The sequence below is a fragment of the Helicobacter mastomyrinus genome (genome assembly GCF_039555295.1).
Lineage (GTDB): Bacteria > Campylobacterota > Campylobacteria > Campylobacterales > Helicobacteraceae > Helicobacter_C > Helicobacter_C mastomyrinus.
The window spans coordinates 688,173-918,858 of record NZ_CP145316.1 but is presented as its reverse complement, the minus strand read 5'-3'; the positions used below and the strand labels follow the sequence as shown (position 1 = coordinate 918,858).

Here is a 230,686-nt window from a genome sequence, read left to right as displayed (position 1 = left end):
TCGCCCAAAAAGTCGGGGCGGACGCTATCGCTCACGGAGCCACAGGCAAAGGCAACGACCAAGTGCGATTTGAAATCGGCGCGTATGCGCTTAACCCAGATATTAAAGTTATAGCCCCGTGGAGAGAGTGGGACTTGAATAGTCGCGAGAAGCTCCTCTCGTATGCAGAATCTGCAGGGATTCCCATTGAGAAAAAGGCAAACAAATCGCCCTATTCAATGGACGCAAACTTACTCCATATTAGCTATGAGGGGCAGATTCTAGAAGACCCAAATGTGGAGCCTGAAGAGGATATGTGGCGATGGAGTGTCTCACCTATGAATGCCCCAAATGAGCCAGAGAGTATAAGCATTACCTTTGAAAAGGGCGATGGTGTGGCGATAAATGGAGAGCGTTTAAGCCCGGCGGCATTTTGGGGCAAACTCAATGAGCTAGGCGGGAAGCACGGCATTGGACGACTTGATTTAGTAGAAAATCGCTATGTGGGTATGAAGTCTCGGGGCTGCTATGAGACGACCGGCGGGAGCATTTACCTTAAGGCTCATCGTGCCATAGAATCTTTATGTCTTGATAGAGAGGAGGCGCATTTAAAGGATTCTATTATGCCTAAATATGCTGAGCTTATTTACAATGGCTATTGGTTTAGCCCTGAACGTGAGGCGCTTCAAGCTCTCATCGATAAGACACAGCAAAGCGTAAGCGGGGTAGTGCGGCTAAAACTCTATAAGGGCAATGTGATAGTCATTGGCAGGGAATCTAAAAATTCACTTTTCAGTGCGGCATACAGCACCTTTGAGGAAGATTCTGTATATAATCAAAAGGACGCGGCAGGGTTTATTAAGCTTAATGCCCTGCGTTTTATCATTGCTGGTAAAGCGCGAAAGTAAAGTGAATAAGTGCTTTAAATAGATATTTCTTGCCTTTATTTTATGCGTTAATGCTCTCCTTGCTTCACTATTTGAGCTAATACACAGGGCAAACTGCATATTGTGAGCTATCACTTTATTTTTAGCCTTAGTGAATGTGGAGAGTGGTTTGGTGGAGTGGGGTTATATCGAACATATCAAAAAAGAGCAGCAAAGAGCCATTCCCTATGCTAAATGTAGAATCTGCAAATGGCAGGGCTTGTCTTACAAATGCGACAAGTAAAAAGCGACAAAGGCAATCGTATGAAATCGCTATGAGCGAGGTGTGGCTAGGCATTTTTGAATCTATTCCTGAAAAAGCGAGAGCTGTTGCATAAATATGAGCTCAAGGCTTGTGCGTTAGATTCCGCTTTTGGTTGCCGTGTGCTAGGGATAAGCTATTGAGCTAAAAGATAGCAGGGTTGCTATAATCTCTCTATGCTTTATGAACACGCACAAGGACTAACACAAGATATTATATAAGCAAAGCGATATAGCGCACTTGCTTGTGAGTATGGTTTTAAGGCAGGATGTGAAAACCTAAAGTTTTTAGAGCAATCCAGCGACACAGAGAATCTTAATGAATATGGCAAAGTCTATCAAAAGCATTGTGAGATGGGGCTAGGTATAGCGTGTGGGAACTTAGTGTTTTATTATTATCAGGATATATCAGGCGTGAATAAGAATCGCACAAAGGCGCGAATGCTGTTGCAAAAGGGTTGTGAATTGCAAGATATACATCGTTGCTATCAGCTGGAATTGTGGGAAATGCAGGGGCTTGGCAGGGTAAGAAAGGATAGCAAAAGCCCTAGAGCATATTTACAGGCTTGTGGGAGTGATATAAAGGCAAATTGTAAAACTTTGGCAAAGCTTGGTGAGAATTCTCAACATACCTATAAATGTGATGTAAATGTGGACAATATTGCTCGTAGTGCGTGTTTGATTGCTGGGGAATCTATGAGCACGGCTTAGAATCTGTAAGAGTGATGTTTCTTAAGTATTAAAATACTATAAAAAAGCTTGTGATAGCGGATTTGATGTAGGCTGCACCCATTATAATAAGGCGAAGTGGAATAGATAATGCTTATAAGATTACAACAATATGCTACAAAAACTAAAACATACCCTCATATTTTAACAATCTTTAGTGTGTAAGGCTTTAGCCTCACTTTAAGGGTTATGGCGGGCGCAGTGTCGTGGTATTTACAGGTGGCATATTAAATCCTATGGGAGTGAGATATGGCACAAGTGATTACTATTACTTCAGGCAAAGGTGGTGTAGGTAAATCCACTGCTACGGCAAATCTAAGCGTAGGCTTGGCTATGCAGTTAGAAAAAATAGGCAAAAAGGTCGTGGCGGTGGATTTTGACATCGGCTTGCGGAATCTTGATATGCTACTTGGGCTAGAAAACCGCATCGTATATGATGTAATCGATGTGATGGAGGGCAAATGCAATCTCTCTCAAGCCCTCATTAATCACAAAAAGACAAAGAATCTCTATTTCCTTCCAGCTTCACAAACTAAAGATAAAACTATACTTGATAAAGATAAAGTAGGCAAACTTATTGAAGTGCTAAAGGCAGAGTTTGATTATATTTTGATTGATTCTCCTGCGGGGATTGAGGGGGGATTTGAACACGCCATATTATATGCAGATAGGGCATTGATAGTCGTTACACCAGAAGTTAGCTCTGTGCGTGATAGTGATAGGGTAATAGGTATTATTGATGCAAAATCCTTTAAAGCACAGCATAACGAGCAGGTGGAAAAGTATATTATCATTAATCGTATTAAGCCAGAGCTTGTCAAAAAGGGTGAAATGCTAGATGTTGATGATGTGCTTAATATACTTGCTCTGCCTCTTATTGGGCTTATACCAGAGGATAGCAAGATTGTAAGTGCGACAAACACAGGTGAGCCTGTCATTTATACGCAATCCCTAAGCGCCAAAGCCTATATGCGCGTTGCAAGGAGGATTCTAGGAGAGGAAGTAGCCTTTGAATCCTTAGAAAGCGAAGGCGTAATAGGAGCATTAAAAAGGATTTTCAAATGAATTTGTGGGGAATGTTTAATAACTCGCCAAAAAGTGCTTCAATGGCAAAAGAGCGGCTTACGCTTGTTTTATCACACGAGCGAAGCGCGAATCTCCCCTATTTAGAGGATATGAAAAAAGAGATTTTACAAGTGGTGCAAAAATATACCCAAACAAAAGAAAGCGATATACAATTTAGCACTAATAGCAATCAGCATATCAGCACATTGGAAGTGCAAATCACATTAGGGAAAAAACAATGAGAATATTATATTGCTTCATTTTTGCTTTATGCTATTTAAGGGCAGATTCTGTTGTGAATGTCGAAACTCTACGAAATATCGCTACAAAAGTGAGTAGCCACCCTCTTGTTTCAAGTGTGCAGAGGGCATTATCTCGCTTTCATAATGATAATTTTATCGATATAGGAGAGAATCTTAAGACACAGATGTGGGAGAGTGTGCAAGTGCCTCAATCTTACACCTCGCAACCCTATGTAGCTAAGGTTTATGATAAACCAAAGGTTTTGCTCATTATGGATGATCTTACAAGCTTAGAGCAAATTTACAAACTAGAGCATTTAGGGCTAAATATCACACCCTCAATTTTCCCTAGAACAAGGCATAATCCTACCACACCAAAACTTGCAGAATATCTTAACAAAAAAGGCAAAAGCTTTATGGTGCATCTCCCGCTTGAGGCACAGCAATTTTCTCAAAGTGAGTTAGCCCCCATTCGTGTAGGTGCAAATAAAGAAGCGATAAAACACGCTCTTATAGGAATCAAGGCAGATTTTCCTCATCTTGTGTATCTTAATAACCACACTGGCAGCAAATTCACTCAAAGCTATGATGATATGCGCAATCTCCTAGAAGCCTTTGATGAGCTTAATTTGAAGTTTATCGATAGTGTTACCACAAGCACCCCTGTAAGCGAGAGAATCTCAATGGAGCAGGATAGGCTTATTATGGCACGTGATGTGTTTTTAGACAATGAAACACATATAGCCTATATCAAGGCACAGATTCGCTCTCTCATCACTAAAGCCCAAAATAAAGGCTACGCGATTGCTATTTGCCACCCTAATAGCGGCACATTTCAGGCATTAGCCCAAATGAGTGATGAAATCAAAGAGGAAATAGAGCTTATCTCACCTAGTGATTTAGAAACTTATTTAGTTGCTAATAAAACTCTGCGCTATGTCCGCGCTCCATTTACTCGACCCAATTAATGCAAACATACATAGATTCTATATCCTTTAAAGAGTTATCCTTAAAAGATATGCCTAAAGGTTTGCAGCAGCTGCCTAATCCTCCGCAAAAGCTATATTACTGCGGGTCTTGCGAAGCACTCAATAATCTTTTAGAATCTAACCTAGCTGTAAGTACCACCCATAAAGCCACCCAGACAATCACCTCCAAACCCATTTCACAAATCGCTCCAAAAATCGCTATTGTCGGCTCACGCAAACCCAATCCCTACACAAAATCCTTTGTCGCTACTTTGGCTACTCGTATTGCTAAACATAGTGGTATAGTGGTAAGCGGTGGGGCGCTGGGCGTGGATATTATCGCTCATACTTATGCCTTTCCACGCACGATTATGTTTTCTCCCGCAGGACTAGATATCATCTATCCTAAGAGCAATGCAAAAATGATAAAGCAAATGATGGAGCAAGCCCTCGTAATGAGCGAATACGATAAGGGCTATATGCCTCATCAATACAGCTTTTTAGATAGAAATCGCCTTGTGATAGGCTTAAGCGATTATGTGGTGATACCACAGGCAGATATGATGAGCGGCTCTATGCAGAGTGCACGAATCGCGATGAAGCTTAACAAACCGCTTTTTGTGCTACCTCATCGCATAGGTGAGAGCGAGGGGACAAACTACCTTTTAGCGCAAGGCAAGGCACAGGGTATATATAATATAGATGATTTTATAGAATCTATATTTGGGGCGAGTGTGTCGCCGTGTGATGATGAGGTTTTGCTCTTTTGTGCAAACAACCCTAGCTTTGAGGAGGCTTTTGCGCGATTTGGAGAGAAGATTTATGAATATGAATTAGAGGGCAAAATTATGCGAGAATCTGGCACTATCCGTGTGCCTTAGGGAGAAATGATGAAGTTACTAGCGTGTGATGTGGGGCTTAAACGTATAGGATTAGCGATATATAAAGCGGGTATCGCCTTTCCATTAGAGCCTATTATACGCTTCAATCGACATCAAGCAGCAAGCGACCTCGATAAGATTCTGTGTGAATATGAGATAGAGCAGCTTATCGTAGGGCTACCAAGTGGCGGTGAATCAGGACACACAGAGATGATGCAGCGCATAAAGCATTTTGTGGGATTGCTGACCTTTAAGGGCGAGATATGCTTTATCAATGAGGATTATAGTAGTATTGAGGCTTTGGAATCTCTAGCATATATGAAGCGGGAGAATCGAGCAAAAGCACAAAAAGATGGCAGGATAGATTCCCTAAGTGCATGTATTATCCTAGAGCGGTATATACAATCTATCAAGTGCTAATATATCGCGCAAAGCAAGACTACATAGATAGGTTTAGCTAATAAGTGCAGGAATCAGGGTAATGCTCCTTGAGTTCGCAAAAGCCGTTTTTCATAATCACTTGGTGGATAGAGCTTATCCCATTTACGCATAAGGCTTTCCTCTTCTTTGGAGAGCCTTATATCATAACGTTTGCTCATATAAAGATAGATTCGAGCGATAATTCCCCTACTCTCTACTCTGGGATAAAATTTCTTCGTTTTAAAGTCCGTATATACTTCACAAGCCCCATATTGCGTATAAGATATATCAATAGGAGGCTCATCAAAGCTAAAATTGTTCCTATCGGCATTAATCTCGCCAATAGCAGGGACAAGATTCCGCATATCTGCCTCCATTTGCCTAAACTCCTTATCTTTAGCACAAGCCTTTCTTCCGCCATTTTGCCAACAAGGCAATGTGTTACCAAAGCGATGGGCTGGCATAATATGTTCAAACTCTATCCTTTGAACACGGACATTTGGCTTATTTGCTTTGGTTAGAGCATTGCGTGGGGTATAGTCCTTTGAAGGAAGGATACGCAAGGTATCTGGTTCAAACTCCACACCACAATAAAATTCCTCTCTAAAGTCTTGCTCCTTATAGGCTTTTTGCAGGGTTACTTTACTTTGTGAGAAGCTAAGCGGGGAGGCTTGGAAACTCTCTTGCGGATTATAAGAGGCACAGGCACAGAGTAAAAAGGCAGCATATAATGCAAAGAAAAGAAAACGCAAATTTACCCTTATATTGAGATTGTCTAGCATACCTATAGCTAGGCTTCGTGTGAAGCTTAGATTCCAAACCTTAAGAATTCTCTCAATAAAAAAGATAACATCTTAGCCATAAGCGTATCCTTTTGTGCCATAAGATTTGCTTCCTGTGAAAGAAAACTCCCTAGCTAGTTGTAGCAGTATAGAGACATAGGCTACGAGGCAAGGAGGCGTAGCGGCGCTAAATTAATGACTCTTGCGATATTCTAAAATCATCGCATACGCTTCATCTTTGAGGCGCAATTTCTGCTTTTTCAACACTTCAAGCTCCATATCATTCATTAGCTCCTCGCCATCTTCAATCTTTTTGATTCTATCATCAAGCTCATTATGCTCATCAAAAATCTTTGCAAAATGCGCATTGTTCGTCTTTAACGCGGTAACCTCATCTCTATATTCGTGAAACATACCTACTCCTTGTGAAAATAAATTAAGATTCTATTGTAAGATATTTTTGGTAATAGCTTATCACTTCGGGCGATATTACCCTGGTCTTTATGGCAAATTCCTCTAAAATGAAGCATTAGCTTCTATAATCGGCATTGATTTTGACATATTCATATCCTAAATCACAGCCATACGCGACAAATCGCCCTTTCCCTTTGCCTAAATCGCAAGTAATCCTAAAACTTTCTTTCTGCATTACCGCTGCTGCCTTAGATTCCATCTTCTCATCAAAGCGAATCTCCCCTCTATCAAATACCACAACATCATCAAAGGCAATACTCAATGAATCTTGTGCGCATTCCACACCACTAGCACCTATCGTAGAGGCGATTCTCCCCCAGTTTGGGTCTCCACCAAAAATGGCGGTTTTCACTAAAAGTGAGCTTGTGAGGGCTTTTGCTGCCTTTATCGCTTCTGCCTCATCTTTTGCACCTTTGACTTCAAAGGCTACAAGCTTACTCGCGCCCTCTCCATCGCGCACCATATCTGTGGCAAGTTTGTGCAGGAGCATTTTGAGAGCTTCTTTAAACGCTGCTTCATTATATGTCCCGCTGCGTCCATTGGCAAATAAAAATACAGAATCATTGGTGCTTGTATCGCCATCTACGCTAATGGCATTAAAGCTATGCTTGACACATTCACGCAAGATTCTATCTCCAGAATCTGCTGGAAGTGTGGCATCTGTGGTGATAAAGCATAGCATTGTGGCAAGGGCGGGCTGTATCATACCCGCGCCCTTTGCCATCGCCCCGATACAAAAGCTCTGCCCATTTGGGAGATTAACTCTTAAGGCGATTTCTTTGCTAAAGGCGTCAGTGGTGCGTATGGCATCAGCGGCTCTTGTGTGTGCTTTATTATCCCTATCGTGGGGCTTAAATAATGCAAAAGATTCTATAATTTTTGCCTTGGGGAGATACTGCCCTATCACGCCTGTGCTAGACATAATGGGATTTTGTACAAAAGGAAATTGCGCTTTGAGAGATTCTAAAATTTCACACACATCTTGTATGCCTCTCTCACCTGTCATTGCATTTGCATTTTTAGTCGTAATCAGCACAAAATTACTTGCTTTGCCTTGCACAAATCGCTTAAAATGTGTGATAGGAGCGGCTTCAAAGGTATTGCTTGTAAAAAGTGTAAAAGGTATCAAGGCATCTTCACTATACAAAAAGGCTACATCAAGTGCCTTGCTCCCATCGGGCAATGCAGCCTTTAGCCCCGCGCTCACACCATCAGCATAGAATCCTTGCGGTGCGTTGATTCCGCCCTTGATAGGAATAATATCAAACATAATCCACCTCTTGGGGTTTTTGCTTTTTCATAATCAAACGTTTAGTGGAGCGGATATTCTCACTCGCGCCTATCACAAGGAGTTTGCACTCGCTTGAGACAATTGTATTGCCATTAGGCATAGTGATATAGGTGCCATCTTTTTGCGTAAGTCCCACCACAGAAACATTTGTAACATCGCGGAAATGTGCTTCTTTAAGCTTTTTTAGCACAAGCCACGAATAGCGAGGAACGATAATCTCCTCTAAATCTAAGGGCGTATCGCGGTGGTAAAGAAAACGTTCTAGTAGATTCTCCATATCTGGACGCACCGCCATAGCGGAGATTCTCTGTGCCATAAGCTTAGAGGCAGAAATCACAGAATCACAGCCCAACTTCCTTAATTTCTTATCCTCCTCTTGGGAATTTGCACTAGCGATAATGTAATAGGGTTTGCGCCCTAGCTCCTCCTCAAATAGTCGCGCACTCACTACCATTGTGATATTGTCCGCCGCATTTTTAGAAAAGCTCACAATGCCCTTTGCACTTGAGAGATGAGACTTTAGCATAGCGATATGCGTATGTGGGTCATCGACAATATAATAGGGATATTTGCATTTTTGCGCTTGGGATTCAAAATCGGGAGAATTATCCACGACAACAAAGGGGATATGGGATTCTAAAAACTGCTGGGCGAGTTGTATCGTAAATTCATTATGATAGCAAATCACATAATGATTTTGCAGCCGCGCGATTTTATAAATCATTTTCTGCTCCTTAATCAATTTAATGAGTGTGCCATTATTGATTACACTCATAATAAACGCCACGCTAAAGGTTACCACTCCCGCACCGCATACCATAAGCACTGCTGTGAAAATAATCGTAATCGTGCCAAACTTATCCTCTCCTAATGAGCCAAAACCAGTATTTGTAAAGGTATAAGAGGTTTGAAAAAATGCCCTCATCAAGTCATAATCTTCTAATATCAAATAGCCTAAAGTGCCAAAGAGGAGGAAAAGCTGGACAAGAATAAGCGGGAGGCGAAAGGGCTTGAGCTGCTGATATAGTTCACTAGAGAGGGAAATATCGGGCTTGGGGTTATTACCCCAATGAATAAGGTTCTTAAACTTTCTTAGCAAGATGAGAATTAAGAGTATTTTTTCATCGTGCGTAAAGTAGAAGCAGCTACCTTAACGCGCACCTTTGTACCATCTTCAAGCTTGAGGGCGATACTACGGAGATTGGGGAGGGAACGTCTCTTTGTTTTGTTATTAGCGTGGCTTACATTATTGCCTACCATAGGACCTTTACCTGTGAAAAAACATTTTTTTGCCATAAGCTTACCTTTATGTGGGATCAATGAAATAAGCTTAGGATTCTAATAAAACTTAGCACAAATCTACCTTAAAGCTAATCAATCAGCACACTCATACCCACACGTAAGCCCTCAATATGTGATAGAGGGTGGGCTTCTACTGCAAAGGTTTTGACATCATAGCCTTTATGTGCGCTTGTAGCTCTCCAAGTCGCAAAGTCTCCCATCACAGAGACAAATGTTACTTTAAATTCCGCCTCTCTCTCAAGTGCAGGGATATATGCCCTAAAAGTGCTATCTTTAGCAAAATCCTTTAAGCGATATTCTGGCACAGCAAAGCTAATCCACGCCTCATTCATATCAATCATTAGCACAACAGGGAATCCACTCGGGGCAAGCTCTCCCTCGTGTAGTAAGATATTGCTTACCTCACCATTTGCTGGGGCGATAGCCTGTGTATCTTTGGCATAGCTTTCTACTTCATTGACTTGCCCTGCGGCAGCGTCTGCTTTAGCTTGGGCGGCGATTTTCATCTCGTTACTTGCACCATCAAGGGCGATTTTATACTGCTGATAGGCAGCATTTTCATTATGCTTGGCGGTTGTGTAGTTTGCATATGCTTCATCACGTCTTTGCTGACTTACTACACCATCTTTATAGAGAGATTCTATGCGCTCATAAGTGCTTTTAGCAAGATTTGCCATCGTCTTTGAACCTTGCCACACATCTTTTGCACTTTGAATACTCTCTACTCTCGCACCCTGCTTGGCCTCCGTGCTTAAAGCTTGAGCTGCTTCATATCCTGCCTTTGCCTGTTCTATCTTAGCTTGAAGCTCGGGGGAATTAATGTTATATACTAAATCGCCTTTTTTGAGCATATCACCCTTTTTGACAAAGATATTTTCCACACGACCAGCTACTTTAGAGCTAATGGCATATTCTCGTGCTTGCACTTGTGCATAGATTCTGTCTTCTTTAGGTTCATAGGCGCGTTTGAAGCTAATAATAAGCCACACCACAAAACACAAAGCGATTAAAACAAGTGCTACCACCTTAAGCGATCTTTTCATTATGCTTCTCCATTAATTAAAAAAAATATAGAATCTCTCCACCTCTCCACTCAAGGCTAAAAGCCTTGAAAGCGCGATAGCATAGTTATATGCCACACTTTGCCTTTCAATAAGGGCGAGCGAAAGGGCATTTTGCGCATCGCTTACCTCTGTGCTTGTGCTCATACCTTGCAAAAACGCACTTTCTCGCAATTTGAGATGTTCCTTAGCGAGTTCGACAGAGGATTGCAGACTAAAATATTGGGTTTTATAAGAAAGCACCTCATTATAGGTTTTTTCACATAATGTTTTTAAGTCTTTTTTTGCTTGAGATGTGGTGTATTGCGCCTCTAGGGAGGCGATTTTACTTGCTTGATATTTTTGAATTCTCCCATTTGGGCTAAGGAGCGACCATCTCGCCCCGATACCCACATACCAGTGCGGCATAGCCTTATCTAATAAAGAGCTATTATCATTGACTATATAGCTACCAAAAAGCCCTACATCAGGCAAAAAAGAGGCAAATTCAATATGGCTTAGCTCATCAGCAGATTTGATTTTATTATTCATCATTTGCAAGGCAGGATAGATTTCAAGCGACTTTTGGATGAAATAATCTACATTTTGCAGCAGCGCATCGGGCTTAATATCAATGCTTGCTATCAGTTCAAGTGAAGCATTAGAATCTCTGCCTAACATCGCATTAAGCGCCATATTGGCGATTTTGAGATTATCATTTGCTTTTTGCATATCAATGCTTGATTTATCATAATTCACTTGTGCTTGAAGCGTCTCTAAACGGGCAATTTGCCCCTTTTCTTGGAGTTTGAGCGCATTTTGATAATGCAGTAAATGCCCCGCATTAGCCTCTTCTAGCGTATGCAGAATCTGATTGGCTAATACCGCACCATAATAGAGCTTTGCACAATCCTCAAAAAGACTTAATTCTTTAAGCTTAAGTGCAAGAGTGGCATCTTCAAGCGCGATTTGAGAGAGCTTATTGGCATAATATTTTTTTCCGCCGCTAAAAATGGGATAGATAATATTAAGTGCACCAAAGACAATATTTTCATCCTCTAAGGTAATGCCATTAAAATGCGACAATAAGGGAGCAAATATCGGGTTATTGAGGGATTGGGCGTTTTGCACTAGATTGAAATTCATCGGCTCTTGCAGACGGATATATGCGGCATTAAGCGAAATTTGAGGGAGATAGAGCATTTTTGTCGCGCTTCTTAGTTTTTCTTGTTTATCTAGTGCACTTTGTGAGCTTTTTAGCCCATCATTATGCGCTAAAGCCTCTGTATAGGCAGATTCAAACCCTAAATATTCCGCTTGTAGAAGATTTACAAATACCACAAGCATAAGGAGGTATTTCCTCATTTTTTGCCTTTTATGTTAAAATTATCCCGATTCTAACTCACAAATATCAATAATCAAGGAATAGTATGCAAAAGCTAAAGACGATACTTGAGGAGCATTATTCATATAAAAATACGCCCGATGAATTAAGTGAGGAGAAGCCAGACCCGCTATTTGTAGCAAAAACATATCAACACAAGCCCTATACTGCAGAAATTGCCCTTATATGTGCTCTACTTGCTTATGGCAATGCAAGGGCGATTGTCAAAATGCTACAAAGCCTTGATTTCACACTTTTAGAATCTGTGCGCAAGATTACTCAAAGCGATGAGAGCATATTTCCCTATTATAGATTCCAAACTCAAGTAGATATAAAAGCACTCTTTCATATTATAGCTCTTATGTGCGAGAATGGAGGATTGTATCCACATTTTCTACAAGCCTATAAAAACGCGCCTATTAATAGCGCTTTATGGGATAAAAGCAAGAATGCCCATCACGCACGAATGCTCTATGGGATTTATGAGTGTATAGAGATACTTTATCATTATGCAAAAACGGCTCATTTGCCCTTAAGCAAGGGGCTATGCTTTGCGCTTGGGACATCACATAGCGCGTATTTAGTGGCTAAAAATAGCATTCCTTCTCACACCTCCGCGCTGAAGCGGTGGAATATGCTGCTTAGATGGCTTGTGCGTAAGGATCATATAGATATGGGGATTTGGCAGGAGATTTCACCCTCACATTTGATTTTGCCCCTTGATACACATACTTTCACGCTTTGCATTCACCTTGGAATCTTGCGATCCCGCGTATATAATTTGCAGAGTGCCCTACAAGCGAGTGATAGCCTTGCTCTTATGTGTGAAGATGACCCTATTAAGTATGATTTTGCTCTCTATCGTTTGGGGCAGAGCGGCAAGTATAAACATTTATTTATCTAAGATTCTATCGCTAAAGTCCTTACACAAGGGAGTGGAGAGATTGCAGGATATTTTTGGATTAACTTCTAATGTGGGAGGCTCTAGGCTGAAAGCAAGGCTTTGTGTGCCAATGGTAGCGATGATTTGATGTGATTGTATGTTAAAGCCACATTGTGGGGTGTTTGTCTGCGATAAATATGATAGAATCCTTTGTGGATAGGTTATGTCAATAGATTCCGCACGAATGAATGTATCCGTATAGTAAGCACTTAGGGCATTTTGGGTATGTGTAAGCCTAGCCTTAAGGTGTAAAAGACATTGTTTAGATGTGATATACCCTAGATAACGTATCCCTACACTTGCCATAATGGCGATAATAACAATAATACATAATAGTTCAAACGCGCTAAAAGCCGCCCTCTTAGAATATCGCATTTGAGGTGCTAAGCGGCACTTCTCTACGCGCTTGATGTCGCTCAAGGAGTTTAGTGCATAATGTAGAATCTGCCTTTGGCTGCACGAAAAATACTAACTTGCCATTTTCCTGCATTAATGTAATGCAGTCATTTTGCACATCAAGCACACCATTTTTGGCTAAACGTACACCATTGCCCTGTGCTACCCAACGCGAAGGGCTTAGACCAGCAAGCTCTAGCATTCTTATCCCATCAATATTGCTAGGCTCAATATTTTGGCTAAACACTTCTCTTTGAATAGCATTAATAGCACTCACAATATCATTTTCTACAGCGATAAGCTGTGCGTCTGAACGCGTGAGTGAAAGGCGCGGAATGGCGATAGCAGCAAGGATTCCAAGTATGATGATGACAAAGACAAGTTCCATCATACTAAACGCATCACGTCTTTGCCCTATATGCAGTAGTTTGCCTTTCATTTATAATCTTCAAGCATAAAAGGCGGGATAATAAAATCAATCACACCGCTTCCCTCTAAGGAATCTTTATTAGCGCTAATAACAAATCGCATTAGTACACCCTTTGGCACAAGGGAGTGAAATGAGGGGCAAAGATAAGTCGCAAAGCTCTTTAAATCCGGCTGATGTCCTACAATAAGCACATTTGAAGCCTTTTGAAAAGCCTTTGTTTGCGTGAGTTTCATATATCCATCAAGCCCATAATCAGGTGAAATATCCTCACAAATCACAATAGAATCCGCATCAAGATACTTTTTTAAAGGCTTAAGTGTCTGCTGTGTGCGTTTAGCAGGGGAGCAAAATACCATATCAAATTGCAAATGTTGCTTTGCAAAATGTGCAATATCTTTGCTTTGGCTTTTTCCAAGCTTACTTAATGGGCGGAAAATATCGCTTTTGTCTTTTTTATTTTTCAATCGATATTCCTCCCTACTTATTGTATCAGCGTGTCGCAAAAGTGTGATGGTCTGCATTCTCTCTCCTTTAAACTAAAATGTGTTCGCACATTGATAGCACAAAATCCGCACTACGTTTTGCAGAACTCTCTAAGAACTCATCAAAGTTTATATCCGCGCTACCATCGGCACTATCGCTAATAGAGCGCAAAATACAAAATGGAATCTTACACGCATCGCATACCACCGCCACCGCTGCACCCTCCATTTCTACAGCTATGGCGTTAAATTGTTCCATAATCCAGCGCTTTTTTTCAGTATTAGCAATAAAGCTATCGCCTGAAGCGATAATACCCTCTTTTAACGCAATGCCCTGTGCTTTAGCAATCTTTTTGGCGATGTCATTAAGGGTGGGAGAGGATTCTATATAGAGCTTACTCTCGGGGATAAAGCCAAGCGGATGTCCAAACGCGCTAATATCCACATCATATTGACATAGCTTACTTCCAAGCACTAAATCGCCTACTTTCAAATCCGCGCTTAAGCCCCCCGCCACGCCACTAAAGATAATCTGCTCACAGCCAAATTTTAGAATCATCACACTTGCGCTTAGTGCTGCATGCACCTTGCCAATCTTGCTATAAGCGACAAAGATTCTGTGATTGTTTCGGGTAATTTCATAATAAATATTGCTGCCTATTTTATGCTCTTTATAAGTGCCAAATCGTGCTAATAATGGAGTGATTTCCTCAACCATTGCTCCAATAATGCCAATTGTCATATTTACTCCTTTTATAGAATCTTTATACGTTACTTTTGATACCCTCGATACATTCTTTTAAACTCGTTAAATTGCTTACATTCCACGTAGGCACTTGACTGAGACGTTTGTTCAGACCGCGCAAGACATTGCCATTGCCAAATTCAATAAAGGTATCGATTTCATCATTAAGCTTTAAGATAGATTGCTTATATAGCACAGGTTGAGTGAGCTGGCTACTCAAAAGTGCCTTTGCCTGTGTCTTTTGGGTGTAAGTTTCAAGTGTGGCATTAGAGAGGATAGGGGTACTTAAGCTTTCGTTAAGGATTTCCTTTAAGAGTGCTTCAAATGGCGCGGTGGCAGATTCTAACAAAGGACAATGGCTTGCCACAGACATAGGCAAAAGTAGGGCGCGTTTAGCCCCTAAGGCTTTGAGATGGGATTCTGCTGCGCTTAAATCATCTTTGCTCCCGGCTAGGACAACTTGCCCATCGCCATTATAGTTCGCACACCAAATACTTTTACCTGCTTGCTGAGATTGTTTGCAAAACTGCTCTAGCTTCTCATCATCAAGCCCCACGACAACCATCATTCCTGCATTTTTACCCTCACACGCCTTAGCCATTAGCTCCCCTCGTTTGTGGATAAGCTTTATTCCATTTTCAAAACTCGCTCCATCGCTTAGCACCACCGCACTTACTTCACCAAGTGAATGCCCCATCGCCACACTTGGCATAAGCGGATATTCACTTTGGAATACGCTATGGGCGATAGCACTTACAAGAAATATCGCGGGTTGCGTGTATTGCGTGAGATTAAGCTTATCATTTTCCTCAAATAGTAGCTGCTTCATATCCATATTTAAGGCAGCAGAGGCTCTCTCAAATAGCTCCTTTGCTACGGCAAAATTTTCATAAAATTCCTTACCCATACCTACGCTTTGCGAGCCTTGCCCGGGGAAAATAAACGCATATTTTTTCATCACAATCCTTTTGTTGTTAATATAAAAATGCTTTAAAGATTCTAAGGATTGTAGCAAAAAGCATATAAATTTTTGCAATTTTAGAGATGATTCTTATAGATTTAGATATAAAGGTGTTAAGTGTATTTTTATGATTTTTGCATATAATAGCGTTCTTTTTTGCCCCTATGACAGATTCAATACGGACAGGTGGGTGAGTTGGCTGAAACCACATCCCTGCTAAGGATGCGTAGTCGCAAGATTACCGAGGGTTCGAATCCCTCCCTGTCCGCCACCCCCTTGAAAAATACTTACATAGAGAGACTCTAAAGGCAAAAAAGATTTGCAAGGGTAAGGAATAGCTTACCTATACTTAAAGAACTTATCTCGATATTTGTGAAAAAAATCAAAGTTTTTATGTGCTAAATATAGCTATAAAGCACCAAAAATTTTAGCTTTTTGAAGTAAAGATACAAGATAAATATAATTTTCTAGCTTGCTGAGGGTCTAGGTTAGAATCTAAGCAAGGGCATTTAGATTCTTATGAATTTAATAATCAAATTGCACCAAAGATAAATAACAATAAAACTACAATAAATTCTATTGATAATTTGTGTATAATCCCAGCTATGAATAAACAAGTCAGTATGAATTTTGCCAAAGTGAATTTATGGCATTTAGGCGTCGTAATAAGCACTTTTGTCTTATTGTTGGGTATGTTAAAAATCTTTGGTTGGAGTGAGCCGGAGGTATATCCACAGATTCAAAAGGATATTTTTTTAGCCATCAATTCGCTTTGGTCCAATGTCCCATCTCTCGCATACAATCTTACCCAACTCGGTGATGCGAGTGTAGCATTCGCACTCTTACTAGGGTTTTCACTTGTCACACCTAAGCTTTGGGAAGCACTCATAGCAAGCTCCTTGCTTTCTCTTGTGCTTTCTATATTGTTCAAGACAATCTATGCAATGCCGCGTCCAGCACGTATTTTTGACAATACTTTTAATATCATTGGTGAGCGACTCACAGGCGTAAATAGCTTACCATCAGGGCATTCGATTACTATATTCACAATACTTTCTGTGCTACTTTTTGCTTTTATGCCAAATACTCGCAAATGGCGTTTGCCTTTTATCATAAGTATCACTCTCTTAGGTGTATTTGTGGGGCTTTCACGCGTGGGCGTGGGAGCACACTATCCGCTAGATGTCCTTGTGGGTGCGTCTCTTGGGTGTGTGTGCGGAGTCTTTGGCGTGCTTGTGGCAAGCAAGACGCGTATTTTTGCTTGGCTAGATTCACGTTTTGGTTTGCTTATTTTCGCTACTTTGGGTGGAGTTGCTGTCGTGATGGCGATTTCAAATATCAGCAAACATAATCTTTTGGTATTTTATCTTGCACTTATTTGTGCGTTAGGCTGCTTATTTATGATACTCCATAAATATTTTACTAACACTCAAAGATTGGATTTACAATCCACACCCACTAGAGCTAATCCTATCGCCTTTATTTTCGTCATTTCCGCACTTCAAGTAGCATTTTTTCATTTTCCTTTTTTAGGATTTGTGCGGACAAATCTCGCTTTAGATTCACTAAGTGCAATTGTGCTATTTGTCTCACTCGTGCTATTTTTGTTCGCACTTACTACACTTATGTCACTCTTATTAGCACTCATCTCTTTCAGGCTCACCAAAATATGGTTTGCGCTTATCTCAATTACAAACGCCATAGCGGTGTATTTTGTCTCTGTATATGGAGTGTTTTTGGATAAAACGATGATGGGCAATCTCTTTAACACAAATCCAGCAGAAGCAGGAGAGTTTCTATCTTTAAAAATGGCACTTTATATAGTTATACTAGGTCTTCTCCCAGCGTGCTTTCTACTCTTTGAAAAGGTGGCAAGACCTACGCGCAAATCACTTACTAAGAGCTTAGGCTTGATATTTTTTGTGCTTATTGTGCTTACTGGAGTTAATTTTCAGAATCTATTGTGGCTTGATAAATACTCTAAACAACTTGGCGCACTTATTATGCCTTGGTCATATATAGGTAACTCAGTGCGGTATTTTCAAGGGGAACTAGCAAAAAACAAAAAAGAAATTCCACTCCCTGATGCACACATTGCAAATGACAAAAAATCTGTAGTCGTGCTCGTAATTGGTGAATCTGCACGTGCAAAAAACTTCTCACTTTATGGTTATTCACGTAATACCAATCCCCTCCTTTTAGAAGTGTCAGGACTCCGACATTTTTATGCAAAATCAAGCACGACATATACGAGCGCATCTGTGAAAAATATGCTTTCATACAAGGATAGTACGAATCTATATGAGATATTGCCAAACTATCTTGCACGCACTGGAGTGGATGTGATGTGGCGTTCGACAAATTGGGGTGAGCCTCCACTTCACCTACCCAGTGAAAATATTATGCGATATCCGCAACTTGCAGAGAAATATATTCATCTTAATGATAACTATGAGTCTGCACTTGTGGTGGGACTAACTGAGGATATTGAGTTAGCAAAATCGCCCAAAGTGCTTATTATCATTCATACAAGCACGAGCCATGGACCAACATATTATAAGAAATACCCTCCTCAATTTGAAATCTTTAAGCCTGTGTGCAAAAGTGTCGAACCAAGGGGATGCTTACAGAGTGAAATTATTAATGCGTATGATAATACAATCCTCTATACTGATTTTTTATTGCATTCAGTCATTAGTCAGTTAAGCAAACTTGATAAATACGACAGCACAATGATTTATGTAAGTGATCACGGCGAGAGCTTGGGTGAAAATGGTGTATATATGCACGGGATACCATTAGCATTTGCACCAAAGGAGCAATATGAAATACCATTTTTTGTGTGGAGTTCTAATGCCAGTAGGATTAAAGATTTGAATGAAGCAACACACTTTCATATCTTTCATAGTGTTTTGACATTTTTAGATGTAGAGAGTGAAGTGCTTGATGAAAAGATGAGCATATTTACTAAGGAAGAATAGCAAATACTAGCGTTTGTATAATGTTTGCATTTTTGGTAAAAACTTCACACAAATAATAAATATAAAATCAACAATGCGCAATATCTCCTCCTCAATACTTTGTTGATATTCTTCATTATTATGTGCATTCCTCTTGATAGGTACTAGGTATCAGGCTTTATTAATTGCGTTCATAGAATCTTTTAGATTCAAAAATGTATTTAAAAGGAGTAATTGTGCTATTAAAAGAGAATTTGACACAAGCAAACACAGGGTAAAGAATCACCGCAAAAGGTTACGCCGTAGCGTATAAAAGCGATACCTTTAAGCCCTTTAGCTTTTCCCGCCACGCGCTCGGCGAAAATGATACTCTCATTTTAAAGCATCGTAAGGGTAGTGAGCGGGTAATCTAGCAAACGATATATAAGGGGGAGTGAGAAGCATATGTTTGAGCACTGATAACTAAAGTGTAGCCTTAGTTATCAGTGTGTTCTTTTGCTCTTGCGGGATTTCATCTAAAAAAACTGCGTTTTTGCAGGAAGTTTTACTTTGTCCCCGTAGCTTCGCTATTGCGAGAGTATATCGGCAAAGCCTTTTATAAGTGTGGATAAGCACTTCATGCGTATGGCGTTGAATGGTGTAAATGGGGGGGGGGGCTTAGCTCCCATTTACAAGAGCTTTGTGGTGCAAAGGATAGCAGCAGGGGCACAATAGTATCTAAAAATCCATTTGCACGGAGAGATAATACCTTCTGCCCTCTCTTATGTAGTTATAGGCAGAAGTGTAGGTAGTGGTATTGTTGTTAGTATAGGGAATATAATTAATAAAGTTAAAATTAAGCAAGTTATAGATGGCAAGGTTAAGACGCAAATTGTCTTTAAACTTATAATATCCGCCTGTATGCGTGAGATAATAAGGATCATAAAATTCTCCTGCAGCACGTGCTTGAATTGCTATATTGCCTCTCCCATTGGGATTACCACGATAGATTCCATCTTTATACTCTTCTCTTATATACAATCCCCATTTTGGTGTATCATAGTTAAGAGAGGCATTCAAGCTATGTAAAGGCACATTTGTAAAGGCTATGCCTATATCTGCAGCAGTATTGCTTTTTGTAATCTCTGTGTGATTGTAAGTATAAGCTGCGCTCAAGCTTATACCACCATAACCTACATTGATTGGCTTTATCCCCACAAACACTTCTGTTCCATAGCTTAGTGCTTCATCGGCATTGCTATAATAGGAGCAATTTCCGCTTGTAGCTTGGCAGGCAATACCTAAGGTAGGGATAATCTGCCCGTTGGTAATATTACCGCCCAAACCACCTGTTTGATTGATTTTATCTTTAAATTGAATATAGAATCCTGTAAGAGAAGCGGAGAAATAATCATTATCGCTTAATATTGAGAGCTCATAATTCACGCTAGATTCTGGCTTTAAGTTTGGATTCCCATAAGTGGGGTTTGTGCCTGAACCTGAATAACTTACAATATCCGCTACAAGCTGATTGAGGCTAGGACTTTTGTAGCCTGTGGAGATACCGCCCTTAATGGTTAGCCAATCATCAAGCACATTATAGGCAAGATAGGCGCGTGGGCTTATGTTTGAACCAAAGATAGAATTAAAATTGCCCCTTACACCTGTGGTTATGAAAAGCTTATCAAAAAGGATAAACTCCGCCTCGCCAAAGAGTGCGCTAATATGCTGATGAACATTTGCATCGCCTGTGGAAACTTTGAGGAGATTATCATTAAAGTTATTATACCAATACCTCCCTCCCAAAGTGGTGTTGATACCAAAAGATGAGCCAAGATTCAAAAAGAGATTGCTCTTATGGTCTAGTATTATATCTTGATTAATCAGCTCCCTGCTATCTCCTGCATTTACACCATTAACAGAGCTAGTAGATAAGCCGCTGGCTGCATTTTGAGGGACAAATCGCCCGGCATTATTAGTAATATTATAGGTTAGCGAAGTATCGGTTGAAAAATTGGAGAGAAGCCCACTAGGATTAGCAATATAGCTTCCATTATGAGCGAGGACAACATTGCCACGATAGATATTGTATTTTTTGCCATAACCGCTATTTTTCTGGAAGGTTAAATCGTCCCAAGACACATTAAAAGAGTTTGCATTACGATTACTCATTACTAAGCCTTGTGAGTTATCATAGCTTTGCTGTGAGTAGTCAATGTCTAAATAGACATTATTTTTGGGCTTTTTACCAACAGATTCTGTGCTGCTCCAATTAATCCTCGTGCCTACATTGTAGATTCTACCCGGTGCAGAGCCTACAATTTGCGAGGCGGTGGCTGAAGTGGCATTATTTTGTCCACTATTGCTTGTAACGCCTGTGTGATTTGGGGCTACGGCTAAATCGCTATTAGATATGCCATCGCGGGTATAGATTCTACTGCGTAATATTAAGCCCAGAGTTTTAGCAGTATTAAGTGGACCTGCGGTATAGAAATTAATACTTTGGGTATTGCCAAAGGGGCGAGATTCTTGAAAAGTGTAATCATAGGTGATATTTGAGCCCCATTGTTCATAATTTTTCTTTGTGATGATATTTACTACACCGCCAATAGCATCACTTCCATAGAGTGTGGAGGCAGGTCCTCTAATCACTTCGATTCTTTCAATCGCACTGAGTGGTGGCATAAATGAGGTTACAGAATCTCCAAAGCCATTAGGGAAAGTGCTAGAATCTGCATTTACTCTTTTGCCATCAATGAGAATGAGTGTATAAGCTGTCCCCATACCGCGAATAGAGATACCATAGCCCCCCGTTTTGGTTACACCAGAATCTATGCTTACGCCGGGCACATTAGCTAAGGCTTCGGCTAAGTCTCTCACAGGGCGGGATTGTATATCTTGTGGGGTTACTACAGAAATAGAGGCAGGGGCGATATTTAAATCCTGTTCAAAACCAGAGGCAGTAATCACAGAGCGACCAAGATTTATGCTTTTGAAGGGTTCTTTTGCTGGTGAGTTGTTATATGCCCCCCCCCCCACTCACTTCACTGCTTTGAGAATCTGCCAAGAGACTCGTGCATACAAGCAATGCAGCGGTGAGGTTGAAATACGATTTATTCATATATACTCCTTGAAATTTTGGGTAACATTCATACAAATAATAAGAATGATTTGTAATAGTATGGAAAAATGGCTAAAAATAAACTGAAAGCAAAGCAGAAACAAAAGCAATAGACGTATAATTCAAAAATAAGAAGCAGATTTATAGTATTAGAGAGTGATGAGGGATAATTTAGCTTGCACGCGTGGTTTTTTACGATTATGACGCTTGTTGGTGTGTGGCTAGGTACAAAGGTTGTTTTACTCCCACTTTTTCGCTCTCATACAAAGCTAGAGAAAGTCAGTGCGCAAAAAGACATTGGAAATAGCAAAGAAAATCAGAGTAGGGCAAAACTCCTTTTTGCACTTGGTGTTTTGGTATTAGTTGGAATTGGCGTTTGGGTAGCGTATCTAATGGCGTATGGCAATATTCCAGAGGGTAAAAAGATTCCGATTTTAGCGCTTGCAGTTGTATTTGGTGTGGGATTTGGCTTTATCATCTCGCGTGCGCAGATTTGCTTTACTTCTGCCTTTAGGGATTTATTTATCACAGGGCGTGGATATATGGCAAGAGCGGTGATTGTGGGAATGATGGTTTCAACTATTGGCGTTTTTAGTTACATTATGCTTGGACTTCCACCTAAAATTATGTGGGCTGCACCAAATGCAGTGATTGGCGGATTGCTCTTTGGCTTTGGTATTGTGATTGCAGGAGGGTGTGAATGTGGCTGGATGTATCGCGCGGTTGAGGGGCAGGTGCATTATTGGATTGTAGGTGTTGGTAATGTCATTGGTTCTACGCTTTTGGCAGCGACTTGGGATTATTATTCTGTGCCACTTGCGACAAGCTTCCCTAAAATCAATCTTTTAGAATCCTTTGGTAATTATGGTGGCTTGGTGGTAAGCTATGTGCTGCTTTTTGCATTCCTTGCCTTTGTGCTGTTTCTTGAGCGGCGATATTTTGCCAAAAATAAACGATTTGAACGCGCATAAAGGAGGAGAATATGCAACAAGAAATTATCCCAAATTTTAGATTAGACTTGCAAGGTGAGCCTTGCCCTTATCCTGCGGTAAGAACTCTGGAGGTTTTGCCCGAGCTTAAAAGTGGCGAGATTTTGGAAGTGCTAAGTGATTGCCCACAAAGCATTAATAATATCCCCATTGATGCGAAAAATCACGGCTATGAAGTGTTAGGAGTAGAGCAGCTAGGAGCTACGATAAGGTATCTTATTAAGAAGCCTTAAAATATGCAGATTAAGATGTTTAAGCAAAATTATTTTATAATGCGACATTTTAAAACTTCGGGGGAGCAGCAATGGCAAGAAAGGCTTGTAATATAATTAAAGATTCTTACACATATAAGATTTCACAGAGTGAATCTACTAATCCCCCCCCCCCTACTTTTATTGCTTATGTATTAAAGCCTAATTCCTCTTAATATTTTCGTTAAGTTATAAAGTAAATTTAAGAAAATAATCAAGGAGAGAAAATGAAAAGACAAATTATCTTTGGATTTGTGTTTTTAGCTTGTGTGGGGGCAGTTGCATTTGGAATAAAGGCATTAAGAGATTCTAAATCTCTTGTTTTTGAAAATGTAGAAAGTGTAAAGAAAATACTTTAGATAAATCTTTTGGTGTAACACTCATAGGAAAGAATGAAAAAGCTATTTTAATGTTTAGGGAGATAGACCCGAAGAAACTTGTTGCCAATTTTATTCTATACCCATTCTCACCTCTGAAAATATTGATTTTAAAAATATTGACACAAGCAACATTACAAATATGAGCTTTTTGTATGTCTTAGAATGCGAGCGCATTCAATGCACCTTTGGATAAATGGAATGTGAGTAATGTTAAAACAATGAGGGCGATGTTTAAAAATACACCTTTAGACTTAAGATTCTCTCCATATTGCTACATTTTTCTACATAAATATATTTTTTTTCTTATCAAACCTTTTGCTTTTAAGCAAAATATGGGGGGGGGGGGGGGGGGGTAGAATTGAATTTCGCATTATCAATGCAAAATCAATTTTAGAAAAGGTGGTTTTTAATGAAAACAATCAAAAATGTGTGCTTAAGCTCTGCAGTAGCTTTAGCTTTAGCTGGTTCTGCTCTTGTAGCTGAAGAAAGTGGTGGATTTGTAGGTGTTGGTGTAGGCTATGGTGGCTTTCAATTTAATGAGGGTGAAAAGTTGGATTTGAATGGCATAAGCTATGAAGTTATTGCTGGTTATAAGCAATTCTTTACTCCTAACTTTGGATTGCGTTATTACGTAAACTTCACTACTTATGCAGATACAAGCGTAAAAGTAAAAGGCACAAGTGAGAAACTCAAAGCGAGTGTAGCGGATTATGGAGTAAATGTTGATGCACTTTATAATTTGATTGCAAGTGCAAATGCGAATTTTGGTGTATTTGTGGGCGTAGGAGTTGGTGCCAATACTTGGTATGGCAGGGATTTAGATGTCAAAGATTATGAACAAACAGGGCTAAATGTTGCACTTAATGCTGGTTTAAGAAGTCAATTTGGCAGACATCATAGTATAGAAATTGCAGCTCGTGTGCCTTTTATAGATACGAAATTGCAAAATATATATCAACCGGCATTAAAAATAACAGCCTCACATATTTACAATGCTGGTGTGAGATATATCTTTAGTTTCTAGGATAACTCCTCCAAAAATTAATGTCCTCACACACTCTGCCTAAAGAGTGCCAAAGGAATGATAGAATCTACTTAACTGCGAGTTGTGGATATAGCCATATATAGCTCCACTGCCATCAGTTACATTAGGTGGAAAATACACGACAGGCAGCCATATTGGTTTCTCTCTATCAAGCATAGCATTTATCCACTGCAAATGTTTTATGCCTCCACAAAGTTGCCTGCAATAGTCGTCTATATTGTTGTTATGAGAATCTTGCCATTTGGGCTTTGGCGGAGATTGATATATTCATCTTTTGAATTATATTTAAGAATAAAGCCATAATCCTCTGCCTTTGGGCGAGGAAAATACTTCACTACCACATCGCCCAAAAGTTCAATGGAGATGAGTTTAGCATCTGCAAAATAATGAGCAGAGTAATTAAAATGTGGGTTTGTTTTGATTTTTTCTTGTTTGGCATTTTTGATAGATTCTGTATAATCACTACTGCTTGTTCTATGATTTTTTAGTCGCACTTTTCCCTTACTGCACTTGCGCCATAAATTGGCTTTGTGAGAGATGGAGGTAGAGTATTATTGCTTGAATGCTCATTGCGCCTTATAATTTCAATGATAATGCGGGGGGTCATCATCAAAATGCTCTTTCCACCACTGCAAATTTCTTAAATGTATGCCAAGCAATTTGAATGCGTCTGCATTATAAGGCATATACGAACGAGAACCAAAATTGGTATAGGGAAAAACAAAAGGTATTTGCTTTAAAGTGGCAGTATCAGGGTAAAAGTTCAATACACTTAATGCACCAATGTGACCATAAAGTTTGTGCATATTCATACCGCCATAGTCGGCTAATTCTAAAACGCCGCTTAGCTCTATCTCGCCATTATAAATCGCCCAATAACCCCATATTTCTGCAATATCAAGTGAGGAGCGAGTAACCTCCCCTTTTTGCTTTAGCTCTGGAAAGTGTCTTGTAGCCTTGTATTGTTCCGCATTAAGATGTATAAAATGAAAAATTAAGAATAAAAGTAGTAAAACAAAACGCATATCTCTCCCCTCCATTTGTATTTGCTAAGAAGCTTTTGTGTAGTTTTTAATCCTCTCATACGCTTCTTGAATCTTCCTAAATCTGTCATTATAACTTTCTATGATATGCGCTTCTTGCCCAAAGACATTGTCAGGGTGATATTCTTTAGCAAGTTTGAGGTAACTTTTTTTTACTTGCTCAAAATCATCTTGATAATGGCATTCTAGTGTCATATAACAGCCACGCAAGATTCTCTCCTCATCGGTAAGGAAAGAGGATTCAAAACTCCCCAATCCTCCACGATTGGCAAAACTATCATAATCAAAGTCCAAAATTACATTATGGATCACCTTAAAACTAATAAGATTCATAATGCTATCCCAAAAATAAGGCTTTGTGCTATCTAAATAAATTTCATTTCTATCGCAACCTACATAATAATCTTCGAAAATATTTGCAATATAGCGCCTTGCTACATTGTTGGCTTTATCCATTCTAAGCATCACGCGCTTGGTATTAAGAATCCGCAAAGCGATTTTTACACGCTCTATCAGAGCATTTTTATTCACAATTTTAATGCGTATAGGCAGATAGGTAAAATCAAGCAGATATTTTAAATCCTGCAGAGGCTCCTCTAGGGGTGTTTGTATGGATTGCACCTCATCTTGGGCAGGGGATTGGTTTTCGGGGCTGTCTAAGTTATCAAGGAGATGATGGATTCTTTGATGTTTTTCATCTTGCCCAAAGGCGTGATAAGCCCAATTCACAAGATAATCTTTTTTAAAGCGCTCTCCATCATCTAAGATTAAAATTGTGCGTGATAAGCGGTAGCTTTTGGAAAAATATTTTTCAGCATACCCGAGGGCTTTATGTAAGAAGTCGCTTTCTTCTTCAACGGTGATTTGAATATAGTTTTGTGTAAGCGCCACATTCATTGTAGGGTCGAATCCTCCGTATCACTTCTTTAAATACTATTATATTATAACTTTCAAAAAGCAAAGTTAATTCCTTTGTCGGGGCTCATAAATTTGTGAGTTGATAAAACAAAGATTATGTTGCATTGTTTGCCTCGGTAATGATGGACTACCGAGGGTAGAGAGATAAGATGATAATAAAAGAGAGCTATTTTACAAGTGTGGATATGGCTTTAAATGATGGGTGCTTGCAATCACCCAAGATTCTAAAAAGAATAGATTCACTAGGCAGCACTTCTACACCTTGAGCGTGGAAAAATGCTAGAGCAAGTTGGTAGTTTTGCACCTCTCTTGAGCTACACGCATCAGCAGCAAGGAGGCATTTATAGCCTAGATTCTGTGCTTCTATAATGCTTTGCAAGACGCAAATATGGCTTTCAATCCCAAAGAGAATAAGCATTTTTGCCTTGCTTTGTGCGATATATTGAGCGATTTTTTCATCGCCAAAAATACTAAAATGTGTTTTTTCTAGTATTTGTGCGTGAGGAGGAATCTTTACTGCATTATGCGTTTTGCCTAATCCTTTGGGATATTGTTCGGTAATAAGTGTGGGGATATGCAGTTCTTGGGCAGATTCTAAAAGTATATTAGTGCTTTTAATAAGCTTTTCTTTATCCGCCATTACCCCTACTAATTTTTCTTGCACGTCAATGCAGATAAAAAGCATTTGCTCTATTTTGAGTATATTTTGCATAGACTTCCTTTGAAAGTTTATTTAGAGTTGAGAAACGATAGTTTTTGTATCTCTAGCGATGACAAGTTCTTCATTAGTGGGTATCACGCACACTTTTACTTTAGAATCTGCCGTAGAGATGATGGCTTCTTTGCCACAAATATTATTTGCTTCTTCATCGAGTTTGACACCCAAAAATGCGAGATTATTCACAATCATACCGCGTATGAATTTTGCATTTTCTCCCACACCAGCGCAGAAGCTCACCGCATCAACACCATTCATCGCCGCACAATACGCCCCTACATATTTCATCACACGATAGGCAAAGGCAACCCGTGCGAGTTTAGCGCGTTCATTCCCCCCTAAATCTGCATCAAGCAAATCTCTAAAATCACTTGAAAGCCCAGAGATTCCAAGCACACCGGATTTTTTGTTAAGGATATTAAGCAGACTTTGAATATCTAAATCCTCGCGCTTAGAGATATACTCTAAAATCGCAGGGTCTAAATCCCCACTTCGTGTCCCCATAATTAAGCCCTCTAGCGGTGTAAGCCCCATACTTGTATCCACGCACTCGCCATTTTTAATAGCTGAAATTGATGAACCATTCCCCAAATGGCAGACGATAATCTTAGAATTATAATAATCAAGCCCTAAAAATTCGGCAGTTTTTTGTGATACATATTTATGACTCGTCCCGTGGAATCCATATCTACGCACTTTATGCTTCTCATACCATTCATAAGGCACACCATAAATATAAGCTTTTGGTGGCATAGTTTGATGAAATGCTGTGTCAAAAACTACAACCATAGGCGTGTTTGGCATTTTCGCTTTACACGCCTCAATGCCCATCAAATGTGCAGGATTGTGTAATGGCGCGAGATCAGAGCATTCTTTAATGCGATCAATCACATAATCATTGATGAGTACAGATTCTTTGAAAAATTCCCCCCCATGAACTACACGATGCCCAATGGCGTGAATATCTTCAAGTGAGCTAATCGTGCCATATTCTTTATTGATAAGCGATTCTAGCACCATTTCAATGGCTTTAGTATGGTTGGGTATAGGCTCTTTTTGCTCATATTTTTTTCCTGCAGCATTTTTGTAGTTAAGCACACTGCCATCAATACCGATTCTATCGCATATACCGCTTGCTAAAACCTTCTCTGTATCAGCATCAATAAGCTGAAACTTTAAAGATGAACTTCCACAATTAACGACTAAAACATTCATTTTTTCTCCTTTTTTTGATTTGGATTTATTTGGCTTGAAGTGCGCTAATAGCTACTACACCTACTATATCATCAGCACTACACCCTCGTGATAAATCATTGATGGGTGCACTCATACCTTGTGCGATAGGTCCATAAGCTTCAGCCTTAGCAAATCTCTGCACGAGCTTGTAGCCGATGTTCCCCGCGTCTAAATCGGGGAACACAAGCACATTTGCCTTTCCTGCAACCTGTGAGCCTTTAGCTTTAGATTCACCGACACTTGGCACGATTGCTGCATCAAGTTGCAATTCCCCATCGACTTTAAGGTGTGGAGCGAGGCTTTTTGCGATTTTGGTAGCTTCTATGACTTTATCCACATCAGGGTGGCTTGCGCTACCATAGGTAGAATGACTTAGCATTGCTACAAGCGGCTCATTATGAGTGATAGATTCAAAACTCTTAGCAGATGAAAGCGCAATGTGTGCAAGTTCTTCGGCATTAGGATTTTGGCAAAGCCCACAATCAGCAAACACAAATGTCCCCTGTAACCCATAAGTACAATCAGGCACTACCATAATGAAAAAGCTTGAAACAAGCTTAGAATCTGCTGCTGTGCCTACAATCTGCAACGCCGCACGTAGCACACTAGAAGTAGCGTGAATCGCTCCCGCTACCATACCATCAGCTTTGCCTGATTTGACAAGAGCTGCGCCAAAATAGAGACAATCATTTAGTAGCAACTCTTTTGCTTTTGCGCTATCCATACCTTTATGCCCTCGTAATTTCACTAAAAGTGCAATAAGTTCATCAAGGAGTGCTTCATCTTTGAGCGTGATAAAAGATGCCTTTTGTAACACATCTGTTGGGAGATGAGAGAGCTGATCTTTAGCCCTTTTGCAAATCTCATCTTGCTCTCCTAATAAAATTAAGTCAGCAAAGCCCTCATTGAGAATCTTTACAGCCGCTTCAATCGTGCGCAAGTCCGTTACTTCAGGCAAAACAATCGTTTTTTTACGCGCCTTTGCCTGTGCCTTAATAGAATCAATAAAACCCATCTTTTCCTCCGTATCTAAAAAGTTAAAATTTAGGATTCAATCATAGACTAAGTGTGTTTAATTTATACGTAATAAAAATAGGCTTTATGTTTAATGTGTAAAATTGATACATTTTAGACAAGCTTTTTTTAATCTTTTGGAAACAAATGATTGTTTTTATTACTTTGGATATCTCAAAAAAGAAAGGATTTTGTCAATAATTTAGCTTATTGCAAATAGGATTTATTGATATATAGCTAAAGTGTAAGTTGTAGTGCGCAATATCAAGCCTTAATATAATTTATACGCTTCATTTGTCATTTAAAAATAAATTCATCATCTCCTTGCATAAAGCTAAGATATAATTTAATTCGAAACTTGGCTAGAATCTATAATTATTCTACTGATTTTGTAGCTGAAACTACCATTTAGGCTTATTTACAGGGGAGTTTAGTTTTATTTTTAGGGCACAACCCCACATAAAGAATTAAGATTATGGGCGCTCAAGCATTCATAAGATTAGATTCACTATGGCTACATTATTGTGATAAAATGCCACGTAGCTTTAAGTTAAGGATTATAAACCCGCAATTAATGGAGATAAATATGAATAAGCTAAATCCACCATTGCAAAAGGTAGGTATTGTTCTGCGTCCATCAAGCCCAGAGCTAAAGGGTGTATTCTTACAAGTGTGTGAGGAACTAAATAATGCGGGTATAGAGGTGAGCTTAGAGAGCATAAGCGGGGGTATGATTGAGCTGCTTGGGCGGGATTTTTCATATATCGCCACGCAATGTGATGCACTCTTTAGCCTAGGTGGCGATGGGACGCTTATTTCTATGCTTCGTCGTGCTTTTGAGTATAGGCTGCCATGTATGGGGATTAATACCGGGCGGCTAGGCTTCCTCACGGCTATTATGCCCGATAGCCTTAAAAGCTTTATTCCAAATCTTAAAAGCGGGGATTATACATTGCAAAATCATCTTGTGCTTCAAGCAAAGGTATATGATACCCAAACGCAGCAGGAAGCCATGCACACATTTATAGCCATTAATGAATTTTTGATTTCTAAGCACGATTTAAGCGGTATGGTGAGCATTGATGCGCATATTGATGGGAAGCATTTTAATACCTATGGTTGCGATGGCTTGATTATTGGCACTCCTACAGGTTCTACGGCGTATAATATTAGTGCAGGTGGCTCGGTGATTTATCCTTATTGTCGCAATATCTTGCTTACCCCCATCGCACCGCATTCCCTCACGCAATGCCCTTTAGTGCTTAATGATGAATTTGTGCTAGAATTTCGTCCAAAGCAGAGGGCAAAGCTCATTATCGATGGGCAGGAGATGATTGATATTATGCCCTTTCACAAGGTGCAGATTCAAGCCCTCAAGCAAAGCGCGATGTTGATTTACCCCCGCACAAGAGATTATTTTAATGTGTTGAAAGAAAAGTTTAAATGGGGCGATGAATATTAGCCAAGCATAAGGAGCAAGTCAATGATTAAGCGTATCTTAATCCATAATTCCCCTGCCTTTAAAGATGTAGAGCTGTATATGCAGGAGGGATTTAATGTCTTTAGCGGCGCGAGTGGGAGCGGGAAATCCGTATTTATGGAATCCTTATTGGCGATTTTTGGGATTAAGGAGAGCAATGCGGATTTGATTGAAGCAAATATTAATGTTGAAACTATGAATTTTGATTGGGAGGGTTATGGTATCCCGCACGAGGAGGACGAAGATGAAATCGTCTTAAGCATTTTAAAAAAGGATAAAACGCGCTATTTTCTAAACCACGCTTCAAGCTCCAAAAAAAAGCTCCACGATATTGTCCATGGCTTTGCCAAACATATTAGCACCAAAGGGGCAGATGAGCTAAAAAATAGCAATATTTTAAGAATCTTAGATAACTTTATCGCAAAAAAGCATAGCGTTCATAAAAGCACACTGACCACTTATGAGAGCGATTTTAAACAATTATGCACCTTAAAAGAGCAGCTTAAAGAGATAGAATCCAATGAAGCAAATATCACGTCTTTAAAAGAATTTGCGGCATTTGAAATCGCTAAAATTGAAAAGATTAATCCTAAAGAGGGTGAGTATGAGGAGCTTTTAAACCTTAAAAAAATGCTAAGCAAGCAAGAAAAGATTAAAGAGCAACTCTTAAAAGTACGGGAGGTGCTAGAATTAAGCCAAAGTTTTGAGGGTTTTTTGAATCTTGTGGATAAGAGCTGTCCTAATCTCATTGATGGTTTGAGCGAGTTTGAGGCGATTGTGGAGCAAGAAGCAGAGCGAATGGAGAATCTTGAGCTGATGAATGTAGAGGAGCTGCTTGATAAAATCGCAGGACTTGCCGAGCTTATCCGCAAATTTGGGAGTATTACAAACGCGCTTAACTATTTGCAAGGGCAGAAGCAAAAGTTAGCCCAATATGAGCATTTAAGCTTTGATAAACAAGCCCTACAAAAGCAGATTCAAGCCCTTGAGGCTACTTGTGAAGCAAATGCTCAAACCCTCCATCACAATCGCCAAAAATGCGCAAAGGATTTAAACGCACGGATTGAACATCTTTGCACACAGCTGCGATTAAAGCAAAGCCATTTGTTGCTTAAAGAAGTGCCTTTATATCAAAAGGGCATAAGCGAATGTGAATTAAGGCTAGGGGATAGCGATGTGAATGTGATTTCATCAGGTGAGTATAATCGTTTGCGTTTGGTGATGATGTGTATTGATATGGAATTACAGCCACGTAAAGGGATTTTAGTGCTTGATGAGATTGATGCGAATTTGAGTGGGGAGGAGAGCGAGGGGGTAGCGCAGATTCTAAAAACACTCTCACGTGATTATCAAATCTTTGCCATCTCTCATCAAACGCATATGCCCTCCCTAGCTGATAATCACTATCTGGTGGAAAAACGTGGGCAAAGTAGCGTTATTACAAAGCTTGATTTTGAAGGCAGGGTGCAGGAGGTAGCACGGATTATTAGCGGCTCAAATATCACGCCACAAGCCCTTGAATTTGCTAGGACACATCTTAGTAAATAGGATAAAGTAGTGAATCTTGCTTTGCTGAAAGGGTTTTGCGCCTATATGCAAAATATGGAGCGAGTTATGTGCTTTAGACGCATAGATAATAATCTCTTGGTGTTGATATGTGCGGATAGACAGGGGGAGACGCATAGATTCTATATGGATATGACGCGCTCACAAAGCAATATATTTATTGCTCAAAGAGAGATTATAGGGACAAAAGTCTTTTGTGCGCCTTTTGATAATAAACTCGCTACTTGCACGAAAGGGGCACATATAGAGCAGATACGTATCGATGGGAATAATAGAATCTTGCAATGCTATCTCACCCAGAGGGAGCACTATAAGGTGCGGTATTTTTGGCTTGTGTGCGAATTTACCGGCAAATATACCAATGTGGTGCTTTGTGATAAGGATTTTATTGTGCTTGAAGCATTGCGCCATATACCACAGCATAAATCCTCGCGAGAGGTGCGGGTAGGGAAGATTCTATCCCCTTTGCCACAGCCTGAATGTATCCCCACACAGCCTGAAAGCTCGCCAGAAAATGTATGTGCGATATTAGAGCAAATTTATGCGGATAAATATGAAAAGCTCAAAGCAGACAAGAGGCAAAATGTACTTAGAAAACTTGAAAGCAAGAAGCAATCCCTCATAGATACATTAGCTACATTACCCAAACGCGAGGAGCTTTTAGAATCTGCTAAGGAGTATGCTATGTATGGAGAGCTGATTTTTAGTTCATTGCATTTGCTGCCCACACATAAGATCATCACAACGCATATTGTGCTAAAAGATAGTAACGCAAATGATGTGAATCTCCCCTTGCCTTCACACGCAAGGGATTTGCAAGAAGCGGGGAATTGGTATTTTACGCAGAGCAAAAAATATCATAAAAAGGCAAAATTTTTAGAGAAGCAAATAGCCAATTTGCAGGAGAGAATTGCCTTTATCACGCAGCAAATAGGCTTTACCTTGCAGTTTGATGAGAGCGGAGAGGTCTTTGCTCCAGCACACAAGAGGGCAAAAAATATAGGTACAAAGGATATAGAGAGCTTTTTTATACAGGGGTATAAGGTGAGCATTGGGCGCAATGCAAAGGACAATCAAAGGCTTTTAGAAGTGGCAAAAGCCGATGATTTGTGGTTTCATATCCGTGATGTGCCAAGTGCGCATTTGATTATTCATTGTGGTAAAAAAATGCCCCCAAATACCCTACTACAAAGGGTAGCTGAAATCTTAGTGGGGCTTTATGTCGTGCGTAAGGGGGGTGGGGATTTTGTAGTGGATTGGACAAGGAGGCGATTTGTCAAGCCATCATTGAACGCACAGGCGGTATATGCCAAGCATAAAAGCATACATTACCGCGCAGATAGCAAGAGCATAATACAAATATAATGAGAATGTCTCAACCCCCTTATACATAAATTAGAATCCCCCCCCCTTTTTTTTAAGCACTTTTTGCATAGATTGCAATAACTCTCTTAGCCCTGCTTTTGTAGGCTTTAAATCTTCTACTCATTTTGTATTTTTAGCTACACTCTCATTTATGGAAGATTCTAAAAATATAAGCTTTAGCCCATTACAAGAAAAAGCACGGCATATAGCCCCGTTATGGCGCAAAAATATACTTGCTTGGTATAAGGACAATGGAAGATTCACTTTGCCTTGGCGTAATCTACAAGGAGAAAATGCGCCCTATGGCGTGTATGTGAGTGAAATGATGTTGCAGCAAACACAAGTAAAACGTGTGCTAGAGTGTTACTATCAGCCTTTTATGGAATCTTTTCCCACGCTCCTTGCCCTCTCTTATGCTACAGAGGAGCAAGTGCTTAAAGCTTGGGAGGGATTAGGCTATTACACACGTGCAAGAAATATGTTAAAAACCGCACATATATGCGCTCAAAAATTCTCCCATACTTTACCACACACATATAATGAGTTGATTGCACTGCCGGGCATTGGTGCATATAGTGCGGGGGCGATTTTATGCTTTGGTTTTAAACAAAATGTATCTTTTGTAGATGGGAATATTAGACGCCTACTCTGCCGTATTTTTGCTCTAAGTAATCCAAAAATGGTGCTTTTAGAAAAGCTTGCTCAAATCCTTTTAGATATAGATTCTAGTTTTGATTACAATCAAGCCTTGCTTGATATTGGTGCTACCCTATGTACTCCTAAATCCCCCTCTTGTCTCATATGTCCCTTGCAATCTTTATGTGATGGATATAATGCCCCTCATCTCTATCCCCTGCCTAAGCAATCCACCCTTATACCTTTAGAACTACATCTTGGTATTTGTGTGCATAATCATCATATTGCTTTAGTGCGATCCTCCAAAGGGCTATATCACGGGCTTTATAATCTTCCCTTGCTTACTAGTGATAGCCTCACGCAAACACATAAGTGTGGAGAATGCAGACATCACTATACTAAATATCATATCAGGGCATATATTTATCATATAGATTTTAAATGCTTTCAAACCTTAAATATCTTTGATGAAATCACGTTGATTCCTATCAATGAGCTTAACTCTAAACCACTTTCATCATTATGCAAAAAAGCCCTTAAAATCGCAGGGCTAGAATACTAAACACCAACTCGCCCTATGAGACTAAAATTAGCTTAGGACTGCAAAAGAAAAATATCAAAAGGATAGTGCTTGCCAAGTGATTTTAAATCTAAATACGCATCAATGAGCTTATATTCGTCCTTAGCGTGACTGCGATGGCGCTCTTTTGCCTTATCTATCATTTCTAGTTCAAATAGCACATAAAAAAATGCCATTTCTGCACTTTCATCATTATCTGCACAAGATTCAAAAAATTTAATCCACTCATCAGGTGTAAGTATCCCTCTACTCATAATGGCATATTGGATATATTCCATTGTGCTTGTTTGGACTTTTCTTAAGGCTTCGCGCATATCTTTAGCATCTATGCTTTGGGGGTTTTTAAGATAGGTTTTGAACATCTCCTGCGCGAGCGTTTTATTAAGCGTGATATGGGAGATTCGAGAGAGGAGCTTTTCTTGCTCTTTGGGCTGAGCGTTTTTAAGAATCTCAAGCACTGCGTAGTTTTTCAACTCATCGGGATAATCTTGTTCTAAGATTTCAAAGCCATATTTGTAGTGTTGATGGATTTTATTTTTAAGATTTTGGACATTAAATTTATTATCGCGACTTAGATGATAGGTTTTCAAATCCACTACCTTACCGCTCATCACATCTTTATAATTTTCAAAAAGCGTATCAATCTTACGATTGAAACTCTCTGTGGAATCTAATCTGGGCTTCAAATAAAATCGCTGCAAAATTTTAGATAGATTAGAAAAAGCTTTGCGTTTATACACACGAGGCTTGATATCTTGGTTGAGGGATTGCTCATTGATTTGTGAGAGTAATTTATCATAGTCATTTTTGCGATGATAATTCTCTAGCAAATCCTGCGCCCACGCAGAAGCAAAAAATATTAAAGTCGCTACAAAAAATAAAGCCACAATCCCCACAATCCACACAGCCAAAGGCAGTGTAATCTGCATTTGCGTGAATGGAATCTCATACGTATAGTTATAAGATTCTAAACTATACACATATAGCCCAACAACGAGCATAAACACAAAAGAAAATATCACATAATATTTCAGTTTCACTATCGCTCCTTTTTTTGCGTTTTTTCAAATAGCTCACGACAATTAATGCAGTATTTTGCGTGAGGCTTGACTTTGAGGCGCTCTACATCGATTTCATCATCGCACATTTCACATATCCCAAATATACCATCTTTGATTTTTTGCAGAGATTTGCGAATATCGCGGATTTCATTTTGATATAAATTAATCATACCCATTTCTAGATTCCCTTGTAATCCAGCCCCGACAATATCGCCCTCATCTTTATGATGAGTGTTTTGAATATGTGTAATATGCGTGTTTTTATGCTCGATGCTCTCACAAAGCTTATGTAAGCGTTGCTTAAGAAGTGTCTCAAAAAAAGTATAATCAATCATAAATCCTCCTATTTATGATAAGGGTGAGATGATAAAATGCTTAATGCCCGATAGATTTGCTCACATAGCACAAGCTTGGCGATTTTATGGCTTAATGTCATCGCGCTTAGGCTCACCGCGTGAGTGAGATTCACAAAAGATTTTTCAAGCCCATAAGCCCCACCGATAAAAAATTGTATGAGTTGGTGAGATTCTATCAAATGCGCAAAACTATGAGAATCATAGCTTTTTCCCCCTGGGTCAAGGGCGATATTAAGCCCATTCGTATTAAGATAAGGGGTAAAAATATGCGTATAGCTCTGCTGTGCTTTATTTAAAGAGATTTTTTGGGCATTTTTCACAGATTGGGGGAATAGCTCAAAATGCTTGATATTTGCACCAAATGGCTTACATCGCATACATAGCTCCTCTTGCAATGCTCGATAAGCGGCGTCTTTTTTAGTTATAGAATAAATGTTGATTTGCATAGTTTGGATTAAGCATTTTGCTAATATCGCTCAATGTCTTTTTTAAATCTTTACGATGCACTACCATATCAATAAGCCCGTGTTCTAGGAGAAATTCAGCCGTTTGGAATCCCTCTGGTAAGTCCGCACCAATAGTTTGCTTTATCACACGTGGTCCTGCAAAACCAATAATCGCGCCCGGCTCAGCGATGATAATATCTCCTAAAAATGCAAAAGACGCGCTCACGCCTCCAAAAGTAGGGTCAAGCAACACAGAAATAAAGGGCAATCCCGCATCAGAGAGTTTATTTAACGCACAAGAGGTCTTAGCCATTTGCATAAGTGAAAAGGTGGATTCTTGCATACGTGCGCCTCCACTTGTGGAGAGAATGACTAATGTTTGCTTTTTTGCCACTGCTCGATTGGTAGCACGGACGATTTTCTCTCCCTCTACCGAGCCTAGAGAGCCACCCATGAAGGCAAAGTCAAAAAGCACGATTTGCATTTCTATGCCATTTATAAGCCCCTCCCCTGCGATTACCGAACTTGCCCTGCCGGTTTTCTCCTCACTCTCGCGGATACGTTGTTTGTAGCTTTTTTTATCGACAAATTTAAGCGGGTCAATAGGACGCAAATCCTTATCGATTTCAATAAATGTATCTGTATCGCAAAGCATTTCTATACGCTCAGTAGCAGAGATTCTAAAATGATAATTGCATTTAGGGCAGATATGGCTTTGTGAAAATACCTCTTTATAGTACATCATAGCATTACAACTAGGGCATTTAAGCCAATGATTAGGAGGTGCGTCAATCTTCTGTGCGTCTTGGTTTTGCTCTTTATCTTTGTTTTCTTCTTTCTTTGGTTTAAACAAACTACCCAATCCCATTTCTATCCTTTAGATTCTAAAACGATATGTGAAATCATATCAAAAATATGCTTATCTTTGCTTATAAGTGTAAAATTATTTGTGCGAATATGATGCAGCTTTTCGCATAAAAACAATCCTGCCTTGCTATCAAAATCGCGGATATTACCCATAAAAAGCATAAAATTCACTTCATAAGATTGCGCGATAGATAGCGCACTCGCCCCTAAAGAGCGGAACTTTAAGCGATTTTGATATAAAAGTGCAGTGATATGCGGATTAGAATACGCTTTTTCAAAAATTCCGCATTTTGTGAGTGGCAAAGATTCTAATGCGATAAAAGCCGCCTCGCCCTCTTGCAGATAGGATTCAATAGCAAATCGTATGACTTTATCCTCCACTCGCGCTCTGCCCTCTTTAGTGCAGAAGTTAAAAATTACAGCCTCCTTTACTCTGCCATTTGTATCACAAAGTGCCAAAGAAGCGCCATAATAAGGGATATGAGAGAGGAAGTTATCGCTCCCATCGAGCGGGTCTAGCATAATATAATCACTTCTCGCCCCCTGTATAAAGCCGCTCTCTTCGGAATTGATACTTGCCAAAGGCAGCAAATACTCCTTATAAATGCTCTCGCTCACTAAGTCCGCCCCTATGCTTCTATCGCCTCCTGCACCGATTTGATGCAGGGTATAGAGTGATTTGTCTTTATGCTGCAAGGTATCAATAATCTTTTGTGTGGCAAGAGTAGCTTGATATAAAAATGTCCGCAAGAGTGAACCCCTTAAAGCATATAAAATTCAGCTAGAATTATGCGTTAGAAATGCTTAAAGTAAGGATAGTCGTGCAAGGGTATATTTTGTATATGCAAAAAACGCGCACAGAAGATATGATTGTGAAGATTCTCACACCTATGTATATTAAGACATTATATCGATTCTATGGGGCGCGGCATAGCATCATTAATATCGGGCGCAAGATTGATTTTGAAGAAGAGCTCAACCTTGTTTTCCTCCCTAAGCTTAAGCATATTTTGCATTTAGGGCATAAATGGGAATTTGATAGCACACGTTATTATATATGGCAGCATTTTATCAAATTGCTTCATAGGCATCTGTTTGATATATATGAGATTGATACATTTTATTATACGCTTTTAGATGAGGGCGCACATAAGCTACATTCACAGAATCCCAAGCGCGTGGTGCTTGAAATGTATGCTAAGATACTGCACTTTGAGGGGAGGGCACATCAAAGCAAGGATTCTTTATGCTTTATGTGTGAGGGGGCACTTGCCACATCTGTGAGTTTAGCACAGGGCTTTATTTTTGCACATCAGGGCTGCATTGGCGGGAGTAGCTTTGATATAGAGCGGATTTTATCCTTTCTCCATACGCAAAGCACGATTTTGCTTGAAGATGAAGAAGTGAATGGATTATGGGAAATTTTGGGACTTGGTTTGTAAAAATTACCTTTAATTAAACTTAATTAAGAATATTTAAGGTTAGTTACTTTATAATGCGTTTGCGTTTAACGCATATCTCAATTTGAAGGAGACACTATGTCGTATGCAGTCAATGTCCTCAACAAACTTAAAGAACAATATCCTTCACAGACGCTTTTTCATCAAGCTGTGGAGGAAGTGTTTGAATCGCTGAAACCAGCACTTCAAAAAGATAAGAAATATGAATCTTATGCGATTTTAGAGCGTCTCACGATTCCAGATAGAGAAATCCACTTCCGCGTAAGCTGGGTTGATGATAAAGGTAAGATTCAAACCAATCGAGCCTATCGTATAGAATTTAATGCTGCTATTGGACCCTATAAAGGTGGATTGCGATTTCACCCAAGTGTAAATGAAGGTGTGATTAAATTTCTAGGATTTGAACAAATTTTGAAAAACTCTCTTACCACACTTGCTATGGGCGGTGGTAAAGGTGGAAGCGACTTTGACCCTAAGGGGAAAAGTGAAGGTGAAATTATGCGTTTTTGTCAAGCGTTTATGAATGAGCTTTTCCGCCATATTGGTGCCACTACCGATGTGCCAGCGGGTGATATTGGTGTAGGTGGGCGAGAAATCGGCTATCTCTATGGACAATACCGCAAACTTACTAATCGTTTTGATGGTGTGCTTACAGGCAAGGCTCTCTCCTGGGGCGGAAGCTTGGTAAGAACGGAAGCTACGGGCTATGGCTGTGTGTATTTCGCTCAAGAAATGCTCAAAGCACGAGGTGAAAGCTTAGAGGGTAAAATCTGTACCGTTTCGGGTGCTGGTAATGTGGCAATTTATACCGTTGAAAAACTTCAACAACTCGGTGCAATTCCTGTTACTGTGAGTGATTCTCAAGGTATGATTTATGATAAAGATGGTATTGATTTAGCATTGCTTAAAGAGATCAAAGAAGTGCGCCGTGCCTCATTGACAGAATATGCTAAAGAGCGCCCAAGTGCGAAATATACTAAGGTGAGTGATTATCCTGCAGGGACAAATGCAGTATGGGCGATACCTTGTTTTGCTGCGTTCCCATCAGCGACACAAAATGAGCTTAACGCTAATGACGCAAAAACACTTCTAGCCAATGGCTGCAAATGCGTGAGCGAGGGAGCGAATATGCCCTCAACCATAGAAGCTGTCCATCAGTTCCTTAATGCAAAAATCTGCTACGGACCGGGCAAGGCTGCAAATGCTGGTGGTGTAGCTGTAAGCGGACTAGAAATGGCACAAAATGCAAGTATGAATCCTTGGACTTTTGAAGTGGTGGATAAACGTTTGCACGGTATTATGGAAAGCATTTATGCTAATGCAAGTGAGACTGCTAAAGAATTTGGTGAGCCTACAAACCTCGTGCTAGGAGCAAATATCGCCGGATTTAGAAAAGTGGCAGGAGCGATGATAGACCAAGGCGTTATCTAATCTCTCAGCTTCTCTTTTAATGTAAGGAATCTTATTTGATTCCTTACACACTTCTCATACTATCAGTTCCTTTTAGGTTGGGCATATTTTCTTTTGAATCGAGGCATTTTTGATTTTTATTTGTGATATGTAATATCGTAAATTAAATTTTGAGCATTGAGGTTTTAGCACTGCAGACAAACAATTATCATAAAATCATATGTCTTTTTGCGCTCCCATTTTTATGGATGTATATGATGTATGCCTTTGATATTTTGCACAATCCTTGCAAAAATATAAGATACTATATTTTGATTTTTATGTTTGTAGTCTTGCAGATTTAAGGCGTATCAATATGAATATACTTAAAGTATTAAATCTTGAGCTTGCTTATTGAGTGAGTTTTAAAGATTGAGGCTAGAATCTTTATTTATCTTGCATTCAAATCTTTTATGACAACTTGAAACTTTTGTTTTGCAAGCTCTATATACTTTTTTTGGGCTTGCTCACTCATTTTGGAAGTTCGCTGCTTGAGTATGACAAATAGCTTCGGATTCATCGTTTCCCCAACCCACACAAAGCTATCCCTCCTGCTGCAGAGCCAAATCATTGGTGCGCCTAGATTATCTGCAATATGGCTAAGCCCTGTGCTTGGGCTAATGAACAGGGAGGTAGATTCAAGCAATGCTACGATGTTAAGCAAATCAGAATCGTTATTGAATATAGCGACATTTTCCATATCATCAAAGCAAATCTTAGCATTATCTTTATATGTAGGGATAACAAATCCTATATAAGGATAGGTGCGTGCAAGATGTGTGATAAGCTCACGCCAACACTCAAGCGTTAAATTATGGCTCGTGGTATAGACAAAAGGATTGATGGCGACTATGGGGCGATTTTGCAGGTTGTGCTTATGCAGGAAGTCTGCGATTCTCGCCTTATGGCTTGGGCTGCTTTGTAATCTAATGGGTGAGAAATCAATCTTTGGTGGTTTATGCAATAAGTTACAACGGGGGGGGGGGGGTTAATAGAACGATATACAAGCTTTAAAATGCGTTTGTATTGGGGGAGTCTCAAAACATATGGCACATAGGCGATGGAAAATCGTGGAATATATACGGTATCAAATCGCTGCTTTGCAAAACTCCAGCGCGTCATAAATGTGATGATTCGTTTGATATTTGTTTGCTTAAAGATATGGCAAGCTGCACGATTTGACTGTGTGAGGATAAAGAGCGCAAAATTGCGGCTATTAATGTCCTCTATAAGCGTTTTTTCGCTCATCTCTCCCACATCGATAAGGACATCAATAAAGTGAAATTGGCTATATAGATTAATACCATAGGCATTTGTATAGACGATGAGCGTAGCATCAGGGTGGAGGCATTTCATAGCGTAGATTCCATACAGAGCGACCATATTATCCCCAATAAGAGATGCTCGATAGAAACCGATATTCATATAATTCTCCTTGTTTGTATCACTTTGAGGGAGGCATTATAGCCTATGTATCATAATGAGGCAATGAGGGGGGGGGGGGGGTGATGTGGTGAGTTTTTTGTTTTGTTAATGAGTAAAAATATTTTGAAATATTTAGAATACGTAAATTTTTATGTTGTGAAAATATTGATATCACTAGAGTAAATTCCTTATAATTGTTAAAAAAGCAGTAATATATGGATTTTATGGTAAAATTAGTGCAGGCAAAGCCTTGAGATCTAAAAATCAAGTGGTGCGTGGATAAGTAGCAGCGAGATAAAAATTTCTAAAAACTCCTTTGTGATTAAAAATGGAATGAAAACAAAGGAATTTTGGAATGGCAAAATCACTTGTGATAAATTTACCCTTAAGATTAAAAGTGCGTAATATATGTGGCGCTGAGAGTGTGATAGAATTAAAATAAGGAGTAAATATGGCAAAAGATATGCATACACAAGAATGGGATAGTGCCACTCTTACAAAACTTGATGTTTTTGAGCAATATGTGCATGATTGGTTTAATATAACTTCAAGCTATGGGCAAAATGAAAAATTTAATGCTTTAGAAATTTATGATGCACAGGCAAATATAAAGGCTCACCATTAAGAATACTTGATGCGATTCTTAAAAGAAATCCCAAAGGAAAGACAATTAAACTTTATTTTAATGACAATAATGAAGAAAAAATTAAAACTTTAAAAGAAATTATCAACAATGAATATAAAATTTTAAGCGATAGAAAAGATATAAAAATAAAATATACATCAGTAGATACTGATGTATATACACTTTATTCTCAAAAATATTTTAAACTAGTATTTTTAGACCAATATGGTATCAAACATATTCATAAAGCTCAAGAATTTTTAACAAAAGGTACTGATATTCTTATTTTCATTGCTTCTTCATATATAAAAAGATTTTTAGAAGAAAAAACATTTAAAAAATATCTTGATGTTAATTCTATTTCAAAGCGAGATTTCGAAAATAAATCAAATTATGAAACTCATAGGATTATCACTCAATATTTTAAAACAATTTTTAAAAATCATTTTATTGCTCCTTTTTCATTAACAAAAGATAATGGAAATACTAATGGATTAATTTTTATCTCTACCCATCGAAAAGGGCAAGAGCAATTTTTAAAAACAGCATGGAAAATAGATGAAAATTTTGGAGAGGGAAACAAAAATATTGATAGAGATTTTACAAAAGATGAGACCAGTTTATTTTATGAACCCAATGAACCAAGTGAAAAAGAACGAAGATATGCAGAATTATTAAAAGAGTTTTTAAAAGAACAAAGAAGCAATATTGAAATTAAGTATTTTAGCTTAGATAATGGTTTTTTATCAAGGCATACCAATAAGATTCTTAATAGTCTAAAAAATCATTTAGAATGCGCATATTGCAATAATGCTAAGAGAGGTTTTCATCTAGATAGAGACGAAGTTAAAGTAAAGGTAAGGCTTAAGTAATAATGAAACCCACCAAAATCGAATGGGCGCAAGCTGTGTGGAATCCAACTATTGGATGCGATAGAGTAAGCAGTGGGTGTAAAAACTGCTATGCTGAAATTATGGCTAAAAGATTGCAGGCTATGGGAAATAAAGACTACAAAGATGGCTTTCAATTTAAAATGCTAGAACACCGCTTAAACGAGCCTTTAAAAAATAAAAAGCCTACTCTTTATTTTGTTAATTCTATGAGTGATTTATTTCATCAAAAAATGAAAATTTATTTTTTAGATTCTATTATGAAAATAATCTCACAAACTCCCTATCATCAGTATCAAATTCTCACTAAACGACCTCAAAAAATGAGGGAGTATTTTTTACATCATAATATACCAACTAATGTATGGCTAGGCACCACGATAGAAAGCAGTAGAGTAAAAGCAAGGATTGACTTAATAAGAGATTTAAAAGCTTCTGTAAAATGGCTTTCAATTGAACCTTTGCTTGATGATTTGGGAGAGCTTGATTTAAATGGTATTGATTGGGTTATAGTAGGCGGTGAGAGTGGCTATAATGCGCGTATAATGCAAAAATCTTGGCTTATAAATATCAAAATACAATGTGATAGGGCTAAAATTCCTTTTTTCTTCAAACAATGGGGAGCTTATGGAGAAGATGGAATAAAGAGAAATAAAAAGAACAATGGGGCTTTGTTGGACGGAAAAATCTATCAAGCCTTTCCAAACATTAAGCAAGATTATTTAAATTGAGCAATAAAAATAATATTCATTGCTACAGGGAATAGTGTTATGAGGTCTATTTATATGTTAAAATAATACATAAAGGTTTCTCAAACCAACTTTGGTTTGCATACAAGCTAGTGTTTTTTACTCTCATTTGATTTAAAACATCTTCTGCATTTGCTCTCTTAAGTTCTTGCTTTTTTCTAAGAAGTCTTCCGTGGTGTAAAAGGGTAAATGAAAAATTCTCACTCCCGCATAAGATTTAATAAATTCATCAATGCTTTCATCTCTTTCTCCCATCATTACAAGGGCTATCAGGGGAATCTCGCGCTTTTTTAGCGCTTCTAAGGAAAGTAAAATATGATTAATCACACCTAGATAATACTTTGCAACTAAAATGCAAGGCTTTTTACATTTATTTATATAATCAAGCATTGTAAAACGCTCATCAATAGGCGTGAAAAGCCCTCCAGCTGTTTCTATCAGCGCATTTTCACTTTGAGGAAGCTTTATATCAAAGGCTTTATAATCAAGCTTTTCAAGCCTTTTACCAATGTGAGGTGAAGCGGGGGTTTGTAAAAACACGCCTTCTTTAAAAATCTTTGTTTGAGGGCTAAACTTAGCTATAAAAGTGCTATCTGTGGGTATGCCTGCTTGAATAAGTTTAAAATAATCATATTTAAAAGCCGCGCAAAAAGCCGCGCAAAAATGCGTCTTTCCCGCATCTGTGTGCACCCCGCAAACATAAATTTGCATAGATTCTAATAATCTCTAAGAATTAAATTATATTTTGAAATAGGACATATACTCTTTTAAAGAATCCGAAATATTTTTCAGCTCATCAATGGTTTTGTTTGCGTGCTCCAAAGATAAGTGCGTCTCTTGAGAGAGCGTAGCAATACCCTGCATATCGTGTGAAATGCTTTGCATAGCGCTTTCTTGCTGACTAGAAGAAGATGCGACAGTTTGGGCTTTTTCTAGTGAATCTTGAGCTTGAGCTTGAATTTCTTCTAATGTTTGCACCGAATCCATAATAAGCTGCTGTCCTTTTTCAATCTGTGGTACAATCGCTTCAATAGCCTCAACAGAAGTGCCTATGCTATCTTGGATAAGTTTTATCATATTAGCAATTTCAGCCGTTGTAGAAGCGGTACGTTCAGCAAGTTTTCTTACCTCATCGGCAACCACAGCAAAGCCTCGCCCGTGTTCCCCTGCTCTTGCTGCTTCAATAGCAGCGTTAAGCGCTAGAAGATTGGTCTGGTCAGCAATTTCTGCAATGAGATTCGCACTGCCACCAATTTCCATAGATTGCTGTTGTAGCCCACGTATATTATCTGCTGAAGTGCTTATCATCTCGGTAATTTTGCCAATTTCTTGTGCGGTAACATTGATGATTTCCACACCTTTTGTAGAGATCTCCACACTTTTGAGGGAATTTTCCTCTGTTTGTTTAGCGATATTTGACACTTCAATCACAGATTGATTCATTTGCCCTATTTTATTGGTTACGTGTGTGGAGCTTTGCATTTGTGTAATGGCAGCATCTTGAGCCTTATGAGAAGTCTTAGACACCCGCAAGGCAACATCGTGGATTTGATTTGATGAGTGTATGATATATTCTACAATTTCTCTAAGCTTTTGTTGCATTGCTGCAATAGAGTGGAGCATAGAGTTCTCTCTTTTATAATATACAGGGTCAGAGAGGTTACCATTTGCAATTCTCGATACAATATCCGAAGCAGCGTGAGGCTCGCCCCCAAGGAGATTGAGAAGCATACGTATGATAATAATGGCATCAATCACACCAAAAACAATGCTGCACGCTAAAAGCACCAAAAGAATAAGTCTAAACTCATTAACATTTTCTCTTAATTCTATTGTAAGTCGCTGATTTTCATCTTCTTGATAGTCAATAAATTGATTAATTTCTTTGAGCCATTGCGTGAAATAAGGGGCGAGAGTATTAAGTAATGTATAGGCTTTTTGTGAATCTCCTGCAAGCTTGGCTTGTGTGATTTGCACAATTAAAGGAATGCTCTTAGCCTGTGTAGCTTCAATAGCGTTCAAAATGCTAAGTTCTGTCTCATCAAGCAAATGGGTATCAATAAAGTTTTTCTTCATATTGTCTTCAGCTTCTTTGTAGAATTGCTCTAAAGTGTGGATTTGCTCTAAAAGATCGTGCAATCCTTTTTTGTCTTCATTATCAATAAGCACCACATCACGCACGGCTATGGCTCTATCATGGACGCTTCCACGGAAATTAATCGCGTAACGTTGGGCGAGGGCATTTTTATCATTAATGTCTGTAAGCGAGGCGTTAATGCTACTTACACGATTAAGACTGATAAATGCCATAATACACGAAAATACAATTAAGACACCAAAGCCAAGACTTAGCATAAAGCCTACATTTATTTTTCTTCTAGCTTTAGATGGTTGTTCTATGTCTATCATATTTTCTCCTTTTGTAAATATTTTCATGTAAAGCTTCATATGATTATAGCTTTATAAAATATATTTTTAACAAATATCATCCCCATCTGCAAACTTAATATTAAAATATGCTACAATCTCGTATCTTATTGCCAAAGGGGCATTGTTGATGAATACAGGAATAATTGCGGTTATGTTGGGCGTTTCTCTCATACTTGGTTTATTTGGGCTTCTTGCTTTTATATGGGGGCTTAAGAATGGACAATTTGATGACGCAAATAAGATGATGCAGGGTGTGCTTTTTGATTCTGTAGAAGATTTGAATCTTGCCGCAAGAGCTGATAAAAAACAAAATACATTACATTCAAATACAAAAGGAGAAAATAATGAGCAAAATATATGATGTAGGCGTAATAGGCTGTGGTCCAGCGGGCATAAGCGCAGCCATAGAGTGTATAAATAAAAATTTAAGTGTTATCGTATGCGAAAAGGGCGAAAGCCATAATATGAGTATTCGTAAATTTTACAAAGAAGGCAAACGCGTGGATAAAGACTACAAGGGGCAGGTAGTGGAGCTTAAAGGCAGTATTGACTTTAAAGATGGCAATAGGGAATCAACACTTAGTTTTTTTGATGAGATTCTCTCTCCTGTTGAGGTTGCCTATCAAAGCGATGTAGAATCTATCACACCACTTAGCGATAATGAGGGATTTTCTATAAATACAACGGATAATCGTAGCTATAAAGCACGATTTGTTATCATAAGCATTGGCAAAATGGGGCAGCCCAATAAGCCAAGCTATCCTTTTCCTTCCTCTATGAGAAAACGTATCAACTTTAATGCCAATGACGCACAAGGCACAGAGAAGATTCTTGTCGTGGGTGGTGGTAATTCAGCAGTAGAATATGCCTATGATTTAGCTCAAAATATCCAAAATAGCGGAAGTGTAACGCTTAATTATCGTCGCACAGAATTTGCACGCATTAATGATACCAATGCTATGCAGCTTAAAGAAGCCATTACAAAAGGTGTGCTTCAAACAAAACTAGGCATTGATATTCTAAGCCTTGAGGATGATAGTGGTATCGTGGGCGTAAATTTTAGCGATGGGAGCAAAGAGAGCTATGAGCGTGTGATTTATGCTATTGGCGGGGCAAGTCCTGTGGATTTTCTCAAAAAATGTGGCATACAAACAGATGAAAAGGGTGTGCCTACAAGTTCAAATCTTTGGGAAAGCAATGTGAAAAATATTTTTGTCGCAGGGGATATTGCCCTAAAAACAGGCGGTTCTATCGCTGCAGGTCTGCAGCACGGATATGAAATTGCCCAAGAGATTGCAAAAAGACATAGAGTATAATAAAACTTAGGGAGCTATCCCTATCGATATATCTATAACTTGATTCCTTATATAACCCATAGATGTGTTTGGTTTAATGCTTTCATACTACAAAACAAAGCAAGATTAAGTAATGAATCTTGCTTATAAAGTTTATATCCTCGCTACACCACTTTTGATAGCCGCCTCTGCCACAGCATTAGGCACAATATCGATAAGACGTTCGTCAAACGCAGAGGGGATAATATAATCCACTCCAAATTGCATTTTTTTCTTTAAAAGCACTTCTAATTTTTCCGTGATAGGTTCTCGTGCAAGTTCGGCTATCGCCCTTGCAGCGGCAAATTTCATTTCTTCATTAATCTTACTCGCCCTCACTTTAAGCGCACCCTTAAAGATAAAAGGGAAACCAATGACATTATTGATTTGATTAGGGAAATCACTTCGACCTGTTGCTATTATCGCATCAGGTCGGGCTTTTTTAACCACATCAGGCATAATTTCAGGGATAGGATTGCTTAGGGCAAAAATGAGCGGAGAGGCATTCATACCCATAATATCATCAGCCACCAATAAATTGCCCTTTGAAAGCCCAAGTAGCACATCTGCTTCACTAAGTGCGTCTTTAAAAGACTTATAGTTCTCCTTGCAAACAAATTCTTGTTTCATAGCATTTAAGTCTGTCCTATCCGCACTAATAGCCCCCTTAGAATCAAACATCACGAGATTTTTCACGCCAAGTGCTTTATACATTTTCGCACAGGCTATCGCTGCTGCTCCTGCCCCAAATACAACGACTTTAATATCTTCCGCCTTTTTATTAACTAAATGCAGAGCATTAATGGTAGCTGCAGTGGAGATAATAGCTGTGCCGTGCTGGTCATCGTGCATAACGGGTATATCAAGTTCTTTAATCAAACGGGATTCTATCTCAAAGCATTCAGGAGCTTTAATATCTTCTAAATTAATGCCGCCAAATGTAGGGGCAATTGCCTTTACCACAGCGACAAACTTATCCACATCTTTTTCATTCACTTCAATATCAAAGGCATCAACATCGGCAAATGTTTTGAATAAAATCGCCTTTCCTTCCATAACGGGCTTGCTCGCTACCGCGCCAATATCGCCAAGCCCAAGCACAGCTGTGCCATTACTAATAACAGCTACAAGATTGCTTTTAGAAGTATAATCATAAGCACTTAAAGGATTTGCTTCAATCTGCTTGCAAGGCACTGCCACACCGGGCGTATAAGCTAATCCTAATTCATCAATAGAGCGCAATCGCTTGCGTGGGGCAGTGCTGACTTTCCCACCTTTATGATACTTTAAAGCCTCAGGGTAAGCGGCTTTGAGTGTTTCTAAATCCATAGCATATCTCCTTTGGCTTTTTAAATAATGGAGGATTTTTAGCACTTTTTGACAAACAAAGTATAATAAAAGGCAAAACTCGCATAAATACCTCTCTTATTTTCTTTTACATATTTTTAAAGTTAATCTTTTGCTTACTTTTGTGATTTTTAAGCATTTTTAGAATTTATGCCTTCTAGCACTAAATGCACGATTTCGCTTGGAGCAAGAAAGCGGATAGCCGGTCCCCAAAAGCCCACGCCGCTACTCACATAAAGTTGGGTACGTTTGGGATTAGGCAATGTATAAAGCCCGTGTATATAATGCTGGTCTAACCACACAAGCAAAGAAAGTGGGAACACTTGCCCGCCGTGCGTATGTCCGCACAGCACAATATCAAATTCACTCACATCATTTTGTCGCACGAATTTTGGCTGATGCGCGAGTAATATACTTGGCTTATCTGCATTTATTCCCTGCTTTGCTGCATTCAAATCAGGAGGGAATAGCTTAAATTGCTCTCCTGCTATATCGCTTACCCCTACAAGATTCACATTTTCAAGCTCTGTATTGGTATTATTCAAAATGCGAAGATTAAGTGTTTTAAGATGAGCTAAAATTGGCTCGATGCTGTGATAATACTCGTGATTACCCGATACATAATACACGCCTTCCACACTTTGCAAATCTTTTAGCGGCTCTAAATCATCTTTGATAAGATGTATTTTATCATCGACTAAATCCCCTACAATAACGACAATATCGACATTAAGTGCATTGATACGAGCTACAACTTTTTCTAAGAATTCTCTGCCTAATGTCTTGCCTATATGCACATCGCTTATCATCGCAATACTCATTTTGCGCCTTAAGTGAGGGACTTTTAAATAAACTTCCTTGATATGTGGCACACTTAGGGCGTTTGTGAGGCTTTTGAAGCTAAAGTATGCAAAGAGTGTTGCTACGCTCCAATCGATGATTTTGCGTAAAAATACGCGGCGAGAGGCAATAGCTTTAGCATCTGTAGATTCTACACTCTCATTCAGGGAGGCTGTGCGCGATATGTGCTTAGAATGTCGCCTTTGATATTTTGTTGCTAAAAAAGCACAGATTCTAAACATATCCACACATAAACACGCTAAAAAAAGCGAATACCCTAGCACTACACAAGATCCTACGAGCAAATACTGCCAATGAGCAAAGTGTGAATCCCTCACCACAAAGAGTAAAATCTCTCCTGTTGCCAAAAGCACTAAAAAGCCTAGCCCTAGGCATTTATTAATCATAGCACTATGCTGCATAAAGCGCATATACACATAGGCTTTCATCAATGTCAGCACAGCAAAAATAACACCCACAAAAATAAGAATCTTCATCATCACTCCATTTTGTAATCTATCCCAAAGATTCCCAAGCAATGGGACTTATGCCATTTTGTGCCAAATAGGCATTTGCCTCTATAAATACATTGCTCCCTATGAATCCTCGAGCTAAAGGGCTAGGGTGCGGTGCGGTGATAATCTTATGCTTTGTGCTATCAATTAGAGTCGCCTTTTTCTTCGCATAATTCCCCCATAACATAAATACCAAATGTGTTTTATGTGAGGAAAGCGCCTTAATCACGCCATCGCTAAATCGCTCCCAACCAAAATGCTGATGGGAGGCTGCCACATTGGCACGAACACTTAAAATCGCATTGAGCAGTAGCACCCCCTGTCTTGCCCAACCGCTTAAATCTCCGTGTGTAGGCGGAGCGATATGCAAACTCCGTTCTAGTTCTTTATAGATATTTTGCAATGATGGTGGAATCTTCATACCACGTGGCACACTAAAGCTTAAGCCCATCGCTTGAGGTGTAAGCTCTCCATTTATTACCGCGCTTCCGTGATAGGGGTCTTGCCCGAGTATGATGACTTTGAGTGAATCTAAGGGCGTGAGGGCAAAGGCGGTAAATATATCTTTAGGCTTGGGATAGATGACTTCTCCCTTTTGCAAGGCTGCCATATAATGTGCTTTAATATCTGCAAAATAGGGGCTTAATAGTTCATCTTTAAGGAGCGATTTCCAATCGGGTGGAATCTTTACCCTATCAAGTGCGATACTCATTCAATGATTTTGGGCACGATGAAAAAGTTATCTTCCACACAGGGCGCATTTTTAAGCACATCTTGGGCGATAGCAGCATCTTGTGGGACATCTTCTCTTAATGGCGTTTTTAAATCCTCTTTGAAACAATCCTGCGGCACTTCTATACTTGCGATATTTTCTACAAATCCTAGAATCTCTGTTAGCTCTGTTTGCATACTTTGACGCTTATTTTCATTAATATGTATCATAGAAAGTCGCTCTAAGCGCGATAGTAACGCTTCATCAATACGCATTTGCCCTCCTTAATAATAAATAAATGCAGATTATAACACAGAATCTTGCCCTTAGGGTAAAGCCTCGCCCATTAGTGTAGCAATGGCATTTGATTCACACTCAACTCCCATACTCGCACTAAAAAGCTCAAAGGCAAGGGCGGCTTGATGGATAAGCATAGCTCTCCCATCACTGCAAATAAGCTTAAATTCACTTGCTAGATGTAAAAAAGGCGTTTGCTTCCCATAAATCAAATCAAAGGCATAAGAAGCGTGGGTAAAGAGCGCTTCAAGCTGTGATTTAGCACAAGGCAAATGTGTATCATTTAGCCCCGCACTCGTGGTATTGATGATTAAATCATACGTGTTATTTGGCTTAAATGCACTACTTACACTACATTCAAAGCCTTTATCTGCAAAAAATGTAAGTTTAGAATCCGAGCGATTGATGATGGTCGTGGGGATTTGATATGCCTTTAGAATCATCGCTACCGCCTTAGCCGATCCACCCGCACCGATAATAAGGGCATTTTTTATCTTATAGTCTTTAATGCACTCATAAAAACCCTGTGCGTCTGTGTTGTAGCCTATGATTGCGCCATTATCGTGCACCCACGTATTACACGCACCTATGTCCTTAGCCACGCCACGCACCTCATCGCATAAGCTGAAGGCATATTCTTTAAAAGGAATGGTGATATTTGCGCCATTTAAATGATGAGATTCAAAGCTCTTGTAAAGTTCCTCGCCATTTTCTAGCAAAATACGTCCGTAATAGGCATTTATATCACATTTTGCAAAGGCATAATTATGCAAAAGCGGGGATTTAGAATGTGCGATAGGATTCCCATATACTGCGAAAAATCCAAGCATTGAGGGCTATTCTTTAGCAATAAAGTTTGTTGAGATATAGCCATATTGTTTATTAGGGAGTTGAATCTTCGCCCACTCGCCTTGTGTCTCAAGCACAGCAATACGTGTATGATACTTTAAACGCCCAATAATAGCTGCTTGCGTATCTGGCTTAAGGCGGACATTAAGCGTTGTTGATGAGACAATATATACTTTTCCCTCAAGATTCTCTTGTTTTGTTAAAAGACGTGAGGCGACATAACCCTCTACGCCTGATTGTTTTCTTACTTTGCTCCATTGCTCTTGCCAATCAAGCACTTCTAAAGCCTCTCCTACACTTGCACGAGAGATAACCATTCCTTCACTGGAGGGCATATTGCGGATATTGATACGATATTGCGCATAATAGATAGAATCTTGATGTGATTGCTTGGGTGGGGATATTGGATTCTCGATAGGGGTGGGCTGTGAGGCTATACCCTTATCCTCTACATTTTCTGTATTATGGTTATTGTCAATAGTTGTAGCGGGTAAGGATACATTATTAGGATTTGTGTTTTTTTTATCATCACTTTTGTCTAAATGTGCTATATGCTCTAAAGTCGTGAGTTCGTGGGAATGGTTGGGACGAGAGAGAATGAGATTTCCTTGATCCATAAAAATAATAATACTAGCATATATAGCAAGTCCAATGAGGACGATAAGGAATGGAAATGAATAGATTTTAAAAAAAGTTCGTGTGTTCAAATTAAAGCCTCTTTTAGTTTATAAATAATTTATATGAAATGCACACCGCTTTGCGCACACACTTCGCCAATAATATACCCATCAAAAGGATGGACAAACTGCAGCATTTCATCGCTTTTAGCCTTATCGACAGCAAGAATCATACCAGTTCCCATATTGAAAGTGCGATACATTTCATCTTTTTCTACATATCGGCTAAGAAGCATAAAAATAGATGGGATTTTCATCGCTTTTGAATCTATTTTGGCACCAAGCCCATTAGGCAATATACGAGGTAGATTCTCCACAATGCCTCCACCGGTGATATGCGCTAATCCGTGCAAATATAGACGCAAAGTAGATTGATAGATTGCCTTAAAAAGCGGCACATAAATGCGTGTAGGAGTAAGCAATATATCAAGTAAAGGCTGTCCCTCAAAATCTGCCTCAAGAGACATTTGCAATTTCTCAAAAAGCACCTTTCTCACTAAAGAATAGCCATTACTATGCAGTCCACTACTTGGTAAGGCGATAAGCACATCTCCTGCTTTGATACATTGGGTTTGCACATCTTCTTTTTCTGCAATCCCTACGGCAAATCCAGCTAAATCAAAATCATCTTTGGCATACATACCGGGCATTTCTGCACTCTCTCCGCCAATGAGGGCACATTGGGCTATTTTACAGCCCTCAACAATCCCGCTAATAACTGCAAGCGCATCTTTTGAGCATAATTTACTCGTAGCATAATAATCCAAGAAAAACATTGGTGTGGCAAAATTGCAAATCAAGTCATTTACGCACATTGCCACCAAATCAATGCCAACGCTAGAAAGTCTACGGCTATCAATAGCAAGGCGAAGCTTTGTGCCAACACCATCAGTCGCACCCAAAATCACAGGATTTTTATATCCACTAGGCAAAGCGTATGCCCCGGCAAAAGAGCCTATCCCGCCGATTACATTAGTATCAAAGGTTGATTTCACAAGTGGCTTTAAACCCTCCACAAGTGCATTTCCTGCATCAATATCCACACCAGAATCTTTATAGCTTATCATTAAATATCCTTTGAATACTGCATATATTTTTGAGTCAAAATGCGTAAATATACCATAAAAATGATTTAGATTCTGTTGTATAGTTTTAGCTTTAATTACTCGTGCGATAGCGGAATTGTCCGTTTTTGTAGACAAGTTTTGCACCACCAATGCTAAAAAGCCATTTATTTTCAATAAAGTTTTTCAAAAACGCTGCCAGTTCACCGTTGATATGCTTTTTATACACCACACCCACGCCATCAGTATGCCCGATAGAACACACAGTGCCACGATGTTTAAAGCGAAAGGTCTTTTTTTGTTCTTGCTTGCGGAGTATTTTTAATAAACTTTTGCCGACATAATCGCCCATTTGTGCGGAAAGTTGTGCAGTAGGAGCGTGGATTACATCACGTGAGGCAAATAAAGCACAATCCCCCACCACATAGATATTTTCATATTGTGGACATCGTAGATAGCTATCCACTTTTATACGTCCCTTTTTGGTTTCAAAGCAGGATTTCTCAAGGCTATCATTGCCTTTTACTCCAGCGCTCCATAAAATCGTATTGCCCTCAATATGTTTGCTTTTTCCATTATGTTTGATTATCACGCCATCCTCGAGGCATTCTTGTACTTCTCCATTGCATATTACCTCCACACCAAAGGCTTCAAGCTTCTTTTGTGCCAAGGCACTTGCCTTTTTGCTAAACATTGGCAGGATTCGCTCACTCCTGCCAATACAGGTAACCTTAGGCACATCACGTGGAATCCCGCTAATTAAACATAGTTCATCAAGCCTAGAGGCAAGCTCTGCGGCAAATTCAATGCCTGTGAATCCTGTTCCACACACAATCACACTTAAATCATTTGCATTCTTTGTGTGGCAATATTCTTTGAAACGATATTCAATGAGTTTATCAAGCTTTAATGCAGCATTGAGAGATGAAAGCTTATGAGCGTATTTTTTCACCCCTTTAATGCCAAAATCATCGGGTCTAAAACCAAGCCCTATTACCAAATAATCGTATTCATACGCTCCGCCATTACCAATAACACGCTTTTTTTCTGGTTCAAAGGAGAGAATCTTATCTTTTATAAAATGCACTTTGTCTAAATCGAGCACCTTGCGAATGTAGATTCTCGCTTTACGTGCGCTCAATGTGCCAATGGCTACTTTATGCAAAAGTGTCGTTTGGTAGTGATAGTCGTGTTTACTAATGAGTGTAACCTCTGCCTCATCTTTAAGATTCTGCTGTAGCGTAATGGCTGTGCGTAAGCCCCCATATCCCCCACCAAGAATTAGAATTTTGGGTTTCATACTTTGCCTCTTTGAAAAGAAGTTGTAAGTTGTAAATATGTAGTGAAATAGTATCGATTTTTTATCAAAATAAGCATAAATAATATTAAAAAGTAAAAAAATAATTTATTTTTTGTGAATTTTACTCATTTTTGCAGCTTTTAGTATTCTTAAAAAAGCGAAATATTTAGAATAGTCTAAAATGTTTCAGGGACAGAGTTATTTAATCTTAATAAGAAAGAAAGTATAGTTTTGTTTTGAAGGCCTAGTTTCTAACTATTATGGCTGCGCTGTTGTAGCTAAAGCTACCGTGTAGTCTTGCTCGTTCTGTATTATACACTCATTTCATAGAGTCTTTTGCGTTCATTAGAGCTTGCTATATCAAGCTGCTGGCGGTATTTAGTAATCGTGCGCCGCACCATTTTAAGCTCAAACTTTTCCTCTACCATTTTAAGAATCTTCAAATCACTTAAAGGCTTTTTTCTATCTTCATTTTTGACAAGATTTAAAATGAAATCCTTAATAGATGCATTAGAAGTATCCCCATCAATAGCTGCAGTAAAGAAGCTTTTGATAGGGAAAATCCCCCTATCGCATTCAAGATATTTGTTTGCAATCGCACGTGAGATCGTGCTAGGGGCATAGCCTAAGTCTTGGGCTATATCTTTTAGCTTCATAGGGCGAATCTCCCCACCCATAAAAAAATCATATTGATTTTCCCTCAAAGCAATAGCGATTTTAAGAATCGTAGCCTTGCGCATATCGAGCGCATCGACTAAATCTTTTGCTTCCTTAAGCTTTGTTTTCAAAAACTCCGCACCCGCTTTATCTTTTGTGCTTTTAATATTTTCTTCAATAAGAATCTTAGGATAGTAGCTATCATTGATGGAAACTTCAAGCTCATAGGCAGTATTTTTAAGACTATCACTTTTGGTGCGCTCAAAAATGAAAATATCAGGTATTACTTCGCTTTCTCTTGCGCCAAATTCAATAGCAGGGGGATTTTTAAAAGTCTTAATTGTTTTCATCACTTCATTATAGGAGCTGTGATTCTTATATTTATTATGGCAGTGTAAATCACGTATGATAGATCGAGCCAACTCATAGCTCTCCCCTTCTAAATCGGTGTTATCAAGTTGAAAGAGAAAGGATTCTATAATATCCTTCGCTCCCACACCATAAGGTTCTAGATAGGCAAACCTCTGTCTTATGCGCTCAACCTCATATTCATCTATGCCCAAATCTATGGCAATCTCACCCACAGCTACGTCTAAATAGCCCTCATCATTGAGATTTTCAAGAATTTTAAAGGCAATTTTACGTGAAATTTCTGTGGGAAAAAGCACAGAATCAATTTGTTCCTCAAGCACCTCATAAAGGCTTTTTTCACTAATATGGGTAGATTCAAAATTATCATTTGAAGTAGGCGTATGGTTTTGAGATACTCGGCGATTTTTGCCTTGCAAGCTATGTGTTATTTGGCTTTGCACATTGGCATAAGGATTTTCTTCCACTACATTGTTTAAAGTCTCTTCAAGTTCTGTTAGCCCACTTTGTAAGATAGGTAGCCAACTTTTCAGCGTTGTAGAAAGCCGTGTTTTAACATTGGGTTTATTTTTTAGCCTACCACCTACACTCATACTTTGAAATGCTCTCCTAGATAATATTTTTTCACTAATTCATTCGCATAAATTTCCTCTGCATTGCCACTTGCTAATAACGCACCACCTTTAATAACATAAGTGCGAGAACAGACAGAGAGTGTTTCACGCACATTATGGTCGGTGATAAGCACCCCTATGCCAAGTTCAGTGAGCTTTAGAATAATATTTTGTATATCACTTACTGCGCGGGGATCTACTCCTGCAAAAGGCTCATCAAGCAAAATAAATTTTGGGTCTTTGACTAAAGCACGAGCAATTTCTACACGTCTTCTCTCTCCACCACTTAGACTTATGCCTTTTCTGGCGCGGATAGGCTCGATATTAAATTCTGCGAGCATATTTTCAATTTTTATTTGCCTATTTTTCACACCTTTAATGCTAATTTCAGCAGCTAAAATAAGGTTTTCTTCCACACTTAAATCTTTAAAAATACTTGATTCTTGTGGGAGATAGCCTATACCTAGATTAGAGCGTTGGTGTAAGGGGAGATTGGTAATGTCTGTGTGATTAAGCAAAACTTTACCCGCACTTGGGTGCAAAAGCCCACATATCATATAAAATGTAGTTGTTTTCCCTGCACCATTAGGACCTAAAAGCCCCACAACCTCGCCACTATTAACTTCCAAAGAAATATCTTGCACAATTTTAGTTTTTTTAATATGTTTGCTTAGATTTTGTGCTGATAATTTATTCATGGCTCACCTCATAGATTCTGTGATGTGAAGGTGTGGGTGTAATGTGAATGAAGATTACTTGAAAACCATTTTGTTTTAGTATTTGCCCTAAGTTTTCATCGCCCCATTCGATAAAATGTAATCCTTCCTGCATAAGCATATCAAGCAAGCCTAGTTCAAGCATTTCTCGCAGGGATTTGCGATACATATCATAATGGTAAATTACACCATAGTGCGGATTGTCATAAGCAAGAGAGAGGCTAAAGGTAGGGGAATTTACTCGTGTAGTAGTATCAAAAGATTCTACGAAATGGCGCACAAGAGTAGTTTTTCCACTGCCTATATCACCTTGTAAAAGCACAACATACCTATCTTGTAATATATTTTTTAATTCTTGGCACAATATATGGAGTTCATCTTCTGCTAAAGTAACCTCATTCACAACAAATCCTTTGTGATTACTTTTTTAATCCCCACGCTTTCATTGATAGCCATTATCAAATCTTTATTTTGATTTAAGAAGGCTTGTTTAGAATCGCTTGAAGACACATTTTGTGTTTCTGTGGATTGTGCATCATTTGGAATATTTGGTGTGGGTGCTGCTAATGACTGTGTGTGAGGGATTGAAGTAGGCTGTGCTATATCTGTATTCATAGTATTTGTAGTGGATTCTAAAGATGGAGTGGGAGATTGGGAGGTGTGGGTGGTATCTTGCGAAAGAGGCTCTTGTGTGGCAACTTGCTCGATTTGTGTGCCATCACCAAAAACAGCCCGAACAAGAGAAAAAACAATTTTGCTATGCTCTTTTAAAAGTGCCTTATCTGCACCTTGTGCTACACTCTGCCAACGCAAAAGATGGCTAGATTCTATAAATTCGACAAAGCGGACATTGTGCTCAAATGCTACGCCTAATTGCTCATTGCGGTCTTTGAGTTTGGTAATCAATGTATCAAAACGCATTTTTGCACTAAGTGGGGCTGTTGTGGCAGGGGGTGTTTGAGCGGGAGTAGGTGTTATAGTATTGGTTGTATTTGCCATAGGGGTGGGGCTAGTAGGAGATGTATGCGGGATTGAAGGACTTAAGGGGTTTTGTCTATTTTGTATATGAGTGGCATCTTGCTGTCCAAAAAGCTCATTTTCAAGCTCCTCTATCATAGATTCTATATCTTTTACTTTCATTGCTTCTTGCATTTTGAGTGTGCATAAAAGCAGCACGAACACACCATCGGTATTAAGGCTTAAGAGGCTTTTAGATTCGCTCAAAATCCTTGCAAATCTATCAAGGAGCAATGGCGGGAAATCGTTATCTTTTTGCAATAATTTATCTTTTAAAAACAGCATCATCTCATCAAGTATCATTTCGCATTCATATTCAAAGAGCATCTCAAGTATGCCATGCGTTTTTGCCTCATCTTTATGTACGATACTTAAGAAGTAATCCCCCAATACCTGCGGATCTACCACGCCTAGCATCTCACTTATGGCTGCTACTTCAATGTGATTTTTGCAAAATATAATGGCTTGGTCTAGTAAGGTAAGCGTATCGCGCAAACTTCCCGCCCCACTACGTGCGATAATATCAAGGGCTTGTGCCTCATAACTTACGCCCTCTTTGTTAAGAATGTTGCTAATATGTTCTATGACAAGTCTGTGAGGGATTTGTTTAAATCTAAAATGCTGTGTGCGACTTAGAATAGTTGCTGGAAGCTTCAATGGGTCGGTAGTAGCAAGGATAAACTTTACAAATTCTGGTGGTTCTTCAAGTGTCTTAAGTAAGGCGTTAAAAGCCTCTTTGCTTAGCATATGCACCTCATCGATGATAAAAATCTTATATCGTGCAAAGCTCGGGCTGTATTTTGTCTGCTCGATTACACGCTTAATATCATCAATCCCCCTCGAACTTGCTGCGTCCATTTCTATAATATCTATATGTCTGTTTTGCAATGCCGCTACACAGCTCGCGCAAGTGCCACAAGGCGTGCTTGTAGGTCCGCTTTCGCACTGCAAGGCACGGGCGAAGATTCTCGCTGAACTCGTCTTGCCACTTCCGCGAAGCCCACTAAAAAGATATGCGTGAGAGATATGCTTAGAATCTAATGCTAAGGAGAGCGTTTGAGAAATGGCATTTTGCCCTATTAAATCACTAAAGCAAGTAGGGCGGTATTTCAAGGCTAGGGCGGTAGAATTCATTATTTACCTCTAATGAAACAAACTAAAAATAGCATTGTATAAAAAGAATCTAAAAGTATCATAAGGGCTTATTTGTGTCCTTGTCTTCTTCCTCGCTATAAGTAAATACAGGCAAAGAGAGCTTATAAAAAATTGCGAGTAGTCTTGCACTCACACCAATAGCTAAGGTAATGAGTGTTGCAAGCATTATATCAAGTTTAATATATTCAAGCAGTGCGTAATAAATCGCTCCCGCGATAATGGCAATTCCTGCGTAAATTTCTTTTTGAAACACAAGGGGAATCCGCATACATAAAATATCACGTAAAATCCCGCCAAACACTCCTGTGATCACCGCCGCGCTGACCGCGATAATAAAGCCATAACCCTTATCAATAGCCACCTGTGCGCCCAAAATGCTAAAGACAACCAACCCCACTGCATCGAGTGTTAAAAATACATTTTCTGAACGTGCCACTACGCGGGGGACTTTTGTCGTAAGTAGTGCAGCAACACAAATAAGCACAACATATTGAGGGTGAGCCACCCAAGTGAGCGGATAATGCTCCAATAGAATATCACGAATAGAGCCTCCGCCAATAGCCGTAACAAGCGCGATAAACATCACGCCAAAAAGGTCCATTTTATGCTTTCCTGCGGCAAGTGCGCCTGTTATACCTTCAGCTGTGATGGCAATCACATAAAGTGTAGTAATGAGCATATTTCTCCTTGCCCTATTGTTCATCTAAAAAATTAAAGGTATTCTAACTTGATAGAGCTTAGAAAATTAGAAAATATATTTTATGGAATCACATTTGCTTTAAAGATATGCATAAAAACGCACAAGATTCTAAATGCAAAGGATAGCACAATGATGAGGTCTCTCTATACTGCCACCACAGGTATGCTAGGGCAGCAGTTACAAATCGATACGACATCAAATAATATCGCCAATGTCAATACCACTGGCTACAAAAAGCAGAGGGCGGAATTTGCCGATTTGTTTTATCAAGTGTTGCAATATGCAGGCACAAGCACGAGCGAGACGACTATCTCTCCCACAGGTATTGAGGTAGGCATTGGTGTACGTCCTGTGGCAATTCAAAAGATGTTTTCTCAAGGGCACCCAAAAGAGACAGAAAACAATCTTGATATTGCCATTCAAGGCAATGGATTCTTCCAAATCGAGCTTCCTGATGGGAATATTGCCTATACACGTGCAGGGAGTTTTAAGCTTGATAATGAAGGCAATGTAGTCAATGCCGATGGTTATCGTTTAATACCTGAAATTACTATACCTGAGGGAGCGACACAAATCAATATTGGCACTGATGGGACGGTGAGTGTGGTTGAGGGGAATGAAACGGAAGTGAATATTTTAGGACAAATTGAAATTGTAAATTTCATTAACCCTGCGGGTTTACACTCTTTGGGTGATAATTTATTTATTAATACCAATGCTTCAGGCGATCCCATAGCTGGAGTAGCAGGACTCGATGGCTTTGGGCAATTAAGACAGGGATTTTTAGAAATCAGCAATGTAAAGTTGGTTGAAGAAATGACAGATTTAATTACCGGGCAAAGAGCCTACGAAGCAAATTCAAAAACGATTCAAACTGCAGATTCTATGCTGCAAACGGTCAATAGCTTGAAGCGATAATAATTATTCTTTATAAATTAGAATATGGGGATAAGAGACTTTAGCTATAATCAGTAAGAAGAAGCTGCATTGCATTTTTGCATTTAAGAGAATTTTATTTTTTAGATTTCTTAAAAATAGGTGAAATCTATAAAAGTTGAGTTTTAAACCCCCTAAATATTGCTTCCAAGCTCTCCCTCACATAGCGCACCTGCTCTTTAGTGATGATATAAGGAGGCATAAAATAAATCGTATTTCCAAGCGGACGCAATAAAAGCTCCTTTTTTAAAGCCCTTTTAAACACCTCAAGCCCCGCTCTTTTGTAAGGGCTTTGCAAAATATCAAAGGCATATATCATTCCCTTTTGGCGAAAATTTCCTAAAAAATGAAAATCTTTTAAAGATTGAAATTCATCGGCGATATATTTTGACATTTCCTTATTTTTTGCCACCACATTTTGCATTTCAAAAATATCGAGCACCGCATTTGCCGCACTACACGCTAAGGCATTGCCCGTATAAGAGTGTGAATGCAAAAAGGCTTTATTGCTTTCATATTCTGCATAAAAGGCATTATATATTTCATCTTTTACTAGTACCACAGACAAAGGTAAAAATCCGCCCGTAATGCCTTTAGAGAGACATAAAAAATCTGGTTTTTCCCTGCATTGCTCCATTGCAAACATACTGCCACTGCGTCCAAAGCCCACAGCGATTTCATCAAAAATCACTTGCACCCCAAATTGATGGCATAATTTAATCGCCTCATCGATAAAAGCCGCACTATACATATTCATATTTCCTGCACATTGAATCAAAGGCTCTAAGATAAAGGCACAAAGCTCCTCCGTGCGTGTTTGAAGTATAGATTCTAAGGCTTTAAGCTCTTTTTCAAAGTCCTCTCCGCTTGGCACGGGCGTTGTCAGGCACTCTAAAAGCAAGGGTGCATAAGTATCCTTATACAAACTCACATCACCCACGCTTAAAGCCCCCAAAGTCTCACCGTGATAGGCATTGCTAAGCGCTAGGAATTTATTTTTCTTTTTGCTTGTGTTAAGATGATAGTGAAAACTCATTTTCAGCGCTACTTCAATCGCACTTGAGCCATTATCCGCATAAAAGCATTTATCAAAGTTTGTAAGCTTGCAAAGCCTTTGAGAAAGGCGAATAATAGGCTCGTGTGAGAATCCTGCTAAGATAATATGAGCTAATTCATCAACTTGACTTTTGATCGCTGCTGCGATTTGTGCGTTGCAATGCCCGAAAAGATTGACCCACCACGAGCTTACGCAATCCATATACCTTGCCCCATCAAAATCATACAAATACATTCCGTCTGCTTTTTTGATAGGGATTAGCGGGATATTTTCGTGGTCTTTCATCTGGGTGCAAGGATGCCAAATATGTGCTAAATCGAGGTTTTTTAAATCTTGATTGTTTGGATTTAAAGCTAGATTTTGCATTAAATTTTCCTTAAAATAATTAGTATTTTATAAAAACAAAGTTGATATAATCTTGAAAAAATTATAAGGAATTTGATAAGCAATGAATCTTGATAAACGCCCTTTTAAGCATCTTTAAAGCTCATCAAAACCCACAAATTGCAGCCCTAATGGTTAAAATGAAAAGTCAATTTGTATTTTTAGATATACAAAGTAAGCTAAGAAAAGCATTTCAAGGGGTTATTTTAAGGATTTGCAAGATGAAAGTGTGAATGCAACATTGCTAGAATACTCAAAGGATAGTAATATCTGGTTAAGGCGCATAGCTATTTTGCACCAACTTTTACGCAAAGAGCGCACAAATACGCAACTTTTAGAATCTATCATAATAAATAATCTCAATCACAAGGAACCTTTCATCAATAAGGTTATTGGCTGGGCTTTGTGTGATTTTAGTAAGTATAACCCACAATGGATAAGCGCATTTTTGCAAAAACACAAAGATTCCCTTTCGGTTTTTAAGTATCAAAGAAGCGGGCAAGTATATTGAGATAAATTTGTAAAAGAATTTTATAAAAGCAAAAGGATATAATAAGCAAAAAGAAAAGGTTAAATTGATAAGAATGTAAACGCATTTAAATACTAAACAAACTATTGATCGGGGAAGCTTTATATACCTGAAAGAAGCAATTTTTAAGCTGAAATAGAGCGGAATTAGGATTTGGAGAGATATGCAAATGAGAAAAATCCGTTTATTTATTGCGATGAGCCTTGATGGATATATTGCAGATAGCAAAGGCGGTGTTGATTGGCTAGTTGGACAGGGCAATGATGATGAGAATATCGATTCATATTCTAGCTTTGTGAAAGATATTGATACTATTTTGATGGGGTGGAATACATATTATCACATCATTACTGAACTTTCCGCCGAAAAATGGGTTTATGATGAGTTTATAAGCTATGTCATAACGCACAAGAAATGTGTATCTTGTGATAATATCCGTTTTACTGATGAAAGTCCTGTTGAGTTGGTAAAGAAACTGCGAGAAGAAGATGGAAAAGATGTTTGGATATGTGGTGGCGCAAATCTCATTCAGCAGTTGGTGAGGGAGGATTTGATTGATTATTATTATATTACAATCATTCCCACAATTTTGGGTTCAGGTATTAGGCTTTTTGAAAATACAAAATATGAGATTAGGCTAAGATTGCTTAGTACACGCTCATATAATGGTATGACAGATTTAATCTATACACGAAGATAACTTCTAGTTTTTTGCTTTTTGTGTCTTTTGTTGCTATCTTTAATTAAATATATTATTTATATTATTAAGTTAAAACTATATTTATTATAATATTAAATGGTTGCACAAATTTTGTGATTTTAAGGTGATGTAGCGAATGTTGCTTAATACGATTTTAACAAAACTCAAAGCAACTACCGCACTTTGAAAGTGCTTGAAAATAGCAGTTTTTAATAAAAAGAATTTTGTAAAAGCAAAATGGTATATTTAATGAAAATTATAAGGAGAGGTGATGACAAAAATATTTGAGAATTTAGAATTGATAGATGAAAATTGTCAAATTTATTGCAAAGATTGTCGCATAGCCTTAAAAGAACTTGCAGAAAATTCTATTGATTGTATCATCACTGACCCACCTTATTTTATTGACGGAATGGGAAGTGAATGGAATGATAAAAATCTTAAAAACAAGGCTTTAAAATCTGGAGTGATTGGCGGGCTACCTGTGGGAATGAAGTTTGATAAGAATCAAAGCACAAGATTACAGGCATTTATGAATCCTATCGCTAAGGAATTTTATAGAATCTTAAAGCCCGGAGGATTCTGCATTGTCTTTTCACAAGCAAGGCTCTATCACGCAATGGCGATGAGTATCGATGTAGCGGGATTTGAAATCCGCGATATGCTCGTGTGGAAATATGAGGGACAGGCAAAGGCATTCTCACAGAGCCATTTTATCAAAAAAGATAAGCATTTAAGTGCGGCACAAAAGGCGGCATTAATAGCAGAGCTAGAGGGATACAAAACTCCGCAGTTAAAGCCACAAATTGAACCTATGGTAATGGCACAAAAGCCCAAAAACGGCACTTTTTTGCAAAATTGGCAGGAATATAAGCTAGGATTAATTGACACAAAAGCAAGTTTAGATGGTAAATTTCCGGGTAATGTGATGGAAGTCTCAAAGCACAGTCGCAAAAGTGAAAGCAAAGCAAAAACCCCTCATCTAACCCCTAAGCCTATAAAGCTCCTCTCTCATCTTATCCGCCTTTTTACGCAAGAAAACCATCTCGTGCTTGACCCCTTTTGCGGCTCTGGTGCGACAGCACTTGCGGCATTGCAAAACAAGCGCAGATTTATAGGATTTGAGATTGAGGAGGCATATTTTAAGTTTGCCAAAAAGCGAGTGATGGAGGTAAAGGGGGAGAATATAGGCATATCCTTTAAAGCCTACTTATAATGTAGAGATGAGTATAGGCGCGAATGGAGCGCTCTTTAACATAATGAGTAAATCAAAAAGATTTTTTGCATTGTTTTGTAAGATTTATCTTAGTAGGGGTAAGCGGGCAATTGAGTAAGATTATTTTCTTAAAGTTTAAGTTTAGGTAAGAAAGATTTTAAAATAAAAGGTTGTCTTTGTTTTAAAGGAGCTGGGTATAAACTCTCGTTTATCGGCTAGTTTGTCAGTGATTTGCTAGCCTCTTAGCTGCTCTAGTCTATCGCGCTTAGTGCCAATGTCAGTAATCTGTATTCCAAAGTTCCCATCGACAATCACCACCTCTCCTTTAGCAATCACCTTATCATCAACAAGAATTTCTAATGGATCATTAGCGAGTTGATTAAGCTCTATCACACTCCCAATGTCCATTGCTATCACATCTTTAAGGAGCATTCGTTTTTGCCCAATACGCACTTTGACATTGAGGCGCACGTCTAAAATCATATTAATATTTTTAAATTCTGTGGGTGAAAGTATATGATTAGTTTGTGCGGAGGTAGATTCTGTATTTGTATCTTGCGCACTCTGCCGGGTATTGGTTTCAAATAAGTTTGCAAAATCTGCATTTGCCAAAACGATAAAACTTGATTGAATAGGTTCTAATAAAAAGTTAAAAACATAGGCTTTATTAAAGCGAGATAGTTCTATATCTTGAGTGATAAATTCAATATTGGTGCAGTTAAAATTAAGCTTTGGCAGTTCTTTTTGTGCATTAAGTGATGTGGAGATAGCACCAAAAATATTAGAGCTAATTTCTTTTATCGCATCTAAATCATCATCGCTCATTTCATTTTTTGCTTCTCCATCACCGCCAAGCATCATATCAGCGAGTGCTGTTGCCATTTCTACAGGCACAATCATACCAAGTTCGCCGTTCCCATCACCGCTTACTGTGATGTAGCTTATTGCATAGGACACAGGGAGATTCTCAAGGCTTACATCGCTATCACTTGTGTGTGTTACATTGGGTGTTTTGCCCATCAAGCCCTCAATAGTGGCAGTCGTTTCAGCGATAATTAAATCTATAAATGCTTTCATTCTCCCTCCTCGGCGATATCGGCTATTCTATTCTTACGTTGTGCTTCAAGCATTTCAAGCACTTCTTTGACTTGGTCTTTTTCTGTTTTGATAACCTCTTGAATCTGCAGTGTTTTGCGGTAACGTTGCAATCCAATAGTCGCTATATATCTTTCGCGTCCATCAACAGAAACAAGTATCGTATCATCAGCCGCCCTATCAAGCCGCACAATATCACCTACTTGTAAATCCAAAACTTCTTTTAATGTGAGCGTAGCATTCCCCAAATATCCACTAACAATGACATTCGCTCCAGCAATCAAGGCTTGAAGCTCTTTGTTGCGGCTTTTCTTTGAGCTTGTATCGCTGAGCATTAAATCACGACTTGCTAAACGCGAAAGCACTGTTTCTAGGGAAATCACAGGATAGCAAAGGCTCATCATACCGCTACTATGCCCGATGATAATTTCCATCACCACCATAATCACAATTTCGTTTTGTGCTACGATTTGCACGACATTAGGGCTAGATTCTTTAGCATCTACGGAGGGATAAATTTCTGTTATTGATGCCCACGCCTCTTTAAGATTCTGCATAATTTGCCGCAAGAGGGTATCAAGGAGATTGAGCTCAATATCACTAAATTCACGGGAATTTTCATAAGGGTCGCCCTTCCCGCCTAAAAGCCTATCAATCATAGGGAAGGCAATGCTAGGATTTATTTCTAAAATTGCCGCCCCTTCCAGTGGCTTCATTGAAAAAATATTAAAGCTCGTGGGTGAGGGCAAACTCATCAAAAATTCCCCATACGTCATTTGATCCACACTATGAAGCTGAATCTCCACAATACTCCGCATTACCGCAGAAACTTGCGATGAAAGGCTACGTGCCATTTTATCGTGGATTGATTTAAATGCGCGAAGCTGCTCTTTGCTCACACGATTGGGACGTTTGAAGTCATAAAGTGTAACTTGCTTTTGATGTGTGATATCCTGCTTTTCTATCTCGGCGGTATCGCCCTCATCATCGACAACCTCTAAGAGGGCGTCAATTTCTTCTTGACTTAGTATATCAGCCATTTATATCTCCTAGTGCTTGTCGAATCTTCTTAATCACTTCTTTTGCAATTTGCGAAATGCGGGATTCTGTAATTTCTAAAATCTCGCTAATCTCTTTTAGACTAAGCTCTTCAAAGTAGTAGAGCTGGATTACCATTTGCTCCCTGCTACTAAGTTTTTTTAATATCTTATGGATAATCTCCATAAGCTCTTCGTGCTGCACATCTTCGAGGATGTTTTCTGCACAAATGGCATTATATTGTTCATCAATTGGCACAAGTGCATATACATCAGAAGCTATACGCGCCTCTTTTATTTTGGCTACATCTTCATTGAGAATCTTTGCTAAATACTCATCGCTTGGTTCTTCTTGATGATCATTAAAGTATTTTGAAATTTCATAATCTATATGTTTTACCAATCTACGATTAGCACGGGAGAGAATATCAAGATTACGTAAATAATCCAGCATTGCGCCATTAACCCGCGTTTTTGCAAAACCCCAAAACGAATCGTTGATATTGCTATCATATCTGCGTGCAAGCTTAATGAGCTCTTCTGTGCCAATGGATACCAAATCCGCCATTTCAATCGAGCTAGGCAATCTCTCTTTAAGGCGAAATGCCATACTTTTTACCGCAGGCAAATATTGTAAGGCAAGCTCATCTTGAGCATATTTAAGCGTTTGATTGTATCCATTATTTTTATTAATGCTTTTCACATATTTCTCCTAGCTTGCGTTACCATTTTGAGGCTCTATATCTTCATCACCAGATTCCATACTTCTAATAAAATTACGAATCTTAGTTGATTCTTTTTCGCGTTTATCAAATTCAAGTCGATAGTATTCTAAAGCATTCTCAAGTTTTTGTTTTTTTAATCTTGAGCGTTCGAAATCCAAAAATCGAAAATATAATGACACACTTACTGCAACGATAAGATAAATTCCCATTGTTGTAATGATTGTCCATAGCACCATAAATTCAGGCTCATCAAATTTACTAATAGCAAATGCAAGTCCTATGAAAAATCCCGCCACAATGCTAAAACTCATATAATTATCTGGCTTCATATATTACCCTTACTTGTCTTTAGAGATAGCCAAGCACCCGCCTTAAAAAATCAGCAAAATGCTTTTTTTGAGGAGAATTAAGCATATTGTGTTCCATTTTGGAGACAAGATTATGTGCGATAACTTCAATTTGCCCACTTACTGCATTTAATGGCTCTGCTTTGACAAAAAGTTCCCTAGCACGCACGGCTTTTGCTATTGTTGGGCTTTGCTCAATGAAACCTAACAAATACAGATGGAGAGAGGGAATGTTTTTGCGTGCAAGATTTTCAATGCGTTCAAAGACAAGTTGTGATTCTTTATTACTCTTTACCATATTAAGAATCATAAAAATTTCATTGCGAACCTTGGCATTAAGCTTGATAGTCGCATATGCATCAGTAAGCGCAGAAGGATCAGGCATAGTAACCACTACGACCATATCGCTTGCATTTAAGAAATTTTGTGTAATACCTCCAATTCCCGCACCTGTATCAATAATCATATAGTCAATATTGTCTAGAATATCGCTTTCTTGCAAGAATCGCTCAAATACCCCGCTATTGGCATATTTGAGTATTTCATCACCATTATCACCAGGGATAAGATACAATCCATCTTGTATAGGGTGAATAATCTCTTGAAAGCTTGCTTCCCCACGTAAGGCGTGAAGGATATTTTTTTGCGATTTTACGCCAAAAATTAAATCAAGGTTTGCTAAGCCAATATCCGCGTCAAAGACAGCTACGCGTTTTTTTAATTTCCATAAACAATAGGCTAGATTCGCACTTATGCTTGATTTTCCCACACCACCTTTGCCTGAAGTGATAGCGATGAATTTTGTATCACTAAAATTACGTTTGTCTTGACTTTGTATAAGAGATTGAAGTTCATAGGCTTGATTTTGTATCATTTTTGCCTCCATATAACTCTATGCTACTTAGATTCTGGGCGTCTAAATCCATCAAGCAAACAATCCACCAAATAGTCATTTCCGGCCAATATCAAATCATTAGGCACACCCTGCCCAATTGATAGATAGGAAATTGGTTTTTTAGTTTCATATACAAGTGAAAACATATTCCCAAAATGGCGGCTTTCATCGAGTTTGCTAAAAATAAGAGTATCAATATCAAATTCGCTAAAAGCATTATAGGTATCGCGCAAATCTTCATATTTTGTATTGACGGCTAAAACAAGGCTTATATCAATCTTATAATCATTGTTGAGATAACTTTTAAGAAGTTGTAGTTTGTGGCGGTCGTGCTGGGAATGCCCTGCTGTATCAATGAGGATAAAATCACAATGCCTAAGAGAATCCAGCGCCTTACCAAACTCTTGAGGTTCTATCACGGTATCAATGCTAAGTTTCATCATACGTGCATACGCCATTAGCTGATCCACGGCTGCTAAGCGATAGGTATCAAGGGTAATTACACCTACGCGATAGCGAGCATTTAGCATTAAAGAATAACGTGCTGCAAGTTTGGCAAGAGTGGTTGTTTTACCCACACCTGTAGGTCCTACAAGCATCATAACTTTTTTAGTATTATTTTGGAGGTTCTCACTTCGGCAGTAAATCATTTTGCGTAGCACTTCGCGGAAATATCGCTTAATGGTTGTAGAGTTTGAGCGCATTTTTAGTGGCATAAGCTCCAAAGAAAGCTGCATAATCGTATCTAAATGCTCTTTATTCATACCACTGCTCTTAGCAATTCTATAAATCTCTGCAAACTCTTGTGGTATATTTATCCCTTCGCTTTTTGGGCTTTTTTCTTCCCAGAGCATACTTTGAATAATCTTCATTTTGTCATTGAGTTCGCCTAGCTCGTTTTTGATGGCTTTAAGCTCGAGTTTTTCATTGATATTTTGAGCTAAGCGCGTTTGTTGTAAGTCCTGAATCTTATCGTTTGCGCGCTCATCAATATTGATATTTGCTTTTTTGACTGTGTTGTTAAGATTTGTTATAGAAGTGCGAGGAGAAGGTTGAATCCTTGGATTTTCGGGCATATTGCTTGGGACATTAGCAATTTGTGAGATTTGCTTTACTGCATCAGAAAGCTGTAAGGTAACTTCATCATAAATCTTGGGTTTTTGCGCTTTTTTGCGCTTTTTTGCCATTTCTTTTTCTGCAATTTCATCAAGTCTTTTTTGCACACTATTGCTATGTGCTTTAGCTTCATCTTGTTCTTGTTTTTGTTGTGCTTTGTTGGATTCTATGCTTTCATCATCAACTTTTACTACTATCTCGTATAAACTCGATTGAGTAAGTGATTTTTTTCGAATTTCTTTATTTTCTACAAGCATAATATCATCACCCAGAGTTTCTTGTGCTTTTTTGAGAGCTTGTGCTGGTGTATCTCCCATAAAAGTATAATGTTTTTCTGCCATGGTATCCGCCTGTATATAATGTTAAAGTTTTTTGAAATATATATTGTAACTTTGTTGGGCTTAAGCAAACGTTTAAATTCCATCATCTTAACTATGAATTTTTTAAATCTTTAAATATATAGCCGCAATAAAGAAATAGAGTCTTAAGATATAAGCTAAACTTTAGAGAAAAGAGGCTAAAATCGCCCCCTTTGTTTTGCAAAAGATTGCTTTATGGCAGATTGCTTTATGGCGATTTTGGCGGACAAATTCACACATACCAATCCTTGTAAGGTTGCAATAGCTTTTGCTTAAGCTTTGTTAAGGGGTATGGAGGATAAACCACATTACTTTTGAGGAGACTACTATGGTAACAATGAAAGATTTACTTGAATGCGGTGTACATTTTGGGCATCAAACACGCCGTTGGAATCCAAAGATGCAACGTTTTATCTTTGGCGTGAGAAAGAATATCCACATTATCGATTTGCAAAAGACTTTGCGATACTTCCGCTATACTTATAATATTGTCAAAGAAGCCGCGAGTGAGGGCAAAGTGATTATGTTTGTAGGGACAAAAAAACAAGCGAGTGAAACACTCAAAACCTATGCAGAAATGACCAATGCTCCCTATGTGAATTATCGTTGGCTTGGCGGTATGCTTACAAACTTTAGCACGATTAAAAAATCTGTGCGCAAACTTGAAATCATCGAAGAAATGGAAAGCAGTGGGCAAATTGATTTGCTCACTAAAAAAGAAAAATTAATGTTACAACGCAAAAAAGAAAAGTTAGATAAGTATCTGGGCGGTGTGCGCCATATGAAAAAAGCTCCAGATATGATTTTTGTTATTGATGCAGCAAAGGAAAAAATCGCCGTAGCAGAGGCGAGAAGACTTGGAATCCCCGTAGTTGCTCCATTAGATACAAATTGCGACCCTGATATGGTGGATTATCCTATTCCGGGGAACGATGATGCGATTCGCTCTATTCAACTTTTTTGTAAGGAAATCAGCGCGGCGATTTTAGAAGGAAGGGCTGAAAATAAAGACGAACAAGATGAGCAAGAAGTACAAAGTGTGCCCGTGACAGACGAAGAAAAAGAAGCATTACTTGATGAGGTAACGCAAGAAATCGCCAAAGATATGCAAGAGGAGGAATAATATGGCAGATATTTCAGCACAGCTTGTAAAACAACTCCGCGAGATGACAGATGCGGGTATGATGGACTGTAAAAAGGCACTTGTGGAAACCAATGGCGATATTGACAAAGCCGTAGAGTATCTAAGAGAAAAGGGTTTAAGCAAAGCCGCTAAAAAAGCCGATAGAGTAGCGAGTGAAGGTATTGTAAGCGTAGAAGTGGCAAGTGATTATAGTAAGGCAAGTATTATTGAGATAAATTCTGAAACTGACTTTGTGGCAAAAAATGAGACATTTAAAGAGCTTGTAGCTCATACAGCAAAAATTGTGTATGAGCATTCACTTTCAAGCACACAAGAGCTACATACAATGAGTGTTAATGGCGTGAAATTTGAGGAATATCTCCAGCAAAATATCGCAAAAATTGGTGAAAATATTGTCGTGCGCCGCATAGCGAGCGTAGAAGCTCAAGGCAATGGTATCATCAATGGCTATGTACATTCAAATGGGCGAGTGGGAGTGTTGATTGCTATGAAATATACCAAAGATAGCTCAAGAGCTGCTTGTGTAGAGCTTGCTAAGGGTATTTGTATGCACGCAGCGGCGATGAAGCCACAAGTATTGAGCTACACAGAGTTTGATAATGACTTTATACAGAAGGAAAAGGTTGCTATTATCGCTGAACTCACTAAAGAAAACGAGGAGCTTAAAAGGCTTGGTAAGCCATTGCATAAGATTCCAGAATACATTAGCCGTAATGAACTGACAGAATCTGTGCTAAAAGCCCAGGAGCAAAAATTGCGCGAGGATTTAAAAACACAAGGCAAACCCGAAGCAATTTGGGATAAAATTTTGCCCGGACAAATGGAGCGCTTTGTGGCTGATAGCACTTTGCTTGACCAACGTATGACATTGCTAGGGCAATTTTATGTAATGGATGATAAGAAAACTATCGCACAGGTGCTAGAATCTAGGGGTAAAGAGCTAAATGATAGCATTGAGATTGTGCAATATATCCGTTTTGAATTGGGCGAGGGTATTGAGAAAAAAGTCGAGGATTTTGCTGCAGAAGTCGCCGCGCAAATGCAATAATATATGCTAATTTTGCGGGATTTTCTTCCCGTATTCAACAATACTGCTTTTATCTTATTGTGAGTATGTATATTCACCCTAAAAAATTTGCTTTTTACTCCATTTGTCAATTAATCTTTATCTCATTTTTCGCTTAGTTGTTATGATATAAGGCATACATTTGATGTTACCCATAGCTGTTGTATCAGCACAAAAATAGCAAATTTATTCAGGTATAAAAGGGGGTAGATGTTTTGGTGTGTTCAAATAGATTGTTTTTATAGTATTTGCGAAGATTTTTCTGCTCATAAGTGAAGAGTGCCACTTTATCACCTTGCTCCATAGAGGGAGTAGGATTCTTTATTGCATTATGCTACAAGGATATTCAATACATTTATCGATGGATGCCAAGATACTTAAAAGAGTTAAGAGAGCGATATTTTGATAAACGTATCGCTCAAAATTTTTGATATAAAGATAGGGACAATATAATGGGAGACTCCTTTTGTGCAAGATTAGAATCTGCATTAATCGTGCTAAGAGTCGCGATAATGTGCTTTTTATCTTATCTAAATTCATCTTGAGCAAAAGATTCTTAGAGAAAAGATATAAATCTGCTTAAAATCGCTTCTTAGTCCTAGGTGGGAAATGCTAACTTCGCTAAAGCCATTACGCAAAGGTGCTTTCTTGCTTCTGTTTTAAGCGCAGGGGGTGGGGTTGCTAAAGTTTTCCAAATTTACTTCTTTGATTCTTTTAGATTGTTTATTTGCTAGGTGGAAAATTTGATATTACCTCCTGTAGCAAACCAAAGGCTCATCACGTTGTCCCTAGCCAAATAATTTACACAAACATAGAGAGCTAGGATTAAACAAGAGATTATACCTTTTGGCTATACTTTTAGCTCCTTTAGGAGGGCTTTAAGCTGTGTATAGTGATGCATATATTGCTCTTTGTGGGTAGCGATTGCTTCGCATTGTTTTTTACATAATGCCTTTTGGTCGTATTCAAATTGCCATAATGCCTTTTTATGCAAAGGCTGGGTCAATAAATGCTCTTGTAAAAAGCCAAAGTGTAGCCCATTATTTAGCTCATCGCGGATATTTTCTAGGGTAGGGTTAAAAAGTGGGAGCGTGTCAGGACTTTTGCTATGCTTTTCTAGGGCTTCTTGGATTTTTAGGCTAATTGTATTAAGGCAGAGATTAATTGCAAGAGGATAATTCAAGCTTAGAATCTTGCTAAATAGCATAAATTGTGCATTTAGCCGCTCACAATGCTCTCTTACTAAATGCTCATAATCGCTTATTATGTTATCAATGCTCTTTTGCAAAAGTGGGCCTTGTAAGACGGGGATAAAGGATTGCCCCCATTGTATGATAAGGCTTTTCAAATTCCCTATGTGGGATTGTAGCAAGGATTCAAACTCGGCTCCTTTGGCATTCATATCAAAACCAAGTTTGATAAAATCTCTCGCAAAATGAGAATCCATATCACACAAACTTAGGCTTAACCGCTCTCTAGGAAGCGTAGTAATCTCCTTTGGCTGCTGATATGCCTTTGTAATACCAAATTTTTTATCTATTCGTATGAAGTCTTTTTGTGTCTTTTCAAGGGCAGCATAAATATGTTGCGTGAGTGTCTCAAGTTGAGATTCAAGAGTATGAAAAAGTGTAGGAAATGACTTATAGAATGCACTTTGAGGGTAAGATTCACTAAAAGTTATAGGTGAATATGAAAGGAGCGATTGAAGCCCTTTAAAACGCAAGGTGGTGTGGAGGCTTAAACGCGCAAAGGTAAGTGTAAGCTGTCGTAACTTAGTGCGTATGGTGTGCTCCTTTGCCTGTGTGGCTTGGGGCGCGATATGCGTTTGTAAAAATGCAATCACATCATCAATATGAGAATCTGCCCTTAAAGCTGCTGCTTGAGCAGATTCTGTGGTATTGTTTGCCTGTGTTTGCGTATTTTGCAATGCTTCATAAGAGAGGAGTGCATTTCTTGCCGATATGGCGATGATGTCCTCAAAAAGCCCTGCAAATGCCTTTTTTGCATATTCAAGGCTCACATCAATCTCGGCTTGATTTTTTAATCTATCTTTTTGATTTAGCACACAGAGGCTCTTACTCGCGTAACGTTTGATGTGTGAAAGGATAATCTCCTTTTCGCTTTGTTTGCCGACATTATCAATAAGGGTAAGCCAAATAATGCCATTTACATTTTCTAACATAGCGTTTGTCGTGTCTGTATCGCTTTGATTAAGGGAATTAAATCCGGGCGTATCAAGGAAGTTAATGCTTTTAAGCAGTGGTAATGGTGCATAGAGTTTGTAAAAGGCAATTTTTGCATTTTCAGCCGTGCTTACTTGCGCGAGATAGGAGAGAGGCTTAGTGGCGGTGTTACCATTTTTATAGGTAATCTCAAGTGCGTAATCCACCCCATAAGTGATATGACAAATCTTAGCCGTAATTGGTGTAATCCCGCTAGGGAGGATACTCTGCCCTAAGAGTGCATTTAAAAATGTGGATTTGCCGCTGCTAAACTGCCCTATAATAGCGATTTTCATCGGCTCTTGTATGCTTTGATGGAGCGATTGCAAGGTATGGAGCGTGTGGGAATCTAGTGGCGTTACTTGGCTTAGCAGATATTGGACTTTGTCAATGAGGGCGTGGAGGGGATTGCTCTTTTGCAGGGCTTGATTTTTCGCTTGGATATATTCTGTGATAAATCGCTCTAAAAGTGGGCTTTGCGTGTTTTTAGTTATGTCTTTCATCTTGCTTCCTATGCTTTATTTAATGCAAATACCCTAACGCATTTTCTATCTTATCTATAAGGGCTTTGAGCTGCTTGTATTGTGCGTCAAGGGCTTGTTTTTGCTCCTGCGTGTCGCCTTTATCGTGCTGAGCTAATGCAGTTTGGAGGCTTTGCTCTTTTTGTGCGATTTTTGTGTGAATGAGTGTTTTTTGATATTGGGCAATTTCATCAAAATGTGCCATAAAGAGTGTGTTAATTTCTTTATTCTTGCTCTCAATGAGGGTAGCAAAAGATGAAAAAAGTGTGTTAAAAAGTGCTTCTAGAGCATTTTTTAAGCTTTGGTCTTTTTTGGCAGATTTGATAAGTGCGGTTATATCATTGAGTAGTGGCTGCATAATGGGTGCAATCTCGGCGTTTTTAAGCTGAAAGTGAATGGGTGGGAGCGTGGGTTCTTCTGTTGCAGCGATAGCATCTTTTAGCTGTGTGATTTTTTTACTTAATTTATAGCGATATTCTCGTCCAATATCGGCAAAGCAGTCTTTTAAACTTAGCTCTATCATTTTATGCAAAGCACTAGATTCTATCCTCGCGCCCCGCCCGTAATCATACATCATATCATCAAAAATCTTGTCTCTAAGGATTGTGGCGACTTTAGAGAGGGTATTAGCACTAAGGGAATGGAGGGCGTGGAGGAAGTTTTTTAGCTCATCATAGAGGGCATTGAATTGGGATTCTAAAGATACTAACTCACGCAAAAGTGTTTCATTATGGGCTTTTTCTTTAGCGATAATTTTTTCTAAATCTGCCTTGTTTGCATTGAGTAGGGCGGTTTTCAGTGAGATTGCCTCCGCGCTCTCTTGTGCGATTTTGTGCAATGCCTTATAAGCAAGATACAGCATATCCCGAGCCTTAAGGCTATCCTCCCCTAAAAGCATTTTTTGTAAATATAATTCTATATCTAAAATCCCGCTTTGCTCTAATGTGATATTTATATCACTTGTGGCAGTAGCAGTGCGATGAAGCAGGGCGGCATATCCTGCAAGAGGGATAAAGTCAATACGTGAGATGATTTGGGCAATATCGCCTTTGTAGTTAGCGTTTTTTAGCTGAGTGATAAGGCTTGATTTGGTGTATTCAAGCGAGGCATTAAGCTCATCTTTGCTTAATAAATCAATGCGCGTTAGCACCACAAGTAGCCGTGATATATTTTGCTCTAATAAAGATTCTAAAATAAAATCAATATCTTTTTGCGTTGCCGCACAGCTAGCATTCATCACGTGGATTAGCATATCGCAACGTTGCATATAAGCGCGGGTAATGTCCTCACGTTTAGTGATGGGGTCATCAAGCCCGGGTGTATCAACAATCTCCACGCCATTTTTGAGAAAATCCAATGGTGTGAAAAGCTCGACTTCTTGAATCAAATTGCATAATTTGCTGGGGTGATTAGCAGAAGTGTAAGCACTAAGCTGTTGGGCTTGTATCTCTTGTGATGTGTGAGGCTGGGTAATGTAGCGCTCAAGTTCCTTGCCAAAATGCGCTTTGCACTCTGCCACAAAAACTTTAAGATGTTCATCATACTCGCCCTCCTCGCATAAATCCGCCCATTGCTCCTTGCTCCAAAAATGCACTTTTGCGCTTGTTTTGTCTCCATAGCGCAAGATCGTTAGATTAGCTGTTTCTGGGATATTTGAGCTGCCTAGAATCTCCTCTCCTAAAAGGGCGTTTAAAAAGGTGGATTTCCCCGCACTTAGCACACCTGTAACGCCAATGCACAAATGCTGCTCTTCAAGTTTTGCTTTTATCTGTGCGAGAGTGTCTTGGGCATTTGGTAGCAGGGGGAGAAGTGATTCATAAATGGTATAAAAAGCTTCACGTAGTGCTTTTGTATCTTTTGCTATGGCGGTTTTAGGCGTTTGAGATATGGCATTATGCAAATGTGAGGCAGCATTTTTTAAGGCGACAAATTGGGCTAACTCATCATCATTTATCACAGAGGCGAGATTGAGCTTTGCAAAATAAGGCAGCAAAGATTCTAAAATATGGGGATTTTCAGTGAGGATATGTGCCTGTAAATCAAGGATAGAATCTAGCAAATTGGTGTTTTGTATAGGGGATTGATAAGGGAGGGCAAAAGTATGGAGTATGTCTATAAAGCTTTGGCATTGTGTAAAAAGCGGCAGATTGCGCTCATTCACACAAAATAAAATGCTTAAAAAGTCTAATGGCGCTTGAATAGGTGCGGTAGATGAGGGTGCGCTAGGCGGCGGCAGGTGGTGAAAAGTTTTAAAATATTGTTCCAAAATCGGCATTACTTATCCTTCTGCTACACTTTAATGAGGTTTGCATTATCGTGCGATTTTATACAAGCGGGGGGTATTCCTCACTTGCGGAGAGAATAAAGACTTTTTAGTTTAAATCTAATGATTTTACATTTCACATTATAAAGAAAGTGTAATTTTACATCAAAACACAAAAAGTAAAATAAAATTATCATTATCGCTCAAAATAGGGCGATTTTGTTGCAAAAAAGTGGCAAATTGATGCCATAAAATGTATGAAATTTGTTAAAATCCTGCGCTTTGTTATGTGATAATTTAAAAGGTATTTGCGTGAGATTTGTGAAAAAAATGGCTATGTTATATATTGATGGATTTAAACATTTGACACTTGGTAAAACATTATGGAAAATTATCATTATAAAGATTCTTGTTATTTTTGTGATACTAAAAATATGTATCTATGATAATAGTCTCTCAACACTAGGCAGCAATGAAAACAAAAGCGCATTTGTGATAGACAATCTGACCGCCCAAAAACACTAAGGAGATGCTATGGAAATGCTAAATGAGCTTTCAAGCGTGAATTGGAGCAGGGCGCAGTTTGCCCTCACTGCACTTTATCATTTTTTGTTTGTGCCTTTGACATTAGGGCTTTCTTTTGTCATAGCGATTATGGAGAGCATTTATGTCAAAACCAATAATCCCCAATGGCGTAAAATCACGCGCTTTTGGCTAACGCTTTTTGCGATTAATTTTGCCATTGGCGTGGCTACGGGTATTATTATGGAATTTGAGTTTGGCACGAATTGGGCAAATTATAGCTGGTTTGTGGGTGATATTTTTGGCGCACCCTTAGCGGTTGAAGGTATTATGGCATTTTTCTTGGAGGCTACATTCTTTGCGGTTATGTTTTTTGGCTGGGATAAAGTCTCTAAAAGATTCCATTTGCTTTCTACTTGGCTCGTCGCCTTAGGGAGCAATCTCAGCGCGTTTTGGATACTCGTGGCAAATGGCTGGATGCAATATCCCATCGGCACGATATTTAATCCCGATAGTGCACGTAATGAGATGAGTAGCTTTTGGGAGGTGGCTCTCTCTCCTGTGGCAATCCCAAAGTTTCTCCACACGGTGGCAAGTGGCTATGTCATTTCTGCGCTCTTTGTCGTGGGTGTTTCCGCGCTTTATCTATTAAAAGGGCGATTTATCAGCGAGGCGAAAAAAAGCCTTGTGGTAGGGGCGAGTTTTGGACTTATTACCTCTATATTTTTATTTTTTAGCGGTGATGAAAGCGCCTATCGGGTAACACAACACCAACCAATGAAACTTGCCGCAATGGAGGGTATTTATCAAGGAGAGCATCGTGCGGGAATCACTGCCTTTGGGATTTTAAATCCTAGCAAACAGCCCGGCGATGATAAAGAGGTATTTTTGTTTGACATAACTATACCCTATGCCCTCTCTATCTTGGGCAATCGCAGCCCAGATAGCTTTGTAGCGGGTATTGAGGATTTGCTCTATGGGAATGAGGAAAAGGGTGTTGTAGGGATAGATTCTAGAATCCAAAATGGCAAAATTGCTCTGCAGGCGTTCAAAGACTATAAAGAAGCAAAGGCACAGAATGACACAGAGGCGATGAATGCACTCAAAGAAGTGATACAAACGCACATAAAGGATTTTGGCTATGGGTATTTGCACGCACCACAAGAGGCGATACCGCCCATTGCTTTGACTTTTTATAGTTTTCATTTAATGGTAGCCTTAGGCAGCGCGTTTTTTGTGCTCTTTGTCGTGGTGCTTTATTTAGCAATGGCGAATAATATTGTGCAATTCCGCAAGATTCTATGGTTATGCGTGATAGCAATTCCCTTTGGCTATATCGCTGCTGAAGCGGGGTGGATAGTTGCAGAAGTGGGGCGGCAGCCTTGGGCGATACAGGATTTGCTTCCGGTAGGGATTGCTGCTACAAATCTCTCAAGCGTGAATGTGCAAATATCTTTTTTCATCTTTACGATTCTCTTTACTACCCTGCTTTGTGCGGAAATAAGCATTATGGTGCGAAGTATTAAAAAGGGTTTTGAGGAAGAGCATACGCCTTTAATGCAAAGTGTGCAAAAAGGGGGCAAGTGATGTTTTTTGGGCTTGATTTGGCAGGATTGCAGGTATATTGGTGGATTGTGGTAAGTGTGCTTGGTGGGCTGCTTGTGTTTATGTTTTTCGTGCAGGGCGGACAGAGCCTTTTGCCTTTTGTCGCTAAAAATGAGTTAGAAAAATCTATGCTTATTAATGCTTTGGGGCGCAAGTGGGAGCTTGGATTCACTACTTTGGTGCTTTTTGGTGGTGTGTGCTTCGCTGCGTTTCCATTATTTTATAGCGTAAGCTTTGGCGGGGCGTATTGGGTGTGGCTTGTGATTTTGTTTTGCTTCATCATTCAGGCGGTGAGCTATGAATATCGTAAAAAAGCAGGAAATATGCTTGGCTCAAGGGTATATGAGGCATTTTTGTGGATTAATGGCGTTTTTGGCGTGTTTTTCATCGGCGTGGCGTTAAGCACATTTTTTAGTGGCGCTCATTTTGTGCTTGATGAACATAACTTTGTAGCGTGGAGTGTGGCAAGCAGAGGACTAGAGGCGCTGCTTAATGGGGGAAATTATTTATTAGGATTAGCTCTAGTGTTTTTAAGTCAGATTCTAGGGGCGAGTTATTTTTTAAATAATATTGATGATATGCAAATTGCTAAACGTGCTAGAAAAGCTATCCTTATAGCGAGTATCGCCTTTGTGCCTTGCATACTTGGGTTTTTAGTGTGGATTTGCCTAAAAAGTGGATTCTATGTGGGGGTAGATGGCAGAGTGGAGTTGCGTGATTATGTGTATTTGCATAATTTTTTAGATATGCCTTATTTGATAGTGGGATTGTTTGTGGGCGTGGGAGCGGTATTAGCAGGGATTTATATGAATGTCTTTAGGGGCAGCACAAGAGGCATTTTTCCTCTAGGTGCAGGCAGTGTGTTTGTGGGTATGACGGTGCTTTTAAACGTGGGGTTGGGACAAAGTGCATTTTACCCTTCTATCGCGCATTTGCAAAGCTCCCTTACTATACAAAATGCTTCCTCGAGCTATTACACACTCTCTGTAATGGGCTATGTGTCCTTACTAGTGCCTTTTGTGGTGGCTTATATCGTGTATGTGTGGCATAAGATGGATAGGGTGAAGATTACTAAAAGTGAGATAGAGGGAGATTCTCATACGTATTAAGCTATTATGCTTATAAATCTACGCTGTTGTGGTTTTATCATCGCTTAATCTTGCTCGTTTGGAGTGAATCCACACTTGCATACAGCGTAGTAAATCCCGTAAGGACAAAGTGAGTTTCTTTAAAGTATAGAATCTTTGTTCTCCCCACAAGTGAAGTATATCCTCACTTGTATAAAATCAATCGCACGAAGTGTTAATCTCTTTAAAGCGTCGTAGGGTTGGAGGATATAAGGGGAGGGAGCGACCTCACGCTTGTGTTTTAGCACCAGCCTACACTTGCATATTTAAGCCCCTCCCCCTTAATGCAAAAAGAAAATAGAACAAAGATTCTAAACTTAATAGACTCATTTTGCAAATGTGGGGCGAGAGGCATATCTTTGAAGCGGGAGGGGTTAAAAAGTGGGGAAACCTTATAATGTGATACAATACAAAAAAAAGAATAAATTTATATTAAGGAGGCGATATGCTCACTTCTATTCTTATGTTGATTGTATGGGTTGTGGTAATTTATCTATGCTATAAGTTTATTTTGCTTAACATCACGCAGATAGAGAAACAAGAGGAAAAAGGAGAATAGCCCCATCAAACAGGGCGGGGTTCTAAGCCTTATACATCTCTATGTCGCCATTTAGGGCTTGTTTTCTTGCACTTAGATTTGCAAGATAAAAGACTTCAAATGAGGGATTTGCAGGCGTAGTGTATTTTGCCTTAACGCTTTCAAATTTCGCAAACATCGCTTGTTTTACCGCTAGATTATTTTCAAACACAGCATTTCCCCTTAGTCGTAAAAATGTGCCATCTGCCGCACAAGAGCAAATCTCTATCCCGCTATGGGCTTGTATGTGTTTGTAGAGATTTTTAGCATTTGAGGTACAAAAGTAGATTTTATCCCCATATAAAAGTGGGCTTTGGAAAGGACGCAAACGAGGATTACCACAAGTGCCTAATGTGGCTAAAAACGCCGGAGCATTTGTATCTAAAAAAGTAACAATATTTTCAAGTGTCATAGAATCTCCTTTAATTAATGTAAATTCAGCCCTTATTTTATCTTAATTTCTCCCTTTGCAGTGTAATACCTTCAAGCATTTATACTGCTAAAGCCGCACTTAGACTTACTGCTATTTCCTAGAGAGCTCTTTAATGTGCGGCTTTGGGCTTTTTGAGGAAAGTTTAAGGACTGCGTATGAGAGAGGAGCAAGTTTTATTATTTTATAACGTGTTCAAGGTAGAGTACAACATTCTAATATATGCTTTATGATAGTGGAATGCACCATTAGATTCTGTATCTATAAATATTTTCCTTTGCTATTCCCTTGCGGGATTTGGTCGTTATTTTCTGTGAATTTATGTATTATTCTTTATTTGAACAAGGATAAACAATGAAGCACATCATAGCTTTTTTATCATTTCTGTGCATCTTTACCTATGGCGCACCCTCGCAGGAGATTCCTGCTATCACACAAGAAGCAAAGGCACTTTTTCATATAGAATCTTTTCGTATGCAAAATAAAGCAGGGAGATTCTATACCATTTACATTGCTAAGCCTAAGCAAAAAATAGATAGCACAAGCATTTTTTATACACTTGATGGAAACGCATTTTTTCCTATGCTACTTAATACCATTGCGATAGATAAAGCCGCAGATTCTATCCACGCATTACCCATCATTGTAAGCATTGCCCACGATAGCACACTCGCTTTTGATAGGGAACTAAGGACTTATGACTACACGCCTATACTTGATAAGCACCTGCAAGATGAGTTTAGTGGAGGCGGCGGGATAGATACATTCCTCGATTTTCTCATTCATCAAGTAAAGCCTACCATACACAAACGTTTTGGCACACCTAGCAAAGAGCTGCTTTTTGGGCATTCTTTTGGAGGGCTTTTTGTCCTGCATACGATGAGTAGCGCAAATGCGGCATTTACACATTATGTCTGTGCTTCTCCATCGCTATGGTGGGGGAATGGGGCATTTATAGAATCTTATAAAACGCTTGTCGCAAAGAATGCTCCCCTCAAATCACATATCATTTTTACGCGCGGAAGTTTAGAGAAAGAGGGGCAAAATAAACACAAAACCCCTAATGCAAAAAAGCCTTTATATGACATTCAATCTGTGGTGAAAATCTACCAAAAGGCCGCTATTAACCCAAAAAATGTAGTCTTTGTAGAAATTACTAATAAGACACACGGCGGCTCTATACCTGATGCCTTTATGCTAGGACTAGAATCTTTTATGGGGAAATAGGTTTTGGTGGTGTGCAAGGATAGAGTGAGAGGTTCCAAACACTATCTATGCAAATGTAAGAGTCGATAACCTACCTCTATGGCTTCGCACATCGCCTTTTGCCCCGCACTTCCTGTGAGTGTGTAAGTGCCAAGCCCAAGAAGCGGCATTCTAACGTTATTATTGAGAGTAAGAGTTTGCATTGTTGCTCCTTTTTTGGATTGCTTTATTTAGAGAAGCTTGTGTTAGGGGTAGTGCTTACACCCCAAATGTTGCTAATCCTGCGATACAGGTAGAGTTCTTTAAAAACTCTCTGCACTTTTTTCTTGTATTACTTCTCTTTAAAATGAAAAGTTGAAGTAAAATTATAAACCCTGATAGGAGTTGCTACAAATATATTTTACACTTTACAATGGCATTGTTTATCAAGAGTTTTGATTTTTTGCTCTATTTTACTTAGAATTTCTTGTGTTAGTTGCAGGTCTTTGATAATTAACTCTCTTTGGTCTTCAAGGATTTTTTTACGTTCTTGAAAAGTGCTTTTTTCTCCAAGAGAGACGAGGTGCATATAACGTTTAATGTTTGCTAAACTCATTCGCACAAAACGAAACCATTCAATCCATTTGAGCTTATCAATATCTTGATTGTCAAAAAGTCGGACACCATTTTTATTTGTTTCTAGTTCTGGGAAAAGCCCTTTTTTAAGCCAAAAGCGAATTCTAGTAGAGGGAATCCCAGTTTTGCGTTCTGCTTCAATGATTGTTCTTTTCATCTTTTGCCCTTTTATTAGACTTGTTTATGCGGTTGTTTTGCTTAGTGCTTGAAATGTGATACACAATTTACTCCTGAATGTAAAAATTAGAGATTTTAAAGTATGCCCTGCAATATGGTGGTAAAATTTAATTCCCTAAAAGTTTTACCGCCATAAAGATAAGGTTATTCTAAACTTAGTGCATTATGCAAGATATTGCTTGAAAAATACCTCGATTTTATCAAAAGGAATCTTTTGCAGATTGTCATACAAATCTGCATGCACTGCGTTAGGCACGATAAAAAGCTCTTTATTGTTGCCTTTTAGCTTCTTAAAGGCATCTTCACTAAAGTATCTGCTATGGGCATTTTCCCCGTGAATTATTAAAACTGCATTATCTATTTCATCACTGTATGTGAGAATAGGCATATTAAGAAAGCTTAGAGAGGAGGTGAGATTCCATCCATTGTTTGAATTGAGAGAACGTTTGTGATAACCGCGTGGGGTTTTGTAATACGCGTGATAATCTTTCATAAACTGCGGTGCGTCATTTGGCAAAGTTTCAGGCACACCACCAGCAAGTGCGTATTTGCCATTCTTATAATCCTCAATTCTTTGCTGTGCTAGAGTTTTGCGCTTTTGTATTCTTGCTTTTTTGCTGTTTTCTTCGTCAAAATAGCCATTGGCATTGACACGACTCATATCATACATCGTAGAAACTAGAGTTGCTTTAATGCGTGGGTCATTTGCTGCTGCATTGAGTGCAAATCCACCCCAACCACAAATGCCGATAATGCCGATTTTATCTTTATCTACATTCTTTTGCGTGCTTAAGAAATCCACCGCTGCACTAAAATCCTCTGTGCTTATATCGGGTGAGGCGACATATCTTGCCGCACCTCCACTTTCCCCCGTGAAGCTTGGGTCAAAGGCTAGGGTGATGAATCCACGTTCTGCCAAAGTTTGCGCATAGAGTCCGCTTGGCTGCTCTTTTACTGCACCAAATGGACCACTAACTGCAATGGCAGGAAGTTTGCCTTTTGCATTTTTAGGCACATACATATCCGCTACAAGCGTGATTCCAAAGCGGTTATGAAAAGTAACCTTACTGTGAGTAACTTTATCACTTTTAGGAAAGGTTTTGTCCCAGTCTTTACCGGGTGCTGTTGGTAAGTCGTGTGCTTTAGTATCTTTTGCATTTACTAGGCTAAAAGCTCCGCCAAGTGCCACTATACCCACACCGATACTCGCACTTTTGAAGAGATTTCTACGTGTTTTGTTAAGAGATTTATTTTGCATATTTGCTCCTTAAAATATTAAAGTAAGAATAACATTATAAAACCTGATACTTAGTATTTGTCAAGAGTTATGGTAGAAATTTGAATAGCTTTTGTAAAAATATAGAACACAAAAAGCTTATAGAAGAATGCTTAAAGCGACTTTTATGAGGTGTATCAAATCACTTATGGATAAAGTTTAACTTTTCGTGTGTAATCTAAAAACTATGAATTGTATGGAATTCTTACGCAAACACTTTCTTTAAATGTGCCTCATAATCTTTGATATATCGTTCTATTTGTGGGTTTTTCATCACATCATTACAGATAAAAGTTGGTAACGCACTCATTCCCATAAATTGATGAGCTTTGTGTAAATGCAAATACACACCATCTACACCTACCCCCTCAAAGAAATCATTAGGCTCGGTGAAAGCCTCTATGGGTGCATTCCAAGTAAGCGAAAACATATATTTCTTATCCTTTAAAAGTCCTCCTGTGCCATAGCCTACCGCTGGATTATCCCTATGGCGTCCATCACTTGTAAAAAACTTCCCAGCTGCTCCGTGACAGACTTCATCAATATATTTTTTCACAATCCACGGCTCTCCCATCCACCAACCAGGCATTTGATAAATAATCACCTTACTCTCTAGCCACTTTTGCATCTCTTCTTGTGTGTTGTAACCCTTATCAATATGCGTTTGCAAAATCTCAAAGCCTAGTGATTGCAAAGTCTGCTTTGCGACATCGTGCAAGGTGCAATTTAATTTGCCTTGTGATACTCCAAAAGCTTTTGCTCCATTTAAAAGCAAAATTTTCGCCATTTTTTCTCCTTAAAATTTGTTTAAGATAATTAAAAGACATTCTTACAATTATACAACTTATACTAGTATCTATCAAGAAATAATAAGCTCATTCTCTATAAATTCTATACATAAAAGGCTATTTTTGCTAAAACCACGATAATAAAACCAAGTATCAAGGCAACAGGGTGTATCACTTGTGCCAAAGGATTCTTAAATTTTAAAAATTTACAACTTAGCGAGATAATCACCATTAGCACAATAACTAATGCAACACACATTTTTATCACTAAAAAAATCTGTAATGAGGTTTGCAAATATCCCTGCATACTGCCAATATAACGACTTATCATTGCTCCACCTGTAAGCACCAAAAGAGCTAAACATAAAGGCATTATCTTGACACCTCTTTTGCTTATTATACTAAATACCTTATTGGCAATTTCATCACCTACATACTTCCTTATAGGGGTAAGCAGCACCACATCAGTAAAAATATAACCTAAAAATATAATTGCACACCAAATGCAAAGTGAGAAAATACGGATAAAGTAAGTCCATTTAAAATCTTTTAATTTAAACTATTGCCATACTTTTAATAGAATCTTGGCTAAAAAGCTCTAGTTTGTAGCTTGAGTCTTGTTAAGATATGTTGAAGGTGCATCATTTTTCCTTCATTTTAGGGCTTTTCTTTACCATTCTGCGTAAAGAAACAAAGAATTTTATCCACTCATCAAACTCCATAAGCGGATGTCCTCCCCATTTGGTATGCGGTGGGAGATTCTTACCCACTGCCCCACGTCCTGCTATTTGCACGAAATCGCCGATATGTATATGTCCGCCTGTCCCTGCTTGTCCGCCCATAACGACATTGCGTCCGGTGGTGGTAGAGCCAGCCAAGCCCACTTGTGAAACTAAAATGCTGTGTTCTCCTACTACGCAGTTATGCCCGATTTGCACGAGATTATCGATTTTTACGCCTTGCTTAATGCGTGTTTCCCCAAATACAGCCCTATCGATAGTGTTATTCGCCCCAATTTCCACATCATCTTCTATCACCACACGTCCGTTATGCTCGATTTTGATATGTCTGCCATCATTTGTATGCGCGTAACCAAAGCCATCACAGCCTATCACGCTCCCCGCGTGGATATTCACACGATTGCCAATAAGACTATCACAGTAGATAACAACATTTGGATAAATTTTGCAAGATTCCCCAATGCGGACATTCGCGCCAATCACTACCCCGGGCATAATCACACTGCCCTCACCAATACTCACATTCTCTCCAATATGTACGTTTGGGGCGATTTGCACACTCTTTGCGATTTGATTTTGTGTAGAACTCTCAAGTGCGAAGCAGGGCTGTGCAAATAGCGCTGAAAGCAGTGCAAAAGCTAAATGAGGATTTTCTACCACTAAGGGCTGTATATGTGCAGGGATTTTTTCAAGTAGATTTTGCCGTATGAGCACCGCCCCCGCCTTAGAATCTGCAAGTGAAGCGATATATTTATCTTGGTCAATATAGCTTATTTGCGAAGATGAGGCAGATTCTAAAGGGGCGATACCGCTTAGCTCAAAGTCATTTGTAATTGCATTTTGCAATGTGAGATAGCCCTCAAAAGCTTGTGAAATAGCACAGGAGAGTAACATAAGCAGCCTTTTTAAATAAAATGTTCAATCATAGCATATTTGATTTATGAATCCGTAATACCCCTTTTGTGTAAGGATTATGCAGCGATGATATAGAATAAAATGTTACAATAATGTGAATGGTTACTAAAGGAGTGCGTATGGGTAAAGGAAATGTAGGCAAGGTAGTGCTACAAATTGGGGCAGGTGGTGTAGGTGGTGTGGTAGCCCATAAAATGGCGATGAATAGAGATGTATTTTCACGCATTATTTTAGCCTCACGCACGATTTCTAAATGTCAGGCGATAGCGGATTCTATTAGGGCTAAGGGCTTGGGGGAAATCGAGGTAGATTTTGTTGATGCAGATAGCGTAGAATCTCTAGTGGCATTGATAGAAAAATACAAGCCCTATTTGGTGGTGAATGTCGCTCTGCCCTATCAGGATTTAGCCATTATGGAAGCGTGCTTAAGGACAAAAACGCATTATTTAGATACCGCAAACTATGAGCACCCCGATAATGCACATTTTGAATACAAAGAGCAGTGGGCTTATGATACCCGCTACAAGAGAGCGGCGATTTACGCGCTTTTAGGCAGTGGCTTTGACCCGGGCGTAACCAATATCTTTTGTGCCTATGCGCAGAAGCATTATTTTGATGAGATTCATAGCATTGATATACTTGATTGCAATGCAGGAGACCACGGCTATGCGTTTGCGACAAACTTTAATCCGGAGATTAATTTGAGGGAAGTTTCATCAAAAGCTCGATATTGGGTGAGAGATTCAGGGCATTCAGCTTGGGGTAATCATTCCGCAGATGTTGGCACATTTTCAAGGGATATCGCAGACTCTATGTCTAGCTCACCCTTGAAAAGTGCCAAAAGCTACGAAAGCACCACCAATCTTAGAACGCAAGAAAGTAGGGCAGAATCTCATGCGGATTCTATAAACACACAGAATCTAACAACGCGGCAAGGGCGAAGTATTTTTGATGAAAAATCGGGGTTGTGCAGAAGCGAACAAGGAAATAAGACTAAAACGTCTATTGACGAAGTGAGCGACAAACTCCGCGATTTTTCGCAAAAAGACAAGCCCATAGAAGCCACACATTCTCTTGTCTCTCCTACTGACCTCGCCCTCAATCCTGACTTAAAGCAAGATAGCATTTATCGCAAGTTTGAGCGAGAGGAGAAGCATTTTAGATTAGAAAGCAATACGCAGGATTTGAAGGTGGAATCTTACTTTGGGGGGCAGTGGCGAGACATCGCACCCCTAGCATTGATGAAAGAGTGGGAATACCCAGAAGTAGGTGTGAAAAACTCTTACCTCCTCTACCACGAGGAGCTAGAATCTTTAATAAGAAACATTAAGGGCTTAAGGCAAATCCGCTTTTTTATGACCTTTGGAGAGAGCTATCTCACGCATATGAAATGCCTTGAAAACATCGGCTTTTTGAGGGTTGATGAGGTGGAGCATAAGGGGCAAAAGATTGTGCCAATAGAAGTGCTAAAGACGCTTTTACCCGACCCTGCAAGTCTAGCCTCTCGCACTAAAGGGCAGACACACATTGGCTGCTATATGAAAGGGTTGAAAGACGGCAAAGAGCGCACAATCTATATTTATAATATTTGCGAACACGAGAAATGCTACGCCGAAGTGAATGCGCAGGGTGTGAGCTATACCACAGGCGTGCCGGCGATGATTGGGGCGAAACTCATTTGCGAAGGTAAATGGGGAGTTGGGGCAAATTCAGTTTGTAGCGACTTTTTGGGGAGTGCAGCGGACGCTTCATTGCGGAGTATGTCTAATACGCCTCATTCGCTTACCTCGCACAACCCCAAAAATTCATCTGCAACCTTAGAATTTGCAGATTCTAAAATCCAAATGCGTTTGGAGGCAAACAAGGATATGCCAAAAGGTGGGGAATATCAAGGAATTGATAATGCGCTAGAGTTGCAAAATGGAAACAATAAGAATTGTGTGGAAGTGGCAAGTAGTGATAGAAATTCTAAGATTTTAGATGATAAATCAAATACTATTGCGGCAGCGTCTTTGAGGAATTTTAGTGGTTGTCAAGCTCGAAATGAGGGAGTTACCAAAGCGGTAATGACCGAAATTGAGAGCGAAGACTCCGCTAAAATTACCAAAGAGGCAACGCAAGGTGCGGGTGTGTGGAATATGGAGCAAAACAACCCTGATCCATTTATGCAAGAGCTAAACAAGCAAGGGCTTCCTTATGTCGTGCTAGAAATAGAATCCAATGGAGAATCTAAAGTCTTAGAAGATGGGAGAAAATAATTTTTTGAGAGGCGATACCCTAATACAAATACTCTAACATAATGGAGGCAAAATGATTTTTGAAAAGCAAGACTACCAGCAGCATTGTATTGATAATATTAAAAGCATATTGGTACATTATGATTTTAAGACTCATAGCAATCTCAAGCAATGTTTGCAGGAGTTTTATAATATGTCTAATTCGTCTCATTTACCGCCTAAGAAAAATATAAGCGATAATTTAAATATCGATATTCTTATGGAGACAGGCACGGGCAAGACTTTTACTTATCTTAATTTGATTTTTGAACTTCACAAAAGTTTTCAGCAAAATAAATTCATTCTCTTTGTCCCACGCAAGGCGATTTTAGAATCTATCAAGCAAAATATACAGCTTACAAAAGATTATTTTTATATCCAATATCAAAAGCATATCAAAACATATTTTTATACAGGGCGAGAATCTCAAAGTGCAATTATCAGTCAATATATCAAAAATACAGATGAGCTAAGCCTCCTTGTTTTAACCAATAGTGCGATTGATAAAGATAGTAATATTTTAAATAGGGCAAATGAGGGCTTGTTTAATACCAAGAGCATTTTTGAAAATATTATCGCCCTTAATCCCATTAGCATTATTGATGAGCCGCATTTGCTAAAAGGCGAGGCTTTCAAGCAAAACTTTAATAAGCTTAAAAGCTTATATTTCCGCTTTGGAGCGACTTTTCCTAAAGAGAAGACAGATGAATTGAGTAATATGGCATATTGTTTAGATTCTATGAGTGCATTTAGACAATATCTTGTTAAGCAAATAAGGGTTAATAATGCCAGCACAAAAGGCACGGGCTTAAGGCTTAAAAGTGCTAATAAAAAAGGAGCAATTTTTATCTATAATAATAGCGATATAGAGCAAGAGATTATCCTTAAAAAAGGCGACGACTGTGGTAAAATCGGCTTGAATGGCATAGAGATAATGAATATAGAATCTAATAAAGTGTATTTAAGCAATAAGCAAATCATAGAAAAAGAAAATGCTCTAAGTCAAGAAGAGATTTCTAGGATTCTAAAAATTGCTATTGATTTGCATTTTGAAAAAGAATTAACACTTTTTGAAAAAAATATCAAAGCGTTAAGCTTATTTTTTATCCCAAATATTGCAGATTTTCGAGGTGATAAAGCATTTATCAAAGATGAATTTGAAGCATTATACAAAGCAAAAAGAAAAGAGATTCTAAAGCAGGATTTACCCAAATCTTATAGAGAATATCTAACAAAAGATTTTGATGAAAGTGGCAATTTACGCGTTCATCAAGGCTATTTTAGCGGCGATGCAAAACTTTCTTCCAAAGACAGCAAAAATCAGGACAACCAAGAAGCCGCCGATATAGCATTGATTCTAAAAGATAAAGAGAAGCTATTATCCTTTGATACTTCTTTGAGATTTATCTTTAGCGTTTGGGCATTGCAGGAGGGCTGGGATAATCCTAATGTTTTTACTCTTGTGAAATTAGCCTCCACAGATAAAGAGACAAGCATTCATCAGCAAGTAGGGCGAGGCTTGAGACTATGCGTAAATAGCACAGGCAAAAGAATCACACATAGATATTTTAATTATGATGATAATGCCTTTTATGATATAAATTACCTTGATATTGTAGTCAGTGCTAGAGAATCTGGCTTTATAGACACATTGCAAAAAGAAGTCAATGATTTAAGCTTTGAATGCAATAATGAAAACATAGACGAGGAGTTTTTCGCAAAATTTGGTCTTAATAAAAGCCAAGCCTCACGCATTTTAATACGTCTTGAAGATGAAAAGATGATAGCATTTAATGAGACACAGAATAATTACACGATTCTAAAGCCGCTTGATGAGTTTTTGCGTAATGATGAGCGATGTAAAGAGCTTTTAGGCATTAAATTTACAGAGATTTTAAACGCCCTCAAAGCCACAGAGAATAAACATAAGCAAATTATTAATGCCTCTCTCCCCTCTAAAAAAGTAAAAATAAAGCAAGATTTAGCCAAAGATTTTAAAGAGCTATGGGATTTAGTCAATAAAAAGGCAAAGATTGTCTATAAAAATATCCAGCACAAACAACTCATTGATGATATAGCCAATGCCTTTAGGGCAAACAAGATAGCAAAAGAGCATATCATTTATGAAAAAAAGATGTTTAACACCCAAACAAACACGATACAAACATTGCAGACAAAGACACTAGAAGACATCTCTTATGAAGCAGAAATAACCAAAGACATACACAATCAACTATTAGACTTTGCTAAAGGGACACAGCTACCCTTATCTTTCTTAATCCAAGTGTATAATAAGCTTGATAAAACATATTTCTACAATTCCCCTTTTAAAGCTTTTGAAAGCCTCAAAACCTGCATAAAAGAGAGCATTCATACAAATCTTCTCCAAAGCATAGATTATGACTTTTCTTGCAATATTTTTTCATCAAATTATTATAGCCTCATTGATAAAAATGGCAATATAAAAGATTCCATAGATATGCAAAAGCTAGGACATTATAGAGAGCAAGGACAAACGCCCGATAATTATCTCTATGAAGATATTATCTGTGATTCCAATATAGAAAAAGCTATTATAGAAGAACGTCATACAAAGCTAGAGCATTCAACCCTCAAAGTCTTTGCCAAACTTCCCAAGCTTAGCATTCCCACACCATATAAAAACTATGAGCCAGATTTTGCCTATTTTTTAGAAAATAGCAATGGTAAAAAAATCTTTTTTATTTGCGAGAGTAAGGGCTATGATACATATAGCGATATACCCAAAAAAGAGCAGCAAAAAATCGATTATGCAAAAGTCTTTTTTGACAAACTTCAGCAAGAATTAAAAGAGAGTAATATACAAATTATATTTGAAACTAGAATCAACAAACAAGCACTTTTAGAAGTCCTAAAAGAAGCACTGCAAAGGAGAGAAAATGCTAAATCATAATGACAAATCCGCACTTCAAGCACAAGGCATAAATATCATCGATAGCACGGATTCTAAAGAGCATTTTGAGGAGCAATTCAAAGCATTTTTACAGCATAATGCCAAAGAAGTATTAAAAGAAAATCACATTGATTTGAAAGCCTTAAGTTATTTTTTGGGTATAGATGAGAATCTAGCCAATATGCAAGGCTATGAGCTAACGTTCACGGGTAAGGGCTTAGCAAATGCTTTGTATAATACCCCTTGCCAAAAGGAGCTAAAACATAAAGAAACATTTTATGATTCTAGCAATACTAATGCTTGTCATTCTGAAGGAGCGAAAGCGACTGAAGAATCTCAAAAAGAGACTTCCCATCTCACTCAAAATGACAAAAGCAATCTCGCCCAAAACAGCATTATCATAGGCGATAATTTAGACGCACTCAAAATCTTAAAATCCGCGTATAGCCAAAAAATCAAAATGATTTATATCGACCCGCCCTATAACACAGGGAAAGATGACTTTATCTACCCCGATGATTTCAGGGCAGATTATAAAGAGATTCTAAAAGAAGTAGGACTATTAGAAATCAACGAAAATGGAGAGGCAATAGAATCTCAAACATTAAAGTTTTTTAAATCCATTACAAGCAGTCGCTCTCATAGCGGGTGGCTTAGCTTTATGCTGCCTCGCCTCAAACTCGCAAGAGATTTACTCAAAGATGATGGCGTGATTTTCATTAGCATTGATGATAACGAACAAGCAAATTTAAAATTACTCTGTGATGAAATTTTCGGGGAGGAGAATTTTGTAGCGTGTTTAATGTGGCGAAAAATAGAGGAAAATGCTTCATCTGGAGGAACGATGAAGCAAACAAAAACTTTTAGAAAAGACCACGAATATATTTTATGTTATGCTAAAACACAGGGTGAATTCTTAACAAAGAAATATATGGAGTTGCCAAATTTTGAGGGAAATTATAAAAACTTAGATAATGACCCAAGAGGTGCATTTAAAGCTGGTTCAATAAGTATGAAAGGCAATAAAAAATCTGCAAAATATTATGAAGTAACAACACCAAGTGGTAAAAAATATGCTAGAGTTTGGAGAATCACAAAAGATGAATTTGACGAGTTGGACAAAGACAACAGAATCTACTACGGCAAGAAGCAAGATTCTGTGCCACAAATTAAAATATTTTTAAATGAGGAAAGACCCGTTACGCCAAAAACTATTTTTGAAAATTTAGGAAGTGCTTACGAAGCTTCTGAAAACTTAAAAAAGATGTTTCAAATCCCAATAGATAATGAACCTATTTTTGATAGCCCTAAACCAGTTGAACTTATTAAACGGATCTTAGAAGTCTCTACCTCTCCAAATCCTGCCAACAATGCCCTAGATTCTGCGGGGGGGGGGGGGGGGATTACAAGCCTCATAGCTTAAATGCTAGTCATTGCGAGGCACGAAGTAACGAAGCAATCCAAGATTCTAAAGAATGGATTGCCACGAATGCTACGCATTCTCGCAATGACAAGGGAGGAGATTCTAAGGCGGAAGGGGATATTGTTTTAGACTTCTTTGCTGGCAGTGGCACCACCGCCCAAGCCGTTATGGAGCTAAATGCAGAAGATGGCGGCAATCGTCAGTTTATCCTAGTCCAACTTGATGAAAAAATAGATGAAGCAAAATCCAAAACCGCCTATGATTTTTGTAAAAATCAGCTAGGAAGTAAAAATCCTGCAATAAGCGATATTACGATTGAGCGCGTAAAACGTGCCGCACAAAAAATCAAAAATACCCAAGATTCAAATACAGAATCTAGCTTTTGCGTATATAGTTTAAAATCTAAGCCCGAAATCATAAATAAAGAGGGACATTTGCACTTAAAAATGAGTAATTCTCTCACACCATTTGATAAAGCACGAAATCTCGCCTTGCAAAGTGGCAAAACGTTAGATAAGCCTTTAAAAGCAATCATAGAATCTAGGCTCTATAAATGCGAGGATTCCTATTATATTGTGAATTATGAGAAATCTCTCTTAGCATATTTGCAAAAGGCAGAGAATGTGTTTGTCTTTATCAGTGCTTATGAGGAGATAGCCCTAGAGGATTTTTTAAATCTTGAAGTGTCCTCAAAAGAGCGACTATACGTTGTGTATTAGATTATCGTTATGGGTGCGTTACTCATTTTGTAAAGCATAAGCCAGCATAATATTTCACAATAGGCAGCCTAAAGCATTTCGCCACACCTTTTAGCCTTTTGCTCTCCATTTAACACAAATAACAACAAACTTATATTATGATTTACACAGCTATTTAAGGCATAATCCGCTACAAGCACCAAAGGAGCAAAATGCAAGTTTATATCACGCACGGCTTTGAAGCCTATCCGCAAAAGCATTGGTTTATGTGGCTTAAAAATGAGTTAGCCAAAAAAGGCATTTCTACCACTATCCCCGCTATGCCCAATGCGGACAATCCTGCCCCGAATGAGTGGCTTGCCACCCTGCAACAAGAAGCCCAAAATATCAATACGCATAGCTATTTTATCGGGCATAGCCTTGGCTGCATTGCGACTTTAAATTTTCTTAATACCCTGCCAGATTCTGCACGTATTGGCGGAACTATCTTGATTTCGGGCTTTGATACGCCTTTAAGCATTTACCCACAGCTTAATGCCTTTATTGATGGGAAGCTAAATTATGACAAGCTTTGCGCCTTAACGACTAATCGCCTTGTGATTTCCGCACGTAATGATACTATTGTGCCTTCGCATTTAAGCCACACTCTAGCACAAAATCTTAAAGCCACATTTGTGCAAACCCACACAGGAGGGCACTTTATGCAAGATGATGGATTTACAAGCTTCCCGCTATTGCTACATTATCTTAATTACTTTCTTGATTATTGAGAATCTTGTATAAAGATTTTCTTATTCCCTCAAAATAAAAAACAAATGCAAAATTTTGATTAAAGCTGACTTTTAATTAGCCTTTATCATTAAAGATTTTTAAGCATAGTTTCATAGGCTGCTTTCGTTCCCGGACGTACCTTAGTCATTAAACTTGCTACAATAATCACAATACTTGCACATAAAAAGCCCGGCACTATCTCATAAACTTCAAGATAGCTTGAAAGGAAATTCTTATACACCACCACTACAATAGCTCCAGTAACCATACCTAAAATCGCGGCTATTCTGGTCATTCTACTCCAAAATAAAGAAAAAAGCATCACCGAGCCAAAGCTTGCTCCAAATCCAGCCCAAGCATAAGAAACAATACTTAAAACGCTTGAATTTTTATCAGTAGAAATTAAAAAAGCCACGACAGCAACAAGCAATACCCCAAGCCTTCCAAGTCTCATCACGGCAAGTGAGCTTGCTTCTTTGTTAAAAATCCTGCGGTAAAAATCCTCAGCTATGGTTGAACTAGATACCAAAAGTTGAGAACTAGCAGTACTCATAATGGCCGCAAGTATAGCTGAAAGCAAAATACCAGCCACCCAAGGATCAAATAAAAGCTGACTCATCACAATAAAAATCTTTTCAGGATCGCTTAAACTTAAATCGAATTTATCCACATAAGCTATGCCTAAAACACCTATAAAACAAGAGCCAATAAGTGAAATAGCCATCCAAGAAATGCCTATAAAAGTCGCATTTGGAATTTCTTTAGTTGAACGTATGGACATAAAACGAACCAAAATATGAGGCTGTCCAAAATAACCAAGTCCCCACGCAAGGGCTGATATGATAGCAAGAGCTGAAACACCTTCCCCCATAGAAAGAGCCTCTGGCTTTATTTGTGCAACAATTTCCATAGCCTCAGAAAAACCGCCCAAGTGATTAAGCATAGTAATCGGGACAATAATTAAAGCCCCCATCATCAAAAGCCCTTGTATTAAATCAGTCCAACACACTGCCTTATAGCCACCTAAAAAAGTATAAGCAACGATGATAAGAGTACCAGTAATAAGAGCGTATTCATATTTAAGTCCAAAGGTGTTTTCAAAAAGCTTAGCCCCGCTTACAAGCCCTGAGCTGACATAAAAAGTAAAAAAGACTAAAATCACAAGAGCACACACTACTCTTAATATATGCTTATCATCATCAAATCTTGTTTCAAAATAATCAGGTATAGTAATGCTATTAGCTATCACACTAGTATAAATTCTAAGTCTTTTCGCCACAAAGCTCCAGTTCAAAAAAGCCCCTATAGTCAGTCCTATAGCTATATAACTTTCTATAAAACCGCTCACATACAAAGCACCCGGCAAACCAAGCAAAAGCCAACCACTCATATCGCTTGCTCCAGCACTCAAAGCTGAAATAACAGGACCTAAAGAACGTCCGCCTAAAAAATAATCCTCAGTATTTTTATTTTTAGTAAAAAAATAAAAACCTATAAAAAGCATTAAGGCTGAATATGTTATAAAGGTTATAGCAATTTCAGTATTAATCTTTACAATTTCCATCTCTTTTCCTTGTTTTTAAAATTCTCGCACCTAAATTTCCATATCTATGATATGAAATGCTTAAAGATTTTTCATTAAAATAATACAAAAGCTCAAAACGTCCATTAATTAATGGTTTATCCCGTTTAATAATCTTACTGTGTAAGGCTGCTTGCTGATAAATCAAATCCTTTCTATCTGCTTTGGCATAATAAAAGATTCTTTCATATTGAGCCAAATTTTGAGCAAATTCTTCTTTATTTTCTTTTTTGCATTCAAAATCAAAATTTAAATTTTGAAGTTCTTGTTGTATAAATTCTATTTTATCATTGTCTGTATAACTTAAAACGGCTTTTATACCCGTAAATTTACTGATAATAAGACTTGACAAAATATCGCTTAAGTCATCATCTTTACTTATTCTTAAAGCAAAATTCTTTATAGGCTTGTAAGAGAAAAAATTATCCTCTCCTCTAATTTGAACATAATCCTTATTTTGCATAAATTCATTTTCATAATGATATAAATAGCTTTGAGCCATTAAAGCTGCTTTTTGAAGCTCTTGTTTGAAATATGAATTTGATTTTAAACTCAGTTCATTTAAAGTTTCACTCAATTCACTTTGTAAAACCTTTTCATCAGATTCAAGTTGAGTGATATTTAAAAACTGAGTGACATAATTATAAATTCCAACCTTTCTTCCAAAGCCTATGGCTGATTTTTTCACCCCTCCAAAAGGCTGGCGAAGCACTATAGCTCCTGTTGTTGGCTTGTTAATATAAATATTTCCAGCTTCTATATGAGTGTGAAAATATTCCCATTCCCTTTCATCTAAGCTTTCAAGTCCAGCAGTAAGTCCATATCCTGTAGAATTAGCTATATCAATGGCTTCTTGTAAATTTTCAGCTCTCATCACAGTGAGCACAGGGGCAAAAAGTTCATTCATATGAGTGAAATCTCCTTTTTTTGTCCCATATTTTATAGCTGGAGTCATTAAATGCTCGTTTTCATCTATAAATTTAGCTTCTAAAACCCAATACTCATAAGGAGCAAGTTCATTTAAAGCCTTTAAAAGTTTGGCACTTGGTTTATCAGCTAAGGCAGCAAGCTTATTTTTAAATTCAAAAGCTGAGCCCACAGCTAAAGATGAAGCTGCATCAACAAGGCATTTTTTGAAATCTTCATCTTCATACACTTCTTTTTCGAGTATAAGCAAAGAAGTGGCTGAACATTTTTGCCCTGAATTTGAAAAAGCTGAATGCACAATATTTTTAACCGCTTGGTCTTTATCTGCCATTTTAGTGACTATAGTAGCATTTTTACCACCTGTTTCAGCACTAAGCCATAAAGTAGGATTTGTTTTTAACAAGGCATAAGCTGTATCTTCTCCTCCTGTTAAAATACAAGCTTTAAGTTCATCTGTATTGATAAGGTATTTTGATACATCACTGCCTTTAGCGGGTAAAAACATCAGTCTATTTTTACTAATACCTGCGTCCCAAAAACATTTACAAAGCTCATAAGCTGTAAGTATAGATAAAGATGAGGGCTTGTAAATGACGATATTGCCACTAGCTAAAAGTGAAGCTATGCTTCCAGCTGAAATACCTATAGGAAAGTTCCAAGGGCTTATTACTAAACTTAAGCCCTTTGAAGTGAATATAGTTTTAGGATTTTCTTTTTGAAGTTTGCTTAAAGAATGAGGATAAAATTCTAAAAAATCAATAGCCTCGCTTACTTCAGGGTCAAGCTCTAAAAAAGTTTTTCCCACTTCAAGAGCGGCTATGCCTATTAAATCACCTCTTCTTTCTCTTAAAAGTTGAGCTGTTTTGGCTAGGATTTTATGCAAATGTTCAAAACTTAAATTTTCATTTGTATTTTGAGCCAGTTCTAAAGCTTGTTTTATTTCTTTTTGTGAGGCTAAATAAATATGAGCTATATTTTCATTATAAATTTTATCCCTTTGTTCTTTTTTTTCTAAAGCATTTTGGGTAAAATCAAGCTCTCCTATCACAGGATAAATTTCTAAAGATCTTAAATTTTGATATTTAGCCCGAATTGTTTGAGCCCAAGCCCTGTTTTGAGCTAAAATAAAATCAGTATCAGGCTCATTTTTAAATACTCCTGTTTCATATGAACTTGCTGTCTTTGGAGTGTTGTTTCTGTCTTGAATCCTGTGAGTGTGATTATCAAGATTTTTGATACCTTTAAGCGAGGCTAAAAAAAGTTCTTTTTGAGCATTCCAAGCTTCATCACCAACCTTAAGAGCGAAAAAATACCTCATAAAATTATCCTCACTGGTATTTTCATCAAGCCTACGCACTAAATAAGCTATAGCGTTATTAAAATGCTTTTCATCACAAACCGGGGCATAAAGTATTAAATTGTGCATTTTTGAAAGCTCTAAAGAACATTGCATACTCATACCCTCAAGCTGCTCAAAGGTAAAACTTTCAAGGGCATTAGCTTTTTTTATTCTCACATAAGCATAAGCAATTTCAAAAATATTATGACTGGCTATGCCTATGTTAATGTATTTATAATTATCTGATTCTAAGATAAAATCAAGCATTTTGTTATAATTGCTATCTGTATCTATTTTTTTGTTAAAAGTAGGCAAAGCCCAAGCTTTTTGATTTGAAATTAATTCTTCTGCTTCCATATTAGCCCCCTTAACAAAGCGGATTTTAATAGGCTTCATTCCCTTTAAAACCCTTTCCTTTGAGAAGGCAAAAAGCTTTTTAAGATATTCATAAGAATCAGGCAAATACGCTTGTAGAACTATACCAGCTTTAATATCAAATTTAGCAATGCTTTCCATAAAAGCAGCCACTGTAAGTTCTAAGTCTTTAAATTCTTCCATATCAAGATTAATAAATTTAGGCTGATTTTGTCTTTTTTCCTCATCTAGGGCTAAAGAATAAAGTTGGTCAAGTCTTTTAACTACTTCTTCTTTAGAATAATCAAAATCTATAATATTAATTTGAGAAAAAATAGTGGTAATTTTTATGGATATATAAGTAATATAATCACTTTTTATAGCCTCTTCGTATTTTCTGATGCGATATTTGCTTTCAAGTTCGCCTAAAACCTCTTCACCTATCAAATTCACATTTAAAGTGATATTATGATTTTGCTTTCTGTTTAGTATATGAGCTTTTAAACTTGTTTCATTTGCATCTAAAACCATAGTTTTAGTGTCACCTCTTAAGTGTTGTATAAAAAATGGCACACTTAATTTTGGAGCAAATTTGCCAAGATTTAAAAAAGCAAAAAGTAAAAATTTCTCAAAAAGAGTGAAAAAATCAGCTACGCCGTATTTTTTTAAAGAATAATGTATAAATTCAAAACTAGTTTGAGCCTCTTTTGAGCGAAATGAACGGTCAAGTAATTCAATAAGCATAACCTTGGCTTTAGGGTCATTTAAAAGTTTTTGCATTTTATGGTGAAAAGCTTTTTCCCTTAAGCTTATGTTTGAGTTAATTTTTTCTTGTAAGTTTTCAGCAAGCTTAAGACTTTCTTCTACAAGTTCTTGCATATTTTTCTCCGTGTTCTATTTTAAAGTTTAGAATCATTATTACACAAAAAAACAAAAACTTTTATTAAAGAAAAATTCATAATTTTGTTTTTATGTTTTTCAAAAATAGAGATTCTATATATCCTTTGCTGTTGCACTACGTGTTGCATATTAGACCTAATTCATTGCCTATGATAAATGCTATAGATTGTGATTTAATAGCTATAATTTTAGCCTCTCAAAAAACCAACAAGTAGCATACGATTCTAAGGAGAGTGATTTATGTCAAAAGATATGAACAAACCCGTAGAATGCCACACTAAAGGGCAAAATCCATCCTGCAGCGCCACCAATTCACATACCACAGATTCAAACGCCAAAAAACCGCTTCCTACTAAAGAGGGCATTCCTTATCTCGCCCTCCTCTCTTTAGTCTTTGCTGTCTTTGTCTTTAATACTTCTGAATTTGTGCCTATCGGGCTACTAAGCCTTATCGCAAGTGATTTTAATATGAGTGAATCTGGAGCGGGTATGCTTATCACAATGTATGCGTGGGTGGTCGCCCTTGTTTCATTGCCGCTTATGCTGCTGCTCTCAAATATCGAGCTAAAAAGACTTATGCTACTTGTGATTAGCCTCTTTGTGCTAAGTCATATCATCTCTGCATTATCGCAAAATTATGGAATGCTTATGCTCTCTCGTATCGGTGTGGCGTGTGGTCACGCTGTATTTTGGTCGATTGCCTCGCCTATGGCGGTGCGTCTTGTGCCTAAAAATAAGCAAAGCATTGCTCTAAGCTTTATCATCACAGGCGGTGCGATTGCTATTATCTTAGGGCTTCCTTTGGGGCGAGTGATAGGGCTTAGTCTTGGCTGGAGAGCGAGCTTTTTAAGCATTGGGGGCGTGGCATTACTCACAGGGCTACTGCTGTGGCGTGTGTTCCCTAAGTTGCCTAACACAGATTCTATATCGCTTGATATGTTGCCTAAAATGCTTAAAAATAAAAGCCTCATTGCCATTTATGGTATCGCGGCGGTTTTGGTTACCGCACATTTTAGCGCGTATAGCTATATTGAGCCGTTTTTGCTGCAGATAGCGCATTTTAGCGAGGAGGGCATTACTTTTACATTGGTGGCATTTGGGGCGATTGGCATTGTGGGGAGTGTGATTTTTGCGAAGTTTTATGAGGGGAGGGCTAGTCTCTTTGTGGGGATTGCGTTATTTGGAATCTGTGGGAGCTTATTTTTACTGCATTTTGGGGCGATTCATACATATTTAATCCTGTTTATTTGTATCTTTTGGGGGCTTGTCATTACGCTCTTTAATCTTAGCTTTCAATCACAAGTGATTTTCCTCTCTCCTCAAGGCACGGCGATTGCGATGTCTATTTATTCAGGGATTTATAATGTTGGCATAGGGAGTGGTGCGTTGATTGGAGGATTGGTGAGCGACTGGCTTAATGTAGGGTATGTGGGATATTTTGGCGGGGCTATCGCCCTGCTTGTGTGTGGATTTTACATCAAGCGCATAGTGTGGAATAGTGCAAAATCTGCTACAAAGTAGTGTGATTTGCCTTATATTAAGCTATGTCTAAGAGTCTAAGTATCCAACAAACAATGTTTTGAAGGGCTTGTATCAAAGAAAGTTTTTGCAAAGCAGCAATACTGCATAAATATGGAGTGAATATTGATAGGGTAGCTTCTCGTTTTTAAATGAAAAAAGCAGGGCTATAAAAATTTATGCAGCATATTTGCCTGCGCCATAAACGTCTCTAAACCCTCCCAATCCTCATTTTCTAGTAATATCCTTGCTTCTTCAAACTTATCTTGAAAATAAGCCATCGCTTGAAGTACATTGTCTTTGTTTTGCTTAAAGACATCTTTCCACATCAGTGGCGAACTCTTAGAAATTCTACTCATCGAGCGGAATCCCCCGCCCACAAGCGCTAGAATCGTTTGTGGGTCTTCTTGTGCAAGGGTGGCATTTGCGAGGGCATAACTCATAATATGAGGCATATGTGATATAAGCGCAATATGCTTATCGTGCTCCTGTGCGGACATTTTGAGAATCTTCATACCAATGCTAATAAAAATATCCTTTGCTACTTCGACTTGATATGCTCCGCTTTGCTCCACATCTGTCAAAATCACAATATTGTTTTTATACAGCTCTGCTAATGCCGCACTAGGACCAAAAAACTCCGTCCCACACATCGGGTGCGCTCCTACAAAATATGTCCTTAGCCATTCGGGAATACTTTTTAGAATCTCCACCTTTGCTCCGCCCACATCAATAAGCGTGATTTGCGGGTGTATCATATCAGGTGTGAGGGATTGGATAATCTCTATAATCCCGCCAAGAGGCACACTCAAAAACACTACATCGCATTGCCATATTTCATTTAATGCGACACATTCATCAATAAGCCCGAGATTTAAGGCTTGCTGTGCGTGGAGAGGATTATTATCATAGCCCAAGATTCTATTAATATATCGCTGCTGAATCTGCCCTATGTCTTTTAAAGCCAAGCCCATAGAGCCACCCATAAGCCCTAAACCAATAATGCCAATTTTCATTTGCTCCCCCTTGTATTGATACTCTGCCATATTTTTGCCATACTTGCTAAAAACACACAAGCACTTTCACTGCGCAAAATAAGTCTATCACGTAAAGTTATGATTTGTGCAAATTGCGCCCTTTCTTTTGGGCTAAAGCCCCCCTCAGGTCCTACCATAATGCGTAAAGGTGGCATATATTGCGTTTTGTTGTTTGTATTATGCAAACTTTCAAGTACATTCCATTCACAGATATCCTCTCCTTCAAAATCAAAGGCATAAAAGGGTGCATATCGTGCACATACCTCATCAAATCCCCTGTACAGCTCTAAAGACATCAAATCTCCCCTCCCGCATTGTTGTGAGGATTGAATGCAGATTCTGCGCATTCTCTCTAAAGAGGGCATAAATTGCCTTTGTGAATATTCCGCATAAAAAAAGCTAATGCCCCCCACGTTTAATTCATTAAGCATAGGGAGCGTTTTTTCAATGATTTTTGGCTCGATAATCGCCCATAATAAATGCAAAGAAGCCCTGATATGAGGCACTTTCTCACTATTGAGTAAAGATAAAAGCATGTCACGTTTTTGTATTTGCATAATTTTATAAGTATGCAAATATTCATCGTGCAAATTGCGCACCTTAACCACATCTCCTGTTTTGCAACGGCGCACTTTAGCTAAATGAGTAAATTCCTCTCCGCTTACGCATAAAAGTGCCTCTCCTGCATTATTATGGTGTAAAAACTGCATTATTACACAAGCCATATAAGCAAAATAAAGAAAAGCAAATCAAGCCCATAGAGAATCTTGCAAAATTTCACATAGCTTTGCATAGCAGCAAAGCTCGTGCGTTTAGCAACTTTGAGAATCTTTATACGGAAAAGCTCTCCCACAAACACAAAAATACAAAATGTTATCATAGCAATAAGTGGGAGACTAAGCTTAATATCTCCAAACACCCACAGATTCACGCCACTTAGCACACTTACAGAAAGCAAAAAGAATGTAATAGGTGCAATAAACCATATCTTTTTATTCATACGCACAAGATTCTTTGAAGCAAAAAAGAGCGTGAGGAGGTTTAAAACAAAGGGCAATGCAAAAAAATAAGCAAAGATTTTATGATAAAGCAAAAGGCTTATAAAAGTCTCCTGCAAACTGAGTGAATCAAAATCTTGCATAGCTTCTCCTTGATTGATGATTAACCTTAGTAGTTTATTATCACTTAAAATTTTTAACCCCAAGTTTAAAAGGATTCCCCATTAAATCAGAGGCTGTTGTTTTACTCAATATGGGCGCACCGAATAGCATTTTTGAGATAGAAAACTTTTTAAAAAATATGTTTAATGACCCTTTGATTTTGGGAATCAAAAATGATTTTATGCGTAAAATGTTAGCGAGTTTTATCGTTAATAAACGTCTTGAGGATACAAAAAAAAATTATCAAGCTATCGGTGGCAAGTCTCCACTTACCGCCCATACGCTTAATCTTGTCAATAAGCTTAATGCTAAAGATTCTAAGCGATTTTATACTTATGCTATGCGCTATACTCCGCCATTTGCCTATAATGTGCTAGAGGACATACAAAAACAGGGTATTCAATCACTTGTCCTTTTTAGCCTCTACCCGCAATTTTCCAGCTCTACGATTCATTCTTCCTTGCTTGATGCGAAAGCCGCATTGGAAAATCTTGCCTTTACCCCGATATTGCGTGAAATCTCACATTATCATACACATAGTGGCTATATTGATTGTATCGTGCGGAGCGTGGATGAAGCACTCAATGGAGATAGGGCGGAGGAGTTTGTGTTGCTTCTTTCTGCCCATAGCCTTCCACAAGCAAGAATCAAAGAGGGCGACCCTTATCAGCAGCATTGCGAGGAAAATCTCAAAGCCCTAGAATCTGCCCTTCATCAAAAAGACATACATTTTGAGAAAATCGATTTAGTCTATCAGTCTAAAGCCACACCTGTAAAATGGCTAAGTCCCAGCACAAAAGAGGGTATCACAAAATATAAAAAGCATAAAATGATACTCTTTCCGCTTTCTTTTAGCTTGGATAATTCGGAGACGGAATTTGAGCTAAAGATTCTTTATGCTAATCTTGCTAAAAGTTTAGGAGTGCCAGAATATCGCGTATGCAGCTGCTTTAATGATAGTGAGCATTTCGTCGATACTATTATGAATATTATTGAAGAACAAGGAGAATAAATGAGACGTATTACAATATATGCCATGGGTGGCATTATGGGCTTATTTTTATGGGCTTGTAGCGAGGAGCAGGAGGTGAAAATCTCCACAGGAGCAAAAAATGCAGATGAGATTCTTAAACAAGCTGAAAGTGTAGATAGGGCGAGTTATGCCGGATTAGAGGATGTATTTTTAGATACTAAACATCTCTATACAAACAAAGATGACAAACTCACGCTTTTTATTTTTGCAAGAAATAACTGCTTTTATTGCGATAAATTAAAAGGTGATATTGCGCAAAATTCCCAGCTGAAGCAAACACTTCAAGAGCGCTTCTTGCCTTATTATATCAATTCTAGCTACACAAAAAAGCATATCCTCTATAGAGGTGAGGATACCCAAAGCTTTAATACCCACCAGCTTATAGAATCCTATGTTAAATCTCCTTTGCGTCCCACACCTACACTTGTGTTTGTAGATACGCAAGGCAAGAGTATTTATGAGCTGCCCGGCTACCTCCCTAGCGAATCTATGATTAAAATCTTAGATTATATGGCAAGTGGCAAATGGAAAGGTAAAGACGTTAAACAAATCAATAATGAGATAAGAGAGGAATTGCTCTAATGAGTATTATTAAAAGCCTGTTTTGCTCTATGAAAGTGGTGCTTGTGTTAATGGCTATATATGCTATTGCCTGCGGGATAGCGACATTTATTGAAAAGTTTGATGGCACAATGGCAGCGCGGTATTATGTATATAATGCCTTTTGGTTTGAAATGTTGCATTTGTGGCTTTTGCTTTCCCTTATTGGTTGCTTGATCGCTTCAAAAGCGTGGGAGAGGAAGAGATATGCCTCTTTACTTTTGCATGCCTCTTTTATTGTGATTATTATCGGGGCAGGAATTACACGGCATTTTGGCTTTGAGGGGCTTATGAGTATAAGAGAGGGGGAAAGTGCAAATACCATTAGCACAAGTGAGCATTATATCTTCATCCAAGTAGTAAATCCACAGGGTGATACACAATATGCGAAGATTCCCACTTTTATAGATGATAAAATCAATAGCCATATCAAACGTACAATTGATTTTTTTGACAAGCCCTTAAAGCTTGAAACAGGCGAACTTATGAAGGATAATGTCCCTAATGGTATCTTTTTGCTCAATGCTGATATGAATTTTTTAGACAAGGATTTTCATATAATGCTTGTAAGAGATGGCGATGAAGCCCCTAAAAAAGAGGGTATTACAATACGTGAAATAGATGGATATAAGGTTTATTTTGCGTGGGGTGTCGATCATATTCCACTTCCTTTCAAAATTACGCTTAAGAATTTTGAGCTTGAGCGCTATCCAGGGTCAAACTCCCCTGCCTCGTATGCCTCACAAGTAGAAGTGCTTGATGGAGATAGGCCACCTATGCCTTTTAGAATCTTTATGAATAATGTGCTTGATTATGGCGGCTATCGCTTTTTCCAATCCTCTTATCACCAAGATGAGGGCGGCACAATTCTCTCTGTGAATAATGACCCGGGCAAAAATCCTACTTATATCGGCTATACTATGCTCATCATCGGTGTGATATGGCTGCTTTTTGATAAAAATGGACGTTTTGCTATGCTAGGGAGATTCTTAAAAACACAGCATTTTTTTGCCTTTGTCCTGTGTGTTGTTCTAGCTTTACTCACATTGCCTCAAAATACCTATGCTATGCCAAATATTGCCGCCACGCACGAAATAGATAGTACGCATACTGCTACTCAAGAGACAAAGAATATGCTACATTTACAGGATATTCCTACGATGATAAAGGCTTTGCAGGATTCAACCCCACTTACTCAAGAATTTAACAAAGTCCTTGTGCAAGACTTTGGCGGACGCACAAAGCCACTCCACACACTTACAAATGACTACATTCATAAAATCACACAAAAAAATACCTTTCTAGGCTTAAATCCTACACAAATCTTTTTAGGTATGATTTTTTATCCGCAAGAGTGGCAAAGTGTGCAAATGATAGTGACTAAAAGCCCCAAACTAAGGCAGATTCTAGGCACTGATGAAAATCAAAAGTATATTGCTTTTAATGATGTCTTTGCTGATGGGCAGTATGTTTTGCAAAATTATGTAGAAGAGGCTAATCGTAAGGATCCTGCCCTACGTGATACCTTTGAAAAAGATGTGATTAGCGTAGATGAGCGCATTAACGTAGCATTTCTCATTTACACCGGGCAGGTGCTTAGAATCTTCCCCGATAGTAAAGTAGAAAACAATCAATGGCTCTATCCACTTGAAGCCATTAGCTCTGCAGTAGCAGCAGCCGATACGGTGAGGGCAACGCAGCTTTTACATATTTATAAAGATTTCGCAGAAGGTATGGAAAATGGATTAGCAAATAATCAATGGGAGCAAGCCATAAAAGCCGTGCAGGAAATGCGCTCCTATCAGCAGCAATATGGTGAAAATACGCTTATATCTGATGCGAAAGTGGATTCTGAAATCTTGCTCAATACCTACAATCCCTTTCACCAGCTCATATATCCTTATATCTTTATAAGCATTATATTTTTCATTGTCGTACTAAGCGGGATTCTCACTAATAAGCCTATGAGAGCACTCGTGCATAAAGTATTTTATGCCCTCTTGTTTGCATTATTTGTGATTCACACTTGTGCATTAGCTTTGCGGTGGTATGTGAGCGGACACGCTCCTTGGAGCAACGCCTATGAATCAATGCTTTATATTGCGTGGGCAGCTATCCTCTCTGGGGTGATATGCTTTAGACGCTCAAATCTCGCATTATGTGCGGCGAGTTTCCTTTCGGGTATTACACTTTTTGTCGCACATCTTGGTTCTATGGACCCACAGATTGGGAATCTCGTCCCTGTGCTGAAATCCTATTGGCTCAATATCCACGTATCCGTGATTACTGCAAGTTATGGATTCTTAGGATTATGTTTTATGCTAGGGCTTATCACGCTTGTGATGTTTGTCTTAAGGGCTTCAAAGATTAACTTCTCCTCGCAAGTGAAGGCAAATATTGATAATTCTATTCTATCGCTAAGTGCGCTTAATGAAATGGGTATGATTCTAGGGCTATTTTTACTCACAGTGGGGAATTTCCTCGGTGGGATTTGGGCAAATGAATCTTGGGGGCGATATTGGGGCTGGGATTCTAAAGAAACTTGGGCGCTTATTAGCATAGGTGTGTATGCGATTATTTTGCATTTGCGCTTTGTCTTTAAGCATAATCTCCCCTTTATTCTCGCTACTGCTTCTGTGGTAGGCTTTTTCTCAATCCTTATGACATATTTTGGGGTGAATTTTTATCTCTCCGGTATGCACAGCTATGCTGCGGGCGAGGCTGTACCTGTGCCATTGTGGGTAAAAATTATGGTGGCTTTAATCTTTGTGCTTATACTTGGAGCAAGTAGAGGTAGACAGCTTGAAATGCCTAAAATTTCTTAAATCGCTTTAATGGAGGACAAAATGAAAAAAATACTTTTGTGGATACTTGGTATCTTTCTAGCACTCATAGTACTGATTCTTGGAGTGCTTTTCACACCTCCAGGTAATGCGTTGGTAAAGAGTATCATTCAAGGACAAGTGGACAATTATGCGTCTATCAAGCTTGATGTGGAGAAATTCTCTCTAGGATTTTCAAGCATAGATGTGCTTATCACGCATAATGATAAGATTCTCATTACGCTTAATGGAGATTTCTCCCTCTTTTCCCAAACACTTGATTTGATATTCAAAGTTGATGCGAGGGATATTTCTCCGCTAGGGGAACTTGTGGATACGCCATTGCAGGGTGCATTTATCATTAATACCACGCTTAAAGGCACGCTCAATCGCCTTGAAATTCACACTATAAGTGATATTGCAAAATCTTTTACTGATATTGTGCTGCTTTTAGAGGATTATTCACCTACTTCTATTAAGGCACATATCAAAGACTTGCAAATTAGAGAAGCTCTTGCTATGGGTGGCATGAAGCCTTATGCAAGTGGGGCACTTAATCTTGAAGCAGATATCAAAGGCGATGCGGAGATGAATTTTAATGGTAATGCGCTTTTGGGTGTTGCGCAAGGCTTGGTTGATAGCGCATTAATTAAAAAAGATTTTGAAATTGATGTGCCAAAGACCACATTTGTGATTACACTCAATGCCCTTTTTGATATGGATAAACTTAATCACGACCTTAGTTTCAATGCCAATATTGGCAATATCCACTCTCAAGGGCAAACGCTCATTAATGAACTTACCACGCAAACAACCTATGATGTGAGCCTAAGCGATTTATCTGCTTTCACGCCTTTGGTAGGAATGCCTATACGAGGAGCTTTTAGCACAAAGGGTAAAGTTAAGGGTGGAATAGAATCTTTAGTGATAAATGGTAGCTCGGACGTGGCAAACTCTACTACCACCTATACTGCCACACTTGAAGAACTCGCACCTAAGACTGCTGAAGCACATATTAAAAATTTACGTCTAGATACGCTTTTATGGATGATATATATGCCACGCTATGCGACTATGAATTTGAATTTAGATTCGGTAGTGAGCGATTTGGACGCGGGGATTTCTACGACAACAGCCCTCACGCTCTCTGGCACGACTAATAACGCCGTAATGAAAAAGGAGATGGACTTAGATATGCCTAGTACCAAATTCACGCTTAAATCTAATATAGGGCTTGATAAGGGCGTAGGGGAGGCAAATACGACTTTAGATTCTGATATAGCACAGGTAAAACTTGCAAAAACAAGCATCAATCTTAACGATATGATATTTTCTGCTCCTTATGAAGCCACTATCCCTAATCTCAAAAAGCTTAAATTTGCTACTGGTGTGGAACTTGCCGGGGATTTCAAAGCCACAGGTATAGCTAAACTCGCAGAGAACCTCTATGCAGATTTTTATACACAATCGCTCGGGGGTAATATAGATGCTGTGCTTGATGGCAATAAACTCACCGCTTCATTAAAAGATGTCAATACCTTAAAACTTTTCAAAATTGTGCAACTCCCTGAAGTCTTTAGCTCGGATATGAATGGGGATTTAAACTATGATACCTTAACAGAAAAAGGCACGCTCAAAGCTGTTCTTAGCAATGGCAAACTGATGCCTAATCAAGTAACAGGGTTGACTGCTAAATACCTAAAGACGGATATTACAAAAGAAAGCTATGAAAATGCGGGGTTAAATGCGGTGATTGATAAAAATATCATCACTACTGATATTGGCTTAAAAAGTGCTAATACTACTATTGCCGCACAAGGAGCGAGTATTGACACAGATAAAGGCACGATTAATGCTGATGTAAAATTCCAAATCAAAGATAAATATATTTATCTCAAAGCTCGCAATAGCCTCTCCTCACCCACTATTAGCATTGATGCAAATGAGCTGATTAAGGCTGAAGCGAGTAAGGCAATCACTCAAGGTGCAGAACAAGCCATTGATAAATATATTAAAGATGATAGGGTAAAAGAAGGAGCGCAAAAATTGCTTAATAATCTTTTTAAATAAGATTTTTGATATAAATGATACGTTTTGAGTAAAAATAACAAGTAAGTAGGCATATCAAGCTAACCTTTATTTAAGCTATTTAACATCGCTTTTTTGCAAGATAGACTCTCTTAAATAAAATTTGTGGATTATTCAAGTTTCATAAGTTCATAATAGAGTTTATCGGCGATGAGTCTATAACCATTAGGGAGTAAATGCACATCGGGTTTTGCGAGATTGGCACTCTCCCATTTAGCTTTGCCTCCGCTTTCATTGATAAAATCCTCCATACTAAAAAGCATTATTTGCTTCTCTTTAGCAAGTTTAGCAATGGCAGTTTTAACAGGGTTGGCATTTTTGGTGAGTTTATATACGGCTTTTTTACGTTTTGTCGCATTGCTTACCTTTTGCACTACAGGCGGAGGCGATAGGAGTAAAATATTTGCATTTGGATTTGCTGCCTTTATGGTGTCAATCAAATTGCCATAATTTTTCAAAAAAAGTGCTTCGTTAAAATTACTATAAAGTGCGTCATTTGAGCCATAGCATAATATATATAAATCTGCTGGGAGGATACGCATTTGCTGCATAAACAGCTCTTTATCCCATTTGAGCCAAATATCTGCCTTAGCTCCATTGATACCAAGATTCTCAATGATATTGTTTGCGCCTTCTTCATTGGAGATAAATAACCCTCCAAGCAGCACTTTTTCGTTGAGGGCGTGAATGGTGATAGGATAGCGTAATTTAAGCGTGAGAATCTGCCATACAAAGGGATGTTTAGCGTTAATAATAAATTGCTGCTTTGCGCTGTCCTCAATTACAAGCGCACTATTTTGGTTAGTGGATTTGAATATGATTTTGCTTAGGGTTTGTTCTGTGGTGTTTTGAGGTGAGAGTGTGATATGAGCGGGTAGCTCTATAGGTTTTGCCACTATGCCACCCAAGGGATATTCATCAAGCTCATTATCGCGAGAATTGAGGACTTCAAAATTAGAGCTTTCATGTTTGAGGGCGATATGCTGATGATAAGCAGGAAATAAAGGATACACCAAACCAAAAGTATATTCTTCAAACATCAATCCTCGTAGCCTATGGGAGATAAAATCCCCAGCAATATGTGAATCTCCCAAGATTCTAATAATGAGATTTTCCCTTGTTTGTAGCTTTGCTTTAAAAGTGGGAGATATGCCATTTTGGTAGTTTTTTATACCGCTTGTAGATTCTAAGAGGTTCTTGCTTAATGTGGGAATCTTGGCGACTTGCTCGGGTTTGCCCAAAGCAATACCTATGGATTTGAGTGGATAATCTGCACAAAATGCAAATACGCACAAACACAAATAGAGCAGGCATATTTTCATAGCATTTCCCCTATTGCTTTTTTATAGAATCTTCTAGGGGGTTAATCTCAAGTGCATTGAGAAAGATATTTGCCATTATTTGATATCCCTTTGAAGTGAAATGTACCCCATCATCATCGCGCACTTGCACACTTTTGCCACTTTTATTTTTGATAAACGCAGAATACTTCCCCCCTTGTGTAACAATGCCATTGCTCTGTAAAAAATATTCCCCACCACTTCTCATTTCGCGCTCATACAGGCTATTAAGATACATAAGCTTATCATTAAGGGATTTTTCTCTCACAGAAGGAATCTCATACCAAACTATACGAGCGCCATTGGATTGGGCTATGATAAGGATTTCTTCTATGCGCTGAGTGTAGATTTCCTCCCATAAAGGGCTTTTAAAGGCAATATTTTTCTTTATCGTCCAAGGATCGTTTGCACCCAAAAGCACAACCACAAGGGCAATATTGTCATTTTTACTAAAGGCATCTTTAATTGCCTCCGCCCAATCAAAATAATGCTTGTAGGTTAAGCCTGTGCTGTGTTTGCTAAGGTCGATTCCTTGCAGATTCACTTTTTTAAAGGTTTTTAGCATATAGGGGGCGACACCTTGCATCATAGAATCTCCCACAAGTAGGACAGATGAGCCTTCTTCAATCTTTATTCGGGGATTGCTAATAGCGCGTATAGGTGTGTAACTCTCCACTATGGGAGACTGAATCTTTTGAGGTTGGTTTGTTGCTACTTCTGCTTGTATCTCCGTATGGGAAGATTCTTTATGATTAAAAAAATGGCGAGTATCCTCTATGGGTATACTCTTGGCTACTTCACTATGGGGATTGTGCGGGGGAGGGGGAGTAGTTTTTGAAATGGGAGGTTTAAGAGATGGAGTAGAATGTGGTGTTTTACTTTGCTCCTTTGCTGCTGTTTTTTGAGGGCTTTGATGAAAACTAAAAAAATTGCTAGAGAGGGTATTGAGAGTATTTATAGCACCATCTGTATAGGTAAAAAGTATATTCTCTTGTAGCATTGTGTTTTGATAGATAATATTTAAGACTTGGGTAAGGGGATGCTGGGATTCACTAAAATTGTGGTATTGCTGCTCTATATATATGAGTATGGAGCTATGCAGTATGATGAGAAGCTGCAAAAGTGTGAAAAAGGCGATAAATATAAATTTTGCCTGCTGCATTAGAAACTCGCATAAATAAAATGAGGTATGCCAGAGGGCATAATGACAATACATAACGTAAAAATGACACTTAAAATGATGGGTTTAATAATCCACGGAATAAAAGCTAAGGCTTTTTGGCATATTTCCATAGAATCGTGCATAAGAGGATAACATACAAAAAGCACAAGAAATCCACCAAGTAACGCCCACGTATAAAATGGCACAGGTAGAGTAAAGCCATAATAAAATGCAAGAAAAAATCCTCTCACCTCTTCAAGCGAATGATAGTAAAAGAAAATCCAGCAAAAACTTACAAAAAGGAATGTAAAAAATGCTCCTACAAAAGGCACATTATGTAAATCAATTCCAAGTTTTCGTAACACATTGAGCCAAACAATACCGAAGCCGTGCATTAGCCCCCAAATAAGAAAAGTTAGAGTATTGCCATGCCATAAGCCAGAAAGCCCAAAAGCGATAAGCACAAAAAGTTGTGTGTTCAAAAAACCCTTTTTATTTCCACCAAGTGGGATATAGATATAATCACGTATGAAGGTTGAGAGGCTAATATGCCATCTACTCCAAAAATCTTTCAAATTTTTTGCCATATAGGGCATATTAAAGTTAAGCGGCAGGGTGAATCCAAGCATAAGTCCAAACGCACAAACTAAATTTACATATCCGCTAAAATCACAATAAAGCTGAATGCTGTATGCAAAAAGTGCGCTTAAAAGCTCTAAAGCATGGTATTCAAAAGGGGTATTTAAGATAGGCATAGCATAAATGCCTAAATAGTTTGCAATAATTGCCTTTTTCACAAATCCAAATAATATAAGGGTAATAATCATATCAATCGAGCCAAACTCACGTTTTGTGTGATATTGAGAGAAGAAAGATTCACTTCTCATAATGGGACCTGCCATAAAAGTAGCAAAAAATGAAAGATAAGTCGCCACCCCAACAAAGCTTTCTAGTGCAGGATTCTCTTCTTGATAGTAATCATCTTGTGCAAGGTATTTGCTATTTTCATACACAGAGCACAAATAGGTGATAGAAGCAAAGGTATAAAAGCTAATGCCTAAGGGAAAGATAATATCTATTTCTAAAAAATCAAGCCCCAAAAGCGCAAGAAGCGCGTCAAACTCATCTTTAATATATGAATAATATTTAAAGAAACACAAAAAAAGTAACACAAATATCATAGAAGCAAGAAGCGCAAAACGCGTTCGCAAGCTATCGATAAAAAGAGCAAGGGAATACACAAGGCAGGTATAGATAAGCACAATGAGGGCAAAATAGGGGCTAAAAAGATAAATAACAAGGTAATTAAAAGCAAGGAGAGAGAGGTTACGCCACGATAAGAATGGAATGCTCCAATATAGAATAAAAAATAGCAATAGGAGAATACTAAATTCAATAGAAAAAAAACTCATTACACATTCTCTTGTGGTTGGAGGTATCTTAAGTGATAGATTATAACATAAAACTCACTTAAGATACCTGCTTTAAGTTTCTACTCTTTATTTTGTAATATCTCTTTAAATGCCTTGATATGTTCTACTATGCTAGGACTTACGCGCAAAAGAGAATAAGTATGTGGATAGGCAAAAATATGATTATTTTTTGCTGCTTTTGTGTTTTTTAGGGCGGGATTTTGTTTTAGAAGTATTTGTGAATCTTTAGCTTCAATGCCTAGAACAATCATATCTGGATTTGTTTTTAAAATAAACTCACTTGAGATAATGGGGCGATCTATCTCACTTGGGGGTGTTACATTTTTCACGCCAATAAGGGCAAATATATCGGCTATCACAGAATTATCTGTGAATCCCATAAGAGGGTTGCTTGAGAAGAGAAAAAGTGCGCTTTTGTTTAAAGGCTCTTGTTCTAGAAGCAAAAACTCTTCTTTAATGCGGTTATTAAGCGCGATACCGGCTTTTTCCTTATGAAGCAAGGTGGCTAGGGTGGTAATATTTTTTTCCAAATCACTTAATCTTTTTGCTTGAAGATACATTGTTTTAATCCCTAATTGCGCTAATCGCTCTTGCAATCCCAAAGAATACGAGCTAAGAATCACAAGCGTAGGCTTAAAAGAAATGATTTTTTCAATGGAAGGATTTGAGAAGCTCCCCACACTTGGTAGCTTTGATGTTTTATCTTTTGGGGCGATGTTACTATGCTGCAAATGTGCAATAGCGATAATCTCATCTCCACTCCCAAGCTCATAGATAATCTCAATACTTGCCGGGTCTAGCACCACTAATCTCTCTTGTGCAAAAACCATACACACAAAACCAATCATACAGAGAAAAATTTTCATACATACTCCTTTGAAATAATAATATGCGCTTTGCCCTTATGAGACATTACTTCGCATTCTAATCCATAAATGTCTTTTAATATTGGTGGCTTGAGTAGCTCATCACTTTTCCCATCATAGCGCACTTGTCCGTTTTTAAGAAAAATGAGGCGATGGCAAAAGAGGGAGGCGAGATTCACATCGTGTAAAATAGCTATTATGGCGATATTATGCGTGCGGATATAATCCTCACACAAGGAAAGAAGCTCGATAGAAAAATGTAAATCAAGCGCAGAGGTGGGCTCATCAAGACAAAGTATGCGGGGATTCTTAAGCAATGCTCTTGCGAGCAAAACACGTTGGAATTCGCCTCCACTAAGTGAAAGGATATTGCGCGTTAAAAAAGATTCTATTTTGAGTGTATTTGCTAACTCCCGCATTGATTCTAAATCGTCCTTTGTATATCCGCCAAACATACTTTTTAATGCGCTATATCGCCCCATAAGTAGCACATCTTGTACTAAAAGAGGCATATTTATGCCTGATTTTTGAGGCACAAAGCCAATAAGATGTGAGAGCTGCTTCATATCATAAGATTCTATAGGTTTATCAAAGAGCGTAATGCTACCCTTTTGCAATGGGATAATGCCGAGTATATGCTTTAGCAATGTGCTTTTGCCTGAGCCATTAGGTCCTAGAATACCTACAAATTCGCCCTGTGTAATGCAAAATGACACATCTTGTAATAATATTTTATTATCAATGCGATATTCTAAGCCATTCACACGCACACTCATATACTTCTCCTAGCATATAATGCAAGATACAAGAAGAGAGGCGCACCAAAAAATGCGGTAATAATCCCTATGGGTAATTCTACATTAAGCGCACTTCGTGCAATCCCATCACAAAATAGCAAAAAGATACCACCTAAAGCCGTGCATAAAGGTAAAACAATGGCATTATTATAATCTTTAAGCAATAATCGCACGATGTGGGGGATTACCAATCCCACAAAGCTAATCAATCCGCTAAATGCCACACTAAAGGCTACACCAAATGATGAAACAATAAGCAAGTTGCGTTTAAGCCTTGTGGCATCTACGCCAAGATTCCGTGCCTCCTCATCGCCACTAAGGATAATATTCATCTCATAGCGATACATATAAAAATAGAGCATACACAATATAAGCGGGATACAGAGAATCCCCACCTTATCCCACGAGCTAAGTCCTAAATATCCCATAAGCCAAGCCACAATTTTAAACGAGCTTTCTCCAATGTAGTAGATAAAAAGCGAAGTGAGCGCACCCAAAAATGAAGAAATGGCTATGCCAATGATGAGCAAGGTAGTGATGTTAGCATATTTGTGGAGCTTAAAAATTAGCAATGAAAAGGCAGCACAAAAGACAAATCCTAGTATGCCAAAATAAAAATCAGCCAAACCTATTGCATAAGCCACCACTGCTCCAAAGGTAGCTGCTGAAGCTATGCCAATAATATAGGGATCAGCTATGGGATTGGCAAAAATACTTTGTGTAACGCAACCACACGATGCAAGGAGCATACCAATGAGTATTGCCATTATGATACGTGGCAAGCGCACATCAAATAAAATGCTTTTATCCACTCCTACTTTACTTTCTGTGCTAAAAAATACCCCTAAAAGGCGAGATATACTCCATATCTCATCACCTATAAGCATAGATATGCCTACTCCCAAGATATACAAACATATCAAGCCATACTTAATAATATGAACACGAGAAATCACCATATAAACCTTGAATCAATAACTTTATGATACTTGTATAAATCACTTTACTAGAATAATTAGAGATTATAAAACAGAAAGGTTAAAATAAAAATAATAAATAATATTATTTTTTAAATACGTTTTGTTCTGCAAGAAAGGAGTAGGTAGATGGGGTGGTAGGTGAGTGTGTTATGAAATTGCAATTCATACTCTGTAAGCATTTTTTTAGAGATGTAGCCACCTCTTTGCAGGGCATTCACACCGCTTTGCTTTAAATGCCTAAACACATCAAGCGCACTAGGGAATTGCAAACTCAATAGCTCATCGTGAAAATAGAGAATCTCAAAATATTGAGTCAATATATCACGCATCGTTCCTAGCTCCATATAGGGCAGTCCCTGATGTGTGATAGCCCTTACCTCATAGCAGTTTTTCTGCCCAAATGTGCTTAAAAGACACAAGCCATTGGGGGCGAGAATGCTATGAATCTCGCTTATGCTCTTTTCAAAATCAAGCCATTGCAGAGAGGCATTAGAGAGGATTAAATCAAATTTGCATTGCCACAAAGGGCTGTTGCGTAAATGTGCCATATCAAAAATATGATATTCCACATTTGGCAAATCCCTCAAATCTACGCCATAATCGTTAATATCATTGCAAATATAAGATTCATAATGCAATATCGGCGTGAGTAAGCGCATAAGCTCTCCATTACCCGCGCCAAACTCAAATATATGTGTAAATTCCCTCCTGTGTGTGCGACTTAATATCTCAACGAGTCTATGGCGCATTTGCCTTTGGATTAAAGCGGATTGCGCGTAAGTATGCTTCGCTTGGAGGAATCGCTCTAAATAGTGCATATTTCCTCCCAACTTTGAAAGGCTAGGAATGCAAAATGCGGCGCGGGAGATTCCACAATACGCACAGGCGGAATGCGTGAATCAAAAAATACCTTTGAAGCACTAAAGGGGAAAATCTTATCATTTAGCGATAAAAATGCTACATCATAGCTAAAATCTTGCAAGTGAGGCTTATTTAGCGCATAATTATAAAGGCTTTGTAGCTCTGCTTGTAGCTTATCTTTAGGGCTTAGGGGCATATCGCTTTGTGTGCCAAAAAGCGCGGTTTTAAAATCAGGCACATTAAGATGTGAGATAGTCTTTTTAAACACAAGCGGGTGAATCCCAAAATGTCTATCAATGCCGATATTTGTGCCATTAATGGCAATTTTGCGATGAAGGTTAAAAGTAGAGATAAAATGCGGTGCGATACTCACCCCCATAGAAAAGGCAATGAGGTAGAGCATCTCATATGAAGCGAGGCTATCAAAAAATGCTTGAGGTAGCACAAAATCCCTGTAATCATACACCATAATCACATCACAATCCGCGCTAAGATGTGCAAAATGTGCTGCTTGAGTAGCAAATCCGCCAAAAAATATAATACATTTCTCGCTCTGTGCGTGAGTATGCAAAAAAGTATATTTCATAACAACGCCTTGATGATAGATTCTATATGTGCCTCATTGAGTGCGGCATTGAGAGAGAAGCGAATGCGTGATGTGCCTTTGGGGATAGTAGGCTCTTTAATCGCTGGGGCGAAAATGCCTCCTTGCAAAAGATTGTTGGAAATCATATCGGCTTTTGCATTGCTCCCACAAAGCAAGGAGATGATATATTCATCGCCTAATATTTTAAAGCCTTGTTTTAAAAGCGCATCTTTAAAAAAATGGCTTATGTTATGCAGATTTTGCCTTTGATTATGGAATCTTGCAAGATTTGCAAAAATGAAATGACTCCAAGCGACATTTAAAGGCGGGAGGGCAGTAGAGTAGATAAACGCCCTTGCTTTATTGATAAAAAATGCTTTAAAATCACTGCTACACAGCATACACGCACCTACAGAGGCGATGGCTTTGCCAAAGGTGAAAACTAAAAAATCTATTTTCTTATCTAGTCCTAAGCTTTTTGCATAACCTAGTCCACTTTCATCAAAACAGCCCACAGAATGCGCCTCATCGACATAGAGTAAGATGTTTTGATAGCGTTTTTTAAACTCTGTGAGTTCTTTTAAGGGTGCGAAATCCCCGTTCATACTGAAAAGTGCTTCGGTAATAATGATCATATGCTCATAGTCTTTGTGATATTGTTTGAGTAAATTTTCTAAAGATTCTAAATCATTATGTTTAAAGCGCAAAAACCTGCTTCCACCCAATCTCAAGCCATCAATCACACTTGCGTGTATGAGTTTATCAGCGATTAAAAGGGTGTTTGGTAGGGTGCTTAGAGCTTGTATGCACGAAAGATTCAAATGATAGCCGCTATTAAAGTGTAAAACTTCTTTATTTTGAAAAGACTTTGCTAGGCTGCTTTCAAATTTTTCGTAAATGCTAAAATTCCCACTTAAGCTCCTGCTGCTTGAGCTTGAAAGATAAAAATCTTTTGCATCAAGTTGGCGCAAAAACTCATCTTTTAAGCCCTCATCTTTAGTTAAATGAAGGTAATCATTCCCGGCAAGATTAAGCAATTTTTGCCCTTTAAAATATACATACTGCCCCTCGTGTGTAAGGGTTTTTAAACGGCGATAGTTGCCTTGTGTTTTAAGATCTGCTAAAATCGTATCAAGTGGCATTATTTAGTCTTTTACAAAATTTTTAAAATACATATCAGTTTCCTCTTACGCTTCTTATTTCATTTTCTCTAAGTAAGATTCTAAAATCATATCATAGCTTCCCTTACCACTCAAAAATCCCTTCTACTTTACAAAATTGTTAAGATTCTAACAATTTTCTCGGTTTTATCAGCTCTAGCATTGCCATTCACCTTAAGGAATCTATAATATCTTATATTTGTCTTTAGAGTAGCCCTAGTGATAATATTTCCTGCTTTGTGCTATCTCTTTATGATGTCAAAATGATTTGTAATGCACAAAGCCTTGCTGGTTCTATGAATTTTTATATGTTTTTTGAATATTAAGGAATATGTTTTGCTTTTCAATGGGGGTAATTTCATCATAAAGGGGCTTTATGCAAAGCGGATATTATAACACCACTGGCGGTATGGTAACGCAGTTTAACCGCCTTGATTTAATCTCAAATAATTTAGCCAATCTCAACACCACAGGCTTTAAGCGCGATGACGTGGTGATTGGTGATTATTTGCGACTTTATGAAACGCACAAAGAGCAGCTTCCCATAGAAGACCACACACGCAAGGCTGCTAAATTTCTCAATCGCACACTTGATAGAGTGCCTATCATCAGTGAGGAATACACCGATAGAAGCGTGGGGAATCTCACTCAAACGGATAATCCGCTTGATTTCGCCCTCCAACGTGAAAATGCCTTTTTTGCTATCCAAACACCTGATGGAATCCGCTATACCCGTGATGGGAGCTTTAATATCAATAGCGATGGGCAGATTGTCAATAAAGATGGGTATTTGGTGCTTAGTCGCAATGGGCTAGATTCTGGTGAGGGGCTTGTAGTCTCTGCGGGATTGCACCTTGAGGCTGATAAGAATGGCAATATCTATGTCCGCAATCTTAATAATGACGCCATCGCCGAGCAAATCAATCTCGGCGCACTTGCCATAGTGGGCTTTGAGAATCCGCGATATTTAAAAAAAGTGGGTAAAAATCTCTATGAATACCCAAAAGAGCGCGAGAATGAACGAGAAATCGTATATAATGATGTCCTCACACAAGGCTTTGTAGAAAAAAGCAATGTCAATGCGGTGCGTGAGATGACTGCGTTGATTGAGACTAATCGCCTTGTGGATATGTATTCTAAAGTAATGAGAAGCCATATGGACGATCTCAATACAGAAGCAATTACAAAGCTTGCTGTCCGTGCTTAAAGAGATATGATTTTAATGCAATTTTCTTAAGGGGAATGATGAAAGAGCTGCTTAACTGCTTTGAATATATCAAACGCTATCATATTGATATGTTTGATTCTATTGCTATTATGCTAGAGATGTTTTATCTCAAACGTCATTGTCCCGATTTTATAGAATCTCTCATCGCCCTTGCAGTAAAACGAAAGCCTATTTATGAAGAATATGCTAATGCCCTTAAAAGCGCGCTAGGAGAGGAGCTTTACACTCCGCTTAATCCGCATTGCAATTTGCTAAAGATTCTAAAAGTTATCTTGGGAAATGACGTTTCAAACCGCACGATTGAAGAGTTTTTACACATTATCACGCAAAAAAAGACCACACATAAGCTTTTTTCCTATTCGACGCCTTTAGAGATTAATGAATTGCTCGTAGGGCTACTTGATATCAAACAATCTCAAAGTGTGTATAACCCCTGCTATGGTATGGGGAGCTTGTTTTTTGCTATTGCTAATGCCGCTCATCAGTTTGAACTCTACGGTGAGGAGCTAGAGAGTGCATTAGTGCGAATAGCTAAGATTATTTGCAAGATTTTAGATCTTAGCTCCTCGCATTTGCTTTTGAATAATATCCTTAAAAATGAGCAGTTTAAGCATCAAAAATTTGATAAAATCATTTGCAATCCCCCGCTTGATAGCCATATCGGCACACAATTTTTAAAAGAAGATAAACGTTTTGCTACTTATGAGACATTGATTAAGACCTACCCCGAGCTACTTTTTCTTATCCATTCACTTTCCTATCTTAAGGATAAGGGCGTGTTTATCCTCCGCACACAAACCTTGCTGAAATCTTCCATAGAAGGGCGATTGCGAGAGAGGCTATGTGAGGAGGGATTGATAGAATCTATCATCGAGCTACCTAAAAATATTTTCCCCCATCAAACCTATGATTTTTCTATCATTGTGCTTTCTCCCAATAATGAATCTATACTTCATATTAACGCTAACACGCCATATTTTTACCATAAAGATGGCAAATACAATCGCCTTATCCACCTCAAAGAATTGCTTGATATTTATCGCTACAAGCACACAGGGGAGCATTCCTCCCTCACGCCCCTTTCTCAAATCAACCCGCACGATTTAAGTGTGAGCGCCTATGTCCAAAAGCCCACTTCAAGCCATACAAATCACACAACCCTAAGCGCACTTGGCACAAGCGTATTTCGAGGGCAGCGTGTCTATGGTGGGAGCAAAGATGAGAAGATTATCTATTTTGATTTAGGCATTGCAGATTTTACAGATTATGGATTTTGCTATGAGTTTTCTACACAGCGATTTAAGGGTGATATACATAAGATTCACAAATACAGCTTAAAACCCTATGACATCGCTATATCCATTCGTGGCACGATGCCTAAATTTACCATTTTAAGCCCAGCGATGAAAGATGCTAAAATAGTGGCAAATGCCGGAATCATTATCGTGCGTTCAAAAAGTCCAGAAATTGCCATAGGGATTTACTGCTATCTTTTCTCTACACAAGGACAGCAAATGCTTTCAAAGCTTTATGAGCGCAATCTAGGCAATCTCAATCCCCTCGATTTAGAGCAGCTCCCTATACCTAATGATTTCACACTCCACGCGCAGCAGACTTTCACGCAAATAGAATCCTATGCCGCACAGCTTAAAGATATACAAGATAAACTACAAGCATTGAGAGGCTAGTGTGAATCCAATAATCAAAGAAGTAGGCATTGTGAATGTGAAATGTGGCAAAAATGTAGTGATTATTACCCCTAGCAACCTCTATGGCTGCACGTTGGGTGAAGATGTGTTTGTAGGACCATTTTGTGAGATACAATGTGATGTGTATATTGGCAAACGCACACGTGTGCAATCCCATAGCTTTATTTGCTCATCTGTGTGTATTGGGGAGGATTGCTTCATCGGGCATAGTGTGGTATTTATCAACGATACCTTCTCTCAAGGTGCTCCCGCACCGAGTAAAGATATGTGGAAATCTACAAATATTGGAAATCGCGTGAGTATTGGTTCAAATGCCACGATTTTGCCCGTGAATATTTGCGATGATGTGGTGATTGGTGCGGGAGCTGTGGTGAGCAAAGATATTATGCAAAGTGGATTTTATGTCGGTAATCCCGCAAGATTCTTGCGTCCATTGGTAGATTCTATAAGGTAGCAAATATGAAAAAGCCCTCCTTACAGCATATTGCTATCATAATGGACGGCAACGGACGTTGGGCGCAAAGTCAAGGTAAAAAGCGCACACATGGACATAAAGAGGGCGCAAAAATTGTGCGTGACGTAACACAATGGTGTGCTAACCAAAAAATTCCCTATCTTACACTCTATGCCTTTTCTACTGAAAATTGGAAACGTCCTAAGGTGGAGGTGGATTTCCTAATGAAGCTATTAGAGAAATATTTGCACAATGAAAAGCCCGTGTATATGAAAAACAATATTAGATTCCGTGCCATAGGGGATATTAGCATTTTTAGCCATACGTTAAAAAATGCTATTTTAGAGCTAGAGCATCTCACGCAAAATCACACCAATCTCACGCAGATTCTCGCGCTCAATTATGGCTCGCATAATGAGATAGCACGAACTTTTATCAAAATAGCACAAAGCCTTAGCAAAGAGGAGATAAGTACACTTACTCCGCAGGAGGCAATCACACTCATTAATGCTAATTTGGATACAGCTACACTGCCTAATGTAGATTTGCTTATCCGCACAGGTGGGGAGAGCCGCCTATCAAATTTTTTGCTCTGGCAATCAAGCTATGCAGAACTATTTTTTACCCCCACACTTTGGCCTAATCTACGCACAGATGAGCTAGATGGAATCTTAGAGGCATTCTATCTCAAGCAGAGGCGATTTGGCGCTTTAAAATAGCAAATTATTCCTCTAGGATAGTAATGTTTTGTTTTGCTGATTTTGTATTTTGCTTCTGCTTTATATTTTTGTCTTGTAGCTGTGAGATTTTATCTTGCAAATCTGCATTTTTTATAAAATCAATAGCATAGTCTTTTTTAGCAAGTTTTGCAGTGCTTGAGCTGATTTTGGGTATATAGGTTTGTAGAATCTTTACACGTTTTTGCACATCTTTGGCGTATTCTTGCGCCATTTTATCACGTTCTTTGTCCTTTTCCCAGCTAAAGCCCTTGTTGTAGGATTTAATCACTTCATACCAATTCCCCTTACGCACCTTGTGCCAATAGTTTAGCTCCTCAAGTGCAGTAGCAGAGGCAAAATCATCATCACGCATAAGCAGCTCTCCCACCATATTGCGCATAAAGTTCGTATCTTTTTGCTTATGTTTTTTAAGAAGTCCGGGAATATGCGCGTGGTAGATACCTGCTGAAGGGTCAGCGAAATTCACACGATATTCTCCTGCGCAAGATTCTTTCCAAGCAATAGCTGCCATTGTGTAGCCAAAGCCGCTTTTTGCGCCGTATTTAAAGGCTTTTAAAATCACTTGCTTTTGATTCCTGTTAAAATCTTTAGGCTGCACACATTTACCCTCAATTTTATGCAGTGGCAGGGCAAAAGCAGGAGTTAGAGCGACTAATAGCATAATGATAGAATATATTATTTTCAATGTTTTGTTTCCTGTAATATTTATCTCTCTAAATGACTTTTTAATAACTCTGCGTTACAATCACGCAATCATATCTAAAATTTTAAAGGAATAACTTGAAAGCCGCACATTTACCCTTGCTTATTGAAGTTTTTACCGAAGAACTTCCCGCATTGCCATTTTTAAAGGAACTACCCAATATGGTAGAAAAATGGCAAAAAATTGCTAAAGCCCATAATATTGCCTCCACGCCTCTATTATACTTTACGCCTAGACGTATTGTGCTGTATGAGGAGCACTTTCCCACTACCACGCAAGATATGCTGATAGAATCCTATGGTCCCCCTTTAAGCATTGCTTTCAATAATGGCGATAAGACACAGGGCTTAAGCAAGGCAGGAGAAAGCTTTTATAAAAAAAATGGCTTGAGTGTAGATACCACCTTGCAAATAACGCAAAAAGATGGCAAGGAAGTGCTTTATCATACCTACACAAAAAAGGGCGTGGCAACAAGCACCTTGCTTGGTGAAGTACTCATTAAATGGCTTGAATCTTTGCAATTTGGCAAGAGTATGTTTTGGGGAGATGTAAGGCAAAGTTTTATCCGCCCTATACGCAATATCTGTGTGCTTTTGGGTAAAGAAAGCATAGCGCTCAACGCCTTTGGACTGCACAGCAAGGCACAAACGTATGTCCATAGAGATGTGAGTTTCGCCCCTGTGGCAATAGATAGCGCAGAATCTTATTTCCAAGCACTTGATAAGGGTAAAGTCATTTTGAATCAAGATAAACGCAAAACCCTTATTTTAGAGCAAATTCGCAGAATTGAATCCACCCATCACATTAAAGTAGAAATTGATGAAAGCCTCTTGAATGAGATTGTAGCCATTACAGAATATCCTCGTGCGGTGTGTGGGAGCTTTGATGAGGTGTTCTTACGTCTGCCTCCGGAGGTGATTATCATCTCTATGAAGGAGCATCAGCGGTATTTTGCTACTTATATGAATGGGAATCTGCATAATGGCTTTGTGCTTGTGGCAAACAGCACCACAGAGCATCTTGCTCCCATCGTGCAGGGCAATCAAAAGGTGCTCAAAGCAAGGCTAAGTGATGCGATGTTTTTTTATGAAAATGATATAAAAAATGGTTTTAAGGTGGAGGATTTAGAGCAGATTCTCTTTGTGGAGGGGGCAGGGTCTTTGCTTGATAAATCTAAGCGTGAGGGCATTATCGCGCATATACTTTTAGAATCCTATGCGACTAAGATAGATATGCCCTTAGTGGATATGCAGGAGATTCTAAGTAATGCTATTATGTATGCAAAGGCGGATTTACTCACGCAAATGGTGTATGAGTTTCCAGAGTTGCAGGGCATTATGGGCTATTATTATGCCAAGCGTTTTGGCTTCCACCCGCTTGTTGCTTTGAGTATAAAGGAGCAGTATCTCCCCACAGGAGAGGATTCTGTCTTGCCTAGTCATCTCATCAGCGCTATTGTTGCTCTAAGCATAAAGCTTGATAATATCTTTACACTTTTTAGTTTGGGGAAGATTCCAAGTGGTTCAAAAGACCCTTTTGCCCTAAGACGCGCGGCTAATGGGATATTAAAGATTATTTCTTGCTATGAGCTAGATTTTGACTTACACACTGATATAGCAAGGCTCTATCAAGCTGCTGGCTATAAGACAAGTGATTTAAGCCATATAGAATCTTTCTTTTTAGAGCGATTAGAGGGTATGCTTAAAGTCAATCCCTCGCTTATCCGCTGTGTGCTAAATGCTCGTGTGGATAATAAGCCTATGCGTAATCTCCGCAGTATCATCACGCATACCCAAAGCCTAAGTGCATTCTTTGAAAATAGCGATAAGGAAGCCCTTGTGAGGCTCTTTAAACGAGTGGCAAATATTTTAGAAGATAGCATAGAGCCTACGCCCATAATAGAATCGCTTCTCACACTTAATGCAGAAAAGTCTCTCTATCAAGCCCTTAAATCGCTTCAATCTCAACATTTTGCAAACACAGATACGCATATCGCCGCGCTCTTTGCGCTTAAAATTCCTCTAGAAGCATTTTTTGAATCTGTGCTTGTCAATGTCGAGAACAAGGCACTTAAAACCAATCGTCAAATGCTCGTTTTAGAAGCATATAATGAATTTTTACGTATCGGCGATATTAAGGATATTTCATTGTGAGAGACTTTTATTCTACCTTTATTTGCGAGGCAAGAAATATCTTTACATCCGTGTCTGCAATGCTCATTATCTTTGGTGGCTCACTTTTTTATCTCTTTTTGTATCCTACGCCTTATTATGGCGATGTGGTAAGCCCCCAAAAGATTGCCATTGTCGATTATGATGGCACGACTTCATCGCGAGAGATGATTGATTTTTTTAGAGCCTCACCCTATTTGGAGGTGGTGGAGATTCTCCAAAGTGAAGCAGATGTGCAGGATTTGATAGAATCTTATTCTGTCTATGGTGTGATTATTATCCCTAAGGATTTTGAAAAACATATCTATCAACGTATCCCGCCTGTGGTGGCGATTATGGCGAATGCCTCGTATTTACTTATTTATGGGGCAATTGTGAATGCAAGTGCAGATTGCATTAATGCTTTTAATGATTCTCTTAAAACTAAACTGCAAACCCACGAAAGAGAAATTTTACAGCCCTCTTTTATGCCGCTTTTTAATCCCTCAATGGGTTATATTAACTACACACTTGCGCCCATATTGATTTTTATCCTACATCAAACGCTTGTAGCAGGGGCGGGGATTATTGGCGGCACACAGAATCAGCAGTTTGCTCAAGGTGCAAGAAACTACTACAGCACAGCTAATCCGCTTATTTTGGTGTTATCTAAGATTCTCGTATTTTTCTGTATTTATGCGGTGCTTTTTGCCTTTTATTTTGGGTTTGCGTATAAATTTTATGGTGTGTATGTGGGGGCGCATATCCTTGATTTTTGGCTTTTTAGCACGGCTTTTATCCTTTCTACTGCAGCGTTTGGCGTATTTTTTGGTGCTATTTTGCCTAAACGCGCCCTCTCTACCCAAATCATTATGCTTGCTTCTATGCCTATTGTGTTTTTGCTAGGCTTTATGTGGCCAAAAGCGCAAATTGCGGTATGGGCGAGTGCTTTGGTAGGGTTTTTACCCGCATATCACGGCATTAATGGGCTTTTGCAACTTAATCAAATGGGTGCGAGTTTTGGAAGTGTGTGGGAATATTTTGCAAGTTTGTGCTTTTTATGTGTGCTGTATATTGTCGCTAGTGTACTTGTGATTTATAAGAAAACTTTACGATGGTAAAAAGTCTTCATATATGCTATAAGCGTTTTTTTACCTTTTTAGAGACTTGGGTGATAATGATGTATAAAATCATGCCAAGCACAAGAAGAACTATTGGCATAAGATAAGAATGTGCGTCAATCTTTTCAAGCAGCATAATAATACCACTACTTGCATAGTATCCGCATAAACCCACAATGATTGCCCAAATCACACAAGCAATAAGATTAAACATCAAAAATTTTTTTAGATTAAAACGGCTAAAGCCAATAGCAAGTGGTACAAGTGTTTTAATGCCATAGAGATATTTGCTAAAAAAGATAAGCCACGAGCTATATTTTTTGAGCCATAGTTGAGAAAGGGCTATTTTGCGCCTATGTTTTTGCATATACTGCATCATATCTTTTTTTTGATACCGCGCTAAATATGCAAGAAGTGAGCTACCCAGTGTATTCCCTGCACAAGCAACAAATATAGAGATACATAAATCCATCTTGTCAAGTGCACTCATCACCCCAGCAGTAATAAGTCCTACATATCCTCCACCAAAAGAATAGAGAAATAACAGCACATAACCCCATTGCTCAAGTGAATCTATAATACCCTGCATAGCATTCCTTTGCATATTTGTGTTTTATAGGAGTTTAGCATAATTATAATAATAAATATCAAAGATACCTTTATGCTTGTATTTCATACAATGCTCTATCATATAGATGGTAGATTCTATCACACGAAGAGGCAATGTCCTTATCGTGTGTAGCGAGCAAAAGCGCGGCTTTGTGTGCGCGCACATAGGCAAAAAGAACTTCCATTACATACATGGCGGTTTGTTTATCGAGGTTTCCTGTGGGCTCATCGGCAAAAATAATTTTTGGTTTTTTGGTAAGCACACGCGCGATTGATAATCGCTGTTGTTGCCCGCCGCTTAGCTGTCCTATAGGCTGATTGATAACGTGGGCGATATTAAAAGATTCTAAAAGATTTTTATCAATAGGTTCATTTGAGAGGATAGAAGCTACTTTGAGGTTTTCTATACCGCTAAATCCACGAAAGAGATAGTGTGCTTGAAACACAATGCCTATATGTAGCCTACGTAGCAAGAGCTGCTCTTTAGCGCTTAGGGCATATATATCATCATTGCCAAGCAGCCCTACCTGCCCGCTTTTAGGGGGGAGAAGGGTGGAGAGATTATTTAAAAGAGTAGATTTGCCACTGCCGCTTACACCCATAATAGCAACACTTTCTCCCTCGTATATGCAGAGGTTTATATCTGTATAAAGTGTTGTCTCAAAACTATGAGAAAGCCCTTTGGCATTAAGCAGCGGATTCATAGATTATCCTCGCATTTTGTATTTTGAAAGTATGATTAATTATGCCACAGCATATAAAATATTTAAAGATTCCTTTTGAGATATGTCTTTTGCTTTTCCTTAGAGCATATAAGATTAGTGGTGGTTTTAACTATAGTAGCGTAGAAACTATAAAGAAAACAGAATCCGCATAGTTTGGTTATTGGTAATGTTAGAAACTTTTAATATAATCGCGCTTCTATGTGATCTAAGGAATGCGATGAAAAAAATCTGTATGTGTATGCTCTTATGTCTTCAAATTAGCGTGGTGTGGGCTAAGGAGATTAGTGCAGTGAAGTATGAGGGCTTAAATGCGATTTCAAATGTGCTTGCTGATGAAATTGTGAATATTAAAGCTGGAGAGGAGCTTAATATACAAAAGGTTGATAAAGCTGTGAGGGCATTGTATTTACAAGGGTATTTTGAAGATGTATATGCGACCTTCGAACAAGGTGTGCTTGCCTTTCATATTAAGCAAAAGCCAAAAGTTGCAAGTGTGGAGATTAAGGGCTATGGAAGTGAGCAGGAAAAAGAAACGCTTTATTCTCAAATAGGCATTAAAAAGGGGGATAGCTATGATGAGACAAAGCTTAATCGCGCTAAGCTCATTATACGCACGATTTTAGAATATCAGGGTTATTATGGCACAGTGGTGGAGAGCGATATTGCAAAAGTGGGTGATGATGGGGCATATGCCATTATCTTTAATGTCAATCAAGGTGAAAATATCATTATTAAAAAAGTTACCTACAATGGTAGAGAAAAGCTTAAGGTGAAAGAACTAGAAGAGCTAAGTGCCAATAGACAAAAGCAATTTATGGGGTGGCTTTGGGGGCGCAATGATGGGAAGCTCAAACTTGCAGAGCTAGAATATGATAATGCAAGAATCCAAGATGCTTATATGCGTAAAGGTTTCTTAGATGCAAACGTTTCACAAGGCTTTTTAGACGCAAACTTCAATGATTATAGTGCGAATTTGTATTATAAAATCACAGAGGGTGAGCGATACAAGGTATCTGGTATTAAAATTATTTTGCACGTGCCCGTGATTGAAGAAGAAGAATTGCACAAGGTGTTAAAAGTCAAAAAGGGAGAGTATTTTAATATTGAAGATGTGCGGCAAGATATGGAGAGTATCCGTCAAAAAATCGCCGATTTGGGTTATGCCTTTACACGTGTGAGTCCAGATTTAGACAAAGATAGCGAGAATGCGGAAGTCAAGGTGCTTTATCTCATACAAGTAGGGCAAAAAGTAAAGATTCACGATGTGATTATTTCAGGCAATACCCGCACCGCAGACAGAATCATACGACGAGAGTTGCTTTTAGCCCCCGGAGATACATACAGCCTCTCATACCTAAAAGAATCCGAAAATGCCCTTAAGCGTTTGGGATATTTTGGCAAGGTGCAGATTGATGAGCGGCGTGTGAGCGAGAATGCTATGGATTTGCTTGTAAATGTTGAAGAAACTCGCACAGGTGAGCTGATGTTTGGGCTAGGCTATGGGAGCTATGACAAGCTGATGGTAAATGCCTCCATACGTGAGCGTAATCTCTTTGGCACGGGGCAAAGTGGGCAGATTTATGCTGATTGGAGCTATCGCCGGCAATTAGTAAATCTTACATTAAGCAATCCTCGCGTGCTTGATTCTAAATACAGCACATCAGCAAGTGTCTTTCACTCTCTATATTGGAATTGGGATTATAGGGAGCAAACCACAGGCGGCACAATTACCGGAGGGCGATTACTTACAAATACTTTACGTGCCTCACTTAGCTACACACTCTCTACAACACGTATTGTGGAATTTTATGATAGCTCTTTGGAGGCTCTTTATAGGACATATCTTAAAATTGATAATCCCCTCAAATCTGCCATTAGCCCGAGCCTGTATTTTGATAATACCGATGACTACTACTTCCCTAAAAATGGAGCAATTATCTCTGCATATATAGAATATGCCGGACTTGGTGGCGATGAGGAATATACAAAATTCTATGGCAAAATGGCATTATATTATCATCTTAAATCGCTTTTTGGCATTGATTTGATTGCACGTTATAAGACTCAAGCTGGGGCAATTATAGACCACGGCTATGTGCCTATCACATCAAAATTTTATATGGGGGGTATTTCAAGTGTGAGAGGCTATCAAGTCAGCTCACTTACTCCTAGAGATCCCACAGGGCTTATTCGTATCGGTGGGAATTATATGATGACACATTCTGCGGAGTTAAGCTATGGAATCTTAGAAAAAGCACAAATGCGTTTAGCTCTCTTTTTTGACTATGGTATGATTGGTATTAATAATCTTGCTGATACCACTCGCGCATCGTGGGGGCTATCAGTAGAGTGGATAAGCCCAATGGGTCCTATTGTGCTTGTCTTCCCTCGCCCTATCAACGCCCAACCCGGGGATAGAACATCAAACTTTGAATTCACTATGGGAACGAGATTTTAAAATTAAGGAGTAAAAATGAGCGATTTAAGAGGGCATTTGCCTACACACAATCAGCATAAAAATATTAAACGTGTGAGTGATAAAGAGATTTTAGATTTAATGCGATATGGGGATTTGCGAGAGCTAGGCAAAATGGCAAATGCTATCAAGCAGCAGCTTCACCCTGAGAACATCACCACTTTCATTATTGATAGAAATATCAATTATACCAATATTTGCTGGGTGGATTGCAAGTTTTGCGCGTTTAAGCGCAGGATTGGTGAGGAGGGCGTGTATATTTTAAGCTTTGAGGAAATAGATAAGAAAATTGATGAGCTTTTGGCCATTGGGGGGACGCAGATTCTATTCCAAGGGGGGGTGCATCCTAAGTTAAAGATTGAGTGGTATGAGGAGCTTGTCTCACATATCGCGCAAAAATACCCTATGATTACTATTCACGGCTTTTCAGCTATTGAGGTAAATTATATCGCTAAGGTGTCTAAAATCTCCATTCCCGAAGTGTTAAAGCGACTTCAAACAGCGGGGCTATCCTCTATACCGGGTGCGGGAGCAGAGATTCTAAGCGATAGGGTGAGAGATGTAATCGCCCCTAAAAAGCTTGATACAAAAGAATGGCTAGAGGTGCATAGAGAAGCACATAGAATCGGTATGAAAAGCACGGCTACGATGATGTTTGGCTCTGTGGAGAATGATGAGGATATTGTGGCGCATTGGTCGGCATTACGCGATTTACAAGATGAATTTGGCGGGTTTAGGGCGTTTATTTTATGGAGTTTTCAGCCTGATAATACGCCCTTGCAAAAGGAAATGCCTCATATCCATAAGGCTTCATCAAACCGCTATTTACGCCTTTTGGCGTGTAGTCGAATCTATCTTGATAATTTTATGAATATCCAAAGTAGCTGGGTTACTCAGGGCTCATATATCGGGCAGTTAGCCTTGCTTTTTGGGGCAAATGATTTAGGCAGCACGATGATGGAGGAGAATGTCGTATCAAGTGCGGGAGTGTGTAATTCGATGAATGCAAAAGAGATGATTGCACTTATTAAAGACATTGGCAGCCACCCGGCAAAGCGCAATACGGCTTATGAAATTTTGGAGCGGTATTAATGAAGTATATATTGAAATGGATAGCCATAGTTGCGATATTAGGAGGCAATATGAACGCACAAGACAACGAGCAAGTAAAGATAGATTCCGTAGAAATCAACAATGTGAGTGTGCCGCTCCTTTTTGAATCAAGTAAGAATCTGCCTGTGGGTGATGTGCAGCTAATCTTTGTAGGAGGCAGTGCGGACGCTCACATCGCAGGGCTTGGAGCGATGAGCGTGAATCTACTCAATGAAGGCACAAAAGAGCTAGGAAATGTGGCATTTGCGAACCGGCTAGAAAGCAAGGCTATTGGCTTATATGCGAGTGTGGGGCTGCAAACATTGAGCTTTGATTTATCTTTTTTGAAAGAATTTAGCGATGAGAGTTTCTCCCTCCTCTCTATGCTTTTATATGACCCTAACCTCACACCACAGGCATTTTCTAAGGTAAAATCTTTGATTTTAAACAAAATCGCACGAAATAAAGATAATTTTGATGATGTCGCAGAAAAAAACTTAAAAAGTATACTTTTTAAAGGCACGCCTATGGCGATACCTGTGCTTGGTGATGAAGAGAGTATAGAATCTATCACACTAGAGGATATAAAAGCCTTTCTAGCGCGAAATCTTGTTTTAAAAAGGCTGATTATTGTTGTGGGTGGGGACTTGCAAAAAGAGGAGTTAAAAAAGCAGCTTATTGCCACACTCTCAAAACTCCCTGTGGGCGAGGGTAAGGAGCGATTGCACTTTAGTGCTTCAAAAGAGGTAGATTCTATTATCGTAAAAAAGCCCACACAACAGGCTTTTATATACTTTGGTGCGCCTTTTGATGTAGTAGATAAGGAGAAAAATTACATCGCTAAGGTAATGAGCTTTATCCTTGGCGGTTCGGGCTTTGGCTCGCGCATGATGGAAGAAGTGCGCGTGAAAAGGGGCTTGGCATATTCTGCTTCTATGAGCATTAGCGTGGGTGGCGCGGCAGATTATGCAAGTGGGCATTTGCAAACAAAGATTGAGAGTAAAGACGAGGCAATAAAAGTGGTTAAAGAAGTAGTAAATGACTTTATTGCTAAGGGTGCTACACAGACAGAGTTAGACGCGGCTAAGGCATTTTTGCTTGGGAGTGAGCCTCTGCGGGAGGAGACACTATCTCAACGATTGGGCGCGAAATTTAGCAATTACTTTAGAGGTTTGTCCTTAGATAATCATAAGCGTGAATTAGCCTTGATTAAGGATTTGAGTCTAGAGGAGCTCAATGCCTATATCACATCGCATAAAGAGATTTTACAGATGAGTTTTAGTATAGTCGATGCGGAGTAAGCTTTGTCTTTCATTGCGGGGAAGTCATAGTTATTTGCCGAGGTGTAAGTGATAGTGGTGCTATCATTCCTAGTTAGCAGTTGCACTCGCATAGACATAATAATCCGTAAAGTTGTGATTTAAGAGATTAGAGATAGCAAAATTTGCACGAAGCTTTTTAGTGATATTATATTTACCCCTAAATGCAAAAGAAAAGAGGTCGGGTAGTGTTGGCTTATGCCAGGATTGAGAGTGAGAAACTTTGTTGTATAAGAGCGGGAAAAGACATTGCTCCTTAGCTGTTTAGCCTTTTGCTCCCTGCAAAGTTATACCTCCTAAGTCCCTATAGGTATAGCTTATTGCGCCATTAAATTTATGTCCTAGCACATCTGTGAGTGGCAAACCCTTGCTCTTACTTGAAGTAGATTCATTCTTATTCCAGGTATAAGAGAGATTAATGCTTAAGTCTCCTATGGTTGGCTATATCTATGGGCTTAAGTTGGGCAAATACCTCTACCCATAGCTTATAGCGGTATCGATATTATAGCGAGTTTGGCATCTTGGCACACTCTATCTACTTATAGTTGCGTCACAAATATATTCTGCGGGGAGAGGGGCACCTAGATTCATCACCGATTGAGGGAATCTTATTCCTAGAATCTGTATAGAATCCTGTGATTTCAAAGTTTGTGTAATTTGTCTCGTCATCGCGCGGTAAGCTCATAAAATTAATGCTCGATTGTAGTTTTAAGTTAGATTCCCATAAATAGGCGCAGATCCACCGCCTGTCCTAAAGTCTCACCCGAGAAGTGTGGACGTGATAGAGAGGGGGGGGGGTTATACCCTGTGCTTACTCAACCCTTAAAGGTCGAATCCCCGATAACGCTCCTTTTTAGTGCATTATAGACAAAATAGCCACGAGGAGAGGCATTAAAGGCAAATAAATCGGTGTAATTCCCCCTCCACCGATAGCAAAAAAGACTATCTGTAATTGCTCATTCATTTTCAGCAAAAAGGCTGAATTGATACTCATTAATGAATCCTTTGTGATCACCTCGTGAGAGAAGTCTAAATAGAGGCAATTGCTCTCATTTATATCATAGCTTATTCTGCCCCCGGTGCCATTGGTGTGAATGCCCCGCACCTATGTAGTTTCTCCCTGCGCTTAATGTGCCTGTGTATCCTTTAGGGGCAGGAAGCTAATTTACGCGAGGGTCATCGCTAAAGATTTCTTTTAGTCGCAGTTGCAGATTCCATTTTTTAGCAGAATCTAGCATTTCTGCGGTGTAGAGTGAAGCGGTATATGCCAAAATAGGACTGCTCCTGCAAAGTGGCATTTAAAGCCGCATTTGCATTCCATTTGTCAAAACTTCTTTTAGTGATGATATTGACCATTCCGCTCCGCTGATAGCATCTGTATCATAAATGGTAGAGGCATATCCTCTAATAATTTTGATTCTATCAATGATAGCAATAGGCGACATAAAGAATCGTTGAGAATAAGTAGAGTTTGGGAAAGTGGTGCTATTGATATCTTGCCTTGCGCCATCAAGGAGTATAAGAGTATAATCTGTTGGCATACCAAGGACAATATCAAACCAAAATTAAAGCAAAAATTAAAAAAATAGGAGACAATAAAGTATTTTGTAATATTTTGAATGAAGGTTGCTTGTTTTTGTGCAGGATATTATTGAGATTCTTAATCGAGTTATGTGTGTGAGATATATTCTAGGGCTTGTATGACGCGTAAAATATGCGCCTTGTCTGCTTGAGATTGGGGGCTGTGCTTGATATAGGGCTGAATCTGTGAGGCGAAATATGCAATGGAGTTATCTAAGGCTAGGGTTTTAGGTAGGATAGGGGTGTATTGGCTTCCTAGCTTGTATTCTACCATTTTTTGATAGAGACTATTTTTGTCAAATGGATCCTTTATCACCACGCCGCTATCAAAAATCGTGATTTTATCGCTCTTAGTTTCATCATAAATCGCACTTTTTTTGCTCCCTCCAATAATCATCTCCCGCACTTTGATAGGGCTTAGCCACGAGACATTGAGCGTAATGATGATATTGGATTCTAAGCGCAAGTTGATATTAGCTAGGGCGTCATTGGGGTAGTTAAGATATGTGGTTTTAAATGTCGAAGCTTCCTTGATATGCAGCCCTACAAGGTGGTCAATAATGCTTAAGTCGTGAATAGCTAAGTCCCAAATCACATCTACATTGCTTTGAAAAAGCCCCAGATTAATGCGTCTGGCGTTAATATAGACAATATCCCCAAAGCTTTGAATATGGCTTTTGAGATAGGCAATCGCAGGAGAGTGCAAAAATATATGGTCGCAATACAGCCGCACATTGTGAGAATCTGCCACATCATAGAGGGCTTTAGCCTGCGTACTTTGTGTAGCAAGAGGCTTTTCTACAAAAGTATGTTTGGCAGATTCTAAAGCGGCGTGAGCAAGGGCATAATGTGTATGTGGGGGTGTGATGATGAAAATGGCTTCAATGCTTTTATCCTGTAAAATCGCCTCATAGCTAGGGTAGGGTGTGAATGTGTAATGCGTGGCTGCTTCGCTTTGGGCTTGTGGGTCATCATCATAGATTGTGTGGAGGTGGAAAACGGGGCTATTATGCAGGGCTTTAGCGACATTTCGCCCCCAATATCCATAGCCAATAAGCGCACATTTTATCAAGCTGCAATCCTTTGCGATGAAAGAGTATGAGAGATGAAAATTTGCAAAAATTATAGAAAAACATATTGAAAAGTTGCCTTAAGCCTTAAAAGCTTGCAATAAGAGAAAATGGGCTATGATAATGATTTTAAAGTATGCAGGAGATTTTAAGTATGAACTACAAAAAAGCGTTTTATTCTAAGTTAGAGGATTGTTATTTGGGTGTGAAAATCAAGGATTTTCATCAAGGGAATGTTGCTAAAAGCGGCTTTAGCAATCTACTTAAAATCAAAGAGCAGTATTTCGCCCATATCAAAGCCTACTTAGATTCACAAATAGAGGGAGAGCCACAATCTCACGATATTTACAATAAACTTTACACTTTCTTTGATAGTTATCTTAATGAAAGTGGTACACCCTTTTTCAACGATACTCCTGCCTATAAAAACATCTATGCCAAAGTCTATAGCAACTCCAAAGACACAAGCCTCTTTTACAAAACACAAAATCTCTATTATGTGAAATCAGACACACTCTATCAAAGCCTTACCTTAAGCGATGAAAAGCAAAGTTATGAAGTCGCATTTGATGCGAGTGAATATAAGCAAAATTCTGATAACACGAAAAACAAAATTATTTTTAAATTGCATAGTATTCAAGAGAGTGATGAAAGCAAAGCACAGATTCTTATCAAAGTAAGCAACCAAAAAGACTTATTCCCAAATCTCAATAGTGTCTTTAAGCAAAATTCTAATGAGTTTAACGAGGATTTTTTAAAAGATTTAAAGCAAAATGCAATCCTTAAAAGTTATAAAATCAAAATTAACGAAGAAGAGCTAAAAAAAATCTTTAGAAGTTACAAGAAACAAAGCGAAATAGATTTCTTTATCCATAAAAATGCAAGAGAGTTTCTAAAAGAGCAGTTTGATTTGTGGATGTTTGACTATCTTTATAAAGAAAGTGCAATTCAAGAATGGAATAGAGAGATTATCGCACATTTGCAACGCATTAAAAATATCGCCTATGAGGTGATTAGGCTTATAGGGGATTTTGAAAATGAGCTAAAGGCTGTATGGCTAAAGCCCAAATTTGCAAAAAAGACAGAGTATGTTTTTAGTGTGGATAAGCTTAATCCAAATCTTATGGATTCCATAATAAACGACAAAGGCTTTAAATCCCAAATCAAAGAATGGCAAGAATTAAATCTCGTTGATGAGGATTTTAACAAAGAGGATTTATTGAGTAATGACAAATACCGCTATCTCCCCCTTGATACAAAGCACTTTACCAAAGAGACAAAATACAAGATTCTAAGCAGTTTTGAAAATTTAGAATCTGTGTTGAATGGCGAACTGATTAAAGCGGATAATTTTCAAGCTCTCAATTCCCTAATGCCAAAATATCAAGGTAAGGTAGATTTAATCTATATTGACCCGCCTTATAATACAGGGAGTGATGGCTTTATCTATGCGGATAATTTTAATCACGCTTCGTGGCTTTCACTGATAAATAATCGTTTAGAACTTTCAAAAGAGCTTTTAAATAATAAAGGAAGTATGTTTATAAGCATTGATGATAAAGAACAAGCAAGATTAAAGCTTATATGTGATGAAGTGTTTGGGGAGGAGAATTTTGTAGCAAATTTTGTGTGGAATCATAGAAAATCAGGACAAAATGATATAGATTTTACTTTATCTCATAACTATAATTTTACTTATTCAAAAAATAGAGATAATTTTAAATTTAAAAGGTTAGGGGCAAAATTAGATAAGTTTTCCAATTTAGATAATGATGCTAGAGGAGAATGGATAGCTGATCCATTTGATGCGCCAAATATTAGGCATAATTTGTCATATCCAATTACAAATCCAAAAACGAAAGAAGTTTTTTATCCCCCAAATGGTCGTTGTTGGAGAATGAGCGAGGAAAAGTTTTACGAAGCCTTAAAGGATAATCGCATTGTTTTTGGAAAAAATGGAACTTCAAAACCACAATATAAACGATTTAAATTTGAAGCAGAACTTAAGGGAGAAAATATTAATACCATTTGGTTAGATGTTGGCACTGCAACAGAAGGAACAAAAGAAATTCAAAGTATTTTTGGTGACAAGATTTTTGACACCCCTAAACCTGAAAAACTTTTAAAACGCATTGTAGAAATTGCAAGTAAGGATTCTAGTATTGTGCTTGACTTTTTTGCAGGAAGTGGCACGACTTTAGCGGTAGCACAAAAGTTAAAACGTAAATGGCTAGGCGTGGAAATGGGCGAACATTTTTATAATGTCATTATTCCTCGTCTTAAAAAAGTCATTGCGGGATTCCAAAGTGGAATCTCCAAAGAATGTGATTATAAAGGCGGTGGAGCATTTCGCTACTATGAGCTAGAATCCTATGAGGAGGCGTTAGCTAATTGTGAATATGTGCTTGAGTGTAAAGAGCCTCAAAAGGTAGAAAACAAAAATAACTACAAAGGCAAAGATTATGCTAAATGTGAAGCAATACTAGACTATCGCAAATCTCGCAAACTCATTGATAAACTTAATAAGGGAGAAAGTGTATGTTTAGATATGCACACAGAGTATAGAGAGGAGTTTGATATTTTTCACACTATATCAAATCTTATGGGTTGGAAAATCAAGCGATTATTTTTAGATTCCAAAGGTATAGAATCTTGTGAGTTTGATAATGGCGAGATTCTTAACTTAGATTCGTTAGACTTAGCCAAATACCCAAAACTAAAAAATCTAATATGGTGGTAGAAAATGGAATTATTTTTATTTATTTTTTACTTAATATATGTCGCAATGGCACTTACGCCACTTGTAGTGATATTTATATTGCAAAATAGAGATATACAAATGTTTATTTGTGAAAATATTGGTTTTAATAATCTCATTGCAGCTTTGTGTATAATCGTTGTTGCTTTATTGTCATCTCATCTTTATATCTATTGTGTAAAAAAATATTATCAAAACACTCAAAGTGAGCCAATGGAATGTAGTGAGGTTACAATCGCAGAACCTAAATATATTCCTGTTTATATTGCTTATTTTGTTATTGCTGTTAGTATTAATAATTTATTGATTTTTAGCGTTGTGTTTATTTTGATTTATTTGTTAATTTTAAAAGGTAAATTTTCATATTTTAACCCTTATCTTTTATTTTTGGGTTACCATTTTTATGAAGTATCCATAGATAGCAATCAAGAAAAATATGCTAAATATAAATTGTTTTTAATATCTAAACAAGCAATAAAAGATGTTAAGATTCACAATGAGCTTATAAGGTTAAATAACTTTACTTTTTTGGATAAAGGAGATAGATAGTGGCTAGAACAAATGTTTATGGGAAAGCAGGAAATAATTTTTACAAAGTTGCAGAACATTCTCTTGATAGTGTTTGGGACTATAGACTTGAGGAGGATTATGAGATTGATTTTGTAGAGCAAGGAGGAGGAAATTATGTGTTGGGCGAAAATGAAATATTTTTTATTAAAACTAAAGATGAGGACATAGGAGAGTATTTTGATAAAATGAAACAACCAAGTAGTTGTAATTCCATAACTAGGAATGCTTTAAAAAAGATAGAAACCATATATGTTTTTGAATCTATAAATGATAGATTTCACCTCTACATTCAACGAATAATGCCTTCAGCTAGAATTGAGAAGACTTATTTATCATTTAAACCAGATATTAGATTGGCTCATATTGAGACAAATAAAATCAGTATACCTATTAATAACTACACACATCTTTATTGGAGTCAAGAAAAACAAAAAATATATTTTAGAAAATTTAGCGATTTAGAGCTAGTATTGCCTAGTTTTTCTAAATATTATAGAGAAGCAACAAAAGAGGATATAGGGCTTTTTAAAAATAATGAAAAGTATCCATTTTTAAAAGTTCAAAATTTAGATGTTGAATCTTTGCCGAAAACAAAACTTAAAACGATTGCAATGATTGTTGATGAATTAGATAAGGTAAAAGAAAAATGGGAAGAATATAAAGCATATGCCTTGAAATACAAACAAGATTTTATTAAAGATGATAAGTTTGAGATTAATAATGCAAAAGATATAGACCATTTATCTGATATAGTATTTAGAAAGATTTATACTACAGAAGCAGGTGAAGAAGAAATAAGAATTACCAACTCGTATAAAACAATCCCAAACAAGTAAAATCTATGCCAAACCTCCTATTCTATACCACGCAAGATAAAAAAGTTAAGGTTGAGCTCTATGAGTTTGGCAAAAGCGTATTTTTAGCCCAAGATTCTATGGCAAAACTTTTTGACACCTCCAAATCTAGCATAAGCGAACATATCACAAATATCCTAAAAGAGGGAGAATTGCAGGCGGATTCAGTTATTCGGGAAATCCGAACAACTGCTCGTGATGGCAAATCCTACAAAGTGAAATTTTATTCTCTTGAGATGATTTTAGCTGTGGGCTTTCGTGTGCGAAGCAAAAGGGGTGTGCAGTTTAGAATCTGGGCAAACGAGCATTTAAGGAACTATTTACAAAAGGGCTTCATTATTGATAGCGATAGACTAAAAAATCCCAATGGCAGAAGTGATTACTTTGATGAGCTTTTGGAGCAGATTCGTGATATAAGAGCGAGTGAAAAACGATTTTATCAAAAAGTGCGCGAACTTTTTGCTTTGAGTGTGGATTATGACCCAAGCGATAAAGCAACACAGATGTTCTTTGCACAAACGCAAAACAAGCTTTTATATGCGATTACGCATAAGACTGCTGCGGAGCTTATTTGCGAAAGGGCGAATGCAAAGGAGCTTAATATGGGGCTAACAAGCTGGAAAGGTAATATTGTGCGCAAAGGCGATGTGATTGTGGCGAAAAATTATCTACATAAAGAGGAGCTAGATAGCCTGAATCGCTTGGTGAATGTATTTTTAGAATCCGCAGAGCTTAGAGTGAAAGATAAACAAACCTTGACTATGGACTTTTGGAGGCAGAATGTGGATTCTTTGCTTACCTTTCAAGGCAAGGAAATTTTAAAAGATAATGGCAGTGTTTCTAATGTGCAAATGGAGCAAGTCGCCTATGAGCAGTATGAAAAATTTAATCAAAAACGCAAAGAGGAAAATTTGCTTAAAGCGGAGAAAGAGGATAAAGAAATTTTAGAATCTACCTACAAAGCTTTGCGTAAAGGAAAAGCAAATGAGTAAAACAAAATCCGCACAAAAAGCAACTTTAGAGAAAAAGCTCATTCTTAAAGAAATCCTCTCAACAAAGATTCAAAACTTCGAATCCCTTTTTGCCCAATTAGAGTTAAGTAGCTTTTCTCATAGCATTGCATTGCAAGAATATCAAATCGCAGCCCTACAAAGTGCTATTGCCGCTTTAATCCTCTATACACAAAGCCCCAATTCTTTTTACCAAAGCTATTTAGAATGCGGATTAGAGGACATCACAAAAGAGCAAATCAACTCTGCAAGCTTTTGGATGGCAACAGGCAGCGGCAAAAGTATCGTGATGATAAAGCTTATCGCGCTTTTGCACGATTTATTTGCTGCAAAGCTATTGCCTCCTAAACCTATAATGTTGCTTGTGCCAAATGATAAGATTTTGGAGCAGTTTAAGGCGCATATCAAAGAATATAACGCATATCAGAGCAAAACAATTACATTAAAGGATTTAAAAGACTATGAAAGCGTGAGCTATGGAACTTCCCTTTTTGATGAAAATGTCGTGTTTATCGGACGCAGTGATTTGCTAGATACGAGCGAAAATGTGGGCAAGGATTCTAGGGCGAAGCGATTAAATTATAAGAACTTTTTAAGAGAATCTGGCTGGATTATGCTTCTTGATGAGGCACATAAGGGTGATAATAAAGATTCTGTGCGCAAAGGTTATATAAGGGAGATTGCAGAGGGCAAAAATAATAAGGGCTTTATTTTTTAATTTTTCTGCAACTTTTAGTGATAATTTTGATTTGCAAACTTGTGCGTTTAATTATAATTTAGAACGATTTAATTGTGAGGGCTATGGCAAAAATATCGTGGTGTTAGATTCTGATTTGAAAGCCTTTAGGGATAAGGAAAACAATGAGGAGCAAATCACTAGAATCTTGGAGAGCTTTATACTCTTTTGCGCGATGAAAAAGCATAGAGAAAACATAATGCAAGAATTTGCTTTAAAAAATAAGCCCCTTATCTACCACCAACCGCTGATTATTGCAGTTGCTGATAAAGTCAATACACAAGATGCGGGGATAAAGCTTTACTTTGAGGCGATTTTGCAGATTTTAAAAGGGGATAGAGATATTACACCTTTAGCGCGAAATCTCTATGAGAAACTTTCACAAAACCAAAACTTGTATTTTGATAAAAATCTAAGCTTAGATGAGGAATTTTTAGGGCTTGTTCAAACAATGGATTCTAAGACTCTAAGAAAAGAGATTTTTTATGCTAAAGAAGCTTCTATGATTGAGGCGTGCAGAATAAAGGGTAATACCAAAGAGATTGTCTTTAAGTCCAAAAATGCTAAAAAGCCATTTTTGCTTTTAAATATTGGGAGCATTAGGGAGTGGGAGAAGCAGTATTTGCAAAATCTTGGCGTTGAAAGTGGTGAGGACATTACAAGTGGATATTTTCAAAGCATTAATGAACAATCTTCACCGATACAAATTATGATAGGAAGCAAGGTATTTAGCGAGGGTTGGGATAGCAACCGCGTGAATATGATTAGCTTTATTAACATAGGCAGTAAAAATGCCAAAAAATATGTTTTGCAAACCATTGGACGAGGTGTGAGAATAGAGCCTTTCAAGGGAGTGAGAAAAAGGCTTGGGCAATGTGAGAAAGAGCTTGATTTTAATATGCGAGGGGATTTGCGCAATAAGGCTTTGGGCATCGAAACACTTTTTATAATGGCAACTCAAACAGAGGCGATAAAGGGGATTTTAGAGGGATTAGAGGAATTTATCCAAAGCTACCCCTTAAGTGGGTTTAGAAAAAGCAAAACATTTAAGCCCCTGCTTGTGCCAAAATATAAGGATTCCACAAGCTTACAAAATAAGCCTTATATTCTCTCACGATGTGATTTTGAGGAGTTGAAAAGTTATATAGAATCTTTTGATGAAGATGTGTTGCTTTTGAGTGAGAGCATAAGGGCGAAAGATTTGGGTTATAAAACATTATGTAAAATTAAAGAAAAAATGACAAATGATGGTAAGACACAAGCAATTGAAATTAGAGGGGATATACCAACGCTTAAAGCGGAGAATGCTTTGAGAGTTTTGGAGGGTTTCTTTAATGCCAAGAGCAAGGAATTTGAAAGGTTTGCAGAAATTGACAATGAAATTTGCCATTATGAGAGGTTTAGCTCCACACTCGATTCTATTATTGTAGAAGAGATGAATAAAAAGATTAGAGAGCTTGTAGCAAATCTTGGGGCAAAAAGTGAAGAGCAGTTAAAAATAGAGTTTGAGCAAGGAAAAATAGGCATTGATGAATATACAGAGGCTATCAAGCAAAGCACAAAAGAGCATAAAGTAGAGTGTTGCAACTATGAACTTAATACAGAATTAAAAGAACATTATTATAATCCTTTGGTCATAGACAAGAAAAATGATAGCAGAATTATTTATGCGATTAGAGAACCAAGCGAAATAGAATTTTTGCAAGATTTGCAGAAATATTTGCAAGATAACAATAACATCTTAAAGCAATACGATTGGTGTTTTAGTCGGATTGTAGAAAATGTGGATTCGATTTATATCCCTTATTTTGATTCACAAAATCAAGTGTATAGAAAATTCTATCCTGATTTCATCTTTTGGCTAAGGCATACACAAAGTAAGGAGTATAAAATCATTTTCATAGACCCTAAAGGCTTAGAACATCCAGCTAATACCATAGCTAAGGTTGATGGCTTTGAAGAAATATTTAAGGAATTTAAAGATGATAAGTTACCTGCAGTGTTTTTGTATTTTTATAACAAATCAGGCACAAATAGAATTGAGAAAATTGAGAAATTTATAAAAGAAAACATAAAGGACATTTTCGTGCATTAGTTTGGATATTGGGCAAAAAGGGGCATTAGAGCATTCATAAAATGCACACAAGCCAAAATGTGGAATCTGAAATCAAGGCGATGGACTATTTAACCTTATATTTTTTTATTTCAAAGGTGATAAATCCACAATGCCGACATTTAAAATAATCCATTTTTTCTTCTACTTGGAAGATTTCTCCATCTAGCGTATCATCAACATCTTTTTTGCAGTATGAGAGAGCACTCTGTGAGGATATATCATTACCGATAAATTCTAACTTGAAGCTTTTGTGGCAATGTGGGCAATATGTTTTCTGTTTGGTATAAAGATACATCATCAAGGTTATTATAATAGGCACAGGAGCAAAGATATAGGCAAGATAAGAATTTTGCAAATAAATACTTGCAAAAGCCATAATGCAAATAAGCATTAAACTTGACAATAAAAAAAGATGTTCTTTTGTCTTTTTATTCATATTCCCCCATTGCAATGGCTGCGCTACGATAATCAAAAATACAACACAAAAATCTGCTGTATTATATCCCCCCCCCCCCTAATAAATTCTTACTTGATACAAAAGAATATGCTAGAATTCGCCATTTAACCCAAAGCTACATAAGGATAGCCAAATGCACATCACACAAGAACAGATTGCAAACGCTAAAGCATCTCTTAGGACACGAATGGCAATGATTGACTTTGATACATTAGGGCGGACATTGGCTTATAGCCCGTATATGCCCCGCGCCAATAAAGAGTTTTTTATCCGCAATGAGCGGCAAAATACGCCAAAACTCGCCCATACCTTTCATATAGAATCCACCACAGATACAAGCTCACTGCTTTATCAAGCCACGCAAATGGAGGAGGAAACACATTTTGATGCCTATGTGCTAAATCTATGCCCCCAATACACCCAAGAAAGCGCCAAAGATCCTATGCAGCATTTAGAATCTATCTCTTTGCTCCGCCGCCACAGCACATTGCCCATCATTCATATTGATATATTTATAGACAAGTATCAAATTTTAGAATCTGCTCTTTTTGGTGTGGATACACTGCTTATCCCTGCGGCACCGCTTGAGGGTAAGGCACTTAAAGAGCTACTTAACTTTGCAAGACGTTTGGAGTTTGATGTATTTGTGGGAGCAGATAATAAAGATGAGCTGAAAAAAGCCATTTTTAGCGGTGCGGATATGCTTTTCCTCCCGCAAGAAAATTTTAAAGAACTCTTAAGTCTTGTGCCAAATACCCAGGTTATTGCTACTAATCACCCCAATGAATATGGCGTAGATATATGGCTTAGGGGTTAAAAGCCAAGAGTTAAGCGGACTTTAAAGAACCTTTGGTTAAAAGGTATGATTTTTTCTTTACAATAATCATTGGGAGTGTCAAAGAATGGCTTTAATGATAAATAATGAATGTATCGCGTGTGATGCGTGTGCTGAAGAATGTCCTAATGGTGCGATTGAGGAGGGCGATCCGATCTATAGTATAGATCCAGATATATGCACCGAATGTGTGGGAAGTTATGATGAACCAAGTTGTTTGTCCGTATGCCCAGTAGATGCGATTGTACCAGATCCTGATAATATAGAAAGCATTGAAGAATTAAAATATAAGTTTGAAACCCTGCAAAGAGGGGAATAATGGCAAAAATTACCTCTGTTATAGACATTGGATCAAATTCTGTGCGTATGGCAATTTTCCGTAAAACTTCACGTTTTGCCTTTCATTTGATTTATGAAGTGAAATCTAAAGTACGCATTTCGGAGGGCTGCTATGAATCGGGTGGGATTTTGGGTGAAGTGCCTATGGAGAGAGCGATTTGTGCCCTTAAAGAATTTGTGCAAATCTCCAAGGCACATAAAAGCCGCAAAACTTTTTGTGTAGCCACTTCCGCATTAAGAGATGCACCCAATGCGCGGGTGTTCTTAGAGCGGGCAAGGCGCGAATGCGGTCTTTCTATCAAAGTCATTGATGGCAAAAAGGAGGCACTTTATGGAGGGATTGCCTGCGCGAATTTATTGCATTATAAAGATGGGATTACTATTGATATAGGTGGAGGAAGCACAGAATGTGCCCTTATAGAAGATGGCAAAATCATCGATCTTATCTCACTTAATGTCGGCACTATTCGCCTAAAAGAGCTGTTTTTTGATAAGGAGAACAATATACAGGGGGCTATTACATTTATCCAAGAGCAGCTTAAAAGCATTCCTTCACATTTTAAGCACGAGCGTGTTTTTGGTGTGGGTGGGACGATTCGCGCGCTTTCAAAAATGATAATGAAACACAAAAAATATCCTATTGCAGAAGTGCATGGCTATGAGGTTGATGTTGCACAGAATCTTAAATTTTTTGAGAAAGTCTCTCACGCCTCACTTGATAAACTCGCCGATATAGGTGTGCCACCAGATAGGATTGATAATATTCGGAGTGGGGCGTTGATTTTGCAAATGTTTCTTACGCATTTTAATGCAAAAGAGATTATCACGAGTGGGGTAGGTGTGCGTGAAGGTGTGTATTTAAGTGATTTATTACGTGGGCATAAAAATACCTTTCCCAAAGCCTTTAATCCCTCTATTAGTGCGATAGAAGATCGATTTATGCTTGATAAGAAATATGCAGAGATGACTCGTAGGGAATCTCTAAAGATTTTTGATACACTTTTCCCTATGCACAAGCTTGATGAGCAGTGTAAAAAGCTTTTAAATACGGCTTCATATCTCTCAAGCATTGGGCGGATTCTCAATTTCTATAATGCAGATAAGCACGGCTCATATTTTTTACTTAATGCCCTTGAATATGGTTTTTCTCACGTAGAGCGTATGAGTATTTGCTTACTTGTGGAATACAGTGGCAAAAAAATCCCCCAAGATGAGAATATTAGGCATATTAGCGATATGATGCCTAAACTTTTGAGTTTGCAGTGGCTTAGCTTTATGCTTGCTCTTGCGGAGACACTTTGTCGTGGTGAGGGGAATTTGCAGATTCGCTATGAATATATCAAATCTAAAACTTTGAAGATTTATACCGCTACTGATTTGTACCTCGCACGTGAAAATATTAGTAAGCTTCACAAGCCAGAGCCATTGAATATTGAGTTTATTAAAACATTTTAGAGGGGCTTAACAATGGAAGTGCAAAATGCGCCTATTAATATTAGCTTTTTGCGACTTTCAAGCCTTGGAGATGTAATAGTAGGAGCGTGTGTGCTGCCTTTTGTGAGAGCATATTTGCAGCGGCAATATCCGCAAGGTGTGCGTTTGCATTGGGTAGTAGATGATATGTTTGCCGCAGTATTGGCAGATAGCCCTTGTATTGATAATCTTGTTCGCATTCCACTCAAAAAAGGCGGGATAAAAGCCATTCCGCGCATTATGAGGATGCTACAATCTTTAGAATCTTGTGAGAAGCTTATTGATTTGCAGGGTTTAATCAAATCCGCGCTATGTGGGAGTTTCATTCAAAAAGGTGAGTTTTGGGGCTTTGCAAAAGATTCTATAAAAGAGCCTGTGGCAAGTATATGCTATACGCATAAGGTGCATATTCCTTATAATGAGCATATTTTAAAACGTAATCTTAGCCTTGTAAATGCTGCATTGGGCATAGATGAGGTCGATGAGAGTATATTTTATGCTAATCGCTCTTGTGCCTTTGGATTCACACAAGGAGCGCAAACGCAGATAGAGGATATTTTAAGAGAATCTTGTGTAGGAAGCTCACAAATGAAGAGAGATAAAGCCTCATATATCTTGCTTGTGCTTGAATCATCTTTAGAATCTAAGACCTACCCGCTAGATTTGTTTGTAGAAGTAATTGATGGGCTTTTGGATTTGAAGCCGCATATACATATTTTACTTTTGCAGCATAGCACGGATAAGGCAGGACGTATAAAAGAACGTTTTGCTACACAAGCGCGAGTAGTGGCTTTACCCCCTCTTTCAATAGACTTGCTTAAGGCATTGATGACAAAAGTCGCTCTAGTGATTGGTGGGGATACGGGTGTTACGCATTTGGCTTGGGCTATGCAGAAAGCTTCTCTTACCCTATATGGCAATACAGCGCCAGAACGTTTTGCGCTTAATAGTCTTATTAATCGCTTTTTGTGTGGAAGTGAGAGGGCGAGTTATAAAAAAGATGATTTTTGTATTGCAAATATCGCTCCAAGCAGTATTTGTGCGAGTGTAAAGGATATATTAGATTCTATAATCGAGGATAGCAAATGAGTATTACAGCAAGGATTCTAAAAATAATTACTGATAGTATAGGTTTTTGCTTGGCTAAAATGCCTCATTGGCTCTTTGTCTGGCATATCAAGGTGTTAGCTACCATAATGAGAATCTTCGATAATAGGCGGCATAAGGATGCAAGGGCAAACCTAGATTTTGTCTATGGGGAGCAGATGAGCGAAGAGCAAAAGTGTAAGATTATTAAAAAATGCTATGAGAACTTTGCCTTTGTGCTGCTAGAGACCATACGTGTGGCGTTTATCCCTATGGAGAAATATATGCAGTGCTTTCATCTTATCGACGAGCATTATCTTTTAGATACGTTGCATAAGGATAAAGGTGCGATAAGTATATCGGCGCACTATGGATATTGGGAAGCGATAGCAAGCGCGCTACCTCCCCGCTATACGTGGTGTAATATGGCATCTCTTGGGCGTCTAACACCATTTGATGCGATTAATCAAATGATTATTGCACGGCGAGAGTTACAAAAAGTAAAGTTTATTGATAAAAAGGGTGCGTTTAAACATTTATTGAAGCTTTATGGCGGCAGTAACCCGCTCGCAGGGATTCTTGTCGATCAAAATATTTCAATACAAGAGGGAATATGGATAAACTTTTTTGGCAAAAGGGCTACGCATACAACGATTGCTTCAGTGCTTTCAAGACGCTTTAATATGGGTATAGTGCCTATAATGATTAGTATTAATGAGGGCTATAAGAGCTTTGAAGTGCGGTATTATCCGCCAATTTATTGCAAAAAAAGCGAGGATAGTAATGCAGATATTTTAGAGGCGACACAGGCTCAAGCTGATGTGATAGAAAAGGCGATAAGGGAGAAGCCAGAAGATTGGTTTTGGTTTCATAAGCGTTGGAAATCGGCTTATAAAGAAATTTATAGTAAATAAGCCCACTTTAAGCTTTATATCTGTAATATTGCGTTCCCATTTGATTGAGCTTCTAGTCTCTTCTTGTAGGTTTTTCGTCAGTTTATAGTTTTTAGTTTTTCTTTAATAAATCACTAAAACCATAATCTAATGTCTAAAATCTATGATATTTAGGATAATGAAGCAAGTTCAAGATTTTAACTAAAACTTGAATACTAGTCTTATGGTTGTTCTTTATCAATATAATCAATGTTTGTTTAGCTTTTAATGTAGAGAGCTTCAAGGTTTTTAGCTTGATTATATTTGGTGCGATCTTTGACATCTAAGCAAGAAAATGAAGTGTTTTGTTACTTTTATAGAGAATAAAAACTTGTATTTTCTTAGTTCATTTCTATACAACTCAATTATGACTTTGAGTAGATTCTAAAAGATGAAACCTTTGCTTCTTTAAAGAGAGCAGAAGGCTTAAGTCATAGAATCTATACTCTAGTCTTTGTGATAAGAGAGACACTAAGAGATAGGACAAGCTTAAACCTTATGGAATATGTTTATGGATATAGAGATATAATGTTTTATACTTTAATATTGCATAGTTTTGATAGAGATTGAATCTATTTTCATAGAAACAGTATCTATACTTTAAATGGAGAGTTTGTATCATATTTATTTATGATTCAAGCTTCCCCATAATTCTTATGGAGAGTTTGATCCTGGCTCAGAGTGAACGCTGGCGGCGTGCCTAATACATGCAAGTCGAACGATGAAGCTTCTAGCTTGCTAGAAGTGGATTAGTGGCGCACGGGTGAGTAACGCATAGGTTATGTGCCCTTTAGTCTGGGATAGCCACTGGAAACGGTGATTAATACTGGATACTCCTTACGAGGGAAAGGGACTCTCAAATAAAAATTCAGTTTGTGGCGGCTTTTTAAGGAGTGAGAACATTGCTTCACTGCGGCGTATGTTTAATACGCCTCATTCGCAATAACCTCACAACCTTAAAAATTCACACACAACCTTAGAATTTTTCAATGCTTTGTAGATTTTGTAGGATTCTAGGGTTTTAGATGAGAAATACTTGTTGTGCAGGAAAAATCGTAGCGTAGCATACTCCTTGTATGTGAGCGAGATTTTTACAAACTCAAGTATTTATCGCTAAAAACCGAATTCTTATTTGAGAGTCTCCGCTAAAGGATCAGCCTATGTCCTATCAGCTTGTTGGTGAGGTAATGGCCCACCAAGGCTATGACGGGTATCCGGCCTGAGAGGGTGATCGGACACACTGGAACTGAGACACGGTCCAGACTCCTACGGGAGGCAGCAGTAGGGAATATTGCTCAATGGGGGAAACCCTGAAGCAGCAACGCCGCGTGGAGGATGAAGGTTTTAGGATTGTAAACTCCTTTTGTGAGAGAAGATAATGACGGTATCTCACGAATAAGCACCGGCTAACTCCGTGCCAGCAGCCGCGGTAATACGGAGGGTGCAAGCGTTACTCGGAATCACTGGGCGTAAAGAGTGCGCAGGCGGGCTTGTAAGTCAGATGTGAAATCCTGTAGCTTAACTACAGAACTGCATTTGAAACTATGAGTTCAGAGTGTGGGAGAGGTAGGTGGAATTCTTGGTGTAGGGGTAAAATCCGTAGATATCAAGAGGAATACTCATTGCGAAGGCGACCTACTGGAACATTACTGACGCTCATGCACGAAAGCGTGGGGAGCAAACAGGATTAGATACCCTGGTAGTCCACGCCCTAAACGATGAATGCTAGTTGTTGTGGAGCTTGTCTCTGCAGTAATGCAGCTAACGCATTAAGCATTCCGCCTGGGGAGTACGGTCGCAAGATTAAAACTCAAAGGAATAGACGGGGACCCGCACAAGCGGTGGAGCATGTGGTTTAATTCGAAGATACGCGAAGAACCTTACCTAGGCTTGACATTGATAGAATTTGCTAGAGATAGCGGAGTGCCCTTTTAGGGAGCTTGAAAACAGGTGCTGCACGGCTGTCGTCAGCTCGTGTCGTGAGATGTTGGGTTAAGTCCCGCAACGAGCGCAACCCTCGTCCTTAGTTGCTAGCAGTTCGGCTGAGCACTCTAAGGAGACTGCCTTCGTAAGGAGGAGGAAGGTGAGGACGACGTCAAGTCATCATGGCCCTTACGCCTAGGGCTACACACGTGCTACAATGGGGTGCACAAAGAGACGCAATACTGCGAAGTGGAGCAAATCTCTAAAACATCTCTCAGTTCGGATTGTAGTCTGCAACTCGACTACATGAAGCTGGAATCGCTAGTAATCGCAAATCAGCCATGTTGCGGTGAATACGTTCCCGGGTCTTGTACTCACCGCCCGTCACACCATGGGAGTTGTATTCGCCTTAAGTCGGAATACTAAATTGGTTACCGCCCACGGCGGATGCAGCGACTGGGGTGAAGTCGTAACAAGGTAACCGTAGGTGAACCTGCGGTTGGATCACCTCCTTTCTAGAGATACGTTAAAGCATTCGTTTGTTTTAACATCATCTATAAAGTATAAACATGGAATGCTCTTGCTTAGTTTTCAAAGATCTCCAAATACTTTAGGTTAAAACAAGCTTTAAGGGGCTTATAGCTCAGGTGGTTAGAGCGCACCCTGATAAGGGTGAGGTCGGAGGTTCAAGTCCTCCTAAGCCCACCAAAAATTGTTCTTTTGCGATAAAGCACTGATTCTTTATTGTTTTTTTTGGTTATTACCTACTTGGTAACTCCTTTCAAAAACAATTCACAATCAGCACTTTCTCATCAAAAATAACTAATTTTAAATTATCAAACTATTAAGAGAAAGAATATAGAAACCAGATTCTATCTAATAGTCCTCTTGGGGAATTAGCTCAGCTGGGAGAGCGCCTGCTTTGCACGCAGGAGGTCAGCGGTTCGATCCCGCTATTCTCCACCACTTTTAAGCTTATACTAAAAATGAGAGGACAAACAAAGAAAGCTAAGCTATAAGATTAAGATGATAAAAGATGAAGGGGCACCAAGATATAAGCCTAAAACCTATTATCTTAAGCTATATAAGTCTAAATTGAAGAAGAACTTTATGGATTGTGTGATATAGCATAAAGCAAGAATTACTAAGTCTAATACAAGGATTAATGAAGTGAATAAATAAATTTTTCTAATCTTTGTATTAGACTTTAAAGTCTAAGTGTTATTTGAAATTTTATTGTTAATAGCCTAAAAGTAATTAACTACAATTACGCGATATATTGTTTTATTGTTGTATATCTATACATTCAATAAGGCAGTATCCTTAAGAATGTAAAAAGCTTTTAAGGGCAAATGGTGGATGCCTTGGGTGATAGAGGCGATGAAGGACGTACTAGACTGCGATAAGCTAGGTGGAGCTGTCAAGAAGCTTTGATACCTAGATTTCCCAATGGGGCAACCCAATACCTAGAGATAGGTATTACCTTTTATAGGAGCGAACCTAGCGAAGTGAAACATCTCAGTAGCTAGAGGAAAAGAAATCAACAGAGATTCTCTTAGTAGCGGCGAGCGAACAGGGAAGAGGGCAAACCAGTAGCTTGCTACTGGGGTTGAGGACTGCAATATCCACTATAATCTTTTAGCAGAATACTCTGGAAAGGGTAATCATAGAGGGTGATAGTCCCGTATGTGAAAAGAGATTGTTAGGTAGCAGTATCCAGAGTAGGTCAGGACACGTGAAATCCGGGCTGAAGCAGGGGAGACCACTCTCCAACCCTAAATACTACTATCACACCGATAGCGCACAAGTACCGTGAGGGAAAGGTGAAAAGAACCGCAGTGAGCGGAGTGAAATAGAACCTGAAACCATTTGCCTACAATCATTCAGAGCCCTATTGTTTACAAGGGTGATGGACTGCCTTTTGCATAATGATCCTGCGAGTTGTGGTATCTGGCAAGGTTAAGCAAACGCGAAGCCGTAGCGAAAGCGAGTCTGAAAGGGCATTTAGTCAGATGCTGCAGACCCGAAGCCAAGTGATCTATCCATGGCCAAGTTGAAGCGAGTGTAATAGCTCGTGGAGGACTGAACTCGTGCCCATTGAAACGGGTTGGGATGAGCTGTGGATAGGGGTGAAAGGCCAAACAAACTTGGTGATAGCTGGTTCTCTTCGAAATATATTTAGGTATAGCCTCAAGTGATAGTAATAGGGGGTAGAGCTCTGATTGGGCTAGGGCTGCTCACCGCGGTACCAACCCCTGTCAAACTACGAATACCTATTACCGTATCTTGGGAGTCAGGCGGTGGGTGATAAAATCAATCGTCAAGAGGGAAACAACCCAGACTACCAACTAAGGTCCCAAAGTTCTATTCTAAGTGGAAAATGATGTGAAGTTACTTAGACAACCAGGAGGTTGGCTTAGAAGCAGCCATCCTTTAAAGAAAGCGTAACAGCTCACTGGTCTAGTGATTTTGCGCAGAAAATATAACGGGGCTAAGATAGACACCGAAGTTGTAGATTGTGCTGATGCACAGTGGTAGAAGAGCGTTCGTATCAGCGTTGAAGGCATACCGGTAAGGAGTGCTGGAGCGATGCGAAGTGAGCATGCAGGAATGAGTAGCGATAAAAGTGGTAAGAATCCACTTCGCCGAAAATCTAAGGTTTCCTACGCGATGCTCGTCATCGTAGGGTTAGTCGGGTCCTAAGACAAGTCCGAAAGGGGTAGTCGATGGAAAATGGGTTAATATTCCCATACCAACATTAGTGTGCGATGGGGGGACGCATAGGGCTAAATGGCGTTAGCTGATGGAAGTGCTAACTTAAGAGCGTAGATTGGAGGAATGGAAAATCCGCCTCTGTATTTGAAACTCCAATAGCTTCAAGCGAGCTTCGGCTCAATTGGAGTGCCATTGATGCCGTCGTGCCAAGAAAAGCCTCTAAGTTTAGCTAATGTTGCCCGTACCGCAAACCGACACAGGTAGATGAGATGAGTATTCTAAGGCGCGTGAAAGAACTCTGGTTAAGGAACTCTGCAAACTAGCACCGTAAGTTCGCAATAAGGTGTGCCTACGCAAGTAGGTCTCAGCAAAGAGTCCCTCCCGACTGTTTACCAAAAACACAGCACTTTGCAAACTCGTAAGAGGAAGTATAAGGTGTGACGCCTGCCCGGTGCTCGAAGGTTAAGAGGATTAGTTAGCAGCAATGCGAAGCTTTGAATTGAAGCCCGAGTAAACGGCGGCCGTAACTATAACGGTCCTAAGGTAGCGAAATTCCTTGTCGGTTAAATACCGACCTGCATGAATGGCGTAACGAGATGGGAGCTGTCTCAACCAGGGATTCAGTGAAATTGTAGTGGAGGTGAAAATTCCTCCTACCCGCGGCAAGACGGAAAGACCCCGTGGACCTTTACTACAGCTTGGCACTGCCGATGGGAGCATTATGCGCAGGATAGGTGGGAGGCTTTGAAGTCTTCACTCTGGTGGAGATGGAGCCATCGTTGAGATACCACCCTTAATGTTTCTGTCTGCTAACTGGCTTATGTTATCCATAAGCAGGACAATGCCTGGTGGGTAGTTTGACTGGGGCGGTCGCCTCCTAAAAAGTAACGGAGGCTTGCAAAGGTTGGCTCATTGCGGTTGGAAATCGCAAGAAGAGTGTAATGGCATAAGCCAGCCTGACTGTAAGACAAACAAGTCAAGCAGAGACGAAAGTCGGTCATAGTGATCCGGTGATTCTGTGTGGAAGGGTCATCGCTCAAAGGATAAAAGGTACCCCGGGGATAACAGGCTGATCTCCCCCAAGAGCTCACATCGACGGGGAGGTTTGGCACCTCGATGTCGGCTCATCGCATCCTGGGGCTGGAGCAGGTCCCAAGGGTATGGCTGTTCGCCATTTAAAGCGGTACGCGAGCTGGGTTCAGAACGTCGTGAGACAGTTCGGTCCCTATCTGCCGTGGGCGTAGGAAAGTTGAGGAGAGCTGTCCCTAGTACGAGAGGACCGGGATGGACACGCCACTGGTGTACCAGTTGTTCTGCCAAGAGCATCGCTGGGTAGCTATGCGTGGATGTGATAACCGCTGAAAGCATCTAAGGGGGAAGCCAACTCCAAGATAAACTTTCCTGAAGGTCGCAGCAAGACTAGCTGCTTGATAGGGTAGATGTGTAAGCATAGTAATGTGTTTAGCTGACTACTACTAATAGACCGCTTGGCTTTTTATATAAGGGATACTGCCTTATTGAGTGTATGAGACAATCAATAAACATATCGTGTAATATTTGTAGTGCTTTTAGATTCTATTCTATCTATCAAGTAGATAGAATAGATGGAGAGAAGCAAGAGTAGTTATCTAAAAGGCTTTTAACAATGTATTTCCTTAAAGACTTAAGGAGAGCATAAAAATCTTAAGCTATGATTATCGATTATCAAAGTAAAGATATTTATGGTGAGGCATAAGCTATTATTTTAAGACTAGAGTTAGCTACATTTCTTAACTTTAAGCCTTGAATGTAGTCTTGCTTTTTATAGATAAAGAGAGAAGTGATATATCCTCCTTCATACTCTTACCTCAAAAAGCACTTCATTGCCTACAAAAAGATTGTAAAGCAATCCTTAAAGAAAAATGGAAATAAGAGCATAGATTAATATCTCTATAAGGTATCACAATTCTAAGAGCTTGAATAGTAGAAACCTTGAAGCTTAAAATGCTTTTAAGAATAAGCGCAAGGCTTTGTTCTGCTTCTTAAAGAGAGCAAGGTTTTTTAGAGTGAGAGAATCTCTACAGAGTGAGCAAATCCTCAATAGCACTAAAAAGTTTAGCTTTAAACCTTTATAAAGTAGGGTTGGCTCAATCTTAGCTTTGCTTTAATCTTTTAATAAAGATTAAGCCTTAGTAGCTTATGCTTTTATTTCCCTTTTTCTTGTGTCTATAGAGAGAAGGCAACACCTAGCTCCATTCCGAACCTAGCAGTTAAGCTTCTCTTCGCCGATGATACTGCACTTTTCAAGTGTGGGAATGTAGGTCGATGCAGGGATAGGGGAATACTTCTTTTACTGCTTTCTTAGAGATTTTTTACATTACTATTTTATACAAATTCCATTTTTAATATATAAAATATTTGCAGAGATTGGGCTTTTTTATTGTAGCCGTATTTGTAATATTGATAAAAGGAGATAAAGCCTAATTGGTTTTACTTTCATAGTGGATTTATAAGGATTAAATTTTTAAAGATTATGGGGTTAAATGCGTAATCTTAAAACTTAAATTTATAAGCGAAAGTAATGTTTTTTATAAGAGAAAAGAGCGTTTTTACTTGGATAGTATGAAGGATTTATAAATAAATTATTTGCTTTTAAGTTGTTGTGAAGATGTGTGGTTTTATATAAAGAATCTTAGAATAAAGTAAAGGCTTTTATTTTTACTTTGTTTATATTTGAATAGGAAATTTATTGAGATAGGTTCTATCTTGTTAAGGTTTTGAACTTTTTGCTTTGAAAATATAAAGGGTTACTTATAATATAGAGTTACTCTTCTTTCCAAATCTCCCCTAAGATAATTGCTTGTATTGTTTTTATTCCTACAAATAGGATAATACAGGTTGTGAGTATAAGAGAAAGGAAACACAAGAAATAATATAGCAAGATAGAGGTTTTTTCATATGCTACAAGGAGTGCTAGTGTGAGGGCAGCAAAAGGAAAGGTAAACGCCCACCACGAGATAAAAAATTTGATTTTATAGAAGTTTTTTGCAAGGGCAAAGAGGATAAGGGTAAAAATAACAGCAATGTTTAGAAGAATTTCAGCAAATAAATCAAATTCTCCATTGTTGATTCTAAGATAACCTAGCATTGCAACAGCAGGAGGAGCGATAAAAATAGCAAGTGTGGGGAGAAATTTTTGGGCTAACATTCCGTGAAAAATAATGCGATTAAATAAAATTGCCGTAAGGATAATCCAAAAAAAGATTCCTAAGGAAAAGAAAAACATCAAGAGAGTGTGATTGGCAAATCCTACCCCAGCCGTTGTTACAAGGAGATTCCCAACAACGGGAATAAACCAAGCAGGATTAGAATGCGCAAATTCTATATCTTTGTTAAGCCAATAAGTAATGGCATAAAGGGCGATGAAGATTTGGAATCCTGCAGCAAGGGAAAGGTGCAGTGAGTAGATTTATTGTCTAAAGTATGTTAAAATCCGCTCCCTATTTCCTTAAGAGAAAACGCTATTTTCAGAGAGGGTTTGTGCTGCATTATATTAAACGATACAATCAAGAAATAGCCCTTGGGTTTTTTGCCACAGGAATGCTTTTTTATGCTTTGGGGATAACAAGCTTTGGTAAGGGCTTTGCGATACAGACTTTTATCCATATAGGTGGATTGCTTTTTATTATTTATAATTATCGCTCTTTTAGTGTGAGAACTTGGCGCATTTTGATGCTACCTATTATCTGCTTTAGTATCGTAGCTATTTTGGGGCTTTTGACAATCTTTGATGATGTATGGCAACGCAAGGTATCGGTTGTTCTTAAAGCCATCAATCAAAATATTATTGGGATTTTTGTTTTATTTGTCATAATGTTTTTGTATGCGATGTATGCTAGATTCAAAAATGTTTTATATTTCTTGTGTTTTTTTACCTTGCTTTGTTTGGTTGAAGTCTGCTCTACAATTTACCTGGGTGTAAGTAATGGATTTTTTAAGGGCGCCAATAATGTGCCTTATTTTTTTAAGGCAATTTTTACCTATAATCTCTGGCTTCTTGCGCCTATGGCAATATCTCTAGCAGCTGTGATGGTATGCAAAAAGCCTGTCTTCAAACTTTTAGGAGTTTGTGGCATTATTCTTACCTTTATCGCTATGCTTGCTAATGGTGAACGTAGCTTTATTGTAACATTTGTATGTATGCTTTTTGTGCCTTTTATTTTGTGGCATTATAAGCATAAAATGCAAATTGCCTTAGGCACATTTAGCGTAATTATCTTATGTATTGTAGGGTTTTATCATATATCTAAGGATTTGCCTCTACGATATAATTTTGCCCATATGCTTGATAACTTTTTGGTCGTATGGCAGAGCTCTCCTGCTGAAATGGGGCAATTTGATGAGGCGTGTTTTGATATAAAGCAAAAATGGCTTCGATGCGCGGAGGAGAGCTTAGTCGTGGGCAAAAATGAGATTAGCATAGAGCATTCTGCCCTCTCACGTATCAATATGAGTAAATCCACATTTTTAGCCGCGCTTGATGAGCCATTTAAGCCTCACATTGTAGGAGTTTTTCAGGTAGGTGAATATCTTTGGCATTATTATAATCGTAAAAATCCTCAAAATCGCTCATATATTGTGCTCGATGATCAAGCAAATAAAAATGCAAATGGTTACAATAGTCCCCATAATTTTGCCATAAGCTTACTTTTCTGTTATGGAATCATAGGCTTTTTGTGTATTGTAGCTTTTCAGGGGTTTTTGCTTTATAGTGCAAAGAAAAGTATAAAGCAAAAAAATGTTTTTGTAGCATTTTGGGGATTAGTTTTAGGGATTTTTGTCATTGGGATATGCGCCCAAAGTTTATTTGACGTGCTCTATACTGTTATCTTGCAGCCCATGTTTATCATATTTGGTATATTGGCAGGATTAGGATGGAGAGATGAGAATCTTACTTACCATAGGTGATATAAGTATTACAGGTGGAGCAGAGCGTGTAGTGGTTAATCTTGCTCATGCTTTTATGCAGAATGGCTATGATGTAGAGCTATTAAGCTTTTTTCAGGCAAATGCGATGTTGCCTTATGAGATAGATTCACGTATTCCTTTGCATATATGGCAAGCAGAAGCGGAATCCGTTATTGCTGCAAGAATGTGTTCAACTCAATTTTCAAAATTGTATTATAAGAATTTTTATAAGTTCATGCTTAACATATCACTATATAGACATTTCAAAGGTTTTGATGTAGTCGTAGCCAATGACAGCATTTATATGCCATTTTTGAAACATAAATATACATATTATATAAAACTTATTCATTCTAAACTTGATAGATATAATACTCGCAACAGCCTCTTCCACACCCTCATTGTCCTAAGCAAGGCACAATTAAAAGACTGGCAAAATTATCACAGTAATGTTCGCGTAATTCCTAACTTTCTCCCTACTATCCCCACACAAAGCACCCAATACTCACAGCAAAGAATCTTATCTGCTGGACGATTAAGCAACGAAAAAGGCTTTTTACGATTACTCGATATATGGGCTTTAGTGCAAGATGGGATTAGGACAAGCTATCCGCATTTAGTCTCGTGGCAGCTTGTTATCGTAGGCGATGGTGAGATGAGAGACGAGATAGAATCTAAAATTAAAAATTTAGGATTGCAAGATTCTATTATCCTAAAGCCATTTACCAAAAATATAGAATCTGAATATCTTGCAGCAAGTATTTATGCAATGGCAAGCTATTTTGAAGGCTTTGGTATGGTATTAGCAGAGGCAAGTTCTTATGCCCTGCCCTGTATAGCTTTTGATGTGAAAACCGGACCAAGTGATATTATTGATGATGGCAAAAGTGGCTATCTTATCAAAGATAATGACTTGCAAGACTATGCTAATAAGCTTATAGCCCTTATGGATAGCGAATCTTTACGCAAAGATATGGGTAAAAATGCAAAAGCAAAAATGCAAAAGCAATTTTCTAAAGAAGCCATTATGCCACTGTGGGAGCAAATACTTAAGGGTTGTTCACAGCAAAAGCCTTTGATAGCAGAAAGTAGCATTGAGAAGCCACATCAAGTATCGCATATTCATTTTTACATCATTATCCCTTTATATAATGTAGAAAATTATATTAAGCGATGTTTGGAATCGCTGTATGCTCAAAGCCATGAGTGTTTCACCGCTATTATTATTAACGATGGCAGTATAGACAAAAGCGCAGAGATAGCTGCTGCCTGTATAGCCGAAGATAAGCGTTTTATCTTGCATCATCAAAGCAATCAAGGCTTATCTATGGCGCGCAATAAAGGCTTAGATCTAGCAAAAGAGCTAGAGAATGCTCAAGATAGGGTATATCAAAGCTATATAGTGTTTTTAGATTCCGATGATTATTTAGAATCTAATGCCTTAGGGCGTATGGCTCATATACTAGAAGCGCATAATGCTGATGTGCTAGTAGAGAGTGCCATTAAGACAAGAGACCCTCTTAGTGATGAGATTTTACCCTCTACATATAGTGTCTTTCCTCCTCACGTTGAGGGGCTATACACGCCCCATACGCTTATTCAAAGCATAGGTAATAAATGTCTTGCTACTAATGCCTGCACATTTATTCTTAATGCTAAGTTTCTTTTTGCGAGTAATATTCGCTTTGTGCCATATATTTTGTATGAAGATATTGCCTTTTGCACACAAATAATCTTAGCTGCACAAAGCATTTATGTCGATAATGCTCACGTGTATAACTATGTGCTTTCACCTGATTCTATAATGAGAGCTACCCCCTCGCCTAATGCACGTATGAGACAGGCTAATAGTTATTTTACTCTTTTACAAATGTTTGTGGCATATAAGGAGCAAAGTGATGATGAGATTTTTAAAAGCCACTATCATAATACCTGCATAATCATTGTTAAAAAGCTTATGCGCTCCCTACAATTTATAGGCTATAAGGCGGGATTTAGCAAAGCAGATTTAAAGCCCTATCTGCCTTATATAAGGGGTAAATATCGCTTCTGCTATCATTTTCCTAGAATCTATGGTATCCCTAAACGTATTCGTCTTTTTATTACTCATTTTTTACGCTCTATATTAAACAATAAGGACAAAAGACTATGAGTAGTCATATACATTTTTATATCATTATTCCCCTATATAATGCAGAACGTTACATCAAACGATGTTTGAAGTCTATCAAGTCTCAAACCTATAGAGATTTCACCGCTATTATGATTAACGATGGCAGCACCGATAAAAGCATAGAGATAGTGACTGCTTGTATCAAAGATGATAAGCGCTTTATCCTTTTATCTCAAGATAATCAGGGGCAATCTATGGCAAGAAATAAAGCCTTAGAAATAGTGCGTGATATGCCCCCCCCCCATTATACTAAAAGCCATTATATATACTTTGTAGATGCTGATGACTACTTGGAATCTAATGCTTTAGAACACATTACAAAAATTTTAGAGCAGTATAAAGTCGATGTGCTTGTAGAGAACAGCATTACTGCACGAGACGCACAAAGCAATGAAATTGTGCCATTTGATTATAGTGTGTTTCCTCAACATATCAAGGGTTTATACACCCCTCACACGCTGATACAATCTTTGGGGGAGGAGCGGCATATTGCTACTACTTGGGCATTTGTTGTTAATGTTGATTTTTTGATTGCTTCGCGCATTAGTTTTATACCCTCTATTGTTTATGAGGATCTTGCCTTTTGCACACAAATAATCTTAGCTGCACAAAGCATTTATGTCGATAATGCTCACGTGTATAACTATGTGCTTTCACCTGATTCTATAATGAGAGCTAAATCTTCCTTCCAGACATACGCCAAGCAAACTTATAGTCTCTTTGTGCTTTTACAAACCTTTGTAGTCCTTGAAAGACAAAGCACAGATATGATTTTTAAAGATTTTTATCACCACGTTTGTTTAGATAGGGCTAAGAAGCTTATGCAATCTTTGCAGTTTATAGGCTATAAGGCGGGATTTAGCAAAGCAGATTTAAAGCCCTATCTGCCTTATATAAGGGGTAAATATCGCTTCTGCTATCATTTTCCTAGAATCTATGGTATCCCTAAACGTATTCGTCTTGTGTTGTAAGGATTGATACATTCTCTTTTCTCACACATATAGTTCTAACCTACTAAAAATATGGAACACTACTTGCTTTTTAGTTTTGTGAAATTTAATTCAAAGGATTGAATATGAAAAATAGTTTGCTTAAAAGTTCGATGGTTGCAGGTTTTGCCATATTTACATTAAGTGGATGTGGAGATTTGCTCAATGTTGGGAGTGATTCAAATGGATCGGCAAATGGCTTAATCCCTCCAAGTGCAAGTAATCAGCCGATGTATGCACCCATTCAAGCACCTACATATCCACCAATGGCAGGGTATAATACAAATCCTAATCTTATATCTCGCCCTGTAAGTCCAAATCAAAGAGTAAATACGCTTGTGGTAGAGAAGGTTGAAATGCCCGGATTAAATAGAGATAGCCTTGAGCCACGTTTTGAGCGAGATAATGACTATATTGGGCAAAATGATGGCATTCCTAATTCGCCTATCCTTACACCAGAGAATGAAATTACCCTGAGTGCAGTGGGTATAGGTGTATCACCTGAAAATTCTCTCTCTCCATCACAGGCTTTTGCAATGGCAAAGAGAGCGGCGATTGTCGATGCGTATCGTCAAATCGGTGAAAAAATGTATGGTATTAGAGTGAATGCGCAAGATACCGTGCGTGATATGATGCTTCAAAGTTCCACTGTGAAAACAAAAGTGCAGGCTCTTATCCGCAATGCAGAGATTCTTGAAACTGTGTATAAAGATGGCTTGTGCCAGGTAAATATGGAATTAAAGCTTGATGGTAGAATCTGGCATAGGATTTTATCCAATGGACGTGCATAATCTATGGACAGTATGAATGTTTGATATTTTTAAGCGATTATTTTTAGGAAGTGCCTTAGTGCTACTTCCTTTTTTTTTAGCTTCTTGTGCATTGCTTGAGAGCAATTTTGAAGCAGCAGATTCAGAACATGAGCCTCCTGTATTAGAACCTACAAAGTTTAAAATTCTTCTTATTGATACCCCACGTGTGAAATTTTATGATTTTGCTTCTTTTAAGCAGAATAGTCTCAATAAAAAACTTACTATCGACCTTTATAAGCTAGGCAAGGTGATAAATACTATTGTAATATCGCCAAAAGAAGTGTGCATACAGAAGGAATGTACTTCAAAATGGGTAGCTGCAAAAGGTTTCTTTGGGAGTGTAAGCTATCCCAATCTATTTAGCGATATTTTGAGTGCAAGGGATATATTTGATGGAGAGGGCAAACGCGTGGCTAATGATGGCACATTTGTGCAGTGGTTTGTGCGGGGTGGACAGGAATTTTACTATGAGCGCAAAAAAAACAGAGTGCTTTTCAAAAACCTTACTCTTAATATCACAATAGGTATTGAAGATTATATTGTGCCAAAAAATTAAGAAATTGATATTTTCTTAGTGAATTTTAGATACAATCGCGCTTTTATCTTTTGTGCTTTGGGACGAATGATGAGACATTTTCTTACTTTGAATGATTTTAACAAAGATGAATTACTTGCAATGCTTGATACAGCATTAGAGCTAAAGGCTCAAACATTGCAAGGCAATATGCCCCTTTACCTTAAGGGTAAAGTATTAGCAATGATTTTTGAGAAAAGCTCTACTCGCACACGAGTAAGCTTTGAAAGCGGTATGTATCAGCTTGGGGGACACGGCATTTTCCTCTCTCATAAAGATATACAATTAGGGCGTGGAGAGCCTATTAAAGATACGGCACGTGTGATTAGCTCAATGGTTGATATGGTGATGATGCGCACAGGCGAACACAAAAGATTAGAAGAATTTGCCGCATATTCCTCTGTGCCACTTATTAATGGCTTGAGTGATGATTTTCACCCCGTGCAGCTTATTGCCGATTATCTCACAATGATAGAATGTGGAATCTATATGCCTCATCAAAGCCCCTTGTATCCACAGCAAGATAAGAGAGGTGAAGCCCCGATTGTAGCTTATATAGGTGATGGGAATAATATATCGCATTCTTGGATTAATCTTGCAGCAATTCTTGGCTTCGAATTACGTATAGCCACCCCCGCAGAATATGCTCCTAAGGCAGAGATTGTAGCACAAGCCCAAGCATTATGCAAAGATAGCGGAGGTAAAATCATCATTAGCACAAGCCCAAAAAATGCACTAGAGGGGGTAAATGTCGTAGTTACTGATACTTGGGCGTCAATGGGGCAAGAATCGCAAAAAGAGACGCGAAAGAAGGCTTTCGCAGGATTCTGCGTGGATAGTGAGCTAATGAAATATGCGCAAAAAGAGGCTATATTTTTGCATTGCCTCCCTGCATATCGGGGACAGGAAGTAAGCGAAGAGGTGATTGAAGGCGCACAAAGCCGTGTGTTTGAAGAAGCGCAAAATCGCCTACACGCGCAAAAAGGCATTATGCTTTATTTAGCAAAAATGAATAATATTCCTTTGAGTAGGTGATTATGAAACCAGTAGAACAAGATAAATGGCTTAATAGCTCGAGTGAGAATCTAGGCATATTGCGTAAATTAGAAGACGATACAATGCTTTTAGCTATGGAAAGAGGCGGATTCTCAAAAGAGGATCTGTCATTTTTGCGTGATGATGAGGGTGAGGAATATGTGGTATTCCCTCAAAAGCTTTTTGTGCGGTTGCTTACCCGAATTAGAAACATTCAAGAAGAAAAGCTCATTATGAAACTCGAAAAAGATATTATCTCACAAATGCCTATTGATTTTGATGATGTGATGGTGGTAGCAAAAAATATTTTAGAATCCTTGCGTTTGAGCGATGGTAGCCTACCTGAAATCAATACCGCCCTACTTGCCAAGGATATTAAAAAGAAATATCCTAATTTATTTTTTAATCTTGATTATTTACGTAAATCTAAATAGGGAGTAAAATTTGAGTGAAAAGATCGATTTTAGCGCATTTGTGAAGTATTCAAAATCAGCCCCTCGCTACACGAGTTACCCTACTGCTGTGGAGTTTAAGCCCTCTTGGAATGAAACTTCTTACATTCAAGCCCTTAAACGTGCCAATAGTTCATCGCTCCCACTTTCACTTTATGCGCATTTACCCTTTTGCCGCTCGGCTTGTTATTTTTGTGGTTGTAATGTCGTCTATACGAGTAAAGAAGAGCGCAAAGGGCGTTATATCCAATATCTCAAAAAAGAGCTTGAGATTCTAAGAGATGTAATAGATACGCAACGTGAGGTGGTGCAGCTCCACTTTGGAGGTGGCACACCGACATTTTTTAATGCCAATGAACTGCAAGAAGTGATAAGCCTTTTGCGTGGGACTTTTACACATTTTTCTCCTCAAGCGGAAGTGAGCTGCGAAGTCGACCCTCGATTTTTTGTCAAAGCACAAATGCAGGTTTTAAAGGATAATGGCTTTAATCGCTTAAGTTTTGGGGTGCAGGATTTTGATGAAAAAGTGCAAGAAGCCATACACAGAAAGCAAGATGTGGCTATCGTGGAAAATGCTATATCTTTGGCACGTGAGTTTGGCATTCACTCCGTGAATTTTGATCTCATCTATGGACTGCCCTTTCAAAATGAGCAGAGTTTCGCCCATACGCTTAAGCAGGTGGTGAATCTTAAGCCCGATAGGTTAGCGATTTTTAACTACGCGCATTTACCTTGGCTCAAAAAAACGATGCGTAAAATTGATGAAACCACTTTGCCTAATCCCGTTCAAAAGCTGGAGATTCTTAAAAACACCATTGCTTTTTTGCAAAGCTGCGATTATGCGATGATTGGTATGGACCATTTTGCCAAAAAGAGCGATGAGCTCTACTTAGCAAAGCTTAGTCATCAGTTAAGGCGCAATTTTCAGGGCTACACTACGCGTGGATTCTCTCAAACCATAGGCATTGGGCTTACAAGTATTAGTGAGGGAATGGATTATTACTCGCAAAATTATAAAGATATGGCAGCTTATGAATCTGCACTTGATTCAGGGAGGCTACCTGTGGAGCGAGGTGTGGGGCTTACAGAAGAGGATATTTTGCGCAAAGAAGTGATTATGGGGCTTATGAATAATCTCTGCCTTGATTTTGCCATTATTGAATCAAAGTTTCATATCGATTTTAAGGCGTATTTTGCTAATGAATTAGAATCCTTGCGTGAATATGAGGAAGTAGGGCTTATAAATATCACGCCACAGGGCATTTACACCTCATCTACAGGCGGTATGCTTATACGCAATATCGCTATGGCATTTGATGCTTATCTTGCTGCTCAAAGCGATTCTAAACGTTTTAGCAAAACCATTTAGGAGCGCATAATGCTTGATTTGCAAAGTGTAGCAAGTGCCTGTGTAAAATGTGGCAAATGTATCCCACATTGCACCATTTATATGGTAAATCGTGATGAGGTAACCTCCCCGCGTGGCTTTTTGGATTTGCTTGGGGCGTATAAACGTGGGGATTTGGAGTTAGATTCTGCAAGCAGAGATATTTTTGAATCCTGCTTTCTTTGCACGACCTGCGTTACACACTGCCCTTCAAGCCTACCTGTTGATGTAGCCATAGAATCTGTGCGTGTGGATATAGCACAAAAATATGGCATTGCGTGGTATAAGAGGGCGTATTTCTTTCTTCTGCGACATCGCAAGATAGCAGATATTGTGTTTAATTTCATACATTTTATTATGCCCTGTGCCTTTAAGGAACAAAATGGGCGATGGATTTCACGTATTAAACTTTTTAAAAATGATGAGAATGCAATGGCAAAACGTTCAGTTTTCCCCGTGTGGCGTAAGTCATTTTTGCAAACCTATCAGGGTGATTTGCCTTCATCTTATCCTACGCCTCCAATTAATACCTTAAAACATAATCGGGTGGCAATTTTTATTGGCTGCTTGAGTAATTACAATTATGTGAATGTAGGCAAAAGTCTGCTTGAGATTTTAAATAGACTTGGAATCACTGCCTTTGTGCCACATTTGCAGGAATGCTGTGGCGCGCCGGCATTTTTTACGGGTGATATAAAAAGTGTCGTGCATTTGGCGAAAAAAAATATTACCTATTTTGAAAGCTTTTGGGAGGAAATTGATGCGATGGTTATCCCTGAAGCTACGTGTGCAGCGATGATTAAGAAAGATTGGCTACACGCTTTGAGTGATGAGCCAGAGTGGGCAGAACGATTGGAGAAATTGCTACCCAAGATCGATATGGCGAGTTCGTGGCTTTTTCATCATACGCCCTTGCAGGAGATTTTGCCTCAAAATTTTAGCACACAAAATATTACATATCACGACCCTTGCCACGCACGTAAGGTGCTTGGGATTCACAAAGAGCCTCGTGCATTGCTTAAACAAAGTTTTATCTTAAAAGAAATGAGCGATTCCACGCAATGTTGTGGATTTGGGGGGGTTAGTATGCAGAGTTCGCGCTATGCTCTAACGCTCAAAGCTGGGCGCACAAAGGCAGATATGATAGAAAAAAGCGGTGCAGAGATTGTAAGTGCCGAATGTGGAGCTTGCCGTATGCAGATAGATAATGCTTTAACACAAATTGATTCTAAAGTGCGTTTTGCCCACCCATTGGAGCTTATCGCCCAAGTTTTTCGTTCATAGATGTAAAATATTTGTATTTTTGTTATATTTGGTAAAAAAAGTTTAAAATTCACACAATCTGTATAGTTATATTTGTTATAATTGGCTTACTTTTGCTTAAACGCAAAGACAAGTTTCTTTATCTTTAAAGGACATTATATGAAAGAGTTGCTGCTTGAGACGATTGATAATCTCCCTCCTTTGCCAGAAACCGTAACGAAATTGCAGCAGTATATAGATTCTTCAGGTCGTGAAGTGCAGTTGCAATGTGTAGTGGATATTATTTCTAAAGATCCACTTTTAACAGGAGATTTGCTTCGTTTGGCAAATTCGCCTTTTTATGGATTTTCTCGTGAGATTTCTACGCTCAATCAAGTTGTATCTTTACTTGGGATTGCAAATATAAAAAATGTTGTTATTGCTAATTCTTTACGTGGGAATTTCAAAATTGATATGTCTCCTTATGGTTTGGATACACAGGATTTTTTGGGAAATTGTAGCAGAGAGGCAGACTTTATCGCAGAGTGGTTTTCCCAAACAGACAAAAAACTTTCCCAAGTGCTTGTGCCTTGTGCTATGTTGTTGCGTTTGGGAATGATACTTTTTGCAAATACCCTTATAAAAAGTGGCAAGGATAAGGAGTTTTTAGAACAGCTTAAGGCAAATCATTTTAGCGATATAGGCTCTGTTGAAACGGAATTTTATGGACTAGATCATTTAACATTTTTAGGCTATTTGTTTGATCATTGGAAATTTGATGAGATCCTTATAGAGAGCACAGCTTACATTACTATGCCGCACGCTGCCTCCGGTGAAGCGAAGAAAAATGCGTATGCTTTAGCCATTGTAACAAAAATCTTTGATCCTTATCAGGGGGGAAGTGCTTATAATACAGAAGATTCACTTGCGTTAATCAAAGAAGCAAAGACGCAGAATATTCATTTTGATTTGCAACGATTTTTAGATATTTTACCACCCGATGCAAAAGCCAATTTAAAGACAGCCAATGCTTAAGATATTTGGCTTTAAAGCCTTTTATATATTTATTTAAAATTAAAAGAGCTCTTTCTTCCTATACTTTTGCTTCCATATTCTTATGTAAAAGGAACAATAAGTGGTAGGTTTTATACATCATTCCACACTTATAAAGTTTATAATCGTGTAATCACAAGCCTTTTTTAAGCATTTAAAGAGCCATAAAACTTTTGATATGCTGATATTCTAAGGTAAGTAAGAAATGAGTTTAAAGGTAGTCAGCCTAGGCTATATACTTTCACAAAAGAGTGTTTTAGAATGGATTGTGGAAAATCTATCAGCATATCCTTTTTACAATAACGCAAAATTGAGCTTATATTTTAATGGAATCTTTTATAGACCCCTATCTTTTTGCTCAAATATAGGATTACAGGGTGTTAAACAAATCCGTAGAAAGATATCGCTCGGCAGTGTCATTGAGCATTGTTAGCACTTTTGCATTTGGATTTTCTTTAGCGATTTTTAATGCAATGGCGACATTTGCACCACTTGAGATACCCACCATCACACCGATTTTTCCTAGCTCTTGTGCGGTTTTGATAGCCATTTCGTTTTCAGCTAGTTCAATACTATCAATGACATCACGATTAAGAATCTTAGGGATAAAGTTTGCGCCAATACCCTGAATCTTATGCCCGGCAGCCTCTCCTTTTGTAAGTAATGGCGAGGCAGCGGGTTCTACCCCGATAATCTTAATGGCTGGAATCTTTTGCTTTAGCACTTCGCCTACTCCACTAATTGTCCCACCTGTGCCAAATCCTGCCACGAAGTAATCCAATTTCCCCTCAAAACTCTCATAAATCTCTATTGCTGTCGTTTTCTTGTGCATTTCCACATTCGCTGGATTCTCAAATTGGCTTGGCATAAAGCTATTGGGTGTGGAATCTAAAATCTCTTGCGCCTTATCAAATGCACCCTTCATACCGCCACTTGCCGGGGTTAGCACAAGCTCTGCACCAAAAAGCTGCATTATCTTACGTCTTTCAATACTCATAGATTCAGGCATAGTGAGGATAATCTTAAGCCCTAAACTCGCACAAATCATCGCAAGTGAAATCCCCATATTCCCACTCGTGCATTCCACAATGATGCTCTCTTTGTTAATCTTACCATCTTTGAAAGCTTTGTCTATCATTGCATAGGCTGGGCGGTCTTTGACAGAATGGCTAGGATTAAGAAACTCGCACTTGCCATAAAGATTTGGCGCGAATTGATGCAAATGCAAAATGGGTGTATTTCCAATGATGTCCGTGATGTTGTGAGCAATTTTCATATAATGTCCTTTGGTGATAATGTAGATATTCCTATATATCTACATTTCTCGCTAAAGTCAAGGATTCATTAAAAAATATCAAAAACACGCTACAATTTTTACCCATAAATCACATATTTTAAAGAATCTTGATGAAAAAGCATATCACTCTCCTTTGTGACCATAATATCACGCACAAACCCCGATCCAGTCGTATATTAATGCTTTTAGACACGATCAAAGCAGATTCAAAGCAGAATTTAAGCAATCTCACTTTACACGTTATTTCAAAAGACTGCACGAGCGAGGAGTTTGCAAAACTTGGTAGCAGTGCTACGTTTTTTACTTTTCCTAAAGATAAATCCAGCAAAGAGCGTAGCATAGCAGAAAATGCTGCAATCCACGCATATTGTCAAAACGGTGCATTTGAAAAGCTTATTTTCACACCCAATCGCGCACATATTTTGCCACATCTATATACCCTGCCTCCCCAAGATATGCTCATCATAGAGGATATTACCCTGCTACCCTTTGCCACACGCTATAAGCAAACGTACAAAAGTTGCCATTTGCTTATTGATTTGCGTGAATTTTATCCGCTTGAATATGAAAATGATGAGCAATGGCGTGAGGGCTTGGGGCAGTTTTTCACCCATTTATGCCGCCATTATCTGCCCTTTGTAGATACTGCCCTAAGCGTGAGTGAAGGCTTATGTGAGCGATACAAAAAAGATTTTCGCATCCCTTGCACACTCTTTTACTCTCTGCCTCCCTTTTTTGACTATACTCCAAAGCCCACAGACAAGCATCATATAAAGATTCTCTACCACGGCTTTATAAGCCCTGATAGAAGTTCTATGGAGCTTTTAGACTTAGCCAAACTCCTGCTTAATAGCCCTTACACACTTTATGTAATGGCTCTAAGCAATCAAAAAGGCTTTTTAGAATCTTTTCGCATTCAAGCCACCACCTTGCCCTCAATTAAAATGATAGAGCCTGTAAGCCTAGAAATGATTATTCCTACAAGCAGCTCTTATGATATAGGGCTTATCCCTTTTAAGCCCACTACTTTTAACCTCGCTCATTGTATGCCAAACAAGCTTTTTGAGTATCTCCAAGCGCGTCTAGCTTTGCTTTGCACACCACTTGATGACATAAGTAACTTTATTAAAGCTCATCAATGCGGCACACTCGCACAAGGCTTTGAAAGTGCTGATATTGCAACTACACTTTTGCGGTTAAGCCCACAAGATATTGACACACAAAAAGCCCACGCCCATACACAAGCGCAAAAATGGCATATCGGGTATAATAGAAATATTTTAGAAAATCTGCTTCATAAAGTATTGACTATCGACATAAAGTGAAAGTGTAAATCCCATAATACAGATAATAACAAGAAATACAAAAAAACTCGGGCGATAAGGTGAGCGTATAAGGAGAAAAATACTTAATGGAAATAGTAGCACCCCTAAGCCCACAAATATCCACCCAAGCACACATATAACGATGGCGATGTAAAATGTTATGGGCGTTTGCATTGTGGCTATATTCAATATCATTTGACAAGTGTGAGTTTTAAAACTTCTGTAATATCACTCACACCGACAATCTCTAGCTTATCTAGCACTTCTTGAGGAATATCTTTCAAATCCCGCTCATAATTTTTCTGCGGTATGAGAGCTTTTTTAATCCCCGCCTTATGTGCGGCAATAAGCTTTTCACGTAATCCCCCGATGATAAGCACATTTCCTCGCAATGTCAGCTCTCCCGTCATCGCTATATGTGCGTGAATCTTTGTATCTGTAAGGATAGAGGCAATCACGCAAGCCATTGCAATCCCTGCACTTGGTCCATCTTTAGGTGTAGCCCCCTCTGGCACGTGCAAATGAATATCATAGAGTTGATAAATGGGTGTTTTGCTTTGTTCTTTGGACTTTAGAATCTTTTTATCGATAAGCATTTTTACCACAGAATGCGCGATATGGGCAGATTCTTTCATCACATCGCCAAGGCTTCCTGTAAGTGTGAGTGTGCCTTTACCCTTAATTTTAAGTGCTTCAATCTTTAGCACATCGCCGCCTACACTCGTCCAAGCCAAGCCATTCACCACGCCTACCATATCTTTCTTATCTGTAGGAGAGATTTCAAATACCACCTTATCAAGGAATTTACCAATATTTTGGGGCGTAATATTAATGTTTTTTTCGCCTTGTAAAATCATCGTAGCACTTTTGCGCATAATTTGAGCGATTTTATGCCTTAGACTTCTCACACCTGCTTCACGTGTGTAAGATTCTATAATATTTTTTAACGCAGGGGTGGTGATTTTTAGCTCCTGTGGATTTAATCCGTGCTTTTGCAGCTCTTGAGGGATTAAATACTTCTTAGCAATCTCATATTTTTCCTGTGGTGTGTAAGATGAAATCGCAATAAACTCCATTCTATCGCGTAAAGGTGCGGGAATAGTGCTAATATCATTAGCTGTAGCGATAAAAATCACTTGCGAGAGGTCAATATCAAAATTGGTATAATAATCCCTAAAAGCGTGATTTTGCTCTGGGTCTAGAATCTCAAGTAGCACACTTGTAGGATCGCCTCGATAGCTTCTGCCTACCTTATCAATCTCATCAAGCACGATGAGAGAGTTCATTTCCTTTGCCTCTATTAGTCCTTGTGTAATGCGTCCGGGCATAGCCCCGATATATGTGCGGCGATGCCCACGTAATTCATTTACATCTTCCAATCCCCCAAGCGCGATACGCACTAACTGCCGTTTAATGGCTTTAGCAATAGAATTTGCAAGGCTTGTTTTCCCCACACCCGGCGGTCCATAAAAGCATAAAATCGTGCCTTTTTCTTGTTTTATATCATTTGTATCTATGGATTTATTTTGCTTAGTGTGAGATTGTGTCTCTTCACGTTTAGCTATCAATTCCTTTACGGCAAAATATTCTACAATGCGCTCTTTAGGCTTTTGTAAGGAGTAATGGTCTAAATCAAGCTGCCTAGCAACTTTGGCAATGGATAGCTTTTGCTTTGCATATTTGCCAAATGGAATCTCAAGCACCCACTCGACATAATTTTGTAAAATATTCGCATCGCCACTATCTTGATGCATACGTGATAGCCGTTTAATTTGCTTATGCACTTCTTTGTAAGCATTCTCACTCATATGGGGCTTTAGCTCATTAAGCTTTTGTTCATATTGCTCTATTTCCTCATCACGTGCGTTTTCTGTGCCAAGCTCTTTTTGAATCTGCTTAAGCTGCTCTTTAAGGAAATATTCCTTATTGACTTGCTCCATTTTATTATGCACTTTGTTTTTGATCTCCTTTTGGAGCTTTTGGGCTTGTGTCTCCTCAATCACTGCATCAATAAGCCATAACACACGTTCCTCGACATTATCTTTTGCAAAAAGTGTGTAAGCGTGAATCTTAGGCAAACGCATAGCCGAAGCGACAAAGTCTACTATGCGGTTTGGCTCATCATTACTTTCTATGGTCTTTAAAAAATCAGGTGAAAATCGCCCATCAAGATTGGCTAAATGCAGCACTTTCTCACGCAGCACCTCTAAGAGCGCATTCATTTTATTATGCTCGTATTCTTTATAGTCAAAAATATCAACTTCAGCCTGCAATGGCTCATCGAGGGATTGCAAAATAGAGAGAATCTTACCGCGATACAAACCTTTGCAAAGTAATTTAACACGTCCATCAGGTAGTGCTGTCTCACGCATAATAGAAGCAATCACTCCTACCTCATAAAATGATTTTTTTTGCTCTTGTTCATCATCAAAGGCAATAAAGACAAGGCTATTTTCCTCCACTGCTTTATGGGCACCCTTAATATTATCCTCATCTCGCGTAAAAAGCGGAATTATCATAAAAGGATATATCAATTCACTCTCGGTAATTACAGGCATTACCATAGGAAAATCATATTGTTGCAGTGTATTCATCATTGCTCCTACCAATTAAAAAGTTTTACATACCATGGCACGTATGATGGTTTGGGATTAAAACGTGTGAAAAGCTCCTTGTCGTTGCGCTCTAAATATGTCTCTGCTGCTTCATCTTTGCCTTGTTTTTTATATACTCTTGCAATCGCATAATTAAGCTCAATCTGCCCTAATTGAAATTTTAAATAAATATACTCCACATAAGGCGCATAGCGGCTATTAGGATAGCTTTGCAAAAATGATTTCGCTTCCTTAATGCTTTGAGTGATAAATTCTTGGTCCTTGCTATAATTTTTGAATCCATAAAAATTTGCCAAAATCTTTAAATATTTCGCATAGTCTTGATTCTCTAAAGATGAGTAGCGTTTAAGATATTCATCAAAATAAAATGCCGCTAAGAGATACTCATCATTCTCCATATGCGCCTCGCCAAGTATTAGCATAGCTTCGGGCAAAAGCGGGGAATTGATATGTTCGCTTTGAAGTGAAGCAAAATATCCATCCGCACCCTCTAAATTCCCAAAATTAATTTCTTTAATCATAGATTCATACCAATATATCGCAGGTTTATTGTATTCTACTTCTTTTTTTGCGCAGCCAAAAATCACAAAACTTGCAAACAAAAGACACACTAAGCCATAGATTCTCATCAAAAGCCTTTAAATTATGGAAATAAAAATGTATTATACACTTTAGATTTCACTATTTTAGTATAAAAATACTGATTTATGCTATAATCCGCGATTTTAAGTATAAATCCAACATACATTTGGAGCAAAAATATGGTTTTTGACGTCAAATCGCCCATTCTAGGTTTTGAAAATGTAACAAAAATGAAGCTTGAAAAAATTGATGATTTGTTTATGAAGCTTTATAATGTCGATGGCGAAGTGCCTCATTTTACGCTTGTCAATCCATTTTTATTACGTGAATATGAGTTTGATGTCCCCTCAAGCATTAAAATCTTGCTTGATTTAGAGAATGCAAAAAATTTGCTCATTGCTAATATTATGGTGATTCAAAAGCCTATTGAGCGCTCCACAATCAACTTCCTAGCCCCTCTTGTATTTAATTTTGACAATCTCACAATGGCGCAAGTCGTGCTTGATAGCACACAATATCCTATGTATAGCCTTAATGAATCTATCGGTAATTATTATGATAAAGAAGAAGCCCAAAAGGGTGAAGACTCTGCACTTGTGAGAGATAATACTAAGCAATGAAAATGCTCCTTGTCGTAGGCTATGGCAATATGGCAAAAGCCATTCTCGCGCAAAATACTTTTATTGCCCAACACTACCATCTCCTTATTAGCGGCAGAGATTCACAAAAAATACAAAATTTCATCTCCAGCAACCATCTCAACGCACAGGCATTTCTAACCACACAGGAGCAAGGGCAATATGTGCTTGATTGTGAGAATAAAGATATTTTGCTTTGCACCAAGCCAAAAGGATTAGAAAGCTTTATTTTTAAAGGTAAAGCAGATAATGTATATAGTGTCCTAGCAGGAGTGGGTATAGCTTCTATACAATCTCATATTCAATCTCATTGTATAATCCGCTTAATGCCTAATATCGCCGCACATAGCAAATCCTCCGCGACAGCCTTTTACTATTGCCATCAAAATAACTTAGATTCCATATTGCAGAGAGAGATTCGGGCATTTATAGAATCTTTTGGTTCTGCCGTGCGGGTAGATAATGAAATACTTATAGAATCTAGCATTGCCACAAGTGGCAGCGCGATAGCTTTCCTTTCACTTGTAGCGGAATCGCTCATTGACGCAGGAGTGCTTGAAGGACTTACACACGCTCAAAGTGAAGCCTTAGTCAAACAATGCTTTGCAGGATTTGCTAAAGAATTAGCCCATAAAAGCCCTAGCGAGTTAAAATACGCTATTTCTAGCCCGGGAGGCACGACTATTAGAGGCTTAAGCGCGTTAGAAGAATGCGGAGTGAGAGGAGCGTTTATCAAAGCCGCACATATCGCCGCACAATACGCAAAAGATTGTGCTACAAGTAGCAACCCTACGCTAGATTCACACTCCTCACACAAGTAGGGCAATATGCACTGCGCCCTCCAAGCACAAGATGGCAAAGCTAGAGCCTTAAACCTCACTCTTTCTCATTCCCAAGTGCAAACACCTGTATTTATGCCCGTTGGTACACAGGGCTGCGTAAAGGCGCTTGATAGCTGTGATATGTCTCAACTTTTAGACGCAAAGATTATCCTTGCAAATACCTATCATATATACTTACGTGTGGGCATAGAGCGATTGCAAACCTTTGAGGGCATTCATCGCTTTAGCGCTTTTAATGGCAATTATTTAAGCGATAGCGGAGGATTTCAAGCCTTTAGCCTAAGTGAAAATACAAAAATCACCGATGAGGGTGTGAGCTTCAAATCCCATATCGATGGTTCAAAGCACTTTTTCTCACCCGAATTTGCCCTTGATATACAATACGCCATCAATAGTGATATTATGATGGTGCTTGATGATTTGGTAGGGCTACCTGCGAGTGATGAGAGGATAGCAGATTCTGTCAATCGCACAAGTATGTGGGCGCAAAGAAGCCTTGCATATCATCAAAAGGCTAAGGCAGAGGGTAGAAGCACTACAAATAATCTTTTTGCTATTATCCAAGGTGGCACAAGTCCACATTTCCGCACACTCTCGGCACAACAACTTGTTAATATGGGCGATTTTGATGGATTTGCCATTGGTGGATTAGCGGTAGGGGAGGAAACTAAAGCGATGTATGAGTGCATTGCGCATACCACAGCCCTTATGCCTACACACAAGCCGCGTTATCTTATGGGCGTAGGCACACCGGAAAATATTATAGAATCTATCGCGCTAGGTGTGGATATGTTTGACTGCGTTATGCCTACAAGAAATGCCCGAAATGCCACGCTTTTTACGCATTTTGGTAAAATCAATATCAAATCCGCTGCGTTTATCAATGATGAATCGCCTATAGACAGCCTATGTGATTGTTACACTTGCCGCCATTATAGTCGTGCTTATCTCTGTCATCTCTTCCGCTCAAATGAAATTACCTATCATCGCTTAGCGACTTTGCATAATCTGCATTATTATTTAAGTCTTGCTAGGGGTGCTAGGGAGGCGATTTTGCAAGGGCAATTTAAGGCATATCGCGCAAGATTCTATGATTTAAGAAAAATGGAGGTGCCAGATGAATATTAAGCAGCAACGTTTAGAATCTCTGCTTGTTGAAGTGTTAAGCGAGGCGCTTTCACAGCTTAGCGATACGCAGATTAATAGCCTTAGCATTACAGGCGTGAAATGCTCTAGGGGCAAACAAAGCGCAGAGGTGTTTATTGAGGGTTCAGCACTGAGTGGTGAGGAGCGCACACAGATTTTGCATAAGCTTCATAAGGCACAAGGAATTCTCAAAGAGTATGTAATGAGCGCTACACAGTGGTTTCGTGCGCCGAATTTGCGCTTTAGCTTTGATGATTCTCTTTATCACACTAATAACCTAGATGCTATCTTTGCGCAAATTGCTAAAGATAAGCATTAAAGGAATACTATGCTTTCACTTCACACACAGGATAAAATTGCTAAACTCGCTGCAAATCTTGGGCTATATATCTATGATATTGATATGCTTAAAGAAGATAATCGCCCTATTTTGCGTATTTCCATTACTCGCAAAGCCCCTATGCAAATGCCTAAATCTCCTAATGAATCTGCCATTACCCTGCAGGATTGCCAAACTTTAAGTGAGCTTATCTCGCCCCTGCTTGATGTGGAGGAATCAAACTTAGATAGTTATTATTTAGAAGTGAGTTCTCCGGGGCTAGAGCGTACGTTAAAGACTTTTACACATTATACATATTCGCTTGGGGAGTATGTGAGCGTTAAGCTTGGCGATAAAAGCATTATTGAGGGCATTTTGCTTAATGTAAATGAAGAAGGCATAGATATACAATCCCATCAAAACCCCATACATCTGCCATTTGCGGATATTAAGAAAGCGAAGGTGATTTTTGCGCTCTAGTGATGAATTATTATTGCATTATTGTTGCGCTCTGGCGTGGCAGCACCAAACACTCGCCTTGCCTAATCCAAGTGTGGGAGCGATAGTAGTGGCACAAAATGGGGAGATTCTCGCCACAGGGGTGCATATCATTGCAGGAAGCCCTCACGCTGAAGTTTTAGCCATACAGGCAGCTTACTATAAACTCACGGGAGATAAGCAGATTCTAAACCTTACAAAAAGCGAGGATATACACCATTATCTTTTAAGTCATCACCAGGGTATATTTCAGCAATGCGCTTTGTATGTGAGCCTAGAGCCTTGCAATCATCAGGGCAAAACGCCTCCTTGTGCCGCGCTTGTCGCTGCATTAAAGTTTGCCAAAGTATGTATTGCAATGTGTGAATCACACTCTCTAGCCGCAGGAGGATTAACCCATCTCTTAACGCATAATCTTAATGCCTTTTATGTCCAATCCCCAGCTGTGCAACATATCGCCCAATCACTCCTTTTACCATTTCATACATTGCGTAATAAGGGCAGATTTACACTTTTTAAACTCGCTAAAAGGCTTGATGGAAGCTATAAAAATGGGCATATATCACATCAGGATGCACAGATTTTCACACATAATCAACGCAGTGTGTGCGACTATATATGTATCTCGGGTAATACCCTAAGACACGATAATCCCTTGCTTAATGCTCGATATGCCATACCTCCTTATAATAGCTTAGCAACACAGCAAGTGTTTATTCTCTCACGCATACAAAAGTCTTTAGAATCTCTTAAAGCCTCTACTTGTGCGGATTCTCAAGATTCTTATAGAGTTTCTAAAATGCTTGAAACTTCTTATAATGCCCTCAAACATCGCATACACTTTAGCGATAACCCTGGAGAGATAGAGAATCTTCAGGGATTTGTGATTATCGAGGGGGGTTTTGAGCTACTTGCCACCTTGAGAAAAAACATTGATATGCTACTTATTCATCAATCCCTAGAAGCACAACACGCAGAGGGAGAGTATTTGACGCATTCCTTTAGTGGTAGATTCACGCTTTTACACCAAATGACTTTAGGGGAGGACATTGCCTTATGGCTGCAATAGATATTTATCAACTCAAAAATGGCTATTGTTATAATACTGATAGTCTTATCCTTGCGTATTTTGCAAAGCAGTTTCTCAAAAAACATTTTAGTATTGTAGATGTAGGAGCAGGGAGTGGGATTCTAGGGATATTATGCGCTAGAGAGATTATATCCCTTGGCGGAAAACCACAACTCCATCTTGTAGAGAAAGATAGAATTATGAGTCTTTTAGCAGCTAAAAACAGTCACGCTTTTGAGGGAGTGGTGCATTGTATGGATTTTTTAAATTTTGACCCTCATACAAAGTTTGATTTTCTTATCTCAAACCCACCATTTTACACTCAAGGTGCATTGTTTGGAGACAATGAGCGTAAGAATATGGCACGTTTTCAGCACTTTTTACCACTTCCGCTTTTGTTTAAACGTATCAAACGTATTTTACAACCTAATGGTGTAATGTGTATGTGCTATGATGCAAGATTGTGTGTAGAGTTTATCCACGAAGCTCAATCAAGTGGATTCCATATTGATGTAATGCAATTTGTGCATTCCTTACGCGATAGGGAGGCGAATCTCGTGCTTGTCAAGGCAAAGATTCAATCCAAATCACCTACACGTATCCTACCCCCCATTTTTACACATTTAAGCCCCAATCAAAGCGACAATACAGAAATGCTTAAAGCCATTTACGCGTGGGCGCAGACAAGAAGCATTAAAATAGATCAAGATGAGCTAGAGACATAACCTAAGTTACATATTTAAAAGATTTGCAAATATTATTAAGGTATAATGCCAGCTTATGTTTATTTTAGGATTTGAGGGATTAGTATGCTATATGGAAAAATCATTGACATAGATTCACAAACGCAAATAGCGCAAGTTGAACAAGACTTGAATAAACGCGTTTTTGATTTTGCCTTTGATTTATGGGAAGATGAAATCAGCGATTTGCAAAAGGGGGTGGAGGTAGAATTTGTCGTAGAGATGAAAAAGGTGGTGAAAATCCATCTCAAACCAAAACCCGTAGATCCTGATGAGATACCTGTAACTAAACCAGCACGTGTTTGTATCGAAGAGTATTTTATGCGCGAAAATGAAATACTTGCTAAATATAAAGATTATGTAACTGGTCATCTAAAGCTTGATTTTATCCGTATGCGCCGCTTTTTACTTACTGCCTATAATGATTTATGTGCAATGGATGCTAATATAGAAAATGAAGCTTTAAAAAAGCTGAGGCAAGAAATTGTTTTTCTTTCCAAAGAATATGAAAATTATCATAAAAAGACACAATACACACTCCAATATGCCTTTGAAACGATATTTCTTGCCCGACAGGTAGAATATAATAAAACAGTTACGCATATTGATGAGATTCAAAGCTCCCTTGCCAATGCTCAAGCTCAAACTAACTCCCTTAATGGCTCCCTCGCTGAAGGGGAAAAGGCTCTAGGCAAGCGCGATGATAAAGGTAGCAAAGAATATACAGAAGTGGAAAAAGAAGTGAAAGCAATGCGTAAGCGATATGTGGATTTGCTCAATTTTATTGGGAATCAAAAGGACGCATTAGTGAGTGAAAATGCACGTATGAAACGATTTAGAGAAGAGCATTTGGCTGCCTTTGGTTCTGTTTATACCCCTATGACAAATGATATTAAAAGCCGTTTTCTTGCCTTACTTGACACAAAGGCGTATGATTTTGATACCACTTTATGGAGTCGAGCTAAATTTAGCCATAATGTAAAGCACTTTTTTAGCAACTCACGTATTGAAGGGAGTTTTAGCTCAAAGACATTTTTGCGCTACTTTTTGCGCGGACTAGACAAATCTAAGCTTTCTGCACGCTCAAAGGAACTTTTTGACTTATTGCATTATTTAGAAACAACCAATCGCAAAAGTCTTTTGATCGTGCGTGAGACAGCTGTGAATATTGCCAAATATCGCCAAGTGATTGAAAAAATCGATTCAAGTCTGCTTATCACCACAGATAGCGACCCGCTCAATGCACTAAAAAATCTTATACAAAATCCTCAAGATATTGTTGTGATTGATGAGAAAATCGGCAATGTCTCCGCACTAGGCTTTATTAAAACTTACAAAGAAAGTCAAGATCCTAATCCTAAGACTGTATTTTGCGTCATCGTGCAGCAACTTCCACCTTCGGACATTGTCTCTAAAGGTAAGCTTATGGGTATGGAATTTATCCCTGAGCAAAATATGGATATGCTTTATGATCGTATCCGTATGGCACTTTAGTGTGAAAACTTTATGGGTTTTGTTTGTTGGGTGGATTTGCATTGTAGAAAAGTAAAAGAAAACTATTAACTTAGTTAATATATACACCTTAAAAATATTTTTTGCCTTGAGTAATAATCTTAGATTCTCTAGTCTATTATGCCTTTGCTATTGCAGCTAAAGCTACTGCATTCGCACGAAGTGCTAATCCACACCTGCAAAAGGTCTTGCACACTTAAGACAAAGCCTCTCGTGTGCGCCTAAAGGATACACTTGATAACCGCACTTCGTTTGGTTATCAAGTGAGATTCTAAGGTTAGATTCTCTAATCTATTATGCTTCGTGCTGCATTCACACTTCCAAAAAAAACTTTAAGGTAGACTAGAGCTTAGGAGTGTGGGCATTTTGTGTGATTGTGTTTTTACGCAAATGAGAAAACCCACTTGTAATATTCTTAATCCACCAAAAGGATTAGAGAGGAAGTCCCATTTTACCAGGATTAAGAATATTGTTTGGATCAAAGGCTTTTTTAATACGTGCAAATAAATCCATCTCTGCTTGGCTGAATGCCAGGCGCATAAATGGGGCTTTAGATAGCCCTATACCATGCTCTCCACTCAATGTCCCCTCTAGGCTAATAGCTATTTTGAAAATCTCCTCTATGCACTCATATCCTCTCTGCAGTACGGCTTTATCGCTTGGGTCTTTTACCATTACATTTACATGCACATTGCCATCACCGGTATGTCCAAAGCAGGGAATTTTAAAGCCATATTTCTCACTTAACTTGCCTATTTCGCTAAGCAATGCAGGGAGAGATGAGCGAGGCACGGTAATGTCTTCATTGAGCTTCTTTTTGCCATAAATGGTAATGCTTTGACTTACATTGCGCCTTGCAAACCACAAATTCTGTGCCTCCTCATCATTCTTTGCGATTCTAAAATCAATACAACCATTTTCTTTAAATTTATCACTTAATATATTGAGTTGAAAGTCAAGCTGCTCTGTCAAGTCTCCATCAACCTGCGTGATAAGTATCGCTCCTGCGTCTATGGGCAACCCTTTGTGGAATCGCTCCTCAACTGCGCGTATGCTTAAATTATCTAAAAACTCCATCGCCACAGGTGTGATACCACTTGCCATTGTTTTATATACTGCATTCATAGCAGACTCTATATTTGGGAATACGCCCATTGCTGAACGCGACAATCTAGGCTTGGCAATAAGCTTAAGCGTAATCTCTGTAATCACAGCAAGATTTCCCTCGCTAGCTATCAAAATCCCAGCGACATTAAATCCCGCAACATCTTTAATCGTTTTTTTGCCCGCACGTATCACATCGCCATTAGGCAGCACAGCACGTAATGCCATCACATAATCCTTTGTAATGCCATATTTTGCCGCACGCATACCGCCGGCATTTTCGCTTACATTACCCCCAAGTGTGCTGTACTCCTGACTGGCTGGATCTGGCGGATAGAACAATCCTTTTTTTTCTACTGCCTCTTGGAAGGCTTTATTGACAACTCCAGGCTGCACCCTTGCAATAAGATTCTTTTCATCGATCTCTAAAATGCGATTAAAATATCGTTCCATCGCAAGGATAATACCACCATTTACAGGCAATGCTCCCCCTGTGAATCCACTCCCTGCGCCACGAGGAATAACAGGAATCTTGTGTGTGTTGCAATAGGCTAAGATAGCGCTTACATCTGCCTCATTACGTGGGAATACCACTGCTTCAGGCTCATAACGTTCACGTGTAGCATCATAGCAATACGCCACCAAATGCGCCTTATCATCATAGCAATTTTCCTCACCCACGATAGATTTTAGGGCTTGAATATGGCTTTTATCAAGCATAGCTACTCCTTATCTGTGGAATGAAATTTTTTAAGACTTTGGCTTAATAGCCCATCATAATAGCTAAAAAATTGGCGCGATTTTTTAGAGCGCAATTTACTTGCTAGTGAGCCTGTATCAATATTAGCAATGCGTGAGAAAAATGGAGCTTGTGTTTGCGTGAGCTGCGGCTTTTGCATAGGGATTTCCTCTAAAATTGCAAAACTTTGACAATCAAGCACGTTGATACCATTTGAGGCAAATATATACACCAAACCTATACTATATGCTTTACAAAATGCTTGAAAATGCTTTTGTTTGGGGTCATTAATACCATCTTTTGCTAAAAATGCACTAAATAAATCGATATGTGCGAATTGCGTTTGTGAGGGCGTTGAGAGAATCTTGTTATAACTCTCTTGGTCAGGGGCGATAGCAATGGCTTTATTATAGAATCCATTAAAAAGCACTACATCGCCTTGCCTAGGCTTGGCGATGGGTGTGGGGAGATACTTTTGCTTAATGCTATCAAAGGCTGTATAGTCTGCATATGCCACATTGTTCTTAATGCGCGTGATTTGCACATCAGCGATAATTACATTATAGCTGTCTTTACGTGTAAGGATAACGCCACTTTGTCCTACTTTGAGATTTTTAGCAGGGAAGATTACTTCTTTTGAGCTAACTTCTGTAATATGTGTGCTTGCAGGACTTGTGTCAATCCCATAAGCCAATCCCATACAACATAACAATCCTAATATAAGTCGCATTGCATCTCCTTATTTCATTGCTTCTTGTTTAAGTCGTTCATAATGGCGTAAAAACCACAGCACTCCAAATCCTAAACCGGGCGTTTTGACAATTTTTTCATCATATAAAATAGATTCTACATCACTTACCTTAACTAACACAGATTCTATTACTTCGCCATCAACGCCTCCACCCTCATTTATTTTATCCTGCTCACTAATACAAGTATAGAATAATGTTTGCTTTGCTCCACTATGCCCCACAGCAGTGGCAAAAGTCGCAATATGCTCTAATGAATCTGCCTTATAGCCGCATTCCTCCTGTATCTCTTCTTGTGCGATTTGCATAAGGCTTTTGCCCTGCTTATCGACAAGTCCAGCACATAGCTCATACGTATAGCCTAAGGCTAGAGATTCTTGGCTTATATGGGCTAAAGATGTATCATTATGCAATGTTTTTGCAAAGACTGTAGGGCGGAATTGCTTGACAAAAAGTAGGCTATCTGCCTCTTTGTGATAAATCACAATCGCCACAGAATCTAGGCTCTGTATAAAATCCCAGCAGCGATTTATGCCATTTTCACGATAGCGCATACGGTGGGGCTTGATATATATAGAATCCACGCATTCACAAAAATGTATATCGCTGATATGTGAGAGTGTTTTCATTGTTTATTGATTGATGATGGAGTGGTTGGCTGTATAGGAGCATTTTGTGTGTTAGATTCTGCATTTATTTGCGAATGCTTATCGGGCAAATTTCCTTCACTTAATGTAATAGCATTTACACTTTTATTGAGTGCATCTTGCAAATGCGGCATAAAATGCTCTGTGAGTGCTAGAAAAGCTTCTTTCTCTTTGCCTTGCAGCTCTTTACTTACTGCTTTTACGCTTGATAGGGGATTAATAGGCACATTATTACGATACAGGCCAAAATGCAAATGTGGTCCTGTGCTTAGCCCTGTGCTGCCCACACGTCCTATCATTTGCCCACGTTTGATGCTTTTACCAGCCCTTATTCCATTTGCAAAAGAATTTAAATGTGCGTAAAGTGTTTTAAGGTTACCCTCGTGGCGAATCTCAATAAGATTCCCATAACCTCCTCTTTTGCCCGCAAAGATGACTACTCCATCGGCGGCTGCTACAACAGGAGTCCCCGTAGGTGCAGCATAATCCACCGCATAATGTGGGCGGATTGTGCCAAGTATAGGGTGTTTCCTCCCAAGTGAAAATCTTGAGCTTATTCTCGCCCCTGCTACAGGCGTTTGGAGCAAGAATCCCTGAATCTCCTTACCTTCCTTATTGTAATAGCGTCCATTCTTATATTGAAAAATGTAATGAGGTTTTTTATTTACTTCTACTACAGCCGCTTTGATATTCGCATTTTTAAGTGGCTTGCCTAAACGATATTTACGATCATAAATCACTGCTAATCTATCGTTTTTTAAAATACTACGAAAATTCACACTATTTTTATAAGCGTTCAAAAATTCGCTCACCAAGCCCTTATCGTGCGTCATATCAAGTAAATCTTGGTAGGGGGATTTTTGAACAAAGAGGCTTACTATCTGCTCTTGTTCAAAATAAATCATAGGCGTAAAATCAAGCATATATGCCCCATCGCGTTTAAAGATGTGAATCTGCATACCATCGCCTATGGGAATAAGAGCCTGAATCAAAGAACCATCATCATCTAAAAGCGTGTAGTATGTAACTCCAGCATAAATTTCTGAAGTTAGTTCTCTATCTTTTGGAGAGAGGTTATAATATAAACTTGTAGGAATATTGTATTTTTGAAAAAATGCAAAAAATGTATAGCCTACCTCCCATATTTGAGAATGAGCCACTGCTCCAAAACACAAGCTGCCCCAAACGCTCACTAACATAAAAATTTTTCTCATACAAATACCTTACAAGCCATACGCCCAGCGCTTAACTTTAGCCATTCTTTAAATAAGCCTAGGATTGTAGTATAAAAATTTTAATAAAAATGTTAAAATAGGCTTTGTCTTGGCACTCTTTTTGCATAGCATCTTACAATTGCATTGAGATACGAAATAAGGAGATAAAATGAGCACAGGTTTAAAAAATTGGCTATTTCCTACACTTAGTTTTATTGCGTTTTTGTATGCTTTACTCTTGCTTGGAATTTGGACGTATCGTGCCGATACGAATGCTCCACTTTTTGAATCCGATGGCAACTCAAAAAATGTAACATCGCTTAAAGATTTTAAGCAAGAAATGCAAGAGTATGTAAAATAATACAAATTGCTAAATTTTTTTATACTTTAGCCGATTTGAAATGAAATTATTTAAAAAAATTAAATTACTTAGAGGTGTCCTATGATAAATGGTGTGAATACAGGCATTCAAGCTGCAAATGTCCTCAATAGAGAAATGTTCAACAAACAAAATGAGAGCAACGAAATTAAAGCAAAAGAAGAAGCACAACTCTCAAAAGCAGAGCAAATCAAAGAGCAAATCAAAAATGGTGAATACAAAATTGATTTACGGCAAACTGCCCAAAAAATGGCATCAAATTTGCTTAACCTCTAAAAAACTCCTCCATTCTCTCAAAGCATTTTTTTGATGTAGCAATGGAGCATATAGAGGACTTATACTATGCTACATACTTACATTAATGGTGCAATAGCCGATTTAAGAACGCTTATACATCTTACCCAACTTGATAATAAAGATATACAAGCGGCTCATCACGAAGCGATTTTTGGGCGATTAGAGCAAAAAGATAATCTTGTGAAAGCATTTGAAGAAAAAAAATCTCTTATTCAGCAGGAAATGCTTATATTGTGTGAAAAAAATCCACATAAAGCACTTAAAGATTTGCTTGATGAGCAGACAAGCGCGCTTTTAGACTCGATGCGAGATGAGCTAGAAACGCTTAAAACACTCAATGCCAATTATGCAAAAAGTGTTTTTGCCGTAGCTGAATTTTACAATTCACTTATCCAACGCATAATCCCCCACGAGAGCAATGGTTATGAGCATCAACGTACTCAAAGCCATTTACTGAAAATCCAAGCATAGGCAAAACTTATGGGTGGCATTCTCTCCTCTCTTAATACTTCTTATACGGGCTTACAGGCACATCAACTTATGGTTGATGTAACCGGTAATAATATCGCTAATGCAAGTGATGAATTTTATAGCCGCCAACGTGTGCTTGTCCGTCCTGAACGACCGCTTTACTATCAAGACTATAATCTTGGCAGAGGTGTGAGTATTGAAACCATACAGAGAATCCACGATGAATTTGTCTTTAACCGCTATCGCAAGGCTGCTGAAGAAGCCCAATATTATGATACACATTTTACTACCTTGCGTGAGGCTTCGGCATTTTTTCCTGAAGTTGATGGTGTAGGGATTTATAATGATTTAGAAGAGTATTTTAATGCGTGGAAAGATTTAGCGAAAAACTCCACAGATCCCGCACAAAAGCAGGTTTTAGCAAAAAATGCCCAAGTTTTAAGTCATAATATTCAAGACACACGAGCAAGGCTTGTAAGATTGCAGCAAAAGGTAAATGAAGAACTTGAGGTAACTATCAACGAAGTCAATCGTTTAGCCAAAGAAATTGCACATATTAATGGAAAATTAAAAGAAATGGAAGACCAACGTGAGCTAAAACAAGCCAATGAGTTACGCGATAGGCGCGATGAGCTAGAGTTTAATCTTCAAACGCTTATAGGTGCGAATGTGTTTAAAAATCACTTAGACTCTCGTGCATCTATCCACCCTAAACTAGCGGATTTTGATGATGAATATGTCTTAAATATCGGCTTTGGGTTTAATATTGTCGATGGCGCGATGTTCCATCCCATCGTCCTAAAAAAAGATGATAATCATCTCAATCTTAATCGTGTATATTTTCAGGGTGATGATTTTAAAATCGTTGAAATCACTGATAAAATCGTGCAAGGTAAGGCTGGCTCGCTTATTAGCCTCTATAATTCTGGGGCTGATGGCACACGTGTGGGGAAGATTCAAGATTATATCAATCAGCTTGATATTTTTGCAAAGGGCTTCATTGAGGCAACCAATAATATTTACTCTCAAAGTGCAGCTATGCAGATTCGCAGCGATAAGATTGATGTGTGGAGCTTGAATGCTCTTGTGGATAGTAATTATAATATTAAAACAGGGAGTTTTGATATTGTTATATACAGTGCACAAGGTGAGGAAATCGGGCGCAAAACAATCCATATTGATGAGACTACTACAATGAATGATGTTGTCCGTGCTATCAACGCAAATACTGATGATAATAAAGACAATAATGCCCTTAATGATGTTGATGACTACTTCCGCGCTTATTATGATAATGGCACAAGAGAATTTAATATCCTTGCTAAAAACCCTTCGCAAGGGCTTTATGTGGCTATCCAAGATAATGGCACGAATTTCACAGGAGCATTTGGTTTGAATAAGTTTTTTGATGGGGAAGATGCCCATAATATTACGCTTCATCGCGAATATGCTAAAGATGCTACCCTTATACGTCCGTGGCTCACACCGGTAAATGGGAACTTTGATGTGGCAAATATGATGCAGCAGCTTCAATATGAAGATGTAGATTTCTACACCAATAAATACGATAAGCAGCAGATGAGAATCTCTGAATATTTTCAATTCCTCTCTGGACGTGTAGCTAATCAAACCGAAGCTACCCAACGCACCAAAGAAACAAAAGATTCTGTGCTATCTGCTGTCAAAAAGGAGCATTTAGCTATATCGCAAGTGAGCCTTGATGAAGAGATGGTAAATCTCATCAAGTTTCAAGGTGGCTATGCGGCAAATGCAAAAGTGATTACTACCATTGATAGAATGATAGAAACCTTGCTAGGGATTAAGCAATAAATTTTTATGAGTATGCTACACATTCTTAGACAAAGCCTTGCGGATTTCTTGCGCCCGAAGATTCTATCTCTTGTGTGTGTGCCTGTGATATGCAATATTTTGCTTGTGGGCAGTATCTTGTATTTTTGTGGGGCAAGTTTTTATCAATATGTGCTAGATTTAAGCCCAGAGTGGATTGCAAATCTTAGTGTAAATGCGGCTCTTTGGGCACGGGTGCTGAGTTTTTTATATGCCTTAAGCATATATCTGTTTTTGGGCTTGTGTGTGGGGATTCTCACCTTGCTTACTAGTCTCTTTTTTGCCCTTTTTTATACGCCATTACTTGTAAAATTTGTGCATAAGAAAGATTTTTCTCATATCCATTTGCAGCCCTTTGGGAATCTTGTAAGCGATATGTTAGTTTTTTTCAAAGATGGGGGTATTTTTATAGCTTTGCTTATCGTGTGTATTCCTTTGTATTTTATCCCGTTGTGTGGCACTCTTATCCCTCTTATACTAGGATTTTTCTTTTTCAAAAGACGCAATTTCTATGATGTGGGAAGTTGCACGATGAATAAGGAGCAATTTGAGAGTTTGCAAAAATTTTCAGCACAAAATTATCTCTGTGCGCTTATGGCATATCTGCCTAGCTTCATTCCATTTGTAAGCTTTTTTCTTATGCCACTGCAGATTCTTATCATTATCCGCTATGCACTCTCCTACCTTGAGAAGCCAAATAATTCACCTTATTAGTCAAATCAAGACATACATTTTTTGCAAATACAGGCGAAATGCTATTTTAAAGAATTTGCATATTAAACCTTAAATTTCCCATAAACGCGTAGGTCATTATGTTTTGGCGTGGAAAGATATAACGAAGCATTGTGCTTCTGCGCTACTTCGCATATCTCCTGCCACAGCGTTTCAAAAGCACTTCGCCCGATATGTTTATCTCCCTCATTTTGTTTACCACTCACCATAGCATCTATATATGCTTGAGGGATTTTAAAGCCCAGATTCGCTTCATTAATACGTCTTACACTCTCTAAATGAAAAATCCCAAATACCCCTATAAACGCTTCCACCTCATATCCACCGCTTTGTGCGATAGATTCAAAATGTTGCAAAAAAACTTGTGCCTCTTGTGCGCTAAAAAGCGGTTGCGTGATGATTTTGTCCGCACCAGCTTTTAGCTTCTTTTCAAGTCTTTCCCTGCTTGCCTTATCAGTCAAAGTTCCGCTACCGCTGATGATACGCACTTTTTCCCCTAGTATTTCTCTTGCAAGGCTGATAAGCTCTATGCCGTTTATGCCCCCATCTTCGCCGCCGATAAGAGCTATTGTGTCAAATCCCGCATATTGCACCCCCAAAAGCTCCGCCTTTAAGCGAATCTTACCTGCTTCCCCCACGCAGCCGCCTCCGCTTAATGTAGGCACAAATTGTATATGAGGCATTCTCTGCCTTAGCATATATGCACCTAAGAGCGCCTCTACACTTGCCTTTTTACGAGGACTTGCAGGGACTAGCACAAAATCTAGCGTCTTATGTAAATACCGCTTTGCCCCCTTCCACATAGAATCTAGTAGAGCTACATCACTCGCTAGATTTTGTGGTAAAAACTCAACGCCAAACATCGTGTCTCCTTAAAACTACCGCTTCTGCATATCAAATTTAATCCCAAATGCTATAATCTTAACATTTTTCTAAGGATAATAATAGATGAAGCTTGTTGTGTTTGACTTTGATTCTACACTTATGAACGGAGAGACGATTGATATACTTGCACAGGCGCATAATGTAAGCGATGAAGTCTCTGCTATTACGGATAGAGCGATGAATGGGGAGCTAGACTTTTATGAGAGCTTAAAGGCTCGTGTGGCTATGCTAAAGGGTTTAAGCTACCAAAAAGCTCTACATATCGCGCGGAATCTCCCCCTTAATCCCGGCGCAAAGTCCTGTATCACATCGCTTAAGGCGCAAGGCTATAAGGTTGTGTGCTTTAGCGGTGGATTCCATATCGCTACGGATTATTTTGCTGATATTTTAGGGCTTGATGCAACATTTGCTAACATCTTGCACTATAAAGATAATGTCCTCACGGGCGAAGTAGGCGGGGAGATGATGTTTAGCGATTCTAAGGGCATTATGCTCCAACGATTGCAGCATCTGCTTTCTATCACGCCTGAAAACACCATTGCCATAGGCGATGGCGCAAATGATAGGAGTATGTTTGTCTATGCTGATGTACGTATCGCATTTTGCGCTAAGCAGATTCTTAAAGATGCGGCAAATATCATCATCGATACACAGGATTTGCGTGAAATCCTTAAATCCCTCCATATCCCTATAAAGGAGTAAAATGACTATCAGTATCCTCTGTGGCGGCTCTGGTACGAGACTTTTCCCCCTCTCCCGTGAGCTTTTGCCTAAACAATTCGCCTCCATTTTGCCTAAAAATGATACGCAAGATTCCACACATTCGCTTTTCCAAGAGACATTGTTGAGAAATCAATTCTTGGTAAAAAGTGGCGGGGCGTTTCAAATCATTACTAATGACAATCACTACTTCATCGCACAAGAACAAGCCCATAATAGCGGCATTGAGCTAAAAGATTTCATTTTAGAAACTATGAGTAAAAACACCGCTCCTGCCCTTACCTTCGCTGCTCTAAGTGTATATGAAAGCTTTTGCTTAAATCATCTACAAGATGATGTGATACTCGCCCTACCCGCTGACCATCTCATCAAAGACATAGCCAAATATCAAGAAGCCATTGCTGAAGCCATTGCTCTTGCAAACAAGGGCTTTTTGGTTACCTTTGGTATCAAGCCTGATTGCCCTCATACAGGCTATGGCTATATTAAGGCAAAAAACCATATCGTAGAAAAATTTATAGAGAAACCCTCTTTAGAGGAAGCGCAAAACTACCTTAAAGAGGGGTATTACCTGTGGAATAGTGGTATGTTTTGCTTTCGTGCGGAAGTGTTTTTAAAAGAGCTTAAAATATACGCACCCGATGTGTATGAATCTTGTAAGCTTACCTTTGAAGCCTCAAAAGATTCTAAAGTAGCACATTTTATGCGGTTAAATCCCGCTATGAGTGAGAATATCCCTCATATTAGCATTGATTATGCCCTGATGGAAAAAAGTCAAAAGGTTGCCTGTGTGAGCGGAGCATTTAGCTGGAGTGATGTAGGAAGCTTTGAATCTCTAAGTCTTGAATACCCTAAAGATAGCACAAACAACGCAAGTAGAAATGATTTTATCACTAAAGATTGCACGAATAATTTTGTCATTTCTGATAAGGTCGTAGTCGGCATTGGCTTAGAAAACTTGATGATTATTGATGAGGGTGATTGCCTGCTTGTGGCAAAAAAGGGCTATTCTCAACAAGTTAAAGACATTGTCAATATGCTCAAAACCTCGCACCCCGAACTCACCAAAGTGCATAGGAGCGCACATCGCCCTTGGGGAAGCTATACCGTGCTTTTAGAATCTCCTACCTACAAAATCAAGCAAATCATTGTCAAACCCAAAGGCAGGTTAAGCCTACAAAAGCACTATCATCGCAATGAGCATTGGATTATTGTGAGTGGCTCAGCGTATGTAACCATAGGAGAGCATAAAAAATTCCTGAAGGCTAATGAATCTACTTATATCCCTATGGGAGAGGTGCATCGCCTTGAGAATCCCGGTGTGCTACCGCTTGTGCTCATAGAAGTGCAAATGGGTGAGTATCTAGGTGAAGATGACATCGTGCGCTTAAGCGATGATTATCAGCGATTGTGATTTCCATTGCGTGAAAGGCAATGATAGACTAGAGAGATTGTTATTTATCTGCAAGTAAATTATCCCCCATATATTAAATTATGATAATAATTTTTATTTTATTATCAGACAAGAAATATTACTATTGCTTTACTTAAAATCAAAATAAAACATGGAAAGACTATGATACAATACCTAAAGATACAATACCTAAAGATACAATACCTAAAGCAGACTTTCAAAAAAGTAGCTGGGGATGGGGATATGCACAATAAAATCTCCATAAAATTCACATCATTCATTATGCTTCATATTCTGTGTAGCTCTCCTCTCTTTGCAGAGCAAAATTTGGCAACTCCCCCTGCAGCAGCATCTCATAGCGCACAAGATTCTAAAGATAATGGAGTAAGGAAAGTGAATCTAGGGCGCTCTGTTATCCGCGCAGAGCATAAAGATGAGACCTACCAAAGCAGCAATACTATCAATTCACAGATATTAGAATCTGCTCCTAGTGGTAATGGCGATATTGGCTCAATGCTTAGAATCCTCCCTAACGTGCAGTTTGACAACGCAGAGCTTAGGAGCAATACACCCGGTGAGATTGACCCAGCAAAGATAAGCATAAGCGGGGGTTTGCATTATCAAAATCTTTTTACCATTGATGGACGCGATATGAATAACGACCTCAATCCCGCACAGAATGGCTCTACTTGGACTAGCACGACCCCGGGGCGAAGTCAGGGAATGGCTATTGATGTGAGCCTTTTAGAATCTATTAACGTGCAAGATTCTAATGTCTCTGCGACGTATGGGGGATTTACCGGTGGGGTGGTAGAGGCTTTCACAAGAAGGGCAAATAAGCCCTTTGGAGCAAACATCAGCTACCAAATCACGCAGGGTAATGCGCAGCCGGGTAAATTCTCTATGACACATTACCATATCTATGGGAATGATGCCTCGCTCGATGCCTTTATCAATGCCTCTGCTAATGGTGAAAATCAAACCAACACACCTGTGTTTATTAAACACCTCATTCGTGCCAATCTAGAATCTCAAATCGATGATAAACTTGGCGTTATCGCTGCCTTTGCAACGACACAGAGTTTTATCCCCTTACGTAGAAGTGATAATAGCTATCTTAATACTACGGCTTATCCTATCCCTGAAGGTATCGTGCAAGATTCTAATGGACAGGCGGTGCAAAATCAAGTGAGACAAATCTATAATTACTTTCTTAAAACCCATTATGATGTAGATGAAAATCTTAGCTTTGAGCTTACCTATACCTACGCGCCAGATTATAATAATCGCTATCTACCCGGAGGCAAACCCGACCAAAGCTATGATTGGGTAAGTGGTGGACACGATGTAGGCTTTAAAACCACGTGGAGAAATACCTTAGGCAAGATGACAAACACCTTAGGCTATTCATATTTGCAAAATTCTACTATCGCACACGGCTATGAGCATACTAAGGAATGGCGCGTTTCAGATGCGAAAAATTGGAGCAATTGGGCTGGACGTGCACGTGAGGGAGGCTATGCCCCAAGTGAATCTATCCAACACACACTAAGTAATAAACTCATTCAAGATTTTAAACCCCTGCAAGACCCACTTGGTATCGCGCATAGATTCCAAGTGGGATTTGAGCTGGGCTACCAATATGCAAGATTTGGCTATACGCACGATCATTTTATCGCTAGACAGACTACGACAAAGCTTGAGGCTAACCAAACTTGCCCAAACTTAGAATGGTGTGACCCATCAAAGACCTATTTTATAAAGACAAGTGGCACAGGAGCAAATCGAACCTACACGCTAGAACCTTGGGAAAATGGGCAGTATTTTTATTCCGCGTGGCTTTATCGTGGTAGCACCACACTTGATAATACGCTTTTAGCAGCATTTGCAGAAGATGATATGACACTCCCGCTAGAATACAAAGGCAGAGATATAGGGCATATCAATATCCGCCCGGGTATCCGCTTTGATTATGATAGTTATATGGATAAGCTTACTACCGCTCCAAGGCTTTCCCTTAGCTATGAAGCCCCGTGGAATGAGTTGCATCACGAATTTTCCACTTCTATGATCGCAGGGGCGAATCGCTACTATGGGCGCAATATCTTTAGCTATCGCTTAAGGGCGGATTTAAACGCTATGCAAACAACCATCTATCGCAATGACCCGAATACAGATTTCTATGATGTATTAGCAATGGGAACTACCTGTCCTACGGGAAATGCTCCTGTGGATAATGATTTAAATGGCGCAAGACGATTTAATCAAAATTGTATTGTTACTCATCTCAATGCTGTGAAGTTTAATCAACTTAAAGTGCCTTATGTGGATGAATTCGTCATAGGTTTCACACAGCAGCTTTATGACTGGAGCTTGGTAGCAAAATATATTTATCGTGCGGGTAAAGATGATATACGCTATGTGCGGAGAGACTATGCGAATCTACCAATCGACCCTAGCCTTACAACTCACTATTTTACCTTTACTAATGAGGGCAAAAGCTGGAGTGATGTGGTAACTCTCACTTTTACCAAGAATGAGACAATAGAGTTTTTTAACACGAAAAATTATATATTTTTTGCTTTTGATTGGACAAATGTAAAAAGAAACTTTAATGATTATAGTAGAGCCGCGACAGCTAATGAACTACAAGATGCAGATATTTTATATAATGGCGAGGTGGTAGCATATTCTCAACGACCAGCGAGTAATTTTGTGCGTCCTTATACGCTAAGGCTTAATACCATACATACCTTTAATGTAGGCAAGACAAAATGGCTTTTAAATAATTTCTTTCGATTTAGAAGTGCCTATGATGCCATAACTCGAATCCACATTGCAGGGAGGCAATACACAGCAACTCGCACTCCTAATCCTGCCTATAATCCCGCACATAACAACAAAGACCAATATGTCCCTCAACGCATTAGAGAGGCTTTTACTTGGGATATGCGATTAGGTTTTGAAGTAGATGTCTATAAGGGCAATACACTCTATACGAATATAGATATTTACAATCTCCTTGATGCGAAAAATCCAACGATTCTTAACTCAAACTATGCAGGGACTTCTAGCGCACCTACACTTGCCTATGAAGTAGGGAGGCAATTTTGGGTGCAAGTGGGGTATAGGTATTAAGAGAGTGTTATATTGAATTTTGCATTTTATGGTTTTACTCTACATAAAATGCACGGACTACAAAGCCTCTCTCTTTAGCCTTTTGCTGGCTCAACCCTTCAAAAACAGCAATATTTGGAAGATTCTTCCCCACGATATAAATTGCCTCTCTTGCGCGGAAGCTTGCTAGACCCTCCTGTTTTAGCTCCGGGCTTAAACCTGCATAAGGAAGACTATCCACCACACCTGAAACTTCAAACGCCACGATTTTATTATCTTTATGCACCATATCAGCAATACCCCTTGTAAGTTCATCAAGACAATGCTTTGGCATATTCCAACGCCCTATTTTCATATCTACGCAATGTGCTACAATTTTATCTCTAGGTTTAATCGTATAGAGCAGTTTTGCAGGGACACTCTCTTGTTCTTTTCTAAGAGAATTGCTTTGTGCTTTTAACAACTCAATTTGCTTATCTTTTGAATCAAGGTTTGATTGATACACGACCTCATCTCGTTGCATAAGTTGAGATTCAATCTTATTGCTTACATCATTGAGAGACATACCGGAAAACTTTACCATATAGTAATAGCCTCCACCAAGTGCTGCAAGAAGCACAATGATGAAAACTAAAAAATAAAATATAACTTTGCTTGACTTCCCTTCCATAACCGCTTCCTTGTTAATATTTACTCCAAAGTTATTCAAGCTTAAGAGAGCAAAAAATATTCCACTCTTGTAGCTTTATTAATTCAAATATGTTAAAATCCACACTCTCATAGGCTTTCGTGCAAAGCATACATTAGGCTACTTTCTTCTATGTCTAATCATTTTTATTCAAACAAGGATTTTTGTATGTTGCAGGAATTGTATAGGCAATTTTTTGTGCATTTTTGGCATATGGGTAGGGGTATGATTATCTTAGGTATTTTAAGTGCAGTATATTTTGGTATATTTGGTGGTGTGTGGGCTGTAACAGGCGAGATGACACGATGGGGCGGAGAGTTTTTAGAACTCTTTGGAATGGATTTAAGCCCATATAGCTATTATACAAAACAAAATCTCAATGGCACTCCTCTTACGCGCACCGATGGGCTTATGCTTATTGGTATGTTTATAGGGGCATTGGTAGCTGCCTTGTGGGCAAACAAAGTAAAATTTCGCCTCCCCGCAAGTGGGATTAGAATCTTTCAAGCCATAGTTGGCGGTATGCTTGCTGGCTTTGGGGCACGACTAGCTTTTGGGTGTAATTTGGCAAACTTTTTCACAGGACTGCCTTATTTCTCGGTGCATACATGGGTTTTTACCATTTTTATGGTGCTTGGAATCTATATTGGTGTAAAAGTATGCAATATGCGATTTTTTAAGCCCAAAGCCATTCTGCAAAAAGTAGATAAGCCAAACTGCACCCTTGAAGTTGATAGCGCGCGTTCAAAACGGCATTTTGCCTTGGGGAGCATTATTTTTGCGCTCTTTGTGGGCTGGTTTATCTATCTTGTGCTAACATCGCCCAGCCTTGATGTAAAGGTTAAGCAAAGTTTGCTCTCTGTTGCTTTGGTCTTTGGCTTTATGTTTGGATTTATCATCTCACGCGCTCAAATATGCTTCACTTCGTGCTTTAGAGATTTGTTTTTATTTGGACGCTCTGTTGCCATACAGGGGGCTGTCTTGGGTATGATTATTGCCTCACTTATTGCTTTTGGTTTTATGCTCTATGGACATCAAACAAAGGTTATAGACATAAGCTTTGGTGTGATGTTAGGGGCATTTCTCTTTGGCTTTGGTATTGTATTTGCAGGGGGTTGTGAATGTGGCTGGGCGTATCGAGCTATGGAGGGGCAAACCCACTTTATGATTGTGGGGGTCGCTAATATTATTGGCACAATGCTTTTAGCTCTAAGCTATGATTATTTCCCTCAAAGTTTTGTTGAAGGGGCAAAAATCAGTCTTTTATATGATGTGGGTTTTCTTGGCGGATTTGGCATAAGCCTTATGCTGTTTTTACTTATGCTTGCGCTTGTATTTCTCTACAAATATCACTTTTTCAAACACATTTATAAGGGGCAACTATGAATATAACTTATACACTTAATCTTCAGGGGGAAGCTTGTCCTTACCCTGCTATTGCCACACTTGATGGACTTCCACAGCTTAAAAGTGGCGAGATTCTAGAAGTGCTTTGCGATTGCCCTCAAAGTATTAATTCAATCCCTAATGACGCAATTTCAAGGGGATTTGAGGTGCTTGAAGTGCAGCAAGATGGTCCTTCCTTACGCTTTGTGATTAAAAAACCTTAAAGCACACAGCGAGGATAGATAGGATATTAGATTCTATCTATTCTTCATAGTTTGAAAAATTATGAGATGAGTATGGCTATAATGATGATTGGGGCAATAAGACGCAGTATCCACCACCAAATATAAAAGAGTGCATTAGAAAAATAGGGTGTCCATACACGTAGATGAGATTTTTTAATATGCCAACCCAAAAAGAGCAGTAAAATAAGCATACCCAAAGGCATAAGACACGATGAGGTAAGCAAATCCAGTATATCAAAGAGGGATTTACCGTATATAAGAGGCAGGGATAAGGAGGCGTCATTCCACATAATCACTAGGAATCCTAAGGTAAAAATCCCGCTACTTAAGATATATGAGGCTTTAGCTTGTGAGAAATTGTATTTATCACGTAAAATACTTACGCTCGGCTCAAGCATAGAAATCGTAGAGGTTAATCCTGCAAAAAGCACAGCTATAAAAAATAATGCAGCAATAATCGCCCCGCTACTCCCTAGTGATGAAAAGGCTAGAGGAAGCGAGATAAGTAAAAGTCCTACGCCCTCACTTGGCTTGCCTCCAAAATGATAAATAAAGGTAAAAATCATCAATCCTGCTATAAGCGATATGGCAATACCGCTTAAAACCACCCACAGGCTACTTTTAAGGAGATTTTCATTTCTTTGAGCGTTTGCTGCGTAAGTGGCTATCGTGCCTACACCAAGCGAAAGGGAGAAAAATACCTGCCCTAAAGATTCTACAAAAGTATTAAAGGTAATCTTATGAGGCTCAAAGGCAAACATAAAGTGCCAACTTTGCGAAAACTCCTCTAAATTCATCGCATAAATAAGCAGTGCGATAAAAATCACAAAAAGCAAGGGCATAAGGACGAGATTGAGCCTTTCAATACCGCTTTTAATACCGCGTGAGACAATGAATGCGCTAAAGATAACAATGCCAAAAAAGCACAGACTCTGCCACCACAAGGATTGGGAGCGAAGATTATCAAAAACAGCCTTTGCTTCATCAATATTTTGAGGCAAGGTAAAGCTTACAAAAATAAGATAATACAGAATCCAACCCATTACTACTGCATAGAAGCTTAAAACGATAGGACCAGATATAGCATTGATACCAAGCCACATAAGTGATTTTTTAGCAGATTTATCTTTAGAATCTACTGCATTATGTTCATTATGGTTTTGTGAGGGAGGGAGGGCATTAAGCTTATCAAGAATGACATAATTATCCAAAGGATTGCTACGTGCGATATTGCCAAGTAGCATTTCAGCTATGAGCATAGATACGCCAATGCTGATAGCAAGGATAAGGTAGAATATCACAAATGCTCCACCGCCATTTTCCCCAGCCATATAGGGAAATCGCCAAATATGCCCTAAGCCAATAGAACTGCCCAATGTTGCCATAATAAAGCCGATTTTGTTAAAGTGATTCATATCTTTCCTTATGCCTTTATTGCACCACATTCTAGCTAAAATATCATAAGTTACATACTCTAAAACTTACTTGATGACTAAGAGCAACGTTATGCATAAATTAATCTTTTAGGTGCGAAGTGTAGATTTGACTTTGCGTAAAGTTTGACTAAAGTGGTAGCTTTAGCTACATACAACACGCAGTGTTTTATCCACATTTGCAAAGTGAGTTTTTAAAGTTTAGAAAATGAGTTGATAAACGCGATAGCGGTTATAACTCTATCCTTTAGGCGCACAAGTGGGATTTACTCCCACTTGTGCAAGACCTTTGCGGCACGAAGTGCAGTAGCAAACGAATAATAAAATAACGCATTACTCAAATATGCTACAATGCACCAAAGCATCGCTAAGGAGATAATGTGAAAGCCTATCGAGTGAGAGTGTATTTTGAGGATACTGATTGTGGGGGGATTGTCTATCATACTAATTATTTGAAATATTGCGAACGTGCCAGAAGTGAGCTATTTTTTGCTCAATCTATGCAGCCATTTATGGATAAAAGTGGCTTTGTGCTAAAAAATATGCAAGCTGATTTTGTCTCAAGTGCGTATTTAGGGGATATACTTGAGGTTCGAAGTACACTGCTTGAGTGCAAAAATGTCTCTGTTATCATCGCCCAAGATATATATAGAATCTATGATGCCCTCACTCAAAAAAATGATGAAAAGCTTATCTTTAAGGCGCAAATTAGCCTTGCATTTGTTGATGTAGCACTTGCTAAACCTTGCAAAATTCCTCCATATATGCGGGAGATTCTACTCACTTTAGGGAAAAATAATGAATCTTGATATACAAAAGCCTCATATTGTGTATCCTTGCAAATGGGAATATCGCGTGATAGGGACAGATGAGGAGGTATTACGGAAGTTGATTTTTGATATTATGCCTAGAGAATATGATATAACACTAGGCAAACATTCTTCAAAGGGGCATTTTGTAAGCTTATATGTAAGCCTAGAAGTGCAGAATGAAGAGGAGAGAAATGCAATATTTGCTGCTTTGCAAGTAAGTAGCTGTGTCAAAATGGTTTTATAGGGGAAACAATGCGCTTTGGAAAGATTGCCTATTTAAATCTTTTGCCTTTTGATGTATTTATTAAGAAATATCCTTTGCCTCTATATTTTAAAGCCTTTTTAGAGCATAGAAAGTCATATCCCGCAAGACTTAATAAAGATTTTTTATATAAACGTATCGATGCCGGATTTATCTCTTCTATTGCTGGGTATGAGAGCGTGCGTCAAGGTAGGGCGACAAAGGCGGGGATTGTGGCAAAGGGCGCTGTGTGGAGTGTGCTAGTGCTGCCAAAGCAAAGCAAAGATGACTATCAATCCGCCTCCTCTAATGCCTTGGCAAAGGTAATGGGGATTAAAGGAGAGGTGCTTATTGGTGATAGGGCGTTAAAATACAAGTTGAGTGGGGCTAAAGCTATTGATTTGGGGCAGAAATGGTGGGAGAAACATCATCTAGGATTTAGCTTTGGACGATTATGCTTTAATCGCTATGGGCGTTTTTATAGACATTTAGCAGAGAGTTTTGTAAATAAACCTGTGAAGATTCCCTATTATATTTTACAAGCAAGGAGTAAGCAAAGTGCTATCGCTCCAAAGGATATTCTTATGTATTTAACACATATCCATTATCGCATAGATAAAAAAGAGGAGATGGCTTTAAGTAGATTCTATGCACAAATGAGATTAAAACGCATTAAAAAGCCTATGCGTTTTTAAAAAGGTTATTACTTCTTGGTTATAATTTAGCCCTAATTCCCTTAAAAAGGCAAGGTGTGAAAAAGACGCTTATTATCGCACAAGGCAGTATTGCAAAGATTTTCCTTGATACGATTTTAGACAAATATTTTAGCAATGATTATTACATTGTCATCGCTAAAGATATGTGTTTTATCCCTGATAAAGTGCCTAGTTCCTTTGAATTTCATCATTTTGATTATACTTCGCCTTATAGAGTGGCACAAGTCATTAATGAGGATATTCATAGCATATTTTTAGTGCTTGATGATGAGGGAGAAATCATCGCTACTTATAAAATGCTACGCGCACTCAATAAAAAAGCACATATTGTAATGGCGTTAAAGACGCAAAAGCAAACTGAGCAAATGCAAAATGATACCAATTTAGTAGTGCTTGATGAAGACCTTATCGTCTCTAATAAATTTATTGAGCGATTGCCTAATGTCCCGCTTATTCCGCGTAGCTTTGGTTTAGGGCAGGGTGAGATTATGGAAGTGAGTGTGCCAAGCGGGAGTATTTTCACTTATCGGCATATTGGCTCGATTCAACAAAAGAAATGGCGGATTGTAGGGATTTATAGGCGAGGAGAATTGCTTTTGAGCTCGCATTCTTTGGTGATTCAGCCTAATGATAGTTTGCTTATCGCCGGAGACCCTAAGGTGCTTAATGATGTATATATGCAAATAAAAAGTGATGTTGGGCAGTTCCCCGCACCTTTTGGGCGAGATATTTTTCTCTATGTGGATATGTCGCTTTCAAGTGAGCATAGAATCTATAATGATGTGCAAGATGCGCTTTTTTTGAACAAGAATCTCAAAAATAATAAGCTTTTTATTTATATTCTTAATCCTTCAAACCTTGCTTTTATTGATATGATAAAAGCTTTAGAATCTAAAAGTGTGCAAGTAAGGGTGGATTATAGTAATGCAAGTTTTGAAGAAAGAATCATTCAAGATGCACAAAAACGTTTTGGGCTTGTCATTGTGAATCAAGATATTTTTGCTTCACGTAAAAATCGCAAGGCGCTTTTTGATCTCTCTATTCCTGTGCTTAAAACAGGCTGGGAGCATATTGAAGAGTGCAAAAAGAGTTTTGTGATATTAAGCGAAAATATGGGCGATAGCGAGAATGTCGCTTCTGTGGTATTTGATATATCAAAGCAGTTGCGTTTAGATATAGATGTGTATGATTATGATACAGATGCTGCCTATCATAATGAAATCGTGCAGCGATATGAGGAGCTTTCACGCATTTTTGAGCGTAAAATGAATACGATACAAACAGATTCTAAAAATCCTATTTTATACTTACAAGATAGCTTTATGTCTTATTTATCTTTTGTGCCTTTTGAACGCGGTATCTCACGGACAAAAACATTTTCATTTCTTTCTACTGATGTGCATAAAATCGCTTCTATGAATAGCAAGAATCCCCAAGTTTTTATTCCATTGCCAAAGGAACGCAAATAAGGATTACTATGAGTGAAACTATACATATTAAAACCCCAGATTCACAATATCCTATACATATTGGCGCATTACCCCACATCGAGTATTCCCATAAGGTGCTTATCGTATCTAATCCAAAAGTCGCAGGGTTGTATCTCTCGCACATTTTGGCACATATCAAAGCCCCTGAAGTGTATGTGTGTATTGTCCCTGATGGGGAGCAGTATAAGAATATGCAAAGTGTGGAATATATCCTTGAGTGCGCCTTTTCTCATCGATTAGATAGAAAATCGCTAATGATAGCTCTAGGTGGCGGCGTCATAGGCGATATGGTGGGCTTTGTGAGCGGTATTTATCAGCGAGGGATAGATTTTATCCAGATTCCCACTACACTTTTAGCACAAGTTGATGCTTCTGTTGGTGGTAAAACAGGTATTAATAATGTTTTTGGTAAGAATCTTATCGGAATTTTTCATCAGCCAAAGGCTGTATATATTGATCCTGCTATGTTAAAAACACTTAGCACAAGAGAGTTTGGCGCAGGTGTGGCAGAGATTATCAAAATGGCAGTGTGCTTTGATAAAACATTTTTTGATACCCTGCTTAAAAGTCCTCTTACCCTAACAGATAGCGCTTCACTCATTTATGCCATTGCACAGAGTGTGAAGACTAAAGCGCAAGTGGTGAATGCCGATGAAAAGGAGAGAGGTATTCGTGCAGCACTCAATTACGGACATACGTTTGGACACGTGGTTGAAAACCTCACACATTATAAGGCATTTTTGCACGGAGAGGCAGTAAGTATAGGTATGTGTATGGCAAATGCCCTTGCCTGCGAGCTAGGAATGCTTACTCCCAAAGAATGTAAAAGTATAGAGAATCTACTGCAAAGCTATCATTTGCCTACACGTTTTGCGTTTAAAGATGTCAATGATTTTTATGAGAAATTTTATTTAGATAAAAAAAGCACAGATTCTAAGATTATGTTTGTATTGCCCTGTGGGATTGGCAATGTGAGAATGCGCGAAGATGTGCCAAAAGAAGTGGTGCTCAAAGTGTTAAGGGCAGTGGGTGAATGCGATGAAAAATAATGTTGGGTATATTATTGTATTTTTATGTTGTACAGCTATGTGGTGCAGTGGCGCAAATAAGGGAGATTCTATCCGTAAAGAGATACAAGAGATTGATAAAAAGCTTGAGCAAAGCCATAATACGTGGTTTAAATACTATGTGAGTTTGCAAAACTATAATGAGCTTACTCACGAAATCAATGCTCTTAAAAATGAATTAGAATCTAATGCGTCCCCATCACGTTCATTAAGACATCGTTTAGAGACATTAGAGCGACAGCAGGACTTGCTTAAGGACTATACCAAAGAGCCAAATAGGACGCTCTTAGAGGCAAAAAATATCGAGGGTGTGCCTCAAATCACCAATCCCTTTTTAATATTCACAGGCTATTCTTTTATGAAAAATTTGCAAGAGCAGCAAGATACATTTCAAGCAAATAAGGAAAGCCTAGAGGATCTCCTAGAAATCGTGCGGGAAAAATACGCCCTGCTTTTAGAGCTTAGTTTTGTAGATAAATCTCTTGATGTGGCAAATGCCATTGTCCGCACACAGACGATACTTGAAGAGCTTGAAGGCACACAGAGAATCTTGGAGACCTCCATAGATATTTATGTGCAGGAGGCTGAAAGTATCCATAATAAACTTAAAAGCCAAATCAAAAATCAAATTGTTAAGATTATCTATGTGGGCGTGGCGGTTGTTATCACGATTCTTCTAGCGTTTTTGCTTAAACTTACTTTGCGTAAATATATTTTAGATACCAATAGAATATACACGGCAAGTAAAGTGATTAACTTTTTAAACATCACCATTGTTGTGCTGATTTTGCTTTTTAGCTATATGGAGAATGTGACTTATCTCGTGGCGATTGTGGGGTTTGCTTCAGCGGGGCTTGCTATTGCGATGAAAGATTTGTTTATGAGTGTGCTGGGGTGGTTTATCATTGTTTTGGGCGGCAGTGTGCATGTGGGCGATAGGGTGCGCGTATGCAAGGATAATAGCGTATATGTGGGCGATGTGCTAGATATTTCTATGCTAAGAATTACGCTTTTTGAGGATGTAACCCTCACCAGTTATAGGGAAAATCGACGTGCAGGGCGGATTATTTTTATCCCTAATAATTTTATTTTTAGCACAATGTTTGCTAACTATACGCACGGCGGATTAAAGACAGTGTGGGATGGCATAGACTTTAGCATTACGTTTGATAGCAATTACAAAAAGGCATTAAAAATCGCCACCGACATAGGCAGAAAATATGCAAAAGGCTATACAGAGATGGTGCGTCAGCAGGTGCATCGTATGCGAGATAAATATTCTTTGCGTAATCCTAACTTAGAGGTGCGAAGCTATTGTATGATAGAGCCTAATGGATTTAGAATCTCCCTTTGGTATCAAACCAATGCCTATGCCACACTCGCCTTAAGAAGCACAATTTCTGGAGAGATTATCGAGCGTATTCTTAAGGAAGATGACATACATATCGCTTATCCCACAAGCAAGGTTGTTGCCACAGGAAGTGATGGCATAGGCGGCGAGATAAAAGATAGAGATACAAGGGCGATTCTTGGCGGTGGGCATATAGATTCTTAAATAAGGACAATACATTGAGTGAAGTAAAAAAAGTATATTTTAAAACCTTTGGTTGTCGCACGAATCTTTTTGACACGCAAGTGATGAAAAGCTCTTTAAGGCAGTTTGAATGCGTGGAGGATGAGGAGAGTGCTGATGTGGTGGTAGTCAATTCCTGCACGGTTACTAATGGTGCAGATAGGGGCGTGAGAAGCTATCTGCATAAAATGCAAAAAAGTAATAAAAAGGTCTATCTTACCGGCTGTGGCGTGGGGACAAGGGGAGAGGAGATATTTACAAAGAATCTAGCACATAGTGTATTCGCCCATAGCTTTAAAGAATCTATTGATGATATGCTGCAAAAAAAACAGCGATTTTTCTACCCTGAAAGCAATAATAAACATATCGATAGCACACTCATAGCGCAATTTGCTAATAAATCACGTGCGTTTTTGAAGATTCAAGAAGGCTGTAACTTTGCTTGTAGTTATTGTATTATCCCCTCTGTGCGAGGAGTGGCGCGCTCATATCCTAAGGATAAGATTCTAAGTCAAATCCGCACTCTAAGTGAGAGTGGCATTAGCGAGGTGGTGCTTACTGGGACAAATGTCGGCAGCTATGGCATAGATTTAGATAATTACAATCTTGCAAAATTGATAAATGATATAAATACTTTGGGATTGCTTAAGCGATTGCGTGTGGGGAGTTTAGAACCTAGTCAAATCGATAATGAGCTAAAAGAAGCCCTAGAAGTACCACTTATGGAGCGGCATCTCCACATCGCCTTACAGCACACAAGCGATAGTATGTTAAAGATAATGAATCGCCTAAATCGCGTGGAGAGTGATTTAGCCTTGTTTGAGGATTTTGCTAAAAAGGGCTTTTGCTTAGGGAGTGATTTTATCATCGCGCACCCAGGAGAGAGCGAATCTATATGGCAGGAGGCATTGGAGCATTTTAAAAGATTCCCTCTTACGCATTTACACCCTTTTATTTACTCCCCACGTGAAGGCACACCATCAAGTACAATGAAATATCACATATCTGGCAATGTTGCTAAGGAGCGATTGCACACGCTTAAAGCCATCATCACACAAAACAATGAATCTTTTAGAAAGGCGCATTATGTGCCTTTAAATGTGCTATGTGAAAGCAAGGTAGCCTCTCAAAATGGCTTTGTGTATAGCGGATTGGATCAGTTTTTTAATCGTATGCACTTTGAAAGTCAAAGGGGGGATTTAGAGGGGCAGTGGATTTGCTTTGAGACATATCAAATCAGCAAGGAAGGTAATAATGCAAACATCTAAAAGTCTTATAGTAGGCATTTTGGCTATTGTGTTGGTCGTGCTTTTAAGCGTGGTGATAATAATGCGCGATAATACGCAGCTTGTAAGCGCACAAGAGGCACAAAATTTCTTTATGAATGCAGAAGCGCATAATGTAAGCGTAGATGATGAATATGTGTATTTTGATGTGGAGGATAAAGCATATAGGGTCTATATTCACTCTATACCGCCGCAAATGTGGAGCTATACCTTTCCTGTGCATACCAAAAATAAGCATTTTTTTGGTGATATTTTAAGTGAGATAGGCATTGTTATTGTGCTGCTTTTGGGCTTTAGTGTGTTATTTCAAGCTTTGAGGTTAATGTTTTTTAAATCTCCTGCCGCATCTAAAGCCCCAAAGCCCGATATTCCGCTCTCACGTGATAGTGAAGCCCCTCTGCTAGATTCTCAAACCATCTATACATCTATGACAAGTGCTGTGCGATTTAACGACGTAGCAGGTATTAGCGAGGTCAAAGAAGAGCTATTAGAAATTATTGATTATCTAAAGAATCCTAAGCATTATCAAAGGTTAGGCATTACCCTGCCTAAAGGCGTGCTTTTGGTAGGTCCGCCGGGCGTGGGCAAAACGATGATAGCTAAGGCGGTAGCGGGTGAAGCGGGTGTGCCATTTTTTTATCAAAGTGGCAGCAGCTTTGTGCAAATCTATGTCGGTATGGGAGCAAAACGCGTGAGAGAGTTATTTAGCAGAGCAAAGGCAAAAGCCCCTAGCATTATTTTTATCGATGAGATTGATGCCGTAGGTAAAGCACGAGGTAACACACGTAGCGACGAGAGGGAGACTACACTTAATCAGCTTTTGACAGAGATGGATGGATTTGAAGATTCAAGTGGGGTGATTGTGATTGCAGCGACTAATAAAATGGAGGTGCTCGATGAGGCTCTGCTGCGTAGTGGGCGATTTGATAGGCGCATTTATGTAGAGCTACCTAATCTCAAGGAGAGGGAGCATATTTTAGAGCTTTATTTACGGGGAAAAAAGCACGAGCTAGATATTAATGAGATTGCAAGGCTTTGTGTAGGCTTTAGCGGTGCGGCTTTAGCGGCGTTGGTTAATGAAAGTGCGCTCAATGCACTAAGACGCAAGTCAGCCGTGATACAAAAAGAAGATATTTTGGCCACAAAAGACAAGGTGCTTGTAGGGAAGAAAAAGGCATTGAGTTTAAGCGAGAAAGAAAAGGAGATTCTAGCCCTTTATCAAGGGGCAAAGGCTTTGAGCGCGTATTGGCTAGAGGTGGATTTTGATAAAATCGCACTTGTGAATGAGAGCTTTAGACAGGTGGATAAAGAGCTTACGAGCAAACAAGAGCTTATGGCAAAAATCAAAGTTGCCCTAAGTGGCAATATTGCCGTGCAATGTATCTATCAGCAAACTTTTAGCAATGCTAAAGATGATATTGCTAAGGCAAAGGAGATAGCCACACAGATGTGTGAGCAGTATGGTATGAGTGGGAGGCTTTTGAGTGATAGTAGCGATGTGGCAGCGATTTTAGACGAGGCACAAACAGAAATGCAGGATTTTATCACTAATTCTAAAGCTGTGCTGCTGAAAATCTCTCAAGCCTTGCAAGATAGGGAGCGGCTAAGCAAAGAGGAGATAAAGGCAATTTATGAAAGCGCACACGATGAGCGATAGGGAGATTGTGTCTTATGTGCTAGATTCTGTCATCTCGTATTGTGAGAATGCTTATACGATTATAGGCTATGGGGAAAGTGGCATTATATGGCGTGAACGGGAGATTCTAGATGTAAAAAAGGCATTAAAAAGGGCACTAACCTATGTGGATTCTCGTAAGCGATTGCAGAATCTACTGCTATTTGCGCCCTGCCTTGAAACACTAGATGAAATAAGGCTTTTACATACTCAAGGGGTGTGTATAGATATTTATGTAGGGGAGCAGGATAAAGATGCAAGGGTGATTTTAGAATCCTCCGCTTCCTTTTGCACAGCACGGTATTATAAAAATGTTTCTTTCAGTGATTTTTAAGATAAAAGATTCTCTATCGTAAAATTCATTTAATGTGGCATTAGCAAATCACAAGGGCATTTTTCTGCTTTTAAGGGATTTGCAAGGGCGGATAGGCATAAAGTGCGTATCCTAGCTATAGCTTCTAAGGGTGGGAAGTGGCATATCTTGTGAGGTTGTCCTTTTTTTTGTGATGAAAGTCAAATGAGAAGGCATTGTGTAAAATGATGGTTTTTCTATCCCTAAAGTATTCTTGGATAAAATTATCTTGTTTGGAGCTTGCTAATGTTTAAGAAAAGTCTCAGGACAAACTTATTGACTTGTTTGGGATAAACGTTAGATAATTTTGTAGTTATTTTTAAGGAGTGCATTATGAAAGTAAGTGCGAGAAATCAACTTAAAGGTAAGATCGTATCAATAGAAAAAGGTGCTGTGAATAGTATTGTGAAGATTGATATTGGCGGAGGTAATATCATCTCTGCAACAATCTCTTTAGAATCTATTAATGAACTTAAGCTTGAAGTGGGTAAAAGTGCTTATGCTTTGATTAAAGCTACTTCTGTAATGGTGGGTGTGGAGTAGGCATTGATTCTGCGATATGTTTTTGTAAGCCTATGCTTATGTAATACTATCTTTGGAAATGGGATTCAAACACAAGAGGATACCCATAACCCTCATAGTCTTGAGGAAGAATTGACTTTATTGCTCAAAGTGGATTGCAAACAGATTAATTTCCTCAAAGGCACTACTAAGGCTCAATATAAAAATAAAGAGGCAGCAAACCAATGTGTGGTCGAACAAAATATATTTAAAGCTATTATCAATGATGATATACAAGCCTACCGCTCCAGTCTCAATGATAAATGGAATGGATATTTTCTATTTTACATGACACAATCCCCACGTCTTAAAATCACGCCTTTAATGCTCTCTGTGATATTTAACTCCCCACATATTTTTGAATTTATTCTTACAGATGCCCAAAAAGCAGATTCACAGAGCAAAAATAAATCGCATTTGAGTGTGAATCAAGTCATATCCCAGAGCCATATGGCACTAGGAACTTTTAAGCTGAGAGGTAAAGTCTATAATGTTCATGGTGTTAATGCACTTGATTTGGCAGCAATGTATCATCGCTATGATATGTTTTGGGCATTGCTCCATTATGGTGGAGAATATGATAACCCTAGATATCTCCTTACTAATGGTATAGTTACCTTTGGCGATAGGTATATTTTAGAGCTTATGCTACGTTTTGATGAAGATTTTTTACATAATTTTGGGGGAGGGCATATCCTACATTTTGCCGCTCGTGATGGAAATATCGAGCTATTAGAATATTTGATTAAAGATAAGCAAATGCCCATTAACACACTAAGGGCTGGAGAAACACCACTTGATGCAGCTCTTAATGCTAAAAATTTTCAGCATAAACCACAACTTCAGGCTGCTCAAAAGCTCATTGAGCTAGGCGCTAAAATTTCTCAAGCAAACCAAAAGCGCATAGATAAATTAACAAAAGATAATTAAAGCAGAGATACAACTCGTATGTGTTGTCTTTATGCGCAGATTGTCACCTCTCCATAGAAAAATATCATGTAAGCTCAACTAAGGTATCAAAGCCTACTAAAGTTTTAATAGTTACTAGGATATGGATTTTTATGTTTCTTTGCTTTATTATGATAAGCATTTTTGTAGTTTTCAATTATAGAAAGATTCGATAATCTTAGAAAAATTAAAAACATCTTAGACCTTGCCACCACCCCGCATAATTCTAATGTGGCAAAGCTATGTATAGCGCGGCATTGTTTATATCCATTTTATCAAATTTATCGAAGGGGCAAATAGAGTGAGATTCAAATTTATGCTTCAATTGTCGCGCTTATGGGTGAATTTTTTTAAGTGCAATGTTATATTTTGATATTTTTGTATCTTTTTACTTGTTATTTTTAAGAATGAAAATTTGAACGTCATTGTTTATCTTAAGGTTTTTTTGCTAGAATCTAGGACTTTATTTTGTAGCATTGCAATTAATACATAAGGAAGCATAATGGAACAAACTCTTTCAATTATAAAGCCTGATGCTGTCAAAAACGGCGTGATTGGCAAAATCATTGACCGATTTGAAAGCAATAATCTACGTATTGCCGCGGCAAAAAAACTGCAGCTTTCCCGCACTGACGCGGAAAGCTTCTATGCGATTCATAAAGATAGACCTTTTTTTAAAGATCTGGTGGATTTTATGATAAGCGGACCAGTGGTTGTTATGGTGCTTGAGGGCAATAATGCTGTGGCAAAAAATCGTGAGCTTATGGGTGCAACTAATCCTAAAGAAGCTGCCAAAGGCACGATTAGAGCAGATTTTGCACAAAGCATTGATGCAAATGCAGTGCATGGAAGCGATAGCCTAGAAAATGCTAAAAATGAAATCGCTTTCTTTTTTAGCACAAGGGAGATTTGCTAATTGAAAATTGCAATGAGGAAAATCTCTCACTCACCTAAAGACATTGCCCTTACTATTGACAATGAGGGCGAGACAATCACAGAGCATATCACGCTAGAGGGGCAAATCAAGCGGATAGATTCTCAAATGCTCTCCCTAGAGGGTAAAATCCGCGGGCAAATCGAGCTTATATGCGATGTGAGTGGTGAGCTATACATACAGGAGCTGGATTATCCTTTGGCTTTGTATATTGCAGATGGTATCTGGAATATACAAAGCCAAAGTAAAAGGCTTGATAGCTTTGAGGTTATTGAGTTTTTCGATGGCTTTGTTGATTTAACCTATATTTTGGCAAGTGAGATTGAATCTATACGAAGCGATTATCACACCAAAGAAGAATACGAGGAGTAATTATGGCAGTTCCTAAAAGACGCGTGAGTAAAACACGAGCAGCAAAAAGACGCACACATTACAAAGTGGCTCTAGCAAAACCTATCAAAGACAAAGATGGTAGCTGGAAAATGCCCCATCATATTAGCAAATTTACAGGCAATTACAAATAATCCTATTGCTTAAGGAGTGTCTATGGTAAAAGTAGCCATTGATGTTATGGGTGCGGACAATGGTGTAACGCCCATAGTTGAGGGTATTATGCAGGCATTAAAAACACGAGATTTTAATGCGGTGATTGTTGGCGATGAAGCACAAATTACTCCACTTATCCCCTCCAGCCTTAAAAATCGCGTAGAGATAGTGCATTGCACAGATTATATTCGTATGGAAGAATCCGCCTCAAGCGCAACAAAACGCACAGAATCTTCGATTTTCAAAGCTATAGAATTATTAAGAAATGGTGATGTGAGTGCGCTTGTCTCACCTGGGCATAGTGGAGCGACTATGAGTCTTGCCACGCTTAAAATTGGACGTATCAAAGGTATATCTCGCCCTGCGATATGCACGATTATGCCAAATATCACAGACACACCAAGTGTGATACTTGATGCAGGGGCAAATACAGATTGTAAAAGTGAATATTTAGAGGATTTTGCAATTATGGGTTATGAATATGCAAAAAATGTCATAGGGCTTAAAGAGCCTCGTGTAGGGCTTTTAAGCAATGGAGAAGAAGACAATAAGGGTAATGAGCTCACAAAAGCTGCTTTTAAGCTCCTTAAACCCTATAGCTTTTTTAAAGGCAATGTAGAGGGGAGAGATATTTTTAATGGTAGCATTGATGTGATTGTGTGCGATGGATTCAGTGGGAATCTCGTGCTAAAAGCAAGTGAGGGTGTAGCATCAGCCATTAGCGTGGTGTTAAAAAAAGAGATTAAATCTTGTATTTGCTCGATATTTGGGGCATTCTTTTTGCGTGGTGTATTTAGACGATTAAAGAAAAAAATGGATCATAGCGAATATGGTGGTGCACCCTTACTTGGAGTACAAAAAGTGGTGATTATTAGCCACGGCAGTTCCAATGCGCGTGCGATTGAATGCGCTATCTATCAAGCTCTGCACGCTATAGAATCCGATATTTGTGCTAAACTTGCTCAAGCTTTTGCCTCTATTAAAACAATTCAAGAATAAGGCTTAATATGTATGCCTCACTTAAATCTATCGCCTCATATATCCCACCTACTTGCATAAGTAATACTGATTTTGAAAAAGTGCTTGAAACAAGCGATGAGTGGATTACCAAGCGCACAGGCATTAAAACGCGCTATTTTGCCCAAAGTCATCAGCAAACAAGTGATTTAGCTTATGAAGCGGGGAAACTTGCAATGGAGCGCGCTAATGTCAAGCCCCAAGATATTGATGCGGTGATTGTGGCGACTTTAAGCCCTGATTATCTCACTATGCCTAGCACAGCATGTATCACTGCTTTTAAACTCGGTATTGAAAACAAACCTGCTTTTGATATTAGCGCGGCGTGCAGCGGGTTTATCTACCTGCTATGCTTGGCTAAATCATTTATAGAATCTGGCACATTTAGGCAGATTCTTATTATCGGGGCGGAAAAACTAAGCTCGGTGCTGGATTTTAGTGATAGAAGCACTTGCGTGCTTTTTGGCGATGGGGCAGGGGCTTGTGTGATAGGTAGCACAGAGGATAAAAACGCGGCAATCCTTGATGTGCATTTGGGCGCAAATGGCAGGTATCAAGACTTTCTTTGCACTCCACGCACACACACATCTTTTGGGCAGGAAATAGAGATAGCGCGCTCCTGTGTGCAAATGAAAGGTAATGAGATATTTAAGCTCGCTGTAAAAACGCTTGTGGCTGATGTAGATGAGATTCTTAAAGCTAATGCTTTGCAGCCACAAGATGTGTCATTCTTTATCCCTCACCAAGCAAATTTGCGTATTATCAACGCTGTGGGAGAAAATCTCAATTTTAGTAAAGAGCAGATTATCATCAGTGTGCAAAAATATGGCAATACCTCTGCAGCTTCTATTCCTATGGCAATGAATGATCTTTATATGCAAAAGCAGCTTAAATATGGGGATTTAATGCTGCTTGATGCCTTTGGTGGTGGGCTCACCTGGGGTTCTGCTCTTGTGTATTTTGGCGGGAAGTAGCGTTTGCTTTCTGTGTAAGATTCTGTATTGCCACACATAAGCCTTAAGGTTGCTACTTGGTCTTACAAAAGATGTGTGATGTATTTATGAAATTTATTCTAGTAATATAAATATTTTTTGTGTTTTATTTGCATATTTAAAGTTATTTTGATGGAATGCCCTTTGCTTTAAACATTTTAAAGCTTATCATTAAGGATAGATAATGCGCGCACAAGGGATTTACGCATTAAGTGTGTTTATTTTGTTTATCGTTTTTGCCAATCAAGGCTTTAGCTTTGAAGCGAGTATTGACTTTAATGCACCCGATTGGGTAGAGGAGCGGGAATCTGCGGATAATGACATACCCGAATTGCCACGAGCAGGAAGTTTGTTTGGCGGTGGGGATAAACCGCTATTTGCTGATAGACGTGCGATGAAGCCAGATGACTTAATTACAATTGTTATTAACGAAAGTGCTAATGCGAATTTCAACAGCACGAAAAACTATAATGGTGCAAGTGGTGGGAATGTAACGCCCCCATCGATTGAATACACAGGTAATGATGAGGAGCATAAGCAGCTTGTGCAAGAGCTAAACGACCAAGCCGCCTATAATTTGACAAAGGCAAACAATACTTCAAATTTTCAAGGTGGCGGTTCGCAAAATCGCAGCGAAGCTCTCAATGCTACTATTACAGCGCGTATTGTCAAGGTGCTAGATAATAATACCTACTTCATACACGGCAGACGTGAGGTGCTTGTCGATGGGGAAAAGCAGATTCTAGAAGTTAGCGGCGTGGTGCGTTCATTTGATATCAATAAAGACAATGTCGTGCAAAGTAAGCATATCGCAAATGCCAAAATCGCTTATACTGCACTTGGTCCTATTAGCGATACCAATCGCAAAAAGCCAATGAGTGATGGGATAGAATCGCTCTATCCGTTCTAATCGCGCACAATGAGAAAAATCGCCCTTATCCCAGCACGAAGTGGGAGCAAGAGAATCCCGCATAAAAATATCAAGCTCTTTTGTGGCAAGCCTATCATTGCCTATCCTATCCAAACTGCTTTAGAATCTAGCATTTTTGATGAAGTAATCGTTAGTACAGATTCTCAAGCAATCGCGCAAATCGCTCAAGAATATGGTGCAAAAGTGCCTTTTATGCGTCCAAAGGAATTAAGCGATGATTTTACCCCCACATCTTCAGTTGCTGCCCACGCCATTCGAATGCTTCATCTTAAAAGTGATGATATGCTTTGTGTGATTTACCCTACCGCACCGCTTTTGCAGATAGATACGCTTAAAGAAGGCTTAGAATCCTTGCTTAAAGATAACTCAAAACAATTTAGCTTTTGTGCTGTAATGTATGAGTATAATCCTATGAGGAGCTTTTACATCCGTGATGATGGTATAGAAATGCTTTTTCCCGCGCAATATCTCATACGTTCGCAAGATTTAGAGCCACTTTTTCACGATGCAGGGCAGTTTTATTGGGGGAGGGCAAGCGCGTGGATAGAGAATCTACCTATTTTTGCCCCGCATTCACACGCCATAGTAGTCTCTCCCTATCAAGCTCAAGATATTGATGTTCTAGCAGATTGGGAACTTGCAGAAATGAAATATAAGATAGCTTATGATAAGCTTGAACAGGATAAATGATTTAACCATTCAAAGCACTATAAAGCGAGGATTTATGTCTTAGCACACGAACCTTACAATGATGGAAGACAGCCAAGCAGAGCCTTTTGCTATTATTGAGGCGGGATTTAAAATGAGGGAGAGAATCTACACGCAAGAGATGTATAATGAAGACATTCAAGCATTGAGTAAGACTATCGATCCAAATTTGCTCAATACCCCTAAAAGAAAGGATTGAGCTGTATTTAGCGCCAAAAAGAGTAATGGCTTAACAAAAATTTATTTTATTTGTCAAAGCCCTTAATACCTACTTCAAGCATAATAATCATATCTCGAGAATGTGGATAAGACATATTATTGATAGTATTTGTGGCATTTGTGCGCTGATATTTACCTATGAGATTTATATAATACAAGGTATTATCATTGATATGGCGGGAAAAGCCTATATGGGCTTGAAATGACTCGTTGTTCTTGCCTTGCACCTTAAATCTAGTATCATTGAGGATATAGTTTGCAGAACCTATCCATCCATATCCTATGCCATAATCAAAATATGTGAGTCGACTTAAGGGAATGTAGCCATCAGCTTCCAAGCCTAAGAGAATAAAATCCCTACTCAAGTCGCTTCCTTCCTTGATTTTGCCATTATACGTACTGTCTTCTACAAAAACATTGATAAAAAGCGGAGTAGAAGCACTAGCTATATTTAATCCCAGCTTAGCATAAAAATCAAATATAAACACACCATTGCTAGGGGATTGTGATGAGCCTTCACCAATACGTCCGCCTAAAGCCGTTTGGAATCGATGCTTATATACCCCTCTATGTTCAAGCGAGAGATATCCCACATAGCTTTTAACATCATGCGCACTAAGCCCATAGTGTCCTCCACCAATGCCAATATGCCCATAATCGCATTTATCTTTTTCGCATTGTTGAGCATATACAAAACTAAGGGAAAATACACTCACACAAAGCATTTTGTAAATAGTTTTAGATAACATAAATACCCTCCTTTATACCCAAGGAGTGTTCCTTGGGATTGAATGTGATAAGATTATTTCCACCAGCCGTTATTGCGACCAATGTCATATATCAACTTGGTTCCAGAAATAACTACACTTGCAGCACCCCAAAACTCGCCTTGAGTTTCTTTCATTTCTTCACTACTGAGTGGCTTGGCATTTACCTCTTGACTACCAAAAAGCAAAGTCTTATCTGTTTCGCTTAATGTTTGCTCCTGAGGTTGTACAGCTACAAGGGAACTTGCCCCAAAACTAAAAACTTAAAGCCAAAGAAACTAAATATTTGCGCATAGCAAACCTCCAAAAAAAGAATTTTTGTTATATTATTGATATACGCAATAATATAACGAACCCATCATATTAAATTTTTTTTGAAATTACTTATAGTTTTGTAGTATATATTTAGTAATAGTGATTATTAAGTAATATTCCTATCGAATCTAAACAATTAAAGATAATGTGTTATTGCAAATATAATAAGCAATTGAGGCTAAAACTCCATATATTAGGTGTTTGCAACATATTTGCCTTGCACAATATTTTAGTAAAAGAGATATGAGTAGAGGTAATTTCAACAAGATTTTGCAAGTATATAAACTCTCGTGCAATTTTCTTTTTTATACAAGTAAGGATATACTTTGCTTATGAGGGAAATACTATAGCTTTAAACCAAGCAAGGGAAAATAAATGCAATATATAAGCAATAAGCCACATATTATGATTATAGCTACGGGTGGGACAATTGCCGGTAAGATGAATAAAACAGATTCTACAACTACCAACTATACAAGTGGCATATATACAATAGATACTCTGTTTTCTTCTATTCCACAAATCCACTCTCTTGCTCATATCCATACCACACAGCTATGCAATATCGATAGTGCCGATATGAGTGATGATATATGGCTTTCTCTCGCACGATGTGTCAATAAAACACTTTCAAATACCTTATATAATGCTGTAATCATTACTCACGGCACAGATACGATGGAAGAGAGCGCATTTTTCTTACATTTAGTTTGCAAAAGCCATAAGCCTATTATTTTTACTGGAGCGATGAGAGCATTTGATAGCATAGATTGGGATGGAGGTAAAAATCTTTATAATGCCTTGCTTCTAGCTATTCATAGGGATTCCCAACAATAAATCTCGTTTGCCATAAGGATATACTTCGTTCACAAAGAAGTCTCGATCATTTATTTTTTCGCTATTTGATGAAAAATCAAAAGCGAGTTTGTTTGTATTCCGTTGATTGTGTTATCGTCTCTTCAATAGTCATTTTCTTGTCTTTTATATGTGCGACTCGAGGTGTTTCTTTTTGATTTTGCGGAGCGTGTATAATATCTGTTATTTCTTGTGCAATTTTTGCATAGGAACGCATAGCCGCTTTTGTTTTGAATTGCCCCATCATAATGTATATATAGCCATTAGCTCGATATAAGGCGTATGGATATTTCGCAATATTTTGCAAGGTGCCATTAGGCACCTCTCCCTCATATGTAGCAAGGATATAGTAATATCCATCTATAAACTTGGCAGTTGAATCGACATTTTGAGTCTTAAAAAAGACATAAGATTGCTCCGCAATATAATCAAGCGCTTCTTTGGATATATCCTTATCGTGCGTAGCAAATACATAATAATATCCTGTATCGGCTTCGCCTTCTTCTGCTTGCTCACCCTTGCGAGGAGTTTCTATATTTCTAAAGAATGGTAAAGTGGGGGCAGGATTATGTGTAGGTGCTGATTTCCCGTGAAAGACATTAACACCTCTAGCAATACTTCCCCCTAACGAACCATCTTCTAGCACCTCTCTTAATGTGTTATTTCCATCAAGATAGCGCACTATAGGCTGCATATTACGTTGTACGTGTGTGGTTTTAGTAAGAAATGTTATAGTTTGCTTATCTCTTTTAGTATCATTGTAGGTATCATACGCACCAATAAGGTAACGATAAAGGGGCTTACCGCCATCTTGACTAATATGCACGATATAGGGATATTTAGCAATTTTATCCATAATATCTTTGGGCACCTCGCCTCTATATGCAGCCACTTGGTAATAATACCCCTTAAATGTCTTGGGCTTTGCAATTGGCTGTGGAGCTATGGCTTGAGCAATATGCTGAGCTGGACACTGACACGAAACTTCCGCGACACTCTCTGCTTTTGTTAAAACAATGAAATTATCTCTTCTGCTCTTCTGCTCTTCTGCTCTTCTGCGCGCTCTTTCTCTAGCTATCGCCAAAGCCTCTTCTCGGGTATATTCCCGTTCTTGTTGTCCCCTAAGGGATTCTAGATAAAAAGCTATATCTTCTATATCTTGATCGGTAAATTTATACCGCATAAGGGCTGCGCTCATTGTTCCACTTGCGCCACCACCATTAGCTATACCATCTCTGTAGGCATTTAAGATTCGCACCAAAGTATTTTTTCTCATACCAGCAATGGGTCTGCTTGCTTTATCTCCCGGAGGTATAAGCTCTCCTGTTTTGCCATGACAGTGCGCACAAGCTCTCTTGTAGAGGTTTCCACCGCTTTCAAGTGAGTTCGCTACCGAAAAATCGAAGCTTGGGGCTCCATAAGCTGATGGAATACATAAAATTAGCCAAACAAAAGCTATAAGTATAGGTATAAATTGTATTGATAAGGATATACGTCGCGCTTTTATAGATTTGATGCGGTGTTCCGTCATTGATAATTCCGTCGCATAAGTTTAACATTGTTTTTTGGCATAAATAGTGAAAATATAAATGCCCCCTGATTTTTTACCCAGCAGTATTATAAACTAAAATTGAATTTAAAGATACTTTACTTATTATAATTTAAACTTTATTAAATATATTGTTTAATTTTGATACATATTTTATATTTTTTATACTTTTTTTAATATAATTATTTAGTTTTGATTCTATATTTTTTCATCAAGAGATTATAATATGCCCTTATAGTATATTTTTTTAAAAGATTTTATACCATATTTTCTAGGTTTTAATATATGAAAGCTTTACAATGTAAAATTAAATAGGGAATTTGCATTTTGGATATTTGCTATACAATAAATTACACAAGAGTACAGAGGCTAATAAATATGAATAGATGAGTTAAATTTGACGATAAGTCTTAAAATCCGGCATCTTCCCATAAATAGACCTTAATCAGGGGGTAGAGGGGTGTTTGGGAAGGTCTATTATAGGAATCACGCCGTATTTAAGATAATAGCAAATGATGTTCCATTTTTGGTATTCATATATAAATTATTACCTTTAATGCTGCATTGCATAGTATAGAAAAAAGCTTGATATACTTCATAAACCAAATGCTAGCAAGCTTTTAAGCTTTAATTACTATTTTGCAAAATTACGTAGTAATTTGGGTCGCAGGAATGCAGCAATAGCGAATCTAAAACTGATAGCCAAATGAAGCAGAGAAGAGATGCAGCTGCCCAACCCCCCCCCCTGATTGGTAAATGCTCTTGCGCCCATCTTTAAGACTTAAAGAATAGGCTAGTCCATAGCTCCACTTTTCATTAAGATTCTTTCTTAGCCCTACACCAAACATATAGGCGTTACTATCAGGGATCCCCAGCTTGTCTTGTGACACTGGGGATTGGTCAAATGCAGCAGAAAACATTAAAAGCGTGTTTTTGCGCGTGAGATAGGTAATGCCTAAGCGCAATGCGATCGTATCCTGCCACCCATCACCCATAGCCACCGCACCATAATCGGCTAAATCCATCATAGATTCTAACTGCTGTGGGCTAAACTGCAGCACCATACCACTTAAGGGGGTAAATCGTGGCTTGCTAAAATTAAAGGCGAATTTATCACCCTTGCTCCAATAGATTTTTTCATACACAAGCTCTATGCCTAATCGCCCAAAGTAGTGCATAAGCGCGATTTGCATTGTGGAGGGTAAAGTTGTAGTAAGATTTAAATCCGCTCGCATATTCACATCGCCCACAGAGCCACCGATATAGGTAGTCGCGTCAAGACTTCCTTTAAGGTTAAAGGTTACGGGCGAGGTATAGACAATACTTAAAGTCGTCTGTTTGCTCTCAAAAGGACGCACACTCATAGCGACTTTATAGCCAAAGGCTAAGTCCGCGCCATCGCTCTTTTGATCGACTTTAGTCGCGCCCACTAAATGCGTAGTAATATCCATATCACCCATACCAAAGGCTTCTGCGACTTGTTTAGCGTCCATAAGCGGCAGATAGCCCCGCGGTGCGCCGTCTTCATCTTTTTCTGTAGGTTTTGGGTAAGCGCAAGGTCCCGGATTGTTTGTCTGCAAATTCCCATTAAAATCATAGAATGTGCCTGTATAACAATTCACATACGCCCCTAATTGCTTTGCTTTAGTCATAGTATCGCCAAGATTCCCACAGCCAAAAAATCCGCTTGTGCTATATCCATTTTGAATGCAGTAATTTACGCCATTGACAAACTTATATCCATCACGTTCTACTCCATTAATAGTAGTTTTATAGGTTTGGTTAGGTACTTGATTGAAAAATGTTGGGAGACAAATTGTTGTTTGATCTACACAAGTTTTATCATTATATCGCCAATCCAAATGACCATTTGCCCATTCACCTTGATACGTCTCCCAATTTTGCTTTATCGTAGCGTTAATCTCTGCGACTTTTTGATTATACCCCGCTATATCGATGACTTGCCTCTCCTCATCGATATATTGATTAAACACATCAGGGGAAGGCATACCAAACCACGCCTCAGGGTTGAAGAGCGTGGGAAGCCCATAGCGCAATTTATTATTCAAATGCCCTCCCCCGCCAACGCCAAGCCCTGCTAAAGCCGCTAAGGCATTGCCTTGAGCTGTATTCACTGCATAAATGAGCTGTGCCATAGCCTCTGGCACCATAGATGAAGGAATCTCATCAAAATCCTTAATATTAGTAATAACCTCTCCGGGCTTCTCTCTCGTACCTAGTGGCACAAAAACCGTGTTTGCGAAATTCCCCATACCATAGAGGATTCTCGGGCTTACGCCAATAGCAATTCGCTCATTATAATTCCAGCTAAGCGATGGACTAAGCTCCACCATAGCTATCATTACATTACGTAAAAACGCTCCCGCCTCGCCATTCCAATTCATAGCTAAACCACTAGGTGCAGTGAAGCTCACTCCCCAGTTAAAATTCCCCCACTTACTCTTAGCACTCTTGCTTTTGTAAAAAATCTTAGGCACGGGGAAAAATGTAGAATCCGCACTTCCCGCTACTAGCGCACCTTTTTCGCTAAAGCCCCATTCGCCATTTTGATTTTTCACTTCGGAGGGCACTTCAATAGGCTTTGTTAAATCCACACCCAAAAAGCTATTTGCCAAATTCGCCATACTTGGATCAATCCCTAGTGTCGTAGTCGTGCTTAAACCCCAGTTTATCGAGCCTTCGCCAATATTTTTTGTGCTAGTATCGGTAGTAAAAGCAAAGCCGGGGATAAAAATGCCTGTAAGGGTAATATCCAAATCGTGTTTATCATTGTCACTTAATGGGTGGGAAAAGCCCATATTCGCAGGATTATAATAAACACTATCTGCACCAAAAGCCCCAGCGACATAGGCGGAATTAAGGGCAGTAGATTTAAGGCTCTGTTCACTGATTCTAAATCCTGAAGCAAAGCTTAAGCAACAGCATAAACCTGCATAAATAAATAGCCTTAACACCTTCCCTATCCTCGAAATTATAATGTTTTGGTTGTAAAATTGTTGCGTATGCAACTATATACCTTGCTTTATAACTTTGTGGAATCAAAAGAGAAAAAATGATTTTTTGTAATTTAGGTGTAGAAAAATGTAGCAATTTGAAGGGGGTTGTTGCTTTGCGTCAAAGCAAGAGTAAGCAATACTCGTGCTTTTTGTGGATTCAAATCTCCGCTAGAGATGAAGCCATTTTGCGAATCTACCTCGCTTATATATACACTGCCTTGATTAATGCGAGAGCTTATCACCACACACAAGCCTTGTTTAATGAGACTTTGGAGTGTTTGCTTATGGACTTTATGGACGCTCCCAGCACCGCTCCCAGCGATGACTAGCCCTTGTGTACCATTGCTAAAAAGTGCCTTAGCAGCGATTGATGAGCCATCATTAGCATAAGAGTAGAGTATATCCACACGCGGCAGGGATTCTATCATCTCCGTGTCAAACATAGGCTGATGTAATACACCGCAAGATGCGTGAAAATGCACCGCACCATTGGCGATATAGCCCAAATCACAAGGTGAGGCAAAAGATTCAAGGCTTGAAGTGTGAATCTTGCTCGCATACCGCGCAGAGAGGATTCTATCATTCATACATAGCATAACCCCTCTCTTTTGGGAATCCCTATGAATAGCTAGAAGCAAGGCATTATAAAGATTTTTACCTCCATCCCAATCTATGCTATCAAATGCTCTCATCGCTCCAGTAAAAATAATAGGCTTATGGCTTTTGCAAACTAAATGTAAGAAAAATGCGCTCTCTTCCATCGTATCTGTGCCGTGAGTAATGATTACAGCATTATATAAGGTATTTGAAAGTGTTTTATTGACACATCGTGCGAGAGAAAGCCATATATCATCACTCATATCGGCACTATCGATATTGCATAGCTGTGTGGTATGGATATGAGCAAGAGAGTGGATTTGTGGAATAGAAGAAAACAGAGTATCTATTGTATATATGCCACTTGTATAGTTGGTAGTTGTAGAATCTGTTTTATTCATCTTACCGGCAATTGTCCCACCCGTAGCTATAATCATAATATGTGGCTTATTGCTTATATATTGCATTTATTTTCCCTTGCTTGGTTTAGTTTATTGGGAATTTTAGAGATTCTCTTCTATTATTTCTATGCTATTGCGTTTCGCACTGCGTAAGGCTTTTGCTCGTGTGGAGTGAATCTACACTTCGCGCCATGCAGTGTCCTTTTGTAAAAAAGGACACATCTTGCAAAGAGCAATAGCCCTTAATGCACAAAAGGACACACCTATAGCTAAGATGTTGCCTTATGTATCAAGTGGGATTCTAAAAGGCACAGAATCAAACTATATGTTTTGTTTTAAGCTAATTGGTATGGAAAGAATTAATATACGACAAGGAGAGAGGTTGCTATGCTTTCTTATAAACAACCTCTATTGATACAATGCTTTTGACTAGAGAGTAGCCTCTAGTTGATAATTATACTTAGAATCCTACTCGACTTCCGCGTCAATCACATCATCATCTTTTTTCTTATTGTCTCCATTATTTTGTGCGTTACCTTGTTCTTTGGCATAGGCTGTTTGAGCAAGTTTGCCACTCGCCTCACTTAGAGCTTTGATTTTTGCTTCTAGCTCCTCTTTAGAGGCATTTTCATTTTTGAGGCTTTCTTCTAGTGAAGCAATAGCGTTTTGGATATTTTCTGCCTCATTAGATTCTATCTTGTCCTTAAACTCATCGAGACTCTTTTTAGTTTGATAGATAAGAGAATCTGCAGAGTTACGCAACTCAATAATCGCCTTTTTCTTTGTGTCCTCCTCCTTGTGTAATTCCGCTTCTTTGACCATTTTTTCAATTTCGGAATCTGAAAGTCCGCTTGAACCGCTGATTTTAATCTCTTGAGATTTGCCTGTGGCTTTGTCTTTAGCAGAAACGGTGAGGATTCCATTCGCATCAATATCAAAGGTTACTTCGATTTGTGGTACACCGCGAGGCGCAGCAGGGATACCGCTCAAATCAAATCGTCCTAGAGATTTATTATCCCGCGCTAATTCGCGTTCGCCTTGCAGCACATTAATACTCACGGCAGGTTGATTATCCTCATAGGTAGAGAAAATTTGCGTTTTCTTTGTGGGGATTGTTACGCCACGTTCGACTACTTTTGTGCATATACCACCGGCAGTTTCAATCCCTAAGCTTAGGGGTGTTACATCAAGCAAAAGCACATCTTTTACATCGCCTTTTAGCACGCCACCTTGCACCGCAGCGCCAACAGCCACGACTTCATCAGGATTCACAGATTTGTTTAATTCCTTGCCAATATAACTCTTTACACGCTCTTGCACTTTGGGAATGCGCGTAGAGCCGCCCACCATCACCACTTCACTAATATCGCTTTGAGTAAGCCCAGCGTCTTTAATCACAAATTCAATCTTTTTAATCGTATCCTCGATTAAGTCATCAATGAGGCTTTCAAACTTCGCACGAGTGATTTTTTTCACTAAGTGCTTAGGACCACTCGCATCAGCAGTGATAAAAGGCAGATTGATTTCTGTTTCTTGTGCGCTACTTAGCTCTTTTTTCGCATTTTCTGCCGCGTCTTTGAGCCGTTGTAATGCCATTACATCATTTTTCAAATCAATGCCTTCATCGCTTTTAAACTCCTCAGCCGCCCAATCAATGATTCTATTATCAAAGTCATCTCCACCAAGGAACGCATCTCCCCCTGTAGCAAGCACTTCTACGACATTATCGCCGGTTTCTAGCACGGTAACATCAAATGTCCCCCCGCCTAAGTCATATACCATAATCTTTTCAGCCTCTTTTTTATCTAGCCCATAGGCAAGTGCCGCTGAAGTAGGTTCATTGATGATTCTAAGCACATTTAATCCCGCAATTGTCCCGGCTTCTTTGGTTGCCTTGCGTTGAGAATCGTTAAAATAAGCAGGGACGGTGATGACCGCTTCTGTAACTTCCTCTCCAAGGTAGCTTTGTGCATCCTCTTTGAGCTTCATCAGAATCTTTGCTGAAATCTCTTGAGGCGTATAAATCTTATCGGCAATTTCTACTGCACACGCACCATTTCTATCCACGATATTATAAGGCAGCCTTTTTTCTGCCTCTTTTGCCTTATCTTCATTAAACATAAGCCCCATAATGCGCTTGATAGAATAAATCGTTTTTTTAGGATTGGTAACAGCTTGTCTCTTAGCCGGCTCACCTACTAGAATCTCGCCTTTGTCCGTGAAAGCCACGATAGAAGGTGTAGTGTTTTTACCCTCTTTGTTCGCAATGATTTTTGCCTCATTGCCCTCATATACTGCCATTGCTGAATTTGTTGTTCCTAAGTCTATGCCAATTACTTTTGCCATATTATGCTCCTTTATAATGAAATTAAAATTACGAATTTTTAACGACACTCACCATCGATGGGCGAAGTATGCGTTGCTTATACACAAAGCCTTTTTGCAAGGTTTGGAGAATCTCTCCATCGTTTTTGTCTGCACTTGGCACTTGCATAAGGCACTCGTGTAGATTTGGGTCAAACTCGCCATCTGTGGCTATCACTTCCACGCCGTGCTTATTTAACACTTTAATAAAGCTCTCCAATGTGAGCTGCAAACCCTGCGCGATAGCCTCTGCTTGAGGGTTGCTCTGTGCGCTCTCTAGGGCTTTTTCTAATGTATCAAGCACAGGCAATAAATCATTCATAATGCGCTCATAAGCGTATTCTAGGCTTTGATTCTTATCGCGCTCTAGACGTTTTTTAGTATTTTCAAAATCCGCAAACGCCCTTACATATTGGTCTTTTAACTCCTCATATTTGAATTTATAATCCTCTGCGCCCTCTGCCACTTGTGAATCTTGCGAGACTTCTTCTTGCGTAGTTTGGGTAGATTCTATATCTTCTTGCGAATCTTGTGCGTTTTCTTGCTCTTGCATAATCACTCCTTTATTTAAGATTGAATCATTTCAAAAAAATGGGTAAAGTCTCTATCTAATGCTCCGACACAGAGGATTCTACTCTTTTTATCAGGGTGAGATTTTAGCCGCATTTCTTGCATAACTGCCATATAACCTTTAGGTAGCACCTCCTCATAATATATGCCATTTTGCAGTGAATCAAATATGCTTCCATCGATGATGGAGTAAAAGCTTTGCTCACTACTATTGCCACTATATGCTTGCATCAAAGCCCCTACGCCAAAACGCTCTAGGTTGCGGCTCTGCACACAGGAGAGAGCATCAAGCACACTCTGCGCGCGTACCTGATAGGCGATATTACGCACATCGACAATCTCTAGTCCCTTTAACTCGTGCAAAAACCGCTCTAAAGTGCTAGAGAAAGGCAAGGTAATGCCTATATGCTCAAATTCAAGCAGTAGCTTCTGCTCGTCTAATCGCGTGATGGCACAGAGCCGATTGCTCTGCTCGATACTCACCACGCAAAATAAATCTGTCAAAAAACACGCCTCTTTGATACCCTCTAGTGAATCTGTCTCTATCCCTAGTCGTGTATCAAGCTGCCTATACCAATATGACTTCAAAGCCTCAAGCGTGGGAATACGACCGCTACTAATATGCGGCTGAAAAAGCAATCCCTCATCAGCCAATGTTTTGAAGTAGTTGCGTATAGTTGCCGATGAGATTTTGGTATTCATAAGTGTTTTTAAAGATTCCGAGCCAATAGGCTCTCTGTGCTTTAAATACTCTACGATAACGCGAGAAAGCAACATTTCTTTTTTACTCATCATACCTCTTGTCTCATCATTTCATATTATGTTTTGCGTTATTGCTTACATAAATGTTATGATTTTTTAAGTTTTGTTTCAATATTCTTGCTGAAAAGAGAAGTATTATAGCATAAATTTAGCAAATAAATCAAAATATTGCTAAATTTTATAAAACTTTAGTATATCAATATAAACTTATATAAATAAATTTACTAAAAAATTCTAAATAATATAATTTATATTTAATATTCATTTGGAGTGATACTAGAAGCGTAACTTTATAAAACAAATGCCGCAATCGCTTTTTGCAATTAGCGGAGGCGAGTAACAATCTAGCGAAATTGCCTCCTTTCCCGATATTATGCACTACGAAAGCCAAGCGAGAAAACGGATAGGATTATTCTTGTTAAAAACCTCGTTATAAACATTAACTTTAAACTCTTTGTGTTATTTTCTACAAGGGGCGAGTAGTATATTTTACAAGTGTAGATAGACACTGCGTGTGTAATATGAATATTTCGTGTGATTTAATATGTTAAGTTGGGATATATTTAATCCCAACTTGTGAGCGGATAATTTTAGAATCTTATTTGTTATTTTTATATAATTCATTAGGTTTTTACACCATTTTGATACACCCATTTTTCTATGATTTTTGCCTCATTACCTACAAAATGTTACAATCGCCTTATGAATATACATACTTCACAAGTCAGCGAGCAGCTTATAATCGATATAGCCAATATGTCACTTTCTATGTTTAGAAAGAATTTTTTTGGCGTGTTTCACGGAGCTATTTCCGCACGTCTGTCTAAAAACCGCTTCCTTATTAATAAGCAACACGCCGTTTTTGACAATCTCAATGCAGATTCTATGATTATGCTCTATCATAAAGAGGACTATCGCTGGAATGAGGCAAGTCTCCACGCCCCTATCCACGCAGCAATTTATAAATCCTTTAGCGAGGCGAAATTTATAGCCTATGCTATGCCACCTTATCTTGTTTCATATTCCCTTAAATACGATGTTTTAGAGCCTAAGGATTATTTTGGCTATAAGTTTTTAGCCCCGCATATTGATATTTTTGACCCTAAGGATTATGAGAGCTGGGCAGAACGTGCCGATACGGACATCCCTCGATATTTTAAAGAGCATTCTCACTCTTTTATGCTTATTAGAGGCTATGGGGTGTATGTGTATGCACGAGACCTCTATACCCTTGCTAAAACGATTGCGCTTGTTGAAAATTCCTGTAAAATCGCTCATTATAACGCAGATCTAGGAGAATCTTTTCAGGTAAGTCCAAAATATGATATTTAAGGATAGAGAATGAATCCATTTGCTACACATTGTTTAGAGACATTTCACAATCTTTGCGCGATTCCCCATTGTAGCTTTCATACGCAGGATATGTTTGTCTATCTTTGCACTACGTTAAAAGACAAGGGCTATGAGGTGCAAAGTGATGAGGCAAAAAATATTTATGCCAAAAAGGGCAATCCTAAAATTTGCCTCCAAAGCCATTATGATATGGTGTGCGTAGGGGATTCTACACAGCACAAAGGTGTGAAAACTATAGAAAAAGATGGCTTTTTATACGCGCAAAACTCCTCTCTTGGCGCGGATAATGGCATAGGCATAGCGTGTATGCTTACTCAAAATGCGAGTGATATTGAACTACTTTTTACCAATGATGAGGAAGTGGGTATGATAGGGGCTAATGCCTTGAGTATGGGGATTAGCTCACATTTGCTGCTCAATCTTGATAGTGAGGATTTAAATGAGATTGTGCTAGGTTGCGCGGGAGGAGCGGATATAGAATGCTCTATCAATCTCAAGCCTTTTTTGCAGCCTATAAAAACACTGTTAAAGAACTATCCTTATATCTATCATATCACAAGCAGGGGCTTTAATGGCGGACATAGCGGGATTAATATCCATAAAAATATAGAAAATGCCATTGTTGAATATGGCTTTTTGCTTTTCACACTCAATGCCTATATTATTACGTTAAATGCAGGGGAAAAGCGCAATTCTATCCCAGCCGGGCTAGATTCTATCATTCTATGCGACAAGCCTCTGCCCTCATCTTTTAGCACAGCAGATAATGCCTTTTTTGACATCAAACCCCTAGAACATTTAGATTCGTATGAAATGGCATATCATAAGGAC

The 230,686-nt window shown here is 38.7% G+C and carries 213 protein-coding genes, 3 tRNA genes, 3 rRNA genes and 4 pseudogenes (2 of these 223 only partly in view); 123 read left to right on the top strand and 100 right to left on the bottom strand.

Annotated elements, in window-relative coordinates; genetic code table 11:
• From V3I05_RS04565 to ruvX, 8 genes are all read left to right on the top strand, one after another.
• Positions 1-887, top strand: partial view of an argininosuccinate synthase gene (locus V3I05_RS04565; protein WP_343354189.1) — the 3' portion only. It extends 322 nt beyond the left edge of the window; only the last 887 of its 1,209 coding nucleotides appear in the window; the start codon falls outside the window, past its left edge; the stop codon is at positions 885-887.
• Between the two features lie 206 nt (positions 888-1,093).
• The gene (locus tag V3I05_RS04560; protein ID WP_300446387.1) at positions 1,094-1,243 is read left to right on the top strand and encodes a hypothetical protein; all 150 of its coding nucleotides are present in this window, start codon (positions 1,094-1,096) and stop codon (positions 1,241-1,243) included.
• 277 nt (positions 1,244-1,520) lie between these two features.
• On the top strand, positions 1,521-1,877 hold the full coding sequence (locus V3I05_RS04555; protein ID WP_300446385.1) for a hypothetical protein: 357 nt from the start codon (positions 1,521-1,523) through the stop codon (positions 1,875-1,877).
• 267 nt (positions 1,878-2,144) lie between these two features.
• Positions 2,145-2,960, top strand: a complete 816-nt coding sequence (gene minD / locus V3I05_RS04550) for a septum site-determining protein MinD (RefSeq protein WP_300731295.1) — start codon at positions 2,145-2,147, stop codon at positions 2,958-2,960.
• Positions 2,957-3,202, top strand: a complete 246-nt coding sequence (minE, locus tag V3I05_RS04545; RefSeq protein WP_295698011.1) for a cell division topological specificity factor MinE — start codon at positions 2,957-2,959, stop codon at positions 3,200-3,202. The genes minD and minE overlap by 4 nt, the downstream gene beginning before the upstream one ends.
• Complete coding sequence (locus V3I05_RS04540; RefSeq protein WP_295698008.1) at positions 3,199-4,170, top strand: divergent polysaccharide deacetylase family protein; 972 nt, start codon at positions 3,199-3,201, stop codon at positions 4,168-4,170. The genes minE and V3I05_RS04540 overlap by 4 nt, the downstream gene beginning before the upstream one ends.
• Entirely contained in the window at positions 4,170-5,051 is an 882-nt protein-coding gene (locus V3I05_RS04535; protein WP_343354188.1) for a DNA-processing protein DprA, read from the top strand. The genes V3I05_RS04540 and V3I05_RS04535 overlap by 1 nt, the downstream gene beginning before the upstream one ends.
• Positions 5,052-5,060: 9 nt before the next feature.
• Entirely contained in the window at positions 5,061-5,471 is a 411-nt protein-coding gene (gene ruvX / locus V3I05_RS04530) for a Holliday junction resolvase RuvX (RefSeq protein ID WP_295698003.1), read from the top strand.
• Positions 5,472-5,524: 53 nt separating this feature from the next.
• On the opposite strand, the gene V3I05_RS04525 is transcribed toward ruvX, so the two are convergent.
• From V3I05_RS04525 to V3I05_RS04495, 7 genes are all read right to left on the bottom strand, one after another.
• The gene (locus tag V3I05_RS04525) at positions 5,525-6,223 is read right to left on the bottom strand and encodes an endonuclease (RefSeq protein WP_343354185.1); all 699 of its coding nucleotides are present in this window, start codon (positions 6,221-6,223) and stop codon (positions 5,525-5,527) included.
• A 222-nt stretch (positions 6,224-6,445) separates the two neighbouring features.
• Positions 6,446-6,667, bottom strand: a complete 222-nt coding sequence (locus tag V3I05_RS04520) for a YdcH family protein (RefSeq protein WP_343354183.1) — start codon at positions 6,665-6,667, stop codon at positions 6,446-6,448.
• Between the two features lie 115 nt (positions 6,668-6,782).
• Entirely contained in the window at positions 6,783-7,997 is a 1,215-nt protein-coding gene (gene argJ, locus V3I05_RS04515; protein ID WP_295697997.1) for a bifunctional glutamate N-acetyltransferase/amino-acid acetyltransferase ArgJ, read from the bottom strand.
• Entirely contained in the window at positions 7,990-9,117 is a 1,128-nt protein-coding gene (locus V3I05_RS04510; protein ID WP_295697994.1) for a potassium channel family protein, read from the bottom strand. Before V3I05_RS04510 ends, argJ begins: the two co-directional genes overlap by 8 nt.
• Before the next feature lie 8 nt (positions 9,118-9,125).
• A complete protein-coding gene (gene rpmB / locus V3I05_RS04505; RefSeq protein ID WP_295697991.1) occupies positions 9,126-9,314 on the bottom strand; it encodes a 50S ribosomal protein L28 in 189 nt (62 codons plus the stop codon).
• Positions 9,315-9,388: 74 nt separating this feature from the next.
• On the bottom strand, positions 9,389-10,363 hold the full coding sequence (locus V3I05_RS04500) for an HlyD family secretion protein (RefSeq protein ID WP_295697989.1): 975 nt from the start codon (positions 10,361-10,363) through the stop codon (positions 9,389-9,391).
• Positions 10,364-10,375: 12 nt separating this feature from the next.
• Entirely contained in the window at positions 10,376-11,725 is a 1,350-nt protein-coding gene (locus tag V3I05_RS04495) for a TolC family protein (RefSeq protein WP_343354179.1), read from the bottom strand.
• 65 nt (positions 11,726-11,790) lie between these two features.
• On the opposite strand from V3I05_RS04495, the gene V3I05_RS04490 reads away from it, so the two are divergent.
• Positions 11,791-12,648 (top strand): TIGR02757 family protein, encoded by an 858-nt coding sequence (locus tag V3I05_RS04490; protein WP_300446372.1) that lies wholly within the window; start codon positions 11,791-11,793, stop codon positions 12,646-12,648.
• On the opposite strand, the gene V3I05_RS04485 is transcribed toward V3I05_RS04490, so the two are convergent.
• The 5 genes from V3I05_RS04485 to fabD are packed head-to-tail and all read right to left on the bottom strand — an operon-like array spanning position 12,637 to position 15,698.
• Positions 12,637-13,062 carry a type II secretion system protein gene (locus V3I05_RS04485; RefSeq protein WP_295697980.1) on the bottom strand — a complete coding sequence of 142 codons (426 nt, stop codon included), beginning with the start codon at positions 13,060-13,062 and terminating at the stop codon, positions 12,637-12,639. The two genes, V3I05_RS04490 and V3I05_RS04485, sit on opposite strands and share 12 nt — an antisense overlap.
• Positions 13,049-13,522 carry a prepilin-type N-terminal cleavage/methylation domain-containing protein gene (locus V3I05_RS04480; protein ID WP_300446370.1) on the bottom strand — a complete coding sequence of 158 codons (474 nt, stop codon included), beginning with the start codon at positions 13,520-13,522 and terminating at the stop codon, positions 13,049-13,051. Before V3I05_RS04480 ends, V3I05_RS04485 begins: the two co-directional genes overlap by 14 nt.
• Positions 13,519-14,034: a SixA phosphatase family protein gene (locus V3I05_RS04475; RefSeq protein ID WP_295697975.1), complete on the bottom strand. Its 516-nt coding sequence runs from the start codon at positions 14,032-14,034 to the stop codon at positions 13,519-13,521. Before V3I05_RS04475 ends, V3I05_RS04480 begins: the two co-directional genes overlap by 4 nt.
• A 10-nt stretch (positions 14,035-14,044) precedes the next feature.
• A complete protein-coding gene (locus V3I05_RS04470; RefSeq protein WP_295697972.1) occupies positions 14,045-14,737 on the bottom strand; it encodes a 5'-methylthioadenosine/adenosylhomocysteine nucleosidase in 693 nt (230 codons plus the stop codon).
• Between the two features lie 22 nt (positions 14,738-14,759).
• Complete coding sequence (gene fabD, locus V3I05_RS04465) at positions 14,760-15,698, bottom strand: ACP S-malonyltransferase (protein WP_295697970.1); 939 nt, start codon at positions 15,696-15,698, stop codon at positions 14,760-14,762.
• Positions 15,699-15,881: 183 nt separating this feature from the next.
• On the opposite strand from fabD, the gene V3I05_RS04460 reads away from it, so the two are divergent.
• Both V3I05_RS04460 and eptA read left to right on the top strand, forming a co-directional pair.
• Positions 15,882-15,972 (top strand) — tRNA-Ser (locus V3I05_RS04460).
• A 352-nt stretch (positions 15,973-16,324) separates the two neighbouring features.
• On the top strand, positions 16,325-18,682 hold the full coding sequence (eptA, locus tag V3I05_RS04455) for a phosphoethanolamine--lipid A transferase EptA (RefSeq protein WP_343354176.1): 2,358 nt from the start codon (positions 16,325-16,327) through the stop codon (positions 18,680-18,682).
• 696 nt (positions 18,683-19,378) lie between these two features.
• Here the strand turns inward: eptA and V3I05_RS04450 are convergent.
• Entirely contained in the window at positions 19,379-21,679 is a 2,301-nt protein-coding gene (locus V3I05_RS04450; RefSeq protein ID WP_343354174.1) for a TonB-dependent receptor domain-containing protein, read from the bottom strand.
• Positions 21,680-21,937: 258 nt separating this feature from the next.
• Between V3I05_RS04450 and V3I05_RS04445 the strand changes: the two genes are divergently transcribed.
• The 5 genes and pseudogenes from V3I05_RS04445 to V3I05_RS04430 all read left to right on the top strand — a co-directional run bounded on the left by V3I05_RS04445 (position 21,938) and on the right by V3I05_RS04430 (position 24,405).
• On the top strand, positions 21,938-22,732 hold the full coding sequence (locus tag V3I05_RS04445) for a YeeE/YedE thiosulfate transporter family protein (protein ID WP_300731314.1): 795 nt from the start codon (positions 21,938-21,940) through the stop codon (positions 22,730-22,732).
• An 11-nt stretch (positions 22,733-22,743) separates the two neighbouring features.
• Positions 22,744-22,983: a sulfurtransferase-like selenium metabolism protein YedF gene (gene yedF, locus V3I05_RS04440; RefSeq protein WP_011116139.1), complete on the top strand. Its 240-nt coding sequence runs from the start codon at positions 22,744-22,746 to the stop codon at positions 22,981-22,983.
• A gap of 245 nt (positions 22,984-23,228) precedes the next feature.
• Positions 23,229-23,360 (top strand): hypothetical protein, encoded by a 132-nt coding sequence (locus V3I05_RS04435; RefSeq protein WP_343354172.1) that lies wholly within the window; start codon positions 23,229-23,231, stop codon positions 23,358-23,360.
• 197 nt (positions 23,361-23,557) lie between these two features.
• Positions 23,558-23,737: pseudogene (locus tag V3I05_RS10645) on the top strand (hypothetical protein); the annotation flags it as partial.
• Positions 23,738-23,790: 53 nt separating this feature from the next.
• The gene (locus tag V3I05_RS04430; protein ID WP_343354170.1) at positions 23,791-24,405 is read left to right on the top strand and encodes an outer membrane beta-barrel protein; all 615 of its coding nucleotides are present in this window, start codon (positions 23,791-23,793) and stop codon (positions 24,403-24,405) included.
• A 39-nt stretch (positions 24,406-24,444) separates the two neighbouring features.
• Here V3I05_RS04430 and V3I05_RS04425 read toward each other — a convergent pair whose 3' ends face one another.
• The 7 genes from V3I05_RS04425 to pta form a co-directional block, all read right to left on the bottom strand.
• Positions 24,445-24,600: a hypothetical protein gene (locus V3I05_RS04425; RefSeq protein WP_343354168.1), complete on the bottom strand. Its 156-nt coding sequence runs from the start codon at positions 24,598-24,600 to the stop codon at positions 24,445-24,447.
• 38 nt (positions 24,601-24,638) lie between these two features.
• Entirely contained in the window at positions 24,639-24,920 is a 282-nt protein-coding gene (locus tag V3I05_RS04420; RefSeq protein ID WP_343354166.1) for a hypothetical protein, read from the bottom strand.
• A gap of 90 nt (positions 24,921-25,010) precedes the next feature.
• Positions 25,011-25,451, bottom strand: coding sequence for a hypothetical protein (locus V3I05_RS04415; RefSeq protein WP_343354164.1), 441 nt, complete (start codon positions 25,449-25,451; stop codon positions 25,011-25,013).
• A 24-nt stretch (positions 25,452-25,475) separates the two neighbouring features.
• Positions 25,476-26,366: a J domain-containing protein gene (locus V3I05_RS04410; RefSeq protein WP_300446582.1), complete on the bottom strand. Its 891-nt coding sequence runs from the start codon at positions 26,364-26,366 to the stop codon at positions 25,476-25,478.
• Positions 26,367-26,553: 187 nt separating this feature from the next.
• Positions 26,554-27,099, bottom strand: coding sequence for an isochorismatase family protein (locus tag V3I05_RS04405; protein ID WP_300446584.1), 546 nt, complete (start codon positions 27,097-27,099; stop codon positions 26,554-26,556).
• Between the two features lie 21 nt (positions 27,100-27,120).
• Positions 27,121-28,320, bottom strand: a complete 1,200-nt coding sequence (locus V3I05_RS04400) for an acetate kinase (protein WP_295697958.1) — start codon at positions 28,318-28,320, stop codon at positions 27,121-27,123.
• A 25-nt stretch (positions 28,321-28,345) separates the two neighbouring features.
• Positions 28,346-29,356: a phosphate acetyltransferase gene (gene pta / locus V3I05_RS04395; RefSeq protein ID WP_343354161.1), complete on the bottom strand. Its 1,011-nt coding sequence runs from the start codon at positions 29,354-29,356 to the stop codon at positions 28,346-28,348.
• Between the two features lie 585 nt (positions 29,357-29,941).
• Between pta and V3I05_RS04390 the strand changes: the two genes are divergently transcribed.
• The 4 genes from V3I05_RS04390 to mutY all read left to right on the top strand — a co-directional run bounded on the left by V3I05_RS04390 (position 29,942) and on the right by mutY (position 34,964).
• Entirely contained in the window at positions 29,942-30,817 is an 876-nt protein-coding gene (locus V3I05_RS04390; protein ID WP_300446588.1) for an NAD(+)/NADH kinase, read from the top strand.
• A gap of 21 nt (positions 30,818-30,838) precedes the next feature.
• Entirely contained in the window at positions 30,839-32,383 is a 1,545-nt protein-coding gene (locus tag V3I05_RS04385) for an AAA family ATPase (protein WP_295697952.1), read from the top strand.
• A 9-nt stretch (positions 32,384-32,392) separates the two neighbouring features.
• A complete protein-coding gene (locus V3I05_RS04380; protein ID WP_343354160.1) occupies positions 32,393-33,766 on the top strand; it encodes an NFACT family protein in 1,374 nt (457 codons plus the stop codon).
• A gap of 151 nt (positions 33,767-33,917) precedes the next feature.
• Complete coding sequence (gene mutY, locus V3I05_RS04375; protein WP_343354158.1) at positions 33,918-34,964, top strand: A/G-specific adenine glycosylase; 1,047 nt, start codon at positions 33,918-33,920, stop codon at positions 34,962-34,964.
• 32 nt (positions 34,965-34,996) lie between these two features.
• On the opposite strand, the gene V3I05_RS04370 is transcribed toward mutY, so the two are convergent.
• From V3I05_RS04370 to V3I05_RS04350, 5 genes are read right to left on the bottom strand one after another with little or no spacing between them, the layout of a single operon-like run.
• Positions 34,997-36,022, bottom strand: coding sequence for a hypothetical protein (locus V3I05_RS04370; protein ID WP_300446594.1), 1,026 nt, complete (start codon positions 36,020-36,022; stop codon positions 34,997-34,999).
• Positions 36,022-36,378 carry an RNA polymerase-binding protein DksA gene (gene dksA, locus V3I05_RS04365; RefSeq protein WP_295697942.1) on the bottom strand — a complete coding sequence of 119 codons (357 nt, stop codon included), beginning with the start codon at positions 36,376-36,378 and terminating at the stop codon, positions 36,022-36,024. The genes V3I05_RS04370 and dksA overlap by 1 nt, the downstream gene beginning before the upstream one ends.
• A gap of 8 nt (positions 36,379-36,386) precedes the next feature.
• Complete coding sequence (locus V3I05_RS04360) at positions 36,387-36,845, bottom strand: 23S rRNA (pseudouridine(1915)-N(3))-methyltransferase RlmH (RefSeq protein ID WP_295697940.1); 459 nt, start codon at positions 36,843-36,845, stop codon at positions 36,387-36,389.
• The gene (accD, locus tag V3I05_RS04355; RefSeq protein WP_343354155.1) at positions 36,817-37,713 is read right to left on the bottom strand and encodes an acetyl-CoA carboxylase, carboxyltransferase subunit beta; all 897 of its coding nucleotides are present in this window, start codon (positions 37,711-37,713) and stop codon (positions 36,817-36,819) included. Before accD ends, V3I05_RS04360 begins: the two co-directional genes overlap by 29 nt.
• Before the next feature lie 2 nt (positions 37,714-37,715).
• On the bottom strand, positions 37,716-38,462 hold the full coding sequence (locus V3I05_RS04350; RefSeq protein ID WP_300446599.1) for an inositol monophosphatase family protein: 747 nt from the start codon (positions 38,460-38,462) through the stop codon (positions 37,716-37,718).
• 71 nt (positions 38,463-38,533) lie between these two features.
• Here V3I05_RS04350 and recO point away from each other — a divergent pair, with 71 nt between their 5' ends.
• Positions 38,534-39,154 (top strand): recombination protein RecO, encoded by a 621-nt coding sequence (gene recO / locus V3I05_RS04345; RefSeq protein WP_343354153.1) that lies wholly within the window; start codon positions 38,534-38,536, stop codon positions 39,152-39,154.
• Between the two features lie 96 nt (positions 39,155-39,250).
• Complete coding sequence (gene gdhA, locus V3I05_RS04340; RefSeq protein WP_295697930.1) at positions 39,251-40,603, top strand: NADP-specific glutamate dehydrogenase; 1,353 nt, start codon at positions 39,251-39,253, stop codon at positions 40,601-40,603.
• Positions 40,604-41,012: 409 nt separating this feature from the next.
• On the opposite strand, the gene V3I05_RS04335 is transcribed toward gdhA, so the two are convergent.
• Both V3I05_RS04335 and V3I05_RS04330 read right to left on the bottom strand, forming a co-directional pair.
• On the bottom strand, positions 41,013-41,585 hold the full coding sequence (locus V3I05_RS04335) for a glycosyltransferase family 9 protein (RefSeq protein WP_343354151.1): 573 nt from the start codon (positions 41,583-41,585) through the stop codon (positions 41,013-41,015).
• On the bottom strand, positions 41,471-42,046 hold the full coding sequence (locus tag V3I05_RS04330; protein WP_343354150.1) for a hypothetical protein: 576 nt from the start codon (positions 42,044-42,046) through the stop codon (positions 41,471-41,473). Before V3I05_RS04330 ends, V3I05_RS04335 begins: the two co-directional genes overlap by 115 nt.
• Positions 42,047-42,497: 451 nt before the next feature.
• On the opposite strand from V3I05_RS04330, the gene V3I05_RS04325 reads away from it, so the two are divergent.
• From V3I05_RS04325 to V3I05_RS04320, 3 genes are read left to right on the top strand one after another with little or no spacing between them, the layout of a single operon-like run.
• Positions 42,498-42,671: a hypothetical protein gene (locus tag V3I05_RS04325; RefSeq protein WP_343354148.1), complete on the top strand. Its 174-nt coding sequence runs from the start codon at positions 42,498-42,500 to the stop codon at positions 42,669-42,671.
• A 2-nt stretch (positions 42,672-42,673) separates the two neighbouring features.
• Positions 42,674-43,543 carry a three-Cys-motif partner protein TcmP gene (tcmP, locus tag V3I05_RS10640; RefSeq protein WP_425531747.1) on the top strand — a complete coding sequence of 290 codons (870 nt, stop codon included), beginning with the start codon at positions 42,674-42,676 and terminating at the stop codon, positions 43,541-43,543.
• 2 nt (positions 43,544-43,545) lie between these two features.
• On the top strand, positions 43,546-44,292 hold the full coding sequence (locus V3I05_RS04320) for a phage Gp37/Gp68 family protein (protein ID WP_295697922.1): 747 nt from the start codon (positions 43,546-43,548) through the stop codon (positions 44,290-44,292).
• Between the two features lie 132 nt (positions 44,293-44,424).
• Here the strand turns inward: V3I05_RS04320 and V3I05_RS04315 are convergent, their stop codons facing one another.
• Both V3I05_RS04315 and V3I05_RS04310 read right to left on the bottom strand, forming a co-directional pair.
• A complete protein-coding gene (locus V3I05_RS04315; protein ID WP_300450214.1) occupies positions 44,425-45,021 on the bottom strand; it encodes a dethiobiotin synthase in 597 nt (198 codons plus the stop codon).
• Positions 45,022-45,048: 27 nt separating this feature from the next.
• Positions 45,049-46,719 (bottom strand): methyl-accepting chemotaxis protein, encoded by a 1,671-nt coding sequence (locus V3I05_RS04310; RefSeq protein ID WP_343354145.1) that lies wholly within the window; start codon positions 46,717-46,719, stop codon positions 45,049-45,051.
• 148 nt (positions 46,720-46,867) lie between these two features.
• Between V3I05_RS04310 and ccoS the strand changes: the two genes are divergently transcribed.
• Complete coding sequence (ccoS, locus tag V3I05_RS04305; protein ID WP_295697914.1) at positions 46,868-47,101, top strand: cbb3-type cytochrome oxidase assembly protein CcoS; 234 nt, start codon at positions 46,868-46,870, stop codon at positions 47,099-47,101.
• Positions 47,085-48,056 (top strand): NAD(P)-binding domain-containing protein, encoded by a 972-nt coding sequence (locus V3I05_RS04300; protein WP_295697913.1) that lies wholly within the window; start codon positions 47,085-47,087, stop codon positions 48,054-48,056. The genes ccoS and V3I05_RS04300 overlap by 17 nt, the downstream gene beginning before the upstream one ends.
• A 132-nt stretch (positions 48,057-48,188) precedes the next feature.
• Here the strand turns inward: V3I05_RS04300 and V3I05_RS04295 are convergent, their stop codons facing one another.
• The 13 genes from V3I05_RS04295 to V3I05_RS04235 form a co-directional block, all read right to left on the bottom strand.
• Positions 48,189-49,403, bottom strand: coding sequence for a malic enzyme-like NAD(P)-binding protein (locus V3I05_RS04295; RefSeq protein WP_343354143.1), 1,215 nt, complete (start codon positions 49,401-49,403; stop codon positions 48,189-48,191).
• Positions 49,404-49,552: 149 nt separating this feature from the next.
• The gene (locus tag V3I05_RS04290; RefSeq protein WP_300446617.1) at positions 49,553-50,758 is read right to left on the bottom strand and encodes a metallophosphoesterase; all 1,206 of its coding nucleotides are present in this window, start codon (positions 50,756-50,758) and stop codon (positions 49,553-49,555) included.
• A gap of 19 nt (positions 50,759-50,777) precedes the next feature.
• The gene (gene ung, locus V3I05_RS04285; protein ID WP_295697904.1) at positions 50,778-51,488 is read right to left on the bottom strand and encodes a uracil-DNA glycosylase; all 711 of its coding nucleotides are present in this window, start codon (positions 51,486-51,488) and stop codon (positions 50,778-50,780) included.
• The gene (gatC, locus tag V3I05_RS04280; protein ID WP_300446620.1) at positions 51,485-51,763 is read right to left on the bottom strand and encodes an Asp-tRNA(Asn)/Glu-tRNA(Gln) amidotransferase subunit GatC; all 279 of its coding nucleotides are present in this window, start codon (positions 51,761-51,763) and stop codon (positions 51,485-51,487) included. Before gatC ends, ung begins: the two co-directional genes overlap by 4 nt.
• 51 nt (positions 51,764-51,814) lie before the next feature.
• Positions 51,815-52,615 carry a shikimate dehydrogenase gene (locus V3I05_RS04275; RefSeq protein ID WP_295697899.1) on the bottom strand — a complete coding sequence of 267 codons (801 nt, stop codon included), beginning with the start codon at positions 52,613-52,615 and terminating at the stop codon, positions 51,815-51,817.
• Between the two features lie 6 nt (positions 52,616-52,621).
• Positions 52,622-53,341, bottom strand: a complete 720-nt coding sequence (locus V3I05_RS04270) for an SH3 domain-containing protein (protein ID WP_300446624.1) — start codon at positions 53,339-53,341, stop codon at positions 52,622-52,624.
• A gap of 29 nt (positions 53,342-53,370) precedes the next feature.
• Complete coding sequence (gene purM / locus V3I05_RS04265; protein WP_343354140.1) at positions 53,371-54,378, bottom strand: phosphoribosylformylglycinamidine cyclo-ligase; 1,008 nt, start codon at positions 54,376-54,378, stop codon at positions 53,371-53,373.
• Between the two features lie 91 nt (positions 54,379-54,469).
• Entirely contained in the window at positions 54,470-55,675 is a 1,206-nt protein-coding gene (locus tag V3I05_RS04260; RefSeq protein ID WP_343354138.1) for an NAD(P)/FAD-dependent oxidoreductase, read from the bottom strand.
• Between the two features lie 311 nt (positions 55,676-55,986).
• Positions 55,987-57,294: an RNA polymerase factor sigma-54 gene (locus V3I05_RS04255; RefSeq protein ID WP_295697888.1), complete on the bottom strand. Its 1,308-nt coding sequence runs from the start codon at positions 57,292-57,294 to the stop codon at positions 55,987-55,989.
• The gene (lptB, locus tag V3I05_RS04250; protein ID WP_295697886.1) at positions 57,291-58,013 is read right to left on the bottom strand and encodes an LPS export ABC transporter ATP-binding protein; all 723 of its coding nucleotides are present in this window, start codon (positions 58,011-58,013) and stop codon (positions 57,291-57,293) included. Before lptB ends, V3I05_RS04255 begins: the two co-directional genes overlap by 4 nt.
• A complete protein-coding gene (tsaE, locus tag V3I05_RS04245) occupies positions 58,006-58,434 on the bottom strand; it encodes a tRNA (adenosine(37)-N6)-threonylcarbamoyltransferase complex ATPase subunit type 1 TsaE (RefSeq protein ID WP_295697883.1) in 429 nt (142 codons plus the stop codon). Before tsaE ends, lptB begins: the two co-directional genes overlap by 8 nt.
• Positions 58,431-60,182: a DNA polymerase III subunit gamma/tau gene (locus tag V3I05_RS04240; RefSeq protein ID WP_343354136.1), complete on the bottom strand. Its 1,752-nt coding sequence runs from the start codon at positions 60,180-60,182 to the stop codon at positions 58,431-58,433. The genes tsaE and V3I05_RS04240 overlap by 4 nt, the downstream gene beginning before the upstream one ends.
• Positions 60,183-60,240: 58 nt before the next feature.
• On the bottom strand, positions 60,241-60,882 hold the full coding sequence (locus tag V3I05_RS04235; protein ID WP_300446635.1) for a trimeric intracellular cation channel family protein: 642 nt from the start codon (positions 60,880-60,882) through the stop codon (positions 60,241-60,243).
• A 150-nt stretch (positions 60,883-61,032) separates the two neighbouring features.
• Here V3I05_RS04235 and flgG point away from each other — a divergent pair, with 150 nt between their 5' ends.
• Complete coding sequence (gene flgG, locus V3I05_RS04230) at positions 61,033-61,821, top strand: flagellar basal-body rod protein FlgG (protein WP_295697874.1); 789 nt, start codon at positions 61,033-61,035, stop codon at positions 61,819-61,821.
• 127 nt (positions 61,822-61,948) lie between these two features.
• Here flgG and V3I05_RS04225 read toward each other — a convergent pair whose 3' ends face one another.
• On the bottom strand, positions 61,949-63,262 hold the full coding sequence (locus V3I05_RS04225) for an adenosylmethionine--8-amino-7-oxononanoate transaminase (protein ID WP_343354134.1): 1,314 nt from the start codon (positions 63,260-63,262) through the stop codon (positions 61,949-61,951).
• 232 nt (positions 63,263-63,494) lie between these two features.
• Here V3I05_RS04225 and V3I05_RS04220 point away from each other — a divergent pair, with 232 nt between their 5' ends.
• The 3 genes from V3I05_RS04220 (at position 63,495) to V3I05_RS04210 (ending at position 65,725) form a co-directional block, all read left to right on the top strand.
• Complete coding sequence (locus V3I05_RS04220; RefSeq protein ID WP_300446639.1) at positions 63,495-63,791, top strand: DNA alkylation repair protein; 297 nt, start codon at positions 63,495-63,497, stop codon at positions 63,789-63,791.
• A gap of 181 nt (positions 63,792-63,972) precedes the next feature.
• The gene (locus tag V3I05_RS04215; RefSeq protein WP_300446641.1) at positions 63,973-64,509 is read left to right on the top strand and encodes a dihydrofolate reductase family protein; all 537 of its coding nucleotides are present in this window, start codon (positions 63,973-63,975) and stop codon (positions 64,507-64,509) included.
• Positions 64,510-64,780: 271 nt separating this feature from the next.
• Entirely contained in the window at positions 64,781-65,725 is a 945-nt protein-coding gene (locus V3I05_RS04210; RefSeq protein ID WP_343354132.1) for a site-specific DNA-methyltransferase, read from the top strand.
• Between the two features lie 234 nt (positions 65,726-65,959).
• Here the strand turns inward: V3I05_RS04210 and fliY are convergent, their stop codons facing one another.
• From fliY to flhF, 6 genes are read right to left on the bottom strand one after another with little or no spacing between them, the layout of a single operon-like run.
• Positions 65,960-66,802 carry a flagellar motor switch protein FliY gene (gene fliY, locus V3I05_RS04205; protein WP_343354130.1) on the bottom strand — a complete coding sequence of 281 codons (843 nt, stop codon included), beginning with the start codon at positions 66,800-66,802 and terminating at the stop codon, positions 65,960-65,962.
• Positions 66,799-67,860: a flagellar motor switch protein FliM gene (gene fliM, locus V3I05_RS04200; RefSeq protein WP_295697859.1), complete on the bottom strand. Its 1,062-nt coding sequence runs from the start codon at positions 67,858-67,860 to the stop codon at positions 66,799-66,801. Before fliM ends, fliY begins: the two co-directional genes overlap by 4 nt.
• Positions 67,853-68,560, bottom strand: a complete 708-nt coding sequence (locus V3I05_RS04195) for an RNA polymerase sigma factor FliA (RefSeq protein ID WP_300446646.1) — start codon at positions 68,558-68,560, stop codon at positions 67,853-67,855. Before V3I05_RS04195 ends, fliM begins: the two co-directional genes overlap by 8 nt.
• A gap of 9 nt (positions 68,561-68,569) precedes the next feature.
• A complete protein-coding gene (locus V3I05_RS04190) occupies positions 68,570-68,911 on the bottom strand; it encodes a hypothetical protein (RefSeq protein WP_300446648.1) in 342 nt (113 codons plus the stop codon).
• 19 nt (positions 68,912-68,930) lie between these two features.
• Positions 68,931-69,803 (bottom strand): MinD/ParA family protein, encoded by an 873-nt coding sequence (locus tag V3I05_RS04185; RefSeq protein ID WP_295697854.1) that lies wholly within the window; start codon positions 69,801-69,803, stop codon positions 68,931-68,933.
• Positions 69,804-69,826: 23 nt separating this feature from the next.
• Positions 69,827-71,281, bottom strand: a complete 1,455-nt coding sequence (gene flhF / locus V3I05_RS04180) for a flagellar biosynthesis protein FlhF (RefSeq protein ID WP_300446650.1) — start codon at positions 71,279-71,281, stop codon at positions 69,827-69,829.
• Positions 71,282-71,627: 346 nt separating this feature from the next.
• Here flhF and rpsB point away from each other — a divergent pair, with 346 nt between their 5' ends.
• Together rpsB and tsf are read left to right on the top strand one after the other, a co-directional pair.
• On the top strand, positions 71,628-72,422 hold the full coding sequence (gene rpsB / locus V3I05_RS04175; protein ID WP_295697850.1) for a 30S ribosomal protein S2: 795 nt from the start codon (positions 71,628-71,630) through the stop codon (positions 72,420-72,422).
• A 1-nt stretch (position 72,423) separates the two neighbouring features.
• On the top strand, positions 72,424-73,491 hold the full coding sequence (tsf, locus tag V3I05_RS04170) for a translation elongation factor Ts (protein ID WP_295697847.1): 1,068 nt from the start codon (positions 72,424-72,426) through the stop codon (positions 73,489-73,491).
• 868 nt (positions 73,492-74,359) lie between these two features.
• Here the strand turns inward: tsf and V3I05_RS04165 are convergent.
• Positions 74,360-76,234 carry a dynamin family protein gene (locus V3I05_RS04165; protein WP_343354125.1) on the bottom strand — a complete coding sequence of 625 codons (1,875 nt, stop codon included), beginning with the start codon at positions 76,232-76,234 and terminating at the stop codon, positions 74,360-74,362.
• A 19-nt stretch (positions 76,235-76,253) separates the two neighbouring features.
• Complete coding sequence (locus V3I05_RS04160) at positions 76,254-78,527, bottom strand: dynamin family protein (protein WP_300446655.1); 2,274 nt, start codon at positions 78,525-78,527, stop codon at positions 76,254-76,256.
• 318 nt (positions 78,528-78,845) lie between these two features.
• Here V3I05_RS04160 and V3I05_RS04155 point away from each other — a divergent pair, with 318 nt between their 5' ends.
• The 3 genes from V3I05_RS04155 to cydB are packed head-to-tail and all read left to right on the top strand — an operon-like array spanning position 78,846 to position 81,751.
• On the top strand, positions 78,846-79,040 hold the full coding sequence (locus V3I05_RS04155; protein WP_300446723.1) for a DUF4492 domain-containing protein: 195 nt from the start codon (positions 78,846-78,848) through the stop codon (positions 79,038-79,040).
• A 15-nt stretch (positions 79,041-79,055) separates the two neighbouring features.
• Positions 79,056-80,624, top strand: a complete 1,569-nt coding sequence (locus V3I05_RS04150) for a cytochrome ubiquinol oxidase subunit I (RefSeq protein WP_343354247.1) — start codon at positions 79,056-79,058, stop codon at positions 80,622-80,624.
• Complete coding sequence (cydB, locus tag V3I05_RS04145; RefSeq protein WP_343354124.1) at positions 80,624-81,751, top strand: cytochrome d ubiquinol oxidase subunit II; 1,128 nt, start codon at positions 80,624-80,626, stop codon at positions 81,749-81,751. The genes V3I05_RS04150 and cydB overlap by 1 nt, the downstream gene beginning before the upstream one ends.
• A gap of 599 nt (positions 81,752-82,350) precedes the next feature.
• Here cydB and V3I05_RS04140 read toward each other — a convergent pair.
• Positions 82,351-82,758 carry a pyridoxamine 5'-phosphate oxidase family protein gene (locus tag V3I05_RS04140; protein ID WP_343354122.1) on the bottom strand — a complete coding sequence of 136 codons (408 nt, stop codon included), beginning with the start codon at positions 82,756-82,758 and terminating at the stop codon, positions 82,351-82,353.
• A 372-nt stretch (positions 82,759-83,130) separates the two neighbouring features.
• Here V3I05_RS04140 and V3I05_RS04135 point away from each other — a divergent pair, with 372 nt between their 5' ends.
• Entirely contained in the window at positions 83,131-84,003 is an 873-nt protein-coding gene (locus tag V3I05_RS04135) for an alpha/beta hydrolase (protein ID WP_343354121.1), read from the top strand.
• 41 nt (positions 84,004-84,044) lie between these two features.
• On the opposite strand, the gene V3I05_RS04130 is transcribed toward V3I05_RS04135, so the two are convergent.
• The 6 genes and pseudogenes from V3I05_RS04130 to lpxD all read right to left on the bottom strand — a co-directional run bounded on the left by V3I05_RS04130 (position 84,045) and on the right by lpxD (position 88,472).
• Complete coding sequence (locus V3I05_RS04130) at positions 84,045-84,185, bottom strand: hypothetical protein (RefSeq protein WP_343354119.1); 141 nt, start codon at positions 84,183-84,185, stop codon at positions 84,045-84,047.
• Positions 84,186-84,382: 197 nt separating this feature from the next.
• Entirely contained in the window at positions 84,383-84,754 is a 372-nt protein-coding gene (locus tag V3I05_RS04125) for a MerR family transcriptional regulator (protein WP_052087312.1), read from the bottom strand.
• A 183-nt stretch (positions 84,755-84,937) separates the two neighbouring features.
• Positions 84,938-86,032, bottom strand: a complete 1,095-nt coding sequence (locus V3I05_RS04120) for an alpha/beta hydrolase (RefSeq protein ID WP_343354116.1) — start codon at positions 86,030-86,032, stop codon at positions 84,938-84,940.
• 223 nt (positions 86,033-86,255) lie between these two features.
• Entirely contained in the window at positions 86,256-86,837 is a 582-nt protein-coding gene (locus tag V3I05_RS04115; RefSeq protein ID WP_343354114.1) for an NAD(P)H-dependent oxidoreductase, read from the bottom strand.
• A gap of 104 nt (positions 86,838-86,941) precedes the next feature.
• Positions 86,942-87,377: pseudogene (locus V3I05_RS04110) on the bottom strand (copper resistance protein CopD).
• A gap of 102 nt (positions 87,378-87,479) precedes the next feature.
• Positions 87,480-88,472, bottom strand: a complete 993-nt coding sequence (gene lpxD / locus V3I05_RS04105) for a UDP-3-O-(3-hydroxymyristoyl)glucosamine N-acyltransferase (RefSeq protein ID WP_343354113.1) — start codon at positions 88,470-88,472, stop codon at positions 87,480-87,482.
• Positions 88,473-88,612: 140 nt separating this feature from the next.
• On the opposite strand from lpxD, the gene V3I05_RS04100 reads away from it, so the two are divergent.
• The 5 genes and pseudogenes from V3I05_RS04100 to V3I05_RS04080 all read left to right on the top strand — a co-directional run bounded on the left by V3I05_RS04100 (position 88,613) and on the right by V3I05_RS04080 (position 96,592).
• Positions 88,613-90,751, top strand: a complete 2,139-nt coding sequence (locus tag V3I05_RS04100; protein WP_343354111.1) for a saccharopine dehydrogenase family protein — start codon at positions 88,613-88,615, stop codon at positions 90,749-90,751.
• A 52-nt stretch (positions 90,752-90,803) separates the two neighbouring features.
• Complete coding sequence (locus V3I05_RS04095) at positions 90,804-93,701, top strand: DEAD/DEAH box helicase family protein (RefSeq protein WP_343354109.1); 2,898 nt, start codon at positions 90,804-90,806, stop codon at positions 93,699-93,701.
• A gap of 169 nt (positions 93,702-93,870) precedes the next feature.
• A pseudogene (locus V3I05_RS04090) lies at positions 93,871-95,100 on the top strand (site-specific DNA-methyltransferase); the annotation flags it as partial.
• A 134-nt stretch (positions 95,101-95,234) separates the two neighbouring features.
• Positions 95,235-95,843: pseudogene (locus V3I05_RS04085) on the top strand (DNA methyltransferase); the annotation flags it as partial.
• A gap of 191 nt (positions 95,844-96,034) precedes the next feature.
• Positions 96,035-96,592: an RBBP9/YdeN family alpha/beta hydrolase gene (locus tag V3I05_RS04080; protein WP_343354106.1), complete on the top strand. Its 558-nt coding sequence runs from the start codon at positions 96,035-96,037 to the stop codon at positions 96,590-96,592.
• A gap of 89 nt (positions 96,593-96,681) precedes the next feature.
• Here the strand turns inward: V3I05_RS04080 and putP are convergent, their stop codons facing one another.
• Both putP and V3I05_RS04070 read right to left on the bottom strand, forming a co-directional pair.
• Positions 96,682-98,157 carry a sodium/proline symporter PutP gene (putP, locus tag V3I05_RS04075; protein ID WP_343354105.1) on the bottom strand — a complete coding sequence of 492 codons (1,476 nt, stop codon included), beginning with the start codon at positions 98,155-98,157 and terminating at the stop codon, positions 96,682-96,684.
• Positions 98,138-101,674 carry a proline dehydrogenase family protein gene (locus V3I05_RS04070; protein WP_343354104.1) on the bottom strand — a complete coding sequence of 1,179 codons (3,537 nt, stop codon included), beginning with the start codon at positions 101,672-101,674 and terminating at the stop codon, positions 98,138-98,140. Before V3I05_RS04070 ends, putP begins: the two co-directional genes overlap by 20 nt.
• 261 nt (positions 101,675-101,935) lie before the next feature.
• Here V3I05_RS04070 and V3I05_RS04065 point away from each other — a divergent pair, with 261 nt between their 5' ends.
• A complete protein-coding gene (locus tag V3I05_RS04065; protein WP_343354103.1) occupies positions 101,936-103,216 on the top strand; it encodes a sugar transporter in 1,281 nt (426 codons plus the stop codon).
• Between the two features lie 164 nt (positions 103,217-103,380).
• Here V3I05_RS04065 and V3I05_RS04060 read toward each other — a convergent pair whose 3' ends face one another.
• The 3 genes from V3I05_RS04060 to V3I05_RS04050 are packed head-to-tail and all read right to left on the bottom strand — an operon-like array spanning position 103,381 to position 105,391.
• A complete protein-coding gene (locus V3I05_RS04060; RefSeq protein WP_343354102.1) occupies positions 103,381-104,229 on the bottom strand; it encodes a prephenate dehydrogenase in 849 nt (282 codons plus the stop codon).
• Positions 104,226-104,960 carry a 16S rRNA (uracil(1498)-N(3))-methyltransferase gene (locus V3I05_RS04055; RefSeq protein ID WP_300446679.1) on the bottom strand — a complete coding sequence of 245 codons (735 nt, stop codon included), beginning with the start codon at positions 104,958-104,960 and terminating at the stop codon, positions 104,226-104,228. Before V3I05_RS04055 ends, V3I05_RS04060 begins: the two co-directional genes overlap by 4 nt.
• 2 nt (positions 104,961-104,962) lie before the next feature.
• Positions 104,963-105,391 (bottom strand): hypothetical protein, encoded by a 429-nt coding sequence (locus V3I05_RS04050; RefSeq protein ID WP_343354100.1) that lies wholly within the window; start codon positions 105,389-105,391, stop codon positions 104,963-104,965.
• An 80-nt stretch (positions 105,392-105,471) separates the two neighbouring features.
• Here V3I05_RS04050 and hemH point away from each other — a divergent pair, with 80 nt between their 5' ends.
• Genes hemH through V3I05_RS04030 form a run of 4 tightly spaced genes read left to right on the top strand, consistent with a single transcriptional unit; the run spans position 105,472 to position 111,935 of the window.
• The gene (hemH, locus tag V3I05_RS04045) at positions 105,472-106,422 is read left to right on the top strand and encodes a ferrochelatase (protein ID WP_425531746.1); all 951 of its coding nucleotides are present in this window, start codon (positions 105,472-105,474) and stop codon (positions 106,420-106,422) included.
• Positions 106,423-107,025, top strand: coding sequence for a thioredoxin fold domain-containing protein (locus tag V3I05_RS04040; protein WP_295697796.1), 603 nt, complete (start codon positions 106,423-106,425; stop codon positions 107,023-107,025). It abuts the gene before it with no gap.
• The gene (ccsA, locus tag V3I05_RS04035; RefSeq protein ID WP_343354098.1) at positions 107,025-109,868 is read left to right on the top strand and encodes a cytochrome c biogenesis protein CcsA; all 2,844 of its coding nucleotides are present in this window, start codon (positions 107,025-107,027) and stop codon (positions 109,866-109,868) included. Before V3I05_RS04040 ends, ccsA begins: the two co-directional genes overlap by 1 nt.
• A gap of 21 nt (positions 109,869-109,889) precedes the next feature.
• Entirely contained in the window at positions 109,890-111,935 is a 2,046-nt protein-coding gene (locus V3I05_RS04030; protein WP_343354097.1) for a hypothetical protein, read from the top strand.
• A 128-nt stretch (positions 111,936-112,063) separates the two neighbouring features.
• On the opposite strand, the gene V3I05_RS04025 is transcribed toward V3I05_RS04030, so the two are convergent.
• The 9 genes from V3I05_RS04025 to V3I05_RS03985 all read right to left on the bottom strand — a co-directional run bounded on the left by V3I05_RS04025 (position 112,064) and on the right by V3I05_RS03985 (position 121,120).
• Complete coding sequence (locus V3I05_RS04025; RefSeq protein WP_343354093.1) at positions 112,064-113,275, bottom strand: GDSL-type esterase/lipase family protein; 1,212 nt, start codon at positions 113,273-113,275, stop codon at positions 112,064-112,066.
• Positions 113,276-113,285: 10 nt separating this feature from the next.
• Entirely contained in the window at positions 113,286-114,455 is a 1,170-nt protein-coding gene (locus V3I05_RS04020; protein WP_343354091.1) for an SGNH family hydrolase, read from the bottom strand.
• Positions 114,455-115,867: an MBOAT family O-acyltransferase gene (locus V3I05_RS04015; RefSeq protein WP_343354090.1), complete on the bottom strand. Its 1,413-nt coding sequence runs from the start codon at positions 115,865-115,867 to the stop codon at positions 114,455-114,457. Before V3I05_RS04015 ends, V3I05_RS04020 begins: the two co-directional genes overlap by 1 nt.
• 80 nt (positions 115,868-115,947) lie before the next feature.
• Positions 115,948-116,754 carry an ABC transporter substrate-binding protein gene (locus V3I05_RS04010; RefSeq protein WP_295697783.1) on the bottom strand — a complete coding sequence of 269 codons (807 nt, stop codon included), beginning with the start codon at positions 116,752-116,754 and terminating at the stop codon, positions 115,948-115,950.
• Positions 116,751-117,530: an ABC transporter ATP-binding protein gene (locus V3I05_RS04005; protein WP_300742491.1), complete on the bottom strand. Its 780-nt coding sequence runs from the start codon at positions 117,528-117,530 to the stop codon at positions 116,751-116,753. The genes V3I05_RS04010 and V3I05_RS04005 overlap by 4 nt, the downstream gene beginning before the upstream one ends.
• The gene (locus V3I05_RS04000; RefSeq protein WP_425531741.1) at positions 117,527-118,507 is read right to left on the bottom strand and encodes a FecCD family ABC transporter permease; all 981 of its coding nucleotides are present in this window, start codon (positions 118,505-118,507) and stop codon (positions 117,527-117,529) included. Before V3I05_RS04000 ends, V3I05_RS04005 begins: the two co-directional genes overlap by 4 nt.
• A 113-nt stretch (positions 118,508-118,620) precedes the next feature.
• Positions 118,621-119,349 (bottom strand): methyltransferase domain-containing protein, encoded by a 729-nt coding sequence (locus V3I05_RS03995; protein ID WP_295697774.1) that lies wholly within the window; start codon positions 119,347-119,349, stop codon positions 118,621-118,623.
• Positions 119,337-119,978 carry a pimeloyl-ACP methyl esterase BioG family protein gene (locus V3I05_RS03990; RefSeq protein WP_343354088.1) on the bottom strand — a complete coding sequence of 214 codons (642 nt, stop codon included), beginning with the start codon at positions 119,976-119,978 and terminating at the stop codon, positions 119,337-119,339. The genes V3I05_RS03995 and V3I05_RS03990 overlap by 13 nt, the downstream gene beginning before the upstream one ends.
• Positions 119,975-121,120 carry a pyridoxal phosphate-dependent aminotransferase family protein gene (locus tag V3I05_RS03985; protein WP_343354087.1) on the bottom strand — a complete coding sequence of 382 codons (1,146 nt, stop codon included), beginning with the start codon at positions 121,118-121,120 and terminating at the stop codon, positions 119,975-119,977. Before V3I05_RS03985 ends, V3I05_RS03990 begins: the two co-directional genes overlap by 4 nt.
• Before the next feature lie 394 nt (positions 121,121-121,514).
• On the opposite strand from V3I05_RS03985, the gene V3I05_RS03980 reads away from it, so the two are divergent.
• From V3I05_RS03980 to V3I05_RS03965, 4 genes are read left to right on the top strand one after another with little or no spacing between them, the layout of a single operon-like run.
• Positions 121,515-122,345: a flagellar hook-basal body protein gene (locus V3I05_RS03980; protein ID WP_343354086.1), complete on the top strand. Its 831-nt coding sequence runs from the start codon at positions 121,515-121,517 to the stop codon at positions 122,343-122,345.
• Between the two features lie 38 nt (positions 122,346-122,383).
• Entirely contained in the window at positions 122,384-124,054 is a 1,671-nt protein-coding gene (locus V3I05_RS03975) for an N-6 DNA methylase (protein WP_343354085.1), read from the top strand.
• Position 124,055: 1 nt separating this feature from the next.
• Positions 124,056-124,529, top strand: a complete 474-nt coding sequence (locus V3I05_RS03970) for an acyltransferase (RefSeq protein ID WP_343354083.1) — start codon at positions 124,056-124,058, stop codon at positions 124,527-124,529.
• Between the two features lie 5 nt (positions 124,530-124,534).
• Positions 124,535-125,248, top strand: coding sequence for a di-trans,poly-cis-decaprenylcistransferase (locus V3I05_RS03965; protein WP_343354081.1), 714 nt, complete (start codon positions 124,535-124,537; stop codon positions 125,246-125,248).
• 4 nt (positions 125,249-125,252) lie between these two features.
• Here the strand turns inward: V3I05_RS03965 and V3I05_RS03960 are convergent, their stop codons facing one another.
• Positions 125,253-125,954: a hypothetical protein gene (locus V3I05_RS03960; protein ID WP_343354079.1), complete on the bottom strand. Its 702-nt coding sequence runs from the start codon at positions 125,952-125,954 to the stop codon at positions 125,253-125,255.
• Positions 125,955-126,049: 95 nt separating this feature from the next.
• Here V3I05_RS03960 and glyS point away from each other — a divergent pair, with 95 nt between their 5' ends.
• Entirely contained in the window at positions 126,050-128,125 is a 2,076-nt protein-coding gene (gene glyS / locus V3I05_RS03955; protein ID WP_343354077.1) for a glycine--tRNA ligase subunit beta, read from the top strand.
• Positions 128,122-129,243, top strand: coding sequence for an ABC transporter permease (locus V3I05_RS03950; protein WP_300742498.1), 1,122 nt, complete (start codon positions 128,122-128,124; stop codon positions 129,241-129,243). Before glyS ends, V3I05_RS03950 begins: the two co-directional genes overlap by 4 nt.
• Positions 129,244-129,259: 16 nt before the next feature.
• Here the strand turns inward: V3I05_RS03950 and V3I05_RS03945 are convergent, their stop codons facing one another.
• Positions 129,260-129,832 (bottom strand): DedA family protein, encoded by a 573-nt coding sequence (locus V3I05_RS03945; RefSeq protein ID WP_343354076.1) that lies wholly within the window; start codon positions 129,830-129,832, stop codon positions 129,260-129,262.
• Positions 129,833-129,902: 70 nt separating this feature from the next.
• A complete protein-coding gene (locus tag V3I05_RS03940) occupies positions 129,903-130,556 on the bottom strand; it encodes an ABC transporter ATP-binding protein (protein ID WP_295697745.1) in 654 nt (217 codons plus the stop codon).
• A gap of 238 nt (positions 130,557-130,794) precedes the next feature.
• On the opposite strand from V3I05_RS03940, the gene bamA reads away from it, so the two are divergent.
• The 3 genes from bamA to V3I05_RS03925 are packed head-to-tail and all read left to right on the top strand — an operon-like array spanning position 130,795 to position 135,446.
• Positions 130,795-133,035, top strand: coding sequence for an outer membrane protein assembly factor BamA (bamA, locus tag V3I05_RS03935; RefSeq protein WP_343354075.1), 2,241 nt, complete (start codon positions 130,795-130,797; stop codon positions 133,033-133,035).
• A gap of 15 nt (positions 133,036-133,050) precedes the next feature.
• Positions 133,051-134,145, top strand: coding sequence for a dehypoxanthine futalosine cyclase (locus V3I05_RS03930; protein WP_295697740.1), 1,095 nt, complete (start codon positions 133,051-133,053; stop codon positions 134,143-134,145).
• On the top strand, positions 134,145-135,446 hold the full coding sequence (locus V3I05_RS03925; RefSeq protein ID WP_343354074.1) for a pitrilysin family protein: 1,302 nt from the start codon (positions 134,145-134,147) through the stop codon (positions 135,444-135,446). The genes V3I05_RS03930 and V3I05_RS03925 overlap by 1 nt, the downstream gene beginning before the upstream one ends.
• A 568-nt stretch (positions 135,447-136,014) precedes the next feature.
• On the opposite strand, the gene V3I05_RS03920 is transcribed toward V3I05_RS03925, so the two are convergent.
• The 5 genes from V3I05_RS03920 to V3I05_RS03900 all read right to left on the bottom strand — a co-directional run bounded on the left by V3I05_RS03920 (position 136,015) and on the right by V3I05_RS03900 (position 138,117).
• On the bottom strand, positions 136,015-136,149 hold the full coding sequence (locus V3I05_RS03920) for a hypothetical protein (protein ID WP_295697736.1): 135 nt from the start codon (positions 136,147-136,149) through the stop codon (positions 136,015-136,017).
• A 168-nt stretch (positions 136,150-136,317) separates the two neighbouring features.
• On the bottom strand, positions 136,318-136,458 hold the full coding sequence (locus V3I05_RS03915; RefSeq protein WP_295697734.1) for a hypothetical protein: 141 nt from the start codon (positions 136,456-136,458) through the stop codon (positions 136,318-136,320).
• 166 nt (positions 136,459-136,624) lie between these two features.
• Positions 136,625-136,762 (bottom strand): hypothetical protein, encoded by a 138-nt coding sequence (locus tag V3I05_RS03910; RefSeq protein WP_295697732.1) that lies wholly within the window; start codon positions 136,760-136,762, stop codon positions 136,625-136,627.
• Positions 136,763-137,005 carry a TonB-dependent receptor plug domain-containing protein gene (locus V3I05_RS03905; protein WP_295697730.1) on the bottom strand — a complete coding sequence of 81 codons (243 nt, stop codon included), beginning with the start codon at positions 137,003-137,005 and terminating at the stop codon, positions 136,763-136,765.
• A gap of 128 nt (positions 137,006-137,133) precedes the next feature.
• Complete coding sequence (locus V3I05_RS03900; protein ID WP_343354071.1) at positions 137,134-138,117, bottom strand: Gfo/Idh/MocA family oxidoreductase; 984 nt, start codon at positions 138,115-138,117, stop codon at positions 137,134-137,136.
• A gap of 152 nt (positions 138,118-138,269) precedes the next feature.
• Between V3I05_RS03900 and V3I05_RS03895 the strand changes: the two genes are divergently transcribed.
• Genes V3I05_RS03895 through V3I05_RS03870 form a run of 6 tightly spaced genes read left to right on the top strand, consistent with a single transcriptional unit; the run spans position 138,270 to position 146,138 of the window.
• Positions 138,270-140,855 carry a site-specific DNA-methyltransferase gene (locus V3I05_RS03895; RefSeq protein WP_343354069.1) on the top strand — a complete coding sequence of 862 codons (2,586 nt, stop codon included), beginning with the start codon at positions 138,270-138,272 and terminating at the stop codon, positions 140,853-140,855.
• A gap of 3 nt (positions 140,856-140,858) precedes the next feature.
• A complete protein-coding gene (locus tag V3I05_RS03890) occupies positions 140,859-141,422 on the top strand; it encodes a hypothetical protein (RefSeq protein ID WP_343354068.1) in 564 nt (187 codons plus the stop codon).
• Entirely contained in the window at positions 141,422-142,279 is an 858-nt protein-coding gene (locus tag V3I05_RS03885) for a hypothetical protein (RefSeq protein WP_343354067.1), read from the top strand. The genes V3I05_RS03890 and V3I05_RS03885 overlap by 1 nt, the downstream gene beginning before the upstream one ends.
• A gap of 5 nt (positions 142,280-142,284) precedes the next feature.
• Positions 142,285-143,289, top strand: coding sequence for a virulence RhuM family protein (locus V3I05_RS03880; protein WP_343354066.1), 1,005 nt, complete (start codon positions 142,285-142,287; stop codon positions 143,287-143,289).
• Positions 143,282-144,025 (top strand): DEAD/DEAH box helicase family protein, encoded by a 744-nt coding sequence (locus V3I05_RS03875; RefSeq protein WP_343354065.1) that lies wholly within the window; start codon positions 143,282-143,284, stop codon positions 144,023-144,025. Before V3I05_RS03880 ends, V3I05_RS03875 begins: the two co-directional genes overlap by 8 nt.
• Positions 143,988-146,138 carry a type III restriction endonuclease subunit R gene (locus V3I05_RS03870; protein ID WP_343354063.1) on the top strand — a complete coding sequence of 717 codons (2,151 nt, stop codon included), beginning with the start codon at positions 143,988-143,990 and terminating at the stop codon, positions 146,136-146,138. Before V3I05_RS03875 ends, V3I05_RS03870 begins: the two co-directional genes overlap by 38 nt.
• 85 nt (positions 146,139-146,223) lie before the next feature.
• Here the strand turns inward: V3I05_RS03870 and V3I05_RS03865 are convergent, their stop codons facing one another.
• On the bottom strand, positions 146,224-146,595 hold the full coding sequence (locus tag V3I05_RS03865; protein WP_343354061.1) for a hypothetical protein: 372 nt from the start codon (positions 146,593-146,595) through the stop codon (positions 146,224-146,226).
• A 154-nt stretch (positions 146,596-146,749) separates the two neighbouring features.
• Between V3I05_RS03865 and V3I05_RS03860 the strand changes: the two genes are divergently transcribed.
• The 10 genes from V3I05_RS03860 (at position 146,750) to rrf (ending at position 158,232) form a co-directional block, all read left to right on the top strand.
• A complete protein-coding gene (locus V3I05_RS03860) occupies positions 146,750-147,433 on the top strand; it encodes an indole-3-glycerol phosphate synthase (protein WP_343354059.1) in 684 nt (227 codons plus the stop codon).
• Positions 147,434-147,518: 85 nt separating this feature from the next.
• Entirely contained in the window at positions 147,519-147,770 is a 252-nt protein-coding gene (locus tag V3I05_RS03855; protein ID WP_295697709.1) for a YfhL family 4Fe-4S dicluster ferredoxin, read from the top strand.
• On the top strand, positions 147,770-149,245 hold the full coding sequence (locus V3I05_RS03850; protein ID WP_343354055.1) for a Ppx/GppA phosphatase family protein: 1,476 nt from the start codon (positions 147,770-147,772) through the stop codon (positions 149,243-149,245). The genes V3I05_RS03855 and V3I05_RS03850 overlap by 1 nt, the downstream gene beginning before the upstream one ends.
• Positions 149,246-149,257: 12 nt before the next feature.
• The gene (waaC, locus tag V3I05_RS03845) at positions 149,258-150,352 is read left to right on the top strand and encodes a lipopolysaccharide heptosyltransferase I (RefSeq protein WP_343354054.1); all 1,095 of its coding nucleotides are present in this window, start codon (positions 149,258-149,260) and stop codon (positions 150,350-150,352) included.
• Positions 150,349-151,263, top strand: a complete 915-nt coding sequence (locus V3I05_RS03840; RefSeq protein WP_300449119.1) for a lipid A biosynthesis lauroyl acyltransferase — start codon at positions 150,349-150,351, stop codon at positions 151,261-151,263. The genes waaC and V3I05_RS03840 overlap by 4 nt, the downstream gene beginning before the upstream one ends.
• Before the next feature lie 671 nt (positions 151,264-151,934).
• Positions 151,935-153,719 (top strand): 16S ribosomal RNA (locus V3I05_RS03835).
• A gap of 117 nt (positions 153,720-153,836) precedes the next feature.
• Positions 153,837-153,912, top strand: a tRNA-OTHER gene (locus tag V3I05_RS03830).
• 182 nt (positions 153,913-154,094) lie between these two features.
• A tRNA-Ala gene (locus V3I05_RS03825) sits at positions 154,095-154,170 on the top strand.
• A gap of 366 nt (positions 154,171-154,536) precedes the next feature.
• Positions 154,537-157,419 (top strand): 23S ribosomal RNA (locus V3I05_RS03820).
• A gap of 697 nt (positions 157,420-158,116) precedes the next feature.
• A 5S ribosomal RNA gene (gene rrf, locus V3I05_RS03815) occupies positions 158,117-158,232 on the top strand.
• Together the 16S, 23S and 5S rRNA genes with 2 tRNA genes alongside form the textbook arrangement of a ribosomal RNA operon.
• A 490-nt stretch (positions 158,233-158,722) precedes the next feature.
• Here the strand turns inward: rrf and V3I05_RS03810 are convergent.
• Positions 158,723-159,358 (bottom strand): hypothetical protein, encoded by a 636-nt coding sequence (locus tag V3I05_RS03810; protein WP_425531745.1) that lies wholly within the window; start codon positions 159,356-159,358, stop codon positions 158,723-158,725.
• A gap of 80 nt (positions 159,359-159,438) precedes the next feature.
• On the opposite strand from V3I05_RS03810, the gene V3I05_RS03805 reads away from it, so the two are divergent.
• The 10 genes from V3I05_RS03805 (at position 159,439) to V3I05_RS03760 (ending at position 170,565) form a co-directional block, all read left to right on the top strand.
• The gene (locus V3I05_RS03805; RefSeq protein WP_300447876.1) at positions 159,439-160,866 is read left to right on the top strand and encodes an O-antigen ligase family protein; all 1,428 of its coding nucleotides are present in this window, start codon (positions 159,439-159,441) and stop codon (positions 160,864-160,866) included.
• Positions 160,841-163,018: a glycosyltransferase gene (locus tag V3I05_RS03800; protein ID WP_343354052.1), complete on the top strand. Its 2,178-nt coding sequence runs from the start codon at positions 160,841-160,843 to the stop codon at positions 163,016-163,018. Before V3I05_RS03805 ends, V3I05_RS03800 begins: the two co-directional genes overlap by 26 nt.
• Complete coding sequence (locus V3I05_RS03795) at positions 163,015-164,010, top strand: glycosyltransferase family 2 protein (protein WP_300599882.1); 996 nt, start codon at positions 163,015-163,017, stop codon at positions 164,008-164,010. Before V3I05_RS03800 ends, V3I05_RS03795 begins: the two co-directional genes overlap by 4 nt.
• Positions 164,011-164,114: 104 nt before the next feature.
• The gene (locus V3I05_RS03790; RefSeq protein ID WP_295700846.1) at positions 164,115-164,819 is read left to right on the top strand and encodes an LPP20 family lipoprotein; all 705 of its coding nucleotides are present in this window, start codon (positions 164,115-164,117) and stop codon (positions 164,817-164,819) included.
• Between the two features lie 16 nt (positions 164,820-164,835).
• Positions 164,836-165,396: a hypothetical protein gene (locus tag V3I05_RS03785; RefSeq protein WP_295700848.1), complete on the top strand. Its 561-nt coding sequence runs from the start codon at positions 164,836-164,838 to the stop codon at positions 165,394-165,396.
• A gap of 69 nt (positions 165,397-165,465) precedes the next feature.
• On the top strand, positions 165,466-166,449 hold the full coding sequence (argF, locus tag V3I05_RS03780; protein WP_300447885.1) for an ornithine carbamoyltransferase: 984 nt from the start codon (positions 165,466-165,468) through the stop codon (positions 166,447-166,449).
• A 2-nt stretch (positions 166,450-166,451) separates the two neighbouring features.
• Positions 166,452-166,883: a DUF2603 domain-containing protein gene (locus V3I05_RS03775; RefSeq protein WP_295700855.1), complete on the top strand. Its 432-nt coding sequence runs from the start codon at positions 166,452-166,454 to the stop codon at positions 166,881-166,883.
• 10 nt (positions 166,884-166,893) lie between these two features.
• The gene (gene hemN, locus V3I05_RS03770; protein ID WP_300447888.1) at positions 166,894-168,270 is read left to right on the top strand and encodes an oxygen-independent coproporphyrinogen III oxidase; all 1,377 of its coding nucleotides are present in this window, start codon (positions 166,894-166,896) and stop codon (positions 168,268-168,270) included.
• 9 nt (positions 168,271-168,279) lie between these two features.
• Positions 168,280-169,572, top strand: a complete 1,293-nt coding sequence (locus V3I05_RS03765) for a (Fe-S)-binding protein (RefSeq protein ID WP_343354051.1) — start codon at positions 168,280-168,282, stop codon at positions 169,570-169,572.
• A 138-nt stretch (positions 169,573-169,710) separates the two neighbouring features.
• Entirely contained in the window at positions 169,711-170,565 is an 855-nt protein-coding gene (locus V3I05_RS03760; RefSeq protein WP_300447892.1) for an HDOD domain-containing protein, read from the top strand.
• A 388-nt stretch (positions 170,566-170,953) separates the two neighbouring features.
• Here V3I05_RS03760 and cysK read toward each other — a convergent pair whose 3' ends face one another.
• Positions 170,954-171,859, bottom strand: coding sequence for a cysteine synthase A (cysK, locus tag V3I05_RS03755; protein WP_343354049.1), 906 nt, complete (start codon positions 171,857-171,859; stop codon positions 170,954-170,956).
• Between the two features lie 131 nt (positions 171,860-171,990).
• Between cysK and V3I05_RS03750 the strand changes: the two genes are divergently transcribed.
• Entirely contained in the window at positions 171,991-173,205 is a 1,215-nt protein-coding gene (locus V3I05_RS03750) for a capsular biosynthesis protein (protein WP_343354048.1), read from the top strand.
• On the opposite strand, the gene V3I05_RS03745 is transcribed toward V3I05_RS03750, so the two are convergent.
• Genes V3I05_RS03745 through V3I05_RS03735 form a run of 3 tightly spaced genes read right to left on the bottom strand, consistent with a single transcriptional unit; the run spans position 173,161 to position 176,449 of the window.
• Entirely contained in the window at positions 173,161-173,394 is a 234-nt protein-coding gene (locus tag V3I05_RS03745; protein ID WP_295700872.1) for a hypothetical protein, read from the bottom strand. The two genes, V3I05_RS03750 and V3I05_RS03745, sit on opposite strands and share 45 nt — an antisense overlap.
• A 2-nt stretch (positions 173,395-173,396) precedes the next feature.
• On the bottom strand, positions 173,397-175,799 hold the full coding sequence (gene lon / locus V3I05_RS03740; RefSeq protein ID WP_343354047.1) for an endopeptidase La: 2,403 nt from the start codon (positions 175,797-175,799) through the stop codon (positions 173,397-173,399).
• Between the two features lie 8 nt (positions 175,800-175,807).
• Positions 175,808-176,449, bottom strand: a complete 642-nt coding sequence (locus V3I05_RS03735) for an outer membrane protein assembly factor BamD (protein WP_300451172.1) — start codon at positions 176,447-176,449, stop codon at positions 175,808-175,810.
• A gap of 132 nt (positions 176,450-176,581) precedes the next feature.
• Between V3I05_RS03735 and fliW the strand changes: the two genes are divergently transcribed.
• From fliW to V3I05_RS03695, 8 genes are all read left to right on the top strand, one after another.
• Positions 176,582-177,022 carry a flagellar assembly protein FliW gene (gene fliW, locus V3I05_RS03730; RefSeq protein ID WP_295700880.1) on the top strand — a complete coding sequence of 147 codons (441 nt, stop codon included), beginning with the start codon at positions 176,582-176,584 and terminating at the stop codon, positions 177,020-177,022.
• A 2-nt stretch (positions 177,023-177,024) separates the two neighbouring features.
• Positions 177,025-177,861, top strand: a complete 837-nt coding sequence (locus V3I05_RS03725; RefSeq protein ID WP_299136053.1) for a pyrroline-5-carboxylate reductase — start codon at positions 177,025-177,027, stop codon at positions 177,859-177,861.
• Between the two features lie 6 nt (positions 177,862-177,867).
• On the top strand, positions 177,868-179,010 hold the full coding sequence (gene tgt, locus V3I05_RS03720; RefSeq protein WP_300447900.1) for a tRNA guanosine(34) transglycosylase Tgt: 1,143 nt from the start codon (positions 177,868-177,870) through the stop codon (positions 179,008-179,010).
• Positions 179,000-179,347 (top strand): 30S ribosome-binding factor RbfA, encoded by a 348-nt coding sequence (rbfA, locus tag V3I05_RS03715; protein WP_295700887.1) that lies wholly within the window; start codon positions 179,000-179,002, stop codon positions 179,345-179,347. Before tgt ends, rbfA begins: the two co-directional genes overlap by 11 nt.
• A gap of 9 nt (positions 179,348-179,356) precedes the next feature.
• Positions 179,357-179,827 carry a ribosome maturation factor RimP gene (gene rimP, locus V3I05_RS03710; protein ID WP_295700889.1) on the top strand — a complete coding sequence of 157 codons (471 nt, stop codon included), beginning with the start codon at positions 179,357-179,359 and terminating at the stop codon, positions 179,825-179,827.
• Positions 179,817-180,914, top strand: a complete 1,098-nt coding sequence (gene ribD, locus V3I05_RS03705) for a bifunctional diaminohydroxyphosphoribosylaminopyrimidine deaminase/5-amino-6-(5-phosphoribosylamino)uracil reductase RibD (RefSeq protein ID WP_343354045.1) — start codon at positions 179,817-179,819, stop codon at positions 180,912-180,914. The genes rimP and ribD overlap by 11 nt, the downstream gene beginning before the upstream one ends.
• A complete protein-coding gene (locus tag V3I05_RS03700) occupies positions 180,902-181,639 on the top strand; it encodes a tRNA1(Val) (adenine(37)-N6)-methyltransferase (RefSeq protein WP_295700893.1) in 738 nt (245 codons plus the stop codon). Before ribD ends, V3I05_RS03700 begins: the two co-directional genes overlap by 13 nt.
• A gap of 84 nt (positions 181,640-181,723) precedes the next feature.
• On the top strand, positions 181,724-183,151 hold the full coding sequence (locus V3I05_RS03695) for a hypothetical protein (RefSeq protein WP_300447906.1): 1,428 nt from the start codon (positions 181,724-181,726) through the stop codon (positions 183,149-183,151).
• A gap of 450 nt (positions 183,152-183,601) precedes the next feature.
• Here the strand turns inward: V3I05_RS03695 and V3I05_RS03690 are convergent, their stop codons facing one another.
• Genes V3I05_RS03690 through V3I05_RS03675 form a run of 4 tightly spaced genes read right to left on the bottom strand, consistent with a single transcriptional unit; the run spans position 183,602 to position 187,622 of the window.
• Complete coding sequence (locus tag V3I05_RS03690) at positions 183,602-184,993, bottom strand: FAD-linked oxidase C-terminal domain-containing protein (RefSeq protein WP_300447908.1); 1,392 nt, start codon at positions 184,991-184,993, stop codon at positions 183,602-183,604.
• Between the two features lie 2 nt (positions 184,994-184,995).
• Positions 184,996-185,742 carry a plasminogen-binding N-terminal domain-containing protein gene (locus V3I05_RS03685; protein ID WP_295700899.1) on the bottom strand — a complete coding sequence of 249 codons (747 nt, stop codon included), beginning with the start codon at positions 185,740-185,742 and terminating at the stop codon, positions 184,996-184,998.
• A gap of 9 nt (positions 185,743-185,751) precedes the next feature.
• Positions 185,752-186,390 carry an NUDIX hydrolase gene (locus V3I05_RS03680; RefSeq protein WP_300447910.1) on the bottom strand — a complete coding sequence of 213 codons (639 nt, stop codon included), beginning with the start codon at positions 186,388-186,390 and terminating at the stop codon, positions 185,752-185,754.
• Positions 186,387-187,622, bottom strand: a complete 1,236-nt coding sequence (locus tag V3I05_RS03675) for a peptidoglycan DD-metalloendopeptidase family protein (protein ID WP_300447912.1) — start codon at positions 187,620-187,622, stop codon at positions 186,387-186,389. The genes V3I05_RS03680 and V3I05_RS03675 overlap by 4 nt, the downstream gene beginning before the upstream one ends.
• Positions 187,623-187,791: 169 nt before the next feature.
• On the opposite strand from V3I05_RS03675, the gene V3I05_RS03670 reads away from it, so the two are divergent.
• The 5 genes from V3I05_RS03670 to V3I05_RS03650 all read left to right on the top strand — a co-directional run bounded on the left by V3I05_RS03670 (position 187,792) and on the right by V3I05_RS03650 (position 191,331).
• Positions 187,792-187,983, top strand: coding sequence for a hypothetical protein (locus V3I05_RS03670; RefSeq protein WP_300447914.1), 192 nt, complete (start codon positions 187,792-187,794; stop codon positions 187,981-187,983).
• A gap of 81 nt (positions 187,984-188,064) precedes the next feature.
• Entirely contained in the window at positions 188,065-188,277 is a 213-nt protein-coding gene (locus tag V3I05_RS03665; protein ID WP_295700908.1) for a flagellar biosynthesis anti-sigma factor FlgM, read from the top strand.
• Between the two features lie 66 nt (positions 188,278-188,343).
• Complete coding sequence (locus V3I05_RS03660) at positions 188,344-188,769, top strand: hypothetical protein (RefSeq protein ID WP_300447916.1); 426 nt, start codon at positions 188,344-188,346, stop codon at positions 188,767-188,769.
• A 9-nt stretch (positions 188,770-188,778) separates the two neighbouring features.
• Positions 188,779-190,599 (top strand): flagellar hook-associated protein FlgK, encoded by a 1,821-nt coding sequence (gene flgK / locus V3I05_RS03655; RefSeq protein ID WP_295700912.1) that lies wholly within the window; start codon positions 188,779-188,781, stop codon positions 190,597-190,599.
• A gap of 6 nt (positions 190,600-190,605) precedes the next feature.
• On the top strand, positions 190,606-191,331 hold the full coding sequence (locus V3I05_RS03650; protein WP_300451186.1) for an EI24 domain-containing protein: 726 nt from the start codon (positions 190,606-190,608) through the stop codon (positions 191,329-191,331).
• Between the two features lie 62 nt (positions 191,332-191,393).
• On the opposite strand, the gene V3I05_RS03645 is transcribed toward V3I05_RS03650, so the two are convergent.
• On the bottom strand, positions 191,394-192,212 hold the full coding sequence (locus V3I05_RS03645) for a methylenetetrahydrofolate reductase (RefSeq protein ID WP_343354040.1): 819 nt from the start codon (positions 192,210-192,212) through the stop codon (positions 191,394-191,396).
• Between the two features lie 85 nt (positions 192,213-192,297).
• Between V3I05_RS03645 and serB the strand changes: the two genes are divergently transcribed.
• From serB to V3I05_RS03630, 3 genes are all read left to right on the top strand, one after another.
• Positions 192,298-192,936: a phosphoserine phosphatase SerB gene (gene serB, locus V3I05_RS03640; RefSeq protein ID WP_295700918.1), complete on the top strand. Its 639-nt coding sequence runs from the start codon at positions 192,298-192,300 to the stop codon at positions 192,934-192,936.
• A gap of 1 nt (position 192,937) precedes the next feature.
• Positions 192,938-194,368 (top strand): mannose-1-phosphate guanylyltransferase/mannose-6-phosphate isomerase, encoded by a 1,431-nt coding sequence (locus V3I05_RS03635; RefSeq protein WP_343354039.1) that lies wholly within the window; start codon positions 192,938-192,940, stop codon positions 194,366-194,368.
• Positions 194,369-194,530: 162 nt separating this feature from the next.
• The gene (locus V3I05_RS03630; protein ID WP_343354037.1) at positions 194,531-197,506 is read left to right on the top strand and encodes a TonB-dependent receptor; all 2,976 of its coding nucleotides are present in this window, start codon (positions 194,531-194,533) and stop codon (positions 197,504-197,506) included.
• Positions 197,507-197,540: 34 nt separating this feature from the next.
• Here V3I05_RS03630 and V3I05_RS03625 read toward each other — a convergent pair whose 3' ends face one another.
• Complete coding sequence (locus tag V3I05_RS03625; protein WP_295700926.1) at positions 197,541-198,155, bottom strand: hypothetical protein; 615 nt, start codon at positions 198,153-198,155, stop codon at positions 197,541-197,543.
• Between the two features lie 189 nt (positions 198,156-198,344).
• Between V3I05_RS03625 and yedE the strand changes: the two genes are divergently transcribed.
• Both yedE and yedF (V3I05_RS03615) read left to right on the top strand, forming a co-directional pair.
• Positions 198,345-199,559, top strand: a complete 1,215-nt coding sequence (gene yedE / locus V3I05_RS03620; RefSeq protein WP_425531744.1) for a selenium metabolism membrane protein YedE/FdhT — start codon at positions 198,345-198,347, stop codon at positions 199,557-199,559.
• Entirely contained in the window at positions 199,556-199,783 is a 228-nt protein-coding gene (yedF, locus tag V3I05_RS03615) for a sulfurtransferase-like selenium metabolism protein YedF (protein WP_343354034.1), read from the top strand. Before yedE ends, yedF (V3I05_RS03615) begins: the two co-directional genes overlap by 4 nt.
• Before the next feature lie 59 nt (positions 199,784-199,842).
• On the opposite strand, the gene V3I05_RS03610 is transcribed toward yedF (V3I05_RS03615), so the two are convergent.
• Positions 199,843-201,219, bottom strand: coding sequence for a sodium-dependent transporter (locus V3I05_RS03610; protein ID WP_300451200.1), 1,377 nt, complete (start codon positions 201,217-201,219; stop codon positions 199,843-199,845).
• 398 nt (positions 201,220-201,617) lie between these two features.
• Here V3I05_RS03610 and V3I05_RS03605 point away from each other — a divergent pair, with 398 nt between their 5' ends.
• The 19 genes from V3I05_RS03605 (at position 201,618) to V3I05_RS03515 (ending at position 217,285) form a co-directional block, all read left to right on the top strand.
• Positions 201,618-202,046 (top strand): acyl-CoA thioesterase, encoded by a 429-nt coding sequence (locus V3I05_RS03605; RefSeq protein ID WP_300447938.1) that lies wholly within the window; start codon positions 201,618-201,620, stop codon positions 202,044-202,046.
• Positions 202,036-202,293, top strand: a complete 258-nt coding sequence (locus tag V3I05_RS03600) for an HP0495 family protein (protein ID WP_295700936.1) — start codon at positions 202,036-202,038, stop codon at positions 202,291-202,293. The genes V3I05_RS03605 and V3I05_RS03600 overlap by 11 nt, the downstream gene beginning before the upstream one ends.
• 8 nt (positions 202,294-202,301) lie before the next feature.
• Complete coding sequence (locus tag V3I05_RS03595; RefSeq protein WP_300447940.1) at positions 202,302-202,985, top strand: MqnA/MqnD/SBP family protein; 684 nt, start codon at positions 202,302-202,304, stop codon at positions 202,983-202,985.
• A gap of 56 nt (positions 202,986-203,041) precedes the next feature.
• The gene (locus V3I05_RS03590; protein ID WP_300451205.1) at positions 203,042-204,475 is read left to right on the top strand and encodes a COG3400 family protein; all 1,434 of its coding nucleotides are present in this window, start codon (positions 203,042-203,044) and stop codon (positions 204,473-204,475) included.
• 8 nt (positions 204,476-204,483) lie between these two features.
• Positions 204,484-205,545 (top strand): 3-dehydroquinate synthase, encoded by a 1,062-nt coding sequence (gene aroB, locus V3I05_RS03585; protein ID WP_300447944.1) that lies wholly within the window; start codon positions 204,484-204,486, stop codon positions 205,543-205,545.
• Positions 205,535-207,118 carry a mechanosensitive ion channel domain-containing protein gene (locus tag V3I05_RS03580; RefSeq protein ID WP_300447946.1) on the top strand — a complete coding sequence of 528 codons (1,584 nt, stop codon included), beginning with the start codon at positions 205,535-205,537 and terminating at the stop codon, positions 207,116-207,118. The genes aroB and V3I05_RS03580 overlap by 11 nt, the downstream gene beginning before the upstream one ends.
• A 14-nt stretch (positions 207,119-207,132) precedes the next feature.
• Positions 207,133-208,404, top strand: a complete 1,272-nt coding sequence (mtaB, locus tag V3I05_RS03575; RefSeq protein WP_300447948.1) for a tRNA (N(6)-L-threonylcarbamoyladenosine(37)-C(2))-methylthiotransferase MtaB — start codon at positions 207,133-207,135, stop codon at positions 208,402-208,404.
• On the top strand, positions 208,391-210,079 hold the full coding sequence (locus tag V3I05_RS03570) for an AAA family ATPase (protein WP_300447950.1): 1,689 nt from the start codon (positions 208,391-208,393) through the stop codon (positions 210,077-210,079). Before mtaB ends, V3I05_RS03570 begins: the two co-directional genes overlap by 14 nt.
• Entirely contained in the window at positions 210,054-210,431 is a 378-nt protein-coding gene (locus V3I05_RS03565) for a hypothetical protein (RefSeq protein ID WP_343354031.1), read from the top strand. Before V3I05_RS03570 ends, V3I05_RS03565 begins: the two co-directional genes overlap by 26 nt.
• A gap of 351 nt (positions 210,432-210,782) precedes the next feature.
• A complete protein-coding gene (locus V3I05_RS03560; protein ID WP_300447952.1) occupies positions 210,783-210,992 on the top strand; it encodes a TOBE domain-containing protein in 210 nt (69 codons plus the stop codon).
• Positions 210,993-210,995: 3 nt separating this feature from the next.
• Entirely contained in the window at positions 210,996-211,940 is a 945-nt protein-coding gene (locus V3I05_RS03555) for an ankyrin repeat domain-containing protein (protein ID WP_343354029.1), read from the top strand.
• A gap of 520 nt (positions 211,941-212,460) precedes the next feature.
• Positions 212,461-212,874, top strand: coding sequence for a nucleoside-diphosphate kinase (gene ndk, locus V3I05_RS03550; RefSeq protein ID WP_295700959.1), 414 nt, complete (start codon positions 212,461-212,463; stop codon positions 212,872-212,874).
• The gene (locus V3I05_RS03545) at positions 212,875-213,264 is read left to right on the top strand and encodes a hypothetical protein (protein ID WP_295700962.1); all 390 of its coding nucleotides are present in this window, start codon (positions 212,875-212,877) and stop codon (positions 213,262-213,264) included.
• A 2-nt stretch (positions 213,265-213,266) separates the two neighbouring features.
• Positions 213,267-213,416: a 50S ribosomal protein L32 gene (gene rpmF / locus V3I05_RS03540; RefSeq protein ID WP_295700964.1), complete on the top strand. Its 150-nt coding sequence runs from the start codon at positions 213,267-213,269 to the stop codon at positions 213,414-213,416.
• A 22-nt stretch (positions 213,417-213,438) separates the two neighbouring features.
• Positions 213,439-214,437, top strand: coding sequence for a phosphate acyltransferase PlsX (plsX, locus tag V3I05_RS03535; protein ID WP_295700967.1), 999 nt, complete (start codon positions 213,439-213,441; stop codon positions 214,435-214,437).
• A gap of 8 nt (positions 214,438-214,445) precedes the next feature.
• A complete protein-coding gene (locus V3I05_RS03530; RefSeq protein WP_300447956.1) occupies positions 214,446-215,429 on the top strand; it encodes a beta-ketoacyl-ACP synthase III in 984 nt (327 codons plus the stop codon).
• 202 nt (positions 215,430-215,631) lie between these two features.
• Positions 215,632-216,357 (top strand): flagellar basal body L-ring protein FlgH, encoded by a 726-nt coding sequence (flgH, locus tag V3I05_RS03525; protein WP_295700973.1) that lies wholly within the window; start codon positions 215,632-215,634, stop codon positions 216,355-216,357.
• Positions 216,358-216,366: 9 nt separating this feature from the next.
• The gene (gene pseF / locus V3I05_RS03520; protein WP_295700974.1) at positions 216,367-217,068 is read left to right on the top strand and encodes a pseudaminic acid cytidylyltransferase; all 702 of its coding nucleotides are present in this window, start codon (positions 216,367-216,369) and stop codon (positions 217,066-217,068) included.
• Between the two features lie 58 nt (positions 217,069-217,126).
• Entirely contained in the window at positions 217,127-217,285 is a 159-nt protein-coding gene (locus V3I05_RS03515; protein ID WP_295700977.1) for a hypothetical protein, read from the top strand.
• 46 nt (positions 217,286-217,331) lie between these two features.
• On the opposite strand, the gene V3I05_RS03510 is transcribed toward V3I05_RS03515, so the two are convergent.
• Positions 217,332-218,054 (bottom strand): hypothetical protein, encoded by a 723-nt coding sequence (locus tag V3I05_RS03510; RefSeq protein WP_295700980.1) that lies wholly within the window; start codon positions 218,052-218,054, stop codon positions 217,332-217,334.
• 708 nt (positions 218,055-218,762) lie between these two features.
• Between V3I05_RS03510 and V3I05_RS03505 the strand changes: the two genes are divergently transcribed.
• Positions 218,763-219,224, top strand: a complete 462-nt coding sequence (locus V3I05_RS03505) for an asparaginase domain-containing protein (RefSeq protein WP_343354026.1) — start codon at positions 218,763-218,765, stop codon at positions 219,222-219,224.
• A 76-nt stretch (positions 219,225-219,300) separates the two neighbouring features.
• On the opposite strand, the gene V3I05_RS03500 is transcribed toward V3I05_RS03505, so the two are convergent.
• The 6 genes from V3I05_RS03500 to V3I05_RS03475 all read right to left on the bottom strand — a co-directional run bounded on the left by V3I05_RS03500 (position 219,301) and on the right by V3I05_RS03475 (position 228,532).
• Positions 219,301-220,773 (bottom strand): c-type cytochrome, encoded by a 1,473-nt coding sequence (locus tag V3I05_RS03500; protein WP_300451938.1) that lies wholly within the window; start codon positions 220,771-220,773, stop codon positions 219,301-219,303.
• Positions 220,774-221,480: 707 nt separating this feature from the next.
• Positions 221,481-223,766 carry an outer membrane protein transport protein gene (locus tag V3I05_RS03495; RefSeq protein ID WP_300451940.1) on the bottom strand — a complete coding sequence of 762 codons (2,286 nt, stop codon included), beginning with the start codon at positions 223,764-223,766 and terminating at the stop codon, positions 221,481-221,483.
• 113 nt (positions 223,767-223,879) lie between these two features.
• Positions 223,880-224,872: an asparaginase gene (locus tag V3I05_RS03490; protein WP_343354023.1), complete on the bottom strand. Its 993-nt coding sequence runs from the start codon at positions 224,870-224,872 to the stop codon at positions 223,880-223,882.
• Positions 224,873-225,274: 402 nt separating this feature from the next.
• Positions 225,275-227,152 carry a molecular chaperone DnaK gene (gene dnaK / locus V3I05_RS03485; RefSeq protein ID WP_343354021.1) on the bottom strand — a complete coding sequence of 626 codons (1,878 nt, stop codon included), beginning with the start codon at positions 227,150-227,152 and terminating at the stop codon, positions 225,275-225,277.
• 28 nt (positions 227,153-227,180) lie between these two features.
• Positions 227,181-227,723 carry a nucleotide exchange factor GrpE gene (gene grpE, locus V3I05_RS03480; protein ID WP_300448804.1) on the bottom strand — a complete coding sequence of 181 codons (543 nt, stop codon included), beginning with the start codon at positions 227,721-227,723 and terminating at the stop codon, positions 227,181-227,183.
• A 14-nt stretch (positions 227,724-227,737) separates the two neighbouring features.
• Positions 227,738-228,532, bottom strand: coding sequence for an HrcA family transcriptional regulator (locus tag V3I05_RS03475; RefSeq protein WP_300451787.1), 795 nt, complete (start codon positions 228,530-228,532; stop codon positions 227,738-227,740).
• 672 nt (positions 228,533-229,204) lie between these two features.
• Between V3I05_RS03475 and V3I05_RS03470 the strand changes: the two genes are divergently transcribed.
• Positions 229,205-229,834, top strand: coding sequence for a class II aldolase and adducin N-terminal domain-containing protein (locus V3I05_RS03470; protein ID WP_300448800.1), 630 nt, complete (start codon positions 229,205-229,207; stop codon positions 229,832-229,834).
• Between the two features lie 9 nt (positions 229,835-229,843).
• Positions 229,844-230,686, top strand: the 5' portion of a protein-coding gene (locus tag V3I05_RS03465; protein WP_300448798.1) for a M20/M25/M40 family metallo-hydrolase. Its footprint extends 522 nt past the window's final position; 843 of the gene's 1,365 nt are visible here — the first part of the coding sequence; it begins with the start codon at positions 229,844-229,846; the stop codon falls past the right edge of the window.

Excerpts from the sequence above, each read along its gene's own strand:
- V3I05_RS04560 (WP_300446387.1), top strand. The coding sequence starts at position 1,094 with ATGCTAAATGTAGAATCTGCAAATGGCAGGGCTTGTCTTACAAATGCG.
- V3I05_RS04555 (WP_300446385.1), top strand. The coding sequence starts at position 1,521 with ATGGGGCTAGGTATAGCGTGTGGGAACTTAGTGTTTTATTATTATCAG.
- minD (WP_300731295.1), top strand. The coding sequence starts at position 2,145 with ATGGCACAAGTGATTACTATTACTTCAGGCAAAGGTGGTGTAGGTAAA.
- minE (WP_295698011.1), top strand. The coding sequence starts at position 2,957 with ATGAATTTGTGGGGAATGTTTAATAACTCGCCAAAAAGTGCTTCAATG.
- V3I05_RS04540 (WP_295698008.1), top strand. The coding sequence starts at position 3,199 with ATGAGAATATTATATTGCTTCATTTTTGCTTTATGCTATTTAAGGGCA.
- V3I05_RS04535 (WP_343354188.1), top strand. The coding sequence starts at position 4,170 with ATGCAAACATACATAGATTCTATATCCTTTAAAGAGTTATCCTTAAAA.
- ruvX (WP_295698003.1), top strand. The coding sequence starts at position 5,061 with ATGAAGTTACTAGCGTGTGATGTGGGGCTTAAACGTATAGGATTAGCG.
- V3I05_RS04520 (WP_343354183.1), bottom strand. The coding sequence starts at position 6,667 with ATGTTTCACGAATATAGAGATGAGGTTACCGCGTTAAAGACGAACAAT.
- argJ (WP_295697997.1), bottom strand. The coding sequence starts at position 7,997 with ATGTTTGATATTATTCCTATCAAGGGCGGAATCAACGCACCGCAAGGA.
- rpmB (WP_295697991.1), bottom strand. The coding sequence starts at position 9,314 with ATGGCAAAAAAATGTTTTTTCACAGGTAAAGGTCCTATGGTAGGCAAT.
- V3I05_RS04500 (WP_295697989.1), bottom strand. The coding sequence starts at position 10,363 with ATGAAAAGATCGCTTAAGGTGGTAGCACTTGTTTTAATCGCTTTGTGT.
- V3I05_RS04495 (WP_343354179.1), bottom strand. The coding sequence starts at position 11,725 with ATGAGGAAATACCTCCTTATGCTTGTGGTATTTGTAAATCTTCTACAA.
- V3I05_RS04490 (WP_300446372.1), top strand. The coding sequence starts at position 11,791 with ATGCAAAAGCTAAAGACGATACTTGAGGAGCATTATTCATATAAAAAT.
- V3I05_RS04485 (WP_295697980.1), bottom strand. The coding sequence starts at position 13,062 with ATGCGATATTCTAAGAGGGCGGCTTTTAGCGCGTTTGAACTATTATGT.
- V3I05_RS04480 (WP_300446370.1), bottom strand. The coding sequence starts at position 13,522 with ATGAAAGGCAAACTACTGCATATAGGGCAAAGACGTGATGCGTTTAGT.
- V3I05_RS04475 (WP_295697975.1), bottom strand. The coding sequence starts at position 14,034 with ATGCAGACCATCACACTTTTGCGACACGCTGATACAATAAGTAGGGAG.
- V3I05_RS04470 (WP_295697972.1), bottom strand. The coding sequence starts at position 14,737 with ATGACAATTGGCATTATTGGAGCAATGGTTGAGGAAATCACTCCATTA.
- fabD (WP_295697970.1), bottom strand. The coding sequence starts at position 15,698 with ATGAAAAAATATGCGTTTATTTTCCCCGGGCAAGGCTCGCAAAGCGTA.
- eptA (WP_343354176.1), top strand. The coding sequence starts at position 16,325 with ATGAATTTTGCCAAAGTGAATTTATGGCATTTAGGCGTCGTAATAAGC.
- yedF (WP_011116139.1), top strand. The coding sequence starts at position 22,744 with ATGCAACAAGAAATTATCCCAAATTTTAGATTAGACTTGCAAGGTGAG.
- V3I05_RS04435 (WP_343354172.1), top strand. The coding sequence starts at position 23,229 with ATGAAAAGACAAATTATCTTTGGATTTGTGTTTTTAGCTTGTGTGGGG.
- V3I05_RS04430 (WP_343354170.1), top strand. The coding sequence starts at position 23,791 with ATGAAAACAATCAAAAATGTGTGCTTAAGCTCTGCAGTAGCTTTAGCT.
- V3I05_RS04415 (WP_343354164.1), bottom strand. The coding sequence starts at position 25,451 with ATGCGTTTTGTTTTACTACTTTTATTCTTAATTTTTCATTTTATACAT.
- V3I05_RS04410 (WP_300446582.1), bottom strand. The coding sequence starts at position 26,366 with ATGAATGTGGCGCTTACACAAAACTATATTCAAATCACCGTTGAAGAA.
- V3I05_RS04405 (WP_300446584.1), bottom strand. The coding sequence starts at position 27,099 with ATGCAAAATATACTCAAAATAGAGCAAATGCTTTTTATCTGCATTGAC.
- V3I05_RS04400 (WP_295697958.1), bottom strand. The coding sequence starts at position 28,320 with ATGAATGTTTTAGTCGTTAATTGTGGAAGTTCATCTTTAAAGTTTCAG.
- pta (WP_343354161.1), bottom strand. The coding sequence starts at position 29,356 with ATGGGTTTTATTGATTCTATTAAGGCACAGGCAAAGGCGCGTAAAAAA.
- V3I05_RS04390 (WP_300446588.1), top strand. The coding sequence starts at position 29,942 with ATGAATAAGCTAAATCCACCATTGCAAAAGGTAGGTATTGTTCTGCGT.
- V3I05_RS04385 (WP_295697952.1), top strand. The coding sequence starts at position 30,839 with ATGATTAAGCGTATCTTAATCCATAATTCCCCTGCCTTTAAAGATGTA.
- mutY (WP_343354158.1), top strand. The coding sequence starts at position 33,918 with ATGGAAGATTCTAAAAATATAAGCTTTAGCCCATTACAAGAAAAAGCA.
- dksA (WP_295697942.1), bottom strand. The coding sequence starts at position 36,378 with ATGATTGATTATACTTTTTTTGAGACACTTCTTAAGCAACGCTTACAT.
- V3I05_RS04360 (WP_295697940.1), bottom strand. The coding sequence starts at position 36,845 with ATGCAAATCAACATTTATTCTATAACTAAAAAAGACGCCGCTTATCGA.
- accD (WP_343354155.1), bottom strand. The coding sequence starts at position 37,713 with ATGGGATTGGGTAGTTTGTTTAAACCAAAGAAAGAAGAAAACAAAGAT.
- gdhA (WP_295697930.1), top strand. The coding sequence starts at position 39,251 with ATGTCGTATGCAGTCAATGTCCTCAACAAACTTAAAGAACAATATCCT.
- V3I05_RS04330 (WP_343354150.1), bottom strand. The coding sequence starts at position 42,046 with ATGAATATCGGTTTCTATCGAGCATCTCTTATTGGGGATAATATGGTC.
- V3I05_RS04325 (WP_343354148.1), top strand. The coding sequence starts at position 42,498 with ATGGCAAAAGATATGCATACACAAGAATGGGATAGTGCCACTCTTACA.
- V3I05_RS04320 (WP_295697922.1), top strand. The coding sequence starts at position 43,546 with ATGAAACCCACCAAAATCGAATGGGCGCAAGCTGTGTGGAATCCAACT.
- V3I05_RS04315 (WP_300450214.1), bottom strand. The coding sequence starts at position 45,021 with ATGCAAATTTATGTTTGCGGGGTGCACACAGATGCGGGAAAGACGCAT.
- V3I05_RS04310 (WP_343354145.1), bottom strand. The coding sequence starts at position 46,719 with ATGATAGACATAGAACAACCATCTAAAGCTAGAAGAAAAATAAATGTA.
- ccoS (WP_295697914.1), top strand. The coding sequence starts at position 46,868 with ATGAATACAGGAATAATTGCGGTTATGTTGGGCGTTTCTCTCATACTT.
- V3I05_RS04300 (WP_295697913.1), top strand. The coding sequence starts at position 47,085 with ATGAGCAAAATATATGATGTAGGCGTAATAGGCTGTGGTCCAGCGGGC.
- V3I05_RS04295 (WP_343354143.1), bottom strand. The coding sequence starts at position 49,403 with ATGGATTTAGAAACACTCAAAGCCGCTTACCCTGAGGCTTTAAAGTAT.
- V3I05_RS04290 (WP_300446617.1), bottom strand. The coding sequence starts at position 50,758 with ATGAAGATTCTTATTTTTGTGGGTGTTATTTTTGCTGTGCTGACATTG.
- ung (WP_295697904.1), bottom strand. The coding sequence starts at position 51,488 with ATGAGTATCGCACTTGATAGGGTAAAGATTCCACCCGATTGGAAATCG.
- gatC (WP_300446620.1), bottom strand. The coding sequence starts at position 51,763 with ATGCGTATTGATGAAGCGTTACTATCGCGCTTAGAGCGACTTTCTATG.
- V3I05_RS04275 (WP_295697899.1), bottom strand. The coding sequence starts at position 52,615 with ATGCTTGGATTTTTCGCAGTATATGGGAATCCTATCGCACATTCTAAA.
- purM (WP_343354140.1), bottom strand. The coding sequence starts at position 54,378 with ATGATAAGCTATAAAGATTCTGGTGTGGATATTGATGCAGGAAATGCA.
- V3I05_RS04260 (WP_343354138.1), bottom strand. The coding sequence starts at position 55,675 with ATGAAACCCAAAATTCTAATTCTTGGTGGGGGATATGGGGGCTTACGC.
- V3I05_RS04255 (WP_295697888.1), bottom strand. The coding sequence starts at position 57,294 with ATGAGTGTAGGTGGTAGGCTAAAAAATAAACCCAATGTTAAAACACGG.
- lptB (WP_295697886.1), bottom strand. The coding sequence starts at position 58,013 with ATGAATAAATTATCAGCACAAAATCTAAGCAAACATATTAAAAAAACT.
- V3I05_RS04240 (WP_343354136.1), bottom strand. The coding sequence starts at position 60,182 with ATGAATTCTACCGCCCTAGCCTTGAAATACCGCCCTACTTGCTTTAGT.
- V3I05_RS04235 (WP_300446635.1), bottom strand. The coding sequence starts at position 60,882 with ATGCTCATTACTACACTTTATGTGATTGCCATCACAGCTGAAGGTATA.
- flgG (WP_295697874.1), top strand. The coding sequence starts at position 61,033 with ATGATGAGGTCTCTCTATACTGCCACCACAGGTATGCTAGGGCAGCAG.
- V3I05_RS04225 (WP_343354134.1), bottom strand. The coding sequence starts at position 63,262 with ATGCAAAATCTAGCTTTAAATCCAAACAATCAAGATTTAAAAAACCTC.
- V3I05_RS04215 (WP_300446641.1), top strand. The coding sequence starts at position 63,973 with ATGCAAATGAGAAAAATCCGTTTATTTATTGCGATGAGCCTTGATGGA.
- V3I05_RS04210 (WP_343354132.1), top strand. The coding sequence starts at position 64,781 with ATGACAAAAATATTTGAGAATTTAGAATTGATAGATGAAAATTGTCAA.
- fliY (WP_343354130.1), bottom strand. The coding sequence starts at position 66,802 with ATGAAAGCATTTATAGATTTAATTATCGCTGAAACGACTGCCACTATT.
- fliM (WP_295697859.1), bottom strand. The coding sequence starts at position 67,860 with ATGGCTGATATACTAAGTCAAGAAGAAATTGACGCCCTCTTAGAGGTT.
- V3I05_RS04190 (WP_300446648.1), bottom strand. The coding sequence starts at position 68,911 with ATGAAGCCAGATAATTATATGAGTTTTAGCATTGTGGCGGGATTTTTC.
- V3I05_RS04185 (WP_295697854.1), bottom strand. The coding sequence starts at position 69,803 with ATGATACAAAATCAAGCCTATGAACTTCAATCTCTTATACAAAGTCAA.
- flhF (WP_300446650.1), bottom strand. The coding sequence starts at position 71,281 with ATGGCAGAAAAACATTATACTTTTATGGGAGATACACCAGCACAAGCT.
- rpsB (WP_295697850.1), top strand. The coding sequence starts at position 71,628 with ATGGTAACAATGAAAGATTTACTTGAATGCGGTGTACATTTTGGGCAT.
- tsf (WP_295697847.1), top strand. The coding sequence starts at position 72,424 with ATGGCAGATATTTCAGCACAGCTTGTAAAACAACTCCGCGAGATGACA.
- V3I05_RS04165 (WP_343354125.1), bottom strand. The coding sequence starts at position 76,234 with ATGAAAGACATAACTAAAAACACGCAAAGCCCACTTTTAGAGCGATTT.
- V3I05_RS04160 (WP_300446655.1), bottom strand. The coding sequence starts at position 78,527 with ATGCCGATTTTGGAACAATATTTTAAAACTTTTCACCACCTGCCGCCG.
- V3I05_RS04155 (WP_300446723.1), top strand. The coding sequence starts at position 78,846 with ATGGCTATGTTATATATTGATGGATTTAAACATTTGACACTTGGTAAA.
- V3I05_RS04150 (WP_343354247.1), top strand. The coding sequence starts at position 79,056 with ATGCTAAATGAGCTTTCAAGCGTGAATTGGAGCAGGGCGCAGTTTGCC.
- cydB (WP_343354124.1), top strand. The coding sequence starts at position 80,624 with ATGTTTTTTGGGCTTGATTTGGCAGGATTGCAGGTATATTGGTGGATT.
- V3I05_RS04140 (WP_343354122.1), bottom strand. The coding sequence starts at position 82,758 with ATGACACTTGAAAATATTGTTACTTTTTTAGATACAAATGCTCCGGCG.
- V3I05_RS04135 (WP_343354121.1), top strand. The coding sequence starts at position 83,131 with ATGAAGCACATCATAGCTTTTTTATCATTTCTGTGCATCTTTACCTAT.
- V3I05_RS04130 (WP_343354119.1), bottom strand. The coding sequence starts at position 84,185 with ATGCAAACTCTTACTCTCAATAATAACGTTAGAATGCCGCTTCTTGGG.
- V3I05_RS04125 (WP_052087312.1), bottom strand. The coding sequence starts at position 84,754 with ATGAAAAGAACAATCATTGAAGCAGAACGCAAAACTGGGATTCCCTCT.
- V3I05_RS04120 (WP_343354116.1), bottom strand. The coding sequence starts at position 86,032 with ATGCAAAATAAATCTCTTAACAAAACACGTAGAAATCTCTTCAAAAGT.
- V3I05_RS04115 (WP_343354114.1), bottom strand. The coding sequence starts at position 86,837 with ATGGCGAAAATTTTGCTTTTAAATGGAGCAAAAGCTTTTGGAGTATCA.
- lpxD (WP_343354113.1), bottom strand. The coding sequence starts at position 88,472 with ATGTTACTCTCCTGTGCTATTTCACAAGCTTTTGAGGGCTATCTCACA.
- V3I05_RS04100 (WP_343354111.1), top strand. The coding sequence starts at position 88,613 with ATGGGTAAAGGAAATGTAGGCAAGGTAGTGCTACAAATTGGGGCAGGT.
- V3I05_RS04095 (WP_343354109.1), top strand. The coding sequence starts at position 90,804 with ATGATTTTTGAAAAGCAAGACTACCAGCAGCATTGTATTGATAATATT.
- V3I05_RS04080 (WP_343354106.1), top strand. The coding sequence starts at position 96,035 with ATGCAAGTTTATATCACGCACGGCTTTGAAGCCTATCCGCAAAAGCAT.
- putP (WP_343354105.1), bottom strand. The coding sequence starts at position 98,157 with ATGGAAATTGTAAAGATTAATACTGAAATTGCTATAACCTTTATAACA.
- V3I05_RS04070 (WP_343354104.1), bottom strand. The coding sequence starts at position 101,674 with ATGCAAGAACTTGTAGAAGAAAGTCTTAAGCTTGCTGAAAACTTACAA.
- V3I05_RS04065 (WP_343354103.1), top strand. The coding sequence starts at position 101,936 with ATGTCAAAAGATATGAACAAACCCGTAGAATGCCACACTAAAGGGCAA.
- V3I05_RS04060 (WP_343354102.1), bottom strand. The coding sequence starts at position 104,229 with ATGAAAATTGGCATTATTGGTTTAGGGCTTATGGGTGGCTCTATGGGC.
- V3I05_RS04055 (WP_300446679.1), bottom strand. The coding sequence starts at position 104,960 with ATGCAGTTTTTACACCATAATAATGCAGGAGAGGCACTTTTATGCGTA.
- V3I05_RS04050 (WP_343354100.1), bottom strand. The coding sequence starts at position 105,391 with ATGCAAGATTTTGATTCACTCAGTTTGCAGGAGACTTTTATAAGCCTT.
- V3I05_RS04040 (WP_295697796.1), top strand. The coding sequence starts at position 106,423 with ATGAGACGTATTACAATATATGCCATGGGTGGCATTATGGGCTTATTT.
- ccsA (WP_343354098.1), top strand. The coding sequence starts at position 107,025 with ATGAGTATTATTAAAAGCCTGTTTTGCTCTATGAAAGTGGTGCTTGTG.
- V3I05_RS04030 (WP_343354097.1), top strand. The coding sequence starts at position 109,890 with ATGAAAAAAATACTTTTGTGGATACTTGGTATCTTTCTAGCACTCATA.
- V3I05_RS04025 (WP_343354093.1), bottom strand. The coding sequence starts at position 113,275 with ATGAAAATATGCCTGCTCTATTTGTGTTTGTGCGTATTTGCATTTTGT.
- V3I05_RS04020 (WP_343354091.1), bottom strand. The coding sequence starts at position 114,455 with ATGCAGCAGGCAAAATTTATATTTATCGCCTTTTTCACACTTTTGCAG.
- V3I05_RS04015 (WP_343354090.1), bottom strand. The coding sequence starts at position 115,867 with ATGAGTTTTTTTTCTATTGAATTTAGTATTCTCCTATTGCTATTTTTT.
- V3I05_RS04010 (WP_295697783.1), bottom strand. The coding sequence starts at position 116,754 with ATGAAAATTTTTCTCTGTATGATTGGTTTTGTGTGTATGGTTTTTGCA.
- V3I05_RS04005 (WP_300742491.1), bottom strand. The coding sequence starts at position 117,530 with ATGAGTGTGCGTGTGAATGGCTTAGAATATCGCATTGATAATAAAATA.
- V3I05_RS03995 (WP_295697774.1), bottom strand. The coding sequence starts at position 119,349 with ATGCACTATTTAGAGCGATTCCTCCAAGCGAAGCATACTTACGCGCAA.
- V3I05_RS03990 (WP_343354088.1), bottom strand. The coding sequence starts at position 119,978 with ATGAAATATACTTTTTTGCATACTCACGCACAGAGCGAGAAATGTATT.
- V3I05_RS03985 (WP_343354087.1), bottom strand. The coding sequence starts at position 121,120 with ATGCCACTTGATACGATTTTAGCAGATCTTAAAACACAAGGCAACTAT.
- V3I05_RS03980 (WP_343354086.1), top strand. The coding sequence starts at position 121,515 with ATGCAAAGCGGATATTATAACACCACTGGCGGTATGGTAACGCAGTTT.
- V3I05_RS03975 (WP_343354085.1), top strand. The coding sequence starts at position 122,384 with ATGAAAGAGCTGCTTAACTGCTTTGAATATATCAAACGCTATCATATT.
- V3I05_RS03965 (WP_343354081.1), top strand. The coding sequence starts at position 124,535 with ATGAAAAAGCCCTCCTTACAGCATATTGCTATCATAATGGACGGCAAC.
- V3I05_RS03945 (WP_343354076.1), bottom strand. The coding sequence starts at position 129,832 with ATGCAGGGTATTATAGATTCACTTGAGCAATGGGGTTATGTGCTGTTA.
- V3I05_RS03940 (WP_295697745.1), bottom strand. The coding sequence starts at position 130,556 with ATGAATCCGCTGCTTAATGCCAAAGGGCTTTCTCATAGTTTTGAGACA.
- bamA (WP_343354075.1), top strand. The coding sequence starts at position 130,795 with ATGAAAAAAATCTGTATGTGTATGCTCTTATGTCTTCAAATTAGCGTG.
- V3I05_RS03930 (WP_295697740.1), top strand. The coding sequence starts at position 133,051 with ATGAGCGATTTAAGAGGGCATTTGCCTACACACAATCAGCATAAAAAT.
- V3I05_RS03925 (WP_343354074.1), top strand. The coding sequence starts at position 134,145 with ATGAAGTATATATTGAAATGGATAGCCATAGTTGCGATATTAGGAGGC.
- V3I05_RS03920 (WP_295697736.1), bottom strand. The coding sequence starts at position 136,149 with ATGAGCTTACCGCGCGATGACGAGACAAATTACACAAACTTTGAAATC.
- V3I05_RS03915 (WP_295697734.1), bottom strand. The coding sequence starts at position 136,458 with ATGAGTATCAATTCAGCCTTTTTGCTGAAAATGAATGAGCAATTACAG.
- V3I05_RS03910 (WP_295697732.1), bottom strand. The coding sequence starts at position 136,762 with ATGCCACTTTGCAGGAGCAGTCCTATTTTGGCATATACCGCTTCACTC.
- V3I05_RS03905 (WP_295697730.1), bottom strand. The coding sequence starts at position 137,005 with ATGCCAACAGATTATACTCTTATACTCCTTGATGGCGCAAGGCAAGAT.
- V3I05_RS03895 (WP_343354069.1), top strand. The coding sequence starts at position 138,270 with ATGAACTACAAAAAAGCGTTTTATTCTAAGTTAGAGGATTGTTATTTG.
- V3I05_RS03890 (WP_343354068.1), top strand. The coding sequence starts at position 140,859 with ATGGAATTATTTTTATTTATTTTTTACTTAATATATGTCGCAATGGCA.
- V3I05_RS03880 (WP_343354066.1), top strand. The coding sequence starts at position 142,285 with ATGCCAAACCTCCTATTCTATACCACGCAAGATAAAAAAGTTAAGGTT.
- V3I05_RS03875 (WP_343354065.1), top strand. The coding sequence starts at position 143,282 with ATGAGTAAAACAAAATCCGCACAAAAAGCAACTTTAGAGAAAAAGCTC.
- V3I05_RS03865 (WP_343354061.1), bottom strand. The coding sequence starts at position 146,595 with ATGAATAAAAAGACAAAAGAACATCTTTTTTTATTGTCAAGTTTAATG.
- V3I05_RS03860 (WP_343354059.1), top strand. The coding sequence starts at position 146,750 with ATGCACATCACACAAGAACAGATTGCAAACGCTAAAGCATCTCTTAGG.
- V3I05_RS03855 (WP_295697709.1), top strand. The coding sequence starts at position 147,519 with ATGGCTTTAATGATAAATAATGAATGTATCGCGTGTGATGCGTGTGCT.
- V3I05_RS03850 (WP_343354055.1), top strand. The coding sequence starts at position 147,770 with ATGGCAAAAATTACCTCTGTTATAGACATTGGATCAAATTCTGTGCGT.
- waaC (WP_343354054.1), top strand. The coding sequence starts at position 149,258 with ATGGAAGTGCAAAATGCGCCTATTAATATTAGCTTTTTGCGACTTTCA.
- V3I05_RS03840 (WP_300449119.1), top strand. The coding sequence starts at position 150,349 with ATGAGTATTACAGCAAGGATTCTAAAAATAATTACTGATAGTATAGGT.
- V3I05_RS03800 (WP_343354052.1), top strand. The coding sequence starts at position 160,841 with ATGAGAATCTTACTTACCATAGGTGATATAAGTATTACAGGTGGAGCA.
- V3I05_RS03795 (WP_300599882.1), top strand. The coding sequence starts at position 163,015 with ATGAGTAGTCATATACATTTTTATATCATTATTCCCCTATATAATGCA.
- V3I05_RS03790 (WP_295700846.1), top strand. The coding sequence starts at position 164,115 with ATGAAAAATAGTTTGCTTAAAAGTTCGATGGTTGCAGGTTTTGCCATA.
- V3I05_RS03785 (WP_295700848.1), top strand. The coding sequence starts at position 164,836 with ATGTTTGATATTTTTAAGCGATTATTTTTAGGAAGTGCCTTAGTGCTA.
- argF (WP_300447885.1), top strand. The coding sequence starts at position 165,466 with ATGAGACATTTTCTTACTTTGAATGATTTTAACAAAGATGAATTACTT.
- V3I05_RS03775 (WP_295700855.1), top strand. The coding sequence starts at position 166,452 with ATGAAACCAGTAGAACAAGATAAATGGCTTAATAGCTCGAGTGAGAAT.
- V3I05_RS03765 (WP_343354051.1), top strand. The coding sequence starts at position 168,280 with ATGCTTGATTTGCAAAGTGTAGCAAGTGCCTGTGTAAAATGTGGCAAA.
- V3I05_RS03760 (WP_300447892.1), top strand. The coding sequence starts at position 169,711 with ATGAAAGAGTTGCTGCTTGAGACGATTGATAATCTCCCTCCTTTGCCA.
- cysK (WP_343354049.1), bottom strand. The coding sequence starts at position 171,859 with ATGAAAATTGCTCACAACATCACGGACATCATTGGAAATACACCCATT.
- V3I05_RS03750 (WP_343354048.1), top strand. The coding sequence starts at position 171,991 with ATGAAAAAGCATATCACTCTCCTTTGTGACCATAATATCACGCACAAA.
- lon (WP_343354047.1), bottom strand. The coding sequence starts at position 175,799 with ATGAATACACTGCAACAATATGATTTTCCTATGGTAATGCCTGTAATT.
- V3I05_RS03735 (WP_300451172.1), bottom strand. The coding sequence starts at position 176,449 with ATGAGAATCTATGGCTTAGTGTGTCTTTTGTTTGCAAGTTTTGTGATT.
- fliW (WP_295700880.1), top strand. The coding sequence starts at position 176,582 with ATGGTTTTTGACGTCAAATCGCCCATTCTAGGTTTTGAAAATGTAACA.
- V3I05_RS03725 (WP_299136053.1), top strand. The coding sequence starts at position 177,025 with ATGCTCCTTGTCGTAGGCTATGGCAATATGGCAAAAGCCATTCTCGCG.
- tgt (WP_300447900.1), top strand. The coding sequence starts at position 177,868 with ATGCACTGCGCCCTCCAAGCACAAGATGGCAAAGCTAGAGCCTTAAAC.
- rbfA (WP_295700887.1), top strand. The coding sequence starts at position 179,000 with ATGAATATTAAGCAGCAACGTTTAGAATCTCTGCTTGTTGAAGTGTTA.
- rimP (WP_295700889.1), top strand. The coding sequence starts at position 179,357 with ATGCTTTCACTTCACACACAGGATAAAATTGCTAAACTCGCTGCAAAT.
- V3I05_RS03700 (WP_295700893.1), top strand. The coding sequence starts at position 180,902 with ATGGCTGCAATAGATATTTATCAACTCAAAAATGGCTATTGTTATAAT.
- V3I05_RS03695 (WP_300447906.1), top strand. The coding sequence starts at position 181,724 with ATGCTATATGGAAAAATCATTGACATAGATTCACAAACGCAAATAGCG.
- V3I05_RS03690 (WP_300447908.1), bottom strand. The coding sequence starts at position 184,993 with ATGCTTGATAAAAGCCATATTCAAGCCCTAAAATCTATCGTGGGTGAG.
- V3I05_RS03685 (WP_295700899.1), bottom strand. The coding sequence starts at position 185,742 with ATGCGACTTATATTAGGATTGTTATGTTGTATGGGATTGGCTTATGGG.
- V3I05_RS03680 (WP_300447910.1), bottom strand. The coding sequence starts at position 186,390 with ATGAAAACACTCTCACATATCAGCGATATACATTTTTGTGAATGCGTG.
- V3I05_RS03675 (WP_300447912.1), bottom strand. The coding sequence starts at position 187,622 with ATGAGAAAAATTTTTATGTTAGTGAGCGTTTGGGGCAGCTTGTGTTTT.
- V3I05_RS03670 (WP_300447914.1), top strand. The coding sequence starts at position 187,792 with ATGAGCACAGGTTTAAAAAATTGGCTATTTCCTACACTTAGTTTTATT.
- V3I05_RS03665 (WP_295700908.1), top strand. The coding sequence starts at position 188,065 with ATGATAAATGGTGTGAATACAGGCATTCAAGCTGCAAATGTCCTCAAT.
- V3I05_RS03660 (WP_300447916.1), top strand. The coding sequence starts at position 188,344 with ATGCTACATACTTACATTAATGGTGCAATAGCCGATTTAAGAACGCTT.
- flgK (WP_295700912.1), top strand. The coding sequence starts at position 188,779 with ATGGGTGGCATTCTCTCCTCTCTTAATACTTCTTATACGGGCTTACAG.
- V3I05_RS03650 (WP_300451186.1), top strand. The coding sequence starts at position 190,606 with ATGAGTATGCTACACATTCTTAGACAAAGCCTTGCGGATTTCTTGCGC.
- V3I05_RS03645 (WP_343354040.1), bottom strand. The coding sequence starts at position 192,212 with ATGTTTGGCGTTGAGTTTTTACCACAAAATCTAGCGAGTGATGTAGCT.
- serB (WP_295700918.1), top strand. The coding sequence starts at position 192,298 with ATGAAGCTTGTTGTGTTTGACTTTGATTCTACACTTATGAACGGAGAG.
- V3I05_RS03635 (WP_343354039.1), top strand. The coding sequence starts at position 192,938 with ATGACTATCAGTATCCTCTGTGGCGGCTCTGGTACGAGACTTTTCCCC.
- V3I05_RS03630 (WP_343354037.1), top strand. The coding sequence starts at position 194,531 with ATGATACAATACCTAAAGATACAATACCTAAAGATACAATACCTAAAG.
- V3I05_RS03625 (WP_295700926.1), bottom strand. The coding sequence starts at position 198,155 with ATGGAAGGGAAGTCAAGCAAAGTTATATTTTATTTTTTAGTTTTCATC.
- yedF (WP_343354034.1), top strand. The coding sequence starts at position 199,556 with ATGAATATAACTTATACACTTAATCTTCAGGGGGAAGCTTGTCCTTAC.
- V3I05_RS03610 (WP_300451200.1), bottom strand. The coding sequence starts at position 201,219 with ATGAATCACTTTAACAAAATCGGCTTTATTATGGCAACATTGGGCAGT.
- V3I05_RS03600 (WP_295700936.1), top strand. The coding sequence starts at position 202,036 with ATGAATCTTGATATACAAAAGCCTCATATTGTGTATCCTTGCAAATGG.
- V3I05_RS03595 (WP_300447940.1), top strand. The coding sequence starts at position 202,302 with ATGCGCTTTGGAAAGATTGCCTATTTAAATCTTTTGCCTTTTGATGTA.
- aroB (WP_300447944.1), top strand. The coding sequence starts at position 204,484 with ATGAGTGAAACTATACATATTAAAACCCCAGATTCACAATATCCTATA.
- V3I05_RS03580 (WP_300447946.1), top strand. The coding sequence starts at position 205,535 with ATGAAAAATAATGTTGGGTATATTATTGTATTTTTATGTTGTACAGCT.
- V3I05_RS03570 (WP_300447950.1), top strand. The coding sequence starts at position 208,391 with ATGCAAACATCTAAAAGTCTTATAGTAGGCATTTTGGCTATTGTGTTG.
- V3I05_RS03565 (WP_343354031.1), top strand. The coding sequence starts at position 210,054 with ATGAAAGCGCACACGATGAGCGATAGGGAGATTGTGTCTTATGTGCTA.
- V3I05_RS03560 (WP_300447952.1), top strand. The coding sequence starts at position 210,783 with ATGAAAGTAAGTGCGAGAAATCAACTTAAAGGTAAGATCGTATCAATA.
- ndk (WP_295700959.1), top strand. The coding sequence starts at position 212,461 with ATGGAACAAACTCTTTCAATTATAAAGCCTGATGCTGTCAAAAACGGC.
- rpmF (WP_295700964.1), top strand. The coding sequence starts at position 213,267 with ATGGCAGTTCCTAAAAGACGCGTGAGTAAAACACGAGCAGCAAAAAGA.
- plsX (WP_295700967.1), top strand. The coding sequence starts at position 213,439 with ATGGTAAAAGTAGCCATTGATGTTATGGGTGCGGACAATGGTGTAACG.
- V3I05_RS03530 (WP_300447956.1), top strand. The coding sequence starts at position 214,446 with ATGTATGCCTCACTTAAATCTATCGCCTCATATATCCCACCTACTTGC.
- flgH (WP_295700973.1), top strand. The coding sequence starts at position 215,632 with ATGCGCGCACAAGGGATTTACGCATTAAGTGTGTTTATTTTGTTTATC.
- pseF (WP_295700974.1), top strand. The coding sequence starts at position 216,367 with ATGAGAAAAATCGCCCTTATCCCAGCACGAAGTGGGAGCAAGAGAATC.
- V3I05_RS03515 (WP_295700977.1), top strand. The coding sequence starts at position 217,127 with ATGATGGAAGACAGCCAAGCAGAGCCTTTTGCTATTATTGAGGCGGGA.
- V3I05_RS03510 (WP_295700980.1), bottom strand. The coding sequence starts at position 218,054 with ATGTTATCTAAAACTATTTACAAAATGCTTTGTGTGAGTGTATTTTCC.
- V3I05_RS03505 (WP_343354026.1), top strand. The coding sequence starts at position 218,763 with ATGCAATATATAAGCAATAAGCCACATATTATGATTATAGCTACGGGT.
- V3I05_RS03500 (WP_300451938.1), bottom strand. The coding sequence starts at position 220,773 with ATGACGGAACACCGCATCAAATCTATAAAAGCGCGACGTATATCCTTA.
- V3I05_RS03490 (WP_343354023.1), bottom strand. The coding sequence starts at position 224,872 with ATGCAATATATAAGCAATAAGCCACATATTATGATTATAGCTACGGGT.
- dnaK (WP_343354021.1), bottom strand. The coding sequence starts at position 227,152 with ATGGCAAAAGTAATTGGCATAGACTTAGGAACAACAAATTCAGCAATG.
- grpE (WP_300448804.1), bottom strand. The coding sequence starts at position 227,723 with ATGCAAGAGCAAGAAAACGCACAAGATTCGCAAGAAGATATAGAATCT.
- V3I05_RS03475 (WP_300451787.1), bottom strand. The coding sequence starts at position 228,532 with ATGAGTAAAAAAGAAATGTTGCTTTCTCGCGTTATCGTAGAGTATTTA.
- V3I05_RS03470 (WP_300448800.1), top strand. The coding sequence starts at position 229,205 with ATGAATATACATACTTCACAAGTCAGCGAGCAGCTTATAATCGATATA.